Origin of the sequence: Rhodococcus sp. NPDC076796, assembly GCF_040702765.1 — a bacterium.
Classification (GTDB): Bacteria; Actinomycetota; Actinomycetes; order Mycobacteriales; family Mycobacteriaceae; genus Rhodococcoides.
The window spans coordinates 114,620-343,125 of the sequence record NZ_JBFBMS010000005.1 but is presented as its reverse complement, the minus strand read 5'-3'; the positions used below and the strand labels follow the sequence as shown (position 1 = coordinate 343,125).

217 protein-coding genes and 1 pseudogene (1 of these 218 cut by a window edge) are annotated in these 228,506 nt (G+C 65.4%); 96 read left to right on the top strand and 122 right to left on the bottom strand.

Annotation, left to right across the window (positions count from 1 at the left end; genetic code table 11):
* The 5 genes from AB0366_RS18635 to AB0366_RS18615 form a co-directional block, all read right to left on the bottom strand.
* Nucleotides 1–776, bottom strand: the 5' portion of a protein-coding gene (locus tag AB0366_RS18635; RefSeq protein WP_366245180.1) for a hypothetical protein. 112 nt of this gene lie to the left of the window's left edge; the window shows 776 of its 888 coding nt (coding positions 1–776); its start codon is at nt 774–776; its stop codon lies off the left edge, out of view.
* A 31-nt stretch (nt 777–807) separates the two neighbouring features.
* Entirely contained in the window at nt 808–1,263 is a 456-nt protein-coding gene (locus AB0366_RS18630) for a hypothetical protein (protein ID WP_366245178.1), read from the bottom strand.
* A 307-nt stretch (nt 1,264–1,570) separates the two neighbouring features.
* Nucleotides 1,571–2,410, bottom strand: a complete 840-nt coding sequence (locus tag AB0366_RS18625; RefSeq protein WP_366245176.1) for a Cof-type HAD-IIB family hydrolase — start codon at nt 2,408–2,410, stop codon at nt 1,571–1,573.
* Between the two features lie 28 nt (nt 2,411–2,438).
* Nucleotides 2,439–3,653 (bottom strand): metallophosphoesterase, encoded by a 1,215-nt coding sequence (locus AB0366_RS18620; RefSeq protein WP_366245175.1) that lies wholly within the window; start codon nt 3,651–3,653, stop codon nt 2,439–2,441.
* A 100-nt stretch (nt 3,654–3,753) separates the two neighbouring features.
* Nucleotides 3,754–8,940: an AAA domain-containing protein gene (locus AB0366_RS18615; RefSeq protein ID WP_366245174.1), complete on the bottom strand. Its 5,187-nt coding sequence runs from the start codon at nt 8,938–8,940 to the stop codon at nt 3,754–3,756.
* Nucleotides 8,941–9,162: 222 nt separating this feature from the next.
* Between AB0366_RS18615 and AB0366_RS18610 the strand changes: the two genes are divergently transcribed.
* From AB0366_RS18610 to AB0366_RS18600, 3 genes are all read left to right on the top strand, one after another.
* Nucleotides 9,163–9,765, top strand: a complete 603-nt coding sequence (locus AB0366_RS18610) for a dihydrofolate reductase family protein (protein WP_366245172.1) — start codon at nt 9,163–9,165, stop codon at nt 9,763–9,765.
* Nucleotides 9,766–9,779: 14 nt separating this feature from the next.
* Nucleotides 9,780–10,451 (top strand): TetR/AcrR family transcriptional regulator, encoded by a 672-nt coding sequence (locus AB0366_RS18605; RefSeq protein ID WP_121873190.1) that lies wholly within the window; start codon nt 9,780–9,782, stop codon nt 10,449–10,451.
* A 386-nt stretch (nt 10,452–10,837) separates the two neighbouring features.
* The gene (locus AB0366_RS18600; RefSeq protein ID WP_366245204.1) at nt 10,838–16,315 is read left to right on the top strand and encodes a carboxyl transferase domain-containing protein; all 5,478 of its coding nucleotides are present in this window, start codon (nt 10,838–10,840) and stop codon (nt 16,313–16,315) included.
* Nucleotides 16,316–16,442: 127 nt separating this feature from the next.
* Here the strand turns inward: AB0366_RS18600 and AB0366_RS18595 are convergent, their stop codons facing one another.
* From AB0366_RS18595 to AB0366_RS18580, 4 genes are all read right to left on the bottom strand, one after another.
* A complete protein-coding gene (locus AB0366_RS18595) occupies nt 16,443–16,658 on the bottom strand; it encodes a hypothetical protein (protein WP_366245171.1) in 216 nt (71 codons plus the stop codon).
* A gap of 96 nt (nt 16,659–16,754) precedes the next feature.
* On the bottom strand, nt 16,755–17,630 hold the full coding sequence (locus AB0366_RS18590) for a pseudouridine synthase (RefSeq protein WP_366245170.1): 876 nt from the start codon (nt 17,628–17,630) through the stop codon (nt 16,755–16,757).
* A 4-nt stretch (nt 17,631–17,634) separates the two neighbouring features.
* On the bottom strand, nt 17,635–18,477 hold the full coding sequence (locus AB0366_RS18585; RefSeq protein WP_128646512.1) for a rhodanese-related sulfurtransferase: 843 nt from the start codon (nt 18,475–18,477) through the stop codon (nt 17,635–17,637).
* 21 nt (nt 18,478–18,498) lie between these two features.
* Entirely contained in the window at nt 18,499–20,097 is a 1,599-nt protein-coding gene (locus tag AB0366_RS18580) for an alkaline phosphatase D family protein (protein WP_366245168.1), read from the bottom strand.
* Between the two features lie 178 nt (nt 20,098–20,275).
* On the opposite strand from AB0366_RS18580, the gene AB0366_RS18575 reads away from it, so the two are divergent.
* A complete protein-coding gene (locus AB0366_RS18575) occupies nt 20,276–21,748 on the top strand; it encodes a cryptochrome/photolyase family protein (RefSeq protein WP_366245166.1) in 1,473 nt (490 codons plus the stop codon).
* Between the two features lie 212 nt (nt 21,749–21,960).
* Nucleotides 21,961–23,385 carry a DUF222 domain-containing protein gene (locus AB0366_RS18570; RefSeq protein ID WP_366245164.1) on the top strand — a complete coding sequence of 475 codons (1,425 nt, stop codon included), beginning with the start codon at nt 21,961–21,963 and terminating at the stop codon, nt 23,383–23,385.
* 172 nt (nt 23,386–23,557) lie between these two features.
* Here the strand turns inward: AB0366_RS18570 and AB0366_RS18565 are convergent, their stop codons facing one another.
* Nucleotides 23,558–24,613, bottom strand: a complete 1,056-nt coding sequence (locus AB0366_RS18565; protein WP_366245162.1) for an iron-siderophore ABC transporter substrate-binding protein — start codon at nt 24,611–24,613, stop codon at nt 23,558–23,560.
* A gap of 100 nt (nt 24,614–24,713) precedes the next feature.
* On the opposite strand from AB0366_RS18565, the gene AB0366_RS18560 reads away from it, so the two are divergent.
* Complete coding sequence (locus tag AB0366_RS18560; protein WP_121873565.1) at nt 24,714–25,538, top strand: SDR family oxidoreductase; 825 nt, start codon at nt 24,714–24,716, stop codon at nt 25,536–25,538.
* Nucleotides 25,535–26,029, top strand: a complete 495-nt coding sequence (locus AB0366_RS18555) for an SRPBCC family protein (protein ID WP_366245160.1) — start codon at nt 25,535–25,537, stop codon at nt 26,027–26,029. Before AB0366_RS18560 ends, AB0366_RS18555 begins: the two co-directional genes overlap by 4 nt.
* Here the strand turns inward: AB0366_RS18555 and AB0366_RS18550 are convergent.
* Complete coding sequence (locus AB0366_RS18550) at nt 26,020–26,535, bottom strand: DinB family protein (RefSeq protein ID WP_366245159.1); 516 nt, start codon at nt 26,533–26,535, stop codon at nt 26,020–26,022. The two genes, AB0366_RS18555 and AB0366_RS18550, sit on opposite strands and share 10 nt — an antisense overlap.
* Before the next feature lie 100 nt (nt 26,536–26,635).
* Here AB0366_RS18550 and AB0366_RS18545 point away from each other — a divergent pair, with 100 nt between their 5' ends.
* Nucleotides 26,636–27,670 (top strand): NADPH:quinone reductase, encoded by a 1,035-nt coding sequence (locus tag AB0366_RS18545; RefSeq protein WP_366245158.1) that lies wholly within the window; start codon nt 26,636–26,638, stop codon nt 27,668–27,670.
* Nucleotides 27,671–28,083: 413 nt separating this feature from the next.
* Here AB0366_RS18545 and AB0366_RS18540 read toward each other — a convergent pair whose 3' ends face one another.
* Both AB0366_RS18540 and AB0366_RS18535 read right to left on the bottom strand, forming a co-directional pair.
* A complete protein-coding gene (locus AB0366_RS18540; protein WP_366245157.1) occupies nt 28,084–28,218 on the bottom strand; it encodes a hypothetical protein in 135 nt (44 codons plus the stop codon).
* Nucleotides 28,219–28,427: 209 nt separating this feature from the next.
* Nucleotides 28,428–28,793, bottom strand: coding sequence for a VOC family protein (locus tag AB0366_RS18535; protein WP_366245156.1), 366 nt, complete (start codon nt 28,791–28,793; stop codon nt 28,428–28,430).
* A 95-nt stretch (nt 28,794–28,888) separates the two neighbouring features.
* Here AB0366_RS18535 and AB0366_RS18530 point away from each other — a divergent pair, with 95 nt between their 5' ends.
* Both AB0366_RS18530 and AB0366_RS18525 read left to right on the top strand, forming a co-directional pair.
* Nucleotides 28,889–29,854, top strand: a complete 966-nt coding sequence (locus tag AB0366_RS18530; protein WP_366245154.1) for a WYL domain-containing protein — start codon at nt 28,889–28,891, stop codon at nt 29,852–29,854.
* Nucleotides 29,855–30,457: 603 nt separating this feature from the next.
* A complete protein-coding gene (locus AB0366_RS18525) occupies nt 30,458–31,195 on the top strand; it encodes a DUF2510 domain-containing protein (RefSeq protein ID WP_366245152.1) in 738 nt (245 codons plus the stop codon).
* Between the two features lie 22 nt (nt 31,196–31,217).
* Here the strand turns inward: AB0366_RS18525 and AB0366_RS18520 are convergent, their stop codons facing one another.
* Both AB0366_RS18520 and AB0366_RS18515 read right to left on the bottom strand, forming a co-directional pair.
* Nucleotides 31,218–31,676 carry a hypothetical protein gene (locus tag AB0366_RS18520; protein WP_366245151.1) on the bottom strand — a complete coding sequence of 153 codons (459 nt, stop codon included), beginning with the start codon at nt 31,674–31,676 and terminating at the stop codon, nt 31,218–31,220.
* 543 nt (nt 31,677–32,219) lie between these two features.
* The gene (locus tag AB0366_RS18515) at nt 32,220–32,693 is read right to left on the bottom strand and encodes a phosphoribosyltransferase (RefSeq protein WP_366245150.1); all 474 of its coding nucleotides are present in this window, start codon (nt 32,691–32,693) and stop codon (nt 32,220–32,222) included.
* A gap of 84 nt (nt 32,694–32,777) precedes the next feature.
* Between AB0366_RS18515 and AB0366_RS18510 the strand changes: the two genes are divergently transcribed.
* The 3 genes from AB0366_RS18510 to AB0366_RS18500 all read left to right on the top strand — a co-directional run bounded on the left by AB0366_RS18510 (nt 32,778) and on the right by AB0366_RS18500 (nt 35,479).
* Nucleotides 32,778–33,446 carry a class I SAM-dependent methyltransferase gene (locus AB0366_RS18510; RefSeq protein ID WP_366245148.1) on the top strand — a complete coding sequence of 223 codons (669 nt, stop codon included), beginning with the start codon at nt 32,778–32,780 and terminating at the stop codon, nt 33,444–33,446.
* A gap of 9 nt (nt 33,447–33,455) precedes the next feature.
* A complete protein-coding gene (locus AB0366_RS18505; RefSeq protein ID WP_121873206.1) occupies nt 33,456–33,818 on the top strand; it encodes a VanZ family protein in 363 nt (120 codons plus the stop codon).
* Between the two features lie 230 nt (nt 33,819–34,048).
* Nucleotides 34,049–35,479 carry a stealth family protein gene (locus tag AB0366_RS18500; protein ID WP_366245147.1) on the top strand — a complete coding sequence of 477 codons (1,431 nt, stop codon included), beginning with the start codon at nt 34,049–34,051 and terminating at the stop codon, nt 35,477–35,479.
* A 3-nt stretch (nt 35,480–35,482) separates the two neighbouring features.
* Here the strand turns inward: AB0366_RS18500 and AB0366_RS18495 are convergent, their stop codons facing one another.
* Nucleotides 35,483–36,394, bottom strand: a complete 912-nt coding sequence (locus tag AB0366_RS18495) for a phosphodiesterase (protein WP_121873567.1) — start codon at nt 36,392–36,394, stop codon at nt 35,483–35,485.
* A gap of 159 nt (nt 36,395–36,553) precedes the next feature.
* Between AB0366_RS18495 and AB0366_RS18490 the strand changes: the two genes are divergently transcribed.
* On the top strand, nt 36,554–37,363 hold the full coding sequence (locus AB0366_RS18490; RefSeq protein ID WP_366245146.1) for an alpha/beta hydrolase: 810 nt from the start codon (nt 36,554–36,556) through the stop codon (nt 37,361–37,363).
* A gap of 72 nt (nt 37,364–37,435) precedes the next feature.
* Here the strand turns inward: AB0366_RS18490 and AB0366_RS18485 are convergent, their stop codons facing one another.
* Nucleotides 37,436–38,563, bottom strand: a complete 1,128-nt coding sequence (locus tag AB0366_RS18485) for an acyl-CoA dehydrogenase family protein (protein ID WP_037190302.1) — start codon at nt 38,561–38,563, stop codon at nt 37,436–37,438.
* A 16-nt stretch (nt 38,564–38,579) separates the two neighbouring features.
* Nucleotides 38,580–39,755: an acyl-CoA dehydrogenase family protein gene (locus AB0366_RS18480; RefSeq protein WP_366245145.1), complete on the bottom strand. Its 1,176-nt coding sequence runs from the start codon at nt 39,753–39,755 to the stop codon at nt 38,580–38,582.
* 78 nt (nt 39,756–39,833) lie between these two features.
* Between AB0366_RS18480 and AB0366_RS18475 the strand changes: the two genes are divergently transcribed.
* Genes AB0366_RS18475 through AB0366_RS18460 form a run of 4 tightly spaced genes read left to right on the top strand, consistent with a single transcriptional unit; the run spans nt 39,834 to nt 43,158 of the window.
* A complete protein-coding gene (locus AB0366_RS18475; RefSeq protein WP_366245144.1) occupies nt 39,834–40,388 on the top strand; it encodes a histidine phosphatase family protein in 555 nt (184 codons plus the stop codon).
* A gap of 14 nt (nt 40,389–40,402) precedes the next feature.
* Nucleotides 40,403–40,885, top strand: coding sequence for a RidA family protein (locus tag AB0366_RS18470; protein ID WP_366245143.1), 483 nt, complete (start codon nt 40,403–40,405; stop codon nt 40,883–40,885).
* Nucleotides 40,886–40,924: 39 nt separating this feature from the next.
* Nucleotides 40,925–42,415, top strand: coding sequence for an ABC transporter permease subunit (locus AB0366_RS18465; protein ID WP_366245142.1), 1,491 nt, complete (start codon nt 40,925–40,927; stop codon nt 42,413–42,415).
* Entirely contained in the window at nt 42,412–43,158 is a 747-nt protein-coding gene (locus AB0366_RS18460) for an amino acid ABC transporter ATP-binding protein (RefSeq protein WP_366245141.1), read from the top strand. Before AB0366_RS18465 ends, AB0366_RS18460 begins: the two co-directional genes overlap by 4 nt.
* Nucleotides 43,159–43,230: 72 nt before the next feature.
* On the opposite strand, the gene AB0366_RS18455 is transcribed toward AB0366_RS18460, so the two are convergent.
* The 4 genes and pseudogenes from AB0366_RS18455 to AB0366_RS18440 all read right to left on the bottom strand — a co-directional run.
* Nucleotides 43,231–45,294, bottom strand: coding sequence for a xanthine dehydrogenase family protein molybdopterin-binding subunit (locus tag AB0366_RS18455; protein WP_366245140.1), 2,064 nt, complete (start codon nt 45,292–45,294; stop codon nt 43,231–43,233).
* Complete coding sequence (locus AB0366_RS18450; RefSeq protein ID WP_366245139.1) at nt 45,291–46,286, bottom strand: xanthine dehydrogenase family protein subunit M; 996 nt, start codon at nt 46,284–46,286, stop codon at nt 45,291–45,293. The genes AB0366_RS18455 and AB0366_RS18450 overlap by 4 nt, the downstream gene beginning before the upstream one ends.
* Nucleotides 46,283–46,783 (bottom strand): 2Fe-2S iron-sulfur cluster-binding protein, encoded by a 501-nt coding sequence (locus AB0366_RS18445; protein ID WP_366245138.1) that lies wholly within the window; start codon nt 46,781–46,783, stop codon nt 46,283–46,285. The genes AB0366_RS18450 and AB0366_RS18445 overlap by 4 nt, the downstream gene beginning before the upstream one ends.
* A gap of 163 nt (nt 46,784–46,946) precedes the next feature.
* A pseudogene (locus tag AB0366_RS18440) lies at nt 46,947–48,596 on the bottom strand (DEAD/DEAH box helicase); the annotation flags it as partial.
* 400 nt (nt 48,597–48,996) lie between these two features.
* On the opposite strand from AB0366_RS18440, the gene AB0366_RS18435 reads away from it, so the two are divergent.
* The gene (locus AB0366_RS18435) at nt 48,997–50,784 is read left to right on the top strand and encodes a long-chain fatty acid--CoA ligase (RefSeq protein ID WP_183130508.1); all 1,788 of its coding nucleotides are present in this window, start codon (nt 48,997–48,999) and stop codon (nt 50,782–50,784) included.
* A 61-nt stretch (nt 50,785–50,845) separates the two neighbouring features.
* Here AB0366_RS18435 and AB0366_RS18430 read toward each other — a convergent pair whose 3' ends face one another.
* A complete protein-coding gene (locus tag AB0366_RS18430) occupies nt 50,846–51,463 on the bottom strand; it encodes an alpha/beta fold hydrolase (RefSeq protein ID WP_366245137.1) in 618 nt (205 codons plus the stop codon).
* 79 nt (nt 51,464–51,542) lie between these two features.
* Here AB0366_RS18430 and AB0366_RS18425 point away from each other — a divergent pair, with 79 nt between their 5' ends.
* Nucleotides 51,543–54,992, top strand: coding sequence for a TM0106 family RecB-like putative nuclease (locus AB0366_RS18425; RefSeq protein WP_366245136.1), 3,450 nt, complete (start codon nt 51,543–51,545; stop codon nt 54,990–54,992).
* Here AB0366_RS18425 and AB0366_RS18420 read toward each other — a convergent pair.
* Entirely contained in the window at nt 54,962–56,176 is a 1,215-nt protein-coding gene (locus AB0366_RS18420) for an alanine racemase (RefSeq protein WP_366245135.1), read from the bottom strand. The genes AB0366_RS18425 and AB0366_RS18420 overlap by 31 nt on opposite strands.
* A 90-nt stretch (nt 56,177–56,266) precedes the next feature.
* Entirely contained in the window at nt 56,267–56,908 is a 642-nt protein-coding gene (locus AB0366_RS18415; RefSeq protein ID WP_121873220.1) for a helix-turn-helix domain-containing protein, read from the bottom strand.
* A gap of 123 nt (nt 56,909–57,031) precedes the next feature.
* Between AB0366_RS18415 and AB0366_RS18410 the strand changes: the two genes are divergently transcribed.
* Together AB0366_RS18410 and AB0366_RS18405 are read left to right on the top strand one after the other, a co-directional pair.
* Nucleotides 57,032–58,345: a D-arabinono-1,4-lactone oxidase gene (locus AB0366_RS18410; protein WP_366245134.1), complete on the top strand. Its 1,314-nt coding sequence runs from the start codon at nt 57,032–57,034 to the stop codon at nt 58,343–58,345.
* Between the two features lie 61 nt (nt 58,346–58,406).
* Complete coding sequence (locus AB0366_RS18405; RefSeq protein ID WP_366245133.1) at nt 58,407–59,894, top strand: molybdopterin-dependent oxidoreductase; 1,488 nt, start codon at nt 58,407–58,409, stop codon at nt 59,892–59,894.
* Between the two features lies 1 nt (nt 59,895).
* On the opposite strand, the gene AB0366_RS18400 is transcribed toward AB0366_RS18405, so the two are convergent.
* Nucleotides 59,896–60,837 carry an adenosine deaminase gene (locus tag AB0366_RS18400; protein WP_366245132.1) on the bottom strand — a complete coding sequence of 314 codons (942 nt, stop codon included), beginning with the start codon at nt 60,835–60,837 and terminating at the stop codon, nt 59,896–59,898.
* 116 nt (nt 60,838–60,953) lie between these two features.
* Between AB0366_RS18400 and AB0366_RS18395 the strand changes: the two genes are divergently transcribed.
* Together AB0366_RS18395 and AB0366_RS18390 are read left to right on the top strand one after the other, a co-directional pair.
* Entirely contained in the window at nt 60,954–61,799 is an 846-nt protein-coding gene (locus AB0366_RS18395; protein WP_366245131.1) for an alpha/beta hydrolase, read from the top strand.
* Entirely contained in the window at nt 61,796–62,458 is a 663-nt protein-coding gene (locus AB0366_RS18390) for a TetR/AcrR family transcriptional regulator (RefSeq protein ID WP_366245130.1), read from the top strand. The genes AB0366_RS18395 and AB0366_RS18390 overlap by 4 nt, the downstream gene beginning before the upstream one ends.
* Here the strand turns inward: AB0366_RS18390 and AB0366_RS18385 are convergent.
* On the bottom strand, nt 62,443–63,234 hold the full coding sequence (locus tag AB0366_RS18385) for an enoyl-CoA hydratase/isomerase family protein (protein ID WP_366245129.1): 792 nt from the start codon (nt 63,232–63,234) through the stop codon (nt 62,443–62,445). The genes AB0366_RS18390 and AB0366_RS18385 overlap by 16 nt on opposite strands.
* Nucleotides 63,235–63,323: 89 nt before the next feature.
* On the opposite strand from AB0366_RS18385, the gene AB0366_RS18380 reads away from it, so the two are divergent.
* Nucleotides 63,324–64,469 (top strand): acyl-CoA dehydrogenase family protein, encoded by a 1,146-nt coding sequence (locus AB0366_RS18380; protein ID WP_366245128.1) that lies wholly within the window; start codon nt 63,324–63,326, stop codon nt 64,467–64,469.
* 61 nt (nt 64,470–64,530) lie between these two features.
* Here AB0366_RS18380 and AB0366_RS18375 read toward each other — a convergent pair whose 3' ends face one another.
* From AB0366_RS18375 to AB0366_RS18365, 3 genes are all read right to left on the bottom strand, one after another.
* Nucleotides 64,531–65,985: a DHA2 family efflux MFS transporter permease subunit gene (locus tag AB0366_RS18375; protein WP_366245127.1), complete on the bottom strand. Its 1,455-nt coding sequence runs from the start codon at nt 65,983–65,985 to the stop codon at nt 64,531–64,533.
* The gene (locus tag AB0366_RS18370; protein ID WP_366245126.1) at nt 65,982–66,599 is read right to left on the bottom strand and encodes a PadR family transcriptional regulator; all 618 of its coding nucleotides are present in this window, start codon (nt 66,597–66,599) and stop codon (nt 65,982–65,984) included. The genes AB0366_RS18375 and AB0366_RS18370 overlap by 4 nt, the downstream gene beginning before the upstream one ends.
* Before the next feature lie 277 nt (nt 66,600–66,876).
* Entirely contained in the window at nt 66,877–67,080 is a 204-nt protein-coding gene (locus AB0366_RS18365) for a cold-shock protein (protein ID WP_008714360.1), read from the bottom strand.
* 173 nt (nt 67,081–67,253) lie between these two features.
* Between AB0366_RS18365 and AB0366_RS18360 the strand changes: the two genes are divergently transcribed.
* The 8 genes from AB0366_RS18360 to AB0366_RS18325 all read left to right on the top strand — a co-directional run bounded on the left by AB0366_RS18360 (nt 67,254) and on the right by AB0366_RS18325 (nt 80,473).
* A complete protein-coding gene (locus AB0366_RS18360) occupies nt 67,254–68,006 on the top strand; it encodes a GNAT family N-acetyltransferase (protein ID WP_366245125.1) in 753 nt (250 codons plus the stop codon).
* 56 nt (nt 68,007–68,062) lie between these two features.
* A complete protein-coding gene (locus AB0366_RS18355) occupies nt 68,063–69,079 on the top strand; it encodes a glutathione S-transferase C-terminal domain-containing protein (protein WP_366245124.1) in 1,017 nt (338 codons plus the stop codon).
* Between the two features lie 29 nt (nt 69,080–69,108).
* Nucleotides 69,109–69,828, top strand: a complete 720-nt coding sequence (locus AB0366_RS18350; protein ID WP_366245123.1) for a hypothetical protein — start codon at nt 69,109–69,111, stop codon at nt 69,826–69,828.
* A gap of 43 nt (nt 69,829–69,871) precedes the next feature.
* Complete coding sequence (locus tag AB0366_RS18345; protein WP_283347801.1) at nt 69,872–70,711, top strand: LLM class F420-dependent oxidoreductase; 840 nt, start codon at nt 69,872–69,874, stop codon at nt 70,709–70,711.
* A gap of 111 nt (nt 70,712–70,822) precedes the next feature.
* The gene (locus AB0366_RS18340; RefSeq protein ID WP_366245122.1) at nt 70,823–71,884 is read left to right on the top strand and encodes an ATP-binding cassette domain-containing protein; all 1,062 of its coding nucleotides are present in this window, start codon (nt 70,823–70,825) and stop codon (nt 71,882–71,884) included.
* Nucleotides 71,881–72,651, top strand: coding sequence for an ABC transporter permease (locus AB0366_RS18335; protein ID WP_366245121.1), 771 nt, complete (start codon nt 71,881–71,883; stop codon nt 72,649–72,651). Before AB0366_RS18340 ends, AB0366_RS18335 begins: the two co-directional genes overlap by 4 nt.
* A gap of 182 nt (nt 72,652–72,833) precedes the next feature.
* Nucleotides 72,834–76,568 (top strand): ABC transporter ATP-binding protein, encoded by a 3,735-nt coding sequence (locus AB0366_RS18330; RefSeq protein ID WP_366245203.1) that lies wholly within the window; start codon nt 72,834–72,836, stop codon nt 76,566–76,568.
* 110 nt (nt 76,569–76,678) lie between these two features.
* Entirely contained in the window at nt 76,679–80,473 is a 3,795-nt protein-coding gene (locus AB0366_RS18325; RefSeq protein WP_366245120.1) for a multifunctional oxoglutarate decarboxylase/oxoglutarate dehydrogenase thiamine pyrophosphate-binding subunit/dihydrolipoyllysine-residue succinyltransferase subunit, read from the top strand.
* Between the two features lie 125 nt (nt 80,474–80,598).
* Here AB0366_RS18325 and AB0366_RS18320 read toward each other — a convergent pair whose 3' ends face one another.
* On the bottom strand, nt 80,599–81,264 hold the full coding sequence (locus tag AB0366_RS18320; RefSeq protein WP_366245119.1) for a TetR/AcrR family transcriptional regulator: 666 nt from the start codon (nt 81,262–81,264) through the stop codon (nt 80,599–80,601).
* 69 nt (nt 81,265–81,333) lie between these two features.
* Here AB0366_RS18320 and AB0366_RS18315 point away from each other — a divergent pair, with 69 nt between their 5' ends.
* From AB0366_RS18315 to AB0366_RS18305, 3 genes are read left to right on the top strand one after another with little or no spacing between them, the layout of a single operon-like run.
* Nucleotides 81,334–82,905, top strand: coding sequence for an NAD(P)/FAD-dependent oxidoreductase (locus AB0366_RS18315; RefSeq protein WP_366245118.1), 1,572 nt, complete (start codon nt 81,334–81,336; stop codon nt 82,903–82,905).
* The gene (locus AB0366_RS18310) at nt 82,902–83,735 is read left to right on the top strand and encodes an SDR family NAD(P)-dependent oxidoreductase (RefSeq protein ID WP_366245117.1); all 834 of its coding nucleotides are present in this window, start codon (nt 82,902–82,904) and stop codon (nt 83,733–83,735) included. The genes AB0366_RS18315 and AB0366_RS18310 overlap by 4 nt, the downstream gene beginning before the upstream one ends.
* Nucleotides 83,736–83,744: 9 nt before the next feature.
* Entirely contained in the window at nt 83,745–84,701 is a 957-nt protein-coding gene (locus AB0366_RS18305) for an alpha/beta hydrolase (RefSeq protein ID WP_366245116.1), read from the top strand.
* On the opposite strand, the gene AB0366_RS18300 is transcribed toward AB0366_RS18305, so the two are convergent.
* Nucleotides 84,657–85,547 carry a glycine betaine ABC transporter substrate-binding protein gene (locus AB0366_RS18300; protein WP_366245115.1) on the bottom strand — a complete coding sequence of 297 codons (891 nt, stop codon included), beginning with the start codon at nt 85,545–85,547 and terminating at the stop codon, nt 84,657–84,659. The two genes, AB0366_RS18305 and AB0366_RS18300, sit on opposite strands and share 45 nt — an antisense overlap.
* Nucleotides 85,548–85,756: 209 nt before the next feature.
* Here AB0366_RS18300 and AB0366_RS18295 point away from each other — a divergent pair, with 209 nt between their 5' ends.
* The 4 genes from AB0366_RS18295 to AB0366_RS18280 are packed head-to-tail and all read left to right on the top strand — an operon-like array spanning nt 85,757 to nt 89,233.
* Nucleotides 85,757–86,731, top strand: a complete 975-nt coding sequence (locus AB0366_RS18295) for an ABC transporter substrate-binding protein (RefSeq protein ID WP_366245114.1) — start codon at nt 85,757–85,759, stop codon at nt 86,729–86,731.
* Nucleotides 86,731–87,882: an ABC transporter ATP-binding protein gene (locus AB0366_RS18290; protein WP_366245113.1), complete on the top strand. Its 1,152-nt coding sequence runs from the start codon at nt 86,731–86,733 to the stop codon at nt 87,880–87,882. Before AB0366_RS18295 ends, AB0366_RS18290 begins: the two co-directional genes overlap by 1 nt.
* Nucleotides 87,879–88,544 (top strand): ABC transporter permease, encoded by a 666-nt coding sequence (locus AB0366_RS18285; protein WP_366245112.1) that lies wholly within the window; start codon nt 87,879–87,881, stop codon nt 88,542–88,544. The genes AB0366_RS18290 and AB0366_RS18285 overlap by 4 nt, the downstream gene beginning before the upstream one ends.
* Entirely contained in the window at nt 88,541–89,233 is a 693-nt protein-coding gene (locus AB0366_RS18280) for an ABC transporter permease (RefSeq protein ID WP_366245202.1), read from the top strand. The genes AB0366_RS18285 and AB0366_RS18280 overlap by 4 nt, the downstream gene beginning before the upstream one ends.
* A gap of 91 nt (nt 89,234–89,324) precedes the next feature.
* On the opposite strand, the gene AB0366_RS18275 is transcribed toward AB0366_RS18280, so the two are convergent.
* From AB0366_RS18275 to AB0366_RS18260, 4 genes are all read right to left on the bottom strand, one after another.
* A complete protein-coding gene (locus AB0366_RS18275) occupies nt 89,325–90,530 on the bottom strand; it encodes an NADP-dependent malic enzyme (protein ID WP_366245111.1) in 1,206 nt (401 codons plus the stop codon).
* A 242-nt stretch (nt 90,531–90,772) separates the two neighbouring features.
* Nucleotides 90,773–91,060: a hypothetical protein gene (locus AB0366_RS18270; RefSeq protein WP_366245110.1), complete on the bottom strand. Its 288-nt coding sequence runs from the start codon at nt 91,058–91,060 to the stop codon at nt 90,773–90,775.
* Nucleotides 91,057–91,671, bottom strand: a complete 615-nt coding sequence (locus tag AB0366_RS18265) for a MarC family protein (RefSeq protein ID WP_121873242.1) — start codon at nt 91,669–91,671, stop codon at nt 91,057–91,059. Before AB0366_RS18265 ends, AB0366_RS18270 begins: the two co-directional genes overlap by 4 nt.
* On the bottom strand, nt 91,668–92,504 hold the full coding sequence (locus AB0366_RS18260; protein ID WP_366245109.1) for a PHP domain-containing protein: 837 nt from the start codon (nt 92,502–92,504) through the stop codon (nt 91,668–91,670). Before AB0366_RS18260 ends, AB0366_RS18265 begins: the two co-directional genes overlap by 4 nt.
* A gap of 57 nt (nt 92,505–92,561) precedes the next feature.
* Between AB0366_RS18260 and AB0366_RS18255 the strand changes: the two genes are divergently transcribed.
* Nucleotides 92,562–93,650, top strand: a complete 1,089-nt coding sequence (locus AB0366_RS18255) for a magnesium and cobalt transport protein CorA (RefSeq protein ID WP_366245108.1) — start codon at nt 92,562–92,564, stop codon at nt 93,648–93,650.
* A 140-nt stretch (nt 93,651–93,790) separates the two neighbouring features.
* Nucleotides 93,791–94,753 carry a lipase gene (locus AB0366_RS18250; RefSeq protein WP_366245107.1) on the top strand — a complete coding sequence of 321 codons (963 nt, stop codon included), beginning with the start codon at nt 93,791–93,793 and terminating at the stop codon, nt 94,751–94,753.
* Between the two features lie 7 nt (nt 94,754–94,760).
* Here the strand turns inward: AB0366_RS18250 and AB0366_RS18245 are convergent, their stop codons facing one another.
* Complete coding sequence (locus AB0366_RS18245) at nt 94,761–95,354, bottom strand: suppressor of fused domain protein (RefSeq protein WP_121873245.1); 594 nt, start codon at nt 95,352–95,354, stop codon at nt 94,761–94,763.
* Between the two features lie 70 nt (nt 95,355–95,424).
* Between AB0366_RS18245 and AB0366_RS18240 the strand changes: the two genes are divergently transcribed.
* From AB0366_RS18240 to AB0366_RS18225, 4 genes are all read left to right on the top strand, one after another.
* Nucleotides 95,425–96,141, top strand: coding sequence for a metallophosphoesterase (locus tag AB0366_RS18240; protein ID WP_121873575.1), 717 nt, complete (start codon nt 95,425–95,427; stop codon nt 96,139–96,141).
* A complete protein-coding gene (locus tag AB0366_RS18235) occupies nt 96,131–96,985 on the top strand; it encodes a chromosome partitioning protein ParB (protein WP_366245106.1) in 855 nt (284 codons plus the stop codon). Before AB0366_RS18240 ends, AB0366_RS18235 begins: the two co-directional genes overlap by 11 nt.
* A gap of 138 nt (nt 96,986–97,123) precedes the next feature.
* Nucleotides 97,124–98,590 (top strand): MFS transporter, encoded by a 1,467-nt coding sequence (locus AB0366_RS18230; RefSeq protein ID WP_366245105.1) that lies wholly within the window; start codon nt 97,124–97,126, stop codon nt 98,588–98,590.
* Nucleotides 98,591–98,752: 162 nt separating this feature from the next.
* Complete coding sequence (locus tag AB0366_RS18225; RefSeq protein WP_366245104.1) at nt 98,753–99,037, top strand: hypothetical protein; 285 nt, start codon at nt 98,753–98,755, stop codon at nt 99,035–99,037.
* A 65-nt stretch (nt 99,038–99,102) separates the two neighbouring features.
* Here AB0366_RS18225 and ugpC read toward each other — a convergent pair whose 3' ends face one another.
* The 6 genes from ugpC to AB0366_RS18195 form a co-directional block, all read right to left on the bottom strand.
* A complete protein-coding gene (gene ugpC, locus AB0366_RS18220; RefSeq protein WP_121873249.1) occupies nt 99,103–100,272 on the bottom strand; it encodes a sn-glycerol-3-phosphate ABC transporter ATP-binding protein UgpC in 1,170 nt (389 codons plus the stop codon).
* Nucleotides 100,273–100,277: 5 nt separating this feature from the next.
* Complete coding sequence (locus AB0366_RS18215; protein ID WP_121873250.1) at nt 100,278–101,111, bottom strand: carbohydrate ABC transporter permease; 834 nt, start codon at nt 101,109–101,111, stop codon at nt 100,278–100,280.
* Entirely contained in the window at nt 101,111–102,061 is a 951-nt protein-coding gene (locus tag AB0366_RS18210) for a sugar ABC transporter permease (protein WP_121873251.1), read from the bottom strand. The genes AB0366_RS18215 and AB0366_RS18210 overlap by 1 nt, the downstream gene beginning before the upstream one ends.
* Nucleotides 102,058–103,380, bottom strand: a complete 1,323-nt coding sequence (locus AB0366_RS18205; RefSeq protein WP_366245103.1) for an extracellular solute-binding protein — start codon at nt 103,378–103,380, stop codon at nt 102,058–102,060. The genes AB0366_RS18210 and AB0366_RS18205 overlap by 4 nt, the downstream gene beginning before the upstream one ends.
* 195 nt (nt 103,381–103,575) lie before the next feature.
* Nucleotides 103,576–104,064 (bottom strand): general stress protein, encoded by a 489-nt coding sequence (locus tag AB0366_RS18200; RefSeq protein ID WP_008714301.1) that lies wholly within the window; start codon nt 104,062–104,064, stop codon nt 103,576–103,578.
* Nucleotides 104,065–104,134: 70 nt separating this feature from the next.
* The gene (locus AB0366_RS18195; protein ID WP_366245201.1) at nt 104,135–105,076 is read right to left on the bottom strand and encodes a CoA ester lyase; all 942 of its coding nucleotides are present in this window, start codon (nt 105,074–105,076) and stop codon (nt 104,135–104,137) included.
* A 74-nt stretch (nt 105,077–105,150) separates the two neighbouring features.
* Here AB0366_RS18195 and AB0366_RS18190 point away from each other — a divergent pair, with 74 nt between their 5' ends.
* The 4 genes from AB0366_RS18190 (at nt 105,151) to AB0366_RS18175 (ending at nt 109,162) form a co-directional block, all read left to right on the top strand.
* Nucleotides 105,151–106,425 (top strand): CBS domain-containing protein, encoded by a 1,275-nt coding sequence (locus tag AB0366_RS18190; RefSeq protein ID WP_121873254.1) that lies wholly within the window; start codon nt 105,151–105,153, stop codon nt 106,423–106,425.
* Between the two features lie 20 nt (nt 106,426–106,445).
* Nucleotides 106,446–106,988 carry a DUF1003 domain-containing protein gene (locus AB0366_RS18185; protein ID WP_366245200.1) on the top strand — a complete coding sequence of 181 codons (543 nt, stop codon included), beginning with the start codon at nt 106,446–106,448 and terminating at the stop codon, nt 106,986–106,988.
* 112 nt (nt 106,989–107,100) lie between these two features.
* Nucleotides 107,101–107,973, top strand: coding sequence for a murein transglycosylase (locus AB0366_RS18180; protein ID WP_183130511.1), 873 nt, complete (start codon nt 107,101–107,103; stop codon nt 107,971–107,973).
* Nucleotides 107,974–108,025: 52 nt separating this feature from the next.
* On the top strand, nt 108,026–109,162 hold the full coding sequence (locus tag AB0366_RS18175; protein WP_366245102.1) for an Mrp/NBP35 family ATP-binding protein: 1,137 nt from the start codon (nt 108,026–108,028) through the stop codon (nt 109,160–109,162).
* A 180-nt stretch (nt 109,163–109,342) separates the two neighbouring features.
* Here AB0366_RS18175 and tatB read toward each other — a convergent pair whose 3' ends face one another.
* The 4 genes from tatB to sigE all read right to left on the bottom strand — a co-directional run bounded on the left by tatB (nt 109,343) and on the right by sigE (nt 112,421).
* Nucleotides 109,343–109,807, bottom strand: a complete 465-nt coding sequence (gene tatB / locus AB0366_RS18170) for a Sec-independent protein translocase protein TatB (protein ID WP_366245101.1) — start codon at nt 109,805–109,807, stop codon at nt 109,343–109,345.
* Nucleotides 109,808–109,825: 18 nt separating this feature from the next.
* A complete protein-coding gene (locus tag AB0366_RS18165; RefSeq protein ID WP_366245199.1) occupies nt 109,826–111,295 on the bottom strand; it encodes a trypsin-like peptidase domain-containing protein in 1,470 nt (489 codons plus the stop codon).
* Between the two features lie 156 nt (nt 111,296–111,451).
* Complete coding sequence (locus AB0366_RS18160; RefSeq protein ID WP_068053118.1) at nt 111,452–111,778, bottom strand: anti-sigma factor; 327 nt, start codon at nt 111,776–111,778, stop codon at nt 111,452–111,454.
* Between the two features lie 16 nt (nt 111,779–111,794).
* A complete protein-coding gene (gene sigE, locus AB0366_RS18155) occupies nt 111,795–112,421 on the bottom strand; it encodes an RNA polymerase sigma factor SigE (protein ID WP_052047749.1) in 627 nt (208 codons plus the stop codon).
* Nucleotides 112,422–112,660: 239 nt separating this feature from the next.
* Between sigE and AB0366_RS18150 the strand changes: the two genes are divergently transcribed.
* Nucleotides 112,661–113,272, top strand: coding sequence for an O-methyltransferase (locus AB0366_RS18150; protein ID WP_032365496.1), 612 nt, complete (start codon nt 112,661–112,663; stop codon nt 113,270–113,272).
* Nucleotides 113,273–113,339: 67 nt separating this feature from the next.
* Here AB0366_RS18150 and glgC read toward each other — a convergent pair whose 3' ends face one another.
* Nucleotides 113,340–114,554, bottom strand: a complete 1,215-nt coding sequence (gene glgC / locus AB0366_RS18145; RefSeq protein ID WP_037191552.1) for a glucose-1-phosphate adenylyltransferase — start codon at nt 114,552–114,554, stop codon at nt 113,340–113,342.
* Nucleotides 114,555–114,630: 76 nt separating this feature from the next.
* Between glgC and glgA the strand changes: the two genes are divergently transcribed.
* Nucleotides 114,631–115,794 carry a glycogen synthase gene (glgA, locus tag AB0366_RS18140; protein WP_366245100.1) on the top strand — a complete coding sequence of 388 codons (1,164 nt, stop codon included), beginning with the start codon at nt 114,631–114,633 and terminating at the stop codon, nt 115,792–115,794.
* Nucleotides 115,795–115,804: 10 nt separating this feature from the next.
* On the opposite strand, the gene AB0366_RS18135 is transcribed toward glgA, so the two are convergent.
* From AB0366_RS18135 to AB0366_RS18080, 12 genes are all read right to left on the bottom strand, one after another.
* Nucleotides 115,805–116,659, bottom strand: coding sequence for a methyltransferase domain-containing protein (locus AB0366_RS18135; protein ID WP_366245099.1), 855 nt, complete (start codon nt 116,657–116,659; stop codon nt 115,805–115,807).
* A gap of 112 nt (nt 116,660–116,771) precedes the next feature.
* The gene (locus tag AB0366_RS18130; protein ID WP_008714277.1) at nt 116,772–116,939 is read right to left on the bottom strand and encodes a DUF3117 domain-containing protein; all 168 of its coding nucleotides are present in this window, start codon (nt 116,937–116,939) and stop codon (nt 116,772–116,774) included.
* Nucleotides 116,940–117,034: 95 nt separating this feature from the next.
* The gene (locus tag AB0366_RS18125) at nt 117,035–117,643 is read right to left on the bottom strand and encodes a DNA-3-methyladenine glycosylase I (RefSeq protein WP_366245098.1); all 609 of its coding nucleotides are present in this window, start codon (nt 117,641–117,643) and stop codon (nt 117,035–117,037) included.
* Complete coding sequence (locus tag AB0366_RS18120; RefSeq protein WP_121873263.1) at nt 117,640–117,969, bottom strand: DivIVA domain-containing protein; 330 nt, start codon at nt 117,967–117,969, stop codon at nt 117,640–117,642. Before AB0366_RS18120 ends, AB0366_RS18125 begins: the two co-directional genes overlap by 4 nt.
* 30 nt (nt 117,970–117,999) lie before the next feature.
* Complete coding sequence (locus tag AB0366_RS18115; protein WP_032394090.1) at nt 118,000–118,929, bottom strand: glucosyl-3-phosphoglycerate synthase; 930 nt, start codon at nt 118,927–118,929, stop codon at nt 118,000–118,002.
* On the bottom strand, nt 118,926–119,786 hold the full coding sequence (gene folP / locus AB0366_RS18110) for a dihydropteroate synthase (protein ID WP_037191539.1): 861 nt from the start codon (nt 119,784–119,786) through the stop codon (nt 118,926–118,928). Before folP ends, AB0366_RS18115 begins: the two co-directional genes overlap by 4 nt.
* Nucleotides 119,787–119,822: 36 nt before the next feature.
* Entirely contained in the window at nt 119,823–121,598 is a 1,776-nt protein-coding gene (locus AB0366_RS18105; RefSeq protein WP_366245097.1) for a long-chain-acyl-CoA synthetase, read from the bottom strand.
* 92 nt (nt 121,599–121,690) lie between these two features.
* Nucleotides 121,691–122,254, bottom strand: coding sequence for a TIGR00730 family Rossman fold protein (locus AB0366_RS18100; protein ID WP_183130512.1), 564 nt, complete (start codon nt 122,252–122,254; stop codon nt 121,691–121,693).
* Entirely contained in the window at nt 122,251–123,021 is a 771-nt protein-coding gene (locus tag AB0366_RS18095) for a TIGR00730 family Rossman fold protein (RefSeq protein ID WP_366245096.1), read from the bottom strand. The genes AB0366_RS18100 and AB0366_RS18095 overlap by 4 nt, the downstream gene beginning before the upstream one ends.
* Nucleotides 123,022–123,031: 10 nt before the next feature.
* Nucleotides 123,032–124,117: a succinyl-diaminopimelate desuccinylase gene (gene dapE / locus AB0366_RS18090; protein WP_366245095.1), complete on the bottom strand. Its 1,086-nt coding sequence runs from the start codon at nt 124,115–124,117 to the stop codon at nt 123,032–123,034.
* An 11-nt stretch (nt 124,118–124,128) separates the two neighbouring features.
* Complete coding sequence (locus AB0366_RS18085; protein ID WP_366245094.1) at nt 124,129–125,073, bottom strand: hypothetical protein; 945 nt, start codon at nt 125,071–125,073, stop codon at nt 124,129–124,131.
* 46 nt (nt 125,074–125,119) lie between these two features.
* On the bottom strand, nt 125,120–125,263 hold the full coding sequence (locus tag AB0366_RS18080; RefSeq protein ID WP_366245093.1) for a hypothetical protein: 144 nt from the start codon (nt 125,261–125,263) through the stop codon (nt 125,120–125,122).
* Between the two features lie 210 nt (nt 125,264–125,473).
* On the opposite strand from AB0366_RS18080, the gene dapD reads away from it, so the two are divergent.
* A complete protein-coding gene (gene dapD / locus AB0366_RS18075) occupies nt 125,474–126,427 on the top strand; it encodes a 2,3,4,5-tetrahydropyridine-2,6-dicarboxylate N-succinyltransferase (protein ID WP_366245092.1) in 954 nt (317 codons plus the stop codon).
* Between the two features lie 86 nt (nt 126,428–126,513).
* Here dapD and AB0366_RS18070 read toward each other — a convergent pair whose 3' ends face one another.
* The 5 genes from AB0366_RS18070 to AB0366_RS18050 form a co-directional block, all read right to left on the bottom strand.
* Nucleotides 126,514–127,851 carry a DUF222 domain-containing protein gene (locus tag AB0366_RS18070; protein ID WP_366245091.1) on the bottom strand — a complete coding sequence of 446 codons (1,338 nt, stop codon included), beginning with the start codon at nt 127,849–127,851 and terminating at the stop codon, nt 126,514–126,516.
* A 70-nt stretch (nt 127,852–127,921) separates the two neighbouring features.
* Entirely contained in the window at nt 127,922–128,335 is a 414-nt protein-coding gene (locus AB0366_RS18065) for a DUF4440 domain-containing protein (protein ID WP_347871390.1), read from the bottom strand.
* Nucleotides 128,336–128,351: 16 nt separating this feature from the next.
* Nucleotides 128,352–128,807: a 6,7-dimethyl-8-ribityllumazine synthase gene (locus tag AB0366_RS18060; protein WP_347871391.1), complete on the bottom strand. Its 456-nt coding sequence runs from the start codon at nt 128,805–128,807 to the stop codon at nt 128,352–128,354.
* A 10-nt stretch (nt 128,808–128,817) separates the two neighbouring features.
* A complete protein-coding gene (locus AB0366_RS18055) occupies nt 128,818–129,249 on the bottom strand; it encodes a DUF1810 domain-containing protein (RefSeq protein WP_347871392.1) in 432 nt (143 codons plus the stop codon).
* A 10-nt stretch (nt 129,250–129,259) separates the two neighbouring features.
* Entirely contained in the window at nt 129,260–129,844 is a 585-nt protein-coding gene (locus AB0366_RS18050; protein ID WP_366245090.1) for a TetR/AcrR family transcriptional regulator, read from the bottom strand.
* Nucleotides 129,845–129,905: 61 nt separating this feature from the next.
* Here AB0366_RS18050 and AB0366_RS18045 point away from each other — a divergent pair, with 61 nt between their 5' ends.
* The gene (locus AB0366_RS18045) at nt 129,906–130,667 is read left to right on the top strand and encodes an SDR family oxidoreductase (protein WP_366245089.1); all 762 of its coding nucleotides are present in this window, start codon (nt 129,906–129,908) and stop codon (nt 130,665–130,667) included.
* Between the two features lie 6 nt (nt 130,668–130,673).
* Here the strand turns inward: AB0366_RS18045 and AB0366_RS18040 are convergent, their stop codons facing one another.
* The 6 genes from AB0366_RS18040 to AB0366_RS18015 all read right to left on the bottom strand — a co-directional run bounded on the left by AB0366_RS18040 (nt 130,674) and on the right by AB0366_RS18015 (nt 136,376).
* Nucleotides 130,674–131,159 (bottom strand): CoA-binding protein, encoded by a 486-nt coding sequence (locus AB0366_RS18040; protein WP_366245088.1) that lies wholly within the window; start codon nt 131,157–131,159, stop codon nt 130,674–130,676.
* On the bottom strand, nt 131,156–132,454 hold the full coding sequence (locus AB0366_RS18035) for an O-acetylhomoserine aminocarboxypropyltransferase/cysteine synthase family protein (protein WP_366245087.1): 1,299 nt from the start codon (nt 132,452–132,454) through the stop codon (nt 131,156–131,158). The genes AB0366_RS18040 and AB0366_RS18035 overlap by 4 nt, the downstream gene beginning before the upstream one ends.
* A gap of 4 nt (nt 132,455–132,458) precedes the next feature.
* On the bottom strand, nt 132,459–132,971 hold the full coding sequence (locus tag AB0366_RS18030) for an OsmC family protein (protein WP_366245086.1): 513 nt from the start codon (nt 132,969–132,971) through the stop codon (nt 132,459–132,461).
* Between the two features lie 189 nt (nt 132,972–133,160).
* On the bottom strand, nt 133,161–133,820 hold the full coding sequence (locus AB0366_RS18025; protein WP_366245085.1) for an SDR family oxidoreductase: 660 nt from the start codon (nt 133,818–133,820) through the stop codon (nt 133,161–133,163).
* A gap of 48 nt (nt 133,821–133,868) precedes the next feature.
* A complete protein-coding gene (locus AB0366_RS18020; protein WP_366245084.1) occupies nt 133,869–134,915 on the bottom strand; it encodes an ABC transporter substrate-binding protein in 1,047 nt (348 codons plus the stop codon).
* A 45-nt stretch (nt 134,916–134,960) separates the two neighbouring features.
* A complete protein-coding gene (locus AB0366_RS18015; protein WP_366245083.1) occupies nt 134,961–136,376 on the bottom strand; it encodes an acyl-CoA synthetase in 1,416 nt (471 codons plus the stop codon).
* A gap of 2 nt (nt 136,377–136,378) precedes the next feature.
* Between AB0366_RS18015 and AB0366_RS18010 the strand changes: the two genes are divergently transcribed.
* Nucleotides 136,379–136,798, top strand: coding sequence for a hypothetical protein (locus AB0366_RS18010; RefSeq protein WP_366245082.1), 420 nt, complete (start codon nt 136,379–136,381; stop codon nt 136,796–136,798).
* A 178-nt stretch (nt 136,799–136,976) separates the two neighbouring features.
* Here the strand turns inward: AB0366_RS18010 and AB0366_RS18005 are convergent, their stop codons facing one another.
* The 5 genes from AB0366_RS18005 to AB0366_RS17985 form a co-directional block, all read right to left on the bottom strand.
* Entirely contained in the window at nt 136,977–137,594 is a 618-nt protein-coding gene (locus AB0366_RS18005; protein WP_366245081.1) for a LysE family translocator, read from the bottom strand.
* A 66-nt stretch (nt 137,595–137,660) separates the two neighbouring features.
* On the bottom strand, nt 137,661–138,764 hold the full coding sequence (gene dapC, locus AB0366_RS18000) for a succinyldiaminopimelate transaminase (RefSeq protein ID WP_366245080.1): 1,104 nt from the start codon (nt 138,762–138,764) through the stop codon (nt 137,661–137,663).
* A 5-nt stretch (nt 138,765–138,769) separates the two neighbouring features.
* Entirely contained in the window at nt 138,770–139,093 is a 324-nt protein-coding gene (gene fdxA / locus AB0366_RS17995) for a ferredoxin (protein ID WP_008714223.1), read from the bottom strand.
* 114 nt (nt 139,094–139,207) lie between these two features.
* On the bottom strand, nt 139,208–139,966 hold the full coding sequence (locus tag AB0366_RS17990) for a hypothetical protein (protein WP_366245079.1): 759 nt from the start codon (nt 139,964–139,966) through the stop codon (nt 139,208–139,210).
* A gap of 36 nt (nt 139,967–140,002) precedes the next feature.
* Complete coding sequence (locus AB0366_RS17985) at nt 140,003–142,543, bottom strand: bifunctional FO biosynthesis protein CofGH (RefSeq protein ID WP_366245078.1); 2,541 nt, start codon at nt 142,541–142,543, stop codon at nt 140,003–140,005.
* 134 nt (nt 142,544–142,677) lie between these two features.
* On the opposite strand from AB0366_RS17985, the gene AB0366_RS17980 reads away from it, so the two are divergent.
* Genes AB0366_RS17980 through AB0366_RS17970 form a run of 3 tightly spaced genes read left to right on the top strand, consistent with a single transcriptional unit; the run spans nt 142,678 to nt 145,365 of the window.
* Nucleotides 142,678–143,157, top strand: a complete 480-nt coding sequence (locus tag AB0366_RS17980) for a PH domain-containing protein (RefSeq protein WP_366245197.1) — start codon at nt 142,678–142,680, stop codon at nt 143,155–143,157.
* Nucleotides 143,154–144,668, top strand: coding sequence for a PH domain-containing protein (locus AB0366_RS17975; protein WP_366245077.1), 1,515 nt, complete (start codon nt 143,154–143,156; stop codon nt 144,666–144,668). The genes AB0366_RS17980 and AB0366_RS17975 overlap by 4 nt, the downstream gene beginning before the upstream one ends.
* Before the next feature lies 1 nt (nt 144,669).
* Nucleotides 144,670–145,365 (top strand): uracil-DNA glycosylase, encoded by a 696-nt coding sequence (locus tag AB0366_RS17970; RefSeq protein WP_366245076.1) that lies wholly within the window; start codon nt 144,670–144,672, stop codon nt 145,363–145,365.
* Here the strand turns inward: AB0366_RS17970 and AB0366_RS17965 are convergent.
* The 5 genes from AB0366_RS17965 to typA all read right to left on the bottom strand — a co-directional run bounded on the left by AB0366_RS17965 (nt 145,292) and on the right by typA (nt 150,760).
* Entirely contained in the window at nt 145,292–145,744 is a 453-nt protein-coding gene (locus AB0366_RS17965; protein WP_121873293.1) for a hypothetical protein, read from the bottom strand. The genes AB0366_RS17970 and AB0366_RS17965 overlap by 74 nt on opposite strands.
* Nucleotides 145,745–145,810: 66 nt before the next feature.
* Nucleotides 145,811–145,969: a hypothetical protein gene (locus AB0366_RS17960; RefSeq protein ID WP_008714214.1), complete on the bottom strand. Its 159-nt coding sequence runs from the start codon at nt 145,967–145,969 to the stop codon at nt 145,811–145,813.
* 27 nt (nt 145,970–145,996) lie between these two features.
* Nucleotides 145,997–146,890 (bottom strand): N-acetyl-1-D-myo-inositol-2-amino-2-deoxy-alpha-D-glucopyranoside deacetylase, encoded by an 894-nt coding sequence (mshB, locus tag AB0366_RS17955; protein WP_366245196.1) that lies wholly within the window; start codon nt 146,888–146,890, stop codon nt 145,997–145,999.
* Nucleotides 146,891–146,934: 44 nt separating this feature from the next.
* Entirely contained in the window at nt 146,935–148,716 is a 1,782-nt protein-coding gene (locus tag AB0366_RS17950) for an ABC transporter family substrate-binding protein (RefSeq protein ID WP_366245193.1), read from the bottom strand.
* Nucleotides 148,717–148,822: 106 nt separating this feature from the next.
* Nucleotides 148,823–150,760, bottom strand: a complete 1,938-nt coding sequence (gene typA, locus AB0366_RS17945; RefSeq protein ID WP_121873294.1) for a translational GTPase TypA — start codon at nt 150,758–150,760, stop codon at nt 148,823–148,825.
* 175 nt (nt 150,761–150,935) lie between these two features.
* On the opposite strand from typA, the gene AB0366_RS17940 reads away from it, so the two are divergent.
* On the top strand, nt 150,936–151,112 hold the full coding sequence (locus AB0366_RS17940) for a hypothetical protein (RefSeq protein ID WP_094612381.1): 177 nt from the start codon (nt 150,936–150,938) through the stop codon (nt 151,110–151,112).
* On the opposite strand, the gene AB0366_RS17935 is transcribed toward AB0366_RS17940, so the two are convergent.
* On the bottom strand, nt 151,090–151,503 hold the full coding sequence (locus AB0366_RS17935; protein ID WP_366245075.1) for a (deoxy)nucleoside triphosphate pyrophosphohydrolase: 414 nt from the start codon (nt 151,501–151,503) through the stop codon (nt 151,090–151,092). The genes AB0366_RS17940 and AB0366_RS17935 overlap by 23 nt on opposite strands.
* Before the next feature lie 14 nt (nt 151,504–151,517).
* Between AB0366_RS17935 and AB0366_RS17930 the strand changes: the two genes are divergently transcribed.
* Complete coding sequence (locus AB0366_RS17930; RefSeq protein WP_149407582.1) at nt 151,518–151,802, top strand: 4a-hydroxytetrahydrobiopterin dehydratase; 285 nt, start codon at nt 151,518–151,520, stop codon at nt 151,800–151,802.
* Here AB0366_RS17930 and AB0366_RS17925 read toward each other — a convergent pair.
* Nucleotides 151,744–152,964 (bottom strand): mannosyltransferase, encoded by a 1,221-nt coding sequence (locus AB0366_RS17925; protein WP_366245074.1) that lies wholly within the window; start codon nt 152,962–152,964, stop codon nt 151,744–151,746. The two genes, AB0366_RS17930 and AB0366_RS17925, sit on opposite strands and share 59 nt — an antisense overlap.
* A gap of 303 nt (nt 152,965–153,267) precedes the next feature.
* Here AB0366_RS17925 and AB0366_RS17920 point away from each other — a divergent pair, with 303 nt between their 5' ends.
* A complete protein-coding gene (locus AB0366_RS17920; RefSeq protein ID WP_366245192.1) occupies nt 153,268–154,128 on the top strand; it encodes a hypothetical protein in 861 nt (286 codons plus the stop codon).
* Between the two features lie 158 nt (nt 154,129–154,286).
* Here the strand turns inward: AB0366_RS17920 and AB0366_RS17915 are convergent, their stop codons facing one another.
* Entirely contained in the window at nt 154,287–155,036 is a 750-nt protein-coding gene (locus AB0366_RS17915) for a DUF1906 domain-containing protein (protein WP_366245072.1), read from the bottom strand.
* Nucleotides 155,037–155,262: 226 nt separating this feature from the next.
* Here AB0366_RS17915 and AB0366_RS17910 point away from each other — a divergent pair, with 226 nt between their 5' ends.
* On the top strand, nt 155,263–155,841 hold the full coding sequence (locus AB0366_RS17910; protein WP_366245071.1) for a TerD family protein: 579 nt from the start codon (nt 155,263–155,265) through the stop codon (nt 155,839–155,841).
* 154 nt (nt 155,842–155,995) lie between these two features.
* Nucleotides 155,996–156,817, top strand: coding sequence for a hypothetical protein (locus tag AB0366_RS17905; protein WP_121873299.1), 822 nt, complete (start codon nt 155,996–155,998; stop codon nt 156,815–156,817).
* A gap of 57 nt (nt 156,818–156,874) precedes the next feature.
* Here AB0366_RS17905 and AB0366_RS17900 read toward each other — a convergent pair whose 3' ends face one another.
* On the bottom strand, nt 156,875–158,227 hold the full coding sequence (locus AB0366_RS17900; protein WP_147458392.1) for a sialidase family protein: 1,353 nt from the start codon (nt 158,225–158,227) through the stop codon (nt 156,875–156,877).
* A gap of 193 nt (nt 158,228–158,420) precedes the next feature.
* On the opposite strand from AB0366_RS17900, the gene AB0366_RS17895 reads away from it, so the two are divergent.
* Together AB0366_RS17895 and AB0366_RS17890 are read left to right on the top strand one after the other, a co-directional pair.
* Complete coding sequence (locus AB0366_RS17895; RefSeq protein ID WP_366245070.1) at nt 158,421–159,788, top strand: WS/DGAT domain-containing protein; 1,368 nt, start codon at nt 158,421–158,423, stop codon at nt 159,786–159,788.
* A 75-nt stretch (nt 159,789–159,863) separates the two neighbouring features.
* Nucleotides 159,864–160,745, top strand: coding sequence for a PE-PPE domain-containing protein (locus AB0366_RS17890; protein ID WP_366245069.1), 882 nt, complete (start codon nt 159,864–159,866; stop codon nt 160,743–160,745).
* On the opposite strand, the gene AB0366_RS17885 is transcribed toward AB0366_RS17890, so the two are convergent.
* The 4 genes from AB0366_RS17885 to AB0366_RS17870 all read right to left on the bottom strand — a co-directional run bounded on the left by AB0366_RS17885 (nt 160,711) and on the right by AB0366_RS17870 (nt 164,513).
* Nucleotides 160,711–161,184 carry an SRPBCC family protein gene (locus tag AB0366_RS17885; protein WP_366245068.1) on the bottom strand — a complete coding sequence of 158 codons (474 nt, stop codon included), beginning with the start codon at nt 161,182–161,184 and terminating at the stop codon, nt 160,711–160,713. The two genes, AB0366_RS17890 and AB0366_RS17885, sit on opposite strands and share 35 nt — an antisense overlap.
* A 7-nt stretch (nt 161,185–161,191) precedes the next feature.
* Nucleotides 161,192–161,551, bottom strand: coding sequence for a VOC family protein (locus tag AB0366_RS17880; protein ID WP_366245067.1), 360 nt, complete (start codon nt 161,549–161,551; stop codon nt 161,192–161,194).
* 17 nt (nt 161,552–161,568) lie between these two features.
* Entirely contained in the window at nt 161,569–162,525 is a 957-nt protein-coding gene (locus tag AB0366_RS17875) for an alpha/beta hydrolase family protein (protein WP_094641227.1), read from the bottom strand.
* 74 nt (nt 162,526–162,599) lie between these two features.
* Nucleotides 162,600–164,513, bottom strand: a complete 1,914-nt coding sequence (locus tag AB0366_RS17870; RefSeq protein ID WP_366245066.1) for an alpha-amylase family protein — start codon at nt 164,511–164,513, stop codon at nt 162,600–162,602.
* A 71-nt stretch (nt 164,514–164,584) separates the two neighbouring features.
* Between AB0366_RS17870 and AB0366_RS17865 the strand changes: the two genes are divergently transcribed.
* Complete coding sequence (locus tag AB0366_RS17865; RefSeq protein WP_366245065.1) at nt 164,585–165,544, top strand: SDR family NAD(P)-dependent oxidoreductase; 960 nt, start codon at nt 164,585–164,587, stop codon at nt 165,542–165,544.
* A gap of 8 nt (nt 165,545–165,552) precedes the next feature.
* Here AB0366_RS17865 and AB0366_RS17860 read toward each other — a convergent pair whose 3' ends face one another.
* Nucleotides 165,553–166,089, bottom strand: coding sequence for a hypothetical protein (locus tag AB0366_RS17860; protein ID WP_366245064.1), 537 nt, complete (start codon nt 166,087–166,089; stop codon nt 165,553–165,555).
* 114 nt (nt 166,090–166,203) lie between these two features.
* Nucleotides 166,204–166,527: a hypothetical protein gene (locus tag AB0366_RS17855; RefSeq protein ID WP_366245063.1), complete on the bottom strand. Its 324-nt coding sequence runs from the start codon at nt 166,525–166,527 to the stop codon at nt 166,204–166,206.
* Nucleotides 166,528–166,660: 133 nt separating this feature from the next.
* On the opposite strand from AB0366_RS17855, the gene AB0366_RS17850 reads away from it, so the two are divergent.
* Complete coding sequence (locus AB0366_RS17850) at nt 166,661–167,497, top strand: metallophosphoesterase family protein (RefSeq protein WP_366245062.1); 837 nt, start codon at nt 166,661–166,663, stop codon at nt 167,495–167,497.
* A gap of 4 nt (nt 167,498–167,501) precedes the next feature.
* Nucleotides 167,502–168,674, top strand: coding sequence for a winged helix DNA-binding domain-containing protein (locus AB0366_RS17845; protein WP_366245061.1), 1,173 nt, complete (start codon nt 167,502–167,504; stop codon nt 168,672–168,674).
* A gap of 78 nt (nt 168,675–168,752) precedes the next feature.
* On the opposite strand, the gene AB0366_RS17840 is transcribed toward AB0366_RS17845, so the two are convergent.
* From AB0366_RS17840 to AB0366_RS17830, 3 genes are all read right to left on the bottom strand, one after another.
* Nucleotides 168,753–169,370, bottom strand: a complete 618-nt coding sequence (locus AB0366_RS17840) for a class I SAM-dependent methyltransferase (RefSeq protein ID WP_366245060.1) — start codon at nt 169,368–169,370, stop codon at nt 168,753–168,755.
* Nucleotides 169,371–169,446: 76 nt separating this feature from the next.
* On the bottom strand, nt 169,447–169,839 hold the full coding sequence (locus tag AB0366_RS17835) for a type II toxin-antitoxin system VapC family toxin (RefSeq protein WP_366245059.1): 393 nt from the start codon (nt 169,837–169,839) through the stop codon (nt 169,447–169,449).
* Nucleotides 169,836–170,099, bottom strand: coding sequence for a type II toxin-antitoxin system prevent-host-death family antitoxin (locus tag AB0366_RS17830; RefSeq protein ID WP_128645360.1), 264 nt, complete (start codon nt 170,097–170,099; stop codon nt 169,836–169,838). The genes AB0366_RS17835 and AB0366_RS17830 overlap by 4 nt, the downstream gene beginning before the upstream one ends.
* A gap of 412 nt (nt 170,100–170,511) precedes the next feature.
* On the opposite strand from AB0366_RS17830, the gene AB0366_RS17825 reads away from it, so the two are divergent.
* Nucleotides 170,512–171,225: a hypothetical protein gene (locus AB0366_RS17825; RefSeq protein ID WP_366245058.1), complete on the top strand. Its 714-nt coding sequence runs from the start codon at nt 170,512–170,514 to the stop codon at nt 171,223–171,225.
* Complete coding sequence (locus AB0366_RS17820) at nt 171,222–171,626, top strand: GNAT family N-acetyltransferase (RefSeq protein ID WP_366245057.1); 405 nt, start codon at nt 171,222–171,224, stop codon at nt 171,624–171,626. Before AB0366_RS17825 ends, AB0366_RS17820 begins: the two co-directional genes overlap by 4 nt.
* 132 nt (nt 171,627–171,758) lie before the next feature.
* Here AB0366_RS17820 and AB0366_RS17815 read toward each other — a convergent pair whose 3' ends face one another.
* The 8 genes from AB0366_RS17815 to AB0366_RS17780 all read right to left on the bottom strand — a co-directional run bounded on the left by AB0366_RS17815 (nt 171,759) and on the right by AB0366_RS17780 (nt 176,342).
* Nucleotides 171,759–171,923, bottom strand: coding sequence for a hypothetical protein (locus AB0366_RS17815; RefSeq protein WP_366245056.1), 165 nt, complete (start codon nt 171,921–171,923; stop codon nt 171,759–171,761).
* 14 nt (nt 171,924–171,937) lie between these two features.
* Nucleotides 171,938–172,201, bottom strand: a complete 264-nt coding sequence (locus tag AB0366_RS17810; RefSeq protein WP_121873313.1) for a type II toxin-antitoxin system RelE/ParE family toxin — start codon at nt 172,199–172,201, stop codon at nt 171,938–171,940.
* Nucleotides 172,198–172,482, bottom strand: coding sequence for a type II toxin-antitoxin system Phd/YefM family antitoxin (locus AB0366_RS17805; protein WP_121873585.1), 285 nt, complete (start codon nt 172,480–172,482; stop codon nt 172,198–172,200). The genes AB0366_RS17810 and AB0366_RS17805 overlap by 4 nt, the downstream gene beginning before the upstream one ends.
* Before the next feature lie 101 nt (nt 172,483–172,583).
* Nucleotides 172,584–172,937, bottom strand: a complete 354-nt coding sequence (locus AB0366_RS17800; RefSeq protein WP_366245055.1) for a DUF1801 domain-containing protein — start codon at nt 172,935–172,937, stop codon at nt 172,584–172,586.
* A 215-nt stretch (nt 172,938–173,152) separates the two neighbouring features.
* The gene (gene ychF, locus AB0366_RS17795; RefSeq protein WP_032380545.1) at nt 173,153–174,232 is read right to left on the bottom strand and encodes a redox-regulated ATPase YchF; all 1,080 of its coding nucleotides are present in this window, start codon (nt 174,230–174,232) and stop codon (nt 173,153–173,155) included.
* A 12-nt stretch (nt 174,233–174,244) separates the two neighbouring features.
* A complete protein-coding gene (locus AB0366_RS17790) occupies nt 174,245–175,039 on the bottom strand; it encodes a TIGR03620 family F420-dependent LLM class oxidoreductase (protein WP_366245054.1) in 795 nt (264 codons plus the stop codon).
* A gap of 48 nt (nt 175,040–175,087) precedes the next feature.
* A complete protein-coding gene (locus AB0366_RS17785) occupies nt 175,088–175,417 on the bottom strand; it encodes a CD225/dispanin family protein (RefSeq protein WP_366245053.1) in 330 nt (109 codons plus the stop codon).
* A gap of 88 nt (nt 175,418–175,505) precedes the next feature.
* Complete coding sequence (locus tag AB0366_RS17780; protein WP_366245052.1) at nt 175,506–176,342, bottom strand: helix-turn-helix transcriptional regulator; 837 nt, start codon at nt 176,340–176,342, stop codon at nt 175,506–175,508.
* A 102-nt stretch (nt 176,343–176,444) separates the two neighbouring features.
* On the opposite strand from AB0366_RS17780, the gene AB0366_RS17775 reads away from it, so the two are divergent.
* A complete protein-coding gene (locus AB0366_RS17775) occupies nt 176,445–177,215 on the top strand; it encodes an SDR family oxidoreductase (protein ID WP_366245051.1) in 771 nt (256 codons plus the stop codon).
* Between the two features lie 19 nt (nt 177,216–177,234).
* Here AB0366_RS17775 and eda read toward each other — a convergent pair whose 3' ends face one another.
* Both eda and edd read right to left on the bottom strand, forming a co-directional pair.
* Nucleotides 177,235–177,864, bottom strand: a complete 630-nt coding sequence (gene eda, locus AB0366_RS17770) for a bifunctional 4-hydroxy-2-oxoglutarate aldolase/2-dehydro-3-deoxy-phosphogluconate aldolase (protein ID WP_366245050.1) — start codon at nt 177,862–177,864, stop codon at nt 177,235–177,237.
* A 32-nt stretch (nt 177,865–177,896) separates the two neighbouring features.
* A complete protein-coding gene (gene edd / locus AB0366_RS17765) occupies nt 177,897–179,720 on the bottom strand; it encodes a phosphogluconate dehydratase (protein WP_366245049.1) in 1,824 nt (607 codons plus the stop codon).
* A 142-nt stretch (nt 179,721–179,862) separates the two neighbouring features.
* Here edd and AB0366_RS17760 point away from each other — a divergent pair, with 142 nt between their 5' ends.
* From AB0366_RS17760 to AB0366_RS17735, 6 genes are all read left to right on the top strand, one after another.
* A complete protein-coding gene (locus AB0366_RS17760) occupies nt 179,863–181,044 on the top strand; it encodes an ROK family protein (RefSeq protein ID WP_366245048.1) in 1,182 nt (393 codons plus the stop codon).
* A gap of 143 nt (nt 181,045–181,187) precedes the next feature.
* On the top strand, nt 181,188–183,461 hold the full coding sequence (locus AB0366_RS17755; RefSeq protein ID WP_366245047.1) for a carbon starvation CstA family protein: 2,274 nt from the start codon (nt 181,188–181,190) through the stop codon (nt 183,459–183,461).
* Nucleotides 183,462–183,632 (top strand): YbdD/YjiX family protein, encoded by a 171-nt coding sequence (locus AB0366_RS17750; protein ID WP_072692145.1) that lies wholly within the window; start codon nt 183,462–183,464, stop codon nt 183,630–183,632.
* A gap of 57 nt (nt 183,633–183,689) precedes the next feature.
* Complete coding sequence (locus AB0366_RS17745; protein WP_366245046.1) at nt 183,690–185,156, top strand: AlkA N-terminal domain-containing protein; 1,467 nt, start codon at nt 183,690–183,692, stop codon at nt 185,154–185,156.
* On the top strand, nt 185,153–185,650 hold the full coding sequence (locus AB0366_RS17740) for a methylated-DNA--[protein]-cysteine S-methyltransferase (RefSeq protein ID WP_121873323.1): 498 nt from the start codon (nt 185,153–185,155) through the stop codon (nt 185,648–185,650). Before AB0366_RS17745 ends, AB0366_RS17740 begins: the two co-directional genes overlap by 4 nt.
* Nucleotides 185,651–185,711: 61 nt before the next feature.
* Nucleotides 185,712–186,998 (top strand): AI-2E family transporter, encoded by a 1,287-nt coding sequence (locus AB0366_RS17735; protein ID WP_121873324.1) that lies wholly within the window; start codon nt 185,712–185,714, stop codon nt 186,996–186,998.
* Here AB0366_RS17735 and AB0366_RS17730 read toward each other — a convergent pair.
* Both AB0366_RS17730 and AB0366_RS17725 read right to left on the bottom strand, forming a co-directional pair.
* Nucleotides 186,980–189,988, bottom strand: coding sequence for an SMC family ATPase (locus AB0366_RS17730; RefSeq protein WP_366245045.1), 3,009 nt, complete (start codon nt 189,986–189,988; stop codon nt 186,980–186,982). The two genes, AB0366_RS17735 and AB0366_RS17730, sit on opposite strands and share 19 nt — an antisense overlap.
* The gene (locus tag AB0366_RS17725) at nt 189,985–191,175 is read right to left on the bottom strand and encodes an exonuclease SbcCD subunit D (RefSeq protein WP_366245044.1); all 1,191 of its coding nucleotides are present in this window, start codon (nt 191,173–191,175) and stop codon (nt 189,985–189,987) included. Before AB0366_RS17725 ends, AB0366_RS17730 begins: the two co-directional genes overlap by 4 nt.
* A gap of 123 nt (nt 191,176–191,298) precedes the next feature.
* Here AB0366_RS17725 and AB0366_RS17720 point away from each other — a divergent pair, with 123 nt between their 5' ends.
* Entirely contained in the window at nt 191,299–192,465 is a 1,167-nt protein-coding gene (locus tag AB0366_RS17720) for a DNA recombination protein RmuC (protein ID WP_366245043.1), read from the top strand.
* Between the two features lie 20 nt (nt 192,466–192,485).
* Nucleotides 192,486–193,610, top strand: a complete 1,125-nt coding sequence (locus AB0366_RS17715) for a DUF6542 domain-containing protein (RefSeq protein WP_366245042.1) — start codon at nt 192,486–192,488, stop codon at nt 193,608–193,610.
* An 89-nt stretch (nt 193,611–193,699) separates the two neighbouring features.
* Here AB0366_RS17715 and AB0366_RS17710 read toward each other — a convergent pair whose 3' ends face one another.
* A complete protein-coding gene (locus AB0366_RS17710) occupies nt 193,700–194,707 on the bottom strand; it encodes a 4-hydroxy-3-methylbut-2-enyl diphosphate reductase (RefSeq protein WP_366245041.1) in 1,008 nt (335 codons plus the stop codon).
* A 122-nt stretch (nt 194,708–194,829) separates the two neighbouring features.
* Here AB0366_RS17710 and AB0366_RS17705 point away from each other — a divergent pair, with 122 nt between their 5' ends.
* The 3 genes from AB0366_RS17705 to AB0366_RS17695 are packed head-to-tail and all read left to right on the top strand — an operon-like array spanning nt 194,830 to nt 196,942.
* Nucleotides 194,830–195,447 carry a lipid droplet-associated protein gene (locus AB0366_RS17705; protein WP_121873328.1) on the top strand — a complete coding sequence of 206 codons (618 nt, stop codon included), beginning with the start codon at nt 194,830–194,832 and terminating at the stop codon, nt 195,445–195,447.
* Nucleotides 195,444–196,706, top strand: a complete 1,263-nt coding sequence (gene xseA / locus AB0366_RS17700) for an exodeoxyribonuclease VII large subunit (protein WP_366245040.1) — start codon at nt 195,444–195,446, stop codon at nt 196,704–196,706. The genes AB0366_RS17705 and xseA overlap by 4 nt, the downstream gene beginning before the upstream one ends.
* Before the next feature lie 14 nt (nt 196,707–196,720).
* Nucleotides 196,721–196,942 (top strand): exodeoxyribonuclease VII small subunit, encoded by a 222-nt coding sequence (locus AB0366_RS17695; RefSeq protein WP_037191413.1) that lies wholly within the window; start codon nt 196,721–196,723, stop codon nt 196,940–196,942.
* On the opposite strand, the gene AB0366_RS17690 is transcribed toward AB0366_RS17695, so the two are convergent.
* Nucleotides 196,939–197,511, bottom strand: a complete 573-nt coding sequence (locus AB0366_RS17690; protein ID WP_366245039.1) for a DUF4245 domain-containing protein — start codon at nt 197,509–197,511, stop codon at nt 196,939–196,941. The genes AB0366_RS17695 and AB0366_RS17690 overlap by 4 nt on opposite strands.
* 135 nt (nt 197,512–197,646) lie before the next feature.
* Here AB0366_RS17690 and glpX point away from each other — a divergent pair, with 135 nt between their 5' ends.
* Complete coding sequence (gene glpX / locus AB0366_RS17685; RefSeq protein ID WP_121873331.1) at nt 197,647–198,687, top strand: class II fructose-bisphosphatase; 1,041 nt, start codon at nt 197,647–197,649, stop codon at nt 198,685–198,687.
* Between the two features lie 47 nt (nt 198,688–198,734).
* Nucleotides 198,735–200,135, top strand: coding sequence for a class II fumarate hydratase (locus AB0366_RS17680; protein WP_121873332.1), 1,401 nt, complete (start codon nt 198,735–198,737; stop codon nt 200,133–200,135).
* A 99-nt stretch (nt 200,136–200,234) separates the two neighbouring features.
* Here the strand turns inward: AB0366_RS17680 and AB0366_RS17675 are convergent, their stop codons facing one another.
* Nucleotides 200,235–201,092 carry an acyl-ACP desaturase gene (locus AB0366_RS17675; protein ID WP_121873333.1) on the bottom strand — a complete coding sequence of 286 codons (858 nt, stop codon included), beginning with the start codon at nt 201,090–201,092 and terminating at the stop codon, nt 200,235–200,237.
* 174 nt (nt 201,093–201,266) lie between these two features.
* Between AB0366_RS17675 and AB0366_RS17670 the strand changes: the two genes are divergently transcribed.
* Nucleotides 201,267–202,814, top strand: a complete 1,548-nt coding sequence (locus AB0366_RS17670) for a serine hydrolase (protein ID WP_366245038.1) — start codon at nt 201,267–201,269, stop codon at nt 202,812–202,814.
* Nucleotides 202,811–203,218 (top strand): limonene-1,2-epoxide hydrolase family protein, encoded by a 408-nt coding sequence (locus tag AB0366_RS17665; RefSeq protein WP_366245037.1) that lies wholly within the window; start codon nt 202,811–202,813, stop codon nt 203,216–203,218. Before AB0366_RS17670 ends, AB0366_RS17665 begins: the two co-directional genes overlap by 4 nt.
* Nucleotides 203,219–203,271: 53 nt before the next feature.
* On the opposite strand, the gene AB0366_RS17660 is transcribed toward AB0366_RS17665, so the two are convergent.
* From AB0366_RS17660 to AB0366_RS17650, 3 genes are all read right to left on the bottom strand, one after another.
* The gene (locus tag AB0366_RS17660) at nt 203,272–204,597 is read right to left on the bottom strand and encodes a PhoH family protein (RefSeq protein WP_188078813.1); all 1,326 of its coding nucleotides are present in this window, start codon (nt 204,595–204,597) and stop codon (nt 203,272–203,274) included.
* A 428-nt stretch (nt 204,598–205,025) separates the two neighbouring features.
* On the bottom strand, nt 205,026–206,309 hold the full coding sequence (gene glyA / locus AB0366_RS17655) for a serine hydroxymethyltransferase (RefSeq protein ID WP_032394025.1): 1,284 nt from the start codon (nt 206,307–206,309) through the stop codon (nt 205,026–205,028).
* A gap of 46 nt (nt 206,310–206,355) precedes the next feature.
* Nucleotides 206,356–207,552, bottom strand: coding sequence for a DUF885 domain-containing protein (locus AB0366_RS17650; protein WP_366245036.1), 1,197 nt, complete (start codon nt 207,550–207,552; stop codon nt 206,356–206,358).
* 123 nt (nt 207,553–207,675) lie between these two features.
* Here AB0366_RS17650 and coaA point away from each other — a divergent pair, with 123 nt between their 5' ends.
* Together coaA and AB0366_RS17640 are read left to right on the top strand one after the other, a co-directional pair.
* Nucleotides 207,676–208,611, top strand: a complete 936-nt coding sequence (gene coaA, locus AB0366_RS17645) for a type I pantothenate kinase (RefSeq protein ID WP_179273561.1) — start codon at nt 207,676–207,678, stop codon at nt 208,609–208,611.
* Between the two features lie 14 nt (nt 208,612–208,625).
* Nucleotides 208,626–211,256, top strand: a complete 2,631-nt coding sequence (locus tag AB0366_RS17640; RefSeq protein ID WP_366245035.1) for a LuxR C-terminal-related transcriptional regulator — start codon at nt 208,626–208,628, stop codon at nt 211,254–211,256.
* Here AB0366_RS17640 and AB0366_RS17635 read toward each other — a convergent pair.
* Nucleotides 211,225–211,995, bottom strand: a complete 771-nt coding sequence (locus tag AB0366_RS17635) for an AfsR/SARP family transcriptional regulator (RefSeq protein ID WP_149407550.1) — start codon at nt 211,993–211,995, stop codon at nt 211,225–211,227. The genes AB0366_RS17640 and AB0366_RS17635 overlap by 32 nt on opposite strands.
* A 167-nt stretch (nt 211,996–212,162) precedes the next feature.
* Between AB0366_RS17635 and AB0366_RS17630 the strand changes: the two genes are divergently transcribed.
* From AB0366_RS17630 to AB0366_RS17620, 3 genes are read left to right on the top strand one after another with little or no spacing between them, the layout of a single operon-like run.
* Nucleotides 212,163–212,777 carry a TetR/AcrR family transcriptional regulator gene (locus tag AB0366_RS17630; protein WP_366245034.1) on the top strand — a complete coding sequence of 205 codons (615 nt, stop codon included), beginning with the start codon at nt 212,163–212,165 and terminating at the stop codon, nt 212,775–212,777.
* On the top strand, nt 212,774–213,529 hold the full coding sequence (locus tag AB0366_RS17625; protein ID WP_366245033.1) for an ABC transporter ATP-binding protein: 756 nt from the start codon (nt 212,774–212,776) through the stop codon (nt 213,527–213,529). The genes AB0366_RS17630 and AB0366_RS17625 overlap by 4 nt, the downstream gene beginning before the upstream one ends.
* On the top strand, nt 213,526–215,160 hold the full coding sequence (locus tag AB0366_RS17620) for a hypothetical protein (protein ID WP_366245032.1): 1,635 nt from the start codon (nt 213,526–213,528) through the stop codon (nt 215,158–215,160). Before AB0366_RS17625 ends, AB0366_RS17620 begins: the two co-directional genes overlap by 4 nt.
* A gap of 65 nt (nt 215,161–215,225) precedes the next feature.
* On the opposite strand, the gene AB0366_RS17615 is transcribed toward AB0366_RS17620, so the two are convergent.
* Nucleotides 215,226–216,008 carry an isoprenyl transferase gene (locus AB0366_RS17615; protein ID WP_366245031.1) on the bottom strand — a complete coding sequence of 261 codons (783 nt, stop codon included), beginning with the start codon at nt 216,006–216,008 and terminating at the stop codon, nt 215,226–215,228.
* 146 nt (nt 216,009–216,154) lie between these two features.
* On the opposite strand from AB0366_RS17615, the gene AB0366_RS17610 reads away from it, so the two are divergent.
* Nucleotides 216,155–216,820: a hemolysin III family protein gene (locus AB0366_RS17610; RefSeq protein WP_149407549.1), complete on the top strand. Its 666-nt coding sequence runs from the start codon at nt 216,155–216,157 to the stop codon at nt 216,818–216,820.
* 6 nt (nt 216,821–216,826) lie between these two features.
* Here AB0366_RS17610 and AB0366_RS17605 read toward each other — a convergent pair whose 3' ends face one another.
* From AB0366_RS17605 to mca, 4 genes are all read right to left on the bottom strand, one after another.
* Entirely contained in the window at nt 216,827–217,747 is a 921-nt protein-coding gene (locus AB0366_RS17605) for a GGDEF domain-containing protein (RefSeq protein ID WP_366245030.1), read from the bottom strand.
* A gap of 111 nt (nt 217,748–217,858) precedes the next feature.
* Nucleotides 217,859–219,868: a thioredoxin domain-containing protein gene (locus AB0366_RS17600; protein WP_366245029.1), complete on the bottom strand. Its 2,010-nt coding sequence runs from the start codon at nt 219,866–219,868 to the stop codon at nt 217,859–217,861.
* Nucleotides 219,868–220,140: a hypothetical protein gene (locus AB0366_RS17595; RefSeq protein ID WP_121873346.1), complete on the bottom strand. Its 273-nt coding sequence runs from the start codon at nt 220,138–220,140 to the stop codon at nt 219,868–219,870. Before AB0366_RS17595 ends, AB0366_RS17600 begins: the two co-directional genes overlap by 1 nt.
* Complete coding sequence (gene mca / locus AB0366_RS17590; RefSeq protein WP_366245191.1) at nt 220,137–221,012, bottom strand: mycothiol conjugate amidase Mca; 876 nt, start codon at nt 221,010–221,012, stop codon at nt 220,137–220,139. Before mca ends, AB0366_RS17595 begins: the two co-directional genes overlap by 4 nt.
* Nucleotides 221,013–221,115: 103 nt before the next feature.
* On the opposite strand from mca, the gene AB0366_RS17585 reads away from it, so the two are divergent.
* A complete protein-coding gene (locus tag AB0366_RS17585; RefSeq protein ID WP_366245028.1) occupies nt 221,116–221,556 on the top strand; it encodes a DUF4307 domain-containing protein in 441 nt (146 codons plus the stop codon).
* 225 nt (nt 221,557–221,781) lie between these two features.
* A complete protein-coding gene (gene greA / locus AB0366_RS17580; RefSeq protein WP_032394210.1) occupies nt 221,782–222,276 on the top strand; it encodes a transcription elongation factor GreA in 495 nt (164 codons plus the stop codon).
* 68 nt (nt 222,277–222,344) lie between these two features.
* On the opposite strand, the gene AB0366_RS17575 is transcribed toward greA, so the two are convergent.
* From AB0366_RS17575 to AB0366_RS17565, 3 genes are read right to left on the bottom strand one after another with little or no spacing between them, the layout of a single operon-like run.
* Nucleotides 222,345–223,139: an ABC transporter permease gene (locus AB0366_RS17575; RefSeq protein WP_121873348.1), complete on the bottom strand. Its 795-nt coding sequence runs from the start codon at nt 223,137–223,139 to the stop codon at nt 222,345–222,347.
* Nucleotides 223,136–224,104 (bottom strand): ATP-binding cassette domain-containing protein, encoded by a 969-nt coding sequence (locus AB0366_RS17570; RefSeq protein ID WP_366245027.1) that lies wholly within the window; start codon nt 224,102–224,104, stop codon nt 223,136–223,138. The genes AB0366_RS17575 and AB0366_RS17570 overlap by 4 nt, the downstream gene beginning before the upstream one ends.
* A 55-nt stretch (nt 224,105–224,159) precedes the next feature.
* Complete coding sequence (locus AB0366_RS17565; protein ID WP_366245026.1) at nt 224,160–227,291, bottom strand: arabinosyltransferase domain-containing protein; 3,132 nt, start codon at nt 227,289–227,291, stop codon at nt 224,160–224,162.
* A gap of 130 nt (nt 227,292–227,421) precedes the next feature.
* On the opposite strand from AB0366_RS17565, the gene AB0366_RS17560 reads away from it, so the two are divergent.
* Nucleotides 227,422–227,796 carry a VOC family protein gene (locus AB0366_RS17560; RefSeq protein WP_366245025.1) on the top strand — a complete coding sequence of 125 codons (375 nt, stop codon included), beginning with the start codon at nt 227,422–227,424 and terminating at the stop codon, nt 227,794–227,796.
* A gap of 51 nt (nt 227,797–227,847) precedes the next feature.
* Nucleotides 227,848–228,276, top strand: a complete 429-nt coding sequence (locus AB0366_RS17555) for a MepB family protein (RefSeq protein WP_366245024.1) — start codon at nt 227,848–227,850, stop codon at nt 228,274–228,276.
* Nucleotides 228,277–228,278: 2 nt separating this feature from the next.
* Here the strand turns inward: AB0366_RS17555 and AB0366_RS17550 are convergent, their stop codons facing one another.
* Nucleotides 228,279–228,404 (bottom strand): hypothetical protein, encoded by a 126-nt coding sequence (locus AB0366_RS17550; RefSeq protein ID WP_366245023.1) that lies wholly within the window; start codon nt 228,402–228,404, stop codon nt 228,279–228,281.
* Nucleotides 228,405–228,506: the final 102 nt, after the last annotated feature.

The following is a 228,506-nucleotide window of genomic DNA, read 5'->3' as shown; positions in this document are numbered from 1 at the left end:
ATTGCTACCCCGACTCGGCCGGCAACGGTGGTGACGATACCGACCTGCCGCACGTCGTAGCTGCCTCGGACGCTCGGCCCCCAGCCGCCCTTGTAGGCCGCATCGGACAGCTTCGCCAGACCCCATTGTTGCTCGGGTACAACGCTGTTCATCATCTCGACCACCGGTGCCGCGTCCGGGATGCACGACAGGCCCGCCGCGAACGTCGCCTGATCCTGCGTCGACCACTCGGTCTGCCCGAATGCGCTGAATTCAGGGCGAATCCGCTCCCGCTGCACCGCAGTGGCAGCGTCACCGCCCTGCCGCAGAACAGATTCGACTGCAGCACCTGCGGCAGCGAAATCTCCGAGCGACCCCCACAGTGCCTCGGCTGCTGCGTTGTCGGAGCTCTCGATCGCAGTGGTGGCGTCCGCAAGCGCCGCGTCGCCACCACGGCGCAGTGCGGCCACAGCCAGTGGCACCTTCACCGTCGACCACGCCACTCCGGAAGTCCAGGTGCCGAGCACTGTCGACGGGCCGCCGCCGACCGGAACCAGAGCGAGGCCGATGGGCCCACCCGCCGTCGACTCCAGTGCGCCGAACTCCGCGGCCAGATCCGCTGCCGGCAGCGTCTCGACAGCAGGCGCAGTGGTCCACATTCCCGCATCGGACGTCGGCGGAATAGCCGGGGGCACCGCAGCAGCCGATGTTTCGGACACGACGGGTGTTTCGGACGCGGGGTCGTCATCGGTGGCGATGGTGCAGCCGGACACCAGAACACAGAACGCAAGGGCCACCGCTCCACCTCGTCCGACGCGGCGGGCCGAACTAGAAGAGGTAGACAACAGCGTTCTCGCCACCGGTACACGTCACCAACTGCGCGGACGAGACACAGTTCATCTCGTACCGCTTGCCGGTGACCGGGCTGCTGGCCACCACCGTCCGCGAATTCCGATCCGAACCGGCCCTGGTGTAGGCCAACCGAACTTCCTCGGCGAACGGGCACGAGGTGACCGTCGACCCCACCGCCGAACCACGAAGGCCGCTGCTCGACGCCACGGTCGCCGGGCAGGTCTGCGCACCCGCGGGCAGAGTGGCCACGCCCGGCTGCGGTGAGTTCGCCGCCGTGGGTGCAGGTTCACCGCCTGGAACACCGACGTCGGACACTGCCGAGGACGGTGCAGCACCCGCCGACGCCACCGCAGGAGTTGCGTCGTCACGTGCGACCCACCAGGCGAACACCCCGCCGAGAATCACCGCGACCACAGCCACAATGGCCACCACGATCCAGATGCCAGCGCTGCCTCTTCTCGGCGGTCCCGGTGGAGGAGCACCCGGGAAACCACCGGTGCCTAACACGGGTGGCCGGGGAACCGAGCCGTACCCACCTGGCTGCGCCGTGCCACGAGACTGTGGCGCACCATGACCGGGCGAAGGCGGCTGCATGACTCGATCGGATGGATTCGGCTGCGCGCCGTACTGTCCGTACGCGCGCTGCGAGGGGTCGCCCGAACCTGGATAGCTCACTGGTGTCCTTCTGCCGATGATGGGGCCAGCCTCTCATACGGCGTCGCAACGAGCAGACCGGACGTTACAGCTTCGCTCTGCGCGCGGTGAGTTCCTCCAGATAGCGCGCAACCGCGTCGTCGTCGTTGGATTCGAGGACTCGATCGACAACGGATCGCACGGGCTCTGCAGCATTCGACGGGCACAACGCGGTACCCGCCCAGTTCAGCATCGGCAGATCGTTGCGCGCATCTCCCACTGCCGCAACCGAACCCGAAGAGATCCCCCATCGCTCGCACAATTCCTGTAGGGCACTGGCCTTCGAGACTCCCGCTGCGGACATCTCGATGTACGGAGCACCGGAATGGGTCAACTCCACTCCGTCCACCCCCACAGCGGCGACGAGCTCGTACAACTCCTCGCTCGTCGTATCACTGTGCCGAGCAACGATTTTGACCGTCGGCTCGACGTCGACAGGCAGACCGTGCTCCGACAGTTCCATCTCGTGCGGCTGCCGGTGATGGTCGGCGAACACGCACAGCTCGGCGTACCGAGCCTCGGCGACGAATCGCGTGGCACCGACGGTCGCGAAGGCCACGCCGGGAACGAGGGAGCGCACGACCGACTTGGCCGAGGCCACCGTCTCGGCCGGTACCGACGTGGTGCCGACGATGGCCGGGAAGCCGTCGGCCAAGTCGAGGACGACAGCCCCGTTGGCACCGATCGCCGTCCCGCGGAATCCGCAGGACGCTGCGAGTTCGTCGATGGAGTGGCGCGCGCGAGCGGTGGCCCACACCACCCTGATTCCAGCTGCGTCTGCCGCAGCCATCGCGGCGGCCGTTCGCGCAGAGACGGTTCGGTCCGAACGCAACAGGGTGCCGTCGAGATCGGTTGCGACAACGACGACCTCTTCGGTTCTGTTCACCCCACCGATACTGCCAGGTGCCGATCGTTCAGCCGGCGACCAAGGTCAGAACGGAAATCTCACTGGGCGCGAACACTCGGAAAGGCGGACCCCAGAATCCCGATCCGCGGCTGGTGTAGAGCTGAGTTCGCGCGCCGTGCCTGCTCAGACCGTGCACCACCGGCTGGTCGAGCCGAACCAAGGCCGAGAACGGCCAGATCTGACCGCCGTGTGTGTGGCCGGAGACCTGCAGGTCGACGCCGGCATCGACAGCGTCACCGATCTGTTTCGGCTGATGAGCCAGCAACAGTACGGGCATCGAGGGATCGGTTCCGGCAAGTGCGCGAACGAGATCGGCACCGTGGCCGGGTGCACCCGACCCTGCGGCGGTGGCGTCGTCGACGCCCGCGATGATCAGTGCGTCCTCACCGCGGTGCAGCACCACGTGGCGATTGTGCAGGGAGTTCCATCCGAGGTCTTCCATGTGATCGAGCCACTCCTGCGCCTCGCCGAAGTACTCGTGATTGCCGGTGACGTACACGCGCGCCGCACTCGCGAGCATTGCCTCCAACGGCGCGGCCTGCGCTCGACGCCGATCGACCGAGCCGTCGGCGATATCGCCGACGTGGGCCAACACGTCCGGTTCGAGCGCATTGACGGCATCGGTCAATCGATGCGACCACGTCGTGCGATCGAGCGGACCGAAGTGCGTATCGGTCACGAGAACCACTCGTAGACCGTCGAATCGAGCCCCGAGCCGATCGATCCTGACGGTCGTGTGTCGCACGCGGGGAGTTCGCATCGCCTCGTAATGACCCCACAGCGCCAGGACGACTACGACGACCACGGTTGTCACCGACACGATCCGCGACCGAAGAGGGTCGTCGACCCCGGCCACCCACAGACCGAGCCGCAGCAGCAGCGAGAGTGCCGACCACACGAACGCGATCCAGACCGAGCCCAGCAACACGTCTCCGACGCGCGCCCACGCGTCCTTGGAGGCCCCCTCGGCACTCGGCCGGTGGCCCAGATACATCGCTGCAGGCAGTGCCAGGAATACGGCGACCGCAACCGCGGAGCCGACCAGCTGTGCCGCCAGCGGCCACTGCGCGCCCGCGAAGACGACGGTCCAGGTCGGCAGCGCGACAAGCACAGCGCAGACCAACGAAACAACGGTCGGCACGACGATCCGCCGAGTGCGCGGTCGCGTCGACCCGTCCGGTGAGACCGACTGTTCCGGTTGCTGCATCTGTCGATCTGTCATCGGCGTCGAACCCTCTTCACTCGTACGTGCGCGCAATCCGGGGCCAAGACTACGTCGACTTCGCTGCTCGAGCGCGGGCGCTGAACCTGTCGGCCAGGAGCTACGGCCGACGGCGGGTGGTGTATCCGCGAAGTCCGTTGAGCGGCAACTCGTGTTCTGCGATGTCCTCGTCCTCGGGTGCTTCGAGGCCGCCGCTCGGCTCGGCATCGGCATCCGTTGGCTCCGCTGAATCGCCCTGTGTCTCGGCGGGATCGGATCCGTCGAGCTCGGCAGCCTCGACGCTGTCCGCGGCGTCGTCCTGTGCGACCTTCTCGTCGGCTCCCCCGATCCGGTCCGTGGCCGCTCTCGTGCTGTTCGTGACTTCGCCGACCTCGGAGGCTGAGTCGCTGCCCGCCCCCGCGTCGCGCGCCCGCTCGGACGCATCGGTCGCTGCGTCCTGTGCGGGTGTGGATCCGTTGGTCATCGCCGAGCGGCTCGATGCCGAAGACTCGACCGGCCGAGACTCGCCATTGGAGCCGTTGGAACGACCGGCACCGTTGGTAGCAGCCGCACCGTTGGTCATTCCGGAGCCGTTCGTCATTGCCGAGCCGTTGGTAGGTCCCGATCCGTTCTTGGCTCCGGCTCCGTTGGTGGTTCCGGAACCGTTGGTCGTCTGCGGTGCCGATCCTTCGCGGTCGCCTCCCCGGGCTTCCGATGCGGCCGGCTCGTCGGCGGGTATGTCGATGCGCGGCATGGTCCACAGAGACAGCACCGACTCGTGGCGCGCGGGTGAGTCTGCGTACGTGGACGTTTCGAAGGCGCCGGAATCGTCGAACTGCGAGGACTCCAGCGGGACCGGGGTCCAGGCCTCGTCCGAACTCTCGAGACCCTCCACGACAACACTGTTGGGCTTGATTCCCAGACGAGCCAACGTGGCCCAGAGGCTTTCCAACGCCGCGTCGCGGTCCAGGTAGTACTCGGATTCGCGCACCCGCCAGAAGGTCCAACCGCACCGCTTGAGCTCCTGCTCGCGCTGCAGATCCGCCAACCGCTGAGCGGGGGTCGACAGGAACGTGTCACCGTCGCACTCGACGGCGAGACGCGAGGAGTCGCCGGTCACGACCAGGGCCAGACGCCTGTTGTTCACCTCCACACCAGGATTGACGTGAAAACCTCGCTCGACGAGGTCGTTCCACAACTGCTGCTCGAGCAACGTCTCGAAGGGTGCCTTCCGGACCTCGCGCGAGACATCGACCGGCATCGGATCGGCCGGAGCGGGCGAGACGGAAGTGATGTAACTCAGCAACGAGTTGCGCAGGTCCGCTCGCTTGAGACGATCGACCGTCACCGAGTGGAAGAGCCACAGCTGATCCTGTGCCCGCGACGCTGCCACGTTGAACCGCCGCTTGTACTGATTGGCGGTGAGGGTGGCGAAATTCTGATCGGGTGCCACCACCATCGACAGAAACACGACGTTGCGTTCGTCGCCCTGGAAGTCCGGCGGCGTACCGACACGAAGCCGACGCTGTTCCCACTGTTCGATGCCGATCCGCTTGATCAACTCGTTGCGAATCTCGTCGACCTGCGATTGGCCTTGCAGCACAACCACTCCGAAGGTCAGGTTGTCGTACGCGGAGTCCTCGAGGCAATCGGCGATCTGGTCGGCGATCGCGATGGCCTCGGTACGGTTGACCAGTGACGCGTTCTTTCCGGTCACCGTCGCGCCGCGAACGTACGTGTGCCGCAACGGCGGTAGCCGATCCGCACCGAACTGCCGCACGGGAACGAGCGGGGAGTCTCCGTAGAACTGCTGACTCGACCAGTTGATGATCTCGGGCATCGAGCGGAAGTGCTCACGCAACCGCACCACCTGACCGAATCTGGTGCGCAGCATGGAGAACAGGCTCGACCTCGGGGTCAGCGTGGCACGCACGTGTTCGGGTAGATCGGGCAGATAGACGTCCAACCGATCGAACACGTCCTCGAGTGTGCCGGCCTGCGGGACGTCCGCCGGGGCGCACTGCCTGTCGTCGCCCACCACGATCACGCGAGGTGCGAGGTACAGCAGGAAGAGACTGGTGATGTCGGCCTGACTCGCCTCGTCGACGATCACGACGTCGAAACTGCCCGGCACCGGCGGAATCGATGCCAGCACCTGGGAGAGTGGCATGACCCAGGCGGGCACCGCACTCTGCGCCTCACGCATCGCCGATCGTGCTGCACTGCGGTAGGTTTCGGCGTACTTTCCGGCTCCTGAGCCGATGCTGGAGATGTGCTCGCGGTAGGTCTGCAGCGCACGCACCTCGACGGCGGTCATTCGTTGGAGACTGTTGCGCCAGGCACTGGCTGCGGCGAGACGCGTTGTGAGATAAGCGATGTCGGTATCGGCGGCCGCGAGCTCAGCTTCCAGTTGCTGCTCGAGACCACCGTGGTGCTGCTCACCGACCCACTCGCGTGCCCGACGCCACGCCCAGGCCTTCGACATCTGCCAGCTCAGCTCGTCCCATTCGACATCGCCTGCGGTGTCCCTGACCAGGTCGAACAATGCGGGCGCTACCTCGGACAGCGACGCCGACATCGATTCGAGCAGAAGCTGATCCTCCTGCTCGGTACACGCCTGTGAATAGGCGGCAACGGCGGCAGCCAATTCCAAGGGATCCGCAGTGCTCAACGCACTCACCAGATTCGAGCCCTCGGGCGACGGCCCGGCATCGATGCGAGTGGCAACCGCGAACTGCAGGGCGTCGAGCTCGGCGCGTGCTGCATCGATGTCGATGCGCGTGGCGATGGCGTCGGCGGCCCCGGCGATCTCCTGAGCTTCGGCCAGGCTCCGAATCCACGGTGCTGCAGGCGAAATGGTGTACAGCCGGTGCACCAGGGCGTCACGGGCGGCGACGACTGCAGACACCAGACCGAGCCGGTCGGCGATCCGCGCCACGTTGTTGACGCGAATCGAACGCGTGCCGTCGAGCGGAACGACGATCGTGAGGTCGGCCAGCAGCACCGCTGCGGTCTGCACGGTCTCGAGCGCGCGAATGTGTTCGGCCACCAGACGCGCGGCCATCGCCGTCGTCGCGGGTTGCCCGTCGACCGAGGCGACGATATCGAGAGCCTCGACGGCCTTCTGCTCCTCGCTGCGTCGGAACCGGGGCTTCCACTCGACCCCCGACTCCAGCGCGCCGGCGAACGCATCCATCGCCGTGAGTGCCGCAGGCGAGATCGACGAGCACTGCACATCGTGCGCACCGACGTAGCGATCGGACGCAGCTGCCGTCTCGACCATCGCGTCGATTCCGCTGACCCGAGACCACAGGTGGGCGGCCTCGCCGGACAGCACGGAATCGGTCAGTCGTGGGTAGGAGCCGTCGAGCTCGACGACCGCTCGCACTCGGGCGGCGAGCTCCTCGCACAGTTGCCTGATCTCCGAGGACACGGCGGGTTCGACGCCGTCGAGCAATGCCACGAGGTCCGCGGCCTGGGGCGAGAGAGTGTCGATCGGTGCACCTGCGCGCTGGCAGAGCGACGCGAGTTCGGCCGAATTCGGCAGCATGGTTTCCGGACGCGGCAGCACCTGGCGCGAGCGAAGTTCGCGAGTGCCGTCGGAGCCGGCGATGAGCTTGCGAAGCTGATCGACCTGGGCACCGTCGAGGGGTGGTCGATCGGCGAGCAGCGGGCCGGGCAGCCACTCGTGGGCACCTTCGGCCGCTTTGACCTTGCGCACGATGGACGACACCGTGCCGTCGTATCCATCGGAAACATATTCGTGCACAACAGTTTCGGACTCGCGCAGCGCGCTGACACGATCGAGCAGCTCGGCCCGCCGGGCCAGAGCCGAGCCGCGCTGCGTCGTCAGCGCCTCGATCTTCTGCACCTCGCTGGCCTCGTCGAACGAGGTCTTGCGCTCGGCGATCTTCGCGACGCTGCGATTGAGCTCGTCCGAACCACCGCGCGAGAGGTCGGTGATGGACACGCAGAGCTCCTGCAGCTCCGGCGGGAGCTTGTCGCGCAGCACGCGCAAAGCTTGTGACTTTTCACTAGTGACCAGAACCCGTTGACCGCGCGCCAACAGCCCGGACATGAGGTTGGCGATCGTGTGGGTCTTGCCCGTTCCGGGCGGCCCCTCGACCACGACGCCACTGTCACGCCCCAGCCGTTCGATGATCTGCGACTGCTCGGCGTTGGCCGGCAGCGGAAACAGCGGGTCCTCCGCCAGTGCCGCCGACTCCCCCGCCCCCGTGCGTTCGAGCCACGCCATCCGATCTGCCGGCTCGATGGCATCGACCAGTTGCGCGAGCCCGAGCGGTACCGGGGAGTCGGCGAACTCGAGGTCGGCGATCATCTGCTCGTAGTACTCGACCAGCGCGAACGAGTCCCGAACGCGGAGAACGAGGGCGGGTGAGACGGTCAGCGTGCGGTCGTCGTCGATGTAGGCGAGAGCCCCGGGCGGACCGAGACGATCGAGCACCTCGATCTCGTGCCGTGGCACCCGCGCGGCCCAGTTCCTCAGGAACTGTTCGACGCCGGCTCCGATGGGCGAGGTGACGGTGTCGTGCAGTTCTTGGGCCAGAGCGACCGAGCCGGAGGTGTCGAATTCGTCCGAACCGGTCAGCAGCTGACCGTCCTCGAGCCGCGGGGTGGTGCTCGCAGCGAGGCGAACCAGCAGGTCACCGGTGCGCACGTCCCGTTCGATGCTGGCCGACTGCGTGATCAGGTGAGTGCGCACGCTGCGCTGCGGATCGGTGTTGCTCGACGTCAGCAGCCCCGAGGCCACCACGAGTTCGATCGACTCGGGTCGCGACGCGAGCTCCTGCATCATCAGCTGCAGAGCCTGGTACAGAGCGGCCTGCGGTCGCCGATCCCGATCCTCCTGCGCCCATTCCTTCCAGGATTCCGAGTACTCCTCGAAGGCCTGCTTGATCTCGTAGGCCTTGCGGATGTCGAAGTCGGCATCGGACTCCTGCGCCTCCGCTCGACGGCGGGACGTCACCGATGATGCGTCGGCCAGCTCGAGTTCGCGATAGCGGCTGTCTGCAACGACCTGGGGATCGAGCCAACCCGACAGCAGCGCCGGCGGCACGGGCGGGTCGTCGACCGCGATGCGCGGCGCGCGGAGCACTACACCACCCTGCTTGGCCCGTGGGTCGAGCTGCATGGGAACGTCCCCGGCATGCACCCACTCGACCTGCACGTGGTCGTCGAAACGCAGCACCGGGTTCGAACGCGCCTCGACGATTTCGCGAAGGAAGCGCAGCAGGCGTTGAACCCTGCTCTTGAGCTCGTCGTCGTGTTCACGACCGGTAGCCGTCACAGTTTCCCCACAAAGTACTCGAATGGTCGTCCTAAACAGGGACGGTGTTTGCACACCCGGGCCACACTAGCCGTTGAAAACCAGTTGTTCATCGCGTCCTGAGCACACAAAATACGTTCTAGTGCTGGGTCACAAAGACCCACTTCGGTCGCTGGATTCCCTACAGCGGACCGACCCGCCCTGCCCACGGGTTCTCACCCGGCCGACCACGACAGGAGCCGAATGCGCAAGCTGGTCTACTACATCGCCGTCACCCTCGACGGGTTCATCGCTGCACCGGACGGTAGCTACGACTGTTTCGTGTCCGAAGGCGATCATCTCGACGCCATCGTGGCAGAGCTGCCCGAGACGTTGCCGGTCCACGTGCGGTCCATGTTCGGCCTGGACGGTCCGCCCGCTCGATTCGACACCCTCGTCATGGGCCGTGAGACGTTGCAACCGGCGCTCGACGTCGGGATCGCCAGCCCCTATCCCCACCTGCGCCAGTACGTCTTCTCTCGCACCCTCGCCCCGTCGGACGATCCGACTCTCACGGTGGTGCACGAGGATCCGCTCGGACTTGTCAGGAGCCTCAAAGCCGAGGAGTCCGAGCTCGACGTCTGGATCTGTGGCGGCGGAAACCTGGCCGGTCAACTGCTGCCCGAGATCGACGAGCTGTTCCTCAAGGTCAACCCCGTCGTACTCGGCAAGGGCATCGGCCTGTTCTCGTCCGGCATCGGTCCCGATCCGTTCCCGGCGCAGCTGTTCGAGCACCTCGAATCACGCCAGTTCGACAGCGGGGTGAGATTCACCCGGTTCATCCGCCCGGACGCTCGCCGGCGATGACGTATAAAGACTGAATGCCTGCCGCGCCGGAGCCAGACCGTGAGCTGCCGAATCGGGAGCTGCCGACCACACCGCGCGGACTGAGGACCCGATCCTCGCTCGTGGCGGCCGCCCGTCGAGTCTTCGAGGACAGCGGCTACCTCGACTCCCGACTGATCGACATCACCCGCGCCGCTCGATGCTCCGCCGGCACCTTCTACACCTATTTCACCAGCAAGGAAGAGATCCTGGCCGCGGTGCTCGAGCAGGCCAGGGACGACATGCTGCATCCCGGGACCGAACGAGTGGACCCACACGACGATCCGGTCGCCGTGATCGCCGCGAGCAACCGTGCGTACTTCGAGGCCTACCGACGCAACGCGAAGCTGATGGCGCTGCTCGAGCAGGTCTCGAACATCGATCCCGAGTTCCGACGCCTCCGCCGTGAACGCGCCGATGCCTTCGTCAGGCGCAACGCCCGCAGCATCGAGAGCCTGCAGAGCCGCGGTCTGGCCGACGCGGAGCTCGATCCCCTGCTGGCCTCCCGCGCACTGTCCTCGATGATCAGCAGGCTCGCGTTCAATCACTTCGTCGTCGACGCCGCAGACGGCCACCCACCCGCGGACTCCGAGGATCTGCTCGCGACGGCGACGAGGCTGTGGGTCAACGCGCTGCGACTGCCGCGGATGAGCGAGGGTGACAGGTGAGGGAGACCGCACTCGTCGAGGAGCGAGGCAACTCGAGCCGATCGGCTCGAGTTGTACCCGCCGGTAATGTACTCGCCGGTAGCAACGCAGGGCGTCGAATGGCGAATTACGCCTCGCGCCAACGCTACTCGCGAGTACGTTTGCGGGGCGAACGGAAATCGACAGCGAGTTCGCAGCCAAAGTGGTTGCCACAGAATATGATTCACTTGTTGGTGATCAATCACACTCACGCCGAACGCCGTTGGCGGTGCGCAGGGCCTCATTACCGTTAGAATGAGCCGATCGGAGTGCCGCATGGTGAACGAGAAAATGACATGCCCGGCACCAATCCACGTTCCATCGAGTGCACCGACGCGGTGCGCCCACACCGAGCGAAGAGAGATACGTTGTTCAAGCGGATTGCAGTAGTCAACCGAGGCGAGGCAGCAGTACGGCTGATCCGAGCCGTACGAGAGCTCAACGCCGAACACGATTACGGCATCCGCACCGTAGCGCTGCACACCGAGGCGGAGAAGCGGGCCATGTTCGTCCGCCAGGCCGACGAAGCGGTCACGCTGCGCAAGCCCGCGACCGGATCGGCCTACCTCGACTACGGCGTCCTCGAGGCCGCGCTGGTCGAGTCCGGTGCCGATGCGGTGTGGGTCGGCTGGGGCTTCGTCGCCGAGGACCCGACGTTCGCCGATCTCGTCGCCCGCCTGAACATCACCTTCATCGGCCCATCGGCCGACGCGATGCGTCTGCTCGGCGACAAGGTCGAAGCCAAGATCCTCGCCGAGAAGGTCGGCGTACCCGTCGCACCGTGGTCCGGCGGCCCCGTCGAGACCCGCGCCGACGCCCGCCGTCACGCAGCGGCGATCGGCTACCCGCTGATCATCAAGGCCCGCTCCGGCGGCGGTGGCCGCGGTATCCGCAAGGTCTTCCACGAAGACGAACTCGAACTCTCCCTCGAACGCACCCAAGGTGAGGCCGAGCGCTCGTTCGGCGACCCCGTCGTCTTCCTCGAACGGCTCGTCACCGACGCCCGCCACGTCGAGGTTCAGGTGATCGCCGACAGCCACGGCAACGTCTGGGCCCCGGGCGTGCGCGACTGCTCCATCCAGCGCCGCAACCAGAAGGTCATCGAAGAATCCAGCTCGCCGCTGCTCACCAAGGAGCAGGCCGACCAGCTCCGGACCGCCTCGGCCGAGCTCGTCAAGGCCGCCGGCTACCAGGGCGCGGGCACCGTCGAGTACCTGTACCAGCCCGAGCAGAAGATCTTCACCTTCCTCGAGGTCAACACCCGCCTCCAGGTCGAGCACCCCATCACCGAGTACACCACCGGCATCGACCTGGTGAAGCTGCAGATCCTCGTCGCCGACGGCCAGGCACTGCCCGGTGAATGCCCCACAGAGTTCGGCCACGCCGTCGAAGCTCGCCTCAACGCCGAGGATGCCGACAACGGCTTTGCGCCGGCTCCCGGCACCGTCGAGCTGCTCAAGTTCCCCCTCGGCACCGGCATCCGCGTCGACACCGGCATCGCCCAGGGCGACGTGATTCCACCCGACTACGACTCGATGGTCGCCAAGGTCATCGCCTGGGGCCGCGACCGCAGCGAGGCTCTGGCGAGATTGCGCAACGCGTTGCGCGAGACCACCGTCGTCATCGACGGCGGCACCACCACCAAGTCCTTCCTGCTGAGCCTGCTCGACCGCGAGGAAGTCATCTCCGCCTCCGCCGACACCGGCTGGCTCGACCGCACCGAAGCCGGCTCCCAAGTGGGCCCGACGGCCGTTGCCGACATCGCCATCGTCGCCGCAGCCATCGACGCCTACGACGCCGAGGAAGCCCGCGAGCGCACCGCGTTCCTCAACTCCGCACGCGGCGGCCGGCCACGCGCAACGCACGCCATCGGCCGGACGGTCGAGCTGAACTACCAGGGTCAGGCCTACAAGCTCGAGGTCGGCCAAACCGGCACGCATCGCTACATCATCGACGGCGACGGCATCGGCGATCTCCAGGTCGACGTCGAACGCCTCGGTACGTACGAGAGCCGTCTGGTCATCGGCGACCGCCGCTACCAGGTGGTCACCGTCGCCGGAGCTGCGCACTTCCTCGTCGAGGTCGACGGCATCAGCCACCAGATCTCGCAGGACGAGGCCGGGTTGGTGCGCGCACCAGCTCCCGCCGTCGTCGTGGCCGTGCCCGTTGCCGTCGGCGACGAGGTCGAAGCGGGACAGACCCTGGTCGTCCTCGAATCGATGAAGATGGAAACCGCCGTCCGGTCCCCCTACGCGGGCACCGTGCGTGAAGTACTGGCCTCGGTCAACGGACAGGTCGACGCCGGAGCGGCACTGCTGCGCGTCGATCAGGCCGGTGAGCAGAAGGTCTCCGAGCAGGCACCGCGCGTGCAGTTCCGCGGTATCGACGACGCCGCGCAGCGCTCGCCGCAGCGCCGGGCACTGGACCGACTCGACGAACTCGCCGCCCTCATCACCGGCTTCGACGTCAGCGGAGCCCGCGCCCGAAACCTGTTGTCCACCTACGAGACCCTGCGTGCCGATGTGCCACGCAACGATTCGGGACTGGTCTCCGCCGAGCTGGCTCTGCTGAACACGTTCGCCGACATCTGCGAGCTCTCCCGCAACCGTCCGACGATGGACGAAGAGAGCACCGACGAACGCGTCCACTCCCCTCGCGAGCACTTCCACTCGTTCCTGCACTCGCTCGACGCAGACGTTCAGGGGCTCCCGGAGTCGTTCCGCGCCAAGCTCACTCGTGCACTCGCCCACTACGACGCCGCCCTCGACGAGGGCCGTACCCCCGAGCTCGAAGAGGCCGTCTACCGCGTCTTCCTGGCACTGCAGCGCATGGAGAACCAGGTTCCGGTCATCGCGGCCCTGCTCGGCCATTGGCTCAGCGACTGCTCGGCGCAGCCCGAAGCCACCCCGGCCATGGCCGAGGTGCTCGAGCGCCTCATCGGTGCCACCCAGGCCCGCTACCCCGTCATCGGCGACGTCGCCCGCAACCTGCGCTTCCGACTGTTCGACGAGCCACAGATCCGCAGTGCACGCGAGAAGATCTACGACGGTGTCCGCGGCAGCCTGCAGTACCTCGCCGAGAACCCCGACGCTGCCGACTACTCGGCCCGCATCGCAGCTCTCGTCGCCACCCCGGAACCGTTGATCGAGCTGCTGGCACAGCGGATCACCGATCCCGGTGCCCTGCTCGAAGTGATCACTCGGCAGTACTACGAGATCCGCACCCTCGAAGACGTCAAGGCTTTCGACCGCGACGGCAGGCACTTCGTCACCGGCAACTTCGAGCTCTCGGGCGAACGGCTGCATCTGGTTTCCACCGCAACCGATTTCGACTCGCTGGCAGCGACTCTGGATTCGGTCGACGACATCGCCGGACCGGCACCGGAGAACCTGGCCGTCGACCTCTACCTGTCCTGGCCCGACGCTCCGACCGACGGCGACGAGCTCTCGGCCCAGCTTCAGGCCGTCCTCGCCGCGCACCCGGGCACCGGCCGCTGGCGTCGCGTCACGGTGACGGCCTTCGGTTCCGCCGCTCGAAAGATGACCTACCGTCGCACCACGGTCGAGGGATCCGAGCCTCTCGCCGAGGACACGATCATCCGGGACATGCACCCGCTGACCGGTCAACGACTCGACCTGTGGCGACTGAAGAACTTCGACGGAGTTCGCTTGCCCGCCAGCGCCGGAACGTACCTGTTCCACCTGACGTCGAAGGCCAACCCCTCCGACGAGCGACTGGTTGCCCTGGCCGAGATCCGTGGCGTCACAACACAGTTGGACGACGCCGGAAACATCGTCGCGGTACCCGAGATCGAACGCACCGTCGCGGCCTGCCTCGACGGCATCCGCCGCGCTCAGGCCGGGCGTGGCAAGAAGAGACTCGACGCCAACCGCGTCGTGCTCTACGTCTGGCCGGTACTCAACGTGCCCGCCGACCGCATCGCCACCATCGCCCGGCACATCGCGCCGCTGACGATCGGCGCGGGCCTCGAAGAAATCACCCTCATCGCACGTCTCGCCGAAACACCGGGCGCAACGCCACGCGAGGTTGCGTTGCGTCTGTCGTACCGATCCGGTGCAGGCATCGTCGCCAAGGTGACCCCGCCGCCGACCGAGCCGATGCGTCCGCTCGACGAATACACCCAGAAGGTCCAGCGGTCTCAGGCCCGCGGCACCGTGTACCCGTACGAGCTGATTCCGTTGCTCAGCAGCAACGGTGGCACGTTCACCGAGTACGACTTCGACGCCGACGGCGTGCTCGCACCGGTCGACCGTCCCTACGGCCGCAACACCGCAGGCGTCATCGTCGGCGTGGCGACCACACCCACCGCCAAGTACCCCGAGGGCATCACCCGCGTCGCACTGTTCGGCGACCCGACCAAGGCACTGGGCACCGTCGCCGAGGCCGAGTGCTCGCGGATCGTCGCAGCCATCGACCTCGCCGAGCAACTCGGCGCACCTGTCGAATGGTTCGCATTGTCCTCCGGTGCAACGATTTCCATGGAATCGGGCACCGAGAACATGGACTGGGTCTCGCGCGGACTGCGTCGGATCATCACCTTCACCCAGGCCGGCGGTGAGATCAACATCGTGGTCGCGGGCATCAACGTCGGCGCGCAGCCGTACTGGAACGCCGAAGCCACCATGCTCACCCACACCAAGGGCATCCTGGTGATGACCCCCGACAGTGCGATGGTGCTCACCGGAAAGCAGTCCCTGGACTACTCCGGCGGCGTCTCGGCCGAGGACAACTTCGGCATCGGCGGCTACGACCGCGTCATGGGCCCCAACGGCCAGGCGCAGTACTGGGCACCGAACCTGCGGGCCGCGTGCGACATCCTGTTCGCGCACTACGACCACGCGTATGCCGCACCGGGAGAACGCTTCCCGCGCCGCGCAGCCACCGCAGACCCGACCGAACGCGACGTGCGTACCTACCCGCACGTGCACCCGTCGAGCGACTTCACCACCGTCGGCGACATCTTCTCCTCGGTCACCAACCCGGACCGCAAGAAGCCGTTCGACATTCGCACCGTGATGCGCGCGGTGGTGGACCAGGACCACTCGGTACTCGAGCGGTGGGCCGACATGGCCGACGCCGACACCTCCGTGGTATTCGACGCCCACCTCGCCGGAATCCCGGTGTCCGTCATCGGTATCGAATCGCGGGCCATCCCCCGCAAGGGCTGGTTCCCCTCCGACGGCCCCGATCAATGGACCTCGGGAACCCTGTTCCCGAACTCGTCGAAGAAGACCGCACGCGCCATCAACGCCGCCAGCGGAAGCCGGCCGATCGTGGTGCTGGCCAACCTCTCCGGCTTCGACGGATCACCGGAATCGCTGCGCAACATCCAGCTCGAATACGGAGCAGAGATCGGCCGCGCCATCGTCAACTTCGACGGACCGGTCGTGTTCTGTGTCGTATCGCGTTACCACGGAGGCGCTTTCGTGGTGTTCTCCGGAGCGCTCAACGACAACATGGAGGTCCTCGCCGTCGAGGGCTCTTTCGCCTCCGTGCTCGGCGGTGCCCCGGCAGCAGCAGTGGTCTTCACCCGCGACGTCAACGCCCGCACCGCAGCGGACCCGACCGTCAAGGAGCTCGAGACTGCACTGAACACCGCCGAGGACGACGCCACCCGCTCGGCCCTGCGCGTCGAGCTGGCCACCGTGCGAGCGAACGCCCGCAACGCCAAACTGGGTGAAGTGGCAGCCGAATTCGAGGCCATCCACAACATCCAGCGTGCGCAGAACGTCGGATCGGTGCACCACATCGTCCCCGCCGCAGAACTGCGCCCGCAGCTGGTCGCAGCCATCGAACGCGGAATGGCGCGGTCGCTGGCGAAGTAGGGCCTGGGCTCGCTCAACGCAAACGCGCGCGCGTTTGCTGGGTGCTCGCGGAATGGTTACCTGTTCCGCGAGCGTCTGGCGAATGCGCGCGCGTTTGTCGGTTCGGTCGTGTGGCTCAGGCCGAGCGCTACCAGTAGGTCACGTCTGTGGCGACGACACCGGTGCATTGACCGGTGAAGATGGTCACCGCGCAGGCCTCCCAGAGCCGCGACAGCATGTCGAAACCACCCAACGCACTGCTCGAGCTACCAGTGCTCGCGCTTCCGGTATCGGCCACCGCGACTGCCGGCGACGCAATGGCGATAGCGGCAGCCCCCAACACAACAGCAATACGACGCTTCACGCTGTTCTCCTCTTCTCCTCCATCGGACATGGTTCGCTCGACACGCTAACCTCGCGTCCCCATTGTCGCAATCGTCCGAACGAACGATGCGGGCCGTCAGGCTTGGAGGGTTCGAGCACTGACGAAGCGGCGGGGCTCACCGGTGAGCGGGTCCGTGAAATTCAGAGCCCGGGCGAGAAGTTGCAACGGCCGGGTGAAGTCGTCGGCCGGGATGGAAGAGAACTTCGGATAGTACGGGTCGTTCACGATGGGAATCCCCAACGACGACAGATGGATTCGCAGCTGATGGGTCTTGCCCGACTTGGGAAAGAGTCGATATCGGGCGGACGTGCCGAACGTGTCGACCAGTTCGATCAGAGTCTCACTGTTCGGCTCCCCCGGCTCCTCGTATGCCGTCATGACCCCGTGTTCTTTGAGGATTCGACTACGCACTATGCGCGGGAACTCCAGCGCTGCATCGAACCCCGCAACTGCCTCGTATTCCTTGGTGACGTTGCGCGAGGAGAAGAGTTCCTGATACGGCCGTCGGGCATGCTTGGTCTTGGTGAAGAGCAACACCCCGGCGGTGGCGCGATCGAGTCGGTGCGCGGGCGTCAGGTCAGGGCAATCGAATTGCCTACGCAGCCGTACCGTCGCGGTTTCGGTGACGTGCCTGCCACGCGGAATGGTGGCGAGGAAGTGCGGCTTGTCGACCACCAGCAGATCCTCGTCCTCGTGCAGGATGCCGATCTCGAACGGAACCGGAACCTCCTGTGCGGGAACGCGATAGAAGTACACCTGACTACCGGCGCGGTACCGCGTCGCGTCGGAAATGGGCCTGCTCTTCTCGTCGACCACTTCGGCGTCGCGCATGGCCCGTCGCCAGTCGTCCTCGGGCATCTCACGTTCCAGATACTCGACGATGGTGGTAGCCGAATCACCATGCGGCAACAGCAGTCTCAGTGGAGCGAGACCGTCCCGGAAGGGCAGCATTTCTCTACGCGCAGTCGAGACAGATCAACCGCAGACCGCGGCCGGCGTCGCCGTCGAAGTCCTGGTAGCGGGATGTCGGGTTGCCGCAGGCACTGCAGCGACCGATGACGGCGGTGTGGTCGGAGAAGTTCTGCGCCATCCGTTTGTCGAAGACGAACAGCGAACCCTCCCAGAGCGCGTCGTCGCCGAAAGTCTCTGCGTACCGGACGATTCCGCCGTCGAGCTGATACACCTCCTCGAACCCGCGCGCGACCATCAGCGACGACAGCACCTCGCACCGCACTCCCCCGGTGCAGTACGTGACCACCGGGGACTGCTTCAGATGGTCGTAGGCACCGGAGTCGAGTTGGGAGACGAAGTCTCTGGTTGTCTCGACGTCGGGCACCACTGCGTTCTTGAACTTGCCGATCTGGGCCTCGAAGGCGTTGCGGCCGTCGAAGAAAACGACGTCGTCGCCGCGGGAATCGACGAGGTCGTGCACCTGCTGCGGGCTCAGGTGAGTGCCGCCGCCGACCACTCCGTCGGCGTCGACCTTCAACTCGCCCGGCGCACCGAACGTGACGATCTCGTCGCGCACCCGCACGCTCAGGCGCGGGAAATCGTTGCCGAGTCCATCGGACCACTTGATGTCGGCCGACTTGAACGCCGGATAGCTGCGAGTGCCGCGCACGTACCGTTTGACGTCGTCGACGTCACCGCCGACCGTCGCGTTGATGCCGTGTTCGGAGATCAGGATGCGTCCGGTCAGGTTGTTGGACGCGGCCAGCGTCTGCTGCCACAACCGGATCGCTTCGGGATCGGGTAGCGGAGTGAACACGTAGAACAGGACGATTTTCGGTACAGCCACACGGACCAGTATGGCGCGTTGTCAGGCAGGCGGTGCCGCCGCCCGGACGCGCTGGGTGCCCGAGTCGACCGTGAAGCCCGCTCCCCAGTACACGCCGGTCTGCGGATCCTCCTTGGCGGTGAGGAACCAGTGATCCATCCGAGCCGCCGTCCGGGTGACCTCGAAGACGCCGAAACCGTGACTGTCGAGGTCCACGAACTTCACGTGCTGGTTGAGCGCCTTGAACGCCTCCTCGGCGACCCGGCCCAGCGTGTGCGGCGGAGTACGCGTCAGGTCGTCGATGTTGGCCGAGCTCACCGAGGTGACGACGAGCTCGGTGGCAGCGGGCTCCGTCGTTGCATAGTGCGCCGCGTCGAGCGGCACCTCGCAGGCCCAGGCCGAATGGATGTCGCCGGTGATGAACACGGTGTTGTCGACACCTGCGTCCACGATGGCACCGAGCAGCTTGCGGCGGTCGGCGGTGTAGCCGTCCCACGGATCGGCGTTGTAGGGCAGACCGCCCTCCGGGATCCCGAGAAGCGAGGTGACGGCCCGGGCTGCGTCCCGATCGAGCGGCGGGATGAGAGTGGGCGTGATCATCACCGGGTTGCCGACGACCTTCCACTGCGTCGGCGACGAGACGATGCCGTCGGTGAGCCATTGCATCTGCTCCGCGCCGGTGATGGTCCGGTTGGGAGAATCGACCTCGGGCCCGTTGAACGGCAACACCTGCTGCGAGCGATAGGTACGCAGATCCAGCATCGAGAGCTCGAGCAGGTTGCCGAACCGGAGCCGACGGTAGAGGTGACGGTTGGTCGCCGTGCCTGCCGCGCGCACCGGCATCCACTCGTAGTACGCCTGCTCGGAATTCGCCTTGCGAGTGGACCAGTCGCCCTCGGTGCCCGGGGTGTGATTCTGCGCGCCGGTGTCGTAGGCATCGTTGGCGGATTCGTGGTCGTCCCACGTGCAGATCCAGGGCACACCCATGTGCGCGGCCTGCAGATCGGGATCGGACTTGTACTGGCCGTGACGCTGACGGTAATCGGCGAGCGTGACGATCTCGTGGGTGGGCGAATGTTGCCGGATCACGCCGTCACGGCCCGGGAATCCGCCCGTCTCGTACTCGTAGATGTAGTCGCCGAGATGGACGATGGCGTCCAGATCGCCCCGCGCGGCCAGATGCCGGTAAGCACCGAAGTAGCCCGACTCCCAGTTGGAGCACGAGACGACGCCGAAGCGCATCGCGTCGACGTCGGCATCGTTGCGCGGAGCGGTGTGCGTGGTCCCGACGGCCGATGCCGCCTCGCTCGTCCGGAAATCGTAGAAGTACGTCGTGTCTGCAGCCAGGCCGTCGACGTCGACCTTCACGGTGTGGTCGGCGTCGGGACCGGTTACGACGGTTCCGGAGGAGACCACGTCCCCCATGTCTGCACTGCGGGAAATCCGCCACGTCACCGATACCTTCGGTCCGGCGCCGGAGCCCGGGGTGGCGTCGGGCGTGGGGGTGACGCGGGTCCAGAGAACGATCGCGTCGGGCAACGGATCTCCCGATGCGACCCCGTGCAGGAAGCCGCGGTCGCTGCCCTGCGCGTGTGCGGTCGCCGGCAGTGTCGTGGCGACTCCGGCCACTGCGACGGCCACCGACGACGAGCGAAGAAACGTCCTTCTGGAAAGCGCAGAATCAACGTGCATCGGGTCAGTCCATGCGATGGATGGTCGGCGGTCAAGTAAGGCGCACCTGGGTCGGCAACAGTGTTCACCGGACGGCCATGTGCCGGACGCTGGTTTGCCGGACTGGCGGCGGGAGAACACTGGGTGCATGGACGCTCTGTGGTTGTTCGGTGATCAGCTCGGTCCGCACTTTCACTCGGTGGACGAGCATGCCGATCGGGCTGTGCTGATGATCGAGTCCCGGCGCGTGTTCCGGCGTCGTCGATACCACCGGCAGAAGCTGCACCTCGTGTTGTCGGGGATGCGTCATCTGGCCGACGAGCTGGGCGATCGCGTCACCTACCTGCAGACCGAGACGTACCGGGAAGGGTTGGCCGAGTACGGCAAGCCCGTGGTGGTGTTCGAGCCCACCTCCCATGCGGCCGCGAAGTTCGTTGCCGCGTTGCACGAGGAGGGACTGGTCTCGGAGATTTTGCCGACGCCGATGTTCGCGCTTCCCCGCGCCGAGTTCGCGGAATGGGCAGCCGAGCGCGGCACCTTTCGGATGGAGACGTTCTACCGGGAGCAGCGCAAGAAGTTCGGGGTGTTGATGGACGGTTCCGAACCGGTCTCCGGGAAGTGGAACCTGGACGCCGAGAACCAGTCGCCGCCCCCGAAGGGACGCCTGACCCTCGGTGTCGAAGAACCGTGGTGGCCGACCGAGGATGCCATCGACGATCAGGTGCGCGCCGACCTCGACTCCTGGGACCTCGACACCGTCGGAGTGGACGGGCCTCGCGTGTTTGCGGTGACCGCTGACGAGGCGTCGGAGGCGTTGGCGCACTTCGTGAACTATCGATTGGACGACTTCGGCAAATACGAGGACGCGGTGATGGCCGATGACTGGACGATGTCTCACTCGCTGCTGTCGGTGCCGCTGAACCTCGGCCTGCTGCAGCCGTTGGACGTGGCACACGCAGCCGAGGACGCCCACCGCGACGGCACCCCGCTGGCGAGCGTGGAGGGTTTCGTTCGCCAGATCCTCGGCTGGCGCGAGTACGTGTGGCACCTGTACTGGCATCTGGGGCCGGAGTATCTCGAACGCAACAAGCTCGAAGCCCATGAGCCACTGCCGGATTGGCTGCTCCAGTTGGACGGCGACGCCGTGGTGGCGAAATGCCTGTCGTCGACGGTGGACGGCGTGCGCGAGCGCGGCTGGGTGCACCACATCCCCCGACTGATGATTCTGGGAAACTTTGCGCTGCAACACGCCTGGGATCCACGAGCCCTGACCGATTGGTTCGCAACGGCTTTCGTCGACGGGTTCGCCTGGGTGATGCCGGTGAACGTGATCGGCATGAGCCAGCACGCGGACGGCGGAGTGATCGCCACCAAGCCCTACGCCTCGGGCGGGGCGTACCTGAACCGCATGACCGATTACTGCAAACCATGCGAGTTCAACCCGAAGAAGCGACTGGGCGACGACGCCTGCCCGTTCACTGCAGGCTACTGGGCATTCGTGCACCGGCACCGAGAGATGTTGGCGCTCAATCACCGCACGGCGCGGCAGGTGTCGTCGATGAACCGACTGAACGACCTAGAGCAGGTGTTGGAACAGGAACGTCAACGCGAGGTGTACTGACGCGTTGGGTTCTCGAACCGGCAGCCGAATTGGCAGATCAATGGCGCGCAGGTTCGGCGTCGCTGACGACGCCGTCCCGGGCGACTTCGAGGGTCGACGGTCCCTTACCACGACGCACCGACAGGTTCTGAGCCCCGAATACTTAAGCAGGGCAACAGTTTTCGATTCAAGCATGCTTGCCAGTCGAACGCGTGTTCGATACACTTGCTCCCATGACCACGGAGATCTGGCAACTGAGCGAGAGTGAACTCCTCGCCGACTCTGCCGCGGTCTCCCACCGGATCCAGTTGTTGGAGGCCCGGCGGATCGCTCTCGTCGCCGAAATCGACACCCGCGTGAGCCGGGAGAAGCTCGGTTTCCCCGGACCCGCCGGTTGGCTGACCTCCACCACCCTTCTCTCGCCGTCCAAGGCCACCAAGATCGTCGCCCTTGCCCGCGGACTGAAGAACTTCCCCGACATCGCCGACGCCGTCAACACAGGCGTCATGTCCGTCGATCACGCCGCGCTGATCCTCACCTTCGCCGAAACACCACCGAAGGATCTCCCGGAAGAGGGTCGCGATATGGCCCGAGCCGCCTTGATCAAGGCTGCGACAGGGCCCGACGCTCGTACCGGCCGGATCCGTGCAGCGATCACCAGACTCGAGGACGAGTTCGGCGGCAAGACCCCACCACCCGAAAACACCGACCGCAACGAACTCTTCGCCTCCAAGACTTTGAACGGTCGGCTGGTGTTGAAAGGCGATTTCGATGCGATCACCGGCGAGAAGCTGCTCACTGCACTCTCACCGTTGACCGAACCCCACCCCGCGGTCGACGGCAGCCAAGACGATCGCAGCCCCGCCAAGCGCAGAGCCGACGCCTTCGGACACATCCTCGACCAGTATCTCGCCTCGAGCGATCGCCCCATCGAAGGCGGAGAACGCCCGCACCTGAACCTGCACATCAGCCTGCGTGATCTCACCGACCTCCGCGACAGTGCCGACAGCGCCGACGACATCGCCGACGACGAGAACACCCGCGCTGCAGACGAATCCGACAACACCGCGGAGGCGACTGATCCGGTCGACATCAACACCGGAAGCCCCATCACCGCTGACGCAACGACCGAGCCTGGCGGCGACAGTGACAGCGACGAAGCGTCCGGCACCGGCGCAGCCCCAGATCGTGGCGCCTATCGGGACCTGTTCGGCGACGGCACCACAGTCGGGTGGCTGCCCTGGATGGGACCACTCTCCCGCAACACCTCCCGCCAACTCGCCTGCGACTGTGTCCTCACCGCCATCGTCATGGACGAGAACGGCAACCCACTCAACCTCGCCCGCACCGCACGCACCGTCACCGCCAAACAACGCAAAGCCCTCATCGCACGCGATCACGGTTGCGCGTTCCCCGGCTGCGGAAAACCCGCCGCCTGGACCGAAGGACACCATATTTACCATTGGAGTGACGGTGGGCCCACCGACATGAACAACCTCGTCCTACTCTGCGGGTTCCACCACCGACTTCTGCACCACTCCGACTGGGAAGTGTTCATCGGCACCGATGGTCACCCCTGGTTCGTACCACCGGCCACCGTCGACCCGTGCCGACAACCCAGACCATCCCACGCCCGAGCAGGCCCCCACATCGCCTGAGCCTGCCCACACGTCATCCACAAACCACCCCAGCCCCGCACCGAGTACACGGTGCGGGGCTGGAAGCGATTGTCTTACAAATCGATAGGGTCGAATCAGGGATCAGTCATCGCGGTAGTGCCACATCACCTCGAGCACGAGTCGCGTGGCTTCTCCGCTCCGCTCGATCAAGCTATGACGTGCGGGCGTCGAGCTTCGCGACCGCATCGTCGATCATCGGCACGTATCGCTCGAGTGCCCACGGCACCGTCAGCGGATTGATGATGGACGAGCCGGTGACGAACGACTGATCCGTCGGTGCCACGACAGAACCGCGAGACACGGCCGGGATCTGCTTGTACGCAGGCTGATTCTCGGTGTCGGTACGGTTCTGCGGGTCCGAGTAGAAGGTGAAGATCAAGTCGGAATCGTTGAGCAGATTCGCGTTCTCCAAACCGATCACCGCGGAGTCGGTGCCCTCGGTCTCGTCGAGAGTGTTCACCACCGGATCGACCTGCAGCCCGAGCGCGCGGACCATCGCGACGCGCTGCTCGTCGGCGAGGAATACCCCGAGCGTCCCCGGACCGGTGTTGTAGATGTACGAGAAACTCACCCCCGCATATTCGGGGTGCTCGCTGGTGGCGTCGGCGAAGCGGGCCTTGATCTTCTCGATCTCGTCCGCTGCCTTCTGCTCCTCACCCATGGCCTTGCCGATGACGGTGATCTGGTCTTCCCAGGTGATCGTCCACGGCTGCTCCTCGTAGGCGACCACCGGAGCGAACGCGCTGAGCTTGTCGAACTGGTCCTGCGTCACTCCCGACCACGGGGCCAGGATCAGATCAGGTTCGAGGGCAGCAACGGCTTCGATGTTGAGCTCGGTTCCACCGGTGAATTGTTCGGGAAGTTCGGCACCCAACTCGGTGACTGCGTCGTGAACCCACGGCAGATACCCCGAATCGTCGGCACCCCACGAGTACTCCTCGACGCCGACCGGGACGGTCCCCAGTGCGATCGCGGTCTCGGCCGACCCCTGACCGAGAGTCACGATGCGCTCGGGCTTCTCGGTGATGACGGCCTGCCCCAGAGCCGAATCGATGGTGACGGCGGCGAAGTCGCCGCCGTCGGCCCGTTCGGGCTCGGCAGTGTCGGCAGACGAGCACGCCCCGACCACCAGGGCCGACACAGCGAGCACGGACAGCAGGGACGCACGGCGAGTGAAACGTCGACCGGCTGTTGGAGCAGAGAACATGGATACCTCTCGACGGACCAGCGGTTAAAAGTAAGTCAAGGCTAACCTACAAGAGTGGTTCGAATGCACTGCACAGCGGGCGTTCGCTACGGTGGGAGCCATGAGCCTTCCTCGTCCCGCCCCTGATCGGACAGCCGTCGTGACCGGAGCGTCCTCGGGAATCGGAGCCGCGATCGCCCGCGTGCTCGCATCCCGCGGCCACGGCGTCACCCTCGTCGCCCGGCGTGCCGACAAGCTCGAAGACTTGGCACAGGAGATCCGCGCACGGGGAGTCCGAGCCGAAGTGCTCGCCGCAGACCTGTCCGACCGCACTGCTCGCGCCGAACTACTCGGCCGCATCACCGAACTCGGCCTGATCCCGGACATCCTGATCAACAACGCCGGGCTCTCCACCCTCGGACCGGTCGCAGAATCCGACCCGGACGCCGAGATGCACATGATCGAGGTCGACGTGGTCGCCGTCGCGGACCTGTGCACCCGATTTCTCCCCGGCATGATCGAACGGCGACGCGGCGCACTGCTCAACGTGGCCTCGACCGCTGCTTTTCAGCCTCTGCCCGGACAGGCCGGATATGGCGCGTGCAAGGCGTTCGTGCTCTCCTACACGCAGTCGCTGACCGGCGAGCTGAAGGGAACGGGCGTGACCGCAACTGCACTGTGCCCCGGACCGGTGCAGACCGGGTTCGGCGAGGCCGCCGGCTTCGCGAAAGACGACGCAGAGAAAGCACTTCCGTCGATCATGTGGGTCTCGGCCGAGACGGTGGCCAGAACTGCCGTCGACGACATGACCAAGGGACGCATGGTGTCGATCCCCGGGCCCGCCAATCGAATCGGATCGATCTTCGCGCAAATCACCCCGCGCACACTGTTGGTCCCGATGCTCACTCGTGTTCATCCCGGCCTGAAGAAGGGTGCGTCGTCGTGAAGCGCGAACTCACCGTTTCCGACAGCATCGTCGTCGATGCCGACGCCGACACTCTCTACGCTGCGATCAGCGATCCCACGAAGATGGGTCAGTGGAGCCCCGAGAACACCGGTGCCACCGTGCACGAACCCCGCGAAACCGCGTACGTGGGAATGGTGTTCGACGGAACCAACAAACGAGGCCCAGCTACGTGGGTCACCCGCTGTACCGTCACCGCGGCCGACCCGGGCAAGACCTTCGAGTTCCGCGTCCATGCGATCGGCAAGAGCGCCCCGAAGATCAAGGGCGCGAACGCAACCTGGCGATACGACTTCGAACCGGTCGACGGTGGAACGAAAGTCACCGAAACTTGGACCGACGACCGCACGAAGTGGCCCGACGCGCTGGCGTTGGTCTTCGACAAGATCGTCACCAGCGGAAAGACGTTCCCGCAGTTCCAGCGTCGCAATATCCGTAAGACGCTGGAGAACCTGCAGAAGCGTTACGCCTGAGCGCTTCTGGAATACATGCCGAGCACGTACGACGCCTGCCCCGCGTGCTGGAGGTCGTCGGACAGGACCGAAACCAGCCTGGTGCCCAAGGTGACCGGCGGGTTCCAGTTCTCGTCGACGATCCGGTCCAGATCGTCGGCCCCGACACCGCTCAGGTACGCAAGGGTTTTCGAGTGCACAGCGTCGTAGTACTCGCGAAGTAGCTCGGCACTCGAGGCGACCTCGGCGACGTCGGACGAGGACTGGCCGTACCCGATATCGGACTTCTCGAACGGGAGGCCGAAGCGCTCGTACCACGAGTCCGACGTCCAGACCTGTTCGCTCCCTGCCACACCCGCGATGTGGTCGTCCTGCACCCGGGTGAGGTGCCACACCAACCACGCGATGCTGTTGGCATCGGCGTCCGGTCGATAGGTCAATGCAGCCGCGGGGATGTCGTCCAGGACCGAGTGGACGAGTTCCTTGATTCGGTCGAACGCGTCGGTGAGCAGGTCGTTGTGATTCATGAAAGATCCATCTCTTCTGTGACTGCACTGATGACCACTCATGCATACCCCGATGGGAGCGGAGGGAACATCGGGGCGGTCCGAGCGCGTTGGACCTGACATGACTGCTCCAGCAATTGTGTACACCCGCACCGGCGATTCGTCCGTCCTCGAACTGAAGGATCGTGAGGTGACCGAGCCCGCCGCAGGCGAAGTGCGTGTTCGCATCGTGGTCTCCGGTGTCAATCCGACGGATTGGAAGAACCGAACCGGTTCCGGACCGGGTGAGGAGCTGGCATTCGACGAGGTGGTGCCCAACCAGGACGGTGCCGGAGTGATCGACGCGGTCGGCCCCGAGGTCGACGGCGTCTCGGTAGGAGATCGCGTCTGGGTCTACCTGGCCCAGCATCAGCGTCCGACCGGTACCGCGCAGGCATTCGCGATCCTGCCCGCCTCCCGGGTGGTTCCTCTGCCCGACGGCGTCGGTTTCGACGTGGGCGCGAGCCTCGGCGTGCCCGCGATGACGGCGCACCGCGCGCTGACCGTCTCCGAGGACGGCCCCACCCGGCTGCACCCGGGCGCACTCGAGGGTAAGTCGGTATTGGTCGCCGGTGGTGCAGGCGCCGTCGGTCATGCCGCGATCCAATTGGCCCGCTGGGCGGGTGCGACCGTGGTGACGACGGTCAGCGGACCGGAGAAGGGCGCGCTGGCGACCGCGGCGGGCGCGCACCACGTGGTGAACTACAAGGCCGGCGACGCCGCCGCCGAAATTCGTGAATTGGTACCTGCCGGAATCGATCTCGTCGTCGAGGTCGCTCCCGCACAGAACGCCGCACTGAACGCTGCTGTGGGAGCGAACCGCGCCTCGATCGCGGTGTACGCCAACAATGGCGGTGACACCGTCACGCTCGACGTCCGACCGAACATGGTGCTGAACACTCGCTACCAGTTCGTGTTGCTCTACACCGTGGGCGACGAGGCTCTGCGAAACGCCGAAGAAGACGTCAGCGCGGCTGCAGCAGCAGGTGTGCTCGAAGTGGGCGAAGCCACCGGCCTACCGCTGCACCGCTACTCGTTGAGCGAGACCGCAGCAGCACACGACGCCGTGGAGAACGGAGCCGTCGGCAAGGTGCTGATCGACGTCAGCGATCAGTAAGACAAGTCGACTCAGGTGATGGCAGGCAACGTGGACCATGGGGAAATCGGCACCATCTGACGCAGTGCCCAGCGAGCTACCGATCGGTAGTTTTTCTGCGGACACCTACCAAGAAGTTCGTCGATCGCCAACTTTCGCCCTTCCTGTTGAGGGGCAATTTCCCGGAACACTCCGTCCGCGTCGGCGCTTTCGGCGTAGTCGATGAAACCCAAGTTGGCGATCGACACATTGTTCTCGACCTATGCGAGTTGTTCGAGGACTACCCGAAAGCTGTTCGGTTCCTCGGATTCGTCATCTTTCACCGAGTCGGTATTCAGCACGAGAAGGGTGCGTTCCTGATCCGTCAAGATCTGGCCGTCAGCAACGAACAAGTAGCTACGGTCGACGTCAAGTTCACGCAGGATATCGATTGTTCAACTGTCGAATTCGAGTTCGTCCACCGTGGTGATTGCCGCCTGCCTGACCTGCACCAACGCTCGCCAGGCCGCATCATCGGTGAAGTCCGTCGGGACCAAGATCGACTGTCCTTCAGCAAGATTCGGAAACATTGCTCGATACTAGGCAAATCCGACGACCTGTCGCGAGCTATCACCTCGGGTGGAGGCGATTGACACCGAAACCCTGGCCACGCGCTGTCTGCCAGAACCCCTGCCACCGAAACCGGATCTACGAAATACTGGCGCTGAGCACTGCCGAGAAGGGGCCAACGATCCTGTGTGGGCCCTTCTCGGCAACGAAGTGGTTAGAGGCATGCTGCTCAGTCGACCGGGGAGACTCGGATGAGGTTGCCGTCGGGGTCCGTGATCACGAATGTGCGGCCGAAGACAGCATCGTGCGGTTCCTCCACGACATGGACTCCTTTCGAGGCCCAACTCGTGAAGATCTCGTCGATTGCCTCCGAGCGTCCGGGCACCATCAGTCCGACCTCGCTCGTGCGAGGGGTGCTCGGGACCGCATGCTCGCCGTAGCCGGTCCACAGCGCGAACAGGACGCCGGGGGCAACCTCGAAGGCAACGTAGTGGGGACTGGTGAATGTCGGTTGGATCTCGAACAGGTCGCTGTAGAACGCGGTAGCGACCTGAGTATCGCGGACGCCGATCAAGAACAGATTCGGTGCAGGCATGGAGTGCTCCTCAACTCGACAATTACTCGGTACCGGTGCATCCGATCGCCTCATCGCGACAGAACCTGTCACCTTTTCTGCGAACATTGATCAGCATGAAGGCTTCGAGGCTGCTGCACCTCTTACTGCTCCTGCAGACCCGTCAGCGCATCACCACCGTCGAGCTCGCCGATCGTCTTGAAGTGTCTCGGCGGACTGTGTTGCGGGACGTCGAGGCGCTCTCGACAGCAGGTGTGCCCGTGTATGCCGAACGCGGGCGCAACGGCGGAATCGTCTTGCTACCCGGGGCACGGCTCAACGCATCTCATCTGGAACCACCAGAGATGGAGGCTCCCTCCGTAGCCGGTTTGGACGCCGCGCAACTCGATCGTTTGGGCCTGTCTGCAGTGTGGGAGTCGGCCGCGCGCAAGATCGCCGCCCGACAGGCTGCAGCACCTGAGTCACCGGGCATTCTGGGGCTGGCGGACCTGGTGCTGGTAGACAGCACCGGGTGGTTCGCCGACTCGGAGGCGGCGGTCGACGTATCGGATCTGGCGTCGACACTTCGACACCGACGACGACTGCGAATCCAGTACCGGCGCAGCGCCGAGAATCAGGCCTCGTCAAGGGTGGTCGACCCATACGGGATTGTGGCGAAATCAGGCCGCTGGTACCTCGTCGCCGACGACCAAGGGGACGGCCGGCTGTTCGCTCTGGAACGGCTCACGGCCTACGAACCACTCGCCGCGCCAGCTGCTCTCCGACCCGACGAAACCCTCCGCACCAGATGGGCAACGTTGAAGGAAAACACCGAGAAACGAGGTCGTGTCAGCGTCACCGTCCGCCTGCCGGAGAATGGACTCGACCTGGCGCGGCGAATACTCGGCAACCGAATCCACGATGTCTCCGACGTAGAAACCGGCTGGTGCACCGTCATCGTCCGCTACCCCGACATCGAGTCAGTACGTCAACTACTCCAATTCGGCGACCACATCGAGATACTCACGCCAGACGCAGCCCGAGAACGCATCAGGCAGCTCGCCACAGTCCTGGCCGAAAAACACGCGACCCAGGCCGTGTGACTGCCGTTCGTAATGCTCAAACCAAATCAACGTCCCCCGTAAGCACAACTAGTCCCGGATTTTCAACGACTTCCACGAGCGGCACTGCCCCAGCTTCTGCCGTCAAAGCCTGAGCCAGATCAAAATCATTGTGACCGTTTACTTTTGAGACAACCTTGTGATGCATCGCGGCATGTATCGACGACCCCGATCATTCCAAGTTCGGCCCATTCTGCGGCGCTAATGGTGAGGTGTCCAGGTACACGATCGTCAGGGTTGGCATGCAACCATGAATGACCCTCGCACTTGGCTGAATCCCTTCGTCGTACGGCACAATTCGATGCTGGACGCGAGCACGAAATCACCAGTGTCATCGGCGGAGGGTAGGACTTTCCGTCGAAGTCGAATAGGCGCGGTCCGCTCGTGGCAAATCAACGCCGCACAACGACTAGATCTCGCCCGGCGATCAACGGCCAGTTCAGCGTGCCGCATGTGACGACACAACCGTTGCCGCCCCGCGGGTGTAGGTGATACGCCGAACTCGCAAGACATCGACGCTTAGGGTTGCGAGCGTCTTCAACAGGCGATCCGACGAACATCATTGAGCGCGAAGAACGGACACCGATGAGCAGCCCCACACCCCCGCCCGGATGGCACCCAGACCCGAGCGAACCAGGACTGATCAGATACTGGGACGGAACCCAATGGACCGAACACACACAACCCGCCGCCGGGCCGACAGCAGAGGAACCAGCTCCCACCGGTGCCGATGAACCCGGCCAGCCCGACCGGTCAGGCGTCCCCCGTTCGGTCAAGATCATCGGCGGCATCGTCTCCGCGTTCGTCGTGATCGGCGTGCTCGGTGCCGTCTTCGGCGACGACGAGCCCGCCGACGACTCTCAGGCCGCTGCACCGTCCACGACGTCGAGCGCCGCAGCACAACAGACGTCGACGCCCGCCCCTTCCACCACCACCGTCCCGCCGACCACGACCACCTCAGCTGTGGCCGCCGCTCCCCCGGCTCCCGCGACGTATACATCCGATCCCCGATGTGCCCCAGCGAATCAGTCGCTCGTGGATCTGGTCGCCTCCGGCTTCTCCGAATCCGGTCTGACCCTGACCAACGGCACTGTTATCGACGCCGGCGACTACACCTACATCGGCGGAAGTACCGTCGATGCCACCGGTCGGGTCGAGAACAGATCCGATGTCTGGGTCCTCGCAAACGGCACCGTCTACTCCTCGACCGGAGGTGCGCGGAACACCACCAGCTGGCCGAGGGCCAGCTCGGAGTTGGATGTCTCCCCCGGCGACCCCGACGTGCAGGCCGTCGATGCGTGCGTCGTGAACCTCACCCGGTGAGGACGTCATCCCAGGCGACAGGTCAGCGTGCTGGTTCGGCGACGTCGGCTCGGAAGACGACGTCTGCTGACCCTGTGGGCACGCTGTTGAACAAATCGACCACGATCGCGGCGGCCTGATTGGCCAACTCGACTGCCTCGCTGTCGTCGCCGGCCTTCGCGGTGACGGCCAAATGCGCGGTGCCGTCGTCGATGGGAGTGATCGACACGGTGTCGGAGTAATCCGCTGCCGACCCTCCGCGTTGTTCCGCGAGTCGGTCACTCACCTGCGGGAGAGGGTCGTAACCGCTCAGGTCGAGGCCGACCCCCCTGTACGCCGGGATATCCGCATCGGGGTCGTCGGCTTCGTCGGTGGGGTACGTCGCTGTGATGGCAATCGTCGCGGTACGTGTGTACGTCACAGCGAACGCCCACCACGCTGCAGCGACGATGCCGATACAGATGGCCGCGATGGTCAGGCGGCGTTTCCGGATTCCGTCCACCGGCCCAGTCTAAGTGCTCGTACCCCCGGAAGCGCTGGGACACAAGTCAGTACCGCAATCGGCGTGAGATCGGAAAAGCCCGCACACAGACCAGCGGGCACTGGCGGATCGCGAAACTCTCTGCAGAGCAGACGAACACAGATGACCTGGCCTGCGGACTACGTCTTCCAGGTCCACGATCCGCCGATGAACTTGGGTCTATCATTATCGCGAGCAGGAGGAGGCTCTTCGGCAGCCCCGGCTCGGCGCACGGAGAGAGCAGCGGCCCGGAACAGCTCTTCCTCGACTCCTCGAGGTAGCGGTTCCCACTCGAAGTCGACTTCGTCTCCAGCGCTGAGGGTTCCGGATGGTGTGTGGATATTGAGGACCTGAATGAGGCATCCGCCGGGTGTGTCATCCGAGTCGATGATTCCCCAGCCTTCATCGACCGCGTATCGACGCACTCGACCCCTACTCGTGGTCATAGCTCGAACCTTTCGTGATGGAGAACTCGGGTGTAGCCGGCCTCGATCCCAGACGGCCGAATCGTGCCGGACGAACGACTCAGGTGATGACCGGCAACGTGGACCATGGGAAGTTGATCCACTTGGCGGTCTCTCGCCACGAATAGTCTGGCTGCACAATGGTTCTCGGCTTGGTGTAGATCACGGCCGACCGTACGTCGGGCGTATGCGCCTTCAACAAATCGATCACCAGAGCCAGGGTGCGGCCGGAATCGGCCACGTCGTCGACGACGAGCAACTTCTTGCCGACGATCGAGTCGGTGTCCAGAAGAGGTTCCAGGACAACAGGATCGGGCAAGGTCTCCTCGATGTCGGAGTAGAACTCGACATTGAGGGTGCCTGCGGCCTTGACGCCCATCGCGTAGGAAATCGCACCGGCGGGAATGAGTCCGCCGCGAGCGATCGCGATGACGATGTCCGGGACGAAGCCGTCGTCGACGATCTTCTCTGTCAGTTCGCGCGAGGCGTCCCCGAACGTCGCCCACGTCAGTACTTCACGTTCCTGGTCGGTCATGAAGGATCACTCTACCCAGAACCCGCCTTTGCCAATCGAGCAAATTTGTTTGCGCACCCGGCCGTGAGCGGGCATTCTCGAACCATGGCCGACCACACGCACGCACATACTCATCCTGCCGAGCCGACCCGCGCGGAACCGGATTTCGAGAACGCTGCCTTCGACGAGGCGTTCTGGGACGACCTCTACAACCAACGCACCACCATCTGGAGCGGAAATCCCAACGCCGTGTTGGTGCAGGAGGCGTCCGCGCTTACTCCGGGCCGCGCCCTGGATATCGGCTGCGGTGAAGGTGCCGACTCACTGTGGCTGGCCGGTCGAGGCTGGAATGTGACCGGTGTCGACATCTCCGATGTCGCCCTCGGCCGCGCCCGCGCGGCACAACAGGCACTCGAGCCGCTGACACTCGCGGTGAACTGGCAACAAGAGGACGTTCTGGACTGGACTCCCCCGGCCGCAGCGTTCGATCTGGTGTCGGTGCACTTTCTCCAGGTGCCACCGGACGAGCTCGAACTGACCACCCGCAGGTTCGCCGCAGCGGTCTCGCCGGAGGGGCGTCTGCTGATCGTCGGGCACAGTCCCAGCGACAGCCACGCCTCTCAGCACCCGGCCAAGCACCGACTGTTCGCACCGGAACCGGTCGTCGCTGCGGCGGGCGACGGGTTCGAGGTGATCCACGCCGAACACCGCACCCGTACGACGCCCGACGGCGATGAGCGAATCGACACGGTCGTGGTGCTGCAGCGCCGCTAAACTCGGGCGGTGTTCTCGCAGTCGACGTATCGAATTCCCCTGGCCGTCACCTTCGTCGTCGCGCTGATCGTGCTCTTCACCCCCGCGTCCGGGGTGCCCTCGGGATTCCAGCACAGCGACAAGATCATCCACTTCGTACTGTTCGCGGCCCTGGCGTACACCTCGCGCCTGGCCGGAATCGACTGGATCAGGACCGCACTGTGGGTGCTGGCGTTCGCGGCGATCTCGGAGGTTCTGCAGGCGATCCTGCCTCTGGGACGCTCCGGATCGGTCGCCGACGCTCTCGCCGACGCCACCGGAGTTGCTGTGGGCCTGGTCGCAGCGAGTCGGGTTCTACCGCAGCGCGTCGGACGCGCGTCGGACCTGCACTAGACTGACCCTGCACCGGGGTTCCTCGGCCAGCGCGCAACTCCGGAAGGAACGTCATCACCTCGTCTTCTGCCCCGCACGATATCTACCTCGTTCCACCGGAGCACGAGACCAACGATGCCGTCACCCGAGAATCTGCCGCATCCGCAGCCCGACTGAGCGAACGATCCGACGTCGTCAGCCACGACGGCCGCTACGCACTGACCATCACCTCCACCACCCCGCACCAGGCGATGGTCGAGGATCTGCTGTTCGTGCGCGCCGTGCTCGACGCCGCACGCATCAAGTACCTGCTCGTTCGTGGCAACGACGAACGACCCGTCATCGCCATCGAACTGGCCGCACGCGAAGCGTTGACCACGGCACTGGTGCACGCCTGCCGCGCCGAGCCGTTCTACTCCAAGACCGTCGACGCCCGCGGAAAGGCAGTGCTGGTGGCCGACGGGTCGCTGTCGCCTTCTGCGAACGCACGCATCGTGCGCCTGTACCGCCCCCGGGTCGAGCCGTTCAGCGGTCTGTACTACGGCGCGTCCACGGCGGTGCAGATCGAACTGTGGTCGTTCTCCCCGTCCGAGATCGTGCTGCCGATCGAGAATTCGCTGACCAGGCGCAACATCCGGCCCGACGAGGCCGTCCGCGGTACCGTCGAGCGCTTCGGCAGAACGTGGCCGACCATCGAGAACATGTTCGCCGACCACGCGTCGGACATCAATTTCGACATCGACATCGTCTTCTCCTGGGTCGACGGCTCCTCGGCCGAATTCCAGGCTCAGCGTGCGAGGCGGATGGCGAATTACGTCGTCGGTGAGGGTGACGATTCGGCGGCCCGCTACCGGCAGATCGACGAACTGAAGTACGCGCTGCGGTCGATCCACCTCTACGCACCGTGGATCAGGCGCATCTTCGTGGCCACCGATTCGCCGAGGCCGGCGTGGCTGGCCGACCATCCCAAGGTGACGTTCGTGCCGAGCGAGGCCTTCTTCGTCGACACATCCGTTCTGCCGACCCACAATTCGCAGGCCGTCGAAAGCCAGCTGCACCACATCCCCGGATTGTCCGAGCACTTCTTGTACTCGAACGACGACATGTTCTTCGGTCGACCGGTGAGCCCGTCGATGTTCTTCTCCCCCGGCGGGATCAGCATGTTCATCGAGGCGACGACCCGAATCGGGTTGGGTTACAGCGACGCCGACCGAAGCGGCTTCGAGAACGCAGCCCGCGTGAACCGTCGGATCCTGCAGAACCGCTTCGGAATGACCACGACCCGACACCTCGAACACGCGGCAACCCCGTTGCGGCGCAGCGTGATGCAGGAAATGGAGAACGAGTTTCCGGACGAGTTCGCGTCCACTGCCGCGAGCGCATTCCGCGCGAGCACCAACATCTCGGTGACCAACTCGCTGTACCACTACTACGCACTGATGAGCGGCCGGGCTGTGGTCCAGAAGGACGCCAAGGTCCGGTACATCGACACCACCACCGTGGCGGGCCTGGACACGATGGAGAAGCTGCTCCCCAAACGATCGGTGGACTTCTTCTGCCTCAACGACGGCAGCTTTCCGGAGGTCGATCTGGACCTGCGCACCCGCACCGTGACTCAGTTCCTGGACAAGTACTTTCCCATCGTCGCACCCTGGGAACGCTCCAGAACCGACGAACGCTGACGCTCAGGCGTCGCTGAACGTCTTGCGCCTTGCACTGTCTGCGATGGTGACTCCCGCTTCGCTCAGCCTGCGCGCGGTCTCCTGAGCCGAGACCGGTTCTCCCACTGTGTCGTACGAGCCCGTCGGCACCACCGAGTGCACGACGGTGTCCTCGTAGACGTGGACCAGGTTGTATCCCTGGGCACCATCGCGACCGCGTAATCCGCCGGCGGGCACGTTCAGATCCTGGGTGTAGCACGTGGCCGACGCCACCGAGACGGGAATACCCGCGAACGTGGCTGTCGTCGAATAGTGCAGGTGCCCAGCGAGAATGGAGCGCACGTCGGTTCCGCGCAGTACGTCGGCCAGGCGCGGCTGATCGATCAGCTCGACCAGCACCGCGAGATCGAGCACGGTCGGCACCGGCGGATGGTGCATCGCCAGGATCGTGCCGAACTCGGCGGGCGTGGCGAGTGTGTCGGCGAGCCAGGCCAATTGCTCGTCGCCGAGCTCACCGTGATGGCGGCCGGGAACCGTCGTGTCGAGCGTGACGACACGGAGACCGTCGACGTCGTGGACGCGGTCTATGGACTGCACGGTCGGTTCGGCGTCGAGAAGCTTCTGGCGGAACGTGGCACGGTCGTCGTGATTGCCCATCGCCCAGACGATCTGCGCACCGAGTTCCTCGGCCACCGGCTCGACCAACGCCCGCAGCTTCTCGTAGGCACCGGCCTCGCCCTTGTCCGTCAGGTCTCCGGTGAACACCAACGCGTCGGGACGCACACCCGAGTTGCGTACGTCGGTCATCACTTGTTCGAGCCGCAACTCACTGTCCACGCCGCCGTACAACCGACCGCCACCGTCGACGAGATGCGTGTCGCTGACGTGCAACAAGCAGTGATGGGGGCGTGGGTACTCGGCCATCCGAGACTTCATCGAACTCTCGCTCACGATCGGACCTACCGTTTTGCGATCGCCCGGGTCGGACGAACGCCACTGCTGCAAGCCAAGCATACGAGCGTTCACTGAGAAGAAGCTGGTCGGATCTCGGCGGTGAACACCGCACGAACTTCCGGCGTGTGACAAATTGTGGGCATGACGAAACCGAAGTTGATCACTCTTCTCGCAACTGCAGGACTGACGGTGGGATCGATGGTCGGCATCGGCGTCGCGCCCGCTGCCGCGCAGGAGCTGCCGACCGTGGTGCTGGTGCACGGAGCCTTCGCGAACAACACCAGCTGGGACGGCGTCGCCGAGAACCTCCGCGGCCGCGGCTACCCCGTGGTGACGGCGGACAACTCGCTGCGCGGGCCGGCAATCGACGCGGCCTCGGTCACCGATGTGGTCGAGAGCATCGACGGGCCGGTGATCCTGGTGGGCCATTCGTACGGCGGAACAGTGATCAGCAACGTGCACGCAGACAACGTCGAAGCGCTGGTCTACGTCGCCGCGTTCATGCCCGTGGAAGGCGAACCCGTCGCCCTGGAACTCGACCCCATCCGATTCCCGGTGACCGCGCTGGTACCGCCGGTGATCGGCCTCACGATCGTCGACGACGCGTCGAACATCATCGGTCGCAACGTCGACTCGTACATCACGCCCGCACTGTTTCGCCCGTTCTTCGCGCCCGATGTGAGCGAGGAGCAGGCCGCGCGGATGGTCGCGAATCAGAAGACGATCGCTGCCGGTGCACTGCTCGAGCCGAGCGGTCCGCCGTCCTGGGCGCACACGCCGTCGTGGGCGTTGATCCCCCAGCAGGATCAGATCATCCCGACCTCCGCCGAGCGGTTCATGGCGCAGCGGGCGGGCGCTCAGGTGACTGAGGTGCCGGGTTCGCATGCGATCCTGGTCTCCAACCCCACGGCCGTGTCCGATCTTGTCGTCGCGGCAGACGCGGGTAGCTGACACCTCACGAAACGAACTCGGGCCCGGCCACCTGTCGAAAGTGGCCGGGCCCGAGGCGTTTCATGACGAGAGTCAGATCCCGATGAGGTCGTGATCGGCCACCTTCGACGCCAGGATGCGCAAGTGCTCGTCGGCACCACCGAGAGTGTGCTCGATGGCCACGAGCCGACTGGTGTAGTGACCGACCGGATATTCGGCCGTGACGCCGATTCCGCCGTGCAACTGAATGGCCTCCTGGCCGATCTTGCGACCGGAACGCGAGATCTGCAGCTTGGCGCGCGACGCGATGGTCGGGTCGACGTTGCCGTCCGCCAACGACATCGTGGCGTACAGACTCATGCTGCGGGCGAGTTCGAGCAGCACGTACATGTCCGCCGCACGGAAAGTGAGCGCCTGGAACTTGGCCAGCGGAACCCCGAACTGCTTGCGTGCCTTGAGGTAATCGGTGGTCAGCCGCAACGCCTCCTCCATCGCACCGATCGCCTCGGCGCACAACGCAGCCTGAGCACGCACCTCGGCACCGGTGATGGCCGCTGCTGCGTTCTCGGCGGTGCCGAGCGGTTCGGCTGCGACATCGACGAATTCGATCTGCGCGGCGCGCTGACCGTCGTGGGTGGCGTAGGACTTACGCGTGAGACCGGTCGCGTCGGCGTCGACGACGAACAGTCCGGTTCCTCCGGTGGGCAGTGCGGCACTGACGACGATCACGTCTGCGCTACCGCCGTGCGGAACCGGGTTCTTGACGCCGTTGATCGACCACGATCCACCGTCCTCGGTGGCGGTGGTGGCGACCTCGATGTTGGGCCAGCGGCTGCCGGATTCGTTGTGCGCGAACGCCAACATCGACGATCCCTCGGCCACCGGCGGCAGCAGCCGCGCGCGCTGATCGGCGCTACCGAGCTCGGAGATCAACCCGCCCGGGACGAGAACGGCGTCGAGAATCGGCTCCGGTGCGAGCCGTCGTCCGACCTCGGTCATCACGGCCATGATCTCCACGGGACCGGCGTCCATCCCGCCGTCTTCCTCGCTGAACGTCAGTCCCAGCAGGCCGACCTCGGCCAACTGCTTCCAGACGTCGGTGCTCCAGCCCAGCTCACCGGCAACGATCTTGTTGCGCTTCTCGGTGTCGTAGGCCCGCGTGAGCACCTCACGAGTGGTGTCGCGCAGCAGCTTCTGCTCTTCGTTGAGTTCGAAATCCATGTCTTCAGATGCTCCCTTACAGTCCGAGAATCGCAGAGGCGATGATGGTGCGCTGAACCTCGTTCGAGCCGCCGTAGATCGACACCTTGCGGTAGTTGAGATACCCCGGTACCGAGCGCTGCGCCCAGCCCTCGCTCTCGATGTCCTCGCCCGCCTCGTAGGGCAGTGAGTCCGGCCCGGCAACGTCCATCAGCAATTCGGTCGTGGCCTGCTGCAGTTCCGATCCCCGCAGCTTGAGGATGGACGACGCCGGATTCGGCTTGCCGTCGTCCGAGCTGGACACCAAACGCAGCTGAGTCAGCTCGAGGGCGAGCAGTTCGTTCTCGACCTCGGCCATCTTGGCCGCGAACAAGGGGTCCTCGAGCAGCGTGCCGCTGCCGACCTTGGTCTGTGCTGCGTGCTTCTTCGCTTGTCCCAGATGCACTTTGGTGTGTCCGGCACGGGCGACGCCGGTGCGCTCGTTGCCGAGCAGGAACTTGGCGTAGCTCCAGCCCTGGTTCTCCTCGCCGACGAGGTTCTCCGCCGGAACGCGGACGTTGTCGAAGAAGACCTCGTTGACCTCGACACTGCCGTCGATCAGCTTGATGGGGCGCATCTCTATGCCGGGAGTGTTCAGATCGATGAGCAGGAACGAGATTCCGGCCTGCTTCTTCGGCGCATCCGGGTTGGTGCGGACGAGCGCGAAGATCCAGTCGGCGTACTGGCCGAGCGTGGTCCACGTCTTCTGTCCGTTGACGATGTAGTCGTCACCGTCGCGGATGGCGGTGGTGCGCAACGACGCCAGGTCCGATCCGGCCTCGGGCTCGGAGAAGCCCTGGCACCACCAGATGTCGAGGTTCGCCGTCTTGGGCAGGAACTTCTCCTTGAGCTCCTGAGAGCCGAACGTCGCGATGACCGGGCCGACCATCGAGGCGTTGAACGCCAGCGGCTCGGGCACCGACGCCAGCTGCATCTCGTCGAGCCAGATGTGACGCTGGACAGCGGTCCAGTCGCGGCCACCGAACTCGGCGGGCCAATGCGGCACCGCCAAGCCGTTCTCGTTGAGGATTCGCATGGTCGTGACCACTTCCTCCTTGCTCAACTCCTGACCCGTCGCGCTCTTCTCGCGAATCTCGGCGGGGACCTTCGTGGTGAAGAACGTCCGCATCTCGTCACGGAACGCGGCCTCTTCTTCTGTGAGGGCAAGATTCATCGACAATCCTCCAAGCTCGTTCGCGTATCTTCGTATCGACCGTACTCCCTGGTAACTCTGGGATATTCTCCGCTCACTATGACTCTTCTGGCACTGGTTCGGCACGGTGAAACGAACTGGAATCTGCACGGGCGTCTGCAGGGCTCTTCGGACATTCCTCTCAACGACACCGGCCGTGCCCAGGCCCGCGAGGCCGGCCACGAACTCGAGTACCGGGCGTGGGACCACCTGGTCAGCTCCCCGCTGATCAGAGCAGCCGAAACTGCAGACATCATCGGCGCGCACCTGGGCCTGACCCGCACCGCCGAATTCCCCGATCTGGCCGAGCGGCATTTCGGTGACGCCGAGGGGTTCACCGATTGGGATGCGTACTCGCACTGGCCGGACGGCCGGTATCCGGGCTTGGAGCCGCGATCGAACCTGATCGTGCGAGGCGTGCGCGGCGTGGACGAGATCGCCTCGCGCTATCCGGACTCCGCCGTGATCGCCGTGGCGCACGGAGGCGTCATCCGGGCGATCTTCGACGCGATCCGGCGACGCCACTCCCCCCGCATCCTCAACGCCGGCGTCTCCACCCTCGAACACGACGGTTCTCGCTGGACCGTTCGCACCATCAACGGCGTCCCGGTCTGACAGAGTTTTCCTTCATGGAGATCGAACGTCGCATCACCGAACTGGGCTTCACGTTGCCCGGCGAACCGACCGCCCCACCTGGTTTCGAGTTCTCGTTCGAGTGGGTGCGCGTGCGCGGCAACCGGGTCTTCGCCTCGGGCCATTCGCCGCTGGCGGGAGACGGCGCCCTGGCAGGCCCGTTCGGCGCGGTGCCGTCCGAGGTGAGTCTCGACGCCGCGACCGACGCCGCGCGCGACGCGGCTCTCGCCGTGCTGGGCAGCCTCGCTCGTGCGATCGGTGACCTCGATCGAATCAGCGCATGGCTGACCGTGACCGGATCGGTCAACGCCGACCACGGATTCACCCAGACCACCACCGTCGTCAACGGCTTCTCGGATCTGGTGCTCGCCATCTTCGGTCCGGAGATCGGTGCCCATGCCCGCACCGCACTCGGGGTGGCTGCACTGCCGATGAACAACACCGTGGTGGTGTCAGCGGAACTGGAGATCGACGGGTAGGTTCTGCTCCACTCGTACATTCGGCGAAAGCGGGCGCAGATGGTGCGCAGATCGATTCTTGCTCTGGTCGCGATCCTCATCGGCATCCTGGGATTGTCCGGCTGCAGCTCGTCCTCGCAGTCATTGCTGGACCGGGTGAAGGACGAGGGCGTACTGGTCGTCGGCACCGAGGGCACCTACAGCCCGTTCAGCTATCAGGGCGGCGACGGACAACTCACCGGATACGACATCGACGTCATCAACGCCGTCGGGGCCGAGTTGGGCGTACGCGTCGACTTCGTGCAGACCCCGTTCGACTCGATCTTCGCCGGCCTGCAATCCCAACGCTTCGACCTCATCGCCAACCAGGTCTCGATCACCCCTGCGCGCCAGTCGGCCTACGACCTGTCCACGCCCTACACGGTGTCGGAAGGCCAGATCCTCACCGCCGCAGACGACTCCACCATCACCTCTCTCGCCGACCTGGCGGGCAAGACCACCGCCCAATCCTCGACGAGCAACTGGGCGGAGGTCGCGGCGGACGCGGGCGCGAACGTCGAAGCCGTCGAGGGATTCGTCCAGGCGGTCACGCTCGTCAAGGACGGCCGCGTCGACGCCACCGTCAACGACTCCCTCGCCATCGCCGAGTACCTGCAGCAGACCGGCGACACCGGAGTGAAAATCGCCGGCGAGACCGGCGACACGACCCTGCAATCCTTCGTGGCCCGCAAGGACAGTGGGCTGATGGACGAGGTCGACACCGCCATCGACACACTCCGCGAGAACGGCACCATCGCCGAGATCTCGAACAAGTACTTCGGCAGCGACGTCGCAGCACCGACCGCGGACACCGTGGTTCCGGAGAGCGATGACGCGGGTTCCACGGCACCGTCCAAAACGCAGCTCGTTCTCGACAACCTGTGGCCGATGCTCAAAGCCACGGTGACCATGACGATTCCGCTGACCGCCATCAGCTTCGTGATCGGACTCGTGATCGCTCTCGCGGTGGCGCTCGCTCGCATCTCGTCGATCACGCCGCTCGCTGCGGTCGCCCGGTTCTACGTCTCGATCATCCGCGGCACTCCGCTGCTGCTGCAGCTGTTCATCATCTTCTACGGGTTACCGCAATTCGGCATCGTCATCTCGCCGTTTCCGGCCGCGGTGGTCGCGTTCTCGCTGAATGTCGGTGGCTACGCGGCCGAGGTGATCCGTGCCGCGATACTGAGTGTTCCCAAGGGCCAGTGGGAGGCCGCACAGACCATCGGGATGGGATACCGAACCACGTTGCAGCGCATCGTGCTTCCACAGGCACTGCGCACCGCCGTTCCCCCGTTGTCGAACACGCTGATCTCGCTGGTCAAGGACACCTCGCTCGCATCGACCATCCTCGTGACCGAGCTGCTACGGGTCGCGCAACTCGCGGCGGCACCGACATTCGACTTCTTCACCCTGTACACCGTTGCAGCGCTCTACTACTGGGTGATCTGCATCGTTCTCTCGTTCTTCCAAGGCAAACTCGAAGTCCGACTCGACAGGTACGTGGCCAAATGACAGACCTGCTGGAAGTATCCGCACTGAAGAAGTCCTTCGGGCCACTCGAGGTGTTGAACGACATCTCGTTCGGCGTGCCGTCCGGCACCGTCACCGTCATCATCGGCCCCTCCGGATCCGGCAAGACCACGGTGCTGCGCACTCTGAACGCACTCGATCAGGCCGACGCAGGCCTCATCCGCATCGGGGACGTGTCGGTGGATTTCGCTCAGCCCGTCGGCGCGGCGCAGCTCCGACACTTCCGCGCCCAGAGCGGCATGGTGTTCCAGAGCCACAACCTGTTTCCACACAAGACGGTGCTGCAGAACATCATCGAGGGACCGGTGATCGTGCAGAAGCGCGCCAGGGACGACGCCGTTCGCGACGCGCACGCAATCCTCGATCAGATCGGTCTCGACGCCAAGTCCGACCAGTACCCGTTTCAGCTTTCCGGAGGCCAGCAACAACGCGTCGGAATCGCCAGAGCTCTGGCGCTGCGCCCCAAGCTGATGCTGTTCGACGAGCCCACCTCGGCACTCGATCCCGAACTCGTGGGCGAGGTACTGGCCGTGATCAAAGGCCTTGCCGCGCAGGGCTGGACGATGGTGATCGTCACCCATGAAATCCGCTTCGCCCAGCAAGTCGCCGATCAGGTGCTGTTCATCGAGAACGGCGTCGTCCTCGAACGAGGAACGCCCGAGCAGGTGCTCGTGAACCCGACCGAGCCGCGCACCCGGCAGTTCCTGCAGCGGATTCTGGCGTAGAGGGGCTGCGCCCCATGTGAGTGGAAACTCGTAGCAGGGGTCGAGTTTCCACTCACATGCGGCGACGCCGCTCTAGAGGTGCGGCAGCACCTTGTCCAGGGTGATCGGCAGATCGCGGACTCGAACTCCGGTGGCGTTGTAGACCGCATTGCCGATGGCCGCCGAGGAACCGACCGCGCCGATTTCGCCGATTCCCTTGCCGCCCATCGGTGCCAGTTCGGTGTCGACCTCCTCGACCCACACGGCCTCGAGATCGGTGACGTCCGCACACGCCGGGATGTGGTATTCGCCGAGATCGTGATTGGCGAACCCACCGAACTCGTGGTCTGTGACTCCGTTCTCCATCAGCGCCATGCCGAGTCCGAACACCATGCCGCCGATCAGCTGAGACCTCGCCAGCCTCGGATTCATCACCGCGCCGATGCCGAACACCCCGAGCATCCTGCGCACCCGCACCTCACCGGTGTCGATGTCGACCGCGACCTCGGCGAACTGAGCGCCGAAAGCCATGCGCGCCAGCTCCTTCTGACCCTCGACGTCATCGGTGGTGTCGGCCTCCGCCGAATTGCCCGGCTCGTACGAACCCTGAGCCTTCAAGGAGTGGCAGACCTTGGTGACGGCCCAGCCCCACGACGAGGTACCCGAGGACCCACCGGCTCCGGGAGCCGTCGGGAGCGCACTGTCTCCCAGGGCCAGAACAACGGTGTCCGCGTCCACCTCGAGGGCATCGGCCGCGATCTGGCGCAGCACGGTGCGCGCGCCGGTTCCGATGTCCGACGCAGCGACGGACACCGTGATGGTGCCGTCCTGCTCCACTCGCGCCGACGCGGTACTCGGTGAGATCAGCACCGGGTAGCTCGCCGTCGCGACTCCCATGCCGACCAGGGTGTTGCCCTCTCGACGCTGACCGGGCGCGGAATCGCGGCGGTCCCACCCGAACTTCTCGGCACCCTCGCGAAGGCACTGCACCACGCTGCGTGAGCTGAACGGGTTGCCACTGGCGGGATCGACGTCCGGCTCGTTGCGGATACGCAGTTCGATCGGATCGATTCCGGTGGCCACGGCCAGTTCGTCGATGGCCGTCTCGACGGCGAACATGCCGGGCGCTTCGCCGGGTGCCCGCATCCACCGCGGCGTTCCGACGTCCAGTTGTGCGAGTCGGTGGGTGGTGCGACGGTTCGGGGCCGCGTAGATGTGGCGAGTGGATTCCGAGGTCTGCTCACAGAACTCGAAGATCGTGCTGGTCTGCTGAAACGAATCGTGCACGATCGATTGCAGCGTACCGGCCGAATCAGCGCCCAGCCGAACGTGATTGAGCGTCGGAGTTCGGTAGCCGACGAGATCGAAGAGAGCCTGCCTCGGCAGCACCAATTTGACGGTGCGCCCGGTGGCTCGCGCGGCCATCGCCGCGAGGATCACGTTGGGCCGAGTGCTGCCCTTGGCTCCGAATCCGCCGCCGACGTTCTCCGCTATCACGCGAACGTTCTCGGGCTCGAGGTCGAATGCCGTGGCGAGGTCGCCCTGAACACCGGACGGTGCCTGGGTCGAATCCCACATCGTCAGAACGCCGTCGGACCACTGCGCCGTAGTGGCGTGCGGCTCCATCGGACTGTTGTGCATCGGCGCGGTGGAGTACCAGTGGTCGACGAGGTGCTCGGCCGAGGCCAGTGCCGCGTCGGGATCGCCGATGGTCACGTCGGTGGGGAACCCTGCGTTGACGGACTCGGGTGCGTAGAGCGTGTTGTGCTCGGCCGTCAGTGTGTTTTCGGGCGCGCGGACGTCGGCGTACCGCACCGTCACTCGGGCTGCGGCGGCGCGGGCGTCCTGGAGGGTGTCTGCCACGACGACGGCGACGATCTGACCGCGGTAGGCGACGGTGTTCGACTGCAGCACATGCAGTTCGGCGTCTTCGAGATCACCCAATTGCTCGGCGTTGCCGTGCCACAGGACGCTGTGCACCGAGGGGTCGTCATCGAACTCGACGAGTTCGACCGTGCCGGTGGGAATTGTTGCGGGCACGTACCAGGCGTACAGCTGACCGACGGCCGGCGGCTGCTCGGCGGCATACCGAGCCCGGCCGGTGACCTTCGCGATCGATTCGGTGCGCTGAATCGGTTGTCCGATCGATGCAGTCATGACCGATCTCCCGAATCTGTGAGTTCGACCAGGGTGCGGGCGACGAGGTTGGTCACCAGTGGAATTTTGAACGCGTTGTCGCGCAACGGCTCTGCCGCGTCGAGTTCCAGAGCGATCGCCTGCCGGAACGACGCCTCGTCGGCGGCCGCGCCGAGTAGCGTGTGCTCGGCCGTGCGGGCCCGCCACGGTTTGTGTGCGACGCCGCCCAGCGCGATCGACACTCCACGCACGATTCCGTCCTCGACATCGAGACTTGCCCCGACGGAGGCGATCGCGAAGGCGTAGGACTGCCGGTCCCGCACTTTGCGGTAGGTGGAGACGGTGCCGTCCGCGGGCTTCGGAATATCTATGGCCGTGACCATTTCGTCTCGAGCGACCGTGTTGTCGCGGTCCGGTGCGTCACCGGGTAGTCGATAGAAGTCGTCGATCTCGACGATGCGCTCACCGTCGACCCCACGCACGACGATGCGAGCATCGAGCGCCGACAACGCCACCGCCATGTCCGAGGGGTGCGTGGCGATGCACGACGGAGAAGCTCCGAGGATCGCGAGGTTGCGGTGCTCACCGGTTCGGGCCGGGCAGCCCGAGCCCGGTTCGCGTTTGTTGCACGGTTTCGACGAATCCATGAAGTACACGCACCGAGTGCGCTGGAACAGGTTTCCGCCGGTGGTGGCCATGTTTCGCAGTTGCCCCGAGGCGCCGGAGAGCAGCGCCCGTGAAAGTACCGGGTAGCGCTGACGCACCACCGGGTGCACCGCCAGATCGCTGTTGGTCACGCCGGCACCGATGCGCAGCGAGCCGTCGTCGGATACGTCGATGTCGTGCAACGGAAGTCGCGTCACATCGATCAACGTCGTCGGGCTCGTCACACCGAGCTTCATCAGGTCGACGAGGTTGGTTCCCCCGCCGAGCAGCTTCGCGTTCTCGTCGCCGGCAAGGCGGGCAACGGCGTCGTCGACGGCGGTGGCGGCGTCGTACTCGAACGTCCTCACGACGCGTCCTGTACGGCCGGAACGATGTTGGAGTAGGCACCGCAGCGACAGAGGTTGCCGCTCATACGTTCTCGCACTTCTTCGGAATCGAGTTCGACGTCGGTGGCGTCGAGGTCCTCGGTGACCGCGCTTGGCCAACCTTGCTTGGCTTCCTCGATCACTGCCACCGCGGAGCAGATCTGCCCGGAAGTGCAGTACCCGCACTGGAAGGCGTCACGATCGACGAAGGCCTGCTGCACCGGATGCAGCGTGTCCCCATCGGCCAGCCCCTCGACCGTCGTGACCTCGCGATCCTGCTGTGCGACCGCGAACGTCAGGCAGCTGTTCACCCGCCGCCCGTCGACCAACACCGTGCAGGCTCCGCACTGCCCGTGGTCACACCCCTTCTTGGCACCGATCAGGTCCAGGTCCTCCCGCAACGCGTCGAGCAGGGTGGTGCGGACATCGCAATCGAGTTCGTGGACCGTGCCGTTGACACGAAGGGTGACGTTGGTCATGCCGAGTGGCATACCCGTGCGGGCGGTTGGCAAACGCCCAGGTACGGCGGGGTTCGGGGTGCCACAGGGTCGTGCGCGGAAACTCGTAGTGGGCTACGAGTTACCGTGCACGTGCGGCGAAGCCGCTCTAGCGCCTGCCCTTGTACTTTCCGCCGCCGCTGCGTCCGGGCGGACCGGAATCGGGTTGCAGTTGAATCAACACGCCGCTGATGCGGGTGCGTCGCAACGCTTCGACCGTCTCGTCGGCGAGGTCGGCAGGCAACTCCACCAACGAGTGGTCGGGGCGAATGCTGATGTGCCCGAAGTCGCTTCGACGCAGACCGCCCTCGTTGGCGATGGCACCGACGATCGCTCCCGGGGCGACGTGATGCCGCTTGCCGACGCTGATGCGGTACGTCGCCATCTCCTGGCCCGTCTTGCGGTGGTGCGAGCTGGCCGCATCCTCGTCGAACGTCCGCGGCGGACGCGGTTCGCGAGGCTCACGGGGTGCGCGCGGCGGGGCAGGCGGTTCGGGCTTGAGCAAGAACGCTTCGCCGTCGCGGGACTGAATGGCCAGCGCCGCCGCGATGTCGACCAGGGGCACGTCGTGCTCGCGCTCGTAGTCCTCGATGAGACGACGGAACAGCGCCAGGTTCTCGTTGCCCAGGCTCTCGGTGATGGAGTCCTTGAACTTCGTCACGCGCTGCGCGTTCACGTCGTCGACGCTCGGGAGCTGCATCTCGGTGATCGGCTGACGCGTCGCACGCTCGATGGCCTTGAGCAGGTGCCGCTCGCGCGGTGCGACGAACAGCAGAGCCTGACCGGCGCGGCCCGCGCGACCGGTGCGACCGATGCGGTGCACGTAGGACTCGGTGTCGTGTGGGATGTCGTAGTTGATGACGTGCGAGATGCGGTCGACGTCGAGACCGCGGGCCGCGACGTCGGTGGCGACCAGGATGTCGATCTGACCGTTCTTGAGCTGACCGATGGTGCGCTCACGCTGCGCCTGCACGATGTCGCCGTTGATCGCAGCTGCCGAGAAGCCCCGTGCGCGTAGCTTTTCGGCGAGTTCCTCGGTGGCCTGCTTGGTGCGCACGAACATGATCATGGCCTCGAACTCTTCGACCTCGAAGATTCGAGTCAGTGCCTCGAGCTTGCGCTGATGGGCCACCTGGACGTACCGCTGGGTGATGTTCGGTGCCGTCGACGTCTTGGTCTTGACGGTGATCTCCACCGGGTCGTGCAGGTACTGCTTGGAGATCTTGCGGATCGCGGCAGGCATCGTGGCCGAGAACAACGCCACCTGCTTGTACTCCGGGGTATCGGAGAGGATGCGCTCGACGTCCTCCTGGAAGCCCATCTTGAGCATCTCGTCGGCCTCGTCGAGCACGAGGTACTCGAGCCCGGACAGGTCGAGGGTGCCCTTCTCGAGGTGGTCGATGACGCGACCGGGGGTACCGACGATGATCTGCGCGCCCTTGCGCAGCCCGGAGAGCTGGATGCCGTATGCCTGACCGCCGTAGATCGGCAGGATGTGTAGACCGGGAATGTGGGTGGCGTACTTGCCGAACGCCTCGGCGACCTGGAGCGCGAGCTCGCGGGTCGGGGCCAGCACCAGTGCCTGCGGTACCCGACGCGAGACGTCGAGACGCGACAGGATCGGCACCGCGAACGCGGCGGTCTTGCCGGTTCCGGTCTGCGCGAGTCCGACGACGTCGTTGCCTGCCATCAGCGGCGGAATGGTGGCCGCCTGAATGGGCGACGGGCTCTCGTAGCCCACGTCACGCAGGGCCTTCAGGACCCGCTCGTCGATCCCCAGATCGGCGAAAGTGATGTCGTCACCCGTCGCCGAGGACGACTCGCTCGCGCGGACCGGAGCGGAGGCGGACTCCTGAGGGGGCGAATTCGTCTCGTCGGACGTCACGGCGGCATCCTGTTCAGTTTCTGAAGTGCTCATATGTCGACAGAGTTTAGTACCTGCTCGGGCCCTGCGAACCCTTCTACGCTGATCAGGTGACGAAAACGGTCGAGACCGCGTGCGGTGCGAGCGGCATCACACCGGCGACCCGACACCCGAACCCGGCCGCAGGCGGTTAAGTTGTACCCCGAGTCACACTCAACCACCTCGGACTCGCGGCAAAGTCGACAAACCGGACACCCCGGATGGTGCGCCACGGCCTCGAATGTGATGAAATGCACAACTACCACGCTATTTTTCCGTAAGGGGTCCAGCAGTGCGCGAATATTCTGTGCCGGCGTCGTTCACCATTCCTGACGACGCATCCATGGCCGACACCGTCTACAGGTACGAGAAGGAATCGCCCAACTTCGTACCGTTCCAACGTTTGGAGAACGGTAACTGGACCGACATCACCGCAGCTCGGTTCGCGACAGAGGTCGCGGCAGCAGCCAAGGGACTGATCGCCTCCGGTATCGAACTCGGCGACCGCGTCGCCATCCTCAGCGCGACGCGCTACGAGTGGGTCGTCCTCGACTACGCCATCTGGTCCGCGGGCGGATGCACCGTAGCGATCTACGAGACCTCCTCCGCCGACCAGGCGCAGTGGATTCTCGAGGACTCCGCCACCAAGCTGCTCGTCGTCGAGACCGCAGCGCACTCCTCGAACCTCAAGGAGGTCACCGAAGGTGCCAAGGATCTGCGTGAGGTTCTGCAGATCGACGCCGGAGCCATCGAAGAACTGACCACCCGCGGTGCCGGGGTCAGCGACGAGGATCTGCATGCCCGACGCCATCAGGTCAGCGCGGCATCGCCGGCGACCCTGATCTACACCTCGGGCACCACCGGCCGCCCCAAGGGTGTTCAGCTCACGCACGCCAACTTCTACGCCGAGGTTCAGGCCACCCAGATCGCGCTGCACGACTCGATGAAGGAGGGCAACCGCACACTGATGTTCCTCCCGATGGCGCACGTGTTCGCCCGCGCCGTGTCGTTCGGCTCGTTCGAGTCCAAGGTCACCGTCGGACACACCTCGGACGTGACGACGCTGGTGGATCAGTTCGCCGTGTTCAAGCCGGACTTCATCCTGTCGGTGCCGCGCGTGTTCGAGAAGGTCTACAACTCCGCCAAGCAGAAGGCGCACGACGGCGGCAAGGGTTCGATCTTCGACAAGGCCGCCGCGACGGCCATCGAGTGGAGCGAGGCCCAGGAGAAGGGCGGAGCCGGGCTGGTTCTGAACCTCAAGCACACGGTGTTCGACAAGCTCGTCTACTCCAAGCTGCGCGCAGCACTCGGCGGCAACTGCACCCGCGCGGTGTCCGGCGGCGGACCTCTCGGTGCCCGCCTCGGCCACTTCTTCCGAGGTGCAGGCGTCCCGGTCTACGAGGGCTACGGACTGACCGAGACCAGCGCGGCCATCACCGTCAACACCACCAAGGACCAGCGCGTCGGCACCGTCGGCAAGCCGATCGACGGCCATTCGGTGAAGGTTGCCGAAGACGGTGAACTGCTGCTCAAGGGACCGGTCGTGTTCAGCGGCTATTGGCACAACGAGAAGGCCACGGCCGAGGCCATCGTCGACGGCTGGTTCCACACCGGCGACCTCGGCGCGATCGACCAAGAGGGTTACGTCTCGATCACCGGCCGCAAGAAGGAGATCATCGTGACCGCGGGCGGCAAGAACGTTGCCCCCGCAGTGCTCGAGGACGCCCTCCGCGCGAACGCGATCATCAGCCAGTGCCTCGTCGTCGGCGACGCCAAGCCGTTCATCGGTGCGCTCATCACCCTCGACCCGGAAGCACTGCCGGGCTGGCTCGAGCGGCACAACCTGGCCGCGGACATTCCGTTCTCCGAATTGTCCAAGAACGCCGAGATGGTCGCCGAGATCGACAAGGCCGTCGCCGAGGCCAACAAGAAGGTCTCGAGCCCGGAACAGATCAAGAAGTACACGATCCTCGAGAACGACTTCACCGTCGAAACCGGTGAGCTCACCCCGACGATGAAGCTCAAGCGCAACATCATTCACACCGAGCGTGGCAGCGACATCGAGGCCATCTACTCGTAGATCGACCACACAGAGAAAGGGCCCGGCGCGATTCTCGCGCCGGGCCCTTTCTCTGTCGGTGTCAGGACATGTGGTCGTCGAGGAACTCCGCCACTACCGACGTCACCTGCAGGTGGATCTTCTCGTGTAGCAGGTCGTGGCCGCCGTCCTCGAATTCACGCAGGGACGCGTCGGGAACGCCGCCGATCCACTCGCGCACCGCATCGATCGGAGCCAGACGATCGTCCACGCCGTGCACGGCCAGAAGCGGAATCACGTTGTCGGCGAGGTCGGTGACCGAGCCGGTCACCGACTTGGGCGTTCCGCACAGCACGGCGCACTGCACCGCCTTCGGATGCGCACCGAGGGCCGCGATGGCCGTCGCCGCACCCAACGAATGGCCCATCAGGGCGAACGACAGTTCCGGGTGCTCGGCCTCGGCAATATCGAGCAGCTGCAGCGCGTTCTGAGCGAGTCCGGGGATCTGAGCGGCGTCCGTCAACTCACCCTCGGTGAGGCCGTGGCCCACGTGATCGACCGCCCACACGTCGACTCCGCGCCCGTTGAGGACCCGAGCGAAACGGTGATAGTGGCCGCTGTTCTGGCCGAGACCGTGCAGAAATACGAGACCGAAACGAGCATCGGGAACAGTCCAGTTTCGGTAATGGACAGCACCGGTGGCTCCGTCGAAAAAAGGCATTCGATCATTTTGCCTCCTCGCGACGGCATCCGCGCGCAACGTGACCGGTACCGCTCGCGGTGGTGACTAGGGTGGGCGCGTGTTCCTCATCGGCGATCGCGTCATCTACAGCGCCAGCGACCTCGCCGCGGCAGCGTCGTGCGAATTCGGACTGCTCCGCCGACTCGACGGCCTCACCGGTCTGATCCCGCGGGCAACCGCCGCGCCCGATCCGATGCTCGACCGCACCTCGGCACTCGGATTCGAGCACGAACGCCGTCAGCTCGAGACATTCCAACAGCGATTCCCCGACGGCGTTCTGACGATGGACCGACCGGGACGAACGGCACAGGAACTGGCCGACGCGGCCTGGGGGACGTTCACCGCCCTCACCTCCCGCACACCCGTGGTCTATCAGGCCACCTTCTTCGACGGCCGATTTCTCGGTTTCTGCGACTTCCTGGTGGCCGAGGGCGCTCGGTACGCCGTGTACGACACGAAGCTGTCGCGGCATGCGAAGGTCCCGGCACTACTGCAGTTGGCGGCCTACGCGGACGCGCTGCGGTCCGGCGGTATCACTCCGAGCGATGAGGTACACCTGATGCTCGGCGACGGCAGCGACTCCGCGCACTCGCTCGCCGAGATCCTTCCGGTCTACCGGCAGTCCAGGGAACACCTGCAACACATACTCGACGAGCACCACGCCGAGGGCACCGTCGTCGACTGGTTCGACTCGCGCTACTCCGGCTGCGGGCAGTGCGAGGCATGCACGGTCGAGGTGGAACAGCACCGCGACCTGGTTCTCGTCGCAGGCATGCGCGGAAGTACTCGGGACAAACTGCTCGACGCCGGTATATCGACGGTCGACGAACTCGCCGCGTCGACCGGGAGCGTGGACGGCATGTCGACTCGCACGGTGACGAATCTGCGAGCCCAGGCCGCGCTGCAGGTTCGCCAGGAACACAGCGGCGACTCCGAGTTCGAGATCTTCGACGCCGATGCGCTCGGTGTGATCCCCGAGCCCGATCCGGGCGACATCTTCTTCGACTTCGAGGGCGACCCGCTGTGGGCCGAGGCGGGCAGCACCGAATGGGGGCTCGAGTACCTGTTCGGCGTCTACACCGCCGACGGCGACTTCCTCCCGTTCTGGGCGCACGATCGCGCGCAGGAACGCCGCGCCCTGATCGACTTCCTCGACTACGTGACCACCCGTCGCGCCACCCACCCGAACATGCACGTCTACCACTACGCGCCGTACGAGAAGACCGCGCTGCTGCGCCTCGCCGGACGCTACGGCGTCGGTGAGGACGCGGTCGACGACCTACTGCGGGAGAACGTTCTGGTGGACCTCTATCCGATCGTGCGATCTGCGGTACGCATCGGAGCCAGGTCCTACAGCATCAAGAAGCTCGAACCCCTGTACATGCCCGCCGCCCGCGACGGAGACGTCACCGATGCGGCCGCGTCGATCGTCGAATACGCGAACTGGTGCGATCTACGAGATCAGGGCAAGGACGCCGAGGCTGCTGCGTTGCTCGCCGATATCGCCGAGTACAACCGCACCGACTGCGAATCGACACTGCGACTGCGGGATTGGTTGCTGGGGCGCGCGTCGGATGCCGGTGTGCACCCGCGCGCGCCGCAGCACCTCGAGCTAGAGGACGGTGCCGTCGACACCGCGAGTCCGTTGGAGCTCGAACTGGCCGACTACGCCGGTCTGCCGTGGGAGCGGACCTCGACGCAACAGGCCGTCGCACTGTTCGCCGGTTCCATCGGATATCACCGACGCGAACGAAAGCCGTTCTGGTGGGCGCACTTCGATCGCCTGACCCACCCACTGGACGAGTGGGCCGACGCGGCCGACGTGCTGAAGGTCGAGCGCGCCGAACTGGTGCACGACTGGATGAAAACTGCACCGAAGCAACGGGTTCTACGACGGCAACTCAAGCTGCTGGGGCACCTGACGGGCGGCGTTCTGTCGAGCTCGAAGGTCAAGCTGCTCTACGACGACCCGGCCCCGGAGGGGCTGCCGAAGCAGCAGCCGACCCATCGCGCGACCACCACGGTCGAGATCGTGCAGGCGGGCTACGAGGGCACCCTCGACATGGTGGTGGTGCAGGAGAACCTACGCAAGGGAGTGGACGAGTACCCCGATTTCCCCATCGCCACCGCACCCGAACCGCCCCCGGCGACCAAGTATCTGGAGCAGGCGATCGTTGCCGTCGCCGCCGAGGTCAACGCCGCCCTGCCGCACCTTCCGCGCACGGCCGTCGCCGATCTGCTGACGCTCTCGCCGCCCCGAACCCGTTCCGGCGCCGGCCTTCCCGAGGTGCATGCCGGTGACTACGCGACGGCCGTCACGGCAGCGCTGCTCGATCTCGATCACTCCTACGTTGCCGTGCAGGGGCCGCCCGGGACCGGGAAGACGTACACCGCCGCACGGGTGATCGCCGAGTTGGTCGATGTCCATCACTGGCGGGTCGGCGTGGTGGGCCAGTCGCATCACGTGGTGAACAATCTGCTGGACACCATCGTGGCGGCAGGCGTCGACCCGGGCCGGGTGGGCAAGAAGGCACCGACAGCCCATACCGTCGTGGACCCGGCGGAGTACTCCCGCTTCGTCACCGAGGCCGAGGGCGGCTGCGTCATCGGCGGTACCGCCTGGGACTTCTCCAACCCCGGCCGCATCCCGCCCGAGTCGCTCGATCTCCTGGTCATCGACGAGGCCGGGCAATTCTCGTTGGCCAACACCATCGCCGTCTCGGTGTCTGCACGTAACCTGCTGTTGCTCGGCGACCCGGCGCAGCTGCCGCAGGTCAGCCAGGGCACCCACCCCGAACCCGTGGACGAGTCGGCTCTGGGTTGGATCACGAATGGACACCCGACGCTGCCCGCCGACCGCGGGTACTTCCTGGCCACGACGTGGCGGATGCATCCCGATCTGTGCGCGCCGGTCTCGGCGCTGTCCTACGAGGGCAAACTCGAGTCCAACAGTGCTGTGACACAGGCCCGTTCGCTGGAGTCGCTTGCACCGGGACTGCACACCGTCTACCTCGACCACCACGGCAATTCCACCGACTCGGTGGAAGAAGCCGACGAGATCGTCGCCCGCGTGCAGGATCTGCTCGGTCGGCAATGGCGCGACCCGCAGTCCTTCGAGGGTGCGCGGCCCATCCACCAGGGCGACTTCCTGGTCGTCGCGGCCTACAACGCGCAGGTAGCCGTCATCACCGAGCGACTCGCGGCCGCCGGACTCGACGAGGTCGCGGTGGGCACCGTGGACAAGTTCCAGGGAGGACAGGCACCGGTGGTGTTGATCTCGATGGCCGCGTCGGCGATCGAGGACGTTCCGCGGGGCATGGGCTTCCTGTTGTCCCGCAACAGACTCAACGTCGCCGTCTCGCGTGGCCAATGGGCCGCGATACTGATCCGGTCGCGGGCACTGACCCGGTACCTGCCGTCGACCCCGGCCGGACTGGTCACTCTCGGCACCTTCATGAGCCTGTGCCAGAACGGAATTCAGCCGAACGCCATGCCCTCACCACGATAAGTGGGGACTGCCTCGACGGACCCGTCGGCGTGCACCAGATGCAGGGTGTCGAATCGCTCGCACAGCTCGCCCGCCTTGGCATGCCGGAACCAGACGCGATCACCGATCCGGATCTCCTCTGCTCCGCTCACCGGAGTCTGCACCTCGCCTGCACCCTCGTTGCGCAGCAACCGCAGACCGGACGCCACCACTGCACTGGCCTTTCTCGACCACGCGACCGGCCGCGGGGACCTCGACGCCGACGCCGGACCCGACGCGATGTAGCCACCACCGAACAACGTGGCGATCTGCGGCGTCGGCTTGCGCACCGCGGGCAGCGCGAAGAACAGCGAAGGCTCGGCCGAGAACGCGCGATACCGATCGAACAGCGTCGGCGCGAACAAGCCCGAACCCGCGGTCACCTCGGTGACGACCGGATCGGCCGCCGAGAAGTCGATCGACCCGGTACCGCCACTGTTGACGATCTCGATCCGACCCACTGCCGCAGTCACGGCCTCGACCACTGCCGTTCTGCGCGTGGAGATCTCGCGGGACGACAGCGACTTCATCCATTCCACCGCAAGATTGGAATCGGGCACACCGGCAATCTGCGCCTCGTAGAACATCAGACCGACCACCCGGAACCCACGCGCCTGCGCCGCCCGCGCGAAGGCGGCGACCTGCTCGGGTTCGCGCAACGGCGAACGTCTGACACCGATGTGCACCGGCCCGATCCGTAGCGAGGCATCGACGTCGATACAGATACGCGGCTTGAGAAGATCACTGTCGGTGGCGTCGCGCACGATGTCGAGTTGTGCGACGTCGTCGACCATCAGCGTGATGCGTCCCGACAGAACACGATCGTTGACGACCTGGGCGAGGGCGGTGCGATCGACCGTCGGGTACCCCATCAGGATGTCCTCCACGCCGTGGCGCGCCAACCAGATCGCCTCACGCAGGGAGTAGGCCATGACGCCGTTCACCCCGTCGGCCGCGAGCACCCGATCCAGCACGGCCCGGCACCGAACCGACTTGCTCGCGATCCTGATCGGCACCCCGCCCGCCCGTGCTCGCAGCGCCGCAGCATTGGCATAGAGGGCAGCGGAATCGACTGCAGCCAAAGGCGATTCGAGCCCCTCGGTGGCAGCGGCGATACGGGACAGTGGTGTCGTGTCGGTGGTTGCGACACCGGCGATCGAACTCATGCGGCGTATTCCTTCGTCGTCGTTGCCAGGCCTACACAGTCAAACACTCCGCAGCCCAGAAGTCCCAGCGAGCATCGGCCACGCCGGTCCTCAGCAGTCCATGGCCTTGCCCGCGATCAGCCCCGACAGGTCGTCGATCTGCGCCAGCACCTCGAGATCGTCGCCGTCGACCAACCACCGCAGCACCAGCCCGTCGAGGGTGGCCATTCCGAAACGCGCGATCGACGCCACCGGCTCGAGCCAGCGCGTCCCGGTGTGAGCGGAACACTTCTCGAAGAACAACCGGGCCTCGGAGTCTCGGATTCGATACTGCCCACTGGCGATCTCGGCGGCCGTGGCGGACCCGAGTGCGCGATGACGCAGCAGATAGGTCTTGATCTCGTAGGCGAGCAACTGCCGATCCGGCGACTTCTCGATCAGCAACCACACCGCGCTCAGACCGCCGTGCACCAGCTCTCGCAGACCACGGACGCCCGGGAGTTCGCGCGTGCCCACGGCACTGTCCAACGCGGCGTGCAGAATCTCGGTGACGTCGACGATGAGGTGCTCGCCCATCGCGATCACCAGATCCTGCTTGGTCTCGAAGTGGTACTGCACGATGCCCTTGGTGACCTCCGCATGCTCCGAGAGAGCGCGCACGGTCAGGGACTCGATGCCGACCCGCTCGGCGACATCGATCGCAGACTGCACCAGTTGTGCGCGTCGCACATCAGCGGGCAGCCTCGATTGCATGACCCGATCCTAGGGCGCGGGCGAGTTCTGTGCCTCGGATTGCCCCAGGGGGAACGACCCTGAGGTACCGGGAGTGGAGCCTGCGGAACGACCTCGAGGTGTGCGCAGTGCAATAGTGATCGGATGAGCGCGCGGTCGTGGCAGAACTGGGCAGGTAATCAGCATGCTTTTCCGGCGAAGCGCGCCGAGCCCAGGTCGGTGGACGAGCTGCGCGCCGTGCTGGCGGGTGCCGTCGCACGATCGCGCACGGTGCGGTGCGTCGGGGCCGGCCATTCCTTCACTCCGATCGCAGTCACCGACGGCGTCCAGATCGGTCTGGATTCGCTGCGCGGCATCGAATCCGTTGTGCGCAGCGCCGACGGTTCTGCCCGGGTGACGGTGCTCGCGGGCACCCGGCTGCGCGAGCTGACCGCGTGGTTGTGGGATCTCGGCCTGGCCATGACCAACCTCGGCGACATCGACGAACAGTCCGTCGCCGGAGCCATCTCCACGGGTACTCACGGAACGGGAGGACGTTTCGGCGGCATCGCCACCCAGGTGCATGCGCTGGAGCTGATGGCCGCGGACGGCGAACTCGTGCAGTGCTCTCGCGCGGAGAACACAGAACTGTTCGACGCCGCCCGCATCGATCTCGGCGCACTCGGCGTCATCACCCGAGTCACGCTCGAGTGCGTTCCGGCCTTCGCCCTACGGGCCGTGGAGGAGCCGTCGACGTTGCGGGCCACCATGGCCGATCTCGATGCGACCGTCGCAGGCGTCGACCACTTCGAGTTCTACTGGTTTCCGCACACCGACCGCGTGCTGACCAAACGCAACACTCGGCTACCCGGCGATGCGGTGCTGAAGCCGCTGGGAAAGGTGCGCTCGTACATCGACGACGAGCTGTTGTCCAACACGGTCTTCGAGGGTCTCAACCGCATGGTGACGCGAATGCCGGCCCTGATTCCCAGGGTCAACGCGATCTCGGCCCGAGCGTTGTCGGCTCGCGAGCACACCGACCGCTCGTATCGGGTGTTCGCATCCTCACGCACCGTCAGGTTCGTCGAGATGGAATACGCGGTGCCGGTCACCGAGATCGGCTGGGTGCTGCGCGAGGTGAACAGCTGGCTCGAGCGGTCTTCGACATCCATCGCGTTCCCTGTCGAAGTGCGCTTCGCCGCGGCCGACGACATCTGGCTCTCCACCGCGTACGGACGCCCGACGGCCTACATCGCCGTGCACCAGTACCATCGCCGCGATCACCGCGAATACTTCGACGCCGTCGAGGCCATCTGCCGCAGCGTCGACGGGCGACCGCACTGGGGCAAACTGCACTCCCTCGGCGGTGACGAGCTGCGTGATACCTACGAACACTTCGACGACTTCCTGCGCATCCGCGATTCGATGGACCCGGGAAAGTTGTTCGGCAGCGAGTACCTCGAGCGCCTGCTGTGGTGAGCGGAAACTCGTAGCAGGCTACGAAGTACCGCTCACCACCGATTCGCTTACATTGGAGCGAGTGAGCACAGGAAAACGCGCGCTGTCCGGCATCATCGCGGCCGGAGTCGTCCTCGGTGTCGGTGAATTGATCGCCGTCCCCATCGGACCCAACTCGTCACCACTGACCGCCGTCGGGTCCTCGGCCGTCGACAACAGTCCGGCCCCGATCCGTGAATGGGCCATCGACACGTTCGGCATCTCCGACAAGCTCGCCCTGTTCGTCGGCATGGCGGTGGTGATCGGAGCGATCGCCGCAGCGGCCGGAATCGCCCGCAAGCCGATCGGTGCGGTGGTGTTCGCCGCACTGGGCGTTGTGGGCGTACTCGCGGCAGTGACTCGACCCGACGCGACGGCCTTCTACGCAGTCCCGACCATCGGCGGCGTCGCCGTGGGCATAGTCGTGCTGCACGCCCTCATCGGTGCCGCCGCCCCTGCGACCGAGGGCATGAACCGACGCAGCTTCCTCACCCTCGCCGCCGGTGCCGCGGTCCTCGGTGTGGTCGCCGGAACAGCCGGACGGATGCTGACCTCGGCTCGGGCAGTCACCGCCGATCGACTCGGCTTCATGCTCCCGACACCCACTCCCCAACCGCCGATCCCGGACGGGGCCGACCTGAAGATCGACGGCCTCGCGTCGTACATCACCCCGAACGACGACTTCTACCGCATCGACACCGCACTGGTCGTGCCGCGGGTGGCGTCGGATACGTGGTCGTTGCGGATCCACGGCATGGTGGACCGCGAGATCGAGCTGACGTTCGCCGACCTCGCCGAGCGCCAGGCGGTGGAGAAGACGGTCACCCTGACCTGTGTGTCCAACATCGTCGGCGGCGATCTCGTGGGCAACGCAACGTGGATCGGCTACCCGCTCAAGGACATTCTCGAAGAAGCAGGCATCTCCCCCGACGCCGACATGGCGCTGTCGTCGAGCAGTGACGCCTTCACCGCGGGCACTCCCCTCGAGGTTCTGCTCGACGGCCGCGACGCCCTGCTGGCGGTCGGCATGAACGGTGCACCACTGCCCGTCGAACACGGCTACCCGGCGCGACTCGTCGTCCCCGGTCTGTACGGATACGTCTCGGCGACCAAGTGGGTCACCGACATCGAGATCACCCGATTCGACCGCGCGACGGCATATTGGACCGACCGCGGGTGGGGCGCACTCGGACCGATCAAGACGGCCTCCCGGATCGACACTCCACGATCGGGCAGTTCCGTGCCCGCCGGGCGGACCGTGATCGCGGGCGTCGCCTGGGACCAGCACACCGGTATCGACGCCGTGGAAGTGCAAGTGGACGAAGGCAACTGGGTGCCGACAACCCTGTCGGAGGAGTACTCCAAGGACACCTGGCGGCAATGGACTGTAGAACTCGACCTACCCGCAGGCCAACACTCGATCCGAGCGCGCGCCACCAACTCCGCAGGCGAGCTACAGACCAACCAGACCGCCGACACCGTTCCCGACGGTGCCACCGGCTACCCGAAGATCTCGGTGACGGCGAGCTGATCTACCGCTTCACGAAGCTCGCGCGGATCGAGTTCTCGGCCAACTGCTTTCGCTCGGCCCCGGTGAGACCCACTCCCGCTTCGAGGGCCGAGAAGTTGTCGTCGACGTAGCCACCGAAATAGGCGGGATCGTCCGAGTTGATCGACACGAGAAGTCCGCGCTCGAGCATCTGCCGCAGCGGTAGCTGCCCGACATTGTCGATCACCTTGAGCCGGACGTTGGACAGCGGGCACACGGTGAGCGGAATCTGTTCCTCGACAAGTCGATTCACCAGTGCCTCGTCTTCGAGGCACCGCACACCGTGGTCGATGCGCTCAACCTTCAGCAGATCGAGTGCCTGCCAGATGTAATCCGGCGGCCCCTCTTCGCCGGCGTGGGCGACGACGTGCAATCCCTCGGCGCGCGCCTTGGCGAACACGTCCACGAACAGCGACGGCGGATAGCCCACCTCGGCGGAATCGAGACCGAGACCGATGATAGGAGCCTGCATGGCCAACAGATCGTCCAGCAGTTGGTTGGCGTGCAGCACCGGCTTGTCGCGCAGGATCGACGCGATCAACCCACTGGTGACGCCGAACTCGCGCTCGCTGGAGGCGCAGGCGTCGGCCAATCCGTCGACGACGGCCTCGAGGGGGACACCGCGCTCGGTGTGCGCCTGCGGATCGAAGAAGATCTCCGCGTGCGTCACCCCGGCCTGCGCCGTGCGGCGGAAGTAGGCCCGGGCGAGGTCGGCGAAATCCTCGGCAGTGCGCAGCACGGCCATGTTCGCGTAGTACAGATCCAGGAACGACTGCAGGTCGGTGAACTCGTACTTCGCGCGCAGTTCGTCGATGTCGTTGTACGGCAACGACAATCCGTTGCGCTCGGCAAGCTCGAATATCAGCGGAGGTTCGAGTGACCCCTCGATGTGCAGGTGCAGTTCGGCCAGTTGTTCAGTACTCACTCACCTCACGGTACGGGTGCCGAAAACCGGTACTGCGTCCACTGTGCTCCGAACGATTCGGAAATCGGCCGGACGGCCACGTTGACCGAATTGACGATCTCGGTCAAAATGGCCTCATGAGCGGCGAAGAGATTCGGGACGAAGCCACCGAGTACGTGGTGGCGCGAGCCGACTCGCAGATCCACGCGTGGGTTACCGGCCCGGCGGAAGGCCCGCTCGTCGCCCTCAGTCACGGTGCATCTATGGATCATCGAATGTTCGATCAGCAGCTCGGTCCGCTCGTCGCCGCCGGGTACCGGGTACTGACCTGGGACATCCGTGGCCACGGCCGGTCACAGCCCATCGGCCGAGTTCCGATCGACGTGACCGACATGACCGACGACCTCCTCGCGATCGTGGACCACTTGGGCGTCTGCGGTCCGATCTGCGTCGGCGGGCAGTCGTTGGGGGGATACATCGCTCAGGAAATGCTGCGCCGCGAACCGAGAGAGGTGGCGGCCGTGGTGATCGTCGGATCGACGTGCACCACGATGCCGATCGCGTGGTGGGAGAGGTGGGCGCTGCGGTCATCACCGTGGTGGTTCGTGCCCTGGCCCTGGCCGCACCTGAAGCGGACGATCGCTGCGTCGACCGCGCTGCGGCCGGAGGTCCGCGCGTATGCCGAGAATGCGATCGGCACGATGTCGAAGAAGGATTTCGTCGACATCTGGCGAGGAGTGGCCGGATCGATGCGACCCGATTCCGAGTACCGGATCGACGTGCCGCTGCTGTTGACGCACGGCGACCAGGACCACACGGGGAACATCGCCCGAACAGCGCCGGCATGGGCAGCACGAGACCCACACTGCCTATACGAGGTGATCCCGCAGGCCTCGCACAACGCGAACCAGGACAATCCCGAGCACTTCAACCGGGTCCTGCTCGATTTCCTTGCCGAGCACTACCCGGTGGGAAAAATATGAGCGAGCGGCGACTTCGGTTGTACGCCGCTGCGGCCGAGCTGTTCACCCGGCACGGCTTCAGCAAGACCAGCATCGAAGACATCACTCGTTCTGCAGGGGTGTCCAAAGGCTCTCTCTACCTGGAGTTCCGCGGCAAGGAGGAACTGTTCGAGGCGCTGGTACGCCACGAGTTCCGGGCCTATCTGGCGGATGCGAACGAGCGGATCGCCGCCGACCCCGAGGGCGGTCGACTCTCGCGGATCTACCACCATTGCATCGAAGCGCTACTGCACCGCGACTTCATCCGCGCGCTCTACACCCGGGACGAACGGGTATTGGCCGGCATTCTGCGGCAACGAGGTTCGCAGCGGTACCGGCCGCGAGTACTACTCGGGGCGGAGTTCATCGACCGGATGCAGCAGGCAGGGCTCATCCGCCCGGATACCGCCCCCGAGTCACTGAGCCACACCTTGAGTCTGCTCACGGTCGGGCCCCTTCTGGCAGAACCGATACTCCGAGCCGACGATTCACCGACACTCCCCGAGACCTTCGCCGCACTCGCCTCGATGATCGTCACCGTCTTCGAGATCCCCGGAAGCGATGTCGTGGAGGGAAAACGCGCCTTCGCCGACCTCACCCGCGAGATGGACGGAGTCCTCGGCGATCAGCGCCCCGAGTAGGTCGCCTTCCCCGGACCGACCTCGAGGAAGCTCTTCACCGCACCCCGCAGATCCTCGGTCTCGAACAGTGCGCCGGAGACCTCCGAGGTGATCTCGTCCGCATGGGCCACACCGCCCGAACGCCACGCTGCCACAATCTGTTTCGTTGCCGCGTGCGCGACGGTGGGGCCGTCGGCCAGACGATGTGCCAGAGCGAGCGCCGCGGCATCGACGTCGTCATGGATCTGATTGACCACGCCCCACTCCTTCAGCGTCTGCGCGTCGTACAGGTCACCGGTCATGACGAGCTCCCGAGCCCGACCCGAACCGGCCCGCTCGGCGAGACGCTGCGGGCCACCCATCGACGGCGTCAACCCGACGACGGTCTCGACCAGACCGAACTTGGCCTTGGGACCGGCAAGAATGATGTCGCACGCCAGCGAGATCTCGAATGCCGCGGTGAGCGTCAGACCGTGCGCGGCGTAGATCACCGGGCAGGGCAGCGCCTCGAGCGGATGGGCGATCTGCGCGAACAGACCACGCCACAGATCAGCACCCTGCGCGGCCGACAGGCCCTCGAAGACATGCACGTCGACGCCGGCGGAGTTCACCTTGCCCTCGGCGCGCAGCAATACCGCCCGCGGAGGGCGCGCGACGAGATCGGCGACATCAGCGGCCACCGCGTCGAACATGGCCTGATCGAAGAGGTTGAGCGGGCCGTGATCGAAGGTGAGGACGGCGACCTCGGCGCCTGCCGCGGTGGTGGTACGAACGAGCGAAGTGGGTGCGTCAGCCATGGTTCGCATAGTGCCACACCGGTCCCTGGCGGTTGTTACCAACGAGTATTGTGCCCAGGTAACTCACCGTTACCGAGAGGAACAGATACATGAAGCGCAGCCTGTTCGAGGCCGATCACGAGGACTTCCGTGCGTCGGTGCGCGAGTTCGTCACCCGTACCATCACACCGGTCGAGGAGAAGCTCGTCGAACAGCGGTACATCGACCGCGAGATCTGGCTCGAAGCAGGACGCAACGGCTTCCTCGGACTGGAAGTGCCCGAGGAGTACGGAGGCAGCGGAGCCGACGACTACCGATTCAACGCCGTCCTCGCCGAGGAACTCGCCCGCTCGAGTGCCGCGGTGGCGTCGTGCTTCGGTATTCACGTCGACATCGTCGCGCCCTACCTGGTCAAGCTCACCACCGAGGAGCAGAAAAAGCGCTGGCTGCCCGGCTTCTGCAGCGGCGAGATCCTCACCGCGATCGCGATGACCGAACCGTCCGGCGGCTCCGACCTGGCCGCGCTGAAGACCACCGCCGTCAAGGACGGCGACGACTTCATCATCAACGGCTCGAAGACCTTCATCACCAACGGCAATTCTGCAGACCTCGTCATCGTCGCGACACGCACGACGCCGGAGAAGAAGGCCAAGGGCATCACGCTCTTCGCCGTCGAGAACGGCACCGAGGGATTCTCCCGCGGCCGCAAGCTCGACAAGGTCGGCCAGCCCGAATCCGACACGGCCGAACTGTTCTTCGAGAACGTGCGCGTGCCGAGCTCGAACATGATCGGTGAATTCGACGGCGGCTTCATCCACATGATGCAGCTACTCCCCCAGGAACGGATCAGCTGCTCGGTGGCCAACCTCGGACACGTTCGCCCCATCCTCGAAGAGACGCTGCAATACGCCAAGGATCGCAAGGCATTCGGCCAGCAGATCGGCTCACTGCAGTGGAACAAGTTCCTGCTCGCCGAACTTGTCACGAAACTGGATGTGGCACAGGCGTACATCGACAACTGCATCGCCGCGCACGGCATCGGTGAACTGACGGCCATCGACGCCGCCAAGGCGAAGTGGTGGAGCTCGCAGGTGCAGAACGAAATCCTCGACCACTGCGTCCAGCTGCACGGCGGCTACGGATTCATGAACGAATACCGCGCCGCTCGGGCATGGAAAGACGCTCGCGTGACCAAGATCTGGGCCGGATCGAACGAAATCATGAAGGAACTGATCGGCCGCGATCTGGGCCTGTAGAGCGGCTTCGCCTCATGTGAGCGGAACTTCGTAGTGGGCTACGAAGTTCCGCTCACATGGGCTACTCGAACGCAGGCCGAGCGTAGAAGCAGACCGCAATCATGCCGACGATCAACACGGCAGCGGGCAGAATCAGGGACTGCGCCATTGCGGTGGTGAAGCCGTCACGCAGCATCTCGGGCACTCGGCCGGCGAATTCGTTTGCCTCCGAGGCCGATCCACCGGTAGGTAGTTCGGCGGCCAAGCGCGATTGGATGAGCGCGCCGATGCCCGCACTTCCGAGCACGGAGCCGATCATGCGGGTGGTGTTGTAGATGCCCGAACCCGCGCCGGCCTGGCTCATCGGCAGATTGCGCGTCGCCGTGGCGGCCAGCGGTGACCAGATCAACGCATTCGCCACACCCATCGCCGCGACGGGGAGCAGCAACTTCCAGATCGCGGTGGTGGGTGTCATCTCGTAGGCGAACCACAGCAGCGACGCGGCCAGAATGAACAGTCCCGAACCGGCGATGTAGCGGGGATGGGTCCTGTCGACGAACCTGCCGACATTGGGTGCAAGAATGCCGGTCAGCAGGGCCATCGGCACGAACAGCAAAGCCGAACGGGTCGGGGTGAGCCCGGTGACGCTCTGTGCGTAGAACATGATCGGCAGCATCATGCCGGACATCGCGAAACCCATTGCGGCGATGCCGATGTTGGAGAGCGAGAAGTTACGATCACGGAAGAGCGCCAACGGAACCAGCGGTTCGCGCTTGTTCACCGCCTGCCAGTAGACGAACCCGGCGAAGACGAGCAGTCCGACGCCGATGAGGATCCAGATACCCGTCCCCCAGTCGTACTTCTGGCCCTCCTGGATGCCGAACACGATGCAGAACAGTCCGATTGCGCTCAGTGCGACACCGAGGAGATCGAACTTGTGGTCGTTCGTGGGCAGAACAGGAACGAACTTCAGCGCCAACGCAATTGCGACGACGCCGACCGGCAGATTGATGAAGAAGATCCACTCCCAGCCGAGGGAGTCGACCAGGACGCCGCCGAGGATCGGGCCGACGAGTGTCGCCACGCCTGCGACCGCACCCCACGCCCCCATGGCCGTTCCGCGCTTCTCGGCGGGGAACACCCGAGTGATCACGGCCATCGTCTGCGGGGTGATCATCGCAGCACCGATGCCCTGGACTGCACGAGCCGCGATGAGCATCTCGATGGACCCGGAGAGGCCACACCATGCCGACGCGAGTGTGAACAGGACGAGGCCGGCGATGTAGAGGTTTCTGGGACCGAACTTGTCACCGAGACGCCCGGTGACGAGCAGCGGCACCGCATAGGCCAGCAGATACGCACTGGTCACCCAGATGACGTTGTTGATGTCGGTGTTCAGGCCCGCGAGGATGGCCGGCTGAGCGACGGCCACGATGGTGGTGTCGACCAGAATCATGAAGAAACCGAGGCACAGCGCCCACAGGGCGGGCCAGGGTTTGATCTCTCGTTGCGGCGGAGCGGTCTCGACGACGTTCATGTGCTCTCCTGGTTCCGATCCGTCAGCGTCGTGTGCTGTGCGGAGATGTCGTGCGGCCACGGGAGATCGCCGCTGTCGATACGTTCGATGTATCGGGTCAACCAGCTCACCTCCGCGGACTGCATATGGTGGAGGTAATCGATTCCGGCCCAATAGATTTCGGAGACCTTCCGGTCCTCGGCAAGCTGCTGGTAGCCGGCCAGCTCCGCGATCTCCTCGGCCAGGTCCTCGATGCGGCCGCGCAGATGGGCGACAGCCTCGGACGCCGACAGGTTGTGCATCTCGGACAGACCGAGCACGAATTGCGGATACTCGCGCACCGGAGTTCGAAGAATCTCCGCAAGTCGATCGGTGAGCACTCGACGTCCAGCGGGCGTGATCTCGTAGGTCGTGCGTTCCGGACGGTTGCCACCGCGGTCCGTACCCACTTCGGTGACCAGCTCACGCTCGTGCAGCCTGGTCACCGCGTGATAGAGCGATCCGGGGCGGATCTTGACGATGCGATCCTCTTTGCGCGACAACAGAAGTTGATACATCTCGTAGGGATGCATCGGACCTTCCGACAGCAAGGCGAGCACCGATACGCCAAGGGGATTGACCGCTCCATCCCGCATCGGCGTACACCCTCCAGTTCGATACTCCGCTCGAATTATTCCGACTGGAATATATGGGTCCCGGCGAGTGCAAAGCAACCCGGACAATCCTCCGACCTGCGGATCTATCGGACATACAACGCACACAGGGCACCGACCGAGGTCGATGCCCTGAAAAACAGACGAAGGCCGGATACTCGGAATTTCTTCCGTGTATCCGGCCTTGTCACCGAGTTTCTGGTGAAACTTACTTCGAGAAGTTCACTCCACCAGGAGAAGTCGGGTTACGAAGCTTGAATCAGATGGCGCGGACGCCGGTAGCCTGGGGGCCCTTCTGACCCTGGCCCACCTCGAACTCCACGCGCTGGCCCTCGTCGAGCGACTTGAAGCCGCTACCCTGAATCTCCGAGTAATGAACGAAAACGTCCGGTCCGCCACCATCCTGCTCGATGAAGCCGAAGCCCTTTTCGCCGTTGAACCACTTCACACTGCCCTGCGTCATTCTGTAAACCTTCTGTAAGCGAGCTAGATCTTCACGTCGAAGCTCTAATCTCAAAAGTGAGTCTGCCATCTATCGGCGCTGAGCGAAACACCGGGGGCAAAAAAGTTCGAAAGATTGCTTTGGGACGGTGAAACCGAAACGCCGCCCAGCGCCTCTGTGGCTAGGGTTCAGACGTGGATTTTCCCCTTCTCGATGCCGGCCCGTTCGATTCCCACCGACTCGACATCGTCCGCCTGGCCTGGTGTCGCCGGTTGCAGCTGGACGATCGCGCCCTCGACACCGACGCCGACCGCGTCGAACATGTCGGTGCCACCGAGGACATCACCGTACTGCGACTGGCCGAGACCACCGTGATCGTCGGTCCGTCCTGGGCCGTCGAAGCATCACGCGCGATCGCCGGCCACGCCGGTACCGACCGAACCTGGATCTCGTCGCTGCTGGGCGACCGCTCGGAGCGCTACGAGATCGGCAGTCACACGCTGGCCTACGGCTCGGACATCGGCCACACCATCGACGTACACGACCCGCTGATCTCCCACGATGCGGAACACGCCCGCAACCTCGCCGCGCACTGCAGTGACGCCGACGTCGCCGAAGCATTCGGCGAACCGGTCTCGCGACACTGGTTCACGCTGCTCGGCGACGACCGACCGGCGGACTCGGCGCACTCCCTCGCCTCGGCCGGCTACTCGGAAGAGCAACTGATCCTGGCCGACATGCGGGTCCTGACGGACCCGGACCATCGCCGACGGGGCCACGCCCAGGTGGTCGGCAGGCTGGCAACCAACGACGCCATCGACGACGGCCTGATTCCGCAGTGGCGATCGCGACCCGAGAACGCCAGTGCTCGACGCCTCGCCGCGCGGCTGGGTTATGTGGAGATCGGCGCGTGTCACACCGCCGTACTCCGCGCTGATCGAGGTTGAGTCGGCTCCGAACTGGGTAGCGTCGACAGAACAGTTCGATGCGAGGAGTGATCAACATGGCCGACGATGCCGCCTACGTGAAGCCGGGTAAGGAATTCACGCGCGACACCAACTACATTCCGACGCGGATCACCGCGGACGGGCGGGACGGCTATCCGGTGGAGCCGGGGCGGTACCGACTGATCGCCGCGCGCGCCTGCCCTTGGGCCCATCGGTCCATCATCGTTCGCCGGCTACTCGGGCTGGAAGACGTTCTGTCGCTGGGCATTCCGGGACCGACCCACGACCCGCGCAGCTGGAACTTCCAGGAGGAGCCGGGCGGCGTCGACTCGGTACTGCAGATCCCGAGGTTGCAGGACGCGTACTTCGCCCGCTTCCCGGAGTACGAGCGCGGCATCACCGTCCCCGCCATCGTCGATGTTCCCACCGGCGAGGTCGTCACCAACGACTACCCACAGATCACACTCGACCTGTCCACCGAGTGGACTCAGTACCACCGCGCCGGAGCCCCCGATCTGTACCCCGAGGCGCTGCGCGGCGAGATCGACGAGGTGGCCGATCTCGTGTTCCGAGACGTCAACAACGGCGTCTACCGCTGCGGATTCGCCGGCTCCCAAGAGGCGTACGACAAGGCCTACGATCAACTGTTCGACCGCCTCGACTGGCTCGTCGAACGCCTGTCCACGCAGCGCTATCTCGTTGGGGACCACATCACCGAGGCCGACGTGCGCCTGTTCACCACTCTCGTGCGCTTCGATCCGGTCTACCACGGCCACTTCAAGTGCAACCGCAGCAAGCTCAGCGAGATGCCGGTGCTGTGGAACTACGCACGCGACCTGTTCCAGACCCCCGGATTCGGCGACACCGTCGACTTCGACCACATCAAGCGGCACTACTACGAGGTGCACACCGACATCAATCCGTCGGGCATCGTCCCCAAGGGCCCGGATCTGACCGGATGGCTCGAACCACACGGCCGCGAATCCCTGGGAGGATCGCCCTTCGGCGACGGCACCGCTCCCCCGCCGCCGAAGCCCGACGAACTCGTTCCATCCGATCACTGGGTGCACTGACTCACAACTCTCCAGAAGAAAGAGGACCGATGGCCGGCAAGAAGGACGACGCACAGGTCGAGGTCGGGGGCGGAGGCAAGCTCGAACGCGCGCTGGTCAACATCCTCGACAACGCCAGCCGCCTCCAGGGACCCGCCGTCGACAAATACGTCGCGCACGTGCGTCGAGCACACCCGTACGACACCCCGGCACAGATCATCGAACGCCTCGAGAAGCGATTCCTGCTCGCCGTCACAGGCAGCGGCTCGGCGGTGGGCGGTGCCGCGGCGATCCCGGGCGTCGGGACTGTCGCCTCGCTCGCCGCGGTGGGTGCCGAAACCGCGTTCTTCATCGAGTCCTCGGCGCTGCTGACACTCTCGGTCGCGTCCGTACACGGCATTCCCGTCCAGAACCACCAGCAACGACGTGCCCTGGTGCTGTCGGTTGCTCTTGGCGAATCGGGCATGCAGATCGTGCAACGAACCGTCGGCAAGACGGCCAAGAACTGGGGCCCGCTGATCACCTCCCGCATCCCGGGCGGCTCGATGGCGACCATGAACAAGTCGCTGGTGAAGAAGTTCATCACCAAGTACCTCGCCAAGCGCAGCGCGCTGCTGGTCGGCAAGATGCTCCCCGCCGGAATCGGCGCAGCGATCGGCGGCGCAGGCAACCGAGCGGTCGGCAAGGGTGTCATCAAGAACGCCCGCGACGCATTCGGTCCGCCGCCTGCCCGATTCCCGGAGAACCGCATCATCGAGCCGGACGAATGAGAGCTCGCGGAATCTTCGCGAGTGGAACGCGTTGACTCCGAACATGACTTCCACACCTGAACTCGGCACGTACGGCGTCTGGCGACTGCACTCGGCGTTCACCCCCGAACTGTCCCGAGCAATCGAATCCTTCGGCTACGGCACGATCTGGCTCGGCGGCTCACCGCCGGCGGACCTGACCACCACCGAGGAGATCCTCGACGCCACCGAGACGGTCGTCGTCGCCACCGGCATCGTCAACATCTGGTCCGACGCAGCGGCCGACGTCGCCGCGTCGTATCACCGGTTGGAGAGCAAGCACCCGGGCCGTTTCGTCCTCGGAATCGGCGCGGGCCACCCGGAGGCGACGCAGGAATACACCAAGCCGTACGACGCTCTGGTGGCCTACCTCGACGCTCTCGACGAGGCCGGAGTCCCGGTGGAGCGACGCGTCCTTGCTGCTCTCGGCCCGAAGGTGCTCGCGCTGGCGGCCGACCGCACCGCAGGTGCGCATCCGTACCTGACCACCCCCGAGCACACCCGTGAAGCACGAGAGGCATTGGGACCGAACAAGATCCTGGCACCCGAGCACAAGGTGGTCCTCGAGTCGGATCCGGAGAAGGCGCGCTCGATCGGGCGGCCACCGGTCAACAATCCGTACCTTCACCTGCGCAACTACACCAACAATCTGAACCGACTCGGCTACTCCGACGAGGAGATCGGCGACGGCGGCAGCGACCGACTGATCGACGCGTTGGTGGCGCACGGTACCGCCGACGCGATCGCAGCACGATTGAACGAGCACATCGACGCAGGTGCATCGCACGTGACCCTGCACTCGCTGCCCGACATGGCCGATCCGCTCGAGACCTACCGAGAGATCGCCGCCGCGCTGCATCGCTGACGGAGGAAGGCGCTCCCGCGACGTTGTCGGTCGCACCCCGTAGCCTCGAGTACCGGTTGCTCCGCGCAGCCGGTACTCGAGGTGACCAACGGCCAGGGGGATTGCGCACAGATGACCAGCTATCCGGGAGCGGCGCTCGAAGCGCAGGCACTGACCAAGCAATTCGGCACAGTTCGCGCGGTCTCGGACCTGAGCTTCGTCGTTCCGCGCGGAACGGTCACCGGATTCCTCGGCCCCAACGGATCGGGCAAGACGACGACGCTGCGCATGCTCCTCGGACTCGTCGCCCCCACTTCGGGTGTCGGCCTCGTCAACGGGGCTCCGTTCCGCGCGGCGACCCACCCGGCCCGCACGGTGGGAGCCGTCCTCGACTCGCTGAGCCTGCACCCCAAGCGCAGCGCTGCTCATCACCTGAAGATCTACACCGCCGCGATGGGCGTGCCGGACAGTCGCGCCCTCGACGTGCTGCACCTGGTCGGCCTCGGCGACGCCGCCGACCGCGCCGCGGGCGGCTTCTCCCTCGGCATGCGTCAGCGCCTGACGTTGGCGACGGCGCTGCTGGGAGATCCGGAAATCCTCGTGCTCGACGAACCCGCGAACGGTCTCGACCCCGAAGGAATCGCCTGGCTCCGCGACTTCCTGAAGGCATTCGCCGCGTCGGGGCGCACCGTGCTCGTATCGAGCCACATCCTGCGCGAGATCGAGCAGACCGTCGACAATCTGGTGATCGTCAGCGCCGGCGCACTCGTGTATCAGGGTTCCATCGCGCAACTGCGATCGACGCGTCCGAGCCGCGTACTCGTCGCCGCATCGGACCCCGCAGCCTTGGCACTGGCGTTGGCATCGAATGGATTCAACGACAGCCAACTGCTGCCCGACGGACGCATCGGCGTCGCCGGTACCGACGAGGCCACGATCGCCCGCATCGCGGCCGACGCCCAGGTGACGATCTTCGGGACCACGAGCGAACACGTCGACCTCGAGCAGGTGTTCCTGTCGATGACCGCGGGTCAGTACAACGCCGCACCCGTTCAGCAGAATCCGTACGGTTACGGTCCTCCGGGTCATCAGCCGGGTTACGGCCCACCGCCGGGTTACGGCCCACCGCCGGGTTACGGCCCACCGCCGCAGAATTACGGACCGCCACAGAGCTGGAACGGGGGTCCGCGATGAACGCGTTGCTCACGTCGGAGATCCGCAAGGTCACGACACTGAAGTTCTGGTGGGCTCTGGCGATCGCCCCGATCGTCGTCGGAGTGTTCGCGTCCGTCATCACGTCGGTGATCGCGAATCAGCTGGGTGAATTCGAGGAGGACCTCGACATTTCCGGCGGGGTCGCCTCGATCGGCCTGTACGTCGCCGCCGGTGCCGCGATCCTGTTCACCGGCATCTTCGGGGCCGTCAACGCCGGAACCGAATTTCGCCACAAGACCATCACCACCAGCTTCCTGACGGCTCGCGGCCGCGACGGGGTGATCGCCGCCAAACTCATCGTCACTGCGCTGTTCGGCCTCGGATACGGCCTGGTGGTGCTGCTGGCCAGCTTGATCTGCCTGCTGATCTTCAACGAGCGGACAGTGCTGCTCGACGGCGCGTTCATTGGCGTGGTGGCATCGTGCCTCCTCGCAGTGGTGCTGTGGTCGATGATCGGTGCCGGCCTGGGTCTGCTGCTCAAATCTCCGACATGGGCCGCGATCGTGCTCGTCGCCTGGCTGCCGTTCGGCGAGGGTCTGATCTCGCTGATCCTGTTCGGACTCGGGCTCGGATCGGTCGCCGTGGCGTTGCCGTCGAACCTGACTCTGCCGACCATGGCGGCGACTCAACTCGACGACGCGGGCGACCTGGCGTCGTGGCCGTGGGCACCGTTCGGACTCGCACTGTGGGCCGCGATCCTCACCGGCGTCGGCTGGTTCCTGGCCCGTACCCGCGACATCGACTGAGGTCGCTTCGTTCGCGGGCCGAAGCTGTCGGTGCTCGGGTCTAGCGTGGTGAATCGATGGCACACAGTAATGCGGTGAAAGACCGTGCAACGGCACCCCGACGCGGCTCGTCGACACTCGACAACGCAGAACCCGCGTCGATTACTCGGCGTGGGTGGATCAGACGTCTGATCGCGCAGTGCATGCTGCATCGACGCACCGCACTCGGAGCCCTGGGCGTGACGATGATCGCCGCGGTCATCGACATCTCGTTCCCGTTGCTCACCAGGGTCGCCATCGACGACGCGACCGCAGGCAGGGGCGAGAAAATCGCCACCGTCGCCGCCGCCATCGCACTGTTGGGTCTGGTGCGCTTCGCGTGCCAATTCGGTCGACGCATGCTCGCCGGCCGGCTCTCGATCGACGTCCAGCACGACCTGCGCCTCGACCTGCTCGCGTCACTGCAGCGGCTCGACGGGCGCAAACAGGACGAGATCCGTACCGGCCAGGTCGTGTCGAGATCGATCACCGACCTCCAACTGGTGCAGGGACTGCTGGCCATGGTGCCGCTGTCGGCGGGAGCCGTCCTGCAGTTCGTGCTGGCGCTTGCGGTGATGGCGTATCTGTCGCCACTGCTCACCGTCGTCGCGGTACTCATCGTTCCTGCGGTCGGCATCGTGGTCTATCGAATTCGGCCCACTCTCTTCGCGGCCACCTGGTCGGCGCAGCAACGCGCCGCCGATCTGGCGCAACATGTAGAGGAGACGGTCACCGGCGTCCGAGTGGTGAAGGGCTTCGGACAGGAAGCCCGCGCGGTGGATCGCATCGAGACACTGGGTCGCACGCTGTTCGCCGAGCGCATGCGATCGGCCAAGATCAACTCGCGGTTCGCACCGTCGATGGCCACCATTCCTCAACTCGGACTCGTCGGAGTCATCGCCCTCGGCGGCTATCTGGCCCTGGAGGGCCACATCACGATCGGCACGTTTCTGGCCTTCGCCACCTACGTCGCGACCCTGTCCGCCGTGACCCGCACCGTCTCGTCGGTGGTGATCATGGCTCAGCTCTCCCGCGCGGCCGTCGAGCGTGTCTACGAGGTGGTCGATACCGAGCCGTCCGACCCGGAACCGACCGAGCCCGTCGCGTTGCCCGACGGCCCGCTCGGAGTGCGCATCTCCGAGGTGACGTTCGGGTTCGAGCCCGAACGCGACGTGCTCACCGACCTGAACCTGACCATCTCACCCGGTGAAACGGTGGCCGTCGTCGGCCACGCGGGCTCGGGAAAGACCGCACTCGCACTCCTGCTCCCCCGCTTCTACCGCCCCGCTCGGGGACAGATCGCCCTGACGTCCGACGGAAAATCCATCGATATCGACGACCTCGACTCGACGTCCCTCCGCGAGGCCGTCTCTCTGGTGTTCGACGAGCCGTTCCTCTTCTCCGACACCATCGCCGCCAACATCGCCCTCGGCAGGCCCGACGCCACCGCGGAGGAGATCGAGCATGCGGCGCGGCTGGCGCAGGCCTCGAACTTCATCGACGCCTTGCCCGAGGGATACGACAGCCTCGTCGGTGAGCGCGGCCTCACCCTGTCCGGAGGCCAGCGCCAACGCATCGCGCTGGCCCGCGCTCTTCTCGTCGAGCCGCGCATTCTGATCCTGGACGACGCCACCTCCGCCGTGGACGCCGAGACCGAGGCCGCCATCTTCGACGCGTTGCGCGGCGTCCGCACACGCGCGACTCTCGTTCTCGCTCATCGCCGCTCGACTCTGACCCTGGCCGACCGCGTCGCCGTCCTCGACAACGGCCGCATCATCGACACCGGAACGGTCGACGAACTGGATCAGCGTTGTCCGTTGTTCCGGGCCCTCCTGGCCGGCGGGGACGGCGAGCCGAACGACGATCCCGGCGCGGAGCCGACCATGGACCCATCCGCCGACACGCTGTGGCCCGATACGTCTCCCGAGTCGACGGTCGCACCCGGCGCAGCCGCGGTACCCACGCCCGGAGGCGGAGGTGGTCACGGAACTGCGATGGCCGGGGCATTCGGCTCATTGGCACCCACACCGGCCATCTCCCGGGCAGTCGCGGCCCTGCCCCCGGCGACCGAGGACCCGGGCACATCGGGATCCGAACTGCGTCGACCCGACCCCGAGTTCCGGCTGTCGAGACTGCTGAGCCCGGTGCGGTTGTTACTGGCAGCGGTGGTGGTGCTCCTCGCGCTGGACTCACTGGCCTCGATCGCCTTCCCCTCCCTCGTTCGCTACGCCGTGGACAGCGGAGTGGCGAGTGGAGACTCGAACACCCTGTGGATCGCCACCTCGATCGGCGTCGTATTGGCAGCGGCGAGTTGGTTCGTCGTCTGCTGGACGACGGTCATCACCGCGCGGGCAGGCGAGCGAGTGCTCTTCGGACTCCGAGTGCGCAGCTACGCACACATTCAGCGGCTCGGCCTGGACTACTACGAACGCGAACTGTCGGGTCGCATCATGACCCGAATGACCACCGACGTCGATGCGCTGTCTTCGTTCATCCAGACCGGAGCCTCGACCGCGGTGGTGAGCGTGCTGACCATCGTCGGCATCGCCGCCGCACTGCTCGTCACCGACCCGGCACTCGGAGTGGTGGCGCTGGCGGTGGTGCCGCCCCTCGCCGTGGCCACCGTCATCTTCCGGCGCATCTCCTCGGCCGCGTACTCGACGTCCCGCGAGCGCATCTCGATCGTCAACGCCGACTTCCAGGAGAACGTCACGGGACTGCGCGCCGCACAGGCGTACCGGCGCGAGGAGTACGCCGCATCCCGGTTCGCCGAACGCTCCGACCGCTACCGGGTGAGCCGAATGCGATCGCAGACCGCGATCTCGGTGTACTTCCCCCTCATCACGTTGCTCTCCGACATCGCCCTCGCCGTCGTCGTGTTCGTCGGCGCACATCAGATCGCCACCGGCACCACTACCGCGGGCACTCTCGTGGCGTTCGTGCTCTACCTCGGGCTGCTCTTCGGACCGATCCAGCAGCTCTCGCAGGTGTTCGACGGTTACCAGCAAGCACGTGTCGGTGTCGGCCGCATCGGGGATCTGCTGCGCACCACCAGCTCGATAGAAACCTCCACCAACGCGAACACCACCGCACTTCCCGGCGGACGCCTGCGCGCCGACATCGAACTCGTCGACGTCGGTTTTCGGTATGCCGGGGCACAGTCAGACGCCCTGAGTGAGGTAAATCTCACCATCCCGGCCGGCACCACCGTCGCGTTGGTCGGACGCACCGGCGCGGGCAAATCGACGGTCGTGAAACTGCTGGCCCGCTTCTACGATCCGACCTCCGGATCGGTGCGCGTCGGCGGCCACGATCTACGCGACTATCGCCTCTCGGACTACCGGCACCGACTCGGCGTCGTACCGCAGGAAGCGCACCTGTTCACCGGGACCGTCGCGTCGAACATCGCCTACGGCAGGCCCGACGCCACCCGCGCCGACATCGAGAACGCGGCCCGCTCCGTGGGCGCTCTGGCCACCATCGCTGCACTTCGCGGCGGCATGAACCAACCCGTCGGCGAGCGCGGGCAAGGGCTGTCCGCGGGTCAACGACAGCTGATCGCACTGGCCAGGGCCGAGCTGGTCGACCCCGACCTTCTGCTGCTCGACGAGGCCACCGCCACGCTCGATCCCGCGACCGAACGCACCGTGCTCGCAGCCAGCAGTGCCGTCGCACGCACCCGCACCGCAGTGGTCGTCGCGCACCGCCTCGCGACCGCCGCGCGAGCGGATCTGATTGTGGTGGTCGACGGCGGCCGTATCGTGGAAGTAGGTCGACATTCGGAGCTGCGCACGCGGGGCGGGTTCTACGCGCAGCTGTGGACTGCGGCCGAAACGAACCGAGGGAATAATTCGATAGTCCAAGGTGTCATCGACAACGAGGCCGATGGTTACCGGTGAGTACATATCACAGCTACGTCCCGGACGCACGTGAGCTGGACCAAAGGTCTAGCCTGGACACGTACGCGCGCTGAACGGGAACGAAGACAGAAACGAGGCGAACTACTGCCGTGAGCAGCAGCTCTACTACCCAATTCGGACAAAATCAATGGCTGGTCGACGAGATGTACCAGCGATTCAAGCAGGACCCTTCATCCGTCGACGCGAGCTGGCACGAGTTTCTGACCGGTTACGACCCCGATGCTGCGACCGACGAGACCGCCGGATCCAACGGTGCGGCCGGTAACGGCGCAGCCTCGAACGGTAGCTCGACCAAGTCCGCGCCTCCCGCAGCACCCGCGCCACCAGCCAAGCCGGCTGCCTCTGCTCCCGACAAGACCGACGCTCCGAAGGCCGCAGCACCCAAGGCCGCTCCGAAAGCCGCTGCTCCCAAGGCCGAGGCATCGAAGCCTGCCGCTGCCGAGAAGAAGGCAGCACCGGCCAAGTCCGCTCCCGCAAAGCCCGCCGCAGCCGAGTTCGGTGAAGAGTCGAGCAAGATTCTGCGCGGCGCTGCTGCCGCGGTGGCGAAGAACATGTCCGCCTCGTTGCAGATTCCGACCGCGACCAGCGTGCGTGCGATCCCGGCCAAGCTCATGGTCGACAACCGCCTCGTGATCAACAACCATCTCGCTCGCACCCGCGGCGGCAAGATCTCGTTCACACACCTGCTCGGCTATGCCATCGTGCAGGCCGTCAAGGCGTTCCCGAACATGAACCGCCACTTCGCCGAGGTCGACGGGAAGCCGAACGCCGTCACTCCGGCAGCGATCAACCTCGGTCTCGCGATCGACCTGCCCGGCAAGGACGGCAACCGTTCCCTCGTCGTCGCTGCCATCAAGAACACGCAGGACTTCACGTTCACGCAGTTCTACAACGCGTACGAGGACATCGTGCGTCGCGCTCGCGACGGCAAGCTCACCGGTGAGGACTTCCAGGGCGTCACCATCTCGCTGACCAACCCGGGTGGAATCGGAACCGTGCACTCGGTGCCGCGTCTGATGAACGGCCAGGGAGCCATCATCGGTGCAGGTGCCATGGAGTACCCGGCAGAGTTCCAGGGAGCCAGCGACGAGCGTCTCGCCGAGTTCGGCGTCGGCAAGCTCATGACGCTGACCTCGACGTACGACCACCGCATCATTCAGGGTGCGGAGTCGGGCGACTTCCTCAAGACGATCCACAACCTGCTGATCAGCGACGAGTTCTACGACGAGCTGTTCCACTCGCTGAAGATCCCCTACGAGCCCATTCGCTGGCGCAAGGATCTGCCCGAGGGCACGGTCGACAAGAACACCCGCGTGCTCGAGCTCATCGCGGCATACCGCAACCGCGGTCACCTGATGGCCGACACCGATCCGTTGCAGTTCACCAAGGACAAGTTCCGGATGCACCCGGACCTCGACGTGATCAGCCACGACCTCACGCTGTGGGATCTCGACCGCGAATTCAAGGTCGGCGGATTCCACGGCAAGGACAAGATGAAGCTGCGGGACGTGCTCAGCGTTCTGCGCGACTCGTACTGCCGCCACGTGGGCGTCGAGTACACCCACATCCTCGAGACCGAGCAGGTCACCTGGTTGCAGGAGCGCGTCGAGGCCAAGCACGTCAAACCGACTGTGGCGCAACAGAAGTACATCCTCAGCAAGCTCAACGCAGCCGAGGCGTTCGAGACGTTCCTGCAGACCAAGTACGTCGGGCAGAAGCGCTTCTCGCTCGAAGGTGCCGAGTCGGTCATCCCGATGATGGACTCCGTCATCGACCAGAGCGCCGAGTACGCCCTCGACGAGGTCGTCATCGGTATGCCGCACCGCGGCCGCCTGAACGTGCTCGCCAACATCGTCGGCAAGCCCTACTCGAAGATCTTCACCGAGTTCGAGGGCAACATGAACCCGGCCGCCGCACACGGCTCCGGCGACGTGAAGTACCACCTCGGTGCCGAGGGCACGTACATCCAGATGTTCGGTGACAACGACATCAAGGTCTCGCTCACCGCGAACCCGTCGCACCTCGAAGCCGTCGACCCCGTTCTCGAAGGCCTCGTCCGCGCCAAGCAGGACCTGCTGGACAAGGGCACCGGCCAGGGCGGTTACTCCGTTCTGCCGCTGATGCTGCACGGAGACGCGGCATTCGCAGGCCAGGGCGTCGTCGCCGAGACGCTGAACCTGTCCGATCTGCGGGGCTACCGCACCGGCGGCACCGTACACATCGTCGTCAACAACCAGGTCGGCTTCACCACCTCACCGGAGTTCTCACGTTCGTCCGAGTACTGCACCGATGTGGCGAAGATGATCGCCGCGCCGATCTTCCACGTCAACGGCGACGACCCCGAGGCGTGCGCCTGGGTGGCTCAGCTGGCGGTGGACTTCCGCCAGAAGTTCCACAAGGACGTCGTCATCGACATGATCTGCTACCGCCGTCGCGGCCACAACGAGGGCGACGACCCCTCGATGACCCAGCCGGCGATGTACGACGTCATCGACACCAAGCGCAGCGTCCGCAAGAGCTACACCGAATCGCTCATCGGCCGTGGAGACATCTCGCTCAAGGAAGCCGAGGACGCACTCCGCGACTACCAGGGTCAGCTCGAACGCGTCTTCAACGAGGTACGCGAACTCGAGAAGTACACCCCGGAGCCCAGCGAATCGGTCGAACTCGACCAGCAGTTGCCTGCCAAGCTCACCACGGCCGTCGACAAGGCCGTGCTGCACCGTATCGGCGATGCGCACCTCGACGTTCCCGACGGCTTCAACGTTCACCCGCGCGTCAAGCCGGTGCTCGAGAAGCGTCGCGAGATGGCACACGAGGGCAAGGTCGATTGGGCATTCGGCGAGCTGTTGGCGCTCGGATCATTGGTCGACGAGGGGCGCAACATCCGCTTCTCCGGCCAGGACACCCGCCGCGGCACGTTCACCCAGCGTCACTCGGTGATCATCGACCGCAAGACCGGTGCCGAGTACACGCCGCTGCAGAACATCGGCAGCGACAACCCCGGCAAGTTCATGGTCTACGACTCCGCGCTCAGCGAGTTCGCAGCCGTCGGCTTCGAGTACGGCTACTCCGTGGGCAACCCGGACGCACTGGTGATGTGGGAAGCGCAGTTCGGCGACTTCGTCAACGGCGCACAGTCCATCATCGACGAGTTCATCTCGTCCGGTGAAGCCAAGTGGGGTCAGCTCTCCGACGTCGTGCTGCTGCTGCCGCACGGCCACGAAGGCCAGGGTCCCGACCACACGTCCGGACGCATCGAACGCTTCCTGACGCTGTGCGCCGAAGGCTCGATGACCGTCGCACTCCCCTCGACCCCCGCGAACTACTTCCACCTGCTGCGCAGGCACGCGCGTGACGGCATCCGTCGCCCGCTGATCGTCTTCACCCCGAAGTCGATGCTGCGCAACAAGGCAGCGGTGAGCAACATCGAGGACTTCACCGACGGCAAGTTCCACTCGGTCTTCGACGAGCCCACCTACGACACTGGCACTGGTGACCGCAATGCGGTCAAGCGCGTGCTGATGGTCAGCGGCAAGCTCTACTACGAACTGCTCGCTCGCAAGCAGAAGGACAACCGCGACGACGTCGCGATCGTTCGCGTCGAGCAGCTCTACCCCGTGCCGGTCCGTCGCATCAGGGAAGCCCTCGAAAGCTACCCGAACGCAACGGAATTCCGCTGGGTTCAGGAAGAGCCTGCGAACCAGGGTGCCTGGCCGTTCTTCGGTCTCGCACTGCCCGAGCTCATGCCCGAGAAGCTGGTGGGCATCAAGCGCATCTCGCGTCGCGCAATGTCCGCCCCGTCATCGGGCTCGAGCAAGGTGCACGCCGTCGAGCAGCTCGAAATCATCGACGAGGCCTTCAACGCAGTCGGCGAAGGCTAGACAAGTAGTTCGATAGCGACAGCGGCCCACTCCTTCGGGGATGGGCCGCTGTCGTCGTTTCTGGGCTCCCTCGTTCCGCGGGGGCGGGGGCGCGCGGCGGGGCGGGGGCGCGCGGCGGGGCGGGATCAGGCGTCAGTGTCCGCGTCGGTGTCGGGGTTCGTTCCCAGGAGCGCGGTGATCATGCCCGGCGCCAGGGCGACGGCGGGGAGGGCGTTGACGTTGAGGTCGATGAGTTCGTCGCGGCCCAGCTCCGGCGCGGTGAGCCAATTGATGGTCGTTTCCTCGACGAATGCGATCCAGCCGCGGACGGCCAACACGATGGTAGGGGTGACCTCGATGTCGATTCCCCCGAGTTGCGCCAGCGTTCGGTCGGCCATGGCGGAGCGGGTGTCCTCGAACACCGCGCGCATCTGTGGGTCGCCGCTGGGGGTGCCGCGCAGGAGGGAGACGTACATCTGCCGCTTGTCGGTGACGTAATCGACGTAGTTCGCGATGGAATCGCGCAGAATCTCGTACGGTGGCAGCGAGGGATCGGGTGCGGTGCGCTCGAGCATGACGCGCGAGGATTCACGCACGATTTCGAGGTGAAACTCCTGCTTGGAGGCGAAGTAGTGGAACAGAAGGCCTCGGGAGACGCCTGCTTGGTCTGCGATGTCCTCGACGGAGATCTGTTCGAGGGGGCGGTCGGCGAGCATCTCGGTGCCGAGCTCGATCAGTTGCGCTCGTCGTTGCTGCGGACTGAGTCTGGTCCTCTTCGTGGTCGATGCGCCGGGGCTGTTCACGAACGCCATGCAACCACCCTACTGAATGTTAGTCAATAACTATTGACTCACACTCAATAAGCTTCTACGCTCCCCTACATGAGTCTTCCCGTAACAGATACTTCGGACCGTGCAACGACGCCGCGTCACGTCGATACGCTGATCATCGGCAGCGGATTCGCCGGCCTCGGTGCTGCGATCAAGCTGACGAAGGCAGGCAAGAAGGACTTCGTCGTGCTCGAACGCGGCCACGACGTCGGCGGCACCTGGCGCGACAACACCTACCCCGGTGCCGCCTGCGACGTGCCGTCGCACCTGTACTCCTACTCGTTCGCACTGAACCCGGACTGGACGCGCTCGTTCTCCACGCAGCCCGAGATCCAGAAGTACATCGCCGGGGTGGCGCGCAAGTACGGCGTCATGGACAAGCACGTGTTCGGTACGGACGTGACCTCGGCGCGCTGGAACGCCGAGACGAGTCGCTGGGACGTCGAGACCACCACCGGCAACTACACCGCCAAGATCGTCGTCTCGGCCGTCGGCGCGCTGTGCGAGCCGAACCTGCCCGACATCAAGGGAATTCACGACTTCAAGGGCGACGTCTTCCACTCGGCTCAGTGGAATCACGACGTCTCGCTCGCAGGCAAGCGTGTCGCCGTCATCGGTACCGGCGCGTCGGCGATCCAGATCGTGCCCGCCATCGCAGATCAGGTGCAACACCTCGACGTGTACCAGCGCACCGCGCCGTGGATCCTTCCCCGCGCCGATCGTCCGTACACCAAGCTCGAGCGCTTCGCCTTCAAGCACGTTCCCGGATTCCAGCGCCTCTCACGTAGCGGCATCTACGCTATGCGCGAGACCCAGGTCGTCGGTCTGGCCAAGGCTCCGGCCTTCATGAAGCCGCTGCAGTGGGCGTCGGAGAATCACCTGCGCACCCAGATCAAGGACAAGGCCCTGCGCGCCAAGGTCACCCCGAACTTCCGAATCGGCTGCAAGCGCATGCTGATCTCGAACGCGTACTACCCCGCGTTGGCCAAAAGCAACGTCGACCTCGTCACCGACGGCATCGCCGAGGTCCGCGAGGGCTCCATCGTCACCAAGGACGGCACCGAGCGCCCGATCGATGCGCTCGTCGTCGCCACCGGCTTCCACGTCACCGACTCCCCCGCCTACCACGGCATCACGGGCAAGGACGGCCGCACACTGGCCGAAACCTTCGAGGACGGCGGACAGCAGGGTTACAAGGGCGCGGCGGTCGCGAACTTCCCCAACATGTTCTTCCTGGTGGGACCCAACACCGGCCTGGGCCACACCTCGATGGTGTTCATGATCGAGTCGCAGATCAACTACCTGGTCGACGCGTTGAACACCATCGACAAGCACGACATCGGCACCATCGAGGTGCGCAAGGACGTCCAGGACGAGTACAACGTGACGCTGCAGGATCAGCTCGCCAAGAGCGTCTGGATGAACGGCGGGTGCGCCAGCTGGTACCTCGACAAGCACGGCAACAACACGACGCTGTGGCCGGGCTTCACGTTCGAGTTCCGCAGAATCACCAGGAACTTCGATCTCGATGCGTACCGTAGCGTCGCTACCGCAGACCTGCCCTCCGGATCGTCGGCGAACAACTCCGCCGGCAACAACACAGACAAGGTGTCCGCACGATGAGCACATTCACAGGCAAGGTGGCCGTCGTCACCGGCGCGGGCTCGGGAATCGGCCGCGCGCTGGCCCTCGAGCTGGCCGGACGCGGAGCGAAGTTGGCACTGTCCGACGTCGACACCGCAGGACTCGACGAGACCGTTCGACGGGTCGAGGCGTTGGGTGCCGAGGTCAAGTCGGATTTCTTGGATGTCTCCCAGCGCGAGACCGTACTGGATTACGCCGAGGCCGTCGTCGCGCATTTCGGCAAGGTCAACCAGATCTACAACAACGCAGGCATCGCCTACCACGGTGACGTGGACAAGTCCTCGTTCAAGGACATCGAGCGCATCGTCGACGTAGATTTCTGGGGAGTCGTCAACGGCACCAAGGCATTTTTGCCGCACATCCAGGCCTCCGGCGACGGCCACATCGTCAACATCTCCAGCCTCTTCGGCCTGCTGGCCATGCCGTCGCAGTCCGCATACAACGCCGCGAAGTTCGCCGTTCGCGGATTCAGCGAATCGCTGCGGATGGAAATGCTGATCTCCAAGGCACCGGTGAAGGTGACCGTGGTGCACCCCGGCGGCATCAAGACCGCCATCGCCCGCAACGCCACCGTCGCCGAGAACTTCGACCAGGCCGACGTCGCCAAGTTCTTCGACAGCAAGCTCGCCAAGACCACCCCGATCGACGCCGCCAAGACCATCCTCAAGGGTGTCGAGAAGGGCAAGGGCCGGGTGCTCATCGGATCCGACGCGATCGCGCTGGATCTGCTGCAGCGCATCACCGGTTCGCGGTACCAGGGCCTGATCGCTGCGGTGTCCAAGCGCGCCCTGCCGCGCACGAAGAAGTAGGCGCAGCCCATGAAGTCCTTCTACGTTCCCCTGCCCATCGTCGCGGCCGCACTGAAGCCGTTCTACCGCGTCGCGCTGAATTCGCGGCTGTCGTTTCGTACGCAGCGGCTGATCCTCGAGGCCGCGTCTCCTGTGCAGACTCTTCCGCACGGAACCGTTGCGCAGAAGTTGACGCTCGCCGGGCGTCGAGCAGAGCGCATCACCGTCGGGGCAACCGAACGTGACACCGCGATTCTGTACCTGCACGGCGGCGCGTACACGATCGGTTCGATCAACACGCATCGGTCACTGGCAGCGCATCTGGCCCGGGAATCGGCCAGCGCCGTCTACGTGCTCGACTACCGGTTGGCCCCGGAGAATCCGTACCCGGCCGGTCTGGACGACGCCGTGGCAGCATTCCGTGAGCTCGTCCGACTGCACGGATTCACCGCGGACCGCATCGCTATCGCAGGCGATTCCGCAGGTGGAGGTCTGACGGTTGCCACCGCCCGGCGGCTGGTGGACGACGGCACCAGCCCGGCCGCTCTCGGCCTGATCTCGCCGTGGGTCGATCCCGGTGCGCGCGACGCCGCCAAGGACCGCGATCTCGTGGTCAACACCGGGTGGTCGTACAGTTCGGCCGACGCCTATCTGGGCGCGGGCGATCCACTGGATCAGGGCTTTGCCCCACTGTTGGGAAACCTGGACGGATTGCCCCCCGTCGTCATGCACGTCGGCACCGACGAGGTGTTGTACGCGCAGATCACCGCGTTCGCGGACAAGCTGCGACTGTCCGGCGTGGAGCTCGAACACGTGGAATACAAGAAGCTCTGGCACGTGGCCCACCTACAGGCGTCGATCCTGCGGGAGGCGGCTCAGGCCGTCCAGCACATGGGCTCGTACCTGGGGCGCAAGGTCAGGGCAACGCAGACGGGCACAGCGTCACAGGTTGCGCTCGCCGAGCCAGCGGCCGGCGACCTCGCCTGACGGAACGCCGTTGCGGACCTCGCCGATCATGTCGGCGAGGTCCGCAGTCGTCAGCTCCCCCGCCACCACCGAGAACGACCTCAGAGCACTCTCGCTGAGTACTCCGTTGGCATAGAGCGGAACCACGTTCTGCGCCGGATACACATGGTCGTCGTCGGGCAGCGTGGTCAGATCCTTCGCCAACGGGCCGAACGACGCGGTGCGAATCGCCAGTACGTCGACCTCCCCGGCGTTCAAGCCGTCGACGGCGGACTGCGCATCGGCATACGGAGTGACATCGGTGACCGACGCCCCCGTGAACGTGGGACTCCTCGTACCCTGCGCAAGGACGTCCATCGGATCGACCTCGCCGTCCACGATTCCGACGGTTCTTTCCTCACGACCCAGGAAATCCGTCACGGTTTCGTCGCCCGATTCAGTGCCCGACGCCACCGCGATGGCAAGTCGATCCTCGGCCGTCGCGTAATCCCCCACCGACAACCCGGCCGGCAATGATCGGTTCAGTTCGGTGTAGACGTCCTCGGCCTCGGTTGCCGCGGACATAGTGTCGAAGGTTCGCAGCAGCTCTCCGGTCAGGTCGGGAACCATCGTCACCTCACCGCGGTCCAGAGCCGCGAGGTAGTCGGCCCGATCGCCCATGTCTTCCTCGACCGAGACGTCCGCTCCCGTCGACCGCAGTCCCCCGGCGTAGATCTGCGCGAGCAGACGCGAAAGATCCGAGCTGCCTGCCCCGACGACGACGGGCGCGGCAGCCGGGTCGACCGACGTGCCCGCACTGCATCCGCCGACCAGTCCGGCGATCGACATCACCAGGGCCGCTGCCAGAACCGACGATCGCACTGTCATTTTCTCCTGTTCACTGCCCGGGTGGTTTACCGATCTCGGCCGCGGGGCACTAGTGCGAACGAGACGGTAGTCGAACCAACCTTATGGGCACGCTGAATTCGACTACCATCCCGAGCAGCCCGAGTCCTGGTTCCTTCGATGCCCCCGCAATGCGAGTGGGGTCGAGAAGGAGATGGGTAGGACTGTGCCCGAACCGATGGAAGGACACCATGAACACCTCCCGAATCACGCGCGCGTTCTCCGCTCCGAGGGCAGTGGCAGCCGTTGCCGCACTCGCTCTCTCGGTCACCGCTCTGACCGCCTGCGGCGGAAATTCGGACCCACTGTCCAGTGGTGGCGGTGAGAGCAACAGCGACACCAACTCCATCATCATCGGCTCGGCCAACTTCCCCGAGTCCGAGACCGTGGCGAACATCTACGCCGAGGCCCTGCGCGCCAACGGTTTCGAGGTGAGCACCAAGCTCAACATCGGCAGCCGTGAGGCCTACATTCCCGCAGTGCGAGACGGGTCGATCGACCTGATCCCCGACTACACCGGAAACCTGCTGCAGTACTTGGACGAATCCGCGACCGCCACCTCCTCCGAGGACGTCCTGGCTGCGTTGCCCGCCGCACTGGGCGACGACCTCACTGTGACAGCGCAGGCACCGGGCGAGGACAAGGACGCCGTCGTCGTCACTCGCCAGACCGCCACCGAGCGCAACCTCACCACCATCGGCGACCTCGCTCCGTTCTCCTCCGAGGTGACCTTCGCCGGTACCCCGGAATTCCAGGAGCGCGTCGGCGGTCTGCCCGGTCTGCGAGACAAGTACGGCCTGGACATCTCGCCCGGCAACTACATCCCGATCTCCGACGGCGGCGGCCCGGCCACGGTGGAGGCACTCGTCTCCGGGCAGGTCGTCGCGGCGGACATCTTCACCACCGCGCCCTCGATCGCACAGAACGATCTCGTAGTCCTCGAGGACCCGGAGAACAACTTCGCCGCGCAGAACATCATTCCGGTGCTGCGCACGGCCAAGCAGTCGGACAAGCTCACTCAGGTGCTCGACGCAGTGTCGGCGCAGATCACCACCGAGGAGCTGATCGCGCTGAACACGCGAGTGTCCGGTGACGAGAAGGTCGAACCCGCGGCAGCAGCAGCGGATTGGGTCGCGGACAAGGGCCTGGATCAGCCGGTCAGCTGATGATCACCTTCGAGCACGTCAACAAGACGTACCCCGACAACACCACCGCGGTCGACTCTCTGGACCTGGTGATCGAGCCCCACTCGTTCACCGTGTTCGTTGGGCCGTCCGGTTGCGGCAAGACCACGTCGATGCGGATGATCAACCGCATGATCACGCCCACCTCGGGCGTGATCACGGTCGACGGTCGCAACATCGCGGACACCGACGCGGTGAAGCTGCGCCGCGGTATCGGCTACGTCATTCAGAGTGCCGGGTTGTTGCCGCACCGCACCGTCGTCGACAACGTCGCCACGGTGCCGGTACTCAACGGCGAATCGCGTCGCGCTGCACGCAAGGCTGCGCTCGACGTCCTCGAGCGCGTCGGCCTGGACCCGGCCTTCGCCTCGCGCTACCCGGCGCAACTGTCCGGCGGGCAGCAACAGCGGGTGGGTGTGGCCCGGGCGCTGGCCGCCGACCCCCCGATCCTGCTGATGGACGAGCCCTTCAGCGCGGTGGACCCGGTGGTTCGTGAAGAACTGCAGATCGAGATGCTGCGATTGCAGGCCGATCTGAAGAAGACGATCGTCTTCGTCACCCACGACATCGACGAGGCCGTCCGGCTCGGCGATCGCATCGCGGTCTTCGGACCACAGGGCCGACTGCAGCAGTACGACAAGCCGGAGACCGTACTCGCCGCACCGGCAACGTCGTTCGTGGCGTCGTTCGTCGGCCGCGATCGCGGCTACCGCGGGCTGTCGTTCAGGTCGGCGCAGGCGGTGACCATGCACCCGATCCACACGGCGACGCAGGACGAGATCCACGGCCTCCGACTGGACCAGGGGCAGTGGGTCCTCGTCGTCGACGAGCAGCGCCGTCCGCTCGGGTGGATCGACGCGACCGGAGTCGAGAAGGTGCGCGACGGCCAGAGCATCGACGAGAGCACGGCGGCGGGTGGCTCACTGTTCCTCGAGGGCGGCGATCTGCGTCAGGCACTCGACGCGGCGATCTCCTCGCCGTCGGGAATCGGTGTCGCGGTCGATGCAGCCGGGGCGGCCGTCGGTAGCGTCGACGGTGCGGAGATCCTCGAACACTTGGCTGCACAACGTAAGTCGGAGGACTCCGAGCGCAACCGGCACCACTTCCTCTCCAGCGGGGACTCCGAACAGTGACCTGGCTGTTGGACAACTTCGATGTGGTTCTCGGCTACACGAAGACGCACCTGTATCTCTCGCTCGTCCCGCTGTTCGTCGGGTTGCTCATCGCCATCCCGCTGGGCACCGTCATTCGCAACACTCGCTGGGTTCGTCGAATCACGTTGACGGTGGCAAGTATTGCGTTCACGCTTCCCTCGCTCGCCCTGTTCGTCACCATCCCCGCAGTGGTCGGCCTACCGGTACTCGACCCGTTGAACGTGGTCATCGCCCTGTCGGTGTACTCGACCGCGCTGCTGGTGCGCGCGGTGCCCGAGGCTCTCGACTCGGTACCGTTCGCCGTGGTCGATTCCGCCGAGGCGATGGGCTACTCGTCGTTGCGGCGAGCGCTGACCGTCGAACTGCCACTGGCTCTTCCGGTACTGATCGCGAACATCAGAGTCGTGGCAGTCACGAACATCTCGCTGGTCTCGGTGGGCTCGGTGATCGGCATCGGCGGCCTTGGCCAGCTCTTCACCCAGGGCTACCAGCGAGACTATCCCGACCAGATCTTCGCGGGCATCATCTCGATCGTGTTCCTGGCGTTGATCTTCGACGCGGCCCTGTTCCTGCTGGGCCGTCGACTCACTCCGTGGACGCGGCTGAGCACGGGCTCGTCGAAGAAGAAGGCACGCGCATGAATCTCTTCTCCGAGGCGTTCTCCTACATTCTCGACGGCGGAAACTGGGCCGGGCCAACGGGAATCGGCGCACGACTGATCGAACACATGTGGTACAGCCTGCTGGCAGTGCTGCTCTCGGCTGCCGTCGCGGTTCCCGTCGGTCTGCTCATCGGTCACCTCCGCCGCGGTGAGGCCGTGATCGTCGGACTCGTCAACGCGCTGCGGTCGCTGCCGACCCTCGGCATTCTCGTGTTTCTGGTTCTGGTGATCGGACTCGGTCTGGTCCCGCCGATCATCGCGCTGGTGCTGCTCGGTATTCCTCCGCTGTTGGCAGGCACGTACTCCGGCATCGCCAACGTCGACGCCAATGTCGTCGACGCCGCCCGCGCGATGGGGATGACCGAAACCCAAGTGCTGTTTCGGGTCGAGATCCCCAACGCGCTGCCTCTGATCATCGGCGGGTTGCGCAACACCACCCTGCAGATCATCGCCACCGCGACCATCGCTGCCTACGTCAACCTCGGTGGGCTCGGCCGCTACATCTTCGACGGGCTCGCGCTCTACGACTACGGCCGCGTTCTCGTCGGCGCGATCCTGGTGGCTCTGCTGACCCTGATCGTCGACGGCCTTCTCGCCCTCGCGGTGTGGTCGTCCGTTCCGGGAACCGGTCGTCTGCGGCGGATGCCGACCGGACTCGCGAAAGTCTGACTCGTCCCACCACGAAAGACACCGACGAAAGACACCGGCGAACCGCAGGCCCGGGTGGGGCCGGGTTCGCCGGTGTTTTCTTTCCGTTTTCCTACGCGACGCCCTCGGCTCGCGCTGCTGCCGCAACTGCGTCCGCAACGGCCGGGGCGACACGAGGATCGAGTGGGCTGGGCACGATTTTGTCCGCAGCCAACTCGTCGCCGAGAACCGAGAGGATTGCCTCGGCAGCGGCGAGCTTCATGCCTTCGGTGATGCGGCGGGCACCTGCGTCGAGCGCGCCCTTGAACACACCGGGGAAGGCGAGAACGTTGTTGATCTGGTTCGGGAAGTCGCTGCGTCCGGTCGCGACGATGGCGGCGTACTTCCTCGCCACCTCCGGATGGATCTCCGGATCCGGGTTGGACAGCGCGAACACGATGGAGTCCGGGGCCATCGACGCGATGTAGCTCTCGTCGACCTTGCCCGCGGACAGACCGAGGAACACATCGGCTCCGGCCAGAGCGTCGGCCGCTCCACCTGCGAGTGCCCGGGGGTTGGTGCGCGCAGCGAGATCGGTCTTGACGCTGGTCAGATCCAGGCGATCGGAAGAGACGATCCCCTTCGAGTCGAGCACCACCACGTCCCGGATGCCGGCAAGGAGAAGCATGTTGGCGCACGCCACACCTGCTGCACCGGCTCCGGAGATGACGACCTTCAGTTCGGAGGTGGTGCGGCCCTGAACCTTCGCGGCCCCGTTGAGCGCGGCGAGGACGACGATGGCGGTGCCGTGTTGGTCGTCGTGCATGACCGGGCATTCGAGCGCCTCGATGACGCGGCGTTCGATCTCGAAACAGCGCGGCGCCGAGATGTCCTCGAGATTGACCGCGCCGAAGCTGTGCCGCATCCGCACGATGGTGTCGACGATCTCGTCGACGTCGTTGGTGTCGAGCACGATCGGGATGGAGTCGAGGCCCGCGAACTTCTTGAACAGCGCGGCCTTGCCTTCCATCACCGGCAACGACGCGCGAGGACCGATGTCGCCCAGGCCGAGCACTGCGGAGCCGTCGGAGATGACGGCGACGAGGCGATCGGTCCAGGTGTATCGCTTGGCCAGCGAGGCATCGGCGGCGATGGCGCGGCTGACCTGCGCCACTCCCGGGGTGTAGGCGATCGAGAGATCGCGCTGCGTGTCGAGTGGCGCTGCCAACTCGACCGAGAGCTTGCCGCCGAGATGCCCGGCGAAGATCTCCTCGTCGGTGATCGCCGCCTGCCCTGCCGGTGCGGTGTGTGTTGCTGCGGTGTCTTCGACTGCCGTCACGGTGAAAGCTCCTCGCACTGTCGACCTCGACCAGCAAGGCGACGAAATGTCAACGAAGTGAGTGGTGGAAATGAGGGCCGTCGGAGTGCGCCAGTGCTGGCTGCAAACTGCCGAGAGCGTGTCTCGCATGTGAGGCGGGTGCGCCTGCACGATCAGCGATGGGCTGTAGCCCTGTCGGTGCTCCAGTGTGCCACATCGCCGCACCACCTGACCACAGAGTCAGGAACCACCGGCACTGGTTCTCACTGCCACCATTGTGTCCACAGGACGAGGCCGGTGGCGACGAAGACAACGATCGCCCCGAGAACTGCCGAGAATCCACGACGGTGATCGGTGATGCGCTGAGCGATCACGGCAACGACCGCCGCGACGATGTGCGCGGCGACCGAGAGACCGCCGGGACCGGGGAAGCCGCGGGAGTGGCCCAGATACTGCGTGACGGCGACGCCGATGGCGAGCACCACCAGCCCCGCGGTGACGATGCCGCTGAGCCCGCGTAGGAACCGGAGTCCGAACGACGCCCCGGTCATCCGCCGGCCACGAATCCGCGAACCGAATCCGCGATCAACTGCACCGCGATGGCGGCGAGCAAAAGACCGGCGATACGTGCCAACAGCGAGATACCGCCCTCGCCGAGGAGCCGGATCAGCGCCGTCGAGAATCGCAGCACCAGGAAGAACAAAACGTGAATGGTGATGATGCCCAACGCAATTGCAAGAAAGGAACCGGCGTCACCGTCGGCCTGGCTGACGTAGACGATCACCGCGGCGATGGCACCGGGGCCGGCCATGAGCGGAGTCCCGAGCGGCACGAGTGCCACGTTGACGTCCTCCGCGGCGGTGTCGCCGCCCGCCCCCTTTCCGGTGAGCAGCGACAGTGCGATGAGCAGCAACAGCAACCCGCCTGCGCCCTGCAGTGCCGGAATGCCGATGTGCAGGTAGCTCAGGATCGCCTGGCCGCCGATCGCGAACACCGAAATGACGGTCAGGGAGACCGCGGGGGCCTGCCACGCCGCCTTGTTGCGTGCTTCTTTGCTCTTGCGGCCCACCAACGACAGGAACACCGGGATCGCGCCCGGCGGGTCCATGATGACGAACAGGGTGATCAACACCGTCAGGTAGAGCGTCACGTCGAATGTCATGGCCGTGCCGCCGCAACCAGACGGTCGTATTGCTCTGGGGCAGTGGTGTATTCGCCCAGCTTCACCGTCTTGTTGGTGCCGTGGTAATCCGAGGATCCCGTGACGATCAGGTCCAGTTCCGCGGCGAGATCGGCCATCACCGCGGTGTCCTCCGGCGAATGATCCATGTGATGAACCTCCACCCCGCCGAGCCCCAACGGCACCAGCTCTCGAACCTGATCCAGGTCGAGTATTCGGCCGCGAGCACGGGCGCGGGCATGCGCGAGCACGCTGACCCCGCCTGCTGCGGCGATCATCTGCACTGCGGCCTCGAGAGGGGTGTCGACCTTCTCTACGTAGTACTTACCGCTCGTCGCCAACGGACCGGCGAACGCGGCGTTCATGTCCGAGACGTACCCGGCGTCGATCAGTGCGCGACCCAGATGGGGTCGCCCGGCCGCGGCACCGGCCGAGGCAAGCACTGCGTCGGGGTCGATGGGCAGACCGTCCGCCGCCATCTTCTCGGCGATGGCACGCAATCGAGTGACCCGCTCACCGCGCAACCGAGCGCGCTCGTTCGCGAACGCCTCGTTCGCGGGGTCGAACAGATACGCGAGCAGGTGCACGGGAACCGGTTCGCCGTCCTCGCCTCGCCCGGTGCAGGAGAGTTCCATGCCGCGCACGAGCGTCAGACCGGACGGCAGCGCCGAGGCCGCTTCGTCCCACCCCGACGTGGTGTCGTGGTCCGTCAGAGCCACCACCGACAGTCCCGCCTCGGCTGCGGCCCGGACCAGCTCGGCCGGGCTGTCGGTGCCGTCGGACGCCGTCGAGTGGGTGTGGAGATCGATGAGCACCTGCACAGTGTTCCAGGCCCACTCTCTCGTCGTTTTGCTGGCGTACGATTGCCCGCCATGCCGTCCCTTCCACCACGCCCGTCGCTGCCGTCACTGCATCGACGATCGGCCAAGGCCGGTCCCGAGCCGACACCGCGAATTCCGGTGCCCACGGCCCGCGCGATCGTCGACTGCGCGGTCTACGTCGACGGCGCTCGACTACCCGGCAGATTCACCCACACCTCGGCCATCGCGGAGGTGCGGGCCCGCGGCGAAGGATTCGTGTGGGTCGGTCTGCACGCACCCGACGACCAACAGATGAGCGCGATCGCCCAGTGCTACGACCTGCACGAGCTGATGGTCGAGGACACCGTGCACGCCCATCAGCGGCCCAAGCTCGAGCGCTACGACGACGTCGCGTTCCTGGTGCTGCGCACGGTGAAGTACGTCGAGCACGAGTCGGTGACGACCGCCAACGAGATCGTCGAGAGCGGCGAGATCATGGTGATGGTCGGCCGTGACTTCGTCATCACCGTCCGGCACGGGGAGCATTCGGGGTTGGCCGGCGTGCGTCAGCGCCTCGAAGCGAACCCCGAACAGCTCGCACTCGGTCCGTCGGCGGTGCTGCACGCCGTGGCCGACCACGTCGTCGACGAGTACCTCGCAGTGACCGACTCGATCGAGCGAGACGTCGACGGCATGGAGGAGGAGGTCTTCTCGCCGCACCACCACGTACCGATCGAGAACATCTACCTCCTCAAGCGGGAGGTCGTCGAGCTTCGCCGGTCGGTGACACCACTGTCGACGCCGTTGGCGCGTCTGGTGCAGGAGCCGAGCGTCCCCAAGGCGGTGCGACGCTACCTGCGCGACGTACAGGACCATCACACAACGGTCGCCGAACGCATCTCCGAGTACGACGAGGTGCTCAGCTCACTGGTCGACGCCGCGCTGGCGCGCGTGACGATGCAGCAGAACCTCGACATGCGCAAGATCTCGTCGTGGGTGGCGATCGCCGCTGTGCCGACGATGGTCGCGGGCATCTACGGGATGAACTTCGACAACATGCCCGAGTTGCACTGGACGTACGGCTACCACCTGGTGGTCGCGGTTGTGTTGTGCGTGTGCATCGGACTGTGGCGAACGTTCCACAAGAACGACTGGCTCTAGCAGCCGCACCCTCGATTGGACGATGTCCAATCGTTTCGGGTGGTCCTTGGTGATTGCCCCGACTGCCATCGTGTGACGAGCCCACCCCTTCGTGCCGGATGAGACTGCAGAAGCCCTGCATTGTCGTCCGGAAGGGATCGATGAAAATCCGCTCACTGGTGCTGGCGTCGGCCATCGCCGTGCTGTCCACGTTGGTACCGGGAACCGCATCGGCAGGGTCGAACCCCGATCCGGGTCCCGTGCTGACCGTCGATCTCGCCGCCCTCGACCACGCCCTCACATGCACAACCGATCTGCACGACTCCACCCGCGATCCGGTCCTGCTCGCCCCGGCCTTCGCCACCGATCAGCAATCCTTCGGCTGGAACTATCTGCAGTCACTGCCCGCCGCAGGGATACCGGTGTGCAGCCTCTCCCTCCCCGACGAGGGGTACGGCGACCTGCAGATCGCCGCCCAGTACGTGGTGCATGCGGTCCGCACCATGGCCGCCGACAGCGGTCGCCAGGTCGTCATGATGGGTCACCAGCACGGTCCACTAGACGAGCTGTGGGCATTGACGTTCTGGCCGGATCTGCCCGCGCTGGTGTCGGATGTCATCTCGCTCGCCACCCCGTACAACGGCACCGATTCGGCGCGCTCGGGATGCGACGACTCGCAGGAGTGCCCGCCCGCGAACTGGCAGATCGCCACCGGATCGAACTTCCTCACCGCGCTGGCGGCGCGTCCGTTGCCCGACGGGCCGAGCTACACCTCGATCTACACGAAATTCGACCAACTGATCTATCCGCAACCGCGCGCCAGCAGCCTCGCCGGAGCGGCCAACATCGCCGTACAGGACGTCTGTCCGCTCCGGCCCGTCGAACACTTCTCGATTCTCGGTGACAACGTCGCTTTTCATCTCGTCCTCGACGCGCTCGATCACGACGGACCTGCTGTACGCGAACGCATTGCGAATGACCTGTGTTTCACCACCACCATGCCGAACTTGCGCTACGACGCGCGTGCGGCGATCACCGGACTGAAGTATCTGGCCCAGGTACCTGGGCACCTGATCTTCGATTCCGTCACCGCTGAACCGGAATTGGCGTCCTACGCGCAGTGAGTGGGCGTCAGAGACTGGCCGCGGACCGATTCGGATCGCGCACGTCGATCCCGGCCTCGGCCCAGGCCTCACGCAGGGCGGCAGCACCGCGCAACCGCACCCATGCGGCCTCGGTACCGGTCAACGGCACGGCAGCCAGAAAGCGAACCGGATCGTAGGGCTCGGGCAGCGTCAGAGTGGCGATATCGCTGTCGCCGAGCAGCACCGCGGTGAACGGCGCGTTGGTCCACAGCGGCTCGCCCAGATCGAGCAGCGCATCCTCGACGAGCACGACGCCCTCCACCGCGGGAGAGGCAGCGAGCACGGCCAGGGACTTGTGCACGCCCGACGCCACGCCTGCCCCACCGCGAAGAGTGAGCACCAGTTCTGCTCGGGGGCCGCGCGAGGGATCGGCGACGAGTTCGTTGGGATCGGCCATGGGGTGACGAGAACAGCCGAGACTGACGTAACGGACCACGTCGGAGTCCGCGCCGAATCTCAGCACGTCCAGCGACTCGAGGCCGAGGAACGTCACCGACGCCGACGACGGACTCTCGTCGCCGATCTCGGTCACCAGATGTGCGCGTACCGCTGCAATGACACTGTCGCTCACCTGACCCATCCAACACCACCGATGCCCGAGAAGTCCGTTCGGAGGTACCACCGCACCCGAGGTGGGTACCGTCGTACCCGTGGTCTCCGTTCTCGCAGTTGCCGACGAAACGATCGAATCCCTGTGGAGTCCGCAGGTGAAGTCGCTCGGAGTCGACCTGATTCTCGGCGCGGGCGACCTCCCGTTCGACTACCTCGAGTACCTCACCGACGCGTTGAACGCACCCTGTGTCTTCGTGCCGGGCAATCACGACGCGGACCTCACCGGATACTCGGCCGGGCGCGCAGGCTGGATGCGCGCCGGACTGCCCGCAACCTGGCCCGGACCGGTCGGTGCCGTCAATGTCGATCGTCGCATCGTGTCCGCGGCAGGATTGCGGATCGCCGGTCTCGGCGGATCCATCCGCTACAACGGTGGGCCCAATCAGTGGACCCAACGCCAGCAGCGACGGCGATCACGCACCCTGACCCGGACGTTCGCGTGGCATCGCAACGTGCGCAAGGATCTTCGGCCCGTCGACATTCTGCTCACCCACAGTCCACCGCTCGGCGTCGGCGACGACACCGACCCCGCGCACATCGGCTTCGACTGCCTCGACGAGGTGACGCGTCGACTGTCCCCACAGCTGTTGTTGCACGGCCATATTCATCCGCACGGTCACACCCCGGACGATCTGACCCTGCACGGCGCGACGGTGATCAACACCGTCGGATACACCCTTCTCGAGATCGAACCGGGCGGCGAGAGACCGGATTTCGAGACACCGAAGATCGTGAGGCGCAGACATGGCACGTGACACCGGATTTCCGGCCGCCGATGCGGAGAACGACTTCACCCGCCAACGCCGACGCGCCGACGTCGCACGCCTGGTCGGCTGGCTGCGGCGTCAACCCGACGACGTCAACACCATCCTGCCGTTCGACGAGGTGGTCGCCGCCCTCGGCAAGGTCGGCGAGCGGCACCTCGGCCTGCAGGTCATTCGCGTCGACACCATCGTCGGAAGTGTCGATCGCACTCGCGATTTCGACCGCTTCTTCCGGCCGACCTCGGCACGTATTCGTGAGCGCTGGCAGCGACTCGCCGCTGCTCAGCGCCGCGGCGAGGCGATGCCGCCGATCCAGGTGTACCGCATCGGCGGCATGCATTTCGTCGTCGACGGTCACCACCGTGTCTCCATCGCCTTCGCGATGCACCGGACGTCGATCGACGCCGTGGTCACCGAGATCATCACGCGCATCTCACCCGAGGGCATCACCCGACGCGGCGACCTACTGATCAAGGATCACCGTCGCATCTTCCTCAGCCGCGTGCCGTTGGTGGGCCGGGCTCGCGAGGCCGTCGAGGTCACCGACCCCTTCGACTACGCGCAGCTCAGCGAATCGGTGGAGGCGTGGGGATTCCGGTTGATGCAGGAAGTCGGCGAATTCGTCGACCGCGGAACCGTCGCGCGACGCTGGTTCGGCGAGGAATACCTACCGGTGGTGCGCATGGTGCGGGCAGCGGAGATCCTCGAGGACCGCACCGACGCAGAGGCATACCTCTGGATGAGCCGGGAGCGCTACCGCCTGGTACGCGAACACGTCTGGAACGACGAGATCGTCAGCGAGCTCCGGCAGAAAGCTCTGGGAAAGCATCAGTAGGCCTGCGTCGATGCTCGGCCGTGGCGGCGGACCCGGCTCACTTCCCTGGTGCACCGATCTCTGATAGTTACTTAGATGCGTTCATCATTTTGTTTTTCGTTCCACCGCATAGTCGATACGTAACGAGGTAGTTCGTTCATGTCCTCCCGCCGCATACTGCTGCCCGGACTCTGTTTCATCGTCATGACTCTCGCCGTTCTGCAAACGATGGTGGTCCCCATCGTTTTGACCATCGGCATCCAACTCGGGGTCAGCACCACCGCCGCCGGATGGGTACTGACGGCCAATCTCCTCGCGGCGGTGATCGCCACCCCGGTCATCGGTCGGCTCGCCGACCTGCACGGTAAGCGTCCGGTGCTGATCGGTGTGCTCACCGTCGTCCTCGCCGGATCTCTGCTCGCAGCCCTGACCCACTCGTTGCTGTGGCTGATCGTCGGCCGGGTCCTGCAGGGCGTGTCCTACGCTCTGTTCCCCATCGCCCTTGCCGTCCTCCGTGACGAGATGCCTCCTCGTAAGCTCGTCGGCTCGATGGCCGTCCTGTCCGGCACACTGGGCGTCGGCGGCGGATTCGGACTGGTGTTGACCGGGCTGCTGACGGCCAACGGTGCCGACTACCACCGCGTGTTCTGGCTCACTGTTGCGTTCGTCGTGGTCGCGCTCGCGATTGCCTGGTTCGGCGTACCGGCGCGCCCGAGAACAAGTGGCGGCACCGTCGACTGGTGGGGCGCTGCGCTGCTCGCGGTGACGCTGCTGCTGCTGTTCCTCGCCCTGACCCAGGGCCGCACGTGGGGGTGGGGTTCGGTTGCCACCATCGGCTGCGCGATCGTCGGTGTTGTCGCGGGGGCCATCTGGTGGAACTTCGAGAAACGCGCCGACGAGCCACTCGTCGCACCCCGCATGCTCACCCACGGACCGTTGCTCGCCACCAACGTCGCCACCCTGTTCGTCGGTATCGGGATGTTCGTCAATTTCCTCGCCTGCTCGTACTTCGTGCAGACACCACGAGCTGTGGCCGGCTACGGCTTCACTGCGAATGTTCTCGAGGCGAGCGTCGTCTATCTGCTGCCCGGCGCAGCGGTCGGAGTGGTCGCGGCCGTCGTCAGTGGCCGGTTCATCCGGGCGTTCGGGCCGCGCCGAGTACTGATCGCCGGAGCCGTGATCGGGTTGTTCGGATTCGTCTTCGTCGCACTCGCCCACGATCACACCTGGCAGCTGATCACCGCAGGCATCGTCATCAACATGTTCGTCAGTCTTGCGTTCGCTGCCCTGCCGAACCTGCTCATGGCCGAGGTCAGCGCAACGGACACCGGGGTGGCGAACAGCGTCAATTCGATCGTCCGGACCGTCGGCACCTCGATTGCCAGTGCCACGCTGTCCACCGTCCTCGCCATGTTCACCATCGACAGAACGGCAGTCGCCCGCGAAATCGTCTACACCGCAGCCTTCTTCGCAGGCGCCCTGGCATGCGCGGTCGTCGTCCTCGCAGCCCTCGCCATCAAGAGCACCACGCCGCAGCGGGAATCGACCGTCGTGGCCGAATCCGAGTCGGCCGTCCCGCGGGGGACCCCGGCTGGGAGCACTGCCAGCCCTTCGACAACAACCTGACAACACCGGTACCGATCCGACCAGTACCGCAACCTCGAAACCGCTGGTAGCAACCTTTGGCAGAACGCTCGTAATCTCCTGGGAGGTAGCGCTTTCCCCTTACGCGCACCGATCCACCGGACCTAACGTCGTGCAGGTAGGAACCACGACGAAAGGGAACACATGAACACCCGAAAGATCCTCACCCGCGCAGCAGTGACCGGGGCCCTGGTGGCCATTCCCCTGGTGGCAGTCGCCGGCACCGCGTCGGCCGATCCGCTGTGGACGGACCGAGGCGACAACCACACCCGGTACGACGACAACCCGAACGACCGGCAGAACCAGTTCGAGCTGCCAGAGCTGTTCCCACAGGCACCGGCACCGCAGCTGCAGAACCCGGCACCGAACGTGGTGCCGTTCGACTTCTTCCAGGGCTACCAGCTGCCGAGCACGGGCTCAGCGTTCTGAGCCTGCGGCATGTGAGCGGAACTTCGTAGCCCACTACGAAGTTCCGCTCACATGCGCGCAGCGCTCTACAGCGTCAGGTTCGCACCCGAGGCCTGGTCGAACACCGAGATCTTCGCCGGGTCGAACCACAGTTCCACCTGACCACCCTCGGCGGCCTTGGACTCGGCGGCCAGACGCGCAACCACCTGTGCGCCACCGAGATCGGCGATACCCGCATCCGCTGCGAGCTCCTGCAGCTCGCTGGATTCGACCCGCGCACCCTTGAGCGTGAAGTAGACGTACTTGTCGCTACCCATCGACTCGAGTACGTCCACGGTGGCGGTGAAGGTCGCGCCGCTCATCTTCTGGTAACCGTCGATCAGAGCCGCGTCCTCGAAGTGCTCGGGACGGATGCCGACGACCACTTCCCGGCCCGGGTTCTTGGCCTTGATCGAGTCCATCCGCTCGAGCGGGATGTCGATGTCGCCCAGGGCGGTGGACACTCCGTTCGAGGTGAGCTGTCCGGGAACGAAGTTCATCGAGGGCGATCCGATGAAGCCGCCCACGAACAGGTTTCGCGGCTTGTCGTAGAGCTCCTGCGGAGAACCGATCTGCTGTACCAACCCGCCACGTAGCACCACGACGCGATCGCCGAGGGTCATGGCCTCGGTCTGATCGTGCGTGACGTACACGGTGGTGGTGCCGAGCCGCTTCTGCAGACGCGAGATCTCGGCGCGAGTCTGCACGCGCAGCTTCGCGTCGAGGTTGGACAGTGGCTCGTCCATCAGGAACGCCTTGGGCGTACGAACGATGGCGCGGCCCATGGCAACTCGCTGACGCTGACCACCGGAGAGGTTCGACGGCTTGCGGTCGAGGTGCTGACTGAGATCGAGGATCTTGGCTGCCTCTTCGACCTTGCTGTTGATCTCCGACTTCGAGAGCTTCGCGAGCGTCAGCGGGAAGGCGATGTTCTGCCGCACCGTCATGTGCGGGTACAGCGCGTAGGACTGGAACACCATCGCGATGTCGCGATCCTTCGGTGCCTTCTCGTTGACGCGCTCCCCCGCGATGCGCAGCTCGCCGGACGAGATGTCCTCGAGGCCGGCGATCATGTTGAGCGTCGTGGACTTTCCGCAACCGGACGGCCCGACGAGGATGATGAATTCGCCGTCGGCGATGGTGATGTCGACGTCGCTGACCGCGGCGGCGCCGTCGGGGTAGAGCTTGGTGACTTTGTCGAGAACGATTTCGGCCATGACGGTTATCCCTTCACTGCGCCGGACGTCAAGCCCGCCACGATACGTCGTTGGAAGAAGAGCACGAAAATGATGATCGGGATCGTGATGACGACTGCTGCCGCCGCGATCGACCCCGTGGGCTCCTCGAACTGAGAGCTACCGGTGAACTGCGAGATGGCCGCCGGGACGGTGACCGAACGTTCCGTCGCCGTCAACGAGATGGCGAGCAGAAGGTCGTTCCAGGCGAAGATGAACACCAGAATGGCGGCGGTGACGATGCCGGGGGCGGCCAGCGGGGCGATGACCTTGCGGAACGCCTGTGCGGGCGTCGCGCCGTCCATCTTCGCTGCCTTTTCGAGCTCCCACGGAATCTCCCGGAAGAACGCCGACAGGGTGTAGATCGCCAACGGCAACGCGAAGGTGATGTACGGAATGATCAGTCCCGGCCAGGTGTCGAACAGTCCCAGCGAGCGGGAGATGTCGAACAGCGGTGTCACCAGCGAGATCTGGGGGAACATCGCGATGAGCAGTGCCGCGCCGACGAGTGCCTTCTTGCCCGGAAAGTCCAGGCGGGCAACGGCATACGCGGCCATCGTGCCGATCACCACGGCGATGACCGTGGTGATCAGTCCGATGCCGATGGAGTTCACCAGCGCCGAGGTGAACTGGTTCGTCTGGAAGATGCCCTTGTAGTTGTCCAGGGTGAACGACTGCGGAATGAACCTGCCGTCCGCGATGGTCGCCGTCGACTTGAACGAGAGGCTGATGATCCAGAGCAGCGGAACGAGTGCGTAGAGCAGGACGAGGACGTTGACGACCGTCCAACCGACCTTCTTGCGAGGCGTAACAGTGGTCATTACTTGCGGCCTCCGTCGTCGGATCCCGGTGCCGAGGCACCGAACAACTTGATGAACACGAACGCGATGATCGCGACGCAGAAGAAGATCAGGATGCTGATCGCCGACCCGAGTCCGAGGTTGAACGCACCGAACAGGTTGTTGTAACCCAGAATCGATACCGATCCGGTTTCGTTGCTGCCTCGGGTCAGGACGTAGATGTTGTCGAAGATGCGGAACGCGTCGAGGGTGCGGAAGAGCACCGCGACGAGGATCGCCGGCTTCATCAACGGGATGGTGATCCGCATCAGCCTGGTCCAGCCACCCGCTCCGTCCACCTCGGCGGCCTTGAGCAGATCGTCGGGTACCAGCGCCAGGCCTGCGAGCAGCAGCAGCGCCATGAACGGCGTCGTCTTCCACACCTCGGCCAACACGACGATCGCCAGTGACGGGAACTGCTCGGTGAGCGGAGCACTACCGTCGGGCAGCAGATTGGCGAGGTAGCCGGTGCCGGGGGTCCACGCGTAGTACCAGCTGTACGCGGCGGCGACGGTCACGATGCCGTACGGAATGAGCACCACGGTGCGCACCAGTCCACGGCCGAAGATGGTGCGGTGCATGACCAGAGCCACCGCCAGGCCGAGGATGAACTCGATGATCACCGAGATGATCGTGATGCCGGCCGTGACGCTGAAGGCCGTCCACCAGTAGCCGTCGGAGAGCACGGTCACGTAGTTGGAGATGCCGACGAATTCACGATCTTCGGGGAATGCGAGGTTGTACTTCTGCAGGCTGAGCCAGAACGCGTAGATGATCGGATATCCGGTCACCGCGATCATCAGCAGGGCGGCGGGTGCGATGAGCATCAGCCCCAGGCGACGTTCGGCCTTCTTGCCGTCGGAGACGTTCTTCAGCGCCGCCTGCTTGTCGACAGGCTGCGATGCGGGCTGTGACTCGGTGGTGGCGCTCATGGAATCAACCCTTCGGAATTGACGGCCTTGGTGACCAGATCAGCGAGCTTGTCCACGTCGGCAACCGGATCGATGTTCTGCGGCGGGTTGAGCGCATCGGTCAGCAGAATCGAGATGCTCTGGTAGGCAGGCGAAACGGGTCGGACGGCCGCCGACTCGATGGAACCGAGCACCCCTTCCCATGCGGGGTAGACGGCCTGGAACTCCGGATCGTCGTACAGGCGTGCAAGTACCGGCGGCACACCACCGTTGACGGCGTTGTTGCGCTGGTTCTCCTCGTTGGTGAGGCACTCGACGGCCTCCCAGGCGAGGTCCTCGTGCTGGGTGGTCTTCGCGACGCCGATGTTGAACCCACCGATGGTGACTTTGGCGGGCTCGCCCGGATTTACCTCCGGATACGGAGCGCTGCGGAAGACCTCGGCGATCCGCGCGTCCTGCTCTTCGGCAGGCACGTTCGACAGATCCAGGAACGAGACGGCACCGGCGACGGCGTTCTCCTTCAGACCGGGCAGCACGAACGGGTAGTTGACCTGGAAGGCCATCCGCCCCGCTTCCATCCCGAGCCGGGAGGTTCCCTCGTCGCTCTGCGAGACCGACGGGTCGCGGCCGTCGGCGGTGGCGACCCGCTTGATGATCTCGAGGGCCTTCTCGGTGGCGGCGCGGTGCTCGGGAGTGTCGTTGAGTGTCACCGTCGTTCCGTCTTCGCCGACGACCGATCCACCCGCGCTCTCGAGCAGCGAGTTGAACCAGACCATGAAGCCCTCGTACTGCTTGGCCTGGACGCCGATCTCCGCCGGCCTACCCGCGGCCGCATTGGCCTCGGCCACGTCGATCAACTGATCCCACGTCTGCGGCGGTACCCCGTCCGGCACCTCGTCCGGTCGGTACCAGAGCAGCTGGGTGTTGGAGTTGAGCGGAACCGCGTAGAGCTGGTCCTCCCATTCGGCTGTGGCGAGCGGACCCTCGAGGGTGGAGCCGTCGCGCAGCTTCTCGGACAGGTCGTCGGGCACGGGCAATGCCCATCCGGCTTCGGCGAATTCGGCCGTCCACACCACGTCGAGTGTCATCAGATCCAGCGTCCGGTCGTTGCCGGCGAGACGCCGCGCCAGCTGCAGACGCTGATCGTTCGCGCTCTTGGGCAGAGTTCGCTGCTCCACGCGGTAGCGGCCGTTCGAGGCGTCCGAACACACCTGTGCCGCAGCGGCGTACTGCTCTGCGCCGTCTGCGGCAGTGTAGAAACTCAGAACCGGAACCGAACTGTCGGACGAACCACACGCTGCGAGCAACGGACTCGTCACCAGAGCCGCTGCCGCCAACACCCCTATCCTCGTTGCTTTTCCACGCCTACGACCACGATGTCTCGGCACTTTCCGCCTCCGTACGTTCAGTTACTCGCGCAGCACACTGGGTGGGACTGCCGTGCACGAAAGAAACGTAACCGAACTCACTGGCATCGAGGGCGATTTGGGGCTATTCCGTTACCTGTCGGTTGCCTGGTCGTCCACCAGGTGTGATCAGATCGACAGTTTCGCGAGCAGGTCGCGTGCTTTCTCCGCGGTTCGGGGCTCACAGAGGACGTCGTATCGACCGGCGACCAACTGCATGCTCGACGCGAAATCTCGCTGACCCTTGGTGGCCGCGTACGGAATGGACGCCGAGATCAGGCCGAAGATGATGCCGCCGCCGACGCCGATGAGCAGTGCTCCGAAGATGTTCTCGCTGAAGATGCCGAGGACCAGGCCGAGGAAAACACCCAGCCATGCACCCGAAACGATGCCTCCACCAATCACTTTGGGCCACGTGAGGCGGCCGAGGACGCGCTCGACCTGCATCAGGTCGACGCCGACGATCGTGACGTCCTGCACCGAGAACTCCTCGTCGGACAGGTAGTCGACGGCGCGCTGCGCCTCGGCGTAGGTGGGGTAGGAACCGATCGGCCAACCGGACGGCGGCGTCGGCAGCCCCTGCCCTGGGCGGCCCGACTGCGAGAGGGGATTAGTCATGACTCCATTGTGCCCCGAAACGGACATCCGGCATACCCGTTGTAGCGGTTCACAGCAGGTTGACGGTCGCTCAGGACGTGGGCGGCACGAACGCGGTAGTCCGCATCATTCCTGCCGCTCGGCCCTTCGCCGAGACGACGAGCGCCATCTTGCGGCTCGCCTCGTCGATCATCTCGTCGCCCAACATCACTGCCCCGCGCCCGCCGCCCGCCGCGGACGTGTGGAACTCGTACGCGTCGAGAATCATCTCGGCCTTGTCGTAGTCGGCCTGACGCGGCGCGAAGATCTCGTTGGCGGCCTCGATCTGCGTCGGATGCAGTACCCACTTGCCGTCGAAACCGAGGCCTGCCGTGCGACCCGCTGCCCGGCGAAAAGCGTCGAGATCGCGAATCTGCAGATAGGGGCCGTCGATGGCCTGCAGACCGTGTGTTCGGGCAGCGAGCAGGATGGTCATCAGAATGTGGTGATAGGCGTCGCCCGTGTCGTATCCGACCGGCTGCTCGCCGACAACGAGAGTGCGCATGTTGACGCTCGCCATCAGATCCGCGGGACCGAACACCAGGGTTTGTACTCGCGGGCTCGCGGTCGCGATCTCGTCGATGTTGCGCAAACTGCGGGCGCTCTCGATCTGCGGTTCGATCCCGATGGCACCGACGTCGAGTCCGTGCTCTTTCTCGACCTGGGTGAGCAGCAGATCCAGCGCCTGCACGTGCGCCGCGCACTCCACCTTCGGCAGCAGGATGGCGTCGAGATTGCGTCCGGCACCCGACACGACGTCGATGACGTCGCCGTACGTCCACTGCGTCGTCCAGTCGTTGACGCGTACGACCTTGATCTGATCGCCCCAACCGTCGGAGTTCAGAGCGTCGACGATGCGCGCTCGGGCTGCCACTTTCGCCAGCGGCGCGACGGCGTCTTCGAGATCGAGAAAGACCGCGTCCGCGGGGAGCCCCTTGGCCTTGGCGATCATCTTGTCCGAACTGCCCGGAACGGCCAGCACCGACCGCCGCATGCCCGAAGCACTCACGAAAGCACAACCCCTGTCTGATTCACCCTCTGTATTGCTGAGCCTCTAACCTTGCCATCATGGCAGCACTGAGCAAGGTATTCGCGGCCAGGCTCGCCGGCCTGGGTGTCCTGGGCCCCGACGGAGAATCGATCGGACGGGTCCGCGACGTGGTGATCTCGATGCGCGTCGGTAGAGCCCAACCGAGAGTCCTCGGCCTGGTGGTCGAATTGGCAACTCGGCGAAGAATTTTCGTGCCGATGCTCAGAGTCACCAGCATCGAACCGAACTCGGTCCAGCTCACGACCGGGAACGTCAGTCTGCGTCGATTCACTCAGCGCGCGAACGAGATTCTCGTGTTCGCGCAGATCCTCGACTCCAAGGTGCGCGTCGACGACCCCGAGCTCGACGAGCTGCACGACGTCGATTCCGTCGTCGTCGACCTCGGCATCGAACTCACCCGAACTCGCGACTGGGTGGTCGCGCGGGTGGCGGTCCGCAAGCAACGGCAACGGCTCGCACGACGCGGCGCCATCCACGTGGTCGACTGGCAGCACGTGCAGGGACTCACGCAGAACGAACTCTCGCTGCCCGATCAGGGTGTGGCACAGCTGCTCATGCAGTTCGAGGGCCTGCGCGCGGCCGATGTCGCGAACGCGATGCGCGAGCTGCCGGCCAAGCGCCGCATGGAGGTGGCGATGGCGCTGGACGACGAGCGACTCGCCGACGTCGTCCAGGAATTGCCCGACGACGATCAGGTCGAACTGATGCACTACCTCGGCGTCGACCGCGGAGCCGACGTGCTCGAGGCGATGGACCCAGACGATGCCGCCGACCTCCTCGGTGAGCTGCCCGAGACCGAAGCGGAATCGCTTCTGCGACTGATGGATCCGGAGGACTCGGCACCTGTCCGCCGTCTGCTCGAGCACTCCCCCGACACCGCAGGCGGTCTGATGACCCCCGAACCCGTCGTACTCACCGCATCGACGACGGTGGCCGAGGCGCTCGCCCGGGTGCGCAACCCCGACCTGACGCCTGCGCTGGCCTCGCTCGTGTTCGTGGTGCGGCCACCGACCGCCACCCCCACCGGCCCGTATCTCGGCTGCGTGCATCTGCAGCAATTACTGCGAGAACCCCCGGCGAGTCTGGTCGGCGGGGTGGTGGACAGCGCGCTGCCGCGGTTGTCCCCCGAGGACAGCCTCACCGCCGTGACGCGATATTTCGCGACGTACAACCTCGTCTGCGGCCCGGTGGTCGACGACGAGGACCACCTGGTCGGGGCCGTGACCGTGGACGACGTCCTCGATCACCTGCTGCCCGAGGACTGGCGAGATCAGGAAGTGGCCGGACAGTGAAAGAAACAGCACGCCAGAGAATGGACACTCCGCGCGGGTCGCGGATGTTCAACGTCAATGTCGACTTCGACCTCGGCAAGTCGGGCGAGAAGGCCGCGAGATTCCTCGGTACCGGCCGCTACCTGGCAATCCAGACGGGCATCGTGATCGTCTGGATCTTCCTCAACGTCGTGGCGGTCAACCTCAGGTGGGACCCGTACCCCTTCATCCTGCTCAATCTCGCGTTCTCGACCCAGGCCGCGTACGCCGCGCCGTTGATTCTGCTCGCCCAGAATCGGCAGGACGACCGAGACCGCGTCTCCCTCGAAGAGGACCGTTCGCGCGCCCAACAGACCAAGGCCGACACCGAGTTCCTCGCCCGCGAACTCGCAGCCCTGCGCATCGCCGTCGGAGAGGTCGCCACCCGCGATTACCTGCGCCGCGAACTGGACGAGGTCAAGGCACTGCTCGAGCAGGCAACGGGACAGCCCGCCAACGCACCCAAGAAGGCACGCAAGAAAGCGGCCGCCAGGGTGCAGGACGAAGTGGGGATGCCGGACACGTCGGACCCCGATGCGCGATAGATCTGCTCTGTAACAGCCCGATAACGGAACAGTCTCGAATCAGGTACCCTCGATCCCGGTCATCAGGTCGGGCCCCGGTTGTCACCCGGGGAAATCAGGAGGTACAGCACGCGTGGGTCGTCACAGAAAAGCATCGACTTCCAAGGTCCGACGGAACTCGGTGATTGCTCTGGCAGGTCTCGTCCCCGCAGGACTCGTCACCGCCGCCACCAGCGCCGGAGCCACGGAGTACATCCCGTTCGTCAGCGCGAAGACGTCCCCTGCCGCGCAGGAATCGAACTCCGTCGTCGAGACACCGCAGCCGATCGCCCAGGATCAGCAGGCGCAGCCGGTGGCCCAGGCCGAGCTTCCAGTGCCCGCCGAGGTCCCCGCACCCGCTCCGGTACCCGAGATCCCGCCCACACCCGAGCTGCCCACCAACCTCGCCGTCAGCCCCATCGCGATTCCGGTCGTCAACGTCTCGGCGTACAAGAACGCCGAGCGCATCCTGGCTCAGCAGCAGCCCGGCTGCGGTATCAGCTGGACCGTCATCGCGGGCATCGGCCGCGTCGAATCCACCCACGCCAACAACGGCAAGGTCGACGACTCGGGCGAGCTGCACGAGCCCATCCTCGGGCCGCGCCTGAACGGCACCCTCGCCGGCAATCAAGTGATTCGTGACACCGACGGCGGCGCGCTCGACGGCGACACCGAATACGACCGCGCAGTCGGACCGATGCAGTTCCTGCCCTCGACGTGGAACCTCTATCACGCCGACGGCAACGGCGACGGAGTCTCCGACCCCCAGAACCTGTTCGACGCAGCCCTGGCCACCGGCATGTACCTGTGCGACGACGCTACGAACATGCGCGACCTGGGATCGACCACCAAGGCGATCCTGCGGTACAACAACTCGATGGCCTACGTGGCGAACGTGCTCGCGTGGTCGGCCGGATACGCCACCGGCATCGTCCCGAGCTCGGACCAGTTGCCGCGCATTCACTAGATCGCGCTGCCCGCTGTCCATCGAGAGTTGGCCCACCGCCTAGCATGAGGCAATGGCTGTACTGACCGAATCCGACGTTCGGACCGCGCTCGCGAAGGTGATCGACCCCGAGATCCGCAAACCCATCACCGATCTGGGGATGGTCAAGAGCATCGACATCTCCGACGACGGAGCAGTCGGCGTCGGCATCTACCTCACCACCTCCGGTTGCCCGATGAAGACCGAGATCAGCGACCGCGTCAAGAACGCAGTCGCCGACGTCGAAGGCGTCGGCACCGTATCGGTCGAACTCGACGTGATGAACGACGAGCAACGCACCGAACTACGCAAGTCACTGCGCGGCGATTCCGCGGAGCCGATCATTCCCTTCGCGCAACCCGGATCCCTGACGCGCGTGTACGCGGTGGCGTCGGGCAAGGGCGGCGTCGGTAAATCCAGCGTGACGGTCAATCTCGCCGCATCGCTGACCGCTCGCGGGCTGTCCGTCGGCGTGCTCGACGCCGACATCTACGGCCACTCAGTGCCCCGGATGCTCGGCAACGACGCGAAGCCGACGCAGGTCGAGAAGATGATCATGCCGCCGCAGGCCCACGGGGTGAAGTTCATCTCGATCGCCCAGTTCACGCAGGGCAACACCCCTGTCGTGTGGCGCGGACCGATGCTGCACCGTGCCCTGCAGCAGTTCCTCGCCGACGTCTTCTGGGGCGACCTGGACGTGCTGCTGCTCGACCTCCCGCCCGGCACCGGCGACGTGGCGATCTCCGTCGCTCAGCTCATCCCCAGTGCCGAGATCCTCGTGGTCACCACACCACAGCAGGCCGCGGCAGAGGTGGCCGAGCGCGCGGGCGCGATCGCACTGCAGACCCGCCAGCGCGTCGCCGGCGTCGTGGAGAACATGTCGTGGCTCGAGCTCCCCGACGGCACCCGCATGGACATCTTCGGGTCCGGTGGCGGACAGGACGTATCGGATCGACTGACCAAGGCCGTGGGTGCAAGCGTTCCTCTGCTGGGTCAGATCCCCCTCGACACCGCCGTCCGCGAGGGCGGGGACGCCGGCACTCCGATCGTGCTGAGCAACCCGGAATCGCCCGCAGCCCAGGCACTGGAGGCCGTGGCTGCGAAACTCGCCGTGCGCGAGCGCGGTCTGGTCGGAATGTCACTCGGCATCGACTCGGCCCGCAAGCTCTAGACAGGCTGCGGCACCCGCTTCCTCCTGCCCCGTCAATGGACCCTTGCAGCGCTCAGACGCATGTAGTGGTTCATTGACGCAGCAACCTGGTCTGCGTCGATGAACCACTGCACCGCTCACACGTGTGCAGTGGTCCATTGACGAGAACAAGCGGCGGAGTGCCGGCGGGACGAAACCTGGCTACGTGGCGTCCGCGTCGATCGGCGGGGTGTCGCCTGCGGACAGCTTCGGCTCGTTCTTGCTCATCGACACGGTGCCACCGGACATATTGCCGGAGGAGACGCCGTTCTGAGGCTTCGGGCCGCCCGAGCTCTTCGGCTTGGCGTCGAAGGGCTTGCCCTTGAAGGTGTCCTCGAGTGGGTTCTTGAAGACCGAGTCGTCTCCGTCGAGCAGGTGTTTGGTGATCACTGCCCGAGGGGTCATGCCCCGAAGTTGGTTGAGATCCGCGAGCGGTTTGCGGAGGTCCTCGAAGTCGGTGCCGAGCTCGTCCTTGAGCTGCTGGCTCGCGCCGTTGGCGTAGTCCTTGACCTGGCGGATCGACTTGGACACCCAGCTGATGGCGCCGGGGAGGCGATCGGGGCCGAGGATGACGAGAGCTGCTACGAGGAGAATGACGAGCTCTCCCCAACCGATGTTGCCGAACACGCCTGCCAGCCTACGTCGTCAATCCGAAACCGGCGTGACGGAGAGGTCCACCAGCCGTCCCGACCGAACGAGTTGCACCGGAACCTGCTCCCCGATCGTGGTGGCCTGCACGGCGACGACCAGTTCGTCGGCGTCGCCCACTGCTCGGTCGCCGACCCTGGTGATGACATCTCCCTCGACGATTCCGGCCTGCTGGGCAGGACCGCCCGAGCGGACGTTCGCTACTTCCGCGCCGGCCGAGGTGTCGTTGATGACCGAGCGGGCATTGATTCCGATGTCGGGGTGCCGCATGACGCCGTCCCGGATCAGTGACTGCGTCACCTCGAACACCTCGTCGACCGGAATGGCGAAGCCGAGGCCGACCGATCCGCCGCTCTCGCTCCGGATGGCCGAGTTGATGCCGATCACGCGGCCCTCGAAGTCGATGAGCGGACCGCCGGAGTTGCCGGGGTTGATGGCGGCGTCGGTCTGCACGGCATCGATGACGGCGTCGGTGTCGGTGCCTTCACCCGACAGGGCGACGGGCCGATCGAGCGCGCTCACGATGCCGGAGGTGACGGTCTTGTTCAGTCCCAGCGGTGAGCCGACGGCGATCACGTCCTGCCCGACGCGAACGTCGGCGGAACGACCGAGCTCGGCGACGGTGAGGTTGCCGACATCGGTCTTGAGGACGGCGAGGTCGGTCTTGGTGTCGCGGCCGACGATGTCGGCGGGCACCTTGGTGCCGTCGGAGAACGTCACTTCGAGTGTCGAATTCTCCGGGTCGGATGCGGCCAGTGAGATCACGTGATTGTTCGTCACGATGTAGCCGGCACCGTCGATGACGACGCCCGAGCCGGTGCCACCGGTTTCGCCGAGCGTCACCTGGATCGAGACGACGGACGGCAGGACGGCGTCGGCGACCTTGCTGATCTGCCCGCGCGGAATGTCGTCGCCGCTGGACTGGGTCAGGGTCACTTTCTGGCTGGTCAACGCGCCGGTCACCTCGGCTGTGAGGCGACCGAACAACCCGCCGACCAATCCGATGACGAGTGCGAGGACTCCGAGTAGGACGAGAGCCCGGACGGACACCGACCGCCCGAACAGCACGTCGCGCACACCGAGTTTGGTGCCTGGCGGCAGTACGGGAGGGGGCGGAGTGTCGAGTGCCGCGCTGCCGAGGGACACCCGAGAGGTTGGGTCGCGCCACGGATCGGCCGGAGCCGACGGGGCGGTGTCGCTCTCGTCCTGGGCGTTGGGGTCGCGCTGCAGCGATTCCTGGGCATCGTCCGGGCGTCCGAACGCCTCGGCAAGGATGGGATCGGGTGGACGCACCGATACGCGCGAGGGAAGTTCCTCGCCGGGCCTACGAGGCGAGAACGAACCGTTCACATCGTCGGGACGTCCGAACACCGAAGCCGACACCGGATCGACGGAAGGTCGATACACCGGACGAGGTGGCAACCGCGGACCTTCCGGCCCCGCCGAGCCGATGCCGTCGGGCTCGATCTCCGATGGGTCGGTCCCTGCGGTCTCGGTGCTGGTCGAATTCGATGTCACGCGTCCGGTTACCCCTCGCATACGTCGGTGTGAGAGTTCAGTATCACTCGAGCGGTCGGCGCGGCTCGATGCAGGTGAGAAGTCGTCGAGCAGTTCTCGATGCGATCAACGTCGGCGACGGCGGACATCGGCGACGGCGGACATGAAGGTTCGTTTGGTGTGGGACGGCCGATCCTCGCCCGCGCAGGACGGTATCTGGCTGAGCAGGCCGAGCAGAGAGTGTGGCATCGACATCTCCCCTGCTCCCCGCAGTGCCTTGCGTGCCTGCTGCTGGGCCTCGACCTCGGCGGCGCACTCGGGGCATTCGGACAGATGGTCGGCAGCACGGAGGTACGCGGGCATTCGCAATTCGCCATCGACGTACGCCGCGACGGCTTCACTGGCCAGATGTTCGGTGGAGCTGAATTGCTTCGGCTTGCGCGCCTGCGTCATCCAACCCTCCTCGTAGCTAGTGGACACTTGCGTGACCGGAGTCGACCTTCCCGTGCACTCGAAGGTACTCGCGTAGCGCCTGGCGTCCACGGTGAATGCGACTGCGAACCGTTCCGAGCTTGACGCCCAGTGTCGCACCGATCTCCTCGTACGACAGTCCTTCGATGTCGCACAGCACGATTGCGGCGCGGAACTCCGGTGCCAGCGAATCGAGCGCGGACTGCAGATCGGGGTCGAGGCGCGCGTCGTGATAGATCTGCTCGGGGTTGGGTCGATCGGAGGGGACGCGGTCGTAGTCCTCGGGGAGCGCTTCCATACGGATGCGGCTGCGTCGCCGAACCATGTCCAGGAACAGGTTGGTGGTGATGCGGTGCAGCCACCCCTCGAAGGTGCCCGGCTGGTAGTTCGACAGGGAGCGGAACACGCGAATGAAGGTGTCCTGTGTCAGGTCCTCGGCATCCTGGGCGTTTCCGGACAGGCGGTAGGCCAGTCGGTAGACGCGGTCGCCGTGTTCGCGAACCAGTTCGTCCCAGGACGGCATGGTGGAGTCCTCGCCGGTCGCATCGAACACTGCGGTGCCGCTGAGATCGTCGGGTGCGGGTACGGACTCGGGTAGACGCGCGGTGTCGCGATCGCCGTTGATCTTGTAAATAGTTGGATCCTCCTGCTCAGGACTGCGTACGTCCTTCTGATTCAACCGACGACTACCCTCGGATGTTCCAGCTCACACTTCGCAATCGAGATGGACCTTCGATTCCTTCACAGCCTGACGGACCCGCGTGTGGGTCCGGTATGAATCAGCTGAGGCGCACCTGAGAATGTGTGCGTGAGAATGTGCCCTGGGCACGATAGCCTCGGGGCGTGCCGACCAACGCCGAGAAGATGCTCGCCTACGCCGAAGACTCCGCTCAGGAGGATGAGGTTCTGATCGCAGCCAGAGAGCGTGCCGTCGACCTGGGTGCCGCCCCGGTACCGCCGTCGGTCGGAGCGATTCTGTCCATCTTCACTCAGATGCTCGGCGCGAAGACGGTCGTCGAAATCGGTACCGGCGCAGGGATCAGCGGTCTGTGGTTGCTCGACGGGATGCGCGCGGACGGTGTCCTCACCACCATCGACACCGAACCGGAGCACCAGCGTGCGGCCCGAGAAGCGTTCCGCGCGGGGGGAATTGCGCCCTCGCGTACCAGGCTGATCAACGGCTGGGCACTGGACGTGCTCCCCCGGTTGGCCGACGACACCTACGACTTGGTGTTCATCGATGCCAGTCCGGCCGACCACCCGCACTTCGTCGCCGAGAGCGTTCGACTTCTGCGCCCCGGCGGAGTTCTGGTGCTGCACAACGCGTTACTGGGTGGACGTGTCGCCGACCCGACTCAGCGCGACGCGACCGCAGTTGCCGTGCGATCGGCCGCCCGGGCCATCGCCGAGGACGAGCGTCTGACGACGGTGCTGCTGCCGCTGGGTGACGGGTTGATCTGCGCGTCGAGGGCTTGAGCGGCTGCGCCGCATGTGAGTGGTAACTCGTAGCCTGCTACGAATTACCGCTCACATGCCGCAGGCTCTAGATCCAGACGCCCTTGCCGACGGAGACGACTCCCCCGGCGCTGACGTTGAAGCGCTCGCGATCGCGCTCGTGGTCCACCCCGATGATCTCGCCGTCGCCCACGACGACGTTCTTGTCCAGGATCGCGTGCCGCACGACGGCACCCTTACCGATCTTGACGCCGGGCATCAGGACACTGCCTTCGACCGTCGCGCCACTGTCGATCATGACGTTGGAGCTGAGCACCGAGTTGCGGACTGTGGCGGCGGACAGGATGCATCCGGCACCGACGACCGACTCCTGCGCCAAGCCGCCCTGGACGAACTTGGCGGGCGGCAGGTTCTCGGCCGATCCGCGGATGGGCCAGCGGCGGTTGTAGAGGTTGAAGATGGGGTGCACCGACACGAGGTCCATGTGGGCGTCGTAGAAGGCGTCGATGGTGCCCACGTCTCGCCAGTAGCCGCGATCGCGTTCGGTGGCACCGGGAACGACGTTGTCGTTGAAGTCGTACACCGAGGCGACGCCCGCTTCGACGAGTGCCGGAATGATGTCGCCGCCCATGTCGTGGTCGGAGTCGACGTTCTCGGAGTCGGCCTTGATGGCGTCCACGAGCACCTTGGTGGTGAAGACGTAGTTGCCCATCGAGGCGTAGGTGACGTCGGGGTCGTCGGGGGTGCCGGGCGGTTGAGCCGGCTTCTCCAGGAACTGGGTGATCTTGCCGTTCTCGTCCGAGTCGATGCACCCGAAGGCGAATGCCTCGCTGCGCGGAACCCGGATACCGGCAACGGTGACGCCTGCACCGGAGTCGATGTGCTGCTGCACCATCTGCTCCGGGTCCATCCGATAGATGTGGTCGGCACCGAACACCATGATGTATTCGGGGTCCTCGTCGTAGACCAGGTTCAGTGACTGGAAGATGGCGTCGGCGCTGCCGGTGTACCACCGGGGCCCGAGACGCTGCTGAGCCGGAACCGGAGTGATGTACTCCCCGGCGAACCCGGACAGCCGCCACGTCTGCGAGATGTGGCGGTCCAGTGAGTGGGACTTGTACTGGGTGAGCACGCAGAGCCGGAGGTAACCGGCGTTGACGAGATTGCTCAGTACGAAGTCGATGAGTCGGTAGGCGCCCCCGAAGGGAACGGCTGGCTTGGCTCGGTCCGCGGTCATCGGGTAAAGGCGCTTACCCTCACCGCCGGCAAGCACAATCCCTAGTACGTGCGGTTGTGTCCTCACCCACTCAACCTATCCGCACCGAGAGAACCTTGCTAGCAGTACACGCACAACTGCTGGGGAATGTAGGTTCGTTCACGTGCGCGTAGCAATGATGACCAAGGAATATCCCCCGGAGATCTACGGTGGCGCAGGAGTTCATGTCACGGAGTTGACCGCACAGCTGAAATCGCTGTGCGACGTGGACATCCACTGTATGGGCGCGCCGCGCGACACCGCGCAGGTGCACGACCCCGATCCCGCACTCGCCGGAGCGAACGCCGCGTTGACGACGCTGTCGGCGGAGCTGCGGATGGCGAACGCCGCCGCCGGAGCGGACGTGGTGCACTCGCACACCTGGTACACCGGCTTTGCAGGTCACCTCGCCGCCGAGCTGTACGACGTTCCGCACATCCTCACCGCACACTCACTCGAACCACGTCGGCCGTGGAAGGCCGAGCAACTCGGCGGCGGCTACCGCATTTCGTCGTGGTCGGAGCGCAACGCCGTGGAATACGCCGACGCCGTCATCGCCGTCAGCGAGGGCATGGCCAAAGACGTGCTCGACGCCTATCCGCGGCTCGATCCGAGCCGGGTTCATGTGGTGCGCAACGGAATCGACACGCAGCGGTGGTTCGCCGACCACGGCACCGCAACTCTGGACGAGATCGGCGTCGATCGAGACAAGCCGATCGTCGCGTTCGTCGGGCGCATCACCCGGCAGAAGGGCGTGGGCCACCTGATCGCTGCGGCGCACCACTTCGATCCGTCGATTCAGCTCGTCCTGTGTGCAGGCGCACCCGATACCCCGGAGATCGCCGCGGAAACCGAGCGGGCCGTGGCCCAGCTGGCCGAGCAGCGCAGCGGCGTGTTCTGGGTCAAGGACATGCTGCCCACCGACAAGATTCGCGAGATACTCACCGCAGCAGCCGTCTTCGTCTGCCCCTCGGTGTACGAGCCGCTCGGCATCGTCAACCTCGAGGCGATGGCCTGCGAAACTGCTGTGGTGGCCTCGGATGTCGGCGGCATCCCCGAGGTCGTCGACGAGGGCCGCACCGGACGCCTGGTGCACTACAACTCCTACGAACCCGATGCCTTCGAGCGGAACCTGGCGGACACCGTCAACGAGGTCGCCCTCGATCCCGCGCTCGCGGCAGCGATGGGCAAGGCGGGCCGCGAGCGGGCCGTCGCCGAGTTCTCCTGGGCGTCGATCGCGAAGCAGACTCTCGCCGTCTACAACGACGCTCTCGCGCGCCGCGGCTGATCGGGACGACTCAGCGCTTCGTCTTGCGATAGCTCGATACCGTCACCGACGCGGTGACCTCGGTGGTGCCCGGTAACTGCGTCAGCGCCGCAGACCGCGCCTCGGGGTCACCGTGACGCGCCGACGGGCCCATGCCGATCAGAGCCTCGATATCGTTGTGCGAGAGCATCATCGAGTATTCCAGCGGAGATTCCGTCACCGGCTCGAACAGACCGGACAGCGATTCGCTCAGGCGGCGGGGCTTGTCCTCGTCGACGCCGATGAGTCCCAATGGCCCCCGCAGCTCACGTTGATGCCGCGTCGTGGGCGTGACGACCACCAACACGCCGTCGTCGACGAGGACCCGATTCAGTTCACCGGCGTTGCGCGGAGCGAACACGCACGTCACCGCGGACAGAGCGCCCGACCGCACCGGAAGTCCGCTCCAGATGTCTGCGACCACGGACCCCAGCCGCGGATGGGACCGTGCGGCGCGCCTTGCCGCGAACTTCGACACGTCGACGCCGATCCCCCGGGCCTCGGGGTGGTCGTCGAGAACAGCCGCGAGGTAGTGACCGGTTCCGACCCCGACGTCGAGCACCACCTCACTGTTCGGCGGGACTCCCGCCGAGACCGCAGCGGCGATCGGGTCGAAATGTTCCCCTTCAAGGAACACGTCGCGCGCGGCGATCATCTCGGCCGAGTCGCCGGTGAACTTGCCGCCGTCACCGGTCAACAGACTGACGTAGCCCTGCCGAGCAACATCGAAGGAATGCCCTCGATCGCACCACAGCGTCCGATCGGTATCGCCTACGCCGAGCCCTGAGTCGAGCTCACGTGCACGGCACTGCGGACACAGCAGCACGTCCACGACGTCGGTCAGCATCGGACACCTCCTTCGCCACGACTCTGCCGGATGCCACAGTCGTGAACACAACACAAAGCCCCGCTTGCCGGTACGGCGAGCGGGGCTGAGCGATGATCGATCGACAGAGCGATCAGCCGGTGACACCCTTCAATTCGTCACCGAGTGCCGCGGCCTCGTCGGGGGTCAATTCGACGACCAACCGGCCGCCCCCCTCGAGCGGGACACGCATGACGATTCCTCGTCCCTCTTTGGTTGCTTCGAGGGGACCGTCCCCGGTCCGGGGCTTCATCGCCGCCATCCTCTGCTCCCTCCAGATCTGCGCCCACCAGCTCGGCGCCTAGGCCAAAAAGATAAATTCGTCGCGGGGCGACGGGTGTTGTCTCCTATTCTTCCCTATCGCCGTCGATACCGGGAACCGGAGTCGGTATTGACGACCTGCACCCAGCACCTCGACAGGTGATCGTCGACCATTCCGGTGGCCTGCATCAAGGCGTAGGCAGTTGTCGGACCGACGAACCGCAGGCCCCGCCGCTTGAGCTCCTTGGCCAGAGCAGTGGACTCCGGAGTAGAGGCGGGCACAGCGGAGAACTCGGTCAGGCGCGTCGACCTGGGTTCGGGAGCGAAGGACCAGAGCAGGGTGTCGAGGTCGGTGTCGTCGAAATCGATGATGGCGCGCGCGTTGCTCACCGCGGCGTCGATCTTGAGCCGATTGCGCACGATGGACGCGTCGTTCATCAACCGTTCGACGTCGGCGTCGCCGAATCGGGCCACCAGCTCCGGATCGAAACCGGCGAATGCGGTGCGGAAACTATCGCGCTTGCGCAGGATCGTGATCCACGACAGACCCGACTGGAACGCTTCGAGACACAGGCGCTCGTACAGCTCGTTGCGCCCGTGGAGCGGCTGCCCCCACTCGGTGTCGTGATAGTCCCGGTACAGGTCGTCGTCGGTGGCACCCCAGGGGCAGCGCAGTCGGCCGTCCGGTCCGGCGACAGCGCTCATCGCTCGTCGGGCTCGGCCGGGGCAGGGGCCAACGTCTCCTGCGCCTGCTGCGCTGCGGACAGCCGCGAACGGAGCATGTCGATCTCGCCGCCGAGTCGCTCCAGCGCCCAGTCGACCTCGCTGGGCTTGTAGCCCCGCAGGCTCTGCTGAAACTTTAGCGCGTGCACGTCGGCACCGGTGACGCCTTCCGCCGGCAGAACGGTCGCGGTGGTTCCCTCGGGCAGCGGGCCCAGTTCCTCACCGCGACCGAACACCGCCGACGCCACGAAGAACAGTGCAGCGGCGACGACGGCAATGACGACGACGTAGATCAGCAGCGTCAACATGCCACGATCTTGTCACGACCGCCCGACACGCTATTTCAGCGAGTTCATCGCCGGTCGGTCCAGCAACGACACCTCGGTCGAGAACGGCTCGAACGAGTCACCGTCGACCCGGAACTGCATCAGACCGGCACCGGAATCGACCATCCCACACCGATTGAGCATCGTCCCGACGATCTGTCTGCTCATCGCCCCGAGTTCGACCAGTGGGCGGTTGCGGTGCTTGCGCACGCCCAGGTTCACCTGGCCGATCGCCCGCAGCCCGAGCCTGTCGTAGGTATCGAGCAACAGCCCGATCTCCACTCCGTATCCGGGCGCGAACGGCACCGCGGACAGCAGCTCACGCGTACCGGCGTACTCGCCGCCGAGGGGCTGAATGACCCCGGTCAGCTCGGGCCGCAGGGCAGCGAGCAGCGGCCTCGCCACGAGCTCGGTGACACGTCCACCACCGTTGGCGTCCTCGGTTCCACTGGTCCGCAACGGACGGCGGTAGTAGCCCTTGACGAGGTGGATGCCGTCGCCCATCAACAGGGGGCCGAGCAACTTGGGTACGAACGCCGGATCGGGGTTGATCAGGTCGGAGTCGACGAACGCGATGAGATCACCGGTCGACGCGGCGACCGATCGCCACAGCACCTCGCCCTTGCCCGGTACCGGGTCCACCCCGGGTACTGCCTCTTCTCGGCTGATCACACGTGCACCGGCCGCAGTCGCGCGCACAGCCGTCTCGTCGGTGGAACCGGAGTCCAACACGATCAGCTCGTCGACCAGGCCACCGAGCAGCGGGTGGATCGTGTCGATGACGGCGGCGACCGTCTGTTCCTCGTTGAGTGCCGGGAGTACCACCGACACCGTTCGGCCCGCTTTGGCGGCCTCGAGTTCGGCAATGGTCCATTCGGGGGTGTCCCAGCTGTTGGTCTCGGACCACGCCCTGGTGACGTCCGTTCGATCTGCGAGTGTCATGCCAGACCCCTGACCGTCCGCGCCGGGGTTCTCAGACCCTGGATCGCTGCCACCATGTCGACGACTCTTCTGGTCGACGCAACTTCGTGCACCCGGAACATTCGGGCTCCGCCTGCTGCGGCCAATGCTGTCGCTGCCAATGTTCCCTCCAACCGGTCGGCGAGCTCTACACCTAGAGTCTCGCCTACGAAGTCCTTGTTGCTCAGCGCCATGAGCACAGGCCACCCGGTGTTTACAAGATCGTCCACGCGACGCAACAACTCGAGCCCGTGATAGGTGTTTTTCCCGAAATCGTGCGTCGGATCGATGAGAATCGAATCCTTTTTCACCCCCTCCGCGACGGCGTTCTCCGCGGCGGCGGTGACTTCGGCGATCACGTCGGCCACCACATCGGCGTACCGAACCCGATGCGGGCGAGTACGAGGCACCGCCCCGCCGGTGTGCGAGCAGACGATGCCGACTCCTTCGGCGGCGGCGACGCGCACCAGCTCGGGGTCGGCCCCGGCCCACGTGTCGTTGATCAGATCCGCACCGACGCCACAAGCCAGTCGGGCGACCTCGCTGCGCCAGGTGTCCACACTGATCAGCAGCTCCGGATACGCGTCCCGGATGGCCTCGACGAACGGGACGACACGGCGGATCTCCTCCTCGGCATCGACGATGTCGCCGGGGCCGGCCTTCACACCACCGATGTCGATCATGTCGGCACCCTCTGCGACAGCCCGGTGCACCGACGCCATCGCGGCGTCGTCGCTGAAATTCGCACCCCCGTCGTAGAACGAATCGGGGGTGCGATTGACGATGGCCATGACCAATGCGCGATCGTCGGCGACCGGTTTGCCGCAGAGAGTGCTCATGAAATCAATAGTGGCACGTGCGCATCTTTCGAGTGCTCAGCCCTTGGGGGCCTTGCCTGCTGCGACCTCGGCGACGTAGCCGTCGTACGCCTTCTCGTAGCCACCGGACTTGCCGCGCAACACGTACAGGTCGCTGTCGCTGTCTTCCTCGTAGCCGAGCTTGCGCAGGGCCACCTTCTGGCTCTTGAACGTCGACGTCTGCTCGAGACTGTCGACGACCCGGACGAAGAGCGGCACCGCGTACGTCGGGAGTTTGTCGTAGAGGTGCTCGGCCATCGTCTTGCCGTCGAAGGTCTCGCCCTCGCGCAGCGTCACCGCAGCCATGCCTGCCTTGCCGTCGGTTCCCTCGATGTCGACGCCGTACACGACGGCACCGTCGACCGAGGAATGTCCGCCGAGGGCTCCCTCGACCTGCGTGGTCGCGACGTTCTCGCCCTTCCAGCGGAAGGTGTCACCCAGGCGATCGACGAACGCGACGTGCATGAAGCCCTGCTTGCGGACCAGGTCGCCGGTGTCGAACCACGCGTCGCCCTCCTTGAAGCCGTCGCGCACCATCTTCTTCTCGGTGGCCTTGTCGTCGGAGTAGCCGTCGAACGGTGCCCGGTCGGTGATCTTGGACAGCAGCAGTCCGACCTCGCCGTTGCCGACCTTGCGGAGCTTGCCGTCCTGGCCGCGCTTGGCCTTGCCGGATTCTTCGTCGTACTGGACGACGGCATACGGCAGCGGGCAGATGCCTGCGGTCTTCTTCATGTTCAGGGCGTTGATGAACGCGATGTTGCATTCGCTGGCACCGTAGAACTCGGCGACGCGGGAGATGCCGAATCGCTCGGTGAACTCTTCCCAGATCTCCGGGCGCAGTCCGTTACCGACGATCAGCTTCACCGAGTTGTCCCGGTCGGAGGGCTTCTCCGGCTGGGTCAGCAGGTAGCGGCACAGCTCACCGATGTAGGTGAACGCGGTGGCCTTGTTGACGCGGACGTCGTCCCAGAAGTTGCTCACCGAGAACTGCCTGCCGATGGCCATGGTCGCGCCGCCCGCGAGCACCGAGGACAGCGTCACCGTCAGCGCGTTGTTGTGGTAGAGCGGAAGGCAGCAGTAGATGACGTCGTTGCTGCGAAGCCGCACACCCATGTTGCCCAGACCGGACATCGACTTGAGCCAGCGGAAGTGGCTCATCAGGCTGGCCTTCGGCATGCCGGTGGTACCCGAGGTGAAGATGTAGAACGCCTTCTCCTTGGCCTGGATCTCCGCGGTGACCTTCGGGTTGGCCGTCGACGCCGTCGCCGCGAGCTCGGCCAGCTTCTTCAGCGGCAGTACTGCTCCGACCTTGGGTTCTCCGTCGAGCGAATCCAGGGCTTCCTGTGCGTTCTCGTCCAGCACGAGGACCCTCGCCTCGAGAATGCCGAGGCTGTGCTCGAGTACGTCACCGCGCTGGTTGTAGTTCAGCATTCCTGCGGTGGCGCCGAGCTTGACGGCAGCGAGCGCGGCAAACAGCGCCTCCGGCCGGTTCTTGCTGAGGATGCCGACGACGTCGCCGCGCTTCACCCCGTGGTCCGCGAACACCGCGGCGTACTGGTTGACGAGCTCGTTCGCGTCCCGGTAGGTGATCGACTCGCCCTCGAACCGCACGAACGGACGGTCACTGTTCTTCGCGGCGGCGTCCTGGAAGATCTGACCGATCGACGCTTTGTGGTCGGGCTTGCGGGTGAATCCCGCCAGGCCCTTGAGCAGACTAGGCACCTCCGTCACCATTTTCGGCAACGCGACCGCGAGGTCGGTCACTCCAATTTTCTGACGGGCATCGACAGCCATGAACTCCCCTTTGAAGACGATGTGAGATTTCTTACCCTACTTGAGAGTAACAACTTTGAGCATCTCACTCGGTGGCCGCGCTTGGTGACCTGTCACAACGTTGCGCAGGCATTCAGAGCTGCATCGACAGTCGTCGTTCTGACCAGGGCATCGAGGGCGCGTTGTTGCACGAATCCGGTCTCTCGCAAACCTTCTATCCACTGCATCATGCCGTCGAAATGTCCGAATGGGTCGAGCATCACCATCGGCTTGCTGTGCATACCCAGGTAGCCCGCAGTCCACGTCTCGAACAGCTCCTCCAACGTCCCGATCCCACCCGGCAAGGTGATGAACGCGTCGGCGCGGTCCTCCATGATCTTCTTCCGCTCACGCATGGTGTCGGTGACGATCAGCTCGTCGGCGTCGACATCGGCCACCTCGCGGTGCACGAGCGCTTTCGGAATCACGCCGACCGTGTTGCCGCCCGCTGCTCGCGTCGCCGCCGCGACCGCGCCCATCATCGAGACGTTGCCGCCGCCCGAGACGAGCTGCCAGCCTCGGCGGCCGATCTCGGTGCCAACCTCACCGGCCAGGTCGATGAACGAGGCGTCGACGGGACCCGACGCGCAGTAGACGCAGACACTGAGCAAGCGTTCGGTCGTGCCGCGATCGCTCACCGCTGGGCCTCGCGGACGATCCGGACAGCTTCGTCGACGCTGTCGGTGCAGTGGATCAGTTCGAGGTCCTTCTCGGACACCTTGCCTTCTTTCACGAGAGTCGTCTTGATCCAATCGAGCAGTCCCGACCAGAAGTCTTTGCCCAGCAACACGATCGGGAACCTGGTGACCTTGGCCGTCTGCACCAACGTCAGGGCCTCGAAGAGTTCGTCGAGAGTACCGAAGCCGCCGGGAAGGCACACGAACGCCTGGGAGTACTTCACGAACATGGTCTTGCGCACGAAGAAGTAGCGAAAATTGACGCCCAGATCGACCCACTCGTTGAGGCCCTGCTCGAACGGCAGCTCGATCCCGAGTCCGATCGAGTACCCGTCGGCCTCGCTCGCACCTCGGTTGGCCCCTTCCATCACTCCGGGCCCGCCACCGGTGATGACGGCGAAGCCCTCCTTCGCGAGAGCGGCTCCGAGTTGCCTGGCTCGGGCGTACTCGGGATGGTCGACGGGGGTGCGCGCCGAACCGAATACGGTCACAGCCTTCGGGACCTCGGCCAGGGCACCGAATCCCTCGACGAATTCGCTTTGGATACGCAGCACTCGCCAGGTGTCGGAGTGAATCCAATTCCCTGGTCCCCGCTCGTCGAGCAGGCGTTGATCCGAGGTGGAGGTCTCGGTGTTCCGGCCACGCCGAAGTACGACGGATCCCTTGTGCTTGGCCGATTTCTCGCTGCTGTGGCCCTCGGAACTACCTGGGCCCTGGTCGCTGTTCATGGCGTTCAGGCTATCCGGCAGTGAGGTAGCTCCGGAGAACCTGTGTGACGTGGGTGATCTGCTCGACCGGGACGCGTTCGTCGCGCTTATGGGCGAGATTGGGGTCGCCGGGTCCATAGTTGACCGCCGGGATCCCGAGCGCCGAGAACCGGGAGACGTCCGTCCAGCCGTACTTGGCTCGGAACTGTCCGCCCGCGGCCTCGATGAGAGCGGCCGCCGCAGGGCGGTTCAAACCGGGAAGCGCTCCGGGCGACGAGTCGGTGACCTCGAATCCGAGATCCAGTCCCTCGACTACCTCTCGAACGTGTTCGACGGCTTCGTCGACGTTGCGATCGGGCGCGAAGCGGAAGTTGACGTCGAGTTCGGCCGCGTCGGGAACGACGTTGCCCGCGACCCCACCGGAGATCCGGACCGCTTGCAGCCCTTCCCGATACACGCAGCCGTCGATGTCGACGGTGCGTGCGCGATATGCGGCGAGCCGGTTCAGGACGGCACCGAATTTGTGAATTGCATTGTCGCCCAACCAGGACCGAGCGCTGTGGGCCCGCGTTCCCGACGCGGTCAGCCGAACCCGCAGCGTCCCTTGGCAACCGGCCTCGATGAATCCGCCGGACGGTTCACCGAGGATCGCGACGTCGGCAGCGAGCCATTCGGGAAGTTCGCGTTCGATGCGGCCCAGTCCGTTGCGGGCGGCCGCGATCTCCTCGCAGTCGTAGAACACCAGAGTCAGATCGTGAGCCGGGTTGTCGATCGTGGCGGCGAGGTGCAGGAACACCGCGTCACCCGACTTCATGTCGACGGTTCCGCACCCGTGCAGAATGTCGCCCTCGGCGCTGTCGTGCTCGCGCCTCGACGGCACGTTGTCTGCAATGGGAACCGTGTCGAGATGCCCGGCGAGCATCACTCTCGACGCGAGTCCGCGATTGGTTCGGGCCAGCACTGCGTTGCCGCTACGGATGATCTCGAAGCCCGTGGTCTGCTCACGGAGTGCCTGCTCCACCTCGTCTGCGATGCGCGATTCGTCCTCACTGACACTGGGGATGTCCACCAGTGCCGCGGTGAGGTCTATCGGGTCGGCATGCAGTTCGAGCGTCACGGGAGAAAACTCTAGGCCGTGGATCCCGGAATCTCGCGGACCACGCCGTCGAAGCCGGCACCGAACAATTTTCCGCTCGAGAAGCCCTGGTCGGAGCGTCCGTAGGCCACAACGCTGGTCAACCGCGTACCGGTGCCGATGACACACGTCGCCCCCGGCGCATCGATGCGGACCACGGAGCCGCCTGCGTTGAGCGGCACCACCGGGCGTCCGGCGTCGTCGAGGGTGAGCCCGTCCGGAGCTGCCAAGCCGTCGAGTCCCGACAGATCGAGCACACTTTCCGGTGCCGAGGAGTCGGCGAGCGGGATCCGGCTGACGCCCGGGTTCACGAAAGTGCGCGAGACGTACAGGTACCGATCGGCGGCGTCGAGCACCGCACCGTTGGCACTGGGGAAGCTCGCCCACGCCGGGTCGACCGAACCGTCGGGGCCGATCCGCCCGATCAGCGAGCCGAAGTCGTTGGTGGCGTACACCGTTCCGTCTGCGGCGACGGCAAGTCCGTTGGCTGCGCTCAGACCGGATGCGAACGGGGTGACGGTGAGAGTGTTCACGTCGAGCCGAACGATCCCCGCGGCCTTGACGACGTCTCCGACGAAGACGCGAGGGTCGGCTCCGTAGCCGACCAGCAGGGTGCCGTCGGGCATCCAGGCCAGAGCGCCACCGCCGCCGCTGGGGACCGTCGCGATGGGGTAGGCGGCCTGTCCCGGCGCATCGATGCGGTACACCCGGCCGGAGACGATGTCGGTGACGTAGGCCCGGCCCGACGCGTCGATCGCCAGTCCTTCCAGAGCTGCCCCCGGGATCCGTGCGACCTCTGCAGACGGCCCGCCTGCTCCGGCGCAGTAGGGATCTGCGGCTGCGGTGCCGGACCCGATGACGACGCCGCCCGCCGCCACCAGCGCGGCAGCAATCGTCGTGACGACCGAACGTACGCGCGCGGACTTGCTCGAATTCATGACGCTCCCCCAGCCTCGGCGACCCCCTGTCAGCCGATGACGATGTCTACCACGCGCCTGTGACAACCAAACCCAGCGCGACTCCGAGCACGATCGTCGTCGCCAGGGTCGTCACCAACCCGGTGAAGGACACACCGCCCGCCATCACCGAGGTCACTCCACGGCTACGGGCGGCGGTACGTGTGGTCACCGGGGAAACTCTGTCAGCTCCCCCGCCGCCGATGCGTTCGCCGGTATCCCGATGCGGTCACGCTCGGCAGTCGAACCGATAACGAACCGACGCTGCGCCCGAATCGCGGCGCGCCCGCAATCCGCGAGCCCGAGACTGCGAGCAGAACAGTCCCGACCGGAGCCGGTTGCCGAGCCCACCGCACTGGGCCCACCGCGTATTCTTCGTCCCGTGAGCGCACATGGAGCATCAGCAGTAGGTATTGCCAACATCACGACGTCGGGCGTAGTACTCGACACCTGGTTTCCGAGCCCGGAGCTCGGGTCGGGCTTCGAGACCGGCACCGTCCGGCTCGAGGGTTCGGACGTCCCCGAGGAGCTGGCCGCTCTTGTCGGACCGGACGAGGCGCGTGGCGTCGAGGTAGTCGCGGTACGCACCAGCATCGCCTCGCTCGACGACGCCCCGATCGACGCCCATGACGCATATCTGCGACTGCATCTGCTCTCGCACCGGTTGATTCAGCCGCACGGGCAGAACCTCGACGGAGTGTTCGGCCTCCTGTCCAATGTGGTGTGGACCAACTTCGGGCCCGCAGCGGTGGACGGTTTCGAGACGGTGCGCGCGAAGCTGCGCGCCCGCGGCCCGGTGACCGTGTACGGAGTCGACAAGTTCCCGCGCCTGGTCGATTACGTCGTTCCCACCGGCGTTCGTATCGCCGACGCCGACCGAGTTCGTCTCGGCGCGCACCTGGCCAGCGGAACGACGGTCATGCACGAGGGCTTCGTCAACTTCAACGCCGGCACGCTCGGCAACTCGATGGTCGAGGGACGCATCTCCGCGGGCGTCGTCGTCGGTGACGGTTCCGACGTGGGCGGCGGCGCGTCGATCATGGGCACGCTCTCCGGTGGCGGCAAGAACGTCATCTCTGTCGGAAAGAGCTGCCTGCTGGGCGCGAACTCCGGGCTCGGTATCTCACTCGGCGACGACTGCGTCGTCGAGGCGGGGCTCTACATCACCGCAGGCACGAAGGTGAGTGGTCCGGATGGGACAGTGGTGAAGGCGGCGACATTGTCCGGCAAGTCCAACCTGCTGTTCCGTCGCAACTCGCTGTCGGGTGTTGTCGAGGTGGTGCCGTGGAAGGGCACCGGCGTCGAACTGAACGCGGCATTGCACGCCAACGACTGAGAGCTGATTCCCGAATCAGACTTACTGCCTACCTCTTCCAGCCCCGCACCGTGTTCTCGGTGCGGGGCTGGAGACTTTTCTGGGGCTCAGGCGATGTGGGGGCCGGCGCGTGCGTGGGATGGTCTGGGTTTTCGGTACGGGTCGACGGTGGCCGGTGGAACGAACCAGGGGTGGTTGTCGGTGCCGATGAACACTTCCCAGTCACTGTGGTGGATGAGCCGGTGGTGAAATCCGCACAGTAGGACGAGGTTGTTCATGTCGGTGGGGCCGCCGTCTGCCCAGTGCCAAATATGGTGTGCCTCTGTCCAGGATGCGGGTTTGCCGCAGCCGGGGAAGGCGCAGGTGTGATCTCTTGCGATGAGGGCTTTGCGTTGTTTGGCGGTGACGGTGCGTGCGGTGCGGGCGAGGTTGAGTGGGTTGCCGTGCTCGTCCATGACGATGGCGGTGAGGACGCAGTCGCACGCCAACTGTCGAGAGGTATTGCGGGAGAGTGGTCCCATCCAGGGCAGCCACCCGACGGTGGTGCCGTCGCCGAACATGTCCCTGTATGCGCCACGATCGGCGGTAGGCCCGGCATCGGATTCGTCTGCAGTGCGGGTGTTCTCGTCGTCGGTGATGTCGTCGGCGTCGGCTCTGTCGGCACTGTCGCGGAGGTCGGTGAGATCGCGCAGGCTGATGTGCAGGTTCAGGTGGGGGCGTTCACCGCCTTCGGTGGGCCGGCTACTGGAGGCAAGGTACTGGTCGAGGATGTGGCCGAAGGCGTCGGCGCGGCGTCGGGCGGGGCTGCGGTCGTCTGCGATTTTGAGTGTCTCGGTGCCGTCGGCGGCGGGTCGGGGTTCGGTCAACGGCGACAGGGCGGTGAGCAGCTTCTCGCCGGTGATCGCATCGAAGTCTCCCTTGAGTACCAGCCGCCCGTTCAACGTCTTGGAGGCGAAGAGTTCGTTGCGGTCGGTGTTCTCGGGTGGTGGGGTCTTGCCGCCGAATCTGTCGTTGAGGTTGGTGATGGCTGCTCGGATCCGGTCGGTGCGCGCGTCGGGTCCGGTGGCAGCGGTGATCATCGCTTTGCGGGCCATGTCCTGCCCGGCTTGGGGGAGGTCCTTGGGTGGGGTTTCGGCGAAGGTGAGGATCAGGGCGGCGTGGTCGACGGTGATGCTGCCGGTGTTGATGGCGTCGGCGATGTCGGGGAAGTTCTTCAGTCCGCGGGCGAGGGCGACGATCTTGGTGGCTTTGCTGGGGGTGAGCAGGGTGGTGGAGGTGAGCCAGCCGGCGGGTCCGGGGAAGCCGAGCTTTTCGCGGGAGACGCGGGTGTCGATTTCTCCGACGAGAGCGATGCGGCGGGCTTCGAGCAGCTGAATCTGGTGGGAGACGGCGGCAGATTCGGCGAGGAGTTCACTCTCGCTCAGTTGCCAGATCTCCGTGGTCATGGAAGCAAGTGTATCGAACGCGCATTCGACTGGCAACCAAAATTCAATCGAAAACTACTGCGCTGCTTGACTATTCGTTCTTCCAAACCTGTCGGTGGGGTGTGGTATCGGATACGGGCGTGCCCTGGTGATAGAGGATCTTCCACAGACCCGCGCGGCGTTGCCACAACGTCATCCTGCGGGTGGATCGGCCGCCCTGCTCGAGAATGTAGGTCAGCAAATACGTATTCGAGGCAATTTCTCGGAGCCTGAATTCACTGGCTGTCCAGTCGACATCGAATTGCCCGGTGGGGTCCGATGCGTATCGCTTTTCGAGAACGGCCCAGACGTGCTCGCGGTCGTATCGCCTGCCCGATGCACCGACCTCCCAGAAGCCCACGTCCGTCAGGCGATCGAAATCCTCACGCGTGATGCCGAACTCGCGGCGATGGAAGATCGGCTCTCGTCGTTCGAGCTCCTCGAGCACCACATACTCGTCGAACACAGGATTGCCCGCTGTGTCAGCCGATGGCCCCCAGTGACGCCAGTGTTTTCACCACAGCCCGTGCGGCTTCTGCGCCTTTGGTTTCGAGGTGTGCAGTGAAGAAGGCGTTGTGGTCGGCGTGTTCGTGGAAGTGGTGTGGCGTCAGCACCACGGAGAACACCGGCACGTCGGTGTCCAGCTGCACGCGCATCAGACCGTCGATGACCGCCGTTTCGACGAAATCGTGTCGGTAGATTCCGCCGTCCACCACCAGTGCAGCGGCGACGATTGCGGAGTACTTGCCCGTCTTGGCGAGCCGCTGTGCGTGCAGTGGGATCTCGAAGGCCCCGGGCACCTCGAACACGTCGATAGGCGTCTGCGCCTGTCCGAGCTTCTCCAGTTCGGCGGCGAATCCCACCCGCGCGCGATCGACGATGTCCAGGTGCCAGCTGGCGTGGACGAAGGCAATGGATCCGGCGTGTGGAGTGGTCATGGGTGCGATGCTATCGGTATCGCTCGTCGAGCAAGTCGAGTGTCGGGCTATCGAATTCGCCGGCGAAATACTTCTGCAACACTTCGCCGAATACCGACGGGCCCTTGGTAGCTTCGGCGAAGAGCGTCATCGACGAATGCAACTTCAGATTGTCGGGATAGCCGAAGATCTCGTCGACCGTCCGCCCCTCGACAGACACCACAATCCGCGCAGCCTTCTTCAGGCGAGGCCCCAGCACTTCGTGGGACAGGTACAGCTCCGCCTCGGTCAGATCGGCGATGCCGAAGTGCTGGGCAGTCGCACTACGCCCCAGTCCCGCCAATTGCGGGAACACGAACCACATCCAGTGTGTCTGCTTTCGTCCCGCCTTCAGTTCCTTCGTCACCGCAGTCCAGACGGAGTCCTGGGCGTCGACGAAGCGTTGCAGGTCGTATTCGGTCATGCCGTTCAACTTAGGTGAACCCGCGCAGCAGAGTGTCGACGGTCGCGTCGAGCAGATCCTCGGTCGGGACGCCGTCGAGCAGGTCGCCGGTGGCCAGCATCGCGAGTCCGTGCACGCTCGCGAAGGCAACGCGCGCGAGGATCTCGGTTGGAGCCTCGGTGATCACACCGGCCGCGATGGCTTCGCTGAGCAACGCCTCGGTGGCGGTCATACTTTCGTGTGCAACGCTTTTCAGCTTCTCGCTGGCGTCGGGATGATGCTTGGTGCTGTACATGACGTCCAGCAACTCCGGGTGTTCGACGGCGAATCCGAGGTAGGCGCGGGCGACGGCACGGAACCGAGCCATCAGCTCACCGGGTCCCGTTGCCGCTGCGACCATCCGGCGGTTCAATTCCTCGAAACCGTGCAGCGCCAGCGCATCCAACAGCGCTTGCTTGTCGCGGAAGTGACGCGCCGGGGCACCGTGACTGACGCCGACATCTCTGGCCAGCTGGCGAAGGGACAACGCGTCGACTCCGCCGTGCGCGATGCTCCGTTCGGCCTCGTCGAGCAACACTGCACGCAGGTCACCGTGGTGGTAGCGCTCCGTTGCCATGAGCTCACCCTAGGCGATGTTGGCGTTGACAACAATGCTGACACTGCCTACATTGGCTGCCATGACTTCCACAGCGCTCATCACCGGAGCAAGTTCGGGCCTCGGCGAGGAATTCGCCACCCGCTTCGCCGCACGCGGCGAGAACGTCGTCCTCGTGGCACGACGCACCGATCGGCTGAACACCCTGGCGCGTCGCATCGAAACCGAGCACGGCGTCACGGCTACCGTCGTGGCAATGGATCTGGGCGTCCCCGGCGTCGGCGAAGCTCTACGAACCACGTTGGCAGACAAGGGAATCACTCCCACCACTCTCGTCAACAATGCGGGCTTCGGAACGCACGGAAGGTTCGCCGACGAGGATCCCGAGCGCGTCGCCGCCGAGATCGCGCTGAACGTGAGCGCGCTGGTCGACCTGACGCACGCATTTCTGCCGAACCTCACCGGCGCGCTGATCAACATCGCGAGTACCGCTGCGTACCAACCCACCCCCAACATGGCCGTCTACGGTGCAACGAAGGCCTTCGTCCTCAACTTCACCGAAGCGTTGGCCTTCGAGCACCGCGCGTCGTCGCTGAAGATTCTCGCGCTCTCCCCCGGCCCCACCCGCACCGAGTTCTTCGACGTCGTGGGGTCGAAAGACGCCGCAGTTGGCAACTTCCAGACCTCCGAGCAGGTGGTCTCGACGGCCATGCGCGCGTTGGATTCTCGCCGCACCCCCGCCAGCATCGTGTCCGGCCTGTCCAACAAGATCAGCGCCGGCGGTGTGCGTTTGGTCCCACGATCGTTGGCCGCGAAGATCAGTGGTCGCCTGCTGAAGGCCTGAGACCGGTCAACCGCGGGTACGACGCGAATCGATCACTCCCGTATCGAATCCGGCCAGATGCAGTCCCCCGTGGAATCGGGCGTGCTCGATCTTGAGGCACCGATCCATGACGACGTTCAATCCCGCTCCCTCCCCGTCGCGTGCTACCTGCTCGTGCCACAGCCCGAGCTGCAGCCAGATCGTCTTCGCCTGCGCGGCAATGGCTTCGGAGAGAACGTCGGGCAGGTCGTCGTACTTGCGGAACACGTCCACCAGGTCCGGTGGCTTCGGTAGATCGGCGAGCGTCGGGTACACGGGTGCGCCCTCGATGTCGGTGACCGTCGGATTGACGAGGAATATCTCGTAGTTGCTCGTCGAGGACAGATACCGATTGACGAAATAGCTCGCTCGCGAGGGGTTCTTCGACGCTCCGACGATCGCGACGGTCTTGGTCTCACGCAGGATGCGTTGCCGCTGCGGCGCGGTCGGGCCCTGCCAGGTGCGCTCGCTCATGACCGCGCCTTTCCTGTTGCCGATGTCAGGGCCTGATCGAGGTCCCACAGAATGTCCTCGACGTCTTCGAGTCCGACGCTGATGCGAATCAGCTCGGGACCGACACCTGCGCCGCGGAGTTGCTCGTCGCTCAGTTGTCGGTGGGTGGTGCTGCCCGGGTGGATCACCAGCGTGCGCACGTCACCGATGTTGGCGACGTGGCTGGCGACCTGGACGCTCTCGACGAACGTCTGCCCGGCCTCGCGGCCACCGTCGATTCCGAAAGCGAACACCGCACCCGGGCCGGCGGGGAGGTACTTCGCTGCGCGGTCGTGATGCGGATGTCCCTCCAGGCCTGCCCATCTCACGTAATTGATCCGCGGATCATGATCGAGCCACTCGGCGACCGCTCGGGCATTGGCGACGTGCGCATCCATCCGCTGCGGCAGCGTTTCCACTCCCTGGATCAACGTGAATGCCGATTGCGGAGCCAATGCGCCGCCGATGTCGCGCAACTGTTCGCTGCGCAGTTTGGTCAGAAAGCCGTACTCACCGAAATTCCCCCACCACGACAGCCCGCCGTACGAGGCCACCGGTTCGGTCATCTGCGGAAATTTGCCCGAGCCCCAATCGAATCGCCCGGATTCGACCACCACTCCCCCGAGCGTCGATCCGTGACCACCGAGGAACTTGGTGGCCGAGTGGATCACGATGTCGGCACCGAATTCGATGGGCCGGCTCAGCCACGGTGTCGCCATCGTCGCGTCGACCACCAACGGAATGCCGTGTTCGTGCGCTACGGTGGCCAGCCCCTCGAGGTCGGCGATCTCGCCCGACGGATTGCCGATGATCTCGGCGTAGATCAGCTTGGTCGAATCCGTCACCGCTGCTGAGTAATCCGCCGGATCGGTGCCGGGAACGAACGTGGTCTCGACGCCGAAGCGGCGCAGCGTCACATCGAGCTGGGTCACCGTGCCGCCGTAGAGCCCGGCCGCGGCAACGATGTGATCGCCGGTGCCGGCAAGCGCAGCGAACACTGCGAACTCGGCCGCCAAACCACTGGCGAACGCGACCGCTCCGATGCCGCCTTCGAGGCTCGCGATGCGCTCCTCGAAGGCGGCGACGGTGGGATTTCCGATGCGGCTGTAGACGTTGCCGTACTTCTGCAGAGCGAACAGATCGCCTGCGTCCGCGGAATTCTCGAACACGTAGCTCGCCGTCTGATAAATCGGCACCGCCCGCGAACCGGTGGCAGGATCAGGTCTCGCTCCGGCGTGAATTGCTCTGGTACGCAGGCCGAATATCCGTTCGCTCATGACGTCAGGCCGTTTCGAGAACGGTGTGGACCGGGGTCGGATTACGCGTCAGGTCCAGCACCGGGCAGTGATCGTCGACGGCCTTCTGCAGCTCCTCGTACCGCTCCCGTGACTCGGGGCCGGTGACGGTCACGACGACGCGTACCTCACCGAACCCGGGACGAACGTCGTCGTCGAAACCGAAGAATCCGCGAACGTCGAGGTCACCTTCGGCCTTGGCCTTGATGTCGTCGACGACGATACCGAGCTTCTCCGCCCAGACGCGGTACGTGACCACCTGGCAGGAGAGCAGTGACGCCAGGTAGTACTCGACCGGGTTGGCCGCCTTGTTCTCACCGCCGAGGGCAGGCGGTTCATCGACCTCGACGCTGTACTTGCCCAGCGTGACGGTGCTGGCGACGGCATCGTGCGCGGTGGCGGAGGCACGGAAGACCGCCTTGGCGTTCTTCGGATCGGCCTGCACGGCATCGTCGGTGGCAGCAATGACGCCGCCGAGGTGGGACACAGATGTGGTCACGAAGGATCCTGTTCGTTTCGAGGGTTGCCGGAACTACCCGAGGAGCGCGAAATGCTCGTCGGGGATGGGTTCGATCGACAGTTACGAACAGGAAGAAGTGCAGACGAGACCGAAGTCGATGGTGCGACGACGCACGAGCCTTCTGGCCGCGTCGGTCACGTGTGTCTCGGTCACGATGCCGACAATAGCTTACGAGAACTGATCTGCGCCGACATCGGTCTCGTCGTCGGTGATCGCAGCGACGATCCGTGCCGCCACCGCGTCCGGCGTCAGACCCTGCGGTAGTTTCGGTGCCTGCCCGGCGATCGGCCGCGTGGCAAGACCCGTCTCGGTGTGCGGCGGGCGCACGTCCACGATTCTGATCTTCGACTTACGCGCCTCTGTACGAACGCTTTTCAGCAGTGCAGTCACCGCGGCCTTGCTCGCCGAATACGCACCCATGTTCGGCATCGGCTTGTCGGCCACGACGGCACTGATGTTGAGCACGAACCCACCCTGGTCCAGGTTTGTCAGCGCTTCTCGAAGTACACGTAGCGGCGCGAGATAGTTGAGCAGCAGCAGTTCGTCGACGGTGTCGTCGTCCACGTCGGTGACCGGCCCGAACGCCACGACACCTGCGGCGATGACTATCCCGTCCAGTCCGCCGTGGTGTTCGACGGCCTCCGCGACCACCGAGCGAGCCGAATCAGGCAGCGTCAGATCGGCATTCACCGTGTGATGGTCCGACTCGATGCTCCGGCCGCTCACGGTCAACCGAGCACCGGCCTTCGCGAGCTGCTCGACGATCGGACCGCCGAGACCGCCACTGGCACCGAATACGAGAATGCGCGCTCCATCGAGAGTGGTCATCACTCGAATTTAACCGCCGCCTCGCACTCTCGCTGACGACGGCGTTCATCAGAGCAGTTCGGCTGCGCGGCGGACCACATCGATGCAGATGTCGAGATTGAGCGGGCTCAACGTCGAGAAGCCCTGAGCCACTTCACCTTGCTCGAGCACCACCACCCGGCCCGCTGCGACGCTCGGCAACGAGGTGAACAGTCCGGTATCGACAATCCCGGCCGAACCGAAGTCGAAGACGACGAGCACGTCGGCATCGGCGAGAACGTCGGCGTTCTCAGCGGAGAACTCGGGGCGCGGGGCGTCGGCGGTCGCGCCGTCGGACAGAGCGGCAACCGTCGTGAACCCGGCTCGCCGGAACAGATCCACGGCGGGGATCGACTCGTGTCCGAGTCCGTAGAACGTCGACGTGTCGTACGCGGCGATCAGACCGACAGTGGCCCCGGCGACGTCGAGGCCTTCGAGCGCGGCGGACATCCTCGCCTCGGTGTCCGCGATGAGTTCGTCGGCGCGATCTCGCCGATCGAGTGCGTCGCCGATCATCTGCAGGTTGCGTCGCCAGTCGAAGTACGCGATCTGGACCACCGGGGCAAGAGATTCGAGCTGGGAACGAGACTCGGCCAACCCGTCGTCCCCGATGATCAGATCCGGTTCGGCAGCGGCGATGCGCTCGGTGTCGATCGACTCGCCGAGCGAGATCCGCTCACTCGACCCGCCGAGTTCGATGAGGGCGTTCTCGTGCCACTCCCATGACCGGTCCGGTGCGCCGATCATGTCGGCGAAGCCTTCACGCACCCCGAACTGCACGGGGACGACACCGAGCGCGAGCACCGTGTCGAGATCCCACAGGTTGGCCACACACGCCACCCGCTGGGGCCGACGGTCGATCACGACGGACTCACCGGCATCGTCGACGATCGTGCGGGGATAACCGTCCCCTGCCGTCTCGTCGCCCGAGGCCTGGTCCTCACCGGTGCCGCATCCGGCCAGCAAGGCCGCGAGGGCGACGCCGCCGATGAGGAACTCACGACGCGTCGCCGCCTCGATCGTGCTTGTCTCGAACTGGGTTGCCAGGATGGCGAATGCGGGCGCAGGTGCGGTCATGACCCAGAACAGTAGGCATGCCTAACCTATGCCGTCAAGAGGAGGTCAGCCGAGCAACTTCTTCTGAACCTTGCCCATCGCGTTGCGCGGGAGGGAGTCGACCACTCGAATCTCGCGGGGCCGCTTGTGAATCGACAGCTCGGTGGCCACCAGGTCGATCAGCACCCGATCCTGCACATCGGTACCGACGACGAACGCCACGATGCGCTGGCCCAGATCGTCGTCGGGCACACCGACGACGGCGACCTCGTCGACGCTCGGATGCCCCAGCAAAACCGTCTCGATCTCCCCTGCGCCGACGCGATACCCGCCGGACTTGATCAGGTCGGTCGAGGCTCGTCCCACGATTCGGTGGAAGCCGTCGGGCTCGATGAGAGCGACATCTCCGGTGTCGAACCACCCGTCCTCGGTGAAGGTCTTCGCTGTCGCCTCCGGGTTGTTCAGGTAACCGTCGAACAGCATGGGGCAGCGGATCTGCAACGCTCCGATGGATTCGCCGTCGTGCGGCAGGATTTCGCCCTTCTCACCGCGCAACCGTGTCTCGACGCCCGCGACCGGCAGGCCCACCGAACCTGCTCGACGCTCCCCGTCGGCACGGGTGCTGATGGTGATGAGGGTTTCGCTCATGCCGTACCGCTCGATCGGGGCCTGGCCGGTGAGCTCACGCAGCTTCTCGAACACCGGGACCGGGAGTGGGGCACTGCCGGAAACCAGCAGTCGGGCACCGGCCAGGGCGCGGGCCGAGGCCTCGTCCGCGGCGATGCGCGACCATACGGTCGGCACGCCGAAGTAAAGGGATCCGCGCGCGCCTGCGTAGAGCTCCGGCGTCGGCTTACCGGTGTGGATCAGCGGGCTGCCCACTCGCAGTGGGCCGAGGACACCGAGAATGAGTCCGTGTACGTGGAACAGCGGAAGCCCCTGCACCACAGTGTCTTTCGACGTCCATGCCCAGGCCTGCGCCAACGCGTCGAGCCCGGCTGCGATGGCACTGCGCGAGATCAGGACGCCTTTCGGCGGGCCGGTGGTACCGGAGGTGTAGAGCACGAACGCGACCGAGGACGGCTGCGGTTCGGGGTAGCTGTGCCACGACCGTGCATGCTGACGCACCGGCAGGACCTCGAGCCCGGAGGTGTCCGGCGGCGCTTCACCGAGCCACGCCTGCGCGCCCGAGTCGCGGAGGATGTGCTCACGCTCGGCCACCCCGGCGTCGGGCGGAACCGGCACCACGGTGACACCGGCGATGAGTGCGCCCACGACAGCGAGCACCGTCTTCACCGAGGGCGTCGCGTAGATCGCGAGGCGGTCGGCTCGCGAGATGCGCTCGGCCACGGACGTCGCCGCGCCCAGGATATCGGCGCGGGAGAGCGAGACTCCGTCGATCGTGATGGCGTCGGGAATGTCGTCTCCTCGCGCAACGGCGAGTGGGTTCAGTGAACGAAGCAGCACATGGCTACCGTACATACATGGACGTGGACGGAATCGACACCGGCGACTACGCCGAGTACATGACGGTCGCCGCCGGTGACCTGCAGGCGGGTGTCTATCTGATCGGAACCGACGCCGAGCAGGACACCGATTCCGAGGACGACCTGGACCTCGAGGACTCCGAGTCCGACGATGACGACATCGACATCGCGCACGTCACCGACGGCGCACCCAGGCTGGTCTACTCTGTGCAGTCCGACGACTTCTGGACCCGCGTCGAATTGGCCGATCTTCGAGCCACTCAGCTCTACGAGGAAGCGCACGCACGCAATCCCGAGGTCAACACCGAGCCCAAACGCTTCACGACCGTCGAAGCATTCGGCAGCAACGAACTGGTCTACATTCTGCGCATCCGACGCGGCGGCTGGGATGTGGGCGAGCCGGATCTAGAGCCGTGATCCACGCGGCCCCTCAGTCCTCGCGAACGCGCGCGCGTTTGCTGAACGCGAGCGGTTTCGCGTCACGATTCTGCGCGCGTATGGCAAGTGCGCGCGCGTTTGCGAGATCTAGGCCGCGCCCAAGTACCCGTCAGTCGTGAAACGTGATGCTGCCACTTCCCCTACTTGCTGTTATCGACTAGGCCGAGGATGCGACGGTGCCGACGCCGAGCGCGACCAGGAATCCGGCACTGATGCGGTCCAGCCAGTCGGTCACCGCGGGCCTGCGCAATAGCGCGACCGCGCGGGAGGCGAGAACGGAGAACACTCCCATCACCAGCGCGGCGACAACCACCTCGACCAGACCGAGCGTCATGGCACCTGCAAACGTGACCACGGTGAGGAACTGCGGCACCACCGCGAGATAGAACAGTCCGACCTTGGGATTGAGCGCGCAGGAGAGAACTCCGGCACCGAACGCCGACCACGCGGACGCAGCGACGGGCATCAGAGGCTCCCCGGCCACCTTCTTCTTCCGTCGCGCTCGAATAGCCTTCACACCCAGATACAGCAGGTACAGCCCGCCGAGAATCTTCACGACGCGATATGCCGTCGCAGACTGCTCGACGATCGCTGCCAGCCCGACGGCTACCAACACGGCCCAGAACAGTCCGCCGATCGCGACGCCCATCGCCGCGGCGATGCCTGGCTTGAGGCCGCCGATGCTGTAGCGGAGCACCAGAAACGAATCGGGCCCCGGCAGAATCGCCAGCAGAAAACACACACCGGCGAAGCTGAGCAGCAGGCTGAGGGTCACGGGTATATGAGAACACCCAGGCGGAGCCGAAGCCAACCGACTTCACTGTCCACCAGAAGCCTCGAACTACCCACGCAGCCGAGTGGCCGCAGCCTCGATGCGTTCGTCCGTGGCCGTCAATGCGATCCGCACGTGGTGGGCACCGTCGGGACCGTAGAACTCTCCCGGTGCAACGAGGATGCCGCGTTCGGCGAGCCAGTCGACGGTGTCGCGGCACGGCTCGCCCCGCGTAGCCCAGAGGTAGAGCCCGGCCTCGGAGTGGTCGACGGTGAATCCGGCAGCCTCGACGGCAGCTTTGAGCACAGTGCGACGGGCGCGGTATCGCTCGCGCTGGATGTTCTCGTGCTCGTCGTCGGCCAGTGCGGCGGTCATGGCGGCCTGGATCGGCAATGGCACCATCATGCCGGCGTGCTTGCGCACTTCGAGCAACTCGGCGACGAGGGAGGCATCGCCGGTGACGAAGCCGGCGCGGTAGCTGGCCAGGTTCGAGGTCTTCGAGAGTGAGTGCACGGCAAGAAGATTGGTGTGATCTCCGTCGCACACGCGAGGATCGAGAACCGACACGGCCTCAGCGTCCCAGGTCAAACCCAGATAGCACTCGTCGGAGACGACGATCGCGTCACGTTCACGGGCCCAGTCGACGACCTTGCGCAGGTGCTCGACTCCGAGCACCTTGCCGGTCGGGTTGGACGGTGAATTGACGAAGATCAGCGACGCCCGCTCGGGTCCGAGACGATTCAGGCCGTCGGCCCGGATAGTCCGAGACCGTGCGAGCAGGGCACCCACTTCGTATGTGGGATATGCCAATTCGGGGATGACGATCAAGTCGTCGGCTCCCAGGCCCAGCAGAGTCGGCAGCCAGGCGATCATTTCCTTGGTGCCGATGGCAGGCAGCACAGCGTCGGGCGAGATGCCGGTCATCGAGTATCGACGCGCGAGCGCGGCGACCGCGGCCTCGCGCAGCGCAACGGTCCCGACGGTGGTCGGGTAACCGGGCTCGTCCGCAACGGAATTCAGCGCTGCGCGGATCACGTCCGCAACCGGATCGACCGGGGTGCCGACCGACAGATTGACGATGCCGTCCGGATGAGCCGAGGCCTTCTCCTTGGCGGCGGTCAGCGAGTCCCACGGAAAGTCGGGCAGCCCCGCTGCCACCGCTGTGCGCACCAAGATCGTCAGTTCTCGCCCATGGGAGGCAGAGCCTTGATGAACGGCGGGTCGTAATCGGTCTTGCCGAGTTTCGCCGCGCCGCCGGGAGATCCCAGGTCGTCGAAGAAGTCGACATTGGCACCGACGTACGCGCTCCACTGCTCAGGAACGTCGTCCTCGTAGAAAATGGCCTCGACGGGGCAGACGGGCTCGCAGGCTCCGCAGTCGACGCATTCGTCGGGGTGGATGTACAGCATTCGGTTACCCTCGTAGATGCAATCCACCGGGCACTCTTCGATGCACGCTTTGTCCAGTACATCTACGCACGGTTCTGCAATCGAGTAGGTCACTGCTGCTCTCCCCTCCTGTATCGATCGTGGGCGCTCGCGCGCCCTGAGCATCCTAGTATCGCCGTCCGAACTCGAGGCCGACCGACCCAGGGTCGCCTCACCTGCCCCGCTCGGCTATCGACGAAGCTGCTTGACGGGCGAGTCGGCACCGAGGGCCGACGACTTCTTGTGGGCCGCGAGCCACTTGCGTCCCTGTTTCGCGGCACGCGAGAGAGCGCCGCGCTCACCGAGATAGCCGGCGACACCGCCGACGAGCGGGATGGCACCGAGCACGCGGTAGACGCCGCGGGGGTGCGGACGCTTCTCCAATTCACCGGCGACGTCGCGCAGTACGTTCGCGATCTGCCACATTCCGCGCAGCAGTGCGAACGGACCCGACTTGGGTGACTCTTCCTTCTTCGCGGGTGCACTGTCGGCGAGCGCCGTCAGATCACGCTTGCACAGCACCGATCCGAGCAACGCCACGTGCGTCTCGCGGTCGGTCACACCCGATTCACGCGCCACGGCGACGAGCACCATCGCCTGGTTGGCGAACCCGAGCAGGTCCTGGATGGGCAGCCGGTTGACCAGGATGCCGAACACTCCGGGGAATGCGACTGCCACGGTGTTGAGTGCGCCGATGCGACTGACCCACCACTGCGAACGAGCGTCGCTGTCGAGCTTCTCCCAACCCGCGGTACCCGGGAAGTCGGTGGTGTCGAAGGCCTTCGCGAGGAAATCGATGACGTTGTCGAGCTTCGAATCATCCGCGGAGGACTCACGGAACGTTCGTCCCTTGAGCCCGATCGGGTCCCGTGTCGCAAGGATGTCGAGCACGGGATGAATGATGGCGACGGCACTGCTCAGAACCGCGGCGACTCGACGGTCGTCCATGTCAGACAAGCTCCATTTCGAAAGTGGACCCGAGGGTCAGATCAGGCCGGCAACCGACACGGCCGGGGCCGGGTCGTATGTGGTGGTGCGCTGACGAACCGGGCGTCCGATGCCGTCGGCGATCTCGTGCAGTTCCGCGACGGTCTTCTCCGAACCGTTCTGCGAACCCGCCATACGCGAGATCGTCTCCTCCATCAGGGTCCCTCCCAGATCGTTCGCGCCTCCGTTCAGCATCGCTTGTGTACCCGTGATTCCCAATTTCACCCACGATGTCTGAATGTTGTCGATTCGGCCGTGCAGCATGATGCGAGCCAGGGCGTGCACCGCGCGGTTGTCGCGGTTGGTCGGCCCGGGTCGCGATGCGCCGGCCAGATACAACGGCGAGGACTGGTGCACGAACGGCAGCGGCACGAACTCGGTGAACCCACCGGTCTTGTCCTGGATCTTCTTGAGCACGTTCAGGTGACCGACCCAGTGCGACGGATTGTCGACGTGCCCGTACATCATCGTCGAGCTCGACCGCAGGCCCACCTCGTGCGCGGTGGTGATCACTTCGATCCACTCGGCGGCGGGCAGCTTGCCTTTGGTGAGCACCCAGCGGACCTCGTCGTCGAGGATCTCCGCGGCCGTACCCGGGATCGAGTCCAGCCCGGCGGCTCGGAGTTCGGTGAGCCACTCGCGAATCGACTGACCGCCGCGGGAGGCCCCGTTGACGATCTCCATCGGCGAGAAGGCGTGCACGTGCATCGACGGCACTTTCGCCTTGACCGCACGCACCAGATCGGCGTAGCCCGTCACCGGTAGTTCGGGGTCGATTCCACCCTGCATGCAAACCTCGGTGGCACCGACGACGTGGGCTTCCCACGCGCGATCGGCGACCTCGGTGGTGGACAGGGTGAACGCATCGGCGTCTCCCTTGCGCTGCGCGAACGCACAGAAGCGGCACCCGGTGTAGCAGATGTTGGTGAAGTTGATGTTCCGGTTCACCACGTAGGTGACGGTGTCTCCGTTGACCTGCTTGCGCAGGTCGTCCGCGAGAGCCGCAACGGCGTCCATGCCCGCGCCCTCGGCCGTCGCGAGTGCGAGGTACTGCTCGTCCGTCAGCCCGGCCGGATCCTTTTCCGCTGCCGTCAATGCGGACACCAAGTCTCGGTCCACCCGCTCGAGCCCCGCGAGATCACGAACCTGCTCGCGAATGGAGTCCCAGTCGCCGAACGCATTCGCCAGATCCGAACGCGTCTCGGTGTTGCGTCCCTGAGTGTCGATCTCGGTGTTCAGGTCGACGCGGCCCGAGGACTCCCACTCCTCGTCCGGTTCCTGCCACGGCAAACCGGTCGGGTTGACGTCCTCACGCGCCATTCCGGTCTCGGGATCGGCCAGCGCCCGCACGTGCGCCGAGATCCGCGGATCGATCCACGGAGCGCCGGCCAGAACGTACTGCGGTTGCGCTGCAACACGTTCCACCAAGCGGTAGCCCGCCTTGTCGGACAGGTCGGCCAAGGTATCGAGGTTCGGCCACGGCCGCTCCGGGTTGACGTGATCGGGGGTCAGCGGAGAAACCCCGCCCCAATCGTCGACGCCTGCGCCGAGCAGCGCTGCCGTCTCCTCCGGCTCGACGAGATTCGGCGGAGCCTGAATCCGCATCGACGGGCCGACCACCATGCGCGTCACCGCGATGGTCGCCAGAAATTCTTCGAGCCCCGCGTCGGGAACGGATCGCATCGCGGTATCGGACTTGGCCAGGAAGTTCTGCACGATGATTTCCTGCACGTGCCCGAAAGACTTGTGCACCTTACGAATTGCCATGATCGACTCGGCGCGATCACGCAGGGTCTCGCCGATTCCCACCAAGATGCCGGTGGTGAACGGGATGTTCAGACGCCCCGCGTCGGTCAAGGTCCGCAGCCGAACCTCGGGATCCTTGTCGGGGCTGCCGTAGTGCGCCTGCCCCTTCTCCTCGAACAACCGACGCGAGGTGGTCTCGAGCATCATCCCCATCGACGGTGCGACCGGCTTGAGCCGCGACAGTTCCTGCCACGACATCACTCCTGGATTGAGGTGCGGGAGCAAGCCGGTCTCCTCGAGCACCCTGATCGACATGGCGCGCACGTAATCCAAGGTCGAATCGTAGCCGCGGGAGTCGAGCCACTCCTTGGCCTCGGGCCACCGCTCCTCCGGTCGGTCGCCGAGCGTGAACAGCGCCTCCTTGCATCCGAGCGCGGCACCCTTGCGAGCGACGTCGATGATCTCGTCTGGATCCATGAACAACCCGTGGCCTGCGGCGTTGAGCTTGCCCGGCACGGTGACGAACGTGCAGTAGTGGCACTTGTCGCGGCACAACCGCGTGATGGGTACGAACACCTTTCGCGAATACGAGACCGTCTTCGGACGACCGGCCGACTCGAGACCCGCATCACGAACCCGCGCGGCCGACGCCATCAGATCCACCAGATCGTCCCCACGCGCATGAAGCAGAACTGTCGCCTCGTCGACATTCAACGAGACTCCGTCCCGGGCGCGACGCAGAACGCGGCGCATGGCAGAAGCGGCTGGAGCGGTGTCAGGCAGCAAAGTCACCAGTCGATCATGCGCTTCCTGGTACGCACGTGCCACCCGCGGGTAGTGCTGCCGCCCTCGTGCGCGTTTTGCGTAGCTGCAAGTACGCAAAACGCGCACGAGGGGTGAGGGCTACGTTTGTACCCGTGACAACGATGACCGATCCTCAGTGGCAACCATCTCCGCGAGCACGTCTGCTCTGGGCTCTGAGTGCCGGTCTGCTGTGGCTACCGATCTTCATCGCTCAGATCGTCTGGGCCGTCGTCGACTCGAGCTGGACCACCTGGCCGCATGTCGCCGTCCTCGTCGCCTCGATCGTTTTCGCTGCCCTGCACGTCGCGGTCGTGCCGCAGTGGCGGTACCGCGTGCATCGTTGGGAGATCAGCGACACCGCGGTCTACACCCGCACCGGCTGGCTGAGCCAGGAGCGACGCATCGCACCGATCTCACGGGTACAGACCGTCGACACCGAGCGTGGACCGCTCGACCGTCTGTTGGGCTTGGCCACCGTCACCGTCACGACGGCGTCGTCCGCGGGCGCGGTCAGAATCACGGCACTGGATCAGGATGTGGCCGACAAGACGGTTGCTCGACTCACCGACATCGCCGGCCGCACCATCGGAGACGCGACATGACCGATCAGGCGGAACTACTCGCCGTCGAGGAGGAGCAGCCCTGGCTGCGGCTGGACAAGCGAATGCTGTTGGTACATCCGGTGAACGAGGGCATCAAGATCCTGCCGGTGCTGTTGATCTCGTTCTTCGTCGGTAGCCAGAGCGGCAACCACTTCTGGAGCCTCGGCCTTCTCGCGGTCGTCGTGGTGTTCGCGATTCTGCGGTGGTTCACCACCAGCTACCGGATCGGTCCGGTGCACGTGCAACTGCGCAGCGGGGTGCTCCAGAAGAAGGTGCTCTCCATTCCGCGGAACAGAATTCGGTCGGTCGACGTGGAAGCGAACGTTCTGCACCGCGTACTCGGCCTGTCCATCCTGCGCATCGGCACCGGGCAACAGGCAGGCAAGGGTGAGGCCTTCGAGCTCAACGCCCTCGACACCTCGCTGGTACCGGCACTTCGCGGGGATCTGCTGCAGCGAGTATCGGGGCAGATCCCCGCGACCGACGGAACACCCACCGCAGCAGCCGATCCCGGCGTCGAGATTGCACACTGGCAGTTCTCGTGGGTGCGGTTCGCGCCGTTCTCCATCACCGGCATCGTCACCATCGCTGCAGCCGTCGGCGTGTTGTTCCAGTACGGACTCGGGCAGTGGCTGGCCGAATCGTCGGTGGTCTCCAACAGCATCGACTCCGCCGAGCGATTGGGAATCGCGGTGTTCGTCGTCGTGGCGCTGATGGCGCTGCTCGTCGTATCGAGCATCTTCGCGTGCGTCCGCTACCTGCTGGCCTACGCCAACCTGACGGTGACGGACCAGGGACGCACCATGCACGTCAGCCATGGACTGTTGCGCACTCGCCAGTCGACACTCGACCGCAAGCGGCTGCGCGGCACCTCGCTGTCCGAACCACTGCTGCTTCGTGCGGCCGGCGGAGCCAGGCTGGACGCCATCATGACCGGCGTCAGCGCCGAAAAGAAGGAATCGTCTCTGCTGCTCCCCCAGGCCCCACGCGGCGAGGCGTTGCGCATGATGACCACCGTGCTCGGCGAGGCCGGTCTGCACGGAAGTTCGGACCGGCCTCTGCTGCCGCACGGACCCGCAGCGCGTCGACGCCGCTACACGCGTGCCGTTCTGCCCGTTGCGGTTCTCGGTGCAGCGCTGGGCATCGCACAGTATGTCGGCGCACCGATCCCGCTACTGGCGTGGATCGCGGTCGGGGTGTTGTTCGTTGCCGCATTCGGGCTCGCACACGATCGCTTCCGCGGTCTCGGCCATGCGGTGCTGCCCGGTTGGCTCATCACCCAGCACGGTTCGCTGGACAGGACTCGACACAGCCTCGAAGCCGCGGGCATCATCGGTTGGACCGTGCGGCAGACCTTCTTCCAGCGTCGCGCCGGGGTGGCCACCATCGTCGCTGCAACTCCCGCAGGCGTCGGACATTACGAGGTGATCGACATCCCCATCGAGAACGCGTGGGCGATGATCGACGCCGTCACCCCGGGAGCCGGGGACATCTGGCTGCAACGAACCTGACATGACGCGGCCGCAGAGCATCGAGCAACTCGACATCGCGGTGGCCGAATGCCGCGCCTGCCCGCGCCTGGTGCAGTGGCGTGAACAGGTCGCCGCCGAGAAGCGGGCCGCATTCGCAAACGAAACATATTGGGGCAGAGCAGTTCCCAGCTTCGGACCCGCCGATGCGGCGATGCTGATCGTCGGGCTGGCACCGGCCGCACACGGCGCGAACCGCACCGGGCGTATGTTCACCGGCGATCGAAGCGGAGACGTCCTCTACCGCGCGATGCATGCGGTCGGTCTGGCCAGCCAACCCACCGCTACCCACATCGGAGACGGATTGACGCTCAACGGGGTTCGCATCACCGCGCCGGTGCACTGCGCTCCCCCGCAGAACAAGCCGACTCCCGCCGAGCGGGATACCTGCAGGCCCTGGCTAGACGACGAATTACGGTTGCTGCGTCCGACGCTGCGGTCGGTGCTCGTTCTCGGTGCCTTCGGCTGGCAGTCCCTGCTGCCGACACTGGCCGCCAACGGGTGGGAGATACCAAGGCCTGCACCGAAATTCGGCCATGGGGCTCGGCTCGACCTGGGCTCGATCACCGTGTTCGCCAGCTATCACGTGAGCCAGCGAAACACCTTCACCGGACTGTTGACTCCGACGATGATCGAGGACGTGCTGCGGGATGCGGGTCGGCATGCACGCTTGCTGTGATCGCCTTCATCCGGAACATGAAGAGCAGCACTCCGGCGGGGCCCGCACCGGCGACGATGAGAAGCATGGTGCGCCAATCGGCGAGTAGGAGAACGTCGCTTCCCGGACCGCCGAGCATGCACAGCACCACTGCAGCGAACCATCCGATCAGGGGCGACGCCACCCAGATCGGCCGATCCGCGACCTTGCGTGCGGCCAGAATCAGCGCGACGTTCGCGATCCCGCCGAGCAGTGCGCTGATGGGGAACTGCACCGATCCGAGGTAGGTCGGAAGGAAGAAGACCGAGAGAATTCCGGACAGGAAGCCGTCGAACACCAGTACTGCGACGGTCGCCCAGGACACCAGGGCGACAGTATTGGATGCGGCCTTCGAGATCATGCGCCCAATACTGCCTTGACCCGGGTTGTTTCAGTGCATCGCATTCGAAAAACCGGGCATCGGCACTCAGGAAACCGGCGGGTACCCCAGGGAGGTCAGCAGGTTGCTCGCACCCATGGCGATTTGTCCCAGTACGTACTGGTACAGATCTGCCTGTGCGCCGAACTGCGGCTTGAGAGAATCGACGAACGCGACGATGGCGTCCTGTACTACCCAGTTATACATGTGTGTTCCGCCCCTGATGTGGTGGTATTAGTGATGCGAAGCACAGCCTAGTACGCCGGCGAACAGGTCGTTCTCTCTACCCGTCTCATCGGGATCGAGTTCACCGCGCACGAGCACGTATTGCTCGTCCAGCAGTATCGGCTGGGCGATGTCGTTGGACAGTGCGTACTCGCTGCCCGACGGCGCGACGGTCACCTGAGTCGCGTGGGCCCGGAGCGCATCCCGCTTGGCATCGAGCACGCCGCGGATGTCGATGCTGGTGGTGATGGTGTTCTCGGGAACGCTCGGCAGCTCGCCGGCCTCCGGCATTCGCCAGTGTGAGGGAATCGCCTCGATGGCCGCGAGCCCAGCCTGCAATTGATCGTGTCCGGTGACTGTCCAGTAGAACTTGGACACCTCCCAGGGCGCTCCGACCCCGGGGTAGGAATCCGTCCCGCAGACCTCGACGGCCTCGGTCACCAACGAGTGCACCTGCTGGTGATCGGGGTGGCCGTATCCGCCCTCGGGGTCGTACCCGACGACCACCTGCGGCCGAAGCTCACGCATCACCGCGACGAGCGCTCCGAGGGCCTCGACGCGATCCGCGTTGACGAACGCGCGTGGCTTGCGGGCAGCAGACGTGCCTGCCATCCCCGAATCGCGCCAACGACCGGCTCCACCGAGGAACCGAGGCGGGTTGCACCCCAGCGCCGCGAGAGCGCGATGCAATTCCAGAATTCGATAGCCGCCGAGCTGATCTGCGCGGTCGACGACCAGATCGGCCCACGTCTCGCCGATCACCTCCCCCTCCTCACCGAGCGAGCAGGTGAGCACCGTGACGTCCGCTCCGGCTCGAACGTAATGAGCGATGGTGCCGCCGGTGGTGATGGTTTCGTCGTCCGGGTGTGCGTGCACCAGGAGCAACCGCTGCGGCTCCGTCATGGAAGGCTCCGTCATGGAAGGCTCCGTCATCGTCGACTTGTCGGTCATCGGGGTGTCCGCATCCACTGCGACGCGTCGGCGAAGATCCCTACCTCCACCGGGCCGGTCAGTGAGAGGCCGGTGATGCCGGGAACGGCCGCAACCACCGACGAGTCCTGCATGATCGGCAGCGTCGACGCCAGAGACCACAGCGCCGGCTCGACGTCGTTGGTGGCCACCGAAGGCTCGAGGCCGCTCACCAATGCCCTGTCGATCGTCGGTTGCAACTCCGGAACGCACAGGCCGGACAGGTTGCGCGGCACCTCGACGCCGTCGCCACTGCCGTCGGCCGGTTCGTCGACGCAGCCGAACCGTGAGGCGAGGGCCGTGGCGGGATCGACCCCGGCGCTGGTCCATCCGACGACCGCGTCGACGGTCCCGTCGGTCAACGCCGTCGAATACAGCTCGTCGGCGGGCAGTGGGGTGACGGTGGCATCGATTCCCGCGCCGACGAGTTCGTCGGCGGCGGTTCCGGCGACCGCGAGCGCGATGTCGTCGTTCTCGACGGCACCGATCACGAACCGCAACGCGGTGCCGGTCGCGTCCGCAAGGCGGGTGACACTCGGTGCCGGAGCGCTCGTGGCCGTCGGGTCGGGGCTTGTCGTCGGAGCGGCGGTGGTCGGTGCGCTCGGGTTCGGTGTGGATGTCACCACGGCATCGGGTGTCGGCACGAACCCGGCCCGGTCGAGCAAGTCGAGGGCGGCACTTCTGCCGATGGGGGCGGGCGCGGTCGCGGAGTAGCCGGGGTCGGACGGCGAGGACAGCTGCGCTGCCGCCCGGCGATCCGTCGCGCCGCCGCCTGCTCCGACCGTGGCCAGCAGGTTCGGATCGAGCAGACCGAATATCCCTTGCCGCACAGCAGAATCGGACATGTTCGCAGCTCGCCCGTTGACCGTCATCGACAACACGCGCGACTGCCTGATGGTGTCGGTTCGCACGCCGGGAATTGCGGAGAGCTGAGCCCGCAGAGCCGACCCCCCGCGAACCTGGGCGATCTGCGCGTCACTGGACCGCAGCGAATCAGCCAGCTGAGCGGAGGTGCCCCCGCGGCGGATGAGGATCTGGTCGGGTGATGCGGGTCGGTCCCAGAATCGGTCGTTGCGTTCGAGCAGAATCTCGTCCCTACCCCGGTCGACGGTCTTGATGTTGAACCGGGAGCCCGAGACCGGCACGTTGTCCGTCAGGCCTCCCTGGAAACCGCCGGGTGAGTCCTTGAGCAGGTGCGAGGGCACCAGATCGGCGAACAGTCGCTGCCAGGCCGGATACGGCGACGAGAGCGTCACGTCGACTGTCTTGCCACCGCCCGAGGACGCGACGTCGCTGATGAGCCCGTACCCCGCCGGATCGACGACACCGGGCTGGGTGATCATCTGCTGCCACAGGTAGCGGAAGTCCTCGGCGGCGATCGGAGCGCTGTCGGACCACTGCGCCTCGTTGCGCAGCTGGTAGCGGATGGTGAACGGCGATTGCGACGTCACCTCGGCCGAGAGCAGCAACGACAGGTCCGGCTCCCACGTGGTCACCCCGGTGTCGGGGTTCCGGACCGGGCGGAACGGGCTGGGCAGAACCAGTGAACTCACCGCGGCCGTCGCGGGCGACTGATCCGCCAGAAGATGTGGATTGAAGCCGATACCGACGTCGTCGATGGCGACGACGACCGGATCACCGGTCTCGGCCGGAACCATCGTCGTGCTGACCGGAGTCTCGACACTCTCGATCGGGGGCGGCGGATCCGCAGTGCACGCGGTGAGTACCAGAGCGATGGCAGAAACCAGAACCGTCGGCATCAGCACCTTGCGCAACGAGGATCTCCTTCGTAGTCGGCTACCTTCTGCGACAGAAGCGACGCGCCCCACGAGGGTGACACGTCGCTTCTGCCGCACGAAGTGAGTCTTACAGAGCAGCCTTGTCGCGAGTCTTGCTGCGCGAACGCTCGCGGGCGCGCTCGTTGGAATCGAGGTGCACCTTGCGGACGCGGACGACCTCGGGGGTCACCTCGACGCACTCGTCGCCTGCACAGAACTCCATGGCCATTTCCAGGTCGAGCTTCTTGGGCTTGGCCAGGGTCTCCATGACGTCTGCGGAGGACTGACGCATGTTGGTCAGCTTCTTCTCGCGGGTGACGTTGATGTCGAGGTCTTCCTGACGCGGGTTGATGCCCACGACCATGCCCTCGTAGGTGTCTGCGCCCGGCTCGACGAAGAACGTGCCGCGATCGGCCAGCTGGATCATCGCGAACGGGGTGACGGTGCCGTGGCGGTCCGACACGAGCGAACCGGTGTGGCGCGCGCGGATCTCACCGGCCCACGGTGCGTAACCGTGGAAGACGGCGTTGGCGATACCGGTGCCACGGGTGTCCGTGAGGAACTCGGTGCGGAAGCCGATCAGGCCGCGCGAAGGAACGATGAATTCCATGCGAACCCAGCCTGCGCCGTGGTTCGTCATCTGCACCATCTTGCCCTTGCGAGCTGCGAGCAGCTGAGTGACCGCACCGAGGTACTCCTCCGGAGTGTCGACCATGAGCTCTTCGAAGGGCTCGTGCAGCTTGCCGTCGACCTGCTGGGTGACCACCTGCGGCTTGCCGACGGTGAGCTCGAAGCCTTCGCGACGCATCTGCTCGACGAGGATGGCCAGCGCCAGCTCGCCACGACCCTGGACCTCCCAGGCATCGGGGCGACCGATGTCGAGGACCTTGAGCGAGACGTTACCGATGAGCTCCTGGTCCAGACGGCTCTTGACCATGCGCGAGGTGAGCTTGTGGCCGCTGACGCGTCCGACGAGCGGGCTCGTGTTGGTGCCGATGGTGACCGAGATGGCCGGCTGGTCGACCGTGATACGGGGCAGTGCGACCGGGTTCTCCAGATCGGCGAGGGTGTCACCGATCATGATGTCGGGGAAGCCCGCGACGGCGACGATGTCGCCTGCGACGCCGCGCTCACCGGGGACGCGCTCGACGCCGATGGTGTTGAGCAGCTCGGTGATCTTGGCCTTCTGGACGACGGGCTCGCCGTCGACCTCTCGCATCCAGCTCACGGTCTGGCCCTTGGAGAGCTGGCCGTTGTGGATACGCACCAGGGCGAGGCGGCCGAGGAAGGCCGACGCGTCGAGGTTGGTGACGTGCGCCTGCAGCGGTGCGTCGACGTTGCCCTTGGGCGCGGGGACGTAGTTGAGCAGAACCTCGAACAGCTCGTCGAGGTTCTCGGCGTCGGGCGCGTTGCCGTTCTCGGGCTGAACACGCGACGCCTTGCCCTCACGGCCGGAGGCGTAGAGAACAGGAAGGTCGAGGGCGAGCTCGGCTGCCTCGGACGCTTCGTCGTCGAGGTCGGACGCCAGGTCGAGGAGCAAATCGTGGCTCTCCGAGACGACCTCTTCGATACGCGCGTCGGGACGGTCGGTCTTGTTCACGACCAGGATCACCGGCAGGGAGGCGGCGAGCGCCTTGCGCAGCACGAAGCGGGTCTGCGGAAGCGGGCCCTCGGAAGCGTCGACGAGAAGGACGACGCCGTCGACCATGGACAGGCCGCGCTCGACCTCTCCGCCGAAGTCGGCGTGGCCGGGGGTGTCGATCACGTTGATGACGGTGATGGTGCCGTCGGCATTGCGCTTGTGAACGGCCGTGTTCTTGGCCAGGATCGTGATGCCTTTTTCTTTTTCGAGGTCACCCGAGTCCATGACGCGGTCGATCGCTTCGGCACGTTCCTCGAACGCGCCTGACTGCCGGAGCATGGCGTCGACCAGGGTGGTCTTGCCATGGTCGACGTGTGCAACGATGGCTACGTTGCGAAAAGTGGTGGTGCTGTCGATGTTGTCTGCACTGCTTGGGGCGCTCACGCGAAAAATTCTCCTGGAGTCGAATGCGGGCTCTTGTTCGCTAGCGGGCTTATGTCGCTAGAGAAGCGCGCTGCACCGCGAGGTTCTCGCGACTGATCGAGTTTACCCGTAGTCCGACGGTGCGCCGCGCCACCCTCAGGTCTGTGACCTGCGCCACCCATTAGTCTTGGTGCTCATGGGCAAGATAAAGGCCGTAGATGTCTCGGGGATGAAGCCCAAGAAAAAATGCTGTCGCAAGAAGGTTCGGTGCATCAAATGCCCCGTGGTCATCATGCGAATGAAGAAACTCGAATCGGCAGGCGCAACCAAGAAGGACCTGAAGAAGGGCCTCAAGACCGCCCGGGCGAAGTGAGCAGAATCTGCTGAAGTTCGGGCAACCAGAGCCGATCCGCGTCGACCAGATCCATCGTCGGCAGCGTCGCGGCGTCCACCCACCTCAGGGCCGAATGTTCCAGGGCTGCAGGCATTCCCGAGATCAGCGAGGCTCGGTAAGCGCGCAGGACCAGGCCGCCCGCAAGATCGACGTCGCCGGTCAGCGCCGCTCCGATCGAGCACTCGACCCCCAATTCCTCGCGCAGCTCGCGCGCCAGCGCGGCGTCCTCGGACTCCCCCGGCTCGACCTTGCCGCCGGGCAGTTCCCAGAGACCCGCCAGCTCGGGCGGACGGGTTCGTTGCGCGAGCAGCAGCCTGCCGTCGTGCGTCAACGCGGCTGCGACAACCACAGCGGTGGGGGTACCGGACATGCCACCATCTTTCTATGACCGAACTGCTGACCGACCGCGACATCGAGGACGCCCGGCTCACCGAATGGACCGTGGTCGGCAAATCCCTGACTCGCACCGTCGAACTGGCGTCATTTCCCGCAGCGATCGAGGCGGTGAACCGGGTGGCCGACGCCGCGGAAGAGGCGGACCATCACCCCGACATCGACATCAGATGGCGCACGTTGACGTTCGCCCTCTCGACCCACAGTGCCGGCGGACTCACGCAGAAGGATGTGGATCTGGCGCGTCGGATCGATCAACTGATCGAGCTTTCATAACTCGTCCCGCATACACGACCCAGCCCAGGAACAAGGCCGAGCCGATCACGTCGACCGCACCGGCCCACGCCTCGAGTCCGGGACGGGGGATGGTCCAGATCGATTCCTGGAAGAAACTGAGCAGCCACGGCACCCCCACGGTCACCGTCACCAACCAGTAGCCCGCGACGATCTTCGCCCCGGCGACGTCGCGCAGCGGCCCGTGCACCAGCCAGATCACCATCGGGATCACCCAGATCCAGTGGTGCGACCAGGAGATAGGCGAGATCAGCAGGCCGAGAAGTTGCACGATCACCAGCGTGCCCAGATGATCTTCGCGTCCGATCGCACGCCATGCCGCGAGCGCAAGCCCTGTCGCGACGACGGCGGCGACGATCCACACCGGGCCCTGCCCGACGTCCTCCCCCGCGATCCGGCTGAGCGCTCCTCGCAGAGACTGGTTCCAGACCGAGCCGACGGGGCCGATGCGTTCGGCATCGCCGAGCAGTGTGGTGAAGTACGTGGCCGCCTGATGTCCGAGCGCCGCGTAGCTGACCGCGACGGTGAGGGCGAAGGCCACCGCCGAGAACGCCGCGGCCTTCCATCGCCGAGTCGCCAGGAAGTAGAGACCGGTGATGGCCGGGGTCAGCTTGATTCCGGCAGCGAAGCCGACCAGCCCTCCAGCCACCCACCACCTGCTGCTGCGTACCGCGAGAATCGCCACCAGCACCAGGAACACGTTGACCTGGCCGTAGTCCAGCGTCGTCCGCACGGGTTCGGACCACAGCCCCAGCGCGGTCCACAGCATTGCGATGCGCACCCAGCGCGGCTCCGCGGCGCGCTCGTCGCCGAGCACCATCGACAGCGTCAGCCTCACCACAACGAACAGCGCGAGCATGGTCGCGGCCTGCCACAGGACGCCGACCAGGGTGAACGGCAGATAGTGCAGCGGGAAGAACACGAGCGCGGCGAACGGCGGGTACGTGAACGGGAGTGGGAAGTCCGGGGTCTGTACCGAATACGTGTAGTCGTACAGATTGCCGCCGAGCAGTGCCGCGGAGCCGTCGACGTAGACGTGTAGGTCCACGAGGTTCATTCCGTTGGGCGTCGCGAATGCCCAGACGAATCGGCTGATCACCGAGACCGCGAGCAGAACGGGGGCCAGCCGAACAAGTCGGTTCACTGTGCGTGCGGTTCCGTTCGGTATCGATGCGGTGTATCGGTCGTCGAGCTTATAGGGCTCGGTTCACGCGTCCCAACCGCGGATGCACCCGAGTAACATTTGCATCACCTTTCACACTGACAACTTCAGTAACAGGTTATCGTGTGCCTCTGCGGAGAATTCGCAGCGTGTGACCAATAGACTGCCCTGGCATAGATGCGACGGGGGAGGGCTCGTTCGACAACAGCTGTACATCGGGGATTGCGCTACATAGAGTGACCCCTCGAGCACCGGCTGTCGCCGTGGGCCCGCGTCATGATCAGAATGGGGAATATCACCGTGCTTCGTACCCGCGGAACGCGTCGCGTAGTTACAGCCTTTGCCGTAGCCGCGGCCGCCGCACTAGTCGTGCCGACCAGCGCATCCGCACAGCCATTGGTGCCGATGGCACCGGCAGATCTGCCCGCAGCGCCGGCCGATCCCGCTGCTCTGATCGCTCAGTTCCTCCCCGCCCCCGGTGAGCCCATGCCCAACCTGGCCGAGGTGGAAGCACTCGCCTCGTTTGCACCGGCCATTCTCGGTGCCGCAGCCGGACCTGCCGACGTTGGAGCCGCTCCGGCGGCCGACCTGCTCGGTCAGGCCCGTGCGCTGCTCGAGACGGCGCAGCTGCCGGACCAGGTCAAGGCGCTGCTCGAAAGGGTCATCACGTTCCTGGACGGCTCCGGCGGCGGCGGACCGGAACTGCCGTCAGACGGACCCGTCATCGCCCAGTTCCTGTACCCGACGCTCGGCATGGGGTGCATCTCCGACACCGCCGATTCCGTCGGAACCGCCCTGGCCGTACCCGGCCCCGCCACCCTGCCGCCTCCCGGACCGGGCGCAGGCCAGGCCGGCTTCGTCTTCACCGCCCTCGGCACCGCACCGATTGCCGCTGAGCAGGCAGCTCCCCTGACGGTGACCTGGCTCAACATCGACAACCGTCGCTCGGGTACACAGGATCTGACCGGCGCGGCCATGATCAACACCGACGGTCCGGCGACTCTGTCCGCGATCGCCGACACCGGCCCCGGACGCGTCCTCTCGGTCGTCTCCGGTTCGATCACCACACAGTCGAAGGAAGACCCAGCGGCGGCTCCGCGCAGCTGCACCTTCTTGCCCACCATCGGTACGGTCTACGTTCCGTAGCTCGCACCTGCACCAACTAACCAGTTCGTCCCCGGCTTCATCGGAAGCCGGGGACGAACTGTTTGTTCAGGAGAATTCGGAAAGAATGGCGCGCGCGGCTCGCATCGAATGTCGCGCTACATTCGATGATGGTCGGAATGAATTACATCGATGGTATTTCAGACAATGTCCGCGGCAGATTTCGACCACTGCCCGTAATCGGCTTTCAGAATATTGTTGATGTCGACTTTGACTCCGCCCACGAAATCCTTGTCGATTCGGATCTGATGAATGTGCGCGTCGGGGTGAACGAAGCCCTTGGGTGTTCCCCAATTGTGCTGCCAATACCACTGACCGAGTCCGGCAACCGAGGCCAATTCGATGGTCGGTGAATTGGCGTAGATCCCCGTGTTCTCGGCTCCGATCACCGACTGCCAACCCAGGATGTACGGCGCGATCAGGGTTGCGAACTCCACAGCGGTGGGGTTGTCGTCGATCGACGCGTAGATCGGGCGGTCTGCCGGACCACCGGCGGCGAGGTGGAGCTCGAGGCCTCGCTCTGCGTGCTTCACGCCCGCTGCGTAACCGCCACGCCAGTCGGACGTGGCCCCCTTGCCGAATTGATAGTTCGAGACCACTTCCAGGCCTGCGGATGTCAGCGAGTCGGCCTCGGACTTGCGCATCGGCTTGCCGATCATCCAGTTCGCATCCGGTCGCCGATCGGAAACGTAGCGGACGGCCCCGAGGTGGCCGGCCTCCTTGATCGCCGACGCCGACGGCACCCCACCCGAATAGTCGACGAGTGTGCCGAGTCCGGCGTCTGCGTGCGCGGTGGCTGTACCCAGCGCAACCAATCCGACGGCGGCCGCGGACCCCGCGGCGGCGTACTTGAACAACTCACGTCGCGAAACCTGCACAGAAATCTCCATCGTCGTTCGATCGCCGCGGCGCGCCTACCCGAGAAATCACACAACCACTGCTATCTTCCATCGTTTGTCGTATCCCACCACAATCCCATCGGCATCGCCAGCCCCACTGCTCACACCCACCACGTTTCCCTCCAGCTTCACACGAGCACCTCGAGCATCGACGCCACGAACATGAATATGGTGGGGAGGACGATGCACGCACGAACGCGCTGAGGAGTGGATGGACATGGGCGTAACGCTCGCCAAGGGTGGAAATGTCTCGCTGACCAAAGAAGCACCGAACCTGATCGCCGTCAGCGTGGGACTCGGCTGGGATGTCCGCGCCACCACCGGCGGTGACTTCGATCTCGACGCCAGCGCCATCGGACTTCGCACCACGAAGAAGGCACTGAGCGACAGCTACTTCGTCTTCTACAACAACCTGCGCTCCCCCGACGGCGCCATCGAGCACACCGGCGACAACCGGACCGGCGAAGGCGAAGGCGACGACGAGAGCATCGATGTCGACCTGGCAGCCCTGACCCCGGAAGTCGACTCCATCGTCTTCCCGGTGTCCATTCACAACGCCGACGCCCTGGGCCAGAACTTCGGTCAGGTCGTCAACGCCTTCATCCGCGTGGTGGACAAGTCCGACGGGCGCGAACTCGCCCGCTTCGACCTCAGCGAAGACGCCTCCACCGAAACCGCCATGGTGTTCGGCGAGCTGTACCGCCGTGGGGCCGAATGGAAGTTCCGCGCCATCGGCCAGGGCTATGCCTCGGGCCTGGAGGGAATCGTGCGCGACTTCGGCATCGACGTGGGTTAGAAGCGTCGACGCTCACCCGCCGGTATCGGTTGGTCCGGCGGGCGAGCGCGTCTCGATTGGACAACGGTATGGGTCGGAACTTGTGACGCCCAGATGATGTGTGGTGATATCAGCGCACACGCAACATAAGCCACATCAGTCACAGGAGTCACACATGTCTCGTCGCCTCAGCCGTTTGGCGGGCGCGCTCGCGCTCTCCTGCGCGGCATTGCTCGCTGTTCCCGCCACTGCTGCAGCGGATCCGGCACCGGCCGATCCGCTGGCGCAGGCGATCGCCGCACTGCAGGGACAGGGTGGTGCCTCGCTGGACGCCGCAACCGCGATCGCCGACTCACGCACCCCGGTCGCCGAGGACGCGAGCGTCGATCCGTTCGCCGCACTGAACGCGGCCAACAAGGCCCTCACCGACTTCGGCATCACGCCGTTCTTCTACCCCACGGCAGCGATCAACTGCGCCGCAACGGCTGGCTCGCCCCTCGGCATCGTTCCGGGCGTGGCGGGCGGAGCGGCCGGACCATGGCCTCAGCTGACCGCGCCGGCCATCCCCACCTTGCCGTTCCTGCCGTCCATCGAGATCCCCGAGCTCAATGCCGTCGACAAGGGCGAGACGATGTTCGCGTTCGTCCCGGCAGGAATCGTGAACGATTCTGCAGACAAGACCGGCATGCAGGTCGCCTGGTTCAACGTCAACACCCTGCAGGGTGGATTCGCCGACTTCGGCGGCTTGGCAACCACTCTCGCAGATTCGATCCTCACCAATTCCGGCGTGCCCGATGCCGCGAAGGAGATCGTTCGGCCGTTCGTCATCGGAGCGATCGACTCGCTGCCTGCCGCCGGTGCCCGCGCCGTACCCGTCGAAACCGGATCGGGAACCGTGCTCGCCGCGGTATTCGGAACCGTGAACCACAAGGCCCTCGACGGTTCGGACAAGAGCTGCTTCTTCTTCCCCACCGTCGGCATGATCAACGTCGCCTAGAGATTAGGCAAGACCACGAAAGGCCCTGCAGCGCAACGCTGCAGGGCCTTTCGGCTGCTACACCCTGACGATTCGGCCCAGCCTTCCCAGGACCGCCTGCATCTCGGTGTGTTCCGAGCGCGCCGCCCATGGCCGTTGCCTGTTCCTTCCCCGCATCTGCATCGCAGCCCCGGTCACGAGGTCACCGTTGGGGGCGAAATGCACGCGAACTATCTCGTTGAGTGAGCGCCCCAGCCCGAAACCCGGTACGCCACTGCAGAACCCATAGGGAAACAGCGGTGCATCGGGTTCGTTGTACTTACCACCGACGAACACCGGGCCGCCGGTACGGAAGTCGCGGCACTGCGCGATGAAGCCGTGGAACGCACGACCCTTCTCGCGTCCGTAGTAGGCGATACCCACCCGCCCGGATCCGGTCGCGGTGATCGCGCCGAAGCGGGCGTCGCGCACTCCTGGCGCCGACACCACCACCGGCCTCGACCAACTCACCGCACCGTCCGAGGACCAGGCGGCATGCAGCAACCCGTCGCGGTCCGGCCACACCGCGTACACGTTTCCGTCGTCGTCGACGGCCATCGACTCCGGCAGCAGGTAACGCGAACCGAGCAGCAGGAAATGCAGTGCATTGTGATACTTCGCCAGCGCAGACCCCGGGACCATCCGAACGTCCCACGTCAGGCCTTCGTCGCGACTGACCGCCACCGCGAACCGTCGACCGTAACGGCCACCGATGTAGACCGTGCCGTCCGGACCGACGACACCTTTGCCGAACGCAACGTACTCCCGACTCGGCAACCCGGGGATGTTCTTCGAATCGATGTCGAAACCACCGGCCACCTCCCACTTCACACCGCCGTCGAAGGACCGCCAGATGACCTGGCGGGTGACGTTGATCAGGGGCCGCACCCGTACCGCGAACGGCGTGGGCGCGGAGAGGTACGTAACCCTTCCCGCTCGTGAATTGCTCGGTCCGGCAAATACTTTGGCGTCCATCCTGGCTTTCGATGCCACTTTTCGAGTGCGCCAGGTTTCGCCCCGATCGTCACTGACTCCGAGGGTGAAGCCCGTTCGCAGCGGGTGGGGCGGCACCGCGTCGAATCGTCCGGCATGCAGAAACAGTCGCTCGTCGACGTCGTCGAAGTACAGATAGGGTCGATTCCGACTCTGTTGAACTCCCTCAGGAACCGATGCGCGCCATGACTTTCCGAAGTCGGACGAGCGTAGTACGCCGATACCGTCGACGGTGAACGCGGGCGCGACGAAGACGGTATTGTCCGACGCGACCCCGAGGGTGCAGGCCGCGGAGCCGTACTCGGTGTAGGAGATGTCGGTGACGAAGTCGGCCGAGGCGGCGGCGTTGGTCGAGGAACGCAGTCCTGCCCGATAGCCCGAGGCAACTCTGGGCGTCACGACACCCGCCATGAGGTGCCGCGGCGTCGCGGCCACAGTGCTGGTCGATGCATTGGATCAGGCTAGCGCCGATGCTGCCGGTAGACCTCCAGGCAACCGAAGAAGTCCTCGGCCCGTCCTGGTGACAGTTCACAGAACAGAACCGGTCAGTACGTAAAATCCCGGTTCCCATCGGGACGCCTAGGCTCGTCGTGTGCCCCGCGCTCGAGCCGAACACAGCCGCCCCGGATGGACGCGCCTGCATCCGGCCGACGCGCGCGCGTACTGGATGGCGTCCAAGATCCCGAGCGACCAATTTCTGCTGTACTGCTTCGACAGTGGATCCGATGACCTCGACTCCGTGGTGGCACGACTGTACGAGCGCAGCGGCCGCATCGAGGTTCTGCGGCGACGTATCACCGATGTCGCCTGCGGACTCGACTATCCCCGCTGGACCGAGGCGGGTCCGCGCTCCGACGCGATCTCCGTCCACCGGACGACGAGCACCTGGTCCGAATGCCTCGATGCGATCGCTGCATCGTTCACCCGTCAGGTCGACCCCCGACTGTCCGTGTGGCACCTGCATCTCTATCCGAACATCACCGACGCACCCGGCGGCACGGCCCTCGTTGCCGTACTGCAGCTTTCGCACGCAGCAGCCGACGGAACTCTGTCCGCCCGCACTGCCCGCGACCTGTTCGGCACGCATCCCCTCCCACCGGCCTCCGCCTGCACGGAGCCTCCCGCGGTGTTCGAGGCGGCATCCACAATCGTTGCCGCTGCGACTGTCCCGCTTCGACTGGCACAGATGGTTCGCGGCGGCGTCCGTGCCCGACACGACGCGCTGAGCCTCGGACGAGGCACCGACTCGGGTGAGATTCCCCCGCCCGCACACTCGCGCGCTCTGACCGCCCTCGACGTGCCGCCCACCGGCCGGACGTCCGTGCGGACCATCGTGCTTCCGAAATCCGACCTGCGGTCCGGCGGTACCACCATCACCACCTTCGTACTGACTGCAATATCCGTTGCACTGCAACGACTTCTCGGCGATGGTCCTGATCTCGCCGCCGAGGTCACGCTGGCGAGGGACGCACGAGCCGACGCTCGAAACAATTTCGGCAACGTCGGCGTCGGACTGTTTCCCGCCGAACCGGACATCCGCACTCGCAGTCGACTCGTCTCGGCCGAGCTGGCTGCGCGCCGTGCCCGCGCGAATCATCCACTCTCGGAGGCCGCCCGCGCATCACAGGACGCCGTCGAAGCACACGTGCCTGCATTTCTCGCCGAATGGGGCGTCGCGCAGTTCGATCCGACTGCAGCCCCTCCGACGGTCACCGGGAACACCGTCGTGTCCAGCGTCTCGCGCGGCGCCGCAGACCTCACGCTCGGCGGCGGCTCCGTCCGATTCACCGCAGGTTTCCCGGCCCTGTCCCCCGCCATGAGCCTGACCCACGGAGTCCACGGCATCGGCGATACCGTCACCGTCGGCATCACGTCCAACAGCGCGGCCGTGCCCGACCCGGATCTGTACGAGGCACTGCTTCGCGACGCCCTCGACGACGTACGCCACGCTCTGGCTTGACTGGGACCGAACTGCCAGACAGTTCTCAGCATTTGTCGGGCATCGGGCTCAGGTTCCCCCACCAGACTGACAGTCATGAGCCAGGAAAAGGTCACCGTACTCGCCGTCGGAGGTACCGGAGAATCACATCCGTCCGACCACCGGACGCGGGTGACCGGCCTGCTGGCCTGCGTCGTCGGCGAGCTCGACGACCGCTTCGCCGGCCGATGGGTCGGCTATCCGGCGTCGTACGGTCCGGTCGCGCTCGGCGGACTGTGCTTCCGGCACAGCGCAGATCTCGGTGTCCGACGCCTACGCCGCGCCATCGAGGGCACCACCGGACCGATCGCGCTGATCGGATACTCCCAGGGAGCGACGGTGGTGCGAGAGGTCCTCGGTCTCGTCCACGACGGGACGATCGACGGCAGCCGCATCGTTGCCGCCGGTCTGATATCGGATCCGCAGCAGCCGGTAGGTGCCATCGACGGATGCACCGGACGTGGCGTCGCCGGTGCAGGTCCGGCTCTGCCCGAGTCGATTCCGGTCCAGTGGATCGGCCTCGCCTCGGACATGATCTGCAATGCCAGCGACGACAGCCTCATCCGCGACGTTGCCGACCTGACCCGATGGATGTCGTTTCGTACCCCGAAGACCTGGTTGCGCGAGCTGTGGAACCTACTGCGCAGCAACAGCTTCCAGAATGCGACCCGAACCCGCCTTCGACCCTCGCAGTGGGCGAAGGATGTTCGACGCCTCCGCACCGCGGCCGCCGAACTGGGCGGCTATCTGCCGCAGTCGATGCGCTGGCGGCGATTCGAGTGGTCGAATCCAGGCGGTGGCCGGCACATCGCGTACGCGCGGGAAGATTACGCAGGTGGCCTCACGGGCTGCCAGGTTCTCGCCCGTTGGCTCGGTGAGCAGGCGGATCGGCGGGAGAACCGACTCAGCCCTTCTCGGCCACAGTCGCGAGTTGCCTGAGCCCCTTCTCGAAATCCGGTCCGACGAACTTGTCCATCGAGAGAACTTTTCCGATCAGAGCGAACAGCTTGTTCTGCTTTCCCGACATTCGCCAGGTCACTCGGGTTCCGTCGGCGACAGGCTCGAGCAGGAACGTCGTGACGTTCCGATTCTTGAACGGCTTGGTGAACGCGAGGTCGAGCACGATTCGTCGTTCGGGAATCGACTCGGTGATGGTCATCGTCCCCGCGCCGGCCTTGCGGTTACCCGACCACGCGTACGAGGCACCCACTCCGGCGTCGGGACCGGTGTAGGTGCGCTTCAGGTCGGGGTCGACTCCCTCGTAGGGCGACCACTTCACCCACTGATGGAAGTCGTCGATCAGAGCGTGCACGGTTGCGGCGTCGGCCCGAACCACGGCCGAGCGTTCGACGAGGACGGGCGCGGGTTCGCCGGCCATTGCGAAATCAGTCCCTCTTGCAGAGGCAGAAGATGTGCCCGGCCGGATCGCGGAACACCCAGAACGAGGGTTGCGCGTGGTCGATGAGTTCGGCCCCGGCGTCGACGACGAAGTCCCTTGTCTGTTCCATGTCGTCGACCACCAGGTCGAGGTGGATCTTGATGCCCTCGTTCGGCCAGTCGATGGGGGTGAAGTCCGGTGCCTTCTGGAAGGCGAGCCGCAGTTCGCCCGGACCGTGAACCACCACCCAGTCCCCGTCGTCGCTAACCTGCTCCCATCCGAGGATCGTGCTGTAGAAACGGCCGAGCGCGGCGGGATCTGGGCAGTCGAGGACGGTGTAGTCGACGGTGATGGTCGGTCGGGTCATGGCGGTCAGACTAGCGGTCAGCCACCGACAGCAGGGGCAATAGTCTCGAACCACGCATCGTGCAGGTGCTGCTCCCAGTGGTTCCACCAGTGCACACCGGTACCGGTGATCTTGACGTTGGGTCGACCGCCTACGGCCTGCAGCAACGGAACGAATGCGCGACTGCTCATGCCGGCGGCCGTCTCGAGCGGCACCATCTGCGCGAACCTGACGGGGTCGAAGCTGCTGCTGGCCGGGTTGAACACAGGGTCCGTAGCCGGTGAGCCGCTCCCCGAGGAGACGAAGACTGCCGTGTTGCGCAGCGCACCGACATTGAGGGACGGATCGTTACGGATCCAGTCCGCAGACGGCCAGGTGCCCCACATGTTGCGAGCGTTGCCGCCCATCTCGCCGACGGCGACGGCGATGCCCTGCGCGAATCCGGGGCTGCTGGCGGTCGGGTAGCCGCTGAACGACGCGACGGCCTTGTAGAAGTCGGGGTGATGCGCAGCCAGGTTCAGAGCCGAGGTTCCGCTCATGGACAGTCCGGCCACCGCGTTGTTGACGTTGTCGCTACCGAAGCGATCTGCCATGAACGGAGGCAGCTCCTGGGTGAGGAAGGTTTCCCACTTCACGCGTCCGAGCTTGGGGTCGTCCCGCTGCCAGTCGGAGTAGAAGGTGCCGCCGCCGCCGAACGGGATGGCCACGTTGACGTGCTTGTCGGCGAAGAAGCTCTCGACGTCGGTCTCGATGAGCCAGCCGTTGTCGTTCTCGGGCGCGCGCAGGCCGTCGAGCAGATACAGGGTGGGTGCGGGGCCGCCGCCGGCAGCCTTGAGCACCTTGACCGGAATGTTCTTGTCCATCGACGGCGAGTAGACGTAGACGAGCTCGGAGTCGGCCTTCGCCACACCGGTCCCCATCAGCACCGTTGCCATCGTGGCGACCAATACCGCCACTACAGCGAGCACCAGACTTCGTATCCGACCATGCAGCATGAAGATTGTCCCCTTGTTCGTATCCAGCCGACCGTCTCGGGGAGGGTAACAGCCCGGTCACGGCAGCGCCTCTTCTAGCGCAGCGGGTTGTCGACGATCCACCACGCCGCGTACGGCGGCAACCACACCGAACCGGTGTCGTCGACCTGCAGATCGTGCTGCGAGAGAACCTCGACCGGGGCCGGAATCCCGAGTTCGATCAGCTGCGCGTGCGGGAACGACCGATGTTCGGCGGTGACGTTGTAGAGGGCGACCAGAGTGCCGCTCGGATGCCGCCTGCGCACCACGAGCAGACCGTCGTCCGACTCGCTCTGCACATCCACCGGCGCCTCGGCGTGCAACATCGGAAGTCCGGCGCGCACCTTCGCGATCCGAGCGATACCGTCGAACACCCGTTGCGCGTCGCTTCCCTGCCGGAATCGGCCGGCGCGATCGGCGTCGGTCACACGCGGCCGATGCACCCACCGGTTGTCCTCGGCATGAGCTGGTTCGTCGGCCCAGTTCGGATCTCCCGGGGAGCCGAGCTCGTCGCCGCTCCACACGACCGGAATTCCGCCCCAGCCGGCAATGATCGCGTGCGCCAAAAAGATTCGCCCGAACGCGCCGTCGGAATCCAGGCGGGATGTGCCCAGACCGGTCAGCGCGGCTGCGGTTCCGCTGATCCGACGATCGCCGGTGTCCGGGTTGAACTGGAACACCAGGCCTTCGGCCCATGAGCCGTCGAATTCGCCCGAGTACCAGTCGGCCAGAAAGTGGCGATGCCCTGCGCCCGAGAGTCCGAGGGACGACGCGTCGCCGTCGTCGATGGCCCAGCCGATGTCGTCGTGGCAACGAACGTAGGTCACCCAGGTGCCGCTCGGCGGTGTCGGGGGCAACGACGCCAGTGCATGCCGCGCCAAAGCCGTACTGCCCGTTGCCAACATCGACCACACCTGCACCATCAGCGAGTTGTGGTACGCAATGTCCGAGACCCGTCCGGTGTGCCGCCCCTGACCCAGGTACGGCAGCAGATCGCGGGGCCCGACGATCGCCTCGGCCTTGAACAGCGTGGCCGGAGCCGCGAGTCGCGCGGTGGCGCGCAGGGCCTGGGTGACCGCATGCACCTCGGGTTGATTCTGGCAGTTGGTTCCCAGCCGCTTCCACAGAAACGCGATCGCATCGAGGCGCAGCACTTCCACCCCGAGGTTGGCCAGGTGCAGCACGATGCTCGCGAACTCCTGCAGCACAGCAGGATTGGCCCAGTTCAGATCCCACTGCCATTCGTTGAACGTCGTCCACACCCACTCGCCGAGGGTGTCGTCGAAGGTGAAGCTGCCGGGCGCGAAGTCCGGAAACACCTCGGGGAGAGTGTGCTCGTACGAGTCCGGGGTGGTGCGATCGGGATAGCTCAGGAAGTAGTCTCGATACGCCGGATCACCTGCACGTGCCTTCTCGGCCCATTCGTGCTCGCGCGCAACGTGATTGAGTACCAGATCGACCACGAGACTGATGCCGCGTCCACGCAGCGTCTCCGCGAGCGCCTGCAAGTCCTCGTTGGTGCCGAGGTCCTCTCGCACCGCACGGTAATCCATCACCGCGTATCCGCCGTCGTTGTCGCCGGGCCGCGGCTGCAGCAGCGGCATCAGGTGCAGGTAGGTGACACCCAGATCGGTCAGATGATCGAGCCGCTCGCCTACCCCACGCAGCGTCTGACCGTACCGATCGACGTAACAGGCATAGCCGAACATGTCCGGCTGCTGAAACCAATCCGGTTCGAGCAGACGACGCTGATCGAGCCGGTGCAGATCCTCGGGGCGGGCGGCGTAGGCGCGCGCGGCGATCTCCACCAGGGTGGCCGCCACGGCGTCGGGATCGGGGTAGACGGCCGTGACCGCGTCGTGCAGATCGGGAAACCACTGCTCGAGACGTAACTCGAACGTCTCGCGTCGGTGGGCGGGAAGCTCGGCGAGAATCTCGCGGGTGACGTCGGAGACGGCGGGCTGAACCATGGACTCATTCTGGCATCGACCCCTGCGTGCGGGCGCGCATACATCCGGTTACCGCGGGGTATCAGAGCGGCATGTCATTGCTGACCCGCACACTGGACACGATCCTCGACAGAGCAGTCGTTCCCGGATACTCCCGCATCGGTGCCACGGTGCGTCGGCGATTTTGGGCCGCGGATCCGACACCGTTCCCCTCCCCCATCGACATGGTGGTGACCGGCGCGTCGTCCGGGTTGGGCGCAGCCACCGCGAAAGAACTGGCCAGGTTGGGGGCACGGGTGCACCTGGTCGGCAGGTCGGCCGATCGGCTGGAGTCCGCGGCCGCCGCCATCCGAGCCGAGGTGCCCGACGCCTCCCTCGTGGTACGTGAGTGCGATATCAGCAATCTCGACTCCGTGGCCGAATTGATCGCGGCTCTGGCGTCCGAGCTCACCGCGGTGCACGCTCTCGTGCACTGCGCCGGGGTCATGCCGGACGGACGGCAGCTGTCCACGCAGGGACACGAATCCGCTTTCGCCACCCACGTTCTCGGGCCGGTCGCGTTGACGGTCGGTCTGCGGGAGCTGTTCGACGCCGGATCGCGGGTCGTGTTCGTCTCGAGCGGCGGCATGTATGCGGTGCCGCTGCAGACGTCCGACTTCGAGTACGAGAACGGCAAGTACTCCGGTATGACGGCCTACGCCCGAACCAAGCGCATGCAGGTGGTGGTGACCGAGCAACTGGCCGAACGCTTCTCGCTCGAAGACGATCCGGTCGTCCACAGCATGCACCCCGGTTGGGCGGCGACGCCCGGAGTCACCGGCTCGATGCCCCTGTTCGGTTCGGTTATGAAGCCGATTCTGCGCACCGCACACGACGGGGCCGACACCATCGTCTGGCTCGTCGCATCAGACCAGGCATTGACCAGTACCGGCACGTTCTGGCACGACAGGGCTCCGCGTCCGACGCACTACCCGTCGTGGCGGGGCGATTCACCACGCGTGCGAGATGCATTGTGGGCGAGTGTGGTCGAGGCGACGGGGATCGAGATCTGACGGCGTCACTACCCCCGTGCGGGCCGTTTCAGCCCACCGACCGAATTCCGCACGAGCATCAGCAGGGTCAAACCGGTGCCGAAGCCCATTATGCACAGAATGACACCCACACCAGACTGCCCGGTGATATCGGTACTCGCTTCTATGCAGAACGCCGTCGAGAACCCTGCCGTCGTACCCAACGCAGCGACGTGTCCCCCGGTCTTCGCCCATCGCGACAGGTGCGCGGCCAGCAGGCACAGCAACACGACCGTCGCGCCGCACGCGGCGACTTGCCAGGACGCGAACTCGTTCGGTGCCGGGAGCCCGGGTCCGCGGAACTCGCCCCGGTAGTCGGCAGACCAGCTCAGCCACCCCACACACGCGGCGAAACCCGAAGCGGCAGCCATCGATCCGGTGGCCCACAAGCCGAACGGGCCGGTGCCCGTTCTTTCTCGACGCTTCGAGAACACGGCCCAGAGAACAAGGGCCCAGAAGGTCGACGGCACGCCGACAAAAACGAAGACTATCCAGAGAAACTGTGACCAGGAAAAGTCGACTGCCATCTCTCGACGCTATAGGACAAGAAGCATGTGGCCGAGATGCTTTCGCGTATCGAGCACATCGGCCCTCGATACGGGACGACGATCGCAGATGCACACGTCGGAACCGTCCTGGTCCTACGGTTGTGTTCGCAGACTGCCGTTGTGCAGCACGGTCACCAGCAGACTCGGAAGGCCGTTGACCGACAAGAGAACCGCCACCACGATCCCCATGGCCAGCCACGGCTCGGTCAGCCAGAAATAGTTGCCGAGCTGTAGCGCACCGAAAATACTCAGTATCCATCCCGCGGTCTGGGCACGTCGGGCGCGTCGGGCAGGTCTGACCGGATACGAGCCGTTCACAGTGGGCAACGTACGGCCGAAGTTCTCACGAGCTGCAATTCGAGCGGCCACGATGTGGAACAGAACAGCGAACGTGAGGGCACATACTGCAAGCGACATGTGTCCGTCTCCCTTCCGATTCCCGTCAGCGCAGTCTCGCAGGCCGAGCAGCAGTACGCCAGGGGCCAGGTGCAGACTTCGGTCGTCTTGCCGAGGGCCTCGTCGGAGGCCTGCAGAGCCGAAGCGTAGACGAGTGCAGGCTTCTCCAGAGCTGCTCGAATTCGATGTTGCGGTGGAGTGCCGACGCTGCCACGCTGTCGATGTGCGGATCGCTCTCATCGCCGATATTCACGGCAACATCGCGGCACTCGACGCCGTCCTCGACGACCTCGAACGCCATCGCGTCGACTCTGTGGTCAATCTCGGCGATCTATTGTCCGGCGGCCTGCATCCGCGGCGAACTGCGGATCGACTGATGGCGTTGGACTTCCCCACTATTGCCGGAAATCACGATCGCTATCTGCTCGAGCAACATCCCGATTCCATGGGTAGTTGGGATCGGCATGCCCATGATCGACTCGACGACAGGCATCGACGGTGGCTGGGCTCGCTGCCGTTCTCACTCGAGCTGGATGGCGGAATCCTCGCAGTGCACGGAACACCCACCGATGATCAGCAATACTTCCTGCACTCGGTGGACCCCGACGGCTCTCAAGAGGCAACCGAGGCCGAAATTCTCGCCCGAGCAGCAGATTTCACCGACAGAGCTGTCATCGCCTGCGGGCACACCCACTTGCAGCGACAGTGGACTCTCCCCAGCGGCACACTCGTGGTCAATCCGGGGAGCGTCGGCGCGCCCGCGTACGACGACGATCAGCCATACCCGCACGTCATGGAATCCGGGTCTCCACATGCGCGGTACGCGATACTCGACGACCACGATCGAGACAGCTGGACGGTCTCGTTCGAGCTGGTCGAGTACGACCACGTCGGTGCCGCCGCCGATGCCCGTGCGCACGGGATGAACGACATCGCCGACGCCCTTCTCACCGGTTATGTCGGCCCTGGGCCTCACTTCCCGTCAGACTGATCGCGTGAAGATCACCGATGCCCAGCGCCGACACCGGCTCGTCGCGCAGCACTTCGCCCGCGCGTCGACCACCGAAGCTGTGGTGTCGTCACTGCTCGCATTGCATGCCACCGACCCGGCGACGGTGTACCTCTCGGTGTTGGCACGTGCTCGATCGCTGGGACTGCCCGACATTCGTGATGCGATGTACGAACGCAGGAGCCTGGTCCGTCTGATGGCGATGCGGCGCACCATGTTCGTCGTAGCACACGGCGACGTCCCAATGATTCATGCTGCCGCGAGTCTCGGGGTTGCGCGCACCATGCGGGCACGGTTGGTCAAGCAAGTCTCGACGCTGCCCACCGAACCGGTGATCGCCGACGTCGAATCCTGGCTCGCTGCAACCGAAGCCGAAACAGAATCGGCGTTGCGATCGATGGGGACCGCGACCGGAGCCGAGCTCTCCGCCGCCGTGCCCGGCCTCAAGACTGCGCTGCTGCCGACTACCGACAAGGTGTACGACGTCAAGCGGTACGTCACCTCGGAGGTACTGGTGATGATGGCCGCCGAGGGCAGATTGGTGCGCGTCGAACCGCGGGGCGCGTGGACATCTCGGCGGCATGCGTGGGCACCGATCGATCACTGGTGGCCGGACGGGATTGCCGTCTTGGACGAGACCGAGGCCAGGGCGGACTTGGCTCGACGCTGGCTCGAGGTGTTCGGACCTGCGACCCTCGACGACCTGCAGTGGTGGACGGGCTGGAACAAGACGCAGACTCGCGGAGCAGTCTCGGGCCTGGACACAGTAGCTGTCGAACTGGCCGAGGGCGATGGAATCATGTTGCCCGGCACTACCTTCGACAAACCTGCCGGCACGAGCATTATGCTGCTGCCTGCACTCGATCCCACGCCGATGGGATGGAAACACCGCGCCTGGTACCTGGGTGAGCACAAGGCTCCGCTGTTCGACACCTTCGGCAACATCGGCCCAACCATCTGGTCCGGAGGCCGCATCGTCGGCGGTTGGGCGGTAACCGGTTCCGGAGAAGTGGTGACCGAATTCCTGGAGGACGTCGGATCGACGGTGTCGAAAGTCGTTGCAGCCGAGGCCGAACGAATCACCACCCTGCTCGACGGCACCCCGGTGGTCCCGTCCTTCCCGACGCCGATGGAGAAGAAGTTGCGGGGGAAGAAGTAGCCGACATTTGCCTACGAATTATTCATCTGCCCACCGTCACAGGTGGACAGATGAACAATCTGTGGGCAAACGGTGGCCTCAGAACCGGTAGCGACCCTCGGCCCAGGCTCGTTCGGCCGGAGGTGTCACCGCGTCGACAGGTTCACCGTCGCGAAAGTACTGCGTGTGCAGGATCCGGCCTGCGTCGACGGCTTCCTGCCAGGCCTGAGTGGGGCCCTCGCCGAACCAGAGCCACGGGGTGATGTCGTCCATGACGACCACCGACTCGGCGGTAGCGAACGCGCGCAGATCGTCGAGGTCTGCGCAGGCACCCTCCACCGAGTGGTCTCCGTCGATGAAAATGACGTCGAACCGCATGTCCGGATGTTCCTTCGCGTAGGCCGCGATGGTGGTGTGCGAGTCACCCTGGATCAGGGTGTGTCGGCCCGGAAAGTGTTCGTCGATATGGGCTTTCGCGGCGTCGCTGTAGGCATAGGCGGCCAGATCGAAGGACACGACCGTCGTATCGGGCGATGCATCGAGGAACGCCCAGCTCGAGAAGCCGGCGTTGAAGCCGACCTCACAGATCAGCTTCGTACTCGGCCGTGCCGCAAGCGAAGACAAATATGCCTGCTCTGCCTCATCGGCTCCACGCTCGAAAGGTTCTCCAGCAGTGGCTGTCTGGTTTACCAACGCTTCGAGTTCCTGCAGACCCATCTACGTTCTCCTATCGTCTGATTCGGAGCGTAGCCAACTTCGATTCCCCGGGCTGACAACGGCCCGAGCTGTGGCGTCAGCCAGGCGCATCGACGGTCAAGCCGTGCGCCTCTGCGGCTGCCGCCAGCCTGAGGTCATAGGCGACGAACGCCGTGAGATCGTCTCGAACCAACAGTGCGCTGGCCAGATGGATCGCATCGAGGGTGCGCAGCATCGGGTCACCGACTTCGGACGCCAGGTCGGTTGCACGCGAATCGATGGGGACGAGATTGATCTGCGCTACAACTGCCCGAGCAGTTGGCACAGAGCCTGGTGCGTATCGACGCGTTGCGCGCACAACTTCGATTTTGGCCAGTTCGCTACTGACCCAAGGCACTCCCGCTCGCTCTGTCAGCCAGGTCTCTAGGACGTCGCTTTCGGCCTCGTCGAAGATGAGCTTGAGCACAGCCGACGAATCGAGGTAGATCACCGATCGTCACGGATCTCGTCGAGCATCGATTCTGTGGATACTTCTGCGCGCACTCGTTCGGGAAACCGAACCGGAAGAGTTGCGGCCGTCAATCGTCCCTCGGCAACGAGGCGATCGACAGCGGTGCGACCAGGGTCGGGTGGCACGAGCAGCGCCACGAGCTTGCCACGATCGGTGACCTCGACAGTTTCGCCGGCCTTCACCCGCGCCAGGTAGCGGCTGGCGTGTTGCCGTAACTCCCTGATGCCGATTCGCTCCATCGCACCAAAGTAGCACTTCATGTGCTACTGCGCGGGAGGATTCGCGTTCCGCCAATTGCAGGTGAGGTTTCTGCAGCAATCCGTCTGACGGCTGCTGTCCGGTCTTCCGGACTCCCAGCTCTCCCATCGCGATTCGACGTTCGGACACTGTACTCGACCAACAAACGAGGGTTGCACGTGATCAGTGATGTGCTTTACTGACCGCGTGATGACCCGTGCGCAGGACTGGTGGCCGCTCTAACAGCGGCTTGCAAAAATTGTGCATTCGGCCGCCTGTCGTGCGGCCTGACAACTCCCTTCGCGGGATCTCACACGGGTTTCACGTTCAGGCGGCTGCCTACCGAGGAGGCCGACCACCTTGTACGACGACAACGAACTCAACCGATCCGCTCCGAGACTGGGCGAGATACTCGTGAGCTCTCGATCGCTCGCGGAGTACCGAGCAATGTTCTCACTCACCGAGGATGACCTGAACAGTCGAATCCTCGATTGCCCGAGCGGTGCAGCATCTTTCACCGGCGAACTGAACGGACTCGGCGGCAAAGCCACAGCTTGCGACAGCGCATATTTCGATGCCACCCCTGCCGACCTCGCCGCTATCGCGATCAACGAGGCGGAGCGAGGCAACGCCTTCGTTCACACCCACCGTCACGATTACACATGGACATACTTCGCCGACCCGGATCACCACGAACGGGTCCGAGAAGATTCGGCAGGCCGGTTCGCAACGGATATCAACGATCATCCAGAGCAGTACGTTCCGGGCAGGCTCCCTTCACTGCCGTTCGGCGATGACAGCTTCGACCTCGTGCTCAGTTCCCATCTGTTGTTCAGCTACTCCGATGTTTTCGATCACCAGTTCCACATCGACTCCATCACCGAACTGGCCCGCGTCAGCCGCAGTGAGGTGCGTATCTTCCCTCTGGTCGCAGTCGGCGAGTCAACACCGTATCCACATCTCGGCGAACTACTCGAGAATCTCGCAGATCGCGGGATCGACAGTCGGATCGTGCAGGTGGACTACGAGTTTCAGCGGGGTGCAGATGAGATGCTGGTCTGCAGTCGGGGGCCGACCCGGTCAGTCGATCGAAGTGAGAACGACCCAGAGGAGTGGATCCATCGGTGAGCGCCTCTTTCGACTACCGGGTCAATTTTTCCGTCGACGACGCCGAGCTGTCGCAGCTCCATCAGAGAGCATTCGGCGGAGGGTACGAACTCACTCCCTGGCGGGCCCGATTGGACAGGCACAGTAAATCGTGGGTGGGCGCGTTCACCAGCGGCCGGCTGTGCGGGTTCGTACACGCAGTGTGGGATGGAGGCAGACACGCCTTCCTCCTCGACACCGTCGTCGACCCCGCGCTGCAACGGCGCGGCATCGGAACAAGCCTCGTAACACGCATCGTCGCGGATCTGCGAGGGTCAGGGATCGAGTGGGTACACGTGGACTACGAACCACACCTCCGCGAGTTCTACTCTGCCGGATGTGGATTCAGAGAGACCACCGCGGGGCTGCTCCGGCTCGAATAAGGCGATCCCGAGGTCGGAGGTCTCCGCGCTCCGCAGCTGCAATCCGAGGTTCTTGCCTACGAATTATTCATCTGCCCACCATCACAGGTGGACATCTGAACAATCTGTGGGCAAACGGTGGCGTCAGAAGGGCTAGCGGCCCTCGGCCCCCGCGCGGGCAGCCGGAGATGTCACCTCGTCGACAGGTTCACCGTCGCGGAAGTACTGCGTGTGCAGAATCCGGCCTGCGTCGACGGCTTCCTGCCATGCCTCGGTGGGGCCTTCACCGAACCAGAGCCACGGGGTGTTGTCGTCCATGATCACCGGTGAAGCTACCGATAGACGTCCCGACGATGAGCAATTGCGATCACTCGCACGACAATTCGATCTTCATAGATTTGGTAGACGACACGGAACTCACCGCGCCGAGCCGAAAACTTACCTTCCAGTCGATCTCGAAGCGGCTTCCCGACTCGGTACGGATTCTCCGCCAGCGGACCACGAATGAATTCCCAGCAGGCGACGGCGATTGATTCGGGTAACTGGTCGGTGAGCGCCTTACGAGCCGCGGCGGTCAGCTCGATCGCATAGCTCACTTCGGAAGCCGACCACGCTCACGCATCTCGGCAGTGACGTCGTCGAGGGAGTAGACCTCGCCTCGATCCTCCGCCGCCTCGGCGTCCCTGATTTCTGCCATCAACGACTGATCACCGAGGATTTCGAGCGTCTCCATGATCGAGTCGTAGTCGTCCGCGCTGAGCATGACCACCGCACGACGGCCCTGCCTGGTGACCTCGATCCGCTGATGGGTACGGACGGCCTCGTCGACGAGTTTCGACAAGTTTGCTCGAACTTCGGCAAGCGGCAGGGTCGTCATGTACAGAATTCTAGCGCGAATGACCGTGGACACCCCGGTCCTGCTGGGGCCGACGTCTGAGCCACGTTGTCTCGCCGAGGCCCGCGGTCAACCGAACGCGCTCAGTCGACCACCGAACGGACGATCTCGGCGATTCGCTGCGCAGTATCTTCGTCCACGGTCTCGAAAAACCACGCCGCCGGCATCAACTCCCCGTCCGTGCCACCGGCAGCGCGGAAGGCCACCTTCTCGGTGATTGCAAGATTCAATCGATCGTCGTTGCGCAGTGTCACAAGCGCCGGCGTGCTCGCCGACTTCGCATAGGCGGGCATTCCGTACCAGATCCGCGGCTTCAATGTGGGGGCCGCGGACACGATGATGTCGTGTACACGCTGCATGACCGAACGCCGCGGTTCGTCCATCTTCGAGATCTTCTCGATCACCTGAGTCAGGTTCTTTTCGTCCTTCGACGACATGTCATGTCCTTTCGTCAACCGATGTCGGGCATCGGCGGAATGAAGATGGCGCATTCCTGCGCCGCACCCCATCCGGACATGTCCTGAGCTGGTCAGGCCTCTCCTCGATGATTCACGTGGTTGCCACGTGGAAGCGCAGTGGGTGGCACGTACCACCGCGGTAAGAATATCTGACACTCGGTGGTACTGCGCCACCGATTCTGCGGATTCGTCGACTAGACGTTGAAACGGAACTCCACCACATCTCCGTCGGACATGATGTAGTCCTTGCCCTCGATGCGTACCTTGCCTGCAGCTTTGGCCGAGGCCATCGAACCTGCGGCAACGAGGTCGTCGAAGGAGACGATTTCGGCCTTGATGAAGCCGCGCTCGAAGTCGGTATGAATGACGCCCGCAGCCTGGGGTGCGGTGTCACCTCGATGAATTGTCCACGCGCGGGCCTCTTTCGGGCCTGCGGTGAGGTAGGTCTGCAGGCCGAGAGTGTGGAAGCCGGCGCGGGCGAGAGCGTCGAGGCCGGGCTCGGTCTGTCCGACCGATTCGAGCAGTTCCGCTGCCGACTCCTTGTCGAGTTCGAGCAGTTCCGACTCGATCTTCGCGTCGAGGAACACGGCATCGGCGGGCGCGACGAGGCGCGCGAGTTCACCGATCTTCGCGTCGTCGGTGAGCACCGACTCGTCGGCGTTGAAGACGTAGAGGAACGGCTTGGTGGTGAGCAGCTGGAATTCACCGAGCAGCTCGAAGTCCAGCTTCGCCTTGGCCGAGAACAGCGTCTTGCCGTCGTTCAGCACGGCCTGTGCTGCCAGCGCCGCGTCGAGAGCAGGCTTGCGATCCTTCTTGATCCGCACCTCTTTCTCGAGGCGCGGGATGGCCTTCTCTAGCGTCTGCAGATCGGCGATCGCGAGTTCGGTTTCGATGACCTCGATGTCTGCGGTCGGGTCGACGCGACCGTCGACGTGCACCACGTCGTCGTCGGCGAAGACACGAACGACCTGGCAGATGGCGTCGGCCTCACGAATGTTGGCGAGGAACTTGTTGCCCAGGCCTGCGCCCTCGGACGCGCCCTTGACGATGCCGGCGATGTCGACGAACGACACCAGCGCGGGCACGAGCTTCTCCGAACCGAACACCTCGGCCAGCTTCTCGAGCCGGGGATCCGGCAGCGCGACCACACCGACGTTGGGCTCGATGGTGGCGAACGGATAGTTCGCGGCCAGCACATCGTTGTTGGTCAGTGCATTGAAGAGGGTGGACTTGCCGACGTTGGGCAGTCCGACGATTCCGAGGGTGAGGCTCACGGTCTATGGAGTCTACTTTGACGACACCACCAGCTCGGACAGTGCCCGGCCAGCGTCGATACTCGAAGCGCCGAGGGGTGCAAGAACGACGTGATCCGCTCCCGCCTCGTGGTGCTCCGCCACCCGCGAAGCGATCTTCTCGACGCTCCCCCACGCGACCAGGGCGTCGACCAATCGGTCGCTGAGCTGGTCGACGTCGGCCTCGGTGAACCCCATGCGCAGAAAGTTCTGCCGATAGCCGGGAACCGTGGCGAGAAAGCTCAGCGGCTCACGGGCGGCTGCACGGGCACGATCCGGATCGGACTCCACGACGACGAACTGATCGACGACCAGCTCGGCCGTCCCCAGAGAGGGTCGCGCCTGCGCCGTCCATTCGGGCGTCACAAGCAGCCCGATCGCGCCGGCAGCGCGGTCCCGAGCCATCTCCAACTTCTTCGGCCCGAGCGCCGCGAGCAGAATCCGATCCACGGGCACGGCAAGGTCGTCGAGGTAGCGGTGCAGCCCCGCCAATGGCCGCGCGGTTTGCGGCCCACCGAGCCCGAGGACGAATCGACCCGACTCTGCGAGTTCCTCGAACAGCTTTCCTGTCTGCTCGGGTGAGAACACGTCGACCGGCACGATCCCGGGGACGATGGTGGCGGTCTCGGTGGCACGGACCAGATCGACCAACCTGCCGAGTCGATCGATCTGCCCGCCCGAGGGCCACAGCGCTGTGAAGCCATACGACTCCAGCGTGCGTGCGTCGTCGAGATGCGACGGTGAGAGGTCGATGGAAATGCCGATTCGGCCGAGGTTCAGTGTGTCCATGCCCCCGACGCTAGGACCTCGAGTTATGTCGAGGTCAAGTGTTGGGACCTAGTACGAGTTCGCGACGACCAGCGCAATGAAGACGAAGTACAGAACTATGAGGACGACGAATATCCCCAGCGACAGTTTCCCGAAGAACCCGGCACGATTCGACGAATAGAGCGCGCCCTGAGCGTCTCCCATCATCCACAGCGGGTGCACCTTCAGTGCGTGATTGAACGCGGGGATGGCCAACGGCCAGAAGAAGATGATGGCAACGACGGCCCACCCCGCATTGGACGACGGCAGAGTCGGCGCCTGCGCATAGGGCTGCGCTGCCGGATAGGGCTGCTGGATCTGCTGGAACTCCGACTGCTGGTACGGATTCGACATGATCATTTCCCCCGATTGTTCGATGACGGACAGCTAGTAGGACGCCGCACCGACCCGTTGGGTTCCATCGAATTGAATCCGGGCGATCTCGAGTTCAGGTGGTGATCGCCGAATTCGGATCCCAACTTGCCAGGATCGGCAGGATTTTCGCAGTGTCCGAGCCATCCTCGATTGTGTAGACGACAAGACTCTGATCGGGCTCGCTGGGCGAGGTCAACAGCTCGATTCTGAACTGCAGGGTGCCTGCTGCCGGGTGCTGAATGATCTTGGTTGCGCCCGCGAATTCGGCGACCTCGTGATCGCTCCACCATTGCTCGAAACAAGACTCGCTGGAACGCAATTCGTCGATCAAGGAAATGAGCGCACGGTCCCCGGGTCGACGAGCGAGGTCGCGGCGCAGCCCGGCGACCGAGGCGGCCGCGAACTGCGACCAGTTGACGATTCGCTCGCGGGCGAGGGGATTGCGGAACAGATAGTGGAAGAGCGAGTCTCCGGCCGACGACGGCAGACTCAGCACCGATCGAACCAGCGCGTTGCTGGCCAGGATGGCACCGCTACGACCGAGCAGAAGCACCGGAACGTGATCGAGCGCCTTCATGACCTGGAGCAGCCCTGGATCCGGCTGCTGAACAGCGTTGTCTGTCGATGCGGCAGGGGACGCGAGATCGAACAGATGAGCCGACTCCACCTCGTCCAGCCTCAACGCCCTGGCGATAGCTCGCAGCACCTCGATCGAGACGTTCGCCTGCCGACCCTGCTCGAGTTTGCTGTAGTAATCGGGGCTCACCCCGGCCAGGGCAGCAAGTTCTTCCCGCCGCAGTCCAGGCACTCGTCGGGCACCGGGATACGTGTGCAGTCCGGCCTCGATCGGGGTGATGCGGTCGCGCCGATCACGCAGAAACGCGCTGAGGGCGGACCTGTCCTTGTTCACGAATTCCACAGTAGCGACATGGGCGATCACCAACCTGGTCATGACAGACCTAGGCAGAGTGACGCCTGGTTGGCCAGCTGGCCCGCCCGTAGACATGACGTCATGACATCTTCTGCACCACAGCAACTTTTCGGACGCACCGCCGTCGTCACCGGATCGACCAGCGGAATCGGTGCTGCCATTGCGCTCACCCTCGCGGCTCAGGGGGCATCGGTGGTAGTCAGCGGCCGCGACGCCGAGCGCGGCAAGTCCTTGGCGCACCGCATTTCCGAGACAGGCGGCACTGCGGCCTTCGTCGACGTCGATCTCTCGGGTAGCTACCACGAGCTCCGCGAGTTCGCTGCCCGCGCCACCGACGCTCTCGGCGGCCGCGTCGACATTCTCGTCAACAACGCCGGCATCTATCCCGCCACTGCAACCGCAGATCTCGCCGACGAACAACTCGACGCCATGCTCGCCGTCAACGTCCGAGCTCCGCACGTGCTCGTCGGCGAACTGGCACCGGCCATGGCCGAGCGCGGCAGTGGCGTGATCGTGAACATCGGCTCGTGGATGGCCACGATGGGCAGCCCGTTCGCCGCGATGTACTCCGCAACCAAGGCCGCCGACGAACAACTCACTCGCAGTTGGGCCGCCGAGTTCGGTCCACGCGGTGTGCGGGTCAACGCCCTCGCACCCGGTGCGACGTTGACCCCGGGCAACGAGGATGCGCGAGAGGTGTTGGACGCCATGACCGCAGGAACGCCCGCGGGCACAGTGCTCTCGCCGCAGGACATCGCGAACGGTGTGCTGTTCCTGGTCTCCGACGACGCCTCGATGGTGCACGGCACGACGCTCTACGTCGACGGCGGGATGACGGTCACCCGCGGATGAATACGCGCACTGCGGACCGCTACTGGAGTGCTGTCTTCAGTGTCGAGGTCGCCTCGGCCAACCGAGTGACGGCGTCCCAATCCTTCTGTGCGACGGCCGAAGCCGGAGTGAGCCACGATCCCCCGACGCATCCGACGTTCGGCAACGCCAGGTAGTTCGATGCATTGGAGGTCGAGATTCCACCCGTCGGGCAGAAGCGTGCGGCCGGGATCGGCGAATGAATGGACTTCAGGAAATTCGCGCCACCCGACGCCTCGGCAGGGAAGAACTTGAGCTCGGTGTAGCCGGCCTCGAGGAGGGTGAGCACCTCGGACACCGTTGCGGCACCGGGCAAGTGGGGCAGCCCGGTGTCTCGCATCGCCTTGGTCAGTGACGGCGTACAGCCGGGCGAGACCAGGAACTGAGCACCCGCATCGGCGGCCTGCTTGGCCTGGCCGGGAGTGATGATCGTGCCGGCACCGATGAGAATGTCGGGAACCTCGGCGGCGATGCGCTCGATGGCGTCGAGCGCCACCGGAGTCCGCAGGGTCAACTCGATGACGGGAACTCCGCCCGCCACCAGGGCGCGGGCGATCGGAACGGCGTGTTCGAGATCGTCGATGACGACGACGGGAATGACGGGTACGCGGTCGAGCAGGGATGCAGTCACGGTGTTACTTTCTCTCGAATCGGGTTCTCGGGTCAACGCATCACGAACATCGCGCCCTCGTCGGCCGGACCGACGAGCGCACGCATCCCGGAGAACAGATCACGACCGGTGCTCGACCACTCGTCGGCGTCCAACACGCGACCGGTGACCGGCCGTGCCTCGAATTCGGCGAGCGGAACGTCGATCGACAATGTGCCACCGAGAGAATCGACGGTGATCATGTCACCGTCGAGGATCTTGGCGATCGGTCCACCGCTCGCCGCCTCGGGCGTGAGATGAATTGCCGCAGGCACCTTTCCGGAAGCTCCGGACATCCGGCCATCGGTGATCAGCGCGACGGACCGGCCGCGGTCCTGCAGGATGCCCAGCGCAGGGGTGAGCTTGTGCAGTTCGGGCATGCCGTTGGCCTGCGGTCCCTGGTACCGCAGCACCGCGACGAAATCGGTGTCGAGCAGGCCTGCATCGAATGCTGCGAGGAAGTCCGCTTGATCGTCGAACACCCGCGCCGGACCGCTGACCACCCGATGCTCCGGTGCCACCGCAGAGGTCTTGATGACGCACTTGCCGATCGGCCCGGTCAACATCTTCAATCCGCCGTCGGCGCTGAACGGCTCGGTTGCGCCGCGTAACACGCTGGCGTCGTGACTGATTCGAGTTCCGTCCTGCCACATCACCCCGTCGCCGTCGAGCTTCGGTTCCTGGGTGTAGCGCGAAAGCCCCTTGCCCGCAACGGTCGTGACGTCCTCGTGCATCAGTCCGGCGTCGAGCAGGGATCCGATGATGAAACCGAGACCGCCTGCTGCGTGGAAGTGATTGACGTCAGACTGGCCGTTCGGGTAGATCCTGGCCATCAGCGGCACCACGGCCGATAGATCGGACAGGTCCTGCCAGGTCAACGTGATTCCGGCGGCCTTCGCGATGGCGACGAGGTGCATCGTGTGGTTGGTCGAGCCGCCGGTGGCCAGCAGTGCGACGCAGCCGTTGACGATGGACTTGACGTCCACGGCCTCCCCCACCGGCGTGTAATTGTCACCGAGCGACGTCAGACCGGTGACGACGTGGGCGGCCTCGCGCGTCAATGCGTCGCGCATCGCGGTTCCAGGGTTGACGAACGACGACCCCGGCAGGTGCAGACCCATGACCTCCATCAGCAGCTGATTGGAATTGGCCGTTCCGAAGAACGTGCAGGTACCACTGCCGTGATACGACGCGGCCTCGGCGTCGAGCAGAGCCTCGCGGCCCACCTTGCCCTCGGCGTAGAGCTGGCGCGCTTTTGCCTTCTCGCCGTTGGGGAGTCCGGACGTCATCGGACCGGCGGGCACGAACACCGCGGGAAGATGGCCGAAACTCAGTGCGCCGATGAGCATTCCGGGGACGATCTTGTCGCACACCCCGAGCATGAGGGTGGCGTCGAACATGTCGTGGGACAGGGCAATTGCGGTCGACATCGCGATGATGTCCCGACTGAAGAGCGAGAGCTGCATGCCGTCGCGGCCCTGGGTGATGCCGTCGCACATGGCGGGGACTCCCCCGGCGAACTGCGCGATGCCACCGGCATCGATGACGGACTTCTTCAGCACGGCGGGGTAGGTCTCGAACGGCTTGTGCGCCGAGAGCATGTCGTTGTACGCCGAGACGATGGCGATGTTGGGCTTGACCATGCCGCGGAGCGCTTGCTTGTCGGCCTTGCCGGAGGCAGCGAAGCCGTGGGCGATGTTGGCGCAGGCGAGGCGACCGCGGGCCGGGCCTCGATCCCCTGCGGCGGCGATTCGAGCGAGGTAGGCGGCGCGAGCGGACTGGCTACGGTCTGCGATGCGGTCGGTGACCTGCCGCAGGACCGGGTGAAGTGTGTCCATGAGTATCTCCGATGTTCGGTCTCTCATCACTCACCTTAAGGCCGCTTAGGTCGATCGACAACCCAACTTATGTTTTTCGAAGTTATAAGTGGGACTTCTTAGGCTGTTGCCGTAAAAGTTGCCAGTTGGTTGAATGGCGTCTATGTCGATGCCGCGCCTGAGCGCTCCACCTGCGACGGCAGGTGAGGTTTTCGCTCTGGTTCGCGACGGAGAAGCAGACACCCGTGCCGAGTTGGGCCGGATCACCGGACTGTCGCGGTCGGCCGTCGCCTCCCGCGTCGCCGCACTCACCGGCCTCGGCTTGGTCATCGAAACCGAGGACACGCACTCGACCGGCGGCAGGCCCCCGGCGAGACTGTCCTTCGACATCGACGCCGGAGTCGTGCTCGCCGCCGCGATCGGACGCAGCCGGTCCCAACTGGGTGTCTTCACCCTCGGCGGCGAATTGCTCGCGAGCGACACCGTCGACCAGGAGATCGGCGTCGGCCCGGACGAACTGATGCCGCAGATCACCAAACGACTGCAGGCGCTTCTCGACGAGTCGCACCGAACCGGACATCGCATCCTCGGGGTCGGGCTGTCCATCCCCGGCACCGCCGACACCGACCGAGGGTGCAGCCTCGACTCGCCCATCATGCACGGCTGGGACGGGGTGCCGCTGGCACCGTTCTTCGCCGACACCACGACGGCTCCGGTGTTTCTCGACAACGACGCCAACGCGATGGTCCTCGCCGAACGTCGGGACAACAGAGATCGCTTCCAGAACGCCCTGTTGGTCAAGGCCTCGACGGGTCTCGGTGCCGGGATTGTGGCAGGCGGCGCACTGCAACGTGGATCACTCGGAGCTGCAGGAGAATTCGGCCACACCAAGACCGCAGCCGCCGCAGGGGTCGCCTGCCGATGTGGCGACAGCGGCTGCCTCGAAGCCATCGCAGGCGGCTGGGCACTGGTGCGCACACTCAACGAGCAGGGCCGCGAAGTCGGCCACGTGCGTGGCGTCGTCGATCTCGCGGTGAGCGGCGACCCCGAAGCACGCAGGCTCATCCGCGACAGCGGTCGCCACATCGGCGAAACCCTGGCCGGGGCCGTGAACCTGCTCAACCCCGAGGTACTCATCATCGGCGGCGACATGGCGAACGCCTACGACATCTTCGTCGCCGGGCTGCGTGAAACCGTCTACGGAAACGCCACCGCCCTGGCCACCAAAGCCCTCACCATCCAGGCCACCACCCACGGAGACCTCTCCGGGGTCATCGGCAGCGCCGCGCTGGTACTGGATCAGGTGCTCAGCGCCCGCGCCGTCGACGACGCCCTGGGTAGCTGACCGGCGGGCTTCATCGGCCCTAATTGCCGCTCGTCGCACTCCAGCGACCGCCGGGCGCACCACGGAGCATCGATTCGAGGACGCGCACCTGCGCCGACCATAAGGTGATCGCAGTCACACCTGCGAGCATGGAGACCCCACACATGTCACTGAAAGCGGCCGACGAACCACACGTCGAATTGCTGAAGACAGATCCCGACCTACCGCCCGTCGGCGTCGTCGAGTCACATCCGATGACCCCGATCAAGCGCCTGATGCTCGTCGCCATCGGCCTTCTCGGCGGTGTTGCGTGGACGATCATCGCGATCGTCCGCGGCGAGAATCCCAACGCCGTCTGGTTCGTCATCGCCGCGGTGTGTACGTACATCTTCGCTTTTCGCTTCTACGCCAGGCTGATCGAACGCAAGATCGTCTTCCCACGCGACGACCGCGCCACTCCTGCCGAGATTCTGGAAAACGGCAAGGACTACATGCCGACGGACCGTCGGGTGCTGTTCGGCCACCACTTCGCCGCGATCGCCGGAGCAGGCCCGCTCGTCGGACCCGTCCTCGCCGCTCAGATGGGCTACCTCCCGGGCACCATGTGGATCATCATCGGCGTCGTATTCGCCGGTGCCGTACAGGATTTCCTGGTGCTGTGGATCTCGACGCGTCGCCACGGCCGCAGCCTCGGCCAGATGGCCCGCGACGAACTCGGAGTCGTCGGCGGCACCGCCGCTCTGGTCGCGGTGTTCGTCATCATGATCATCCTCATCGCGGTGCTCGCACTCGTCGTCGTCAACGCACTCGCCGAGAGCCCATGGGGCGTCTTCTCCATCGCGCTGACCATCCCGATCGCGCTGTTCATGGGCGTCTACCTGCGCTTCCTGCGACCGGGCAACGTCACCGAGGTCTCGCTCATCGGCGTCGTCCTGCTGCTGCTCGCCATCGTCGCCGGCGGCTGGGTTGCCGAAACCGACTGGGGCACCGACTGGTTCACCCTCTCCAAGGTGACCGTCGCCTGGCTGCTGATCGGCTACGGCCTGCTCGCCTGCATCCTGCCGGTGTGGCTGCTGCTCGCCCCGCGCGACTACCTGTCGACGTTCATGAAGGTCGGCACCATCGCCCTGCTGGCCGTCGGCATTCTCATCGCACGTCCCGAGATCCAGATGCCCGCGATGACGAGCTTCGCCACCGAGGGCAACGGCCCGGCATTCGCAGGGTCCCTGTTCCCGTTCCTGTTCATCACCATCGCCTGCGGTGCACTGTCGGGCTTCCACGCTCTGATCTCCTCCGGCACTACGCCGAAGCTGCTGGAGAAGGAAAAGCAGATGCGGATGATCGGTTACGGGGGCATGCTCACCGAGTCCTTCGTGGCCATCATGGCACTGATCACCGCGTGCATCCTCGATCAGCACATCTACTTCGCACTGAACGCACCGACAGCGCTCACCGGCGGGACTCCGGAGACCGCGGCGGAGTACGTCAACGGACAGGGACTGAGCGGCGGCGACATCACCCCGGCCGAATTGAGCCAGGCCGCAGCCGATGTGGGCGAGGAATCGATCATCTCGCGCACCGGCGGCGCACCGACGCTCGCATTCGGCATGTCCGAGGTACTGCACCAGGTGTTCGGCGGGCCGGGGCTCAAGTCGTTCTGGTACCACTTCGCGATCATGTTCGAGGCATTGTTCATCCTCACCACGGTCGATGCAGGCACCCGCGTCGCACGCTTCATGCTCTCCGACAGCATCGGCAACCTGCCCGGCGCGACGGCCAAGAAGTTCAAGGACCCGTCCTGGCGGCCCGGAGCCTGGATCTGCTCGCTCATCGTCGTCGCAGCCTGGGGCGCAATCCTTCTCATGGGTGTCACCGATCCACTGGGCGGCATCAACACCCTGTTCCCGCTGTTCGGTATCGCCAACCAGCTCCTCGCCGCGATCGCACTGACGGTGGTACTCGTCATCGTCGTCAAACGAGGCCTCTACAAGTGGGCGTGGATCCCCGGAGTTCCACTCGCCTGGGACCTCATCGTGACGATGACGGCGTCGTACCAGAAGATCTTCTCCTCGGTCCCGGCCATCGGATACTGGACGCAGCACTCGCAGTTCCGCGACGCCAAGGCGCAGGGGCTCACCGAGTTCGGCACCGCCAGAACACCCGAGGCCATCGACGCCGTCATCCGCAACACCTTCATCCAGGGCACACTGTCGATCATCTTCGCGGTACTCGTCCTGGTCGTCGTGTTCGCCGGAGTGTGGGTGTGCATCAAGGCCGTGCGGGGAGACAACCTGCCCGACAACGAGGAGCCCGAGGTGCCGTCGAAGATCTTCGGCCCCAGCGGTTTCGTTCCGAGCCCCGCGGAGAAGAAGATCGAGGCCGAATGGGACGAGCTGATCGAGGCGGGCACCGTCCGCCGCCCCGGATCGGCGCACTAGATGCGCGGGCTGTGGTGGTGGATCACCTCGGTGATGGGCGACCACGATTACGACCGTTACGTCGCCCATCTGGCCCGCCACCACCCGGGTCAGGAACCACCGACCGTGCGGCAGTACTGGAAGGACCGACACGCGGAGGCGGACCGAAACCCGGGGGCTCGATGCTGCTGACACGGTGATGTCCGATTTCCGCTAGCACCGACGCGTCCGCGCTGACACAGTAGGTGCATGAGCAGCGAACGGCACGTGCAAGAACTGGACTTCGATCGGTGTTATCGCGCGGTCTCCTCGCGTGACGCACGGTTCGACGGCCAGTTCTTCACCGCCGTCTCCACCACCGGCATCTACTGCCGACCCTCCTGCCCGGCCCGCACCCCCAAGCCTGGCAACGTCTCGTTTCTGGCCACTGCAGCGGCGGCGCAACAATCCGGCTACCGAGCCTGCCGCCGCTGCCAGCCCGACGCCACCCCCGGGTCACCACGCTGGAACATCCACTCGGACCTCAGTTCTCGCGCCATGCGGCTGATCTCCGACGGAGCCGTCGAACGCGGTGGCGTCGACGGCCTCGCCAGCACCCTCGGCTACTCGACCCGCCAGCTGACGCGCGTGCTGACGGCCGAGGTCGGTGCAGGCCCGCTCGCATTGGCCCGCGCGCACCGCGCCCACACCGCCCGCACCCTTATTCAGACCACCGACATGTCGATGGCCGACGTCACCTTCGCAGCCGGCTTCTCCAGCGTCCGGCAATTCAACGACACCATCAAGGAAGTCTTCGCCGCCGACCCGTCGACATTGCGCCGAGAAGCGCACCGCACCGCCGTCCCGACAGCGGGTGGAACGGTCACCCTGCGATTGCCGTACCGCCCACCGCTCGACCGCGGCTGGATCGAGTGGTTCCTTCGAGGCCACGTGGTCGAGGGCATCGAATCCTTCTCCGAGGACGGCGAATACGTGCGATCCCTGCGCCTGCCGCACGCAGCCGGCCTCGTGGTGTTGCGGGTGATGGACGGATTCGTCAGCGCCGCAGTGACATTGCAGGACATGCGTGATCTGGCCCCCGCCGTCGCGCGGATCAGACACCTGCTCGATCTCGACGCCGATCCACTCGCTGTCGACGACGCCCTGCACACGGATCCGCAGCTCGCACCGAGCGTCGACGCGCACCCGGGCATCCGCGCCCTCGGAGTGGTCGACGGCGCAGAGATGTTGCTGCGCACCGTGATCGGTCAGCAGATCTCGCTGAAGGCCGCGGCCACCCACACCGCCCGGCTCGTCGATGCTCTCGGTTCACCGCTCGACCTCGGCAACGACGCCGTCACCAGGCTGTTTCCCGAACCAGCCGTCATTGCCGAACGGGGCCACGAGGTACTCACCGGACCCGCCGCCCGGGTACAGACCGTCATCCGCGTCGCCGACGCCATCGCGTCGGGAACCGTCGTGCTGCATCCCGCGCGAGAAGGGCCGGAACTGGAGCGAGAACTGCTCGCACTCAAAGGAATCGGGCCCTGGACCGCCCGGTACGTCGTCATGCGACTACTCGGCGATCCCGATGTTCTGCTCGACACCGATCTCGTCGTCCGCCAAGGCGCACAGGCGCTCGGCATCTCGTTGAACAATTCTGCCCGCTGGGCTCCGTGGCGTTCGTACGTCTCGATGCACCTGTGGATCACCGCACTGGAAAGAAGAGAAGCATGACTGCCACCGCCGCCACCCAGGACACCCCGATCGGGCCGTTCAGCACCATCGTCGACGCCGATCAGCGCGTCCTCGCATCCGGGTGGACCGCCGATGTCGAGGAACTCCGCGTCCTGATCCACCCGACGATGCGACCCGACAGCGTCCGCACTGCGGCCGACCTCGGCGACGTGACGCGCGCCGTCGAGAACTATCACCGCGGTGAGCTGACCGTCATCGACTCCGTTGCCGTCGCGCAACGATCCGGCGAATTTCTCATGCATGCCTGGGGAGTACTCCGCACCGTCGAACCCGGTGCGCCGGTGACCTACTCCGAGTTCGCAGAACTGTCCGGCAGACCGACAGCCATCCGCGGTGCTGCGTCGGCGTGCGCTCGCAATGCCGCCGCCCTGTTCGTGCCGTGCCACCGGGTGGTGCGCATCGGCGGGGCGCTCGGCGGTTTCCGTTGGGGGCTGCCGGTGAAAGAGTGGTTGTTGGCGCACGAGGCGGCCTGATCACCCCCGTCGACGGGTGGTCGGGTGGCGGTGACATACCGGCTGGGCACGCCGGGACGTTATGGTTCTTCACGAACCGCCACCCGCCGAATGTGAGGACCCCACAGTGACCGAATCGGCAGTTCCCGGTAAGACGTCGAAGTCCGAGACGCCCGGCAATGATCGCGGTGACCTCATCGGGGTCGGCGGTCTGTGGCTGGCCAAGTGGTCGCTGATCCTCATCTCGATCGCAGCCGGAGCATGGGTACTGGGCTGGCTGATCGGGCACCTCTGGGTCATCCTGCTGCCGGTCCTGCTCGCCGTGATCGTCGCGACGGTGCTGTGGCCGCCGGCGAAGCTGATGATGCGACTCGGATTTCCTCCCGCACTGGCCGCGTCGGTCTCACTCGTGGTGTTCTTCGTCGTCATCGGCGGCATCATCACACTGATCGTCCCGTCGGTCGCCGAGCAGGCACCGGAGTTGGTCGACCAGGCGTCGGGCGGTATCGCGCAGGTTCAGGACTGGTTGAAGGGTCCGCCGCTGAACATCGGCGACGACCAGATCGACTCGGCCGTGTCGGCCATCGTTGCGCGGCTGCAGGACAGCGGCGAGGTCATCGCCACCGGCGTGTTCACCGGTGTATCCGCTGCAGGCTCGTTGCTGATCACCCTGGCGCTGGTGTTGGTGCTGACGTTCTTCTTCGTCAAGGACGGACCGAAGTTCCTGCCGTGGTTGCACGGATTCTCCGGTGGCCGCGCCGGACGCCATCTGGGCGAGGTGCTCTCACGGATGTGGGCGACGCTGGGCGGGTTCATCCGAACTCAGGCCATCGTCAGTTTCATCGATGCCTTCTTCATCGGTCTCGGACTGGTGATTCTCGGCGTTCCGCTGGCGCTGGTGCTGGCGACCCTGACGTTCATCGGTGGCTTCATCCCGATCGTCGGTGCTTTCGTGGCGGGCGCTCTCGCTGTGCTGGTGGCCCTGGTGGCGAACGGGCTGACCACTGCGCTGATCGTGCTCGCCATCATCGTCGCGGTGCAGCAGTTGGAAGGCAATGTGCTGCAGCCGATCCTGCAGAGCCGCAGCATGAATCTGCATCCGGCGATCGTGCTGCTGGCCGTGGCGGGCGGCAGCTCACTGTTCGGCATCATCGGCGCGTTCCTCGCCGTCCCGGCGGCGGCGGTTGCTGCCGTGCTGATCAGATACCTGTCCGAGCAGATCGACGAGCGCTCGAACGAACCTGATCAGGACGATCTGGAGGATCAGGCTCCGCTGCCCGACGGGTTGACCGAGGAGCAGGCCGGTCTCGACGAAAAGAAGGACGCCGAATCGGACAAGCCGGCCTCGGGTCAGGACGCGACGACCTGAAGAGTGGAGCCGGTGCGCTCCCGCTTGACGTAGAGGCGGCTGGGAATGCGCTGCCGCATCTCGTCGACATGGCTGACCACGCCGACGACGCGTCCGCCAGCACGTAATTCGTCGAGAACCGCCATCACCGATTCGAGGGTGTCGGCGTCGAGCGTGCCGAATCCTTCGTCTATGAACATGGTGTCGAGGACGACCCCGCCGGATTCGGCGGCCACGACATCGGCAAGGCCCAACGCGAGCGAGAGCGACGCGAGGAACGCCTCACCGCCCGACAGTGTCTTGGCCGAGCGCACGACGCCGGTGTAGTCGTCCCTGATGTCCAGTCCGAGACCGCCCCGTTTGCCGCGGACGCCGGCCTCGTCGGAGTGCACGAATTCGTAGCGGCCCGAGGACATTCGCCGCAGCCGCGCAGAGGCGGACTCGGCTACGTCCTCGAGTCGGGACGCGAGGACGTAGGAGCGCAACGACATCTTGCGTGCATTCTGCCCCCGGCCCGCTACCACGTCCGCCAGGTTGGCGAGCTCGTCGAATTCGGCACGTTGTGGCGCGATGGCCTGGGCGGCGGTGAACAGTTCGGCGATCAGCCGTTCCAGATCGTCTGCGCGCCTTCGGCATTCCGCCACCGCCGCGGCGGCGGCCCTGACCTGGTCGTCGAGCTCGGCGCACGCCTGCTCGAGCGGGCCCAGATCCACCGGCGGCCGACCGGCCACGTCCACGATGGCGGGCTCGCGCAGCACGTGCTCGGCATGCGCACGCGCCTCCTCGGCGGTGCGCAACTCGGTCTCGATCTGCTCGACGCGGTCGGCCGCCAGCACTGCCCCTGCCGCCGCGTCGACGGTCTCGAAGTTCGACGCCTCCACTCGTCGGTCCAGTTCGGCTGCCAGCTCATCGGCGCGAGCAGTGGCGCCGAGCCAGGCGATACGCGCATCCTGAATTCGCCGGGCACCGTCGATCAAGGCTTCTCGCTCCGCGATTCGGTCTGTCAGCGACGCGCCCTCGTCCACCTCCTCGGCGATCGACGCACGCATCTGCGCCAGCGATTCCTCGGTAGCCGAGATACGTTCGTCCACGGCACTACGCGAGGCCACGAGGTCGTGGAGTGTGACCGTCAGCGCGTCGGACTCGCTCCGCAGGCGATTCAGTTCTGCGGTTGCAGATTCCACATCGGCGGCACGTGTGCGGGCGTCCTGCACTGCGGTGGTCGCGGCATCGAGGATTTGGGTCAAGTCCGCAGCGGAGGCCCCTCCGGTGCGGTCGTGCAGCAGGTCCACACCGCGTTGCGCTTCTGCGACAACCGCGACCGCCTGGTCGAGCGCAGCAGCAGCCTTGCGTTCTGCGGCGGCGGCCTTGTCTTCCTGTGCCTTGGTCACCGTCGATGTGGACGCTGCAGCGGGATGGGGGTGCACCTCCGATCCGCACACGACGCACGGCTCCCCCGCCTCCAGACGGGCCGCCAGCTCGGCTGCCATCCCGTCGATGCGTCGCTCACGGAGATCGAGCAGGTGCTCCCAGGCCGTGTTGTGCGCGGCTCCCGCGGTGTCGCGGGCACGTTCGGCCGCGGCCAGAGTCGCGCGTTTGCGTACCAATTCGAGTGCGGACTCGGCTGCCGTGCGAGCCCGACCGCAGCGCTCCTCGAGGCCCGGCAGCTCTGCCGCAGCCGAGGACGCCCGTGCCACCCGTGATTCGACTGCTGAGATCTGCTCGGGCATCGAGGCCTGCGAGTGCACGGTGCGTTCGATCGACGCTGCGGTAGTACGTTGCTGCGCACGATATTCGGCGAGGGTGCCGTCGAGTCGGTCGGCTTCGCGGGCGAGCCCGAGCAGCGACTGCAGCCGCGCGACATCGGTGGTCCAGTCGCGCACGAACTGTGCAACGACCGTGCGCTCGGCCGACGGATCCGCCGGCGCGGGTGGCCAGTGCAGCGCGGTGTGGAAGCGTCGCCCCTCCGCGGTTGTCGGAAGGGCACGCTCCGCCGCCGTGAGTGCGGACGTTGCGGCGTCGGTGGCCAGTCGTGCGAGACGGAGGTCTGCGGCAGTGTCCGCGATCGGTCCGGCGGCCGCGGAATCGGCGAGCTCGGTTCTGCGCGCTGCTCGCGCCGTCTCGCCCTCCCGATATTGTGCGAGTTGCCCCTCGGCGAGTGCCCGTCGCCGCTGCAGATCGACAACGGTGGTGGCCTTCGTCAGAGCTGCCGACGCACGCCGAGCTGCCGCGTCGATCAGCACCGCCCGACCCTGCGCGAGGGTCCGATTCCGGCGGGCATCGTCGAGGACGTCGGCCGCCCATTCGAGGGGGTCCGGCTGCTCGCCGCCCTCCCCCGCGGGCTCGGGAACTCCCGATGCCTGCGATACCCGGCCGAGCATGATGTCGATCGCGTGGTGAGCGTCGGCGAGTTCGGCGGCGAGCTCCCGGCGACGCTGCGCGAACCACTCTTCGACGTCGCCGAATCGACCTGTGTCGAAAAGTCTTTCGAGCAGATTTCCGCGTTCGTCGCTGTCGGCTCGGAGGAATCGCGCGAACTCACCCTGCGGCAGCAGCACCACCTGAAAGAACTGGTCGGCACTCATCCCGAGCAGCGCGTTGACGGCGTCACCGATCTCATTGAGCCGGGTGAGGTTCTGCCCGCGGCCGTCGAGCCAGGTGAGACTGGCCTTGGCGTGTTGCTTGGTGGTGCCCGTGCTTCGGAGCTTGGGCCGCAGGAACTCCGGACTGCGCACAATTCTGATGCGCCGCCCACCGAGTGTCGCTTCCAACGTCACCTGTGGCACCGCGCCCTTGGCCGCGTGATCGGACAGCAGCCGCTTGCCCTCGCGACGAGCTCCGGGCACTGTTCCGTACAGCGCGAACGCCACGGCGTCGAGCACCGTCGTCTTGCCGGCTCCGGTGTGGCCGTGCAACAGGAAGAGCCCGTCGGCTCCCAGCGCATCGAAGTCGACCGTCTCGGTGCCCGCAAAGGGGCCGAAGGCGGTGATCTCGAGCGAATGCAGCCTCATGCAGCACCGCGGCCGGCTGTGGTGGCCGTCCCGCGGAGGGCCTCGGCCTCGTGTTGCACGGAGGCCAGAGCACGAGCCAGGAGCGCGGACTCCGCTGCCGTCGGCACGCTGCGCATGTCCGTCACGAACGAGGTGGCGATGTCGAGATCGCTGCGGCCGCGCACACGGTCGCGGTAGCGAAGCTCTCCGGATCCCTCCGGGCGACGCCATTCCAGGTGGATAGCGTGCGGAAAACGCTGCTGCAGCAGGCGCATTGCGTCGACCGGACGTACCTCGTCGGTGAGCACGGCGGAGACGTAATGGTCCTCGAACTCGCAATATGCTGTGTCCGTTGTCAATTCCTCGACCGTGCCTTCGATGCGGGCGAGCCCGCGCACCACCGGCAGGTCCACTCGCTCGACGCTGCCCAGCCCGTTCGCGTCGAGTTCGAGAATCCACACCGCCTTGTGGTGCGACCGCTCGCCGAACGAATAGGGCAGGGGCGAACCGGAGTATCGCACCCGATCGGTGAGGGTCTGGGGCGAATGCAGATGTCCGAGCGCCACGTAGTCGACCCCGTCGAACGCCGACGCAGGCGCAGTTTCGATACCGCCGGAGGAGATCGACCGCTCCGACCCGGTCGCCTCACCGCCGACGATGAAAGCGTGGGCGAGCACGACGGAGCGAACACGTTGCCCTGCCTCGCTTCTCGTCGCGAGGTCGCCGCGCACCCGATCCATCGCGGCGCCGAGCACGTCGGCATGGGTACGCGCAGTGGGAACGTCGAGTTCGAGGCGAGTGGTTTCGGGCTCGAGATACGGAATGCCGTAGAACGCAACGCGGCCGTGCTCGTCATCGATGACGACCGGGGTGGCGACGTCGCCCACCCGCGTCATCAGATGCAGCCCTCCTGCCGAAGCGAACGCAGCGCCCGCGCCCAGTCGCGCGGGTGAATCGTGGTTTCCCGACGTCGCGACGATCACGGCACCGGCCGCTCGAATGGCCTCCAGTCCGCGGTTGCAGACCAGGACGGCATCGGCACTGGGCACAGCGCGGTCGTAGATATCGCCCGGCACCACCACCACGTCGATCGATTGTGCCGCAACCAGTTCCGCGATTGACCCCAGCACAGCGCCCTGATCGGCCAACAGGTCGACACCATGAAAGGTGCGACCGATGTGCCAGTCCGAGGTGTGCAGGATTCTCATACGGACGACGCTATCGGGAACCACCGACAAACTCCTCGAGGTGCCTCGGCCTGTCGGACGTGAGCTGCGGTCCACAGCCTTCGCGAACCGAAGTTGTCGGTACCGTCCTGCATCATCTGCCCCATGAACATTCTCACCGCGTTCGGACTGCTCGTGGCGCTCGGTATCGGCGCGGTCGTCGGCTGGTTGCTGCACGCATCACGGATGGGCGATCGTGCCGTTCGAGCCGAAGCTCAACTGGCCGCGCTGCGCGAGCACGAGGGCATGCTTCGGCAGTCGCTGAGTGCGGTCAACGAGGATTCGGCGCGTCGCAATTCGACCGTGATCGGCCAGCAGGTCTCGCACCTGGTCGAGCCGTTGCACGACGCCGTCGATGCGCTCTCCGAGCACGTCCGGCAGGTCGAGCACAATCGCATCCGGGCGTACGCGGGATTGTCGGAGCAGGTCACCGGTATGCATCGTGCGTCGATGCATCTGTCTACCCAAACCGGTCAGCTGGTCACGGCGCTGCGCGCACCACAGATCCGGGGCCGGTGGGGCGAGATCCAACTCGAGCGGGTCGTCGAGCTCGCAGGCATGCTCAAGCACTGCGATTTCGAAACGCAGGTGAGCAAGGACGGCATCCGACCCGACATGATCGTCCGTCTCGCCGGCGGTCGGCAGATCGTCGTCGACGCCAAGGTGCCGTTCGCGGCGTACCTCGACGCCGCCCAGGACGAGGATCCCGACGCGCGGGAGAAGAATCTGCGACGCCACGCCAAACAACTGCGGACCCACATCGACCAGTTGGCCGACAAGGCGTACTGGCAGGCGTTCGAGCCGACGCCGGAATTCGTCGTGCTGTTCGTTCCCGGCGACCCGTTTCTCGACGCGGCCCTGACATCGGACACCGGTCTGCTCGAGTACGCCTTCGGTCGGAACGTGATCCTGGCCACCCCCACCACCCTGGTCGCGTTATTGAGGACTGTCGCCTACACGTGGAAGCAGGAGTCACTGGCCGAGGATGCTGCACGCATCCAGCAACTGGGACGCGAGCTGTACACGCGGATCGGTGTGGTCTCGACCCACCTGGACAAGCTCGGTGCCCACCTCGGCAAGGCCGTGGAGTCCTTCAATTCCACCGTCGGGTCCGTCGATACCCGGGTGAGCGTGACGGCGAGAAAGCTGCACGAGCTCGAGTTGTTCGACGCCGAGCCGGTGGACATCGCCCGAGTGGACGAGCGGCCCAAACTGTCCGATTCGTCCCGCTACCGGCACGACTTCGGTCATGTCAGCGATGCAGTCGGCTGAACAACGGCTAACCTCGGGGGGTGTCTACCTCCCAACGTGCCCGCTCCGGGGTACCGCTGGATCACCGATCCATCCTCGCGACCCTGCCCGGCGTTCCTGCATGGGGTGCCGTCGCGATCGCCGCGGGACTGACTTTTCTCGGATTTCTGATCGATGCCGCACGCGGTACCGAGCTGACCGGTGCGTTCGCGTTCATGTACGTCCTGGGCTGCATCGCAGGCGTTCTGCTCGTCCGCTTCCGCGGACTGTTCACCGCGATGGTGCAAGCCCCACTGATCCTGTTCGTCGCCGTGCCGCTGTCGTATCAGTACTTCACCGAGAACGCAGGAACCAGCCTCAAGGACATCCTCCTCAACGTCGCCATTCCGCTGGTCAACCGGTTTCCGCTGATGTTGCTCGGCACATTGGTTGCCGTCGGACTCGGAGTCCTACGCATCGTGCTCAAACGGCAGAACACGCATGCCCCCACCCTTCGACGCAGCCCGAAGCCCAGCGACGACAAGCCCACCAGAGCCCAGCGCCGGGCACAGGAAGAGCGCCCCGAACGGTCGCGCAGGCGAGCAGCCGCAGCCGATCGCAGCACCGACTCCGCGGCCGAGGCCACCGACATCGTGCCCGGGCCGTACGTCGGTCGCCGAAGCACCGATTCTCGTCCGCGTCCTGACACCGAATCTCGCTCCAGTTCGACCCCTCGCCCCGGCTCTCGCTCTGCGGCAGATCCCACCGCAAGCCCCCGGCGATCGGCTGCAGCACCGCAGACTCGATACGCCGCCACCGACTCCCCTCGGCAGAACTACAAGCCCGAATACCAGCGAACGCAGTATCCGCAGGCACAGTCACGTGAACCGCAGCCACGCGAGACACAGCGACCACAACCGTCCGAGTCGCGCTACTCGGCAGAGCCCCGGTATTCGACCGAACCTCGTCGCGAGCGATCGGCCCGGATTCAGGCTCCTCGCGAGGTTGCCGATCCGTACAGCACCGGAGCCAGGCCCGTCGTGACTCCTCGGACGAGCGCATCCACTGCACACAATTCGTCCGCAGGTGACGGCCAGGGAGATCACGCTCTGCCCACCTCGCACCGGGACGACATTCCCCCGCATCCGGTGCCGCGGGTTCGCTATCGCGACCGCCACAGCGACTAGCGCGAACATCGAAAAACGCCTCGTATCGGTTTCCCTGCTCCTGGGCAGGGGTTCCGATACGAGGCGTTGACTCTTCGTGGGCCGTGCTCCTAGCGAGCTGGGCGCAGCTCGCGGGGCAGGGAGAACACCAGCGTCTCGTTCGCGGTGGTGACCGGCTGTACGTCTGCGTAGCCGTGCTCGGCGAACAGTTCGATGACGCCCTGCACCAGGATCTCCGGTACGGATGCACCCGAGGTGATGCCGATCGTCTCGACCCCGTCGAGCCAGGCCAGGTCGATTTCCTTGGCGTAGTCGACGAGGTAGCTCGCTCGCGCACCTGCGCCCAGTGCAACCTCGACCAACCGCACCGAGTTCGAGGAGTTCTTGGAGCCGACGACGATCACCAGATCGCATTCCGGTGCCATCGCCTTCACCGCGACCTGACGGTTCTGCGTGGCGTAGCAGATGTCGTCGCTGGGCGGGTCCTGGAGCGTCGGGAAGCGCTCACGCAGTTTGGCGACCGTCATCATCGTCTCGTCGACGCTCAACGTGGTCTGGGACAGCCAGATGACCTTGTTCTCGTCTCGAACGGTGACGTTGCCGACCGACTCGGGGCCGTCGACCAGCTGAATGTGTTCGGGAGCTTCGCCTGCGGTGCCCTCGACCTCCTCGTGGCCCTCGTGGCCGATGAGGAGGATGTCGAAGTCGTCCCTGGCGAAGCGCTTCGCTTCCTGGTGCACCTTGGTCACCAACGGGCAGGTGGCGTCGATGGTGCGCAGGCTTCGCTCGGCCGCGGAGGTGTGTACGGCAGGTGAGACACCGTGCGCGGAGAACACCAGCAGCGATCCCTCGGGAACCTCGTCGGTCTCCTCCACGAACACCGCGCCGCGATCGGACAGCGTCTCGACCACGTGCCGGTTGTGCACGATCTCCTTGCGCACGTACACCGGCGCACCGTGCTGCTCCAGCGCCTTCTCGACGGTTTCGACCGCACGATCGACTCCCGCGCAGTAGCCCCGCGGCTCCGCGAGCAGCACTCGCTTACCCCCGGCGTACGAGGACTTACCCGTACCGGCGGACTGTGCAATACCAAGATTCAGAGGAACAGCCGAAGACATACCTCCCAGGATACGTGCACCGAGCTCGCCTGCCTCGTTTCCACGTCCCTCGACCCCGGCCGCGAAGGGTCGTACAGCCTGTCGGCTACCCAAAGTTCACCGTTTCGGGCAGTCTGGTGCACATGACTCGAGTCCCCTTTGCAGCGCGTGTGGCTGCAGGCGTCGCCGTGACCGTCGTGGAAGAGGCTCGCAAGCTTCCTGGTTCCGCCCTGATGCTGCCGATGACGGTCGTCAGCGAGGCACTGGCGCGCAGTATGCGATTCCAGCAGCAGGTGACGGCGTTGGCCATCAAGGGCGATCTGGTCATCGCGAACTTGCCGGTCATCGGGACCCCGAGCGAGGAGCAGCCCGCCTGGGCCAGCTTCGACGAGGACGGGGACGAGACCTTCGACACCGAGTCGAGATTCGACGCCGCCGTCATCACCGACGACGTCGATGTGCCCGACGCCCCCGTGGCCGAGCCGGTCGCGGCGAACGGCCGCTTCGCTCTGTACTCGACGCCTCCGCTGGACGAGCCGGTTCAGGACACCTCGGCCAAGCGCGCTCCCTCCGCCGACAAGCCCGAGATCGTCGAGATGATCGACTTCGACACCCTCGCCCTGGCACAGCTGCGCGCCCGCCTGCGCACGCTCTCGATCGAGGACCTCGAAACCCTGCTCGACTACGAGAACGACACGCTCTCTCGCGCGCCCTTCCAGACGATGCTCGCCAACCGCATCACCACCGCCAAGGCCAAGTGAGCACTCCCCCAACCCAGTCCGGTCCCACCCAGCCAGGCGCGAGCACCGCCGAACAGCCGTGGCCGGTGCGTACCGTCGCCATGAAGGTTGCCGGCTGGATCGACAAGCTCGGCTCCATCTGGGTGGAGGGGCAGCTCACCCAGATCAACGCTCGTCCCGGCACCAGGACGGCCTTTCTGACGCTGCGTGATCCGTCGGCCGACATGTCGCTGTCTGTCACGTGTTCGCCGCAGTTGCTCGAGCGTTCACCCGTTCCACTGACCGAGGGTGCGCGCGTCATCCTCTACGGCAAGCTGTCGTTCTTCACCGGTAGGGGAACGATCTCGCTGCGCGCCACGGACATTCGTGCGGTGGGGGTCGGCGAGCTGCTGGCTCGCATCGAACGTCTCAGGGCTCTGCTCGCCGCGGAGGGTTTGTTCGACCCACGCCTCAAACGTCCGCTGCCATTCCTGCCGGGCACCATCGGATTGATCACTGCGCGCGCCAGCGCAGCCGAGAAGGACGTGCTGACCGTCGCGCAGAGGCGTTGGCCTGCGGTCCGATTCGAGGTCCGCAACACACCGGTCCAGGGCCCACAAGCTGTTCCGGCGATTCTGGACGCGCTGAAGGAGCTGAACGACGACCCCAGCGTCGACGTCATCATCCTCGCCCGCGGCGGCGGTAGCGTCGAGGATCTGCTGCCGTTCTCGGACGAGGCTCTGTGCCGCGCCATCTCTCGCGCCACCACGCCGATCGTCAGTGCCATCGGCCACGAGCCCGACAGCCCACTGAGCGACCACGTCGCGGACCTGCGGGCCGCAACCCCCACCGATGCCGCCAAACTCGTGGTGCCCGACGCCGTCGCCGAACAAGCCCTGGTCTCGGAACTGAAGTCGAGAAGTGCTGCAGCGCTGCGTAATTGGGTCGAGCGCGAGGCACGCGGACTGGACATGCTCCGACACCGTCCGGTACTGGCGGACCCACTGGCCTCGCTCGAGCAACGTCGCGAGGAGGTTCTACGGCTGCTCGATGCTGCCCGACGCGACGTGCAACGCGAACTCACCACGCAGGACACGCTCGTCGAACATCTACGGGCCAGGCTGTCGACGCTGGGTCCTGCTGCCACACTTGCTCGGGGCTATGCCGTCGTACAGCGGGTGGTCGCGGGTTCGGATCCCGAGGTTCTGCGTTCGGTCGAGGACGCACCACCGGGTACACAGATCAGAGTGCGCGTGGCCGACGGTGCCGTCACCGCCGCAGTCATGGGGCGAGTCAAATGACAGAAGGAGTACGCATGAGCGAGAACGACAAGCCGGTATCGGAACTGGGCTACGAAGAGGCCCGCGACGAGCTGGTGGGCGTGGTGAAGATCCTCGAGCAGGGCGGGCTCGATCTCGACGCCTCCCTGGCCCTGTGGGAGCGGGGAGAGCAGCTGGCCACTCGTTGCGAGGAGCAGCTCGCCGGTGCCCGCAAGCGGATCGAGACCGCGCTCGCGAGCACCGAGAAGGACAGCTAGGGCGCGAGCGGTTCGGTGACCTCGAGGGCCTGGGCGAGCGTGGTGAAGTCCACATCGTTCGCGGTACCGCCCAGCAGGATTCGCACGTCGCCGAAGTCCGAGACCCAATACTTCCGCGAGCCTTCCTCGCCGTAGACGACCCAGTCTCGACCCGAGACGTTCTGCGCGCCCGACGCGTACACCGTCTCGTCGCCGGCCACGAAAGGAACCAACACTTCCTCGACGGCGCTGGTCTGGGTCAGCTGCAGATACGCACCCGATCCGGTGATGTATCCGACAGTCGACACCGGTCCGCCGTTGTCGCCGGAGATCGTGGGACGACTGCCCGAGTTGGGCGTCCAATCCTCGGGAACAACCGGATTACGCACCGGAAAACCGATTTCGGACGCGTCGTACTGCAGCGCGGTGTCGATGTCGAAGTTGGGAATGGGCCCCTGCCTGGGCCCGCCGGGGCTCAACGAGCATTGACTGGCGATACCCGCAATCAACAAACACGCGATGACCAGCGGAATGAGCGACCACACCATGTCGCGGCTGTTGTTGAGAATCCGGGGTTTGCTGTTCGCCACATCTCCAGTATCCCCTCTGCGCAGCAGTGCTCGGTCGGCGCGTGCCTCACAGACGACCCGACCCCACCGCGGGCATCACAGAAGTGAGATAATCGCGCCTGGGTAACACCCCACCAACCAGGAGGCTACAAACCGATGACGGCCAGCACCGAGTCCACTCGCGCCATGGCGCCAGATCGCAACCTCGCACTCGAACTCGTACGCGTCACCGAGGCCGGTGCGCTCGCCTCGGGTCGCTGGGTCGGTCGCGGCGACAAGGAAGGTGGCGACGGAGCAGCAGTCGATGCCATGCGTCAGTTGGTCAGCTCGGTCTCGATGCGCGGCGTCGTCGTCATCGGCGAGGGCGAGAAGGACGAAGCGCCGATGCTCTACAACGGCGAGCAGGTCGGCAACGGCAACGGCCCCGAGGTCGACTTCGCCGTCGATCCCGTCGACGGCACCACGTTGATGGCCAAGGGCATGCCCAACGCCATCTCGGTTCTCGCGGTCGCCGAGCGCGGCGCGATGTTCGATCCGTCCGCCGTCTTCTACATGAAGAAGATCGCCGTCGGACCCGATTTCGCCGACGTCATCGACATCACCGCACCGGTCGCGGAGAACATCGCCCGCGTCGCCAAGATCAAGAAGGGATCCACCTCCGACGTCACGGTGTGCATCCTCGACCGACCCCGGCACGCCGAGCTGATCCAGCAGGTGCGCGACACCGGCGCCCGCATTCGACTGATCTCCGACGGCGACGTCGCCGGTGCCATCGCCGCCGCACGCCCCACCTCTCCCATCGACATCCTGATGGGCACCGGCGGAACCCCCGAAGGCATCATCGCCGCGGCCGCCATGCGCTGCATGGGTGGCGCGCACCAGGGCATGCTGGCTCCGACCGACGACGACGAGCGCCAGAAGGCGATCGACGCCGGACACGATCTCGATCGCGTCCTGTCCACCGAGGACCTGGTCTCGGGCGAGAACGTCTTCTTCACCGCGACCGGCGTCACCGACGGCGACCTGCTCCAGGGCGTCCGATACTCGGGCGGCGGTGCGCACACGCAGTCCATCGTGATGCGCTCGAAGTCCGGCACCGTCCGCATGATCGACGCGTACCACCAGCTCAACAAGCTCAAGGAGTACTCGAACATCGACTTCGACGGCGACACCTCCGGCGCCATCCCGTCCTTCTGACCGTCCGCTCGACGAAGTTTCCGCTCCCCTACCGAGGCAAGAGGTCAATGACAGAGAACGAACAGCAGTTCCGGATCGAGCACGACACCATGGGAGAGGTTCGCGTTCCCATCGATGCGCTCTGGCGTGCCCAGACGCAGCGTGCCGTGGAGAACTTCCCCATCTCGGGCCGTCCGCTCGAGCGCACTCAGATTCGCGCGATGGGCCTGCTCAAGGCAGCCTGCGCGCAGGTCAACAAGGACCTCGGTCTGCTCGACGGCACCCTGGCCGACGCGATCATCGCCGCAGCCACCGAGATCGCCGACGGCAAGCACGACGACCAGTTCCCGATCGACGTCTTCCAGACCGGCTCGGGCACCAGCTCGAACATGAACGCCAACGAGGTCATCGCGTCGATCGCGAAGGCGGCAGGCGTCGAGGTGCACCCCAACGATCACGTGAACATGTCGCAGTCCTCCAACGACACGTTCCCGACGGCCACTCACGTCGCCGCCACCGAGGCAGCCGTCACCTCGCTCGTGCCCGCACTGCGCCACCTCCACGAGGCTCTCGTGGTCAAGGCAACGGAGTGGAAGCACGTCGTGAAGTCCGGCCGCACCCACCTCATGGACGCCGTTCCGGTCACCCTCGGACAGGAATTCGGCGGCTACGCCCGTCAGATCGAAGCCGGCATCGAACGCGTCGAGGCCACCCTGCCGCGGCTCGGTGAACTGCCCATCGGCGGCACCGCCGTCGGCACCGGACTCAACGCACCCGACGGCTTCGGACCGAAAGTCGTTGCCGCACTTGTTGCGTCGACCGGTATCGATGCACTCACCGCCGCCAAGGATTCGTTCGAGGCGCAGGCCGCACGCGACGGACTCGTCGAGGCCTCGGGCGCACTACGCACCATCGCGGTCTCACTGACCAAGATTGCCAACGACATTCGCTGGATGGGATCGGGACCGCTCACCGGACTCGGCGAGATCACCCTCCCCGACCTGCAGCCCGGTAGCTCCATCATGCCCGGCAAGGTCAATCCCGTTCTGCCCGAAGCTGTTACGCAGGTCGCGGCGCAGGTCATCGGCAACGACGCCGCAGTCGCATTCGGCGGCGCGTCGGGCGCATTCGAGCTCAACGTGTACATCCCGATGATGGCGCGCAACGTACTCGAATCGTTCAAGCTGCTCGCCAACGTCTCGGTGCTGTTCGCAGACAAGTGTGTCGTCGGCCTCGAAGCCAACGTCGAGCACCTCAAGACCCTCGCCGAGTCCTCGCCGTCCATCGTGACGCCGCTGAACTCCGCGATCGGCTACGAGGAAGCTGCCGCCGTCGCCAAGCAGGCACTCAAGGAGAAGAAGACGATCCGTCAGACGGTCATCGACCGCGGACTGATCGGCGACAAGCTCAGTGAGGCCGAACTGGACAAGCGCCTCGACGTCCTCGCCATGGCGAAGGTCAAGGACTAGCTTTCCCGTTCGCCCGCCGGACCCCTGAACGCGTGAATGGTCCATTGCACCGCCGAGACGTGTGCAATGGACCATTCACGGTTTCGAAAGGGGCGAACCTCAGGCCAGGTGAGCGAGTTCCTCGCGTGCCTTCAGGCCGTCCTCGCCCAGATCGGTGCGGTCGAAGATCTTCCAGCCTGCGAGCAGCGGCTTGAAAACCTTGTCGCGTTCCTGATCGGCGTCGTAGATTCCGGCTTCGGCGAGGGCGGCGGTGCTGCTGCCGCGGTCCGGGAGATCGACCTCGGGAATCTTGAATCCGTTGATCCGGTCTGCGATGGCGCGGGCGGCCTGGTCGGGCACCACGGCGAATGCCTCGTCGATGATGTTGGCGTAGAACGTCGACTGCAGCGCGTCGTCGTCGGCGATGCGGCCGAGGATGGTGGCCAGCACCGGGTCCTTGCCGAGGGCGATGGTGTTGCGGTTGCGCAGCGAGGCTGCGGCTTCCTCGATGGCGAAGTGCGCGAGGATGTCGAGCAGACCCTGGCTGGGAGCGTCGAATCCGAGTGTCATGTGCTCCATCCGAACCCGCTCGAGGGCGACCGGATCGACTGCGCGAGTGAGCACCAGGAAGTTGCGCAGCACGATGGACTGTCGGTTCTCCTCCGACGTCCATCGGCCGGTCCACTTCCACCAGGCCCCGAGGCCGGTGAGCGCGTGGGCCAGTTCGCGGTGGTACGCGGGCAGGTTGTCGGCCACCAGCACGCCGACCGTGGCGGACAGGATTTCGACATCACTGAGGTGCGACTGCTCCGGCGTCCAGTCCTCGCCGCCGAGGAACGCGAAGTTCTTGCCCTCGTCGAACGGCGCGAGATCGTGGGGATGCCAGTCGTTGGCAGCCTCGATGTGGCGTCGTAGATTCTCTTCGACCGCGGGCTCCAAACGGACCAGCAGATCACCGTCGGACAGGTTCGTAGACATGCGGTAACCGTAGCGCCTACACCTGAGCGCCCGACGTCGTGCCCCTGACCATTGTGAATTCTCCTAACGCCAGGTCGTTGCGGGTCTATTCTCAGGTGCATCCAGTCATCGAAGTGAGGACTCCTCATGATGCGGTCGGGTCGAAATTTTCTGTGTCTTGCTGTCGTGTGCTCGATGGTGGTGCTGGTCGGGTGCTCCGAGGACGCACCCACTGCAGAGAGTCCTCCGACCTCCGAGCCCGCACCGACCGGCGACCTCTCCCCCGGTCAGGTCGCAGGAGTCGATGTTCCCGACGGCCGCGTCGACGAGGCGGTCGGCAGGCTCGACGGCATCGCCGAGGAGCTGATGGCGTCGTCGAACATTCCCGGTATGGCCATTGCCGTCGTGCACGGCTCGGACGTCGTCTACTCGAAGGGCTTCGGCGTTCGCGAAGCGGGCACGGACGACCCCGTCGACGGTGACTCGGTGTTCCAGTTGGCGTCCCTGTCCAAATCGGTCGGTGCGACGGTCATCGCGTCCCAGGTGGGAGCGGGCGTGGTCGACTGGTCGACGCCGGTGGTCTCGCAGCTGCCGTGGTTCGCACTCGACGATCCGTGGGTGACCGAGAACATCACGGTCGGCGACTTCTACGCCCACCGAAGCGGGCTGCCCGAGCATGCCGGGGATCTGCTCGAGGACCTCGGCTACGACCGGCGCCAGGTTCTCGAACGCCTTCGGGATGTGCCCCTCGACCCGTTCCGCTCCACGTACCACTACACCAACTTCGGGATCACGGCCGCGGCCGAGGCCGTCGCTGCGGCGTCGGGCAAGGACTGGGACACCCTCAGCCAGGACACGATCTACGGCCCGCTGGGTATGACCTCGACCAGCTCGTCGTTCGCGGACTACATCGCGCGCGCCGATCGGGCCGTACCCCACGTACTCGTCGACGGCGAGTATCAGGCGAAGTATCAGCGAGAACCCGATCCACAGACCCCCGCCGGTGGCGTCAGCTCCTCGGTGAACGACCTCGCGAAGTGGCTGACAATGCTGATCGCCGACGGCAACCACGACGGACGAGAACTCGTGGATCCCGACGCCCTCCTGCCCGCGGTCAGCGCGCAGATCGTCTCGAGCCCGTCGGCGACACCGGACTCACGCGCCGGCTACTACGGCTTCGGATTCAACGTCTCCACCAGCGCGGCCGGCCGCGCGACGGTGAGCCATTCCGGAGCGTTCGCACTCGGAGCCGGCACCAACTTCGTCTGGATTCCTTCACTCGACGTCGCCATCGTCGTACTGACCAATGCCGCGCCCCTCGGCATCGCCGAAACGGTGACCGCCGAGTTCGCAGACCTCGTTCAGTTCGGTGAGGTGCGGGAGGACTGGCGAACGCTGTACAAGAATGCGTTCGCCGGGATGAGCGAACCGGAGGGCGAGCTCGCAGGCAAGACCGCCCCCACCAATCCCACTGCGCCACAACCCCTCGCGTCGTATGTGGGGGTGTACCAGAACAGCTACTGGGGGCCGGCGACGGTAGCGGAGATCAACGGGGAACTGACGTTGGCTCTCGGACCGAACGGAACCTCCTACGAGTTGACGCCGTGGGACGGTGACACGTTCACGTTCGAGCCGAGCGGTGAGAACGCGCCCGACGGGTCCATCTCCCAGGCGACGTTCAACGCGAATACGCTGACACTCGAGTTCTTCGACGGCGATGGATTGGGGCGATTCACGAAATGACCGAGACACAGCAGGCAACCGAGACCGTAGTGAATCTGTTCGACGCGTTGAGAAGTCGAGACACCGAGCGCGCTATGTCGCTCCTCGACGACGACATCGTCTGGCACAACGTCGGACTACCGAAGGTGCGCGGCCGCTCGAACGTGGGCAGGTTCATGGCCACGCTTGCCGAGCCTGCGTTCGGCTTCGACGTGATCGTGCACAACATCGCCGCCGACGGAGATGTCGTGCTCACCGAACGCACGGATGCGCTGATCTGGCGTCGGCTCCGAATCGAATTCTGGGTGTGCGGAACCTTCGAGCTGCGCGACGGCAAAGTGGCCGTGTGGCGGGACTACTTCGACAACGTCGACTTCCTGAAAGGTCTTGTGCGAGGGGTTTTCCGGGCCTTAGTGGGCCGGTGACCCATGTGAGCGGAACCTCGTAGTGGGCTACGAAGTTCCGCTCACAATGGGGGTCAGGCTCCCGACGGCCCGAACTCTTCGAGCATTTCTGTCACCAGTGCCGCGATCGGTGAACGCTCGCTGCGGGTGAGGGTGATGTGCGCGAAAAGTGGGTGCCCCTTGAGCTTTTCGATCACTGCAGCGACGCCGTCGTGTCGTCCGACGCGCAGGTTGTCGCGCTGAGCGACGTCGTGGGTGAGTACGACGCGTGAGCCCGAACCCAGCCGGGACAGAACCGTCAGCAGCACGTTGCGCTCGAGTGACTGTGCCTCGTCGACGATCACGAAGGAGTCGTGCAGCGATCGACCGCGAATGTGCGTCAGTGGCAACACTTCCAGCATTCCGCGGGCGATGACCTCCTCCATCACCTCCGGGCTCGCGAGCCCTTCGAGGGTGTCGAAAACCGCCTGTCCCCAGGGGCCCATCTTCTCGCTCTCGCTACCGGGGAGGTAGCCGAGCTCTTGGCCGCCGACGGCGTAGAGGGGCCGGAAGACAACGACTTTCCGATGCGAGCGACGTTCGAGGACGGCCTCGAGTCCGGCAGTCAGCGCCAGAGCGGACTTACCGGTGCCTGCCTTTCCACCGAGTGAGACGATGCCGATGCTCTCGTCGAGCAGAAGATCGAGCGCCACTCGCTGTTCTGCCGAACGGCCGTGCAGTCCGAACGCCTCACGCTCACCGCGCACGAGTTGGATCTGCTTGTCGGGCGTGACGCGCCCCAGCGCACTCTGCCGTCCGGCAAGCAGTCGAACTCCGGTGTGGCACGGCAGGTCTCGCGCCTCGGCGAGGTCGATGACGCCGTCGTTGAACAGCGTGTCGACTGCGTCGGGCTGCACGTCGAGCTCGGTCATGCCGGTCCACCCGGATGGCACCACGTCGTGTGCGTGGTACTCGTCGGCGGGAAGCCCGACAGCACCGGCCTTGACGCGCAGCGGAATGTCTTTGCTGACCAACACCACATCTTTGCCCTCGGCCGCCAGATTCAGGGCGCACGCGAGGATTCTGGAGTCGTTGGAGTCGGTACGGAATCCGACGGGAAGCACCGTGGGATCGGTGTGGTTGAGCTCGACTTGCAGTGTGCCACCGGACGTTCCGATGGGAACCGGCTGGTCGAGTCGGCCGAACTCGACGCGTAGGTCGTCGAGCATGCGCAAGGATTCCCGCGCGAACCATCCCAGTTCGTGATGGTGGCGTTTGCCCTCCAACTCGCTGATTACGATCAGCGGAAGTACCACATTGTGCTCGGCGAACCGGATGACTGCCCAGGGATCCGAGAGCAGGACCGAGGTATCGAGCACGAATGTCCGAAGAGGGGCGGAAACGGAGCGTGAAGTGGTCACGTGGGGCTCCTACGTCTGCGCGGTACCGCGCAAACTCTGTCGCTCGGCCGGTCGGGTCCAATGTGTCAGGTGACACGAGGACCGGGTACCGGCCCTCTCGCGCTCACTAGCTCAGTCACGTATCAGAACCTCCCGCACAGGTAGCTTCCCCGCTGCCTGTTACTGCCGACGGTACCGCCGAAATCGAGGTTCGGCTCGCTGGAAGTCTGGCGTGTCGGTGAACAACGCGTTACGGCCGAATCGCCCCAGGTCGGCAGTCGGGCGGTGCCGAGTGTGCCCTCCCCCGACGCGTCAATGGACCACTGCATACGTCTGAGCGCTGCAATGGTCCATCGACGCAGACCAGCGTGCTGCGTCGATGGACCACTACACACGTCCGAGCGGTGCAATGGTCCATTGACGCGGACCGGCGGGGTGCGAGAGCAGGATCAGCCGAGCAATCCCCAGTCTTCGAGGCCCTCGTACAGTGGCTTGCTCTGTGCCAGTTTCACAACGCGGTCCTTCAGGGAATCGCTGGCCTCGCCGGTGGCCAGGGCGGTGCCGATGATGTCGGCGACCTCGGTGAACTCGGCTTCGCCGAATCCGCGGGTTGCCAGTGCGCCGGTGCCGATGCGCAGGCCCGAGGTGACCATCGGCGGGCGCGGGTCGAAGGGCACTGCATTGCGGTTGACGGTGATGCCGACCTCGTGCAGGAGGTCCTCGGCCTGTTGGCCGTCGAGCTCGGAGTTGCGCAGGTCGACGAGCGCGAGGTGTACGTCGGTGCCGCCGGTGAGGACGGAGATGCCCTTGTCTGCGACGTCGGCACCGGTGAGACGATCGGCGAGCAGTGATGCACCGAGGAGGGTGCGCTCCTGACGTTCCTTGAACTCGGGCGTCGCAGCGATCTTGAAGGCGACGGCTTTGGCGGCGATCGCGTGCATCAGCGGCCCGCCCTGCTGGCCCGGGAACACTGCGGAGTTGAGCTTCTTGGCCCATTCCTTCTTGGCCAGGATGATGCCGGAGCGCGGTCCACCGAGGGTCTTGTGCACGGTGGAGGAGACGACGTCTGCGTACGGCACGGGTGAGGGGTGCACGCCTGCGGCGACGAGTCCGGCGAAGTGCGCCATGTCGACCCATAGAAGTGCGCCCACTTCGTCGGCGATGGAGCGGAACGCAGCGAAGTCCTGGTGGCGCGGGTACGCCGACCAGCCGGCGATGAGCACCTGCGGCTTGGCGGCGATGGCCTGCTTGCGCACCTCGTCCATGTCGATGCGGTGGTCTTCCTTGGACACCCCGTAGGACTCGACCTCGTAGAGCTTGCCCGAGAAGTTGAGCTTCATGCCGTGGGTGAGGTGGCCGCCGTGCGCCAGGTCGAGGCCCATGATCTTGTCGCCCGGGTTGATCAGTGCCATCAGCACGGCGGCGTTGGCCTGCGCACCTGCGTGCGGCTGCACGTTGGCGAACTCGGCACCGAAGAGTTCCTTGGCGCGGTTGCGCGCGAGATCCTCGACGATGTCGACGTGCTCGCAGCCGCCGTAGTAGCGGCGACCGGGGTAGCCCTCGGCGTACTTGTTGGTCAGGACGCTGCCCTGGGCCTGCAGCACCGCGCGGGGGACGAAGTTCTCCGAGGCGATCATCTCGAGAGTGTCGCGCTGACGCCCCAGCTCACCGGCCATCGCCTCGGCGACCTCGGGATCGAGTTCGGCCAGTGACAGGTTGTTGACGTCAGTCATAACAGGAGTCTCCAAGGGACAGCAGAGTAAAGGGGGCTCGGCCAGTTTACGAGACGCGCAATGCACCGGGTGTCAGTGGCTCGTCGAGCAGCCTGCCGAACAGTTGCGCGCGCTCACTCGCCGTCTCACCACGGTCGAGCCAGCCGGCGAGCAGCTTGTAGCCCTCGACGTAGGTGCTGATGTACGCGCGCCACAGCGGGGAGGACAGAAACCGCAGGCTGTGCCGGGTGCGCTGCGGCGATGCCAGCGACCATCGCTCCAGGTAGGCAGCCACGTCGTCCTCGCTCTTGTGCTGATCGTGCAGTAGCAGCGCGGCGTCCTGCCGGACCCCCAACAGCTGGCTCGACGCGGCCGCGAGACGCTCGGCCTTCTCGCCGTCGAATCGCAGTCCCAGATCGGCGTAGATCTCCTGCGCCCACAGGCCCCAGCCTTCGCCGACGACGGCCCCGAGCGCGTGATCGGCCAAGCCCTCGGCCATCAGGCACTGCGGGGTGTTGACCAGGAACAGCGTCTGCTCGAGCTGACCTGCACCGACCAGTCCGGTCTCCTTGCGGCAGTGTTCGGTGTGGTGCCCCGGGTAGGACTCGTGCGCGATCAGGTGCGGCAGATTGGCCATCTGCTGCTCGATGTCGGAATTGATCGCGACGGTCGAGCGATAGTCACCGAGGTAGTAGTTGAACCCGGACCACGGCTTGTCGCCGACGACCTCGTAGGTCACCTGCTCGGTGTCGGGCAGGGTGTATTCGGCTCGGACGCGGTCGCGCAACGCGGAGGAGAACGCCTCGACGCAGTCCTGCAGTCGGTCGGCCGGAATCACGTCCGCACGGCGATGCGCGATCAACCGTTCGCCGAGCGACCCGGGACCGGCGAGAACTTCGTCCATCTTGCGGTGTGCCTGCAGGTACTGGTCCTGATCGCCCGCGGAGATTCGGACGTCGAAGTAGGCGTACACCTCGTCGACGAAGCCGATGTCCTCGCCTGCGAACTTGCGCGCCGAACATTCCAGTGCGCGCAGGTGGACGTCGAGGAATGTCGTGCGCTCGGGTGTCAGATCGACGTTGCCGAGCTCGGCGCGCAGTGTCTGTGCTCGACGGATCAGCTCGCGCGGCTCGGGCGCGGGGGCGTTCTCGGTGATTCGACGCAACTCGGGATCGCCGGTGTACGCGTCGACGAATCCGTCTTCGAGCCGGTCGAAACTCAGGCCCAGCAGCAGGTATTCACGAACGAGGGAAGCAGCATCCATATCCGAACCCTAGTACGGCGAACGACCCCGCCCGTGCGCGATCGACCGGCACCGAGCACAATCTGGAACCATGCGACTCGCGCTCGACAGGAGCTCAGCCGAACCCTCCGCAGCTCCGACCTGTTGGAGTCGTGCGTGAGCGAGTCCAGTCCGTACGTCGAGTTCGACCGTGTGCAGTGGCGCACGCTGCGCCAATCCACGCCGTTGGTGCTGACCGAGGAAGAACTCGTCGGTCTGCGTGGTCTGGGTGAACAGATCGATCTCGACGAGGTGGCGGAGGTCTATCTGCCGCTGGCACGACTGATCCACCTCCAGGTCGCGGCTCGGCAACGGCTGTTCGCCGCGACCGCGACGTTCCTCGGCGAGAAGCACCCCGACCGTCAGGTCCCGTTCGTCATCGGTGTCGCAGGGAGTGTCGCCGTCGGAAAGTCGACGACGGCCCGTGTGCTGCAGGCACTCCTGGCCCGATGGGACCATCATCCGCGGGTCGATCTGGTCACCACCGACGGATTCCTGTACCCGACGGCCGAGCTCATGCGTCGAGGCATACTGCACCGCAAAGGATTTCCCGAGAGTTACGACAGGCGCAAGCTGCTCAGATTCGTCACCGAGGTCAAGTCCGGGACCGAAGAGGTGGGCGCACCGGTCTATTCGCACGTCTCGTACGACATCGTCAAGGGCCAGTACCACATGGTCCGGCAGCCCGACATCCTGATCGTGGAGGGGCTCAACGTATTACAGACCGGACCGCGGTTGATGGTCTCGGATCTGTTCGACTTCTCGATCTACGTCGACGCGCGGATCGAGGACATCGAGAGTTGGTACGTCAAACGCTTTCTCGCATTGCGCAAGACGTCCTTCACCGATCCGTCCTCGCACTTCCACCACTACGCAGGCCTGTCCGACGACCACGCGCAGATCGCGGCCGAGGATCTGTGGCATTCGATCAACCTGCCGAATCTGGTGGAGAACATCCTGCCGACGCGACCGCGAGCGACGATGGTGTTACGCAAGGACAACGACCACGCGATCAACCGGCTGCGGCTTCGTAAGTTGTAGACCATAATCCACCAATGGCGGTGGAAAAGCGGTCGATCGGCGAGGTGCCGCTGATCGGTCGAGACGGCGAGCTGCAGCGAGTTCTGCATGCCGCCGGCAGGTACGGCGGGATGGCCGTCAAGGCCGCGCCCGGTGTCGGCCGAACCCGCCTGTTGACCGAGGCGGTGCGGTCGCTGGTGTGCCTCGGGTGGCATCCCCACCGAGTGGTGACGGTGATGCCGACAGGTACCGGATTCGTCCCCGTCGAATCGGACCGAGCTCTGGCCGCCACGCTGGCCGACGCGCACGGCGGTCGACGCACCGTCGTGGTCATCGACGACGCCCAATGGCTGGCCGATTCGACCATCGAGCTCCTCGCGCGTCGCGTCGGATCGAGGGATCTGTTCGTGCTGGCCAGCGTCAGCGCGGGTCGACGCCGCACCCCTGTGCTCGACGCCCTGTGGAAGGACGGCGTGATCGACCGCATCGATCTCGAGCCGCTCACTCCCGAGCAGTGCCGGTCGCTGATCGAGTCGATGCTCGGTCGCAGCGGCGAAATAGTCGACAGTGCAGCAGTTTTCGCAGTCACCGCATTGTCCTCCGGCAACCTCGTGGTGCTCCGAGATCTGGTGGCGACGGCGGTCGAGCGCCGGGCGTTGACGGTGTCGTCGCACGTGTGGCACCTGTCCGCTCCCCTACCCGTGTCGGCCGGTCTGGCCGATGTGGTGCGCGATCATCTGGCCGAGGTGATCGCGCTCGCCGATTACGCCGGCGCGGCCGAGATCGACGACGCACTGGACATGGTCGCTCTCGCCGGTTCGCTGGAGTTCGGAGCCGCAGCCGCCGTGATGGATCCACGTCTGATCGAGGAACTCGAATCGGCCGGTGTGCTGACGATCCGCACCGAACAGAACATCGACCGGGTGACGTTCTCGACGCCCATCACCGCCCAGGTGCGCAGCGAGGACATGGCCACACTGCGCAGGCGTCGCCTGAGCCTGACGGTCGCCGACGCCCTCGACGCCTCGACCGACGGGCTCGGCCCCCGCGAACGCGTCACCGCTGCACTGCTTCGTATCGACGCGGGCGTCTCGCTCGACGCCCCGGCGGCGGTGGAGGCGGCTCGGTTGTCGTGGCGCTTCGTACCCCCGGAGACGACGCGCAAGCTGGCCTCGGCCGCCGCGGCGGCAGGCGGCGGGTTCGATGCCCAGCTCATCCTCGCGTCCGCGGAGAGCCAGCTCGGCATGACCGAGTCCGCGCAGCAGCGGCTCGACGAGCTTCTTCGCGGGGCGGACAACGACATTCGGCGCGCGACGGCCGTGCGCGCGTGTACCGACAACATGGTGCTGCGGCTGGCGGATCCGACGCGGGCGCTGGCGCTGAACTCCAGCACCGAGCATGCCGTCGTCGATCCCGCCGTCCGCACGCAGCTGCGAGCGCAGCGTGGCCTGATGATGCATGCGATAGGCGATACGGCGGGTTCGCTGGCCTTGCTCGAACCACTGATGGACGACCTCGTCGGCGCGACGCTGATCTCGGCCAGCTTCGCCGTCGCCGCCGGGGCTACCGTCGCAGGCCGATTGTCGACCGCGTTCTCTGCGCTCGCCCGGGTGCAGCCCGAGCCCGACAATCCGGCGGCGGCGGTGCTGGATCTGACGCGGTGCTTCACGATTGCCTGCGCCGGCAACTTCGAGGAGGCCACTGCACTCGCTCGCTATCGATACGACGAAGCGGTGGAACAGTTCTCACCGCTGCAGCAGGCGTGGTTCGGGTGGGCCCGCGGAGGTCTACTGCTCTCGCAGGGCCACGCGGCCGAGGCGATCCGCTGGTGCTCGGAGGCCTACACGCTCGCGGGCACACTCGGCCAGCGGTCCATGGAACCGATGGTGGCCTGCGATCTGGTCCGCGCCCTCGCGCTCGACGGGCGCACGGAGGAGGCGTCGGACCTCATCGAGGCCGCGGACCTCGACAACCCGGCCTCGCCGGCGTTGTTCGGAGCTCGCGGCACGCGTCTGGCGGCGCTGGGCTGGGCCGCGGCTGCTCGCGGAAACGTCGACGAGGCCTGCGAGCTGCTGATCGCCTCCGCCGAGGCCCATGCCGCTATCGACCACCATCTGCCCGCGCTGTTCTCCTACGTCGATGCCGCTCGGTGCGGAGCGGCAACTGCCGCACTGGCTCCCGTCCACCAGCTGGCAGGTCTGATCGAAGGGGACTTGGCCCGCACCGAAATACGCATGGTCGAGGTGCTCGCAGCACCGTCCGGGCCGGACAGCGCGGTCACCGAGCAGGTGGTGGCCGTGGCCGCGAGCGCCGAAAAACACGGCCTGGACCTGCACGCGGCCGAGATGTACTTCTATGCGCGAAACCTGTTGCTGCGCAGTAGCCCTCGTGCCGCGGCGACAGCGGGAAGGCAGGGTCACGTACTGGCCGCGCGCTGTGGACATCCCAGCACGCCGCTGCTGCACGGAACACGAGATCCGGCCCTGACGGCACGCGAACGACAGATCGCGTCCCTCGCCGCATCCGGCCTCTCCAACCGCGACATCGCCGACGCCGTCGTGCTGTCGATCCGCACCGTCGAGACACACCTCAACCACATCTTCGGGAAGTTGGGGATCAGCACCCGCGCCGAGCTCACATCGCTACGAGGCTCACTGCTCGATTGACCGAACCGTTGCCGTACAGGGAGGCCTCGATGTCGAGCAGGTACGGCGACGGAGCAACCCCGAGTTCGCTGTGCAGAACCGCCTCTGCTCGCCGAAAGGCAACCACCGCCTCGGCTGTGCGATGCGACCGGTCGAGGGCGATCATCAGCTGACCCCACAGGTGTTCGCGCAACGGGGCGGCCCGCAATGCGCGCTCGATCTCGGCGATCACCGTCTCGTGTCGACCGAGCTGCAGACGGGCCTCGAAGGCCGATTCCAGCACCACGGCGTGCACCTCGTCGAGATGGTCTCGCTCGTCGACGGCGAAGCCCAGATCACCGAACTCGACGAGCGCCGGGCCCCGCCACAGCGCAAGGGCGCGGCCGAACTGGCCGTCGGCCTCGGCGAACCGGCTGCGGCCGAGTGCCTCCCGCCCACGCGTGGCCAGCATCTCGAACTCGCGCAGATCCAGTCGGTCACTGCCCAGATCCAACCGATAACCCCAGGACGTCGTCACGAGCCGAGCGCCGTTCTCCGCACCGAGGACCCGACGCAGATTCGCCATGTACGCACGCAGTGACGTCAACGCCTTGGCCGGCGGACGGCAGTTCCAGACGAGATCGATCAATCGGTCGAACTCGACGACGTTTCCCGCTTCCACGAGCAGCACCGCCAACACGGTCCGCTGTTTGAGCCCACCGACTGCTTTCACCCCGGTCGCGTCGCGCACCACCATGGGTCCGAGCACGTTGTAGTCCACGATCGGAAATTCTCCGAGCCTCGAGACGACCGCGCCATCGTTTACGTAGCGATACAACCACAAGTACGTAGTGCTCTCGGGTCGTGCCGGTTCAGGCTGCCGACCCCGTCCGACGCTGCTATATTGGCATCAATGCCAAATTTTTGGCATCAATGCCAGGGAGATCCATGGAAGCCTCGCGAAAGTTGACCCTGACGCAAGAAGTGCGTCGACGCCGAATCATCGACGCAGCTATCGACTGCCTGGCTCGCGACGGTTGGCACGGAACCACGCTGGCTGCGATCGCCGCGGAAGCCGGCATCAGTCGCGGCTTGATCTCGTACCACTTCGCAGGCCGCACCGACCTCTACGAGGCCGTACTCGAAACAGTGGTCACCACTGTCTTTGCGGAAGGATCCGCGGAGATGCAGCAGAGAATCGACAGTGCACTGACGGCCGCGGCCAAACTGCAGGCGTACATCGAAGGCAATCTCGACTTCATCGGAGCTCATCGGCGCGAAATGGCGGCTCTCGGACAAGTGATGCCGAATCTGCGGGGCAAGGACGGTTCCCTGCACGCCAGCTCCGACGCGGAGGAGCCGATCATCGCCGGAACTGCGCTGCTGTTCGAGTTCGGTTCGAGCACAGGCGAATTCCGTGCGGTTGACGCGCGCCTGACCGCATACACATTACGACGCTGCATCGACGGGGCCGCACTGAAGATCGTCGCCGATCCCGAATTCGACATCGACGCCTACGCGCGCGAACTCACGTCTCTCTTCCTCCGAGGAGTCCGATCATGACCGTCGCCGTCACCCCGGCAGTCCAACTGAACGAGCTGTCCAAACGCTTCGGCACCCACGTTGCCGTCGATGCGATCGATTTGATCGTGCCCCCCGGGACGTTCTTCGGCGTCGTCGGTCCCAACGGGGCCGGAAAATCCACGACGCTCGCGATGATCGCGGGACTGCTGACGCCGGACTCGGGATCCGTCACGGTAGCCGGAGTGAATGCCGCCGAGGACCGCGAGCACGTGCTGAGTGAGCTCGGGATCATGATGGAGGGACTCTCCCTCCCGGAGCGGCTGACGGGCTCGGAACTGCTCGAGTACACCGCTCGGTTGAGACGGATCGACAAGGACTGGCCGACGCGCGCAGCCGACCTACTCGAGATTCTGCAGTTGGACCGAGCGCCCTCGACGTTGATCGTGGACTACTCCACCGGGATGCGAAAGAAGATCGGCCTGGCTGTGGCTCTGCTGCACCGCCCCAGTGTGCTGGTACTCGACGAGCCTTTCGAGGCCATCGACCCGGTCTCAGCGCGGGCGATCGAATGCCTGCTCGGTCAATACGTCGCCGGCGGCGGCACGGTGCTGCTGTCGAGCCACCTCATGGACGTCGTGGAGCGGACCTGTGAACGCGTGGCATTGATCAAGGATGGTCGAATTGTCAGTGAGGGCACCGTCGACGAGGTCAGGGCAGGCCGCAGTCTCAACGACACGTTCGTCGATCTCGTCGGCGCACCCCCGAACCGCGAGATCGGGTGGTTGGCGTGAGCACGAGTGCAACGTTCGCGTCGATGCGGCTGAGGATCCTTCGGCACGGTCCACACGACGAGCGAGGCTTCGGCCTGGTCGTCGGCTCGATCGCGGCATCCGGGGTCGTCGTGCTCGCGGCACTCGGGATCTCCGGCACGGTTCACCCGAGTTGGCTGACCGTAGGGATCTTCGCGTTCGGAGTGTTCTGGGCGATCGGCCCGATCCTGCTTCCCGGATCGTCGGCGACCCTGGATCCGCAGTGGTTCAGGACCCTGCCTGCGCGACCTACCAGGATCGCGCGGGATCTCGCAGCGAGCGAGGCGATGAGCGTCGGAACGGTTGTCACAGCGATCGCGCTGTGCAGTTTCTTCGTGGTGGCCGCAGCCCACGGCCCGGGTGCTGTCGTTATCGCGGCGCTGGCCCTGGCCGCACAGCTGATGTTCTTGCTCTGGCTCGGTCGGTGTGTTGCGTCAGTCGTCGCCGGCCTGCTTCGCACGGCAGCGGGCACGTGGGTAGCGGCGGTACAGATGTCGTTGCTCCTCGCAGTGTCGTTTGCCGGCTGGGTGCCGGTCGCTGCTGCGGTTTTGCCGAATCTCGGCGATGGCGGAACCGAACTCCTCACCCCCTCGGGGGCGGGCGCGGTGCCTACCGGAATCGAGAACCTGCTGCTCGCCTTGCCGACAGGATGGGGTCTTGCCGCCGTACTCGCCGCGACGACATCTGCCTCACTCGTCTCGGTGGCCGTACCCCTGCTAGGACTCGTCGCAGGAGCGATGTTGCTCCGCGCTGTCTGGATCGTGCTGACGGCAGGTGAACTGCGCAGACCACCAGCCCGTACACCCAGCAACGTCACCGCAAGGCCGACAGCCTCCACAGGTCGCCCGCGACCTGGCGGACCGACGAGGGCCGTGTTCGACCGGGAAATCACGACGTGGTTCAGGGACCCGCATCGCAGACTGGGAGCCATCCACGCGTGGATCACACCGCTGCTCATGGTCGCTTTGGTCGCCCCGACGAGCTGGTCCTGGGCCCTGCCGTTCATCGGGGTCATGGCTGCAGTGCTCGGCGCGATGGTTGCAGTGAACACCTACGCCCTCGACGGCACCGCGCTGTGGCAAATCCTCACCACCCCAGGAGCGATCCGAGCCGACGTGCGCGGCCGACAGCTCGCCTGGCTGCTGCTGTTCGGTATCCCCACCTCGGCCCTGACCCTCGCACTGTGCTTGTTCAGCGAATCACCCTTGGCGGCGGTCGCTTTCGGAATGACCCTGGCCGCCACGGGGGCTGCGTGCGCGAGTGCACCTTGGCTGGGCGTTCTTATGCCGGCGATCGGCCCCGACGCGCGTCAGCGTGTTGCGTTGAGCAGTCGCACCGGGAATCCAGCCGGTGCGCAGTACACGATCTTCGCGATCGTCCTCGCGGTCGCGGTTCTGCCGCCCGTCCTGATTCACGTCGGCGCTGCCGACGTTCCGTGGCCGGTGCACACTTTCCTCGGCGCGGCCATCGGGGTGGGGGCAGTGGTGGGCCTGTCGTCCCCGACTCGATCGCGCCTTCGACGAACTGGGCCTGCCTTGCTGTCCGCCATGGAATCCGGAGACAGCTCCCGGCTCCGACGCAGCCCTCGTGCGTCGTCCCGGGTTGTGAGCTGAAACTCGTAGCAGGCTACGAGCAGGAGTGGAGCCCGCGGAACGACCGGACAGTCCAGCCGTGCACGTCAGATACCGAACCGGCGGTGTCTGGCCGCGAAGTCGCGTAGCGCGCGCAGGAAGTCGACGCGACGGAATTCGGGCCAGTAGGCCTCGGTGAACCAGATTTCCGAGTACGCGCTCTGCCACAGCAGGAAGCCGGAGAGTCGCTGTTCGCCCGAGGTGCGGATCACGAGATCCGGATCGGGTTGGCCGGAGGTGTAGAGGTGACTACCGATCTCGTCGACGTTGATCGATGCCACCAGCTCGTCGCCGCTGACGCCCTCGGCGATCTTCTCGCTCACCAGGGATTGGACGGCGTCGGCGATTTCCTGCCGCCCGCCGTATCCGACGGCGACATTGACGTGCGTTCCCGACCTTCCCTCGGTCAGCGCAGCCGCCTCTTTGAGCCGACGCGAGGTCGATGCGGGCAGCAGGTTGAGTGTGCCGACGAGTTTGACGCCCCAGTTCATCTCGGGTCCGCAGATCTCCTCGACGACGTCGGTGATGATGTCGAGCAACGAATCCAATTCGTCCGCATCTCGGCGGAGGTTCTCGGTGGAGAGCAGGTAGATGGTGGCCATCTCGATTCCGGCGGCGTCGCACCAGCCGAGCATCTCGGCGATCTTCAGCGCGCCCATGCGGTGCCCGTGCGCGACGTCGGTGAACCCGTTCTCGCGCGCCCAGCGGCGATTGCCGTCGCACATCACTGCCACGTGCCGCGGGTGCTGAACCCCTTCGAGCTGGCTCAGCAGACGCCGCTCGTACACGTTGTAGAGAACGCCGCGGACCTTCTGCGGAATGATCACCACTGCTTTGTCACCACTGCTTCGTCACCGCTGCTCTCATCACCACGAAGGATCACCTTACGCCGACGTCTGCGAGCCGGTCGCCGGTACAGTAGCGTCAGAACCTACGGTTGCGTAGGTTCAGGCGGCGGCACGGGAGGCGATCTTTCATGACGATGTTCGGACTGGACGAGATACCCGTCAAACCACGCATGCGCGGCTGGATTCACCTGTACGCGTTCGGCGTGGCAGTGGTGTGCGCGATCACTCTCGTCACGCTCGCGTTCAGCATGGTCTCGGTCAGTGCGGGTGTGGCCGTGAGCGTGTATTCCATCACCGTCTGCGGCGTGTTCGGGGTCAGTGCCACCTACCATCGCGTGCACTGGAAGACCACGGCGTCGCAGATCTGGATGAAGCGCGCCGATCATTCGATGATCTTCCTGTTCATCGCAGGTAGCTACACCCCGTTCGCGGTGCTGGGGCTACCCGCCTCGACCGGGCGCATGTTGCTGATCGTCGTCTGGGTCGGGGCCCTCGCCGGGGTGGCCCTGAAGATGTTGTGGCCCACCGCTCCCCGATGGGTCGGGGTACCGCTGTACCTGCTCCTCGGCTGGGCGATCGTCCCGGTCGCACCCGCGCTGATCGACCACGTCGGCTATGCACCGTTCGTGTTGCTGCTCGTGGGCGGAGTCTTCTACAGCATCGGAGCCGTGCTGTATGCCACCAAGTGGCCGAATCCATGGCCGACGACCTTCGGCCATCACGAGTTCTTCCATGCAGCAACGGTATTGGCGGCAACCTGCCACCTGGTTGCCGTGTGGCTCGTACTGTTCTGATCGCCCTCAGGTGGTTCGGTTTGCCTTGTCTCGATACATCAGTGCGTCGGCGCGCTGAATCAGCGCTTCTCTCGACTCCCCCGGCTCACGCACCGCAACGCCCACACTCACCGACACCCCGAGCAGACTCGATCCGAACGGCACCGGCTCGCCGCAGATCGCCGACCGCACCGATTCCGTGACTTCGGCGCTGTCGAGCCCCTTCGGCCCGTCGAACGTCACAGCGAACACGAACTCGTCTCCCGCGTATCGGCCGACGACGCTCCCGCGCGGCGACCACTGGTGCAGTCGACGTCCCGCTGCCTCCAGCAGGGCGTCACCTGCCGGGTGACCGTGCGCATCGTTGATCGATTTCAACCGATCGACGTCGACGAAGGCCAGGGCAACCGGCAGATCCTCGACGATCCATTCGTCGACGTGGGCGAGCAGGGGACCTCGTCGCAGCAATCCGGTCAATTCGTCGCGCTCGGCGCGATCGCGCCAACGAACGGTGTCGTCCACGACGGGATTGACCAGGTCCAGCAGTGCGACGATGAACCGTCGCCCCGCGATCATCGAGATTCCGACGTGCATCCAGCAGGAGACGACCTCTCCGTCGCCGCGCCGCACTCGACGTAGAGCTCCGACCGGTCGACCGTGTTCGGTGGAGCCTGCGTCGGGGTAGCGGTGCTCGAGTTGGACCGCGATGCGCGTGGCGGACGCGCGATCCCCGAGCGGCACGAAATCTGCCACGGGTCGACCCACCATGTCGTCCACCGCGCACCCGAGCACGCCCTCGCACAGGATGTTGGCACCGACCACCTCGTACTGCATCGAATGCACCATGGCCGCCATCGGAACCGCGGCCACGAACTCGGCGACGGCAGCGCGCTGTTCGTCGGTCACCGCCTCGTGCACGGTGTCCGCACGCATCACACCCTCATTCATGACACCTTCACTCATGACACCGTCGATCCATTGCTAGACGTTCGACCGCCCCAGGCCGAGGAAACTCCGGGCAACAGTACTGTTCCTCCGTCGAAGCATCGACGAGCGTCGTCACCTCTGCAGTGCGAACGACAAATCTTCGGCAGAGGTCACAGGACGGTCGCACACGAAGCCACGACACACGTATGCCGTTTCGAGGCCGTCGACGGGTGGACGGTCGGTCAGCAGCACCGACGAATCCGTCACGCCTGCCACCACCACGGAACCTCCCGGAACGAGGGCCCGCGCAGCCGAGAGCAGCTCACCGCCGGGTGCCGTCGACACCGCGATCTGAATCGGACCACGAACGGACGCTTCGGCGACGGCCAGCCAGTGCCCACCGGACCTGGGCGCTCGTTCGAGAATCGACGCCGATCGCGCCAACGACGCAGCCGCCAGTTCGCCGTAGCGCGCCGAGGAGTTGTGATCGACCAACGCAGCTGCGGTGAGCAGCGCCTCGGCCATCGTGGATGCGCCCGACGGGGTGGCCCCGTCGACCGGGTCGCGAGGCCGGGTCACGAGAGTCTCGGCATCGTCGGCGGTGTCGAACCACCCGCCCACGTCGTCTGGGTCCGCGAAGTGGTCGATCGCAGCATCGATGATCGACGTCATGCGCTCGGTCCAGACTGCGTCTCCGGTGGCCTGGAACAGCGCTGCCGCAGCGACCGCGAGACACGCGTAGTCCTCGAGCACACCGGTGGCCTCGCCGACTGCGCTGCCGAGCGAGGCGCGGCGGACACGGCCCGACTCGACGTGTCCGGCGAACAGTTGCTCGCCGCACTCGACTGCCGCGTCGACCCAGCGCGGTTGCCCCAGCCCGGTACCGGCCTCGACCAGTGCGGTGATCGCCAACCCGTTCCAGGCGGTGACGACCTTGTCGTCGCGGCCGGGTTGCGGCCGAGTCGCGCGAGCGGCAGACAATGTGCTGCGCACCCGGGCGAACCGGTCGTAATCCTCGGGTTCGGCGGGCAGCTGCAGTACCGACATGCCGGCCTCGAACGTGCCTGCCGAGTTCACCGCGAACAACCCGGCTGCCCAGACACCGTCCTCGAAGCCGAGGGTCTCGGTCAGTTGTTCCGGAGTCCACGCATAGGTCAGACCCTCGATACCTTCGGTGTCGGCATCGAGTGCCGACGCGAAACAGCCGTTCTCCGTGCGTAATTCGCGGAGCATGAACTCCGCAGTGTCCGACGCCACCCGCCGGGCGAGTGCATCGTCGTCGACCCGGGCTGCGTGCGCGTAGAACCGCAACAGCAGCGCGTTGTCGTAGAGCATCTTCTCGAAGTGCGGGACGACCCACTCGGCGTCGACGGAGTAGCGCGCGAATCCACCGCCCAGCTGGTCGTAGATACCACCACGCGCCATCGCCGACGCGGTACGGCGAACGACGCCGAGGACCTCGGAATCGCCGGTGCGCTCGTAGTGCCGGAGCAGACCTTCGAGCAGCGCGCCGGGTGGGAACTTCGGTGCCCGGCCGAAGCCGCCGTAGGTGGTGTCCTCGTCGGCGCAGATCGCCGAGACCGAGGCCGCCAGCGCGTCGGCGTCGATCGGGCGACCGCCTGCGGGCACGCCTGCACTGTGCTTGCGCAGTTCGGTGACGATGTCGGCGGAGGCGTCGAACACCTCCTGTCGCCGCGTCGACCAGGTGTCGGCGATCGCGGTGAGCAACTGCTGGAACGACGGCATTCCCTGACGCGGGGCAGGCGGGTAGTACGTACCGCAGTAGAACGGTTCGGTGTCGGGGGTCAGGAAACACGTCATCGGCCACCCACCTTGGCCGGTCATTGCGACGGTGGCGTTCATGTACACCGAGTCGAGGTCGGGTCGTTCTTCGCGATCGACCTTGATGCACACGAAATGCTCGTTCATCAGTGCCGCGGTCGCCTCGTCCTCGAACGACTCGTGAGCCATGACGTGGCACCAATGGCACGCCGAGTATCCGATCGACAGCAGAATCGGAACATCGCGATCGCGGGCCGACTGCAGAGCCTGCGGTCCCCACTGCTGCCAGTGCACCGGGTTGTCCGCATGCTGCCTCAGATACGGGCTGGTGGACTCACCCAGGGCATTGGCGTCGAGCATCAAGGCTCGTCGGAGACGGCGGGTTTGGGTCGATTCTGTTCCGGTGGAAACGGATCTGCTATCCCGCCGCGGTCGGTGCCCTCGTCGAGGGCCTGATCCAACGTCGGATCCTCCTTCTCGAACGTGGCGGGCAGACGCTTGATCTTCTTGTTCATGGACCAGATCAGCAGTGCCGTTCCGACCAACAGCGCGACCAGGATCACCAGTCCGATCGGCGAGGACTTGCCGAATTCGGGACCGGTGGGCTGCTGGGCGAGGATCGAAACGATCATTTCTCGGTCTCTTCTATTCCGGCGAACAGGTCCGTCTCGGGCAGCGACGTCGTGACCCGAGTGCGGGCCAGCTCGAACTCCTCGGTGGGCCACAGCTTGCGTTGTACGTCCAGCGGCACGGCGAAGAACGACCCGTTGGGATCGATCTGCGTCGCGTGTGCGCGTAGTGCGTCGTCGCGATGCTCGAAGTAGTCGCCGACGGTGACCTGCGTGGTGATACGACCCATGATCTCGTCGCGCTGGCCGTCCCACCGCTTGAGCCAGTCGACGAACGGGCTCTCCTCACCGCGGTCGATGAACCAGTCGTGGAAGAGCTGCATGCGCTTACGAATGAACCCGTGCGAGTAGTAGAGCTTGAGCGGAGTCCAGGGCTCACCCGCTTCGGGGAACCGTTCGGGATCCCCCGCTGCCTCCCACGCGGCCATCGAGACCTCGTGGCAGCGAATGTGGTCCGGGTGTGGGTAGCCGCCGCGCTCGTCGTAGGTGGTGATGACGTGCGGCTTGAACTCGCGCACCACCTTCACCAGGGCCTCGGTGGAGACCTCGAGCGGAACCAGCGCGAAGCAGCCGTCCGGAAGCGGCGGCAGAGGATCGCCCTCGGGCAACCCGGAGTCCTCGAAGCCGAGCCACGTCTGCCGAACGCCGAGGATACGGGCGGCCTCGGCCATCTCCTCGCGTCGAACATCACGGATGCGCTCGTGCACTCCCGGAATGTCCATCGCCGGATTGAGGATGTCGCCCCGCTCGCCGCCGGTGAGCGTGACGACCAGAACCTCGTGTCCTTCGGCCGCATAGCGAGCCGTTGTCGCAGCACCTTTGCTGGACTCGTCGTCGGGATGGGCATGCACTGCCATGAGCCGCAGTCCGGACACGTTCTTCCTCACCTCGGATTCGCCTGGTTCTTGCCTCACCTATAGTTCCACCTGACGCCGACAGGCCCCCAGCGGCACCCCCGAATCGACCCCGAGAGCTGACATGACCAACGCACTTCCCGCAGGTAGATACCCGTCGGGTTCCGGTCCGAGCGGCATTCGGCAGGCCCCGAAACGTGCGACGAAGATCGCACTCGTGGCCTTGGTCCTGCTGGTCGGCATAGGCGTGGCCTACTACGCGTACAGCAAGTTCTCGGTCAAACCCATCGAAGGCAGTCAGCTCTCGTTCGACATCGTCGACGAGAACACGATGTCGATCAGGTTCAGCGTTACCCGGCAGGATCCCGAGCAACCGGCCGTGTGCATCGTTCGCGCCCGATCGCGCGACGGCTCCGAAACCGGCAGACGCGAGGTGTACATCCCACCGGAGTCGGCGTCCACCACCGTGGAGATGACCACCGAGGTGACGACGTCGGCCGCCCCTGCCGTCGGCGACGTCTACGGCTGCAGCCTCGATGTTCCCGAATATTTACGAGCCCGATAGGCGAACTGCCTGTTCGTGGTAAGCTCGGGTCATACACGGCCACCGCAGAAGGTGCCGTGTATTGCTGCATTGCGGGCAGGGTTCACCTGCGAACGATGACGACGGCTCCAGGATGTGGGCCGACCAAGGGGATCCAACCATTGGAGTCCCCTGTTCGTTGCGTGCCCTACCTGCTCAGAAACCGGAATCCGAACTCGAGATTCCGACTACGAGGGAGTGATCGAGATGACCGAGACCCAGGTGACCTGGCTTACCCAGGAATCACACGACAGGCTCAAGAGCGAACTCGACCAGCTCATTTCCAATCGCCCCGTCATCGCCGCCGAGATCAACGAGCGTCGCGAAGAGGGCGATCTGAAGGAGAACGGCGGCTACCACGCTGCGCGCGAGGAGCAGGGCCAGCAGGAAGCACGTATCCGCCAGCTGCAGGAGCTGCTCAACAACGCGAAGGTCGGCGAGGCACCCACTCAGTCCGGTGTCGCCCTTCCCGGGTCCGTCGTCAAGGTCTACTACGACGGCGACGAGTCCGACACCGAGACGTTCCTGATCGCCACTCGCGAAGAGGGTGCCCGCGACAACAAGCTCGAGGTGTACTCCCCCGCGTCACCGCTGGGCGGATCGCTCATCGACGCTAAGGTCGGCGACACCCGCGAGTACACGCTGCCCAACGGCAAGACCATGAAGGTCACGCTCGTCAGCGCGGAGCCGTACCACACGTAAACCTTCTCGCAGAAGACATGAAAAGCACCCCCGGTCGCCGAGCGACCGGGGGTGCTTCTGCGTGGATGTCAGGCGGTCATCGTCTTCTGGTACTTGCGTACCGACAGCGGCACGAACACCACGAGCATCAACACGACCCAGATCAGTGTGTAGAGCACGGGGTTCTGCAGTGGCCACACCTCCGGCGGCGGTGCCATCGGGTTGGTGTTTCCGAACTGCTCTCGCACTGCCAACGTCACCGACGAGATCGGATTCCACTCCGCGATCGTCTTGAGCACGCTCGGGAAATTGTCGATCGGAACGAAGGTGTTGGCGATGAACGTCAACGGGAAGATCACGATGAACGACGCGTTGTTGAAGATCTCCGGCGAACGCACCGTAAGGCCCACCAGCGCCATCACCCACGAGATCGAGTACGCGAACAGCAGCAGCAACACGTACCCGAGCAGAGCGTCGAAGAACGATGACGTGATGCGCCAGCCCACGATGAGTCCGGTGATCGACATGATCGTGATGGTGACGAGGTTGTTGCCGACATCCGCCGCGGTGCGCCCGATGACGACTGCCGACCGCGCCATAGGCAGCGACCGGAACCGGTCCATCACACCCTTCTGCAGGTCCTCGGCCAGCGACGACCCGGTGAGCGAAGCACCGAAGATCATCGTCTGCACGAAGATGCCACCCATCAGGAAGCTCTTGTAGTCGATGCCGGGAACGTCGATGGCACTGCCGAAGACGTAGGCGAAGAGCAGCACGAACATGATCGGCGAGAGCATGGCGAAGAACAGCAGATCGGGAACTCGCTTGAGCTTGATCAGGTTTCGCTTCGTGATGATCGCGGAGTCCAGGAAAACGTTGCTCATTTCTCTTCCTCCGCCGTCTCGGGCTCGCCGGTGGTCTGACCGGTCAGGCTCAGGAACACATCGTCGAGGTTGGGCCTGCGCAGTCCGACGTCGACCACACCGATTCCGTTTTCCTCCAGCTGGGCCAGTGCGGTGGCGAGGTCTTTCGAGCCTCCGTTGACCGGCATGACGATTCGGCCCACCTGTTCGTCGAACGTGGGCGGTTCGACGCCGATCGGAGCCAGAATCCGTTTGGCCTGATCGACCTGGGACCGATCGGTGAGCACGAATTCGACTCGCTCGCCGCCGGTTTGGGCCTTGAGCTCGTCTGCCGTGCCGCGGGCGATGATCTTGCCCTTGTTCAGCACGATGATCGAATCGGCCAGTCGGTCGGCCTCCTCGAGGTACTGGGTGGTCAACAGAATGGTCGTGCCGTCGCGGACGAGGTCTGCGATGAACTCCCACATGGTGATTCGGCTACGTGGATCGAGCCCGGTGGTGGGTTCGTCGAGGAACACCACCCGTGGTCGCCCGATCAGGCTGGCTGCGATGTCGAGTCTCCGACGCATACCACCGGAGTACTGTTTTGCGGTGCGGTCACGCGCGTACTGCAGGTCGAACCGTTCGAGCAGTTCGTCGGCGCGCTTCTTCGCCTCGGCCTTGCGTAGGCCGAACAGTCGGCCGACCATCTCGAGATTCTCGTAGCCGGTCAGGTACTCGTCCACGGCCGCGAACTGACCGGTCAGCCCGATCGTGCTGCGCACCTCGTTGGCCTGCGTCGCCACGTCGAGCCCGAAGATTCGGGCCGAGCCCGACGTCGCCTGCAGCAAGGTGGCGAGAATGCGGACCGCCGTGGTCTTTCCGGCACCGTTGGGGCCGAGCACTCCCAGCACCGTGCCCTCGGGAACGGTGAAATCGATCCCGTCGAGCGCGACGTTCTTGCCGTACCGAAGTACGAGGCCCTCTACTTCTATAGCGTTCGCCATTGCCCTATCCCCGTTTCTTTCCTGGTCGGTGTAAGGACCTCCGAACGCGTAGAGATTAACCGGTTTTGATCGGACCCGGCGTCCACAGGCCCGAACGCTGGACCTCTTCGGCTGTGATCTGCGCCGCCTGCGCCGACTCGTCGTACGGGATGTACTGCTCGATCGATCCCCAGTCGCGGTCCCAGTCGCCGGCCAGATACGACGGAATGGTGCGGGCCGAGGCGACGATGTCGATCCATCCGAGTGGCCCGCCGCCGTAGTGGTCCTGCCACGCATTGGTGATGACGGCACCGCTGCGGTCCGGCAGCACCCGATACTGCGGAACCTCGGCGACGCCGAGGCGGTGGTCGAACGGACGCTGGCACGGGAAGTTGAAGCCGACTTCCCAGTCCAGCAGCACCGGAGCGTCACGGCCGACGACCTCGTTCAACGTCTGAGTACGCGGAACTCGCGGCGGAGTGACCGCCAACCACTGGTCGGGATCGCGATCGGCGTCGGTGAGCACCAACCGAATGGTGTTGGCACCGGCCGGAATCTGGTCCATGGGCACGCGCAGATTGCGCCACGACGGCGCCGGGCCGATGTCGATGGGCGTCACCCGCCCCTGCGCCTGCCCGTCGACTCCGTACTCGAGTTCGAGGCTCTGCCCGTAGGTGACGATGCCGTCGGAATCCACCGAGCGGATGCGTCCGGCAGCGGCGATGGAGATCAGGTCGCCCGGATCGGCAGGCAGTGCGTACCACCCGGTCGTCAGTGTGGCGGGGGCATCGGACCCGAACGAACCGAGCACGGGCACAGTGGCCGGATCGAGGCCGAACGGCAGTGCGCTGCCGCCGGTTCCGGCACCGGTGGTCGACGTCGGCTGCTGCTGCTCTCCGGTGTCGACGGTGTTCGAGGTGCCCGACGCCGAGGATTCCTTGTCTGCGGTGAGGTCGCCCGCCACACCATCGGGGGTGAACCCGTCGTTGGCCGCGCCCAGTGCGGCAAACGCGTCTCCGGTGACCGGTTGCAGCACATCGGCATTGGGGTCGGTTTCCAGCAGTACGTCGTTGGCCAGTCCGCACGTGTTTCCGGTCAGCGCCGTGAGATTCGATTTCGCGATCGAGTACGACGGCCATTGCGCCACAGCGCCCTTGGCCATCGACGCGACGGCCACCAGCACCATCAGGGCGGCCCCGACAGCGATCGGCGGCACCGACCACCATCGCGCCATCGGTTTGTCGGTGCGCACATAGGGCTCGCGGAGGTGGAACCAGACGGCGGCGAGCAACAGCAGCAGGGTCAGGCCGAGGAACATGGTCGAGATGCCGAGGCCGGCTACGAGGATCGGCTTGTCCCAGAACGGAACTCCCCATGCGGAGACGTACCAGTAGCCGTTGGTTCCGGTGAATGCGACGGCCAGTAGAAACGAGACCGACGCGGCGAACAGGAGTCGGTTGCGCCGCGATCGCAGTACCGCCGCACCGGTCGCCACGGCTGCCAGTACCGCAACCGATGCGGCGAGTCCGGCGAAGACACCGAAGTGGTGGGTCCACTTGGTGGGGGTGATCATCATCAAGGCCATCGCCCCGACGGTGATGCCGACGATGCGACGCGCGGGACCGGTTGCGGTGCCGGGGATCTTGCCGCCCTTGCGCAGCATCGCGACTACTACCGCGATCAGCGAGACGATCATCACGAACACCCCGAAGCGGCGCGCGAGCGAGCCGTCGATGTCCATGTTCATCAGCCACTGGTAGCGCAGGTACTCGTCGAACCAGGCCTGGCTAGGCCCGACCGCGTTGTGCACCCGCTGCATCTCGAGCATGCCGGCCACGGTCTGGTTGCCGAATGCGAACACCAGCACCACGGTGCCCGACGCGATCAGCGGGGCCAGCAACGTCGCCGCGCCCAGCACAGGGCTGCGGAACTGCCGAGCGCGGGCGACGACGATCTGCAACACCGGCCGTGCCCCGGCGATCAGCGGTGCGAAGCAGATGAAGCCGGACGGTCCACACGTGACCGTCAGCGCGGCGATCAGAATCGCCGCGGCCGCGGGCAGCAATCTGCGGGTCGCGATCGAGCGCTCCACCGAGCACCACGTCAGCAACACTCCGAGCGCCACGAACGGCTCCGGGCGCAGGCCGTTGTTGTACGGCAGCCAGAACGCGAGCATCACCAGGCCACCGGTCCACAGCGCGGTCTTCGACGCGCGAGCAGCCGCACCGAACCGCGGGATCACCTCGCGACTGATGACGAGCCACACCACGACGGCGCAGATCAGCGTCGGCAACCGCATCCAGACGCTGGCCGTCGATACGTGCGAGAGGAGGGCGAACATGTCGTACAGCGGTGTGCCGAACGGTGTCTCGGGCACACCGAACCAGCGGAAGTAGTTGGCCATGTATCCGGCGTGATCGGCCGTGCGCGCCATGCCCAGCTGATAGCCGTCGTCGGAGGTGTTCGCGCCGATCAGATGCCACACCACCAGCGTCCCGATCACCACCGCGTCGGCAGCGCCGAACGTCCACCAGCGACGAGGGAGGAACCGTCGGGCACGTCGGCCGTCGGACAGGTCGAGGCGGTGCAGCGCGATCAGTGAGATGCCCGTGGCGAGCACACCGACGATCATCGCGAACCACTTCAGCGCGCTCGGGGTCGACGAGAACCTACTGTCCAGCTCGGCCTGCAGCTGCAGACCGGGAATGTTGCCCTGAATATCGCTGAACACGCCCACCAACTGTGGCCGCACGTCGCCCTCGCGAGTGACGGTGTCTTCGCCCGTCAGTCCCACGGTGGTCGCCGTGGCCGTCGAGGTGATCGTCAACGCGCAGTCACCCGCAGCCGAAGGGCTTAGTTCCGATACCGGCTTCTCGAGGAGGACGGAATCACGCAACGTCACCTGCAGCTGCGACGCGTCACCGCCCGTCACCTCGGCAACGAGACCGTAGCGATAGGCGTCGGGCGATCCCTTGGGCGAGGTGGACAACAACAGCCCGCCGTCGGGCACACGATTCGCGGCCGCACACGGGACCGTCGCGTCGACGCTGATCGGGGTGTAACCGACGAGCGGAGCTTCGACACTGCCGATCGTGTCCGATTGCGGCCATGTCAGCGAGGACTGCTGCTGCTCGATCGGCAACAGCGGTATCGCGATCGTCAGCAGAATTCCCAGGACAGCGGAGACGATCGCGACAAGCCGAGCCATGCAAATATCTCCCACCGATGTCCTGGTCCAAGTCGCTGATCAAGGTACCAGTCGGGTATTGCCGTGCCCGTCCGTCAGCGCTAGCATCGGATCCGCGCCCCCGATGGGCCTACTCACGAGGTACCCGATCATGTCGATCACGTTCGATCACACCATCATTGCCGCAACGGACCGCGACGCGTCCGCACAGTTCTATCTCGATGTCCTCGAAGCGACATCGGCCCCGTCCTGGGGCCCGTTCACCAACATCACCCTCGACGCCGGAGTGATGCTCCAATTCGCCGAGCCACCCTTCGACTACCACCCACAGCACTATGCATTTCTCGTCGACGACGAGCTTTTCGATCGCGCCTACTCGAAGTTCACGGACCGGGGCGTCGAACACTGGGCCGACCCACAACGCACCCGACAAGGTGAGACCAACACCGAGCACGGGGGTCGAGGCGACTACTTCCTCGATCCCGGTGGCAATCTTTTGGAGCTGATCACCCGGCGGTATTTCTAGCCCCCGAACTTCGCCGCGTAGTGCGACGGCTCGGCAAGATAGCGTGGCTGTATGCAGTTCAATGCCTTCGCGGCATACTCGGCTGCGGTCGGCGTGACCGCCGAGGTGCGCCCCGAGATGCAGAACGGGGACTACGAGTCCGGGATTATTTGGATCGGCGCGGAAGCGTGGCATATCCGGACTGCGCGGAACACCCCTACCAAGCCGGGTGCATTCGTCGCCTTCTGGCAGCGAGACGCCGACGGGAACACCACGCCGTTCGGGGACGACCTTGCTGCGGGCCTGCTTGTCTTCGTCGAACAACATGATCGGCGCGGAGTGTTTCGGTTCACCGGCGTGCATCTCACTGAGCTCGGAGTTACCTCGGGTAGGCGGCCGGGCAAACGTGGGTTCCGGGTATATCCGAGCTGGTGTGCAGGCTTGAACGTCCAGGCCGCAGCCACGCAACGTGCTCAAGCGCCCGCGTTCCGGGAGTACTGAGATCAGGTCGCGCTGGTGAGCCGATGGAGTGTCGCGGCGAGACAGAGTCCGGCGATGTGCCTCGCGAACGTCTCGATTCCACCTTGGCTCGGCGGGAAGTCGTTGGTGACGATCAAGGTCCGGCTCATGCCGCAACCCGCTCGACTTTGCGGCGGGAACTCGATTGTCAGCGCGAAGCCGATTCTGATGAAGACAATCCCGGCCTGTTCCGGGGCGCTGAGATGACCTGC

Excerpts from the sequence above, each read along its gene's own strand:
- AB0366_RS18620 (WP_366245175.1), bottom strand. The coding sequence starts at position 3,653 with ATGACAGATCGACAGATGCAGCAACCGGAACAGTCGGTCTCACCGGAC.
- AB0366_RS18610 (WP_366245172.1), top strand. The coding sequence starts at position 9,163 with ATGCGCAAGCTGGTCTACTACATCGCCGTCACCCTCGACGGGTTCATC.
- AB0366_RS18605 (WP_121873190.1), top strand. The coding sequence starts at position 9,780 with ATGCCTGCCGCGCCGGAGCCAGACCGTGAGCTGCCGAATCGGGAGCTG.
- AB0366_RS18590 (WP_366245170.1), bottom strand. The coding sequence starts at position 17,630 with ATGCTGCCCTTCCGGGACGGTCTCGCTCCACTGAGACTGCTGTTGCCG.
- AB0366_RS18575 (WP_366245166.1), top strand. The coding sequence starts at position 20,276 with ATGGACGCTCTGTGGTTGTTCGGTGATCAGCTCGGTCCGCACTTTCAC.
- AB0366_RS18570 (WP_366245164.1), top strand. The coding sequence starts at position 21,961 with ATGACCACGGAGATCTGGCAACTGAGCGAGAGTGAACTCCTCGCCGAC.
- AB0366_RS18565 (WP_366245162.1), bottom strand. The coding sequence starts at position 24,613 with ATGTTCTCTGCTCCAACAGCCGGTCGACGTTTCACTCGCCGTGCGTCC.
- AB0366_RS18560 (WP_121873565.1), top strand. The coding sequence starts at position 24,714 with ATGAGCCTTCCTCGTCCCGCCCCTGATCGGACAGCCGTCGTGACCGGA.
- AB0366_RS18550 (WP_366245159.1), bottom strand. The coding sequence starts at position 26,535 with ATGAATCACAACGACCTGCTCACCGACGCGTTCGACCGAATCAAGGAA.
- AB0366_RS18545 (WP_366245158.1), top strand. The coding sequence starts at position 26,636 with ATGACTGCTCCAGCAATTGTGTACACCCGCACCGGCGATTCGTCCGTC.
- AB0366_RS18540 (WP_366245157.1), bottom strand. The coding sequence starts at position 28,218 with ATGTTTCCGAATCTTGCTGAAGGACAGTCGATCTTGGTCCCGACGGAC.
- AB0366_RS18535 (WP_366245156.1), bottom strand. The coding sequence starts at position 28,793 with ATGCCTGCACCGAATCTGTTCTTGATCGGCGTCCGCGATACTCAGGTC.
- AB0366_RS18530 (WP_366245154.1), top strand. The coding sequence starts at position 28,889 with ATGAAGGCTTCGAGGCTGCTGCACCTCTTACTGCTCCTGCAGACCCGT.
- AB0366_RS18525 (WP_366245152.1), top strand. The coding sequence starts at position 30,458 with ATGAGCAGCCCCACACCCCCGCCCGGATGGCACCCAGACCCGAGCGAA.
- AB0366_RS18515 (WP_366245150.1), bottom strand. The coding sequence starts at position 32,693 with ATGACCGACCAGGAACGTGAAGTACTGACGTGGGCGACGTTCGGGGAC.
- AB0366_RS18510 (WP_366245148.1), top strand. The coding sequence starts at position 32,778 with ATGGCCGACCACACGCACGCACATACTCATCCTGCCGAGCCGACCCGC.
- AB0366_RS18500 (WP_366245147.1), top strand. The coding sequence starts at position 34,049 with ATGGTCGAGGATCTGCTGTTCGTGCGCGCCGTGCTCGACGCCGCACGC.
- AB0366_RS18495 (WP_121873567.1), bottom strand. The coding sequence starts at position 36,394 with ATGAAGTCTCGGATGGCCGAGTACCCACGCCCCCATCACTGCTTGTTG.
- AB0366_RS18490 (WP_366245146.1), top strand. The coding sequence starts at position 36,554 with ATGACGAAACCGAAGTTGATCACTCTTCTCGCAACTGCAGGACTGACG.
- AB0366_RS18485 (WP_037190302.1), bottom strand. The coding sequence starts at position 38,563 with ATGGATTTCGAACTCAACGAAGAGCAGAAGCTGCTGCGCGACACCACT.
- AB0366_RS18480 (WP_366245145.1), bottom strand. The coding sequence starts at position 39,755 with ATGAATCTTGCCCTCACAGAAGAAGAGGCCGCGTTCCGTGACGAGATG.
- AB0366_RS18475 (WP_366245144.1), top strand. The coding sequence starts at position 39,834 with ATGACTCTTCTGGCACTGGTTCGGCACGGTGAAACGAACTGGAATCTG.
- AB0366_RS18470 (WP_366245143.1), top strand. The coding sequence starts at position 40,403 with ATGGAGATCGAACGTCGCATCACCGAACTGGGCTTCACGTTGCCCGGC.
- AB0366_RS18465 (WP_366245142.1), top strand. The coding sequence starts at position 40,925 with ATGGTGCGCAGATCGATTCTTGCTCTGGTCGCGATCCTCATCGGCATC.
- AB0366_RS18460 (WP_366245141.1), top strand. The coding sequence starts at position 42,412 with ATGACAGACCTGCTGGAAGTATCCGCACTGAAGAAGTCCTTCGGGCCA.
- AB0366_RS18455 (WP_366245140.1), bottom strand. The coding sequence starts at position 45,294 with ATGACTGCATCGATCGGACAACCGATTCAGCGCACCGAATCGATCGCG.
- AB0366_RS18445 (WP_366245138.1), bottom strand. The coding sequence starts at position 46,783 with ATGACCAACGTCACCCTTCGTGTCAACGGCACGGTCCACGAACTCGAT.
- AB0366_RS18430 (WP_366245137.1), bottom strand. The coding sequence starts at position 51,463 with ATGCCTTTTTTCGACGGAGCCACCGGTGCTGTCCATTACCGAAACTGG.
- AB0366_RS18420 (WP_366245135.1), bottom strand. The coding sequence starts at position 56,176 with ATGAGTTCGATCGCCGGTGTCGCAACCACCGACACGACACCACTGTCC.
- AB0366_RS18415 (WP_121873220.1), bottom strand. The coding sequence starts at position 56,908 with ATGCAATCGAGGCTGCCCGCTGATGTGCGACGCGCACAACTGGTGCAG.
- AB0366_RS18410 (WP_366245134.1), top strand. The coding sequence starts at position 57,032 with ATGAGCGCGCGGTCGTGGCAGAACTGGGCAGGTAATCAGCATGCTTTT.
- AB0366_RS18395 (WP_366245131.1), top strand. The coding sequence starts at position 60,954 with ATGAGCGGCGAAGAGATTCGGGACGAAGCCACCGAGTACGTGGTGGCG.
- AB0366_RS18390 (WP_366245130.1), top strand. The coding sequence starts at position 61,796 with ATGAGCGAGCGGCGACTTCGGTTGTACGCCGCTGCGGCCGAGCTGTTC.
- AB0366_RS18385 (WP_366245129.1), bottom strand. The coding sequence starts at position 63,234 with ATGGCTGACGCACCCACTTCGCTCGTTCGTACCACCACCGCGGCAGGC.
- AB0366_RS18380 (WP_366245128.1), top strand. The coding sequence starts at position 63,324 with ATGAAGCGCAGCCTGTTCGAGGCCGATCACGAGGACTTCCGTGCGTCG.
- AB0366_RS18375 (WP_366245127.1), bottom strand. The coding sequence starts at position 65,985 with ATGAACGTCGTCGAGACCGCTCCGCCGCAACGAGAGATCAAACCCTGG.
- AB0366_RS18370 (WP_366245126.1), bottom strand. The coding sequence starts at position 66,599 with ATGCGGGATGGAGCGGTCAATCCCCTTGGCGTATCGGTGCTCGCCTTG.
- AB0366_RS18365 (WP_008714360.1), bottom strand. The coding sequence starts at position 67,080 with ATGACGCAGGGCAGTGTGAAGTGGTTCAACGGCGAAAAGGGCTTCGGC.
- AB0366_RS18355 (WP_366245124.1), top strand. The coding sequence starts at position 68,063 with ATGGCCGACGATGCCGCCTACGTGAAGCCGGGTAAGGAATTCACGCGC.
- AB0366_RS18350 (WP_366245123.1), top strand. The coding sequence starts at position 69,109 with ATGGCCGGCAAGAAGGACGACGCACAGGTCGAGGTCGGGGGCGGAGGC.
- AB0366_RS18345 (WP_283347801.1), top strand. The coding sequence starts at position 69,872 with ATGACTTCCACACCTGAACTCGGCACGTACGGCGTCTGGCGACTGCAC.
- AB0366_RS18340 (WP_366245122.1), top strand. The coding sequence starts at position 70,823 with ATGACCAGCTATCCGGGAGCGGCGCTCGAAGCGCAGGCACTGACCAAG.
- AB0366_RS18335 (WP_366245121.1), top strand. The coding sequence starts at position 71,881 with ATGAACGCGTTGCTCACGTCGGAGATCCGCAAGGTCACGACACTGAAG.
- AB0366_RS18330 (WP_366245203.1), top strand. The coding sequence starts at position 72,834 with ATGCTGCATCGACGCACCGCACTCGGAGCCCTGGGCGTGACGATGATC.
- AB0366_RS18320 (WP_366245119.1), bottom strand. The coding sequence starts at position 81,264 with ATGGCGTTCGTGAACAGCCCCGGCGCATCGACCACGAAGAGGACCAGA.
- AB0366_RS18315 (WP_366245118.1), top strand. The coding sequence starts at position 81,334 with ATGAGTCTTCCCGTAACAGATACTTCGGACCGTGCAACGACGCCGCGT.
- AB0366_RS18310 (WP_366245117.1), top strand. The coding sequence starts at position 82,902 with ATGAGCACATTCACAGGCAAGGTGGCCGTCGTCACCGGCGCGGGCTCG.
- AB0366_RS18305 (WP_366245116.1), top strand. The coding sequence starts at position 83,745 with ATGAAGTCCTTCTACGTTCCCCTGCCCATCGTCGCGGCCGCACTGAAG.
- AB0366_RS18300 (WP_366245115.1), bottom strand. The coding sequence starts at position 85,547 with ATGACAGTGCGATCGTCGGTTCTGGCAGCGGCCCTGGTGATGTCGATC.
- AB0366_RS18295 (WP_366245114.1), top strand. The coding sequence starts at position 85,757 with ATGAACACCTCCCGAATCACGCGCGCGTTCTCCGCTCCGAGGGCAGTG.
- AB0366_RS18290 (WP_366245113.1), top strand. The coding sequence starts at position 86,731 with ATGATCACCTTCGAGCACGTCAACAAGACGTACCCCGACAACACCACC.
- AB0366_RS18280 (WP_366245202.1), top strand. The coding sequence starts at position 88,541 with ATGAATCTCTTCTCCGAGGCGTTCTCCTACATTCTCGACGGCGGAAAC.
- AB0366_RS18270 (WP_366245110.1), bottom strand. The coding sequence starts at position 91,060 with ATGACCGGGGCGTCGTTCGGACTCCGGTTCCTACGCGGGCTCAGCGGC.
- AB0366_RS18265 (WP_121873242.1), bottom strand. The coding sequence starts at position 91,671 with ATGACATTCGACGTGACGCTCTACCTGACGGTGTTGATCACCCTGTTC.
- AB0366_RS18255 (WP_366245108.1), top strand. The coding sequence starts at position 92,562 with ATGCCGTCCCTTCCACCACGCCCGTCGCTGCCGTCACTGCATCGACGA.
- AB0366_RS18250 (WP_366245107.1), top strand. The coding sequence starts at position 93,791 with ATGAAAATCCGCTCACTGGTGCTGGCGTCGGCCATCGCCGTGCTGTCC.
- AB0366_RS18245 (WP_121873245.1), bottom strand. The coding sequence starts at position 95,354 with ATGGGTCAGGTGAGCGACAGTGTCATTGCAGCGGTACGCGCACATCTG.
- AB0366_RS18235 (WP_366245106.1), top strand. The coding sequence starts at position 96,131 with ATGGCACGTGACACCGGATTTCCGGCCGCCGATGCGGAGAACGACTTC.
- AB0366_RS18230 (WP_366245105.1), top strand. The coding sequence starts at position 97,124 with ATGTCCTCCCGCCGCATACTGCTGCCCGGACTCTGTTTCATCGTCATG.
- AB0366_RS18225 (WP_366245104.1), top strand. The coding sequence starts at position 98,753 with ATGAACACCCGAAAGATCCTCACCCGCGCAGCAGTGACCGGGGCCCTG.
- ugpC (WP_121873249.1), bottom strand. The coding sequence starts at position 100,272 with ATGGCCGAAATCGTTCTCGACAAAGTCACCAAGCTCTACCCCGACGGC.
- AB0366_RS18215 (WP_121873250.1), bottom strand. The coding sequence starts at position 101,111 with ATGACCACTGTTACGCCTCGCAAGAAGGTCGGTTGGACGGTCGTCAAC.
- AB0366_RS18210 (WP_121873251.1), bottom strand. The coding sequence starts at position 102,061 with ATGAGCGCCACCACCGAGTCACAGCCCGCATCGCAGCCTGTCGACAAG.
- AB0366_RS18200 (WP_008714301.1), bottom strand. The coding sequence starts at position 104,064 with ATGACTAATCCCCTCTCGCAGTCGGGCCGCCCAGGGCAGGGGCTGCCG.
- AB0366_RS18195 (WP_366245201.1), bottom strand. The coding sequence starts at position 105,076 with ATGCGGCGGTCGGTGCTGGCCGTTCCGGGCAGTTCGGACAAGATGATC.
- AB0366_RS18190 (WP_121873254.1), top strand. The coding sequence starts at position 105,151 with ATGGCAGCACTGAGCAAGGTATTCGCGGCCAGGCTCGCCGGCCTGGGT.
- AB0366_RS18185 (WP_366245200.1), top strand. The coding sequence starts at position 106,446 with ATGGACACTCCGCGCGGGTCGCGGATGTTCAACGTCAATGTCGACTTC.
- AB0366_RS18175 (WP_366245102.1), top strand. The coding sequence starts at position 108,026 with ATGGCTGTACTGACCGAATCCGACGTTCGGACCGCGCTCGCGAAGGTG.
- AB0366_RS18160 (WP_068053118.1), bottom strand. The coding sequence starts at position 111,778 with ATGACGCAGGCGCGCAAGCCGAAGCAATTCAGCTCCACCGAACATCTG.
- AB0366_RS18150 (WP_032365496.1), top strand. The coding sequence starts at position 112,661 with ATGCTCGCCTACGCCGAAGACTCCGCTCAGGAGGATGAGGTTCTGATC.
- AB0366_RS18135 (WP_366245099.1), bottom strand. The coding sequence starts at position 116,659 with ATGCTGACCGACGTCGTGGACGTGCTGCTGTGTCCGCAGTGCCGTGCA.
- AB0366_RS18130 (WP_008714277.1), bottom strand. The coding sequence starts at position 116,939 with ATGGCGGCGATGAAGCCCCGGACCGGGGACGGTCCCCTCGAAGCAACC.
- AB0366_RS18125 (WP_366245098.1), bottom strand. The coding sequence starts at position 117,643 with ATGAGCGCTGTCGCCGGACCGGACGGCCGACTGCGCTGCCCCTGGGGT.
- AB0366_RS18120 (WP_121873263.1), bottom strand. The coding sequence starts at position 117,969 with ATGTTGACGCTGCTGATCTACGTCGTCGTCATTGCCGTCGTCGCCGCT.
- AB0366_RS18115 (WP_032394090.1), bottom strand. The coding sequence starts at position 118,929 with ATGACACTCGCAGATCGAACGGACGTCACCAGGGCGTGGTCCGAGACC.
- folP (WP_037191539.1), bottom strand. The coding sequence starts at position 119,786 with ATGAGCACTCTCTGCGGCAAACCGGTCGCCGACGATCGCGCATTGGTC.
- AB0366_RS18105 (WP_366245097.1), bottom strand. The coding sequence starts at position 121,598 with ATGGCTGTCGATGCCCGTCAGAAAATTGGAGTGACCGACCTCGCGGTC.
- AB0366_RS18095 (WP_366245096.1), bottom strand. The coding sequence starts at position 123,021 with ATGAACAGCGACCAGGGCCCAGGTAGTTCCGAGGGCCACAGCAGCGAG.
- AB0366_RS18085 (WP_366245094.1), bottom strand. The coding sequence starts at position 125,073 with ATGAATTCGAGCAAGTCCGCGCGCGTACGTTCGGTCGTCACGACGATT.
- AB0366_RS18070 (WP_366245091.1), bottom strand. The coding sequence starts at position 127,851 with ATGACCACGGAGATCTGGCAACTGAGCGAGAGTGAACTCCTCGCCGAA.
- AB0366_RS18060 (WP_347871391.1), bottom strand. The coding sequence starts at position 128,807 with ATGACCACTCCACACGCCGGATCCATTGCCTTCGTCCACGCCAGCTGG.
- AB0366_RS18055 (WP_347871392.1), bottom strand. The coding sequence starts at position 129,249 with ATGACCGAATACGACCTGCAACGCTTCGTCGACGCCCAGGACTCCGTC.
- AB0366_RS18050 (WP_366245090.1), bottom strand. The coding sequence starts at position 129,844 with ATGGCAACGGAGCGCTACCACCACGGTGACCTGCGTGCAGTGTTGCTC.
- AB0366_RS18045 (WP_366245089.1), top strand. The coding sequence starts at position 129,906 with ATGACTTCCACAGCGCTCATCACCGGAGCAAGTTCGGGCCTCGGCGAG.
- AB0366_RS18040 (WP_366245088.1), bottom strand. The coding sequence starts at position 131,159 with ATGAGCGAGCGCACCTGGCAGGGCCCGACCGCGCCGCAGCGGCAACGC.
- AB0366_RS18035 (WP_366245087.1), bottom strand. The coding sequence starts at position 132,454 with ATGAGCGAACGGATATTCGGCCTGCGTACCAGAGCAATTCACGCCGGA.
- AB0366_RS18025 (WP_366245085.1), bottom strand. The coding sequence starts at position 133,820 with ATGACCACTCTCGATGGAGCGCGCATTCTCGTATTCGGTGCCAGTGGC.
- AB0366_RS18020 (WP_366245084.1), bottom strand. The coding sequence starts at position 134,915 with ATGACCGCACCTGCGCCCGCATTCGCCATCCTGGCAACCCAGTTCGAG.
- AB0366_RS18015 (WP_366245083.1), bottom strand. The coding sequence starts at position 136,376 with ATGTACGGTAGCCATGTGCTGCTTCGTTCACTGAACCCACTCGCCGTT.
- AB0366_RS18010 (WP_366245082.1), top strand. The coding sequence starts at position 136,379 with ATGGACGTGGACGGAATCGACACCGGCGACTACGCCGAGTACATGACG.
- AB0366_RS17990 (WP_366245079.1), bottom strand. The coding sequence starts at position 139,966 with ATGGACGACCGTCGAGTCGCCGCGGTTCTGAGCAGTGCCGTCGCCATC.
- AB0366_RS17980 (WP_366245197.1), top strand. The coding sequence starts at position 142,678 with ATGACCGATCCTCAGTGGCAACCATCTCCGCGAGCACGTCTGCTCTGG.
- AB0366_RS17975 (WP_366245077.1), top strand. The coding sequence starts at position 143,154 with ATGACCGATCAGGCGGAACTACTCGCCGTCGAGGAGGAGCAGCCCTGG.
- AB0366_RS17970 (WP_366245076.1), top strand. The coding sequence starts at position 144,670 with ATGACGCGGCCGCAGAGCATCGAGCAACTCGACATCGCGGTGGCCGAA.
- AB0366_RS17965 (WP_121873293.1), bottom strand. The coding sequence starts at position 145,744 with ATGATCTCGAAGGCCGCATCCAATACTGTCGCCCTGGTGTCCTGGGCG.
- AB0366_RS17960 (WP_008714214.1), bottom strand. The coding sequence starts at position 145,969 with ATGTATAACTGGGTAGTACAGGACGCCATCGTCGCGTTCGTCGATTCT.
- mshB (WP_366245196.1), bottom strand. The coding sequence starts at position 146,890 with ATGACGGAGCCGCAGCGGTTGCTCCTGGTGCACGCACACCCGGACGAC.
- AB0366_RS17950 (WP_366245193.1), bottom strand. The coding sequence starts at position 148,716 with ATGCCGACGGTTCTGGTTTCTGCCATCGCTCTGGTACTCACCGCGTGC.
- AB0366_RS17940 (WP_094612381.1), top strand. The coding sequence starts at position 150,936 with ATGGGCAAGATAAAGGCCGTAGATGTCTCGGGGATGAAGCCCAAGAAA.
- AB0366_RS17935 (WP_366245075.1), bottom strand. The coding sequence starts at position 151,503 with ATGTCCGGTACCCCCACCGCTGTGGTTGTCGCAGCCGCGTTGACGCAC.
- AB0366_RS17930 (WP_149407582.1), top strand. The coding sequence starts at position 151,518 with ATGACCGAACTGCTGACCGACCGCGACATCGAGGACGCCCGGCTCACC.
- AB0366_RS17920 (WP_366245192.1), top strand. The coding sequence starts at position 153,268 with ATGGGGAATATCACCGTGCTTCGTACCCGCGGAACGCGTCGCGTAGTT.
- AB0366_RS17915 (WP_366245072.1), bottom strand. The coding sequence starts at position 155,036 with ATGGAGATTTCTGTGCAGGTTTCGCGACGTGAGTTGTTCAAGTACGCC.
- AB0366_RS17910 (WP_366245071.1), top strand. The coding sequence starts at position 155,263 with ATGGGCGTAACGCTCGCCAAGGGTGGAAATGTCTCGCTGACCAAAGAA.
- AB0366_RS17905 (WP_121873299.1), top strand. The coding sequence starts at position 155,996 with ATGTCTCGTCGCCTCAGCCGTTTGGCGGGCGCGCTCGCGCTCTCCTGC.
- AB0366_RS17890 (WP_366245069.1), top strand. The coding sequence starts at position 159,864 with ATGAGCCAGGAAAAGGTCACCGTACTCGCCGTCGGAGGTACCGGAGAA.
- AB0366_RS17885 (WP_366245068.1), bottom strand. The coding sequence starts at position 161,184 with ATGGCCGGCGAACCCGCGCCCGTCCTCGTCGAACGCTCGGCCGTGGTT.
- AB0366_RS17880 (WP_366245067.1), bottom strand. The coding sequence starts at position 161,551 with ATGACCCGACCGACCATCACCGTCGACTACACCGTCCTCGACTGCCCA.
- AB0366_RS17875 (WP_094641227.1), bottom strand. The coding sequence starts at position 162,525 with ATGCTGCATGGTCGGATACGAAGTCTGGTGCTCGCTGTAGTGGCGGTA.
- AB0366_RS17870 (WP_366245066.1), bottom strand. The coding sequence starts at position 164,513 with ATGGTTCAGCCCGCCGTCTCCGACGTCACCCGCGAGATTCTCGCCGAG.
- AB0366_RS17865 (WP_366245065.1), top strand. The coding sequence starts at position 164,585 with ATGTCATTGCTGACCCGCACACTGGACACGATCCTCGACAGAGCAGTC.
- AB0366_RS17860 (WP_366245064.1), bottom strand. The coding sequence starts at position 166,089 with ATGGCAGTCGACTTTTCCTGGTCACAGTTTCTCTGGATAGTCTTCGTT.
- AB0366_RS17855 (WP_366245063.1), bottom strand. The coding sequence starts at position 166,527 with ATGTCGCTTGCAGTATGTGCCCTCACGTTCGCTGTTCTGTTCCACATC.
- AB0366_RS17840 (WP_366245060.1), bottom strand. The coding sequence starts at position 169,370 with ATGGGTCTGCAGGAACTCGAAGCGTTGGTAAACCAGACAGCCACTGCT.
- AB0366_RS17830 (WP_128645360.1), bottom strand. The coding sequence starts at position 170,099 with ATGGAGCGAATCGGCATCAGGGAGTTACGGCAACACGCCAGCCGCTAC.
- AB0366_RS17815 (WP_366245056.1), bottom strand. The coding sequence starts at position 171,923 with ATGGACGACAACACCCCGTGGCTCTGGTTCGGTGAAGGCCCCACCGAG.
- AB0366_RS17805 (WP_121873585.1), bottom strand. The coding sequence starts at position 172,482 with ATGACGACCCTGCCGCTTGCCGAAGTTCGAGCAAACTTGTCGAAACTC.
- AB0366_RS17800 (WP_366245055.1), bottom strand. The coding sequence starts at position 172,937 with ATGTCGTCGAAGGACGAAAAGAACCTGACTCAGGTGATCGAGAAGATC.
- AB0366_RS17790 (WP_366245054.1), bottom strand. The coding sequence starts at position 175,039 with ATGGACACACTGAACCTCGGCCGAATCGGCATTTCCATCGACCTCTCA.
- AB0366_RS17785 (WP_366245053.1), bottom strand. The coding sequence starts at position 175,417 with ATGATCATGTCGAATCCGTACCAGCAGTCGGAGTTCCAGCAGATCCAG.
- AB0366_RS17775 (WP_366245051.1), top strand. The coding sequence starts at position 176,445 with ATGACATCTTCTGCACCACAGCAACTTTTCGGACGCACCGCCGTCGTC.
- edd (WP_366245049.1), bottom strand. The coding sequence starts at position 179,720 with ATGGACACACTTCACCCGGTCCTGCGGCAGGTCACCGACCGCATCGCA.
- AB0366_RS17760 (WP_366245048.1), top strand. The coding sequence starts at position 179,863 with ATGTCGATGCCGCGCCTGAGCGCTCCACCTGCGACGGCAGGTGAGGTT.
- AB0366_RS17755 (WP_366245047.1), top strand. The coding sequence starts at position 181,188 with ATGTCACTGAAAGCGGCCGACGAACCACACGTCGAATTGCTGAAGACA.
- AB0366_RS17750 (WP_072692145.1), top strand. The coding sequence starts at position 183,462 with ATGCGCGGGCTGTGGTGGTGGATCACCTCGGTGATGGGCGACCACGAT.
- AB0366_RS17745 (WP_366245046.1), top strand. The coding sequence starts at position 183,690 with ATGAGCAGCGAACGGCACGTGCAAGAACTGGACTTCGATCGGTGTTAT.
- AB0366_RS17740 (WP_121873323.1), top strand. The coding sequence starts at position 185,153 with ATGACTGCCACCGCCGCCACCCAGGACACCCCGATCGGGCCGTTCAGC.
- AB0366_RS17735 (WP_121873324.1), top strand. The coding sequence starts at position 185,712 with ATGGTTCTTCACGAACCGCCACCCGCCGAATGTGAGGACCCCACAGTG.
- AB0366_RS17730 (WP_366245045.1), bottom strand. The coding sequence starts at position 189,988 with ATGAGGCTGCATTCGCTCGAGATCACCGCCTTCGGCCCCTTTGCGGGC.
- AB0366_RS17725 (WP_366245044.1), bottom strand. The coding sequence starts at position 191,175 with ATGAGAATCCTGCACACCTCGGACTGGCACATCGGTCGCACCTTTCAT.
- AB0366_RS17720 (WP_366245043.1), top strand. The coding sequence starts at position 191,299 with ATGAACATTCTCACCGCGTTCGGACTGCTCGTGGCGCTCGGTATCGGC.
- AB0366_RS17710 (WP_366245041.1), bottom strand. The coding sequence starts at position 194,707 with ATGTCTTCGGCTGTTCCTCTGAATCTTGGTATTGCACAGTCCGCCGGT.
- AB0366_RS17705 (WP_121873328.1), top strand. The coding sequence starts at position 194,830 with ATGACTCGAGTCCCCTTTGCAGCGCGTGTGGCTGCAGGCGTCGCCGTG.
- AB0366_RS17695 (WP_037191413.1), top strand. The coding sequence starts at position 196,721 with ATGAGCGAGAACGACAAGCCGGTATCGGAACTGGGCTACGAAGAGGCC.
- glpX (WP_121873331.1), top strand. The coding sequence starts at position 197,647 with ATGACGGCCAGCACCGAGTCCACTCGCGCCATGGCGCCAGATCGCAAC.
- AB0366_RS17680 (WP_121873332.1), top strand. The coding sequence starts at position 198,735 with ATGACAGAGAACGAACAGCAGTTCCGGATCGAGCACGACACCATGGGA.
- AB0366_RS17675 (WP_121873333.1), bottom strand. The coding sequence starts at position 201,092 with ATGTCTACGAACCTGTCCGACGGTGATCTGCTGGTCCGTTTGGAGCCC.
- AB0366_RS17670 (WP_366245038.1), top strand. The coding sequence starts at position 201,267 with ATGGTGGTGCTGGTCGGGTGCTCCGAGGACGCACCCACTGCAGAGAGT.
- AB0366_RS17665 (WP_366245037.1), top strand. The coding sequence starts at position 202,811 with ATGACCGAGACACAGCAGGCAACCGAGACCGTAGTGAATCTGTTCGAC.
- glyA (WP_032394025.1), bottom strand. The coding sequence starts at position 206,309 with ATGACTGACGTCAACAACCTGTCACTGGCCGAACTCGATCCCGAGGTC.
- AB0366_RS17650 (WP_366245036.1), bottom strand. The coding sequence starts at position 207,552 with ATGGATGCTGCTTCCCTCGTTCGTGAATACCTGCTGCTGGGCCTGAGT.
- AB0366_RS17640 (WP_366245035.1), top strand. The coding sequence starts at position 208,626 with ATGGCGGTGGAAAAGCGGTCGATCGGCGAGGTGCCGCTGATCGGTCGA.
- AB0366_RS17630 (WP_366245034.1), top strand. The coding sequence starts at position 212,163 with ATGGAAGCCTCGCGAAAGTTGACCCTGACGCAAGAAGTGCGTCGACGC.
- AB0366_RS17625 (WP_366245033.1), top strand. The coding sequence starts at position 212,774 with ATGACCGTCGCCGTCACCCCGGCAGTCCAACTGAACGAGCTGTCCAAA.
- AB0366_RS17610 (WP_149407549.1), top strand. The coding sequence starts at position 216,155 with ATGACGATGTTCGGACTGGACGAGATACCCGTCAAACCACGCATGCGC.
- AB0366_RS17605 (WP_366245030.1), bottom strand. The coding sequence starts at position 217,747 with ATGAATGAGGGTGTGATGCGTGCGGACACCGTGCACGAGGCGGTGACC.
- AB0366_RS17600 (WP_366245029.1), bottom strand. The coding sequence starts at position 219,868 with ATGCTCGACGCCAATGCCCTGGGTGAGTCCACCAGCCCGTATCTGAGG.
- AB0366_RS17595 (WP_121873346.1), bottom strand. The coding sequence starts at position 220,140 with ATGATCGTTTCGATCCTCGCCCAGCAGCCCACCGGTCCCGAATTCGGC.
- AB0366_RS17585 (WP_366245028.1), top strand. The coding sequence starts at position 221,116 with ATGACCAACGCACTTCCCGCAGGTAGATACCCGTCGGGTTCCGGTCCG.
- greA (WP_032394210.1), top strand. The coding sequence starts at position 221,782 with ATGACCGAGACCCAGGTGACCTGGCTTACCCAGGAATCACACGACAGG.
- AB0366_RS17575 (WP_121873348.1), bottom strand. The coding sequence starts at position 223,139 with ATGAGCAACGTTTTCCTGGACTCCGCGATCATCACGAAGCGAAACCTG.
- AB0366_RS17570 (WP_366245027.1), bottom strand. The coding sequence starts at position 224,104 with ATGGCGAACGCTATAGAAGTAGAGGGCCTCGTACTTCGGTACGGCAAG.
- AB0366_RS17565 (WP_366245026.1), bottom strand. The coding sequence starts at position 227,291 with ATGGCTCGGCTTGTCGCGATCGTCTCCGCTGTCCTGGGAATTCTGCTG.
- AB0366_RS17560 (WP_366245025.1), top strand. The coding sequence starts at position 227,422 with ATGTCGATCACGTTCGATCACACCATCATTGCCGCAACGGACCGCGAC.
- AB0366_RS17555 (WP_366245024.1), top strand. The coding sequence starts at position 227,848 with ATGCAGTTCAATGCCTTCGCGGCATACTCGGCTGCGGTCGGCGTGACC.
- AB0366_RS17550 (WP_366245023.1), bottom strand. The coding sequence starts at position 228,404 with ATGAGCCGGACCTTGATCGTCACCAACGACTTCCCGCCGAGCCAAGGT.